Raw genomic sequence first — 227728 nt, 5'->3', positions numbered from 1 at the left:
GCAACGGAGTGGCCGAGTCGTCGAGCAGTTCTACAACTGCCAGGTGACCGGGATTTCGCAGATCAAAATCTTGGAGCACCTCTGTCATGGAAAAATCTTGCGGACGAGGATGATAATCGGTGTTGGAAGCGCCTTCTCGCCGGACCTGAATGGTGAAGTGACCTTGCAACCGGTTGAGCCGGAACACGCGTTGGGCCTCGCGGTGATGATCCCATCCGGTGAAGTACCAATTGCCGAAGCGCTGTCCAATCCCCCACATATCGACGACCCGTTTAGTGGTATTTCCTTGGGCATCTTCATAATCAAACTTCAGTGTTTTCTTATTAAAGACCGCAAGTGCGCACGCTTTAAAGTTTGGATCGTCCACCGAGAGCCGTGGCAGCATGGCCCCGGTGTAGGGGGCAATACTCGCATCGTTACTTTGGTTGCCGGTAATTCGGGCTGCGGCGCTCAATGCCAGAGCCTGGACTTTTGAGTCTTTCCAGAGGCTGGCGGCCAAGGCGATCATGGAAGATTCTGCCACGGAGAAGTCGATGGCAGGTAGGAACCAGTCACTGGTATCGATCCGGTAATACGGGATATCGTCAATGACCTCGGTGATCAGCCGCAGACCGAACTCGTTGCGGATGTCGTCCTTGAGCCGCTCGATGGCCTTTTCGCGCGCTTCGGCATTCCCTGTTGGGTTGAGGTAGTCTCCGATACGCTCAGCACTAAACCGTCGTTCGGTGGTTGCCAAGGCATAGATGAGGCTTGTTAGGCGTTCGGCCTTGCTCGGTCCGTCAGTCTGCTTTATTCTCACGTGCCTACCCTAACGAACTTCCGCACTGATCTATGACTTTGAAGACAAGGAAAGCCCCAAGATTTGCCAAATTGCAATCTTGGGGCTTTCATCAAGGTCTTACTTGGTGCCCATCAGGTCAACCACGAAGATCAATGCCTCGTTAGGTGCGATAGCACCAGGCGCACCGCGCTCACCATAGGCAAGCTCGGAAGGGATCTCCAGGCGACGGCGTCCGCCGACCTTCATTCCCAAGAGTCCCTGGTCCCAGCCCTGGATGACCATGCCGACGCCCACTGGGAAGTCGAGGGTCGAGCCACGGCCCCATGAAGAGTCGAACTCTTCGCCGGTGGACCATGAAACGCCCACGTAATGAGCCTGCACGGTGGTGCCCGGGGTGACTTCTGCGCCGTCGCCCTCGATCAGATCGTTGATGACCAATTCGGTAGGTGCATCGGTGCCTGGGAAATCAATTTCAGGCTTGGTGCGCTCGTAATTACGTTCTCCAAAAGACATGTTTACGGCCTTTCTGTTACTTGCTGGTAGTTACCTTGTCTAATTCTACGTAAAAGACCAGTGGTCCTTCAGGCTGACCCGGCTGTGGGTTCTTGCCGTAGGCCATATCGGCAGGAATGCTTAGCAAGACCTTGCTGCCTTCCTTCAAGCCCTTTAGACCTTCAAGCCAGCCCTTGATGACGCCGCCGGACATCTTCATTTCAAAACCCTCATCCGAGCCGAAGTTACCATCAAACTTCTTGCCGTCTTCCCAACGCACACCGTGGTAGTGAACGCTGGCGCTAGAAGTATCGGAGGTCGCCGGTCCGGTGCCTTCTTCAAGAACATCAACCGCTAGACCTGCAGGGGCCTCAGTGTCCTTAGGGATGGTGATCGCTGGATCGCCCTTACCGGTCTTTACGGTAGGTAGCTTACCCTCGTCCTTCAGCTTCTTGACCTCATCCTGGCTCAACGGCTTGCTGGCGCTCACTGAATCGGCGATCTTGATGACAATCAGGCGCTCGGCGCGGGAACCAGCTTCTGGCTCCTTCATGGTTCCGTCCGCCTGCTGAACACCATCGATGGCAGCGTAAGCAATCCAGTCACCAACCTGGGACTTGAGCAGAGTCTCGTAAAGTGCCGGCATCTGTGTCTTAAGCGATTCATCTACCGGCATCGGGGTGGTGTCACCGGTGAAGTTCTCATTTGTCAAGTGACCGTCAATGGTTTTGTAGAGGCCTGACTGAATGTCGATAGTGTCGCCATCTTTGATGTCCGCACCATCACCTTCGACCACGGTGACCGCTTCTTCTTTATCGGTCAACAATGGGGCATCGAAGCTGACCTCTGGTGCGGTCTGCTCGTCAGCCGCCGGCTTTACATCAACTTTGCTGAGTGAGGTGGTTCCTGACCCACAAGCGGTCAGGGCCAAAACGGACGCGGTTACGCAAACTGCCAAAACTTTTCGCACGAATCTTCTTTCCGATAAGAACTATTGGTTCTACTACACGCACCGGGACGGGACCCGGTCGCAACGATCTGCATCTAGCTTAGGGGTATTTACTGTGTAAATACTTGTTTTCAGCTGGTCATACGGGGCGGCGCATCATTTCAATTAGCTCATCAACCGCCGAATTTGTGGTGGCAAAGGGGTCCTTGCACAATACAACCCCGCCTTCACCTTCTTCATATTTCATGTGCACCCAGTCGGTGGAATACCGTCGACCCGTCTCTCTGGCGGCCCTGATGAATTTACTGCGGATCGCCGCACGCGTGGTGGCTGGCGGGTTTTCTACGGCATCTGCAATTGCCTGCGGGTCGAGAACCGAGCTAGCAAGTCCGCGCCGACGCAGTAAGTGGAAGAGACCACGTGTCGGGTCAATGTCATGGTAGGTCAAATTCAACTGCGCAATGCGGTGGGAATCTAGGCCCAGATTGTTCTTGGCAGCGTAACCAGTGATCAGTTTGTGCTTAATTGCCCAGTCAATATCTTGGTCGATTAACGAGAAGTTCTGACTCTCAACGGCTACCAAAACGCGTTCCCATAGTTCAAGCACCCGTTCCACCTGATCGTGGTGCGCGCCATGACGGGCCACAAATCCCTTTACCAGCTCAAGGATTTTCCACTGCAATTGCAAGGCGGTTGGTTCATCTCCGGACATCAACCGCACCACGGTTTGCCCTGTAAAAGCATGAGAGATACTGCGAATTGAACGAATCGGGTTCTCCAGACGCAGATCATGATAGATCTCTCCGGATTCAATCAGTCGCAAGACCAGATCGGTCGCACCGATCTTCAGCAGTTGCGTGGTCTCACTCATCGACGAGTCCCCCACGATCACGTGCAGACGACGATGATACTGGGCATCCGCATGCGGCTCGTCACGAGTGTTGATAATTGGACGAGACCGTGTGGTCGCTGAGGAAACGCCTTCCCACATGTGGTCCGCGCGTTGGGAGAAGACAAACTTTGTTTCATCTTCAATCTGAACCAGATGACCGGCACCGCATAGCAGCTGACGAGTCACCAAGAACGGGATGAGCATATCCGCGAGTCGCTTAAATTCGACTTTGCGCGGGATCAAGTAGTTTTCGTGACATCCATAAGAATTACCAGCGGAATCAACATTGTTCTTGAACAAGAACAATCGGCCTTCGTGACCTTCTTCGAGTAGCTGTTCTTCGGCCTGTTCAACCAGGTCCAGCATCACCGTTTCACCGGCGCGGTCATGAGCAATCAGTTGAAGCAACTGATCACATTCCGCGGTAGCGTATTCAGGGTGGGAACCAACATCAAGGTAAAGCCGTGAACCGTTGTTCAAGAAAACGTTGGAGCTTCGTCCCCACGCGACAACGGGACGAAAAAGATGCCGGGCTGCGTCTTCTGGAGTGAGCCGTCGCCCATCAGATGGCACATAGTTCAGTCCAAATTCGGTCTCTAAACCGAAAATCCTGCGATCCACCGGAAGCTACTTCCCCTCATTGGTGTTGCCAGAGTAAACCAGCAACATGTTGGTCATGCCCGTGACTGCAACTAAGTTACTGGCCACCCTTTTGAATGAAGCCACGCACGAATTCTTCGGCATTCGATTCAAGTACTGAATCGATCTCATCCAACAAATCGTCAACGCCGGCACTGGTACCGGTGGTATTTACCTGTACCTGCTCGGTTTCTACCGGCTGGGCTTGATTCTCACGGCGAGCCGAGAAGTTTTCCTGGGTCATTTCTTGCTCCTCAAATCTTTGGCGGCAGGTGATGCACGCCTAGTTCTCATTCTGCGCTGTTTAGCGATGCCGCGCCAACTGATCGATGAACTCATTGATCTCCAGTTGCGCATCAAAGAGTTCTCCAACCTGCGCACGACTACCCGTCAATGGTTCGGGCATGTGGAACCTGTTGATTTTCCTTGCTCCTGGTACCGAGAATGACAGCGCATCCCAGTTGGCAGCTACCACGTAGGGTGCGTAGCGTTGCAGCGTCATTCCTCGCAGGTAGGCGCGGGTATCGTGGGGTGGGTTGTCCACCGCGGCATTAATTTCTTCCTGGCTGAAGATGGTTTCCATCAGGCCTCGCGCGGCCATCCGATAATACAATCCTTTGTCCAGGCGCAGGTCAGCCCATTGCAAGTCCATCAGTGCAATGCGCGGATCATCAAGCCCAACGTTGTGGCGTTCGGTAAATGACTTCATTAGCGAATATTTGGCGATCCAGTCGACCTGGCCGGCCGCCTGCATAGGATCTTGTTCCAGGGTGTCCAAGATGGCACGCCAACGGTTAAGAATTTCAGTGGTGTCGGGGTCGGTGACCTCGCGCTGTGCACAATAGGTTTCGGCCGCTTCCAGATAGCTGCGCTGGATCTCGATAGCGGTCATTCGACGCCCACCGCGCAGCGCCACGGAGGCCTGCAGAGTGGGGTCGTGGCTGATCTGCTGAAGGGCGGATACCGGATCTGCTAGCTCAAGCTTCGGAGACATTCCTGCTTCGATCAGGCTGAGCACCAAGTTTGTGGTGCCAACTCTTAACAGTGTGGAGATCTGACCAAGGTTTGCATCTCCGATGATCACATGTAACCGGCGGTACTTATCCCAATTGGCATGTGGCTCGTCCCGAGTATTAATGATCGGACGGTTGACCGTGGTTTCCAGACCAACTTCTGCCTCAAAAAAATCGGCACGCTGGGAGATTTGGAATTCGGCTCCGCGCCCGAGCATTCCGCGCCCCACTCGTCCTGCCCCACAAAAAATCTGCCGGGTGACAAAAAATGCGGTCAACCCGTCGACTAACCGGGAGAACTCCACATCGCGCGGGATCAGATAGTTTTCGTGCGACCCATAAGACACCGACTTATTGTCGGTGTTGTTCTTGTATAACAGCAGTTCACCACTGCCCAAACTGGCGGCCGAGGCTGCGGCCCGGCGCATTACCTGATCGCCCGCTTGATCCCAGAGCACCGCATCACGCGGGCTGGTCACTTCCGGACTGGAGTATTCGGGATGCGCATGGTCCACATAGAGTCGGGCACCGTTACCGAGCACCATATTCATTACTACGTCGGTGGTGTCATTTTCCTGATACAACGTGGCACCAACGCGTGCGTCATTTCCGTCTAAGGCAATAGATTCGGCGGTCCACACCTGATTTTCGGCTTCTAAGGTGGGTTCAGAATCTGTGAGTTGACTCGGATGTGCTTCCTCGCGGGACACCGAATGACCCCGAGCATCATTGAGCGGAGACTCATCAGCATAATCCCAGCGTGCGGCGCGAGTTGCGGAGTCGCTATCGCGTACTAATTGCGCGTATCCGTCCACAATTTGCGCGGAGAGCACCGTGGAGTTCGCTTTGGGCATGGACGGCCGAATGATTCCGTACTCAGTTTCCAGGCCCACTAGCCGACGAGCGCTCATTTGCTGCCCTTCTGATTAACCAGCGAGCGAATATGGCTGATCCGTTCCCCCTTGCGCCCGGAGATACGCGCCCAATCATCGGGATTGGTGGTGTTTGGCATATCCTCGTGCTCGGCGAACTCTTCACGCACTGCACGCAACAGGTATTCCATTTTCAGTCCGCGTTCACCGGTAGTGATCAACGACTTAATTGCATGCTTTTTTGCTCGGTCCACCACATTGTGAATGACCGCCCCGGAGGCGAAGTCCTTAAAATAGAGAACCTCTACTTGACCGTTGACGTAAGTGACTTCCAAGAATTCGTTGATCCGTTCGGTGGAATACATCGCTTCCACGGTGTCGCTGATCATTCTTGCTACGGTCTTCTGGCGCTCTCCCCCATCGGCGGTGACCTCGTCCTCATGCAGGGGTAGGTCTGTGGTGAGATACTTACCAAAAATTTCTGCGGCGCCCACTGCGTCGGGGCGACGAATTTTGATCTTCACGTCCAAACGTCCCGGACGCAAAATGGCCGGGTCAATCATGTCTTCTCGGTTTGAGGCACCAATAACGATGACGTTATCCAAGCGCTCCACACCGTCAATTTCGGCAAGCAACTGTGGCACTATGGTCGTCTCAACGTCGGAAGAAACACCTGTGCCACGGGTTCGGAAGAGCGATTCCATCTCGTCGAAGAACACCACGACTGGGTCGCCATGCAACGCCTTTTCGCGGGCTCGTGCGAAGATCAGGCGAATATGCCGTTCGGTCTCACCGACATACTTGTCCAGTAGTTCTGGGCCCTTGATGTTCAGGAAGTAGCTTCTGGATTGGGTATTACCGTTTCGTGCTGCTGCGCGCTGGGCTAGTGAATTTGCCACGGCCTTGGCGATCAAGGTCTTACCGCAGCCCGGAGGGCCGTAAAGCAGAATGCCCTTGGGGGCGCTCAGTCCGTGTTCTCGATAAAGCTCTGGGTGCGCGAAGGGCAACTCGACCGAGTCTTGGATGGCTTCAATTTGTGAGTTCAGTCCACCGATATCCGAGTAATCGATATCCGGTACTTCCTCGAGCACTAGCGACTGCATGTCGGTGAGCTGTACACGGTTGATCGCTAACCCGGTACGCGAATCAATGGTTAGTTGATCTCCCACGCGCAGATGTTCACCGCGCAGTGGCTCAGCAAATTCGATGACTCGCTGGTCATCGCCGCGGGTCATCACTACTGCTTGGTGGTGCTCCAGGATTTCCTTGATCGTCACTAAGTCGCCGGTTTGTTCATAGCCTAGGCCTGCCACGACAACGAGAGCCTCATTGAGGAGTACCTGTTGGCCAATGTGGAATTTGTCGAAATCCAGCAGTGGGCTTATGGATACACGCATTTTTCGTCCGGAGTAAATCACGTCGACAGCCTGTACCGCGGTGGTTTCGATTCCGGTGCCTGGTTCCGGGTGTTTACGCGGGTGTTTTGCCACGATGGTTCCGTAGCTAAATGGCGTATCACCGTCTTTTTCAAGCGCAGATTTGAGGTTGATAATTTGTTCGCGAGTCTGTTCTAGCAAGGACACTAGGCGCTGGTTGTTGCCACTGATCCCGGCTAGCTGCTTATCTAGGTTGCGATTTTTATCGCGAAGCAGGTTGACCTGACGTTCGGTTACCTGAAGACGCTCGGCGACGCGTTGCGCCTCGTTGTTTTCGCTCACGGTTATTCTCCCAACCTTTACACTTCTCCTCGCGCGGCCACCAGAGGTGGCTATCTTGCGAGGCACTCTGATTCCATCTTAGGAAGCTAAAGCCCCGGGAATGAATTTCCCAGGGCTTTAGTTCACATATTGAAACGTTAGTTCTCGATATCCGAGACGTTTTCACCTTCGCGGACACGGTTAGGACGGTTGGCGTCCTTGGCGGCGCGACGAAGTTTCTTGGGCGAAATGCCACGTTCTCCGAGTGCGGATTCGGTCCACTGCTCGGCGTCGTGTTCCCGGGTCCACGCGTTCAGATCCTCGGCCGAGTAACCGTGCTCTTTCATCCGCTTAGCTTTCGGGATGCCCTCCTGCGCGTCGGCCAACCGGCGAGTGGTGATCAAGAACGCCGTGTGCGCCACCATGCGGTGATCCGGGCGAACCGCTAAACCGTCAACATGCCAACCGCGCACCATGGTTTCAAAGCAATCGGGCTCGGTGAACTGGCCCGATGCGCGAATTGCTTCCACCACGCGGGACATTTGGGTCACCGTGGCCACGTAGTTTGTCCAAACTCCGCCAGGTGCCAGCACCGTGGCTACAGCGTCCAGGCATTCCCACGGCGAGAGCATATCGAGCACTACGCGGTCTACGCTGCCTGGTTCCTCAATTTCCAGTACCTTCTCTTGGAAATCACCAATTGAAAGGTTCCAGGCAGGGTGCTCGCCACCAAATACCGTAGCGATGTTGCCTCGCGCAATGTCTGCGAACTCTTCACGACGCTCATAGGAGTGCAGGTACCCTTGGTCTCCTACCGCACGCAGCAGTGAAATCGACAGCGCTCCGGACCCAACACCGGCCTCAACTACACGTGCCCCAGGGAAAATATCGCCAAACTGAATAATTTGTGCGGCATCCTTGGGGTAAACCACTGCAGCACCTCGAGGCATGGACAAAACAAAGTCCTTCGCCAGCGGACGCAGCATCTGATAGCGCACGCCTTCAACGTTTTCCACCACCGAGCCTTCGGAGGTACCAATGATCAGATCATGGCTCAACACGCCCTGGTGCGTGTGGAACTCTCCACCGGCTTCAAGGGTGATGGTGTTGATGCGACGCTTTTCGTCGGTCAGCTGGACACGGTCGCCGACGCGGAAGGGGCCGCGACGGGCGTTCGCGCCATGCGGCGCTGCGGTGTTCTGAGCACTCACTGAGTTTTCCTTTGTTGTAGAACTTTTTAGGCTTTGCGGCCGGTGACGGCCGAAATAATTTTGCGTTGGTGCAATAACCCGACCACGGCCCCACGGGCGTCGATCACCGCATATTCTGCGCTAGCCACAGTGGCCAGATAATCGATCAGTTGCCTGCCATCAGCCTCAGCAGCGACCACCGCTCCGCGGCCCAAAGCCCGCGAAACAGCTAAGGCGGAGACTTCGGAAGCTGCCTCAACAGCTACCCGGCTCAGCGCTTGTTCATCTACCACACCGCAAGGCATGCCCTGCGGGTCAATCAAAATGATCGATCCCCCACGGTTCCGTTTGCGGGTGTGCACGTCAGCTACTGTGGCTACGGACATCATGGCACTGGCTGGTGACATCAGGTCCCCGGCAATGACCTTGGGTAGGTTCAGCATCATTTTTGCGTGATTGATCAACTGTGTAGTCGCCTGCCACATGAAGACCGCCACCATCACGCCAACCACCATGGTGATCAGTTGTGGCTGTTGGCCCTTAAAATATGGAAGCACCACAAACCAGAAGACCACGCCGATGACGATAATGCGGCCCACCCAGGATGCGGCGATGGTGCCTTTAAACTGTGAACCGGTTAGTTTCCACACCGCGGATTCAACGAGGCGCCCACCGTCTAAGGGAAGTCCTGGCAGTGCATTAAACGCACCGAGCAGCAGGTTTGCGTAGACAAAGAAATTCAGCAGCAGTCCCGGATATAACCCGAGGCTTGGAATTTGCATAGCCAGCCAGGCTAGGCCGGCGAGCACAAAGTTCGATAGCGGACCGGCCATAGCCACAGCTAAAGAGGCTCCGGGCTTGGCTTTAAAGGAACCGAACTGTGTGTGTCCGCCCATCAGGGTGAGCACAATGTGGGCATCTGGCCATTTGAAGGCGCGCGCCGTGAGCGCGTGCGCTACCTCGTGCACGAGAACAGCTAGGGCAATCACCACGGCGCAGGCAAACCCCAAGAGGTAAGCGACAACAGGTGGGATCAGCGCGTTATTGGATAATTGCATGCCAATGGCTACGGTGATGACCGCGGTAATAATGAACCACGAGCTAGACAGGTACACCGGCACGCCGCCGATACGCCCCAGCTTCAGCCCTGGGGCCTTTTCAGTTACTTCGCTCACGCGTTAACCTGCACCAACCAATCGGTCATGGTTTCTACTTCCACATCAACTAGTGACGTGATCCGTCGCCAGTTCCCCACTCCGGGGTCGGTGGCGTTTGGGACTAATACTGCGTGTAGCTCGGCGGCCGAGGCAGAATGAATGCCGGGTTTTGAATCTTCGAAGCCAATGCAGCGGGCGGCTTCAAATTCTCGGCCCAACTTTTCACTCAGTAAGGTTAGTCCGCGTCGGTAGGGTTCGGGGTCTGGTTTGCCGTGGGTGACTTCCTCACCGGTGACGCTGACGGTGAAGATACCTTCGGGTAGTACTTCCATGAGCTTATCCACGATGCTACGTTCACTCATCGTGACCAACGCTTGGGGAATACCTGCCGCATGCACGGCAGTGAGCAGTTCCAGAGCTCCGGGGCGCCATGGTACTTCGTGGCTCAACCCGGCAATAACCTTGCTCGATAAGTGGTCAATGATCTCGCGGATGCTGAGATTAACTCCGGCTTCCTGAAGGATTTTGGCACCGTTAGGCAGCGCTTGTCCGACGAGGTTAAATGCTTGTTCCTCACTCCAGGTACCACCATGGGCTTTGACGAGTTCCATCTCGGCATTGATCCAATAGGGTTCGGTGTCGATGAGGGTCCCATCCATATCCCACAGCACCGCTTGCGGGCCGTGGGATGAAACTTTTGTATCGAACGCTGATCTGGTGCTTGGCATGACTCCATTCTAGATGGAAGAGTGGGGCTAAACCGCTTCGGTGGATACGTCGGGTCGGTGAAGTGGCAGGAAAGAGGTTTGTGATGAGCGAGGAATACCAAGCACCAACGCTGAATGGCTTCGTTGGGCAAACCGAACATGAGATGCGTCCCACCATCTTAATTTCGGCGTTTGAGGGCTGGAATGATGCTGGCTCGGCCGCTAGTGATGCGGTCCGGCGCATTTTGAATAGCACCTCGCCCGAACATGTCGCCACCGTGGGCTCAGATGATTACTACGACTACCAGTTCACTCGCCCGCATTCTCGGCTCACAGAGACTGGACGGGTGATCGAATGGCCGGTCACCGATGTTTATCGCATCAACCTCGAACAAGCCCCAGCAGATCTGCTGATTGTTGTGGGCGTGGAGCCCACGTTTAAGTGGCAATCCTTTTGTGCTCAGGTCGTGCGGGCCGCCCAAACCCACAATGTTCACGCGGTACTTTCCGTGGGTGCACTGTTGGCTGATGTGCCGCATACCCGCCCGGTGCCTACGGTGCTGAACAGCGATCATCCTAAGCTGCAGGAGTTCTTTAATATCTCCGCATCACGCTATGAGGGTCCAACAGGAATTCCTTCGGTCTTAAGCGCGGAATTCGACAAGCATGGAATTGCGACTATGTCGCTTTGGGCCCAGTTATCCCACTATGTAGCCCAAGCACCGAGCCCACGGGTGGAATTAGCGCTGGTTGAAATGCTCGAGGAGTTGATCCCGATGAGCGTGACCTCGGAAAAGTTGCGTGAAGACGCGGTCGCGTGGAAACGCGGGGTCGATGAGCTTTTGGCGGCGGATCCGGATGTCTCAAAATATGTGCAGCAACTCGAGCGGGCTTCGGACGCTAGCGAATTACCTGAAGCAAGTGGCGAGTCCATTGCGCGCGAGTTTGAACGCTACCTGCGCAGGCGTGGCCGCTCGCGGGGAGACGGGCAAGGTCCGGACTTCGAAATCTAAGCTGAGGGTACAAAAAATCTCCATGCGAAGAAATTCGCATGGAGATTCTTTTCTAACTTAGAGCTTCAGGCCTAGGAGAGCATCAAAGCCGCGGGTTAGCAGTTCGCTACCTTCGCCGCTGCCTTCAGCCTCGGTGGCCGCCCACTGGTCGATGGCTTCCAGCGCTGCTGGAGCGTCCAGATCATCGGCCATGCGCGAGCGAATGCGGGTGAGCAGTGCGGTAGCTTCGGCCAAGCCACTAGCGGTTATCCGTTCCCGCCAGGTGGCTATGCGCTGCTGTGCCAGCTGCAACAGGTCATCGGTCCAAGACCAGTTGGTCCGGTAGTGCTGGGAGAGCAGCACCGCGCGAATCGCCACCGGCTCCACCCCGGCCTCACGCAGTTTGGAGACCAACACCAGGTTGCCTAGGGACTTGCTCATCTTTTCGCCGTCCAGGCCAACCATGCCGGTGTGCACGTAGTTCTGCGCCAATTCGAGCTGATCATCGGCGGCAGCGTGTGCGGCAGAGAATTCGTGGTGCGGGAAGATCAGGTCTGAGCCGCCACCCTGAACGGTAAACGGTGCAGGCAGTGTCTTTCGGGCAATCACCGAACATTCGATGTGCCAGCCCGGACGTCCGGTGCCCAGTTCTCCACCATCCCACGAAGGTTCTCCTTCGCGAGCCATTCGCCAGAGCAGTGGATCTAGCGGGTCGCGCTTACCTGCACGCTGCGGGTCTCCGCCGCGTTCGGCGAAAAAGCCGAGCATCGTTTCACGGTCGTAGTTTGATACCTGACCGAGCTTCCACGCATCATTCTGCGAGGCCATGGTGTCAAAGTAAATGTCACCATCCACCCCGTCTTCACCCGCCGGCACTCGGTATGCCAAGTCTGCGGCCAGCAGTCGTTCGACTACTGGCACCAGCCAGCTCACGGACTCGACGGCACCGATGTAGTTATGTGGGGCGATGACATTCAACGCTTCCATGTCGGTGCGGAACAGCTGAATCTGGCTCTCGGCCAGATCGCGCCAATCAACACCCGTCGCGGTGGCACGCTCGAGCAACGGATCATCCACGTCGGTGATGTTCTGCGTGTAGCTCACCTTACGGCCGTTATCCAACCAGGTACGGTGCAGTAGGTCAAAGGTGACATAGGTAGCCGCGTGACCCATGTGTGTGGCGTCATATGGGGTGATGCCACAGACGTACATGCTGGCTGGACTGTTGGCTTTATCGGCCGGCGCGGTGGCCCGCTTGGTTCCGCTGGAGGTATCAAAAATCTCCAAGATAGGTGCGGATCCGACAACATGCGGTACTTCCGGGGACTTCCACGCGAGCACTGAGTACATCCTTTCGCAGATGTATAGACGATCTTCTCTTAAGAGCAAGTCAACGAGAACTTAGTTTATTCCCGTTGACTCTCTTGTCTTATTAGGCGCTGATCACACCGAGGCCAAGAAACACGAACAGTCCTAGGCCCAAGAGCAAGCGGTACCAGACGAAGAATCGGTAGGAGTGGGTGGAAACAAACTTTAGGAACCAGCCCACGATAAAGAATCCGACCACGAAGGCCACCAAGGTGGCCACACCGGTTTGCGCCAACGTGTATACGCCAGGCTCGGCGAAAGACTTGTAAAGCTTGTACAGTCCCGAGGCGTAAACCGCGGGAATGGCGAGTAAGAACGAGTATCTTGCCGCAGCTTCACGGGTGTAGCCCATCAGCAAGCCGGCGGTAATGGTGCCGCCAGAGCGTGAGACACCGGGAATCAAAGCCATAGCCTGAGCCAAACCGTAAAAGATACCGTGTTTCACGGTCAGCGTTTGCAAGGTGCGTTCTTGTTTGCCGTAGTAGTCAGCGATCGCAAGGAATACGCCAAATACCACCAGTGTGGTGGCCACTATCCAGAGCGAACGGAAGTTCGTATCGATGTAGCTTTCGAGCAATAAGCCCAAAAATGCGATAGGGATCGAGCCGACAATAATCAGCCAACCCATTTTGGCGTCCGGATCCGAATGCGGAATTTTGCCGGTGATCGCCTTAAACCAGGCTCCGATTATTCGCACAATATCGCGCCAGAAAAAAACGATGACCGCGGTTTCAGTACCCAGTTGGGTAATGGCGGTAAATGCCGCACCGGGATCTTGCGCGTTGGGCAAAAGTTCGCCCACAATGCGCAGATGCGCCGATGAGGAGACGGGCAAGAACTCTGTCAGGCCCTGTATTAATCCGAGAAAAGCTGCTTCAAACCAATTCACCCCTTGACACTACGTCACGTGGGCGGGAGACACGGTGATTAACGGGCGTTTGAAAGAAAATTCAATCCGTGGTCGTACTCACTCGTCATCGTCGTCATCCGTGGGTATGGTGAACGGAAGTAGTTCGGAATATTGGTCGTAGAGGGCATCCTCATAAGTCTGGAACGCGTCGGCTAAAGATCCAAAAGCCGCGTCAACGGCTGCGTCGGCCGATCCCCGACTCTGGGAAACCACCGTCAGGTGCTGCTCAAGTCGTGAGATCAGCTGTTGTAGCGCGTAGCTCGGTTCGATGCTCATGAGACACACGCTACAACCGAATGCCATCTTTCGATAGAGGTGAAATGCTTCAGGAACTTATCAAGGCCCCGCTGCACTTGAATAATGATGACCGGTACGAATATTTGGTGATCACTTCTTTCCCCACGGAATCCAAACACGTAGCCCGAGCAGCCTTGCGAGAACACTCGGATAACGGAAAATGGGAGCATGTTCGCACCCTGCGCTACGAGGGTGGAGCCAGCAAATATTGGATGCGGCGCAAGGTGATCCGTGTGGTCAGTACGCTTGATCGCTCAGGACTCTAGTGGGCCCACCAGCCAACTAGCCACGGTGTTTTCCGCCGAGGCAGCATTTGAGGGGTGATACCAGCTGGCCTGCACATCTCGGTAGAGGCGTTCAAATTCGCTGCCTCGGAAGTATCCGCCACCACCAAACAATTGGCCGGCAGTTTCCACGTTCTCTCGCGCGGTTTGTCCGGCCAGAGTTCGTAGCGTCACTAGTCGCGGGAACCAACCCTCGCCGTGATCAACGCGTGATTCCAGGTCGCTGGCTACCGCACGTTGCAGTGCGTCTAGGCTCAGCATCCGCATCCCTGACTGGGCTAGTAGACCACGAGCTCGAACGTCTTGGGTGTAACTACTGCCATCTTGATGGGTGCGTTTGTTCAGCGCGTTTTGGCTCAGCTCTACCGCACGTTCAGCCATCCCGACATACACGCTGGCGGTGAGCGTTAAGAAGGACGCAAAGATTGCGAAGATCAGCGGGTCAGCATTTGGACCCACCGGTAATCTGGAATGCACCCACCCAGCTGGTGCTATGGCACCCTCCAATTTGGTGGTGTGCGACTGGCTCGCCCGCATTCCTAAGGTGTTCCAGTCCCCCAGCGAGCGGACTTTTTCTCCGCGTGCCACAAAGCCATGAACTAACTCCCCGGTCTGCTCATCCTTGCCAAAGATTCCCAGTCGAGTAAAAGCCGGAGAAAGTGAGGTGAAGATCTTGGTTCCGGTGAAGGCCACCGAACCATCGGCCGCGGTGTCCGCCACGGTATTTGAATCAAAAAGCACTGAATCATTACCAGGTTCCGAAATCCCGAAGGCCATCACTTCTCCGTCTGTGATCCAGTCGGTAACCATGTTCAGCCGCATATCTCCGCGTGCCGCAAGCAAGTATGCGACCCCGGCCCAGACCTGATGCATATTGATCGCCAACGCGGTGCCCGGAGCCGCCGTCGCCAGTCGACGTTGAGCAAGCACCAGCTGTTCGAAGCTCCAGCCCAGACCACCGGCGGATTCGGGCACCAGCGCCTTTAAGTACCCTAAGCCGACCAACTCTTCGAAGTCTTCGGTGGCGAAGCTGTTCTCCGCGTCGTATTCCGCGGCTCGTGCGCGGATCCGTTCAAGTAGTTGATCGCTTAGTAGTTCTTCAATTGTCACGCGGGAGGCTCCTAATAGTTTCTAAGTAGACGGTCAAGCACACGGGTTCCGAACTTCAGGGCCGAGATCGGCACCCGCTCATCCACGCCATGGAACATGCCAGTAAAGTCGAGGTCTTTAGGCAGCTGCAACGGAGCAAATCCGTACCCGGTGATACCAAGCTTTGCTAACGCTTTGTTGTCGGTACCACCGGAGAGCATGTAGGGCAGCACCACGGCCTGCGGATCTTCGGATTTTAACGCCGCAACCATGGATTCCACTAGTTCGCCGCTGAAGGGTACTTCCAAAGACTGCTGGTCTTGGAGCAGGCTGACCTCAACATGCTCCCCCGCCAGTTCCCGCAATGTCGCCAGTGTCGATTCATGTTCCATCGGCAAGGTTCGGCAATCGATAAGCGCCTCAGCGTAACCAGGCAGCACATTGTGTTTATACCCGGCCTTGAGTACCGACGGGTTTGAGGTGTTCTGCAAGGTGGCGCCAACAAAGCGGCTGGTGTTCCCCAACGCTTCGAGCAGCGGCTCGGGATGATCTTCGTCGAACTCAATCCCGGAGATTTCAGAGAGTTCTTCAAATAGCGCTCTGGTGGTTTTCGTGTAAGAAAGCGGCCACTGATACTCGCCAATGCGCGCAACTGCCGACGCCAAGCGAGTTACCGCGTTCTCCTCATTTAGCTGTGAACCGTGGCCAGCCACGCCATGAGCTGCAAGTTTGATCCAAGCGATGCCCTTCTCAGCGGTTTGTACCAGATATGCGCGTTGCCCTGCGATTTCGGTAGAAAAACCACCCACTTCGCTGATCGCCTCGCCCGCTCCGGCGAAGAGTTCTGGATGCTGCTCAACCATCCACAGGGAGCCATAATCACTACCGGCTTCTTCATCCGCGAAAAATGCAATGATCAGGTCTCGACGCGGGCTGATCTTCTCCCGCATCAGGTGTCTGATCACGGCGACGATCATCGCGTCCATGTCTTTCATATCGACGGCGCCACGACCCCAGATCATGTCATCAATAATTTGCGCTCCGAAGGGATCCACGGACCAGTCCTCGGCGATAGCGGGCACTACATCTAGATGTCCGTGAACCACCAGCGCGGGCAAGCTCCGGTGACTGCCTGGAATGCGGGTGAGCAGATTGGCTCGTCCCGGTGCTGATTCGTAGATGGTCGAGTCCAACCCGACCTCGCTCAGTAGGCGCGCAATGTAGTCTGCTGCTTCGCGCTCTCCACGACTGTTGTTATCGCCGAAGTTTGTGGTGTCAATGGTGATCAGCTTGCGGCAAATCTCTACGACTTCTTCTTGCATCAATTCATAGGAGTGCGTTTTTGGCATATTTACAAACCTCTATTCGTGCCCGGCCTGGGAGCGGATTATCCATGGAGCCTGCGGTATGCGGCTTGTGCCGCCGGGTGCAATGGCTGGCCGCCGGTTGAGATCAGTGTATCTGGGGTCAAATATTGTATTCCCGCACTGTTACGTGGAATGAGTTCGCGCGCATGGTTGACCAAGAGTTCAACTACCGCCGAGACCACCGAATCGGGCAAGGACACGTTAGCCATCAAGAGGTTGGCCACTCCGACGGTATCGACCTGTGCTACCCCGGCATAAGTGTCTTGCGGGATTATCACCGGCTCGTAGAGCCGCGGGTATTCTTCGCGCAAGCGCGGGAGTACCGAGGACATACTGATCAGCCGAAGTGGTAAACGTTGTTCCAACTCGGTAATCGAACTTACAGGGATCCCGCCGAAAAGGAAAAGAGCATCGATGCTGCCTTCTTCCAGCGCTTTCAGCCCGCCAACGTAGCCGAGCTGGCGTTCACGAGGGCTACGCATAGCGGTATCGAGTCCCGTGGCATTAAGGATGCGCTGCCCGGTGACCCAAGTACCTGACCCGGGGGCTCCGGTGCCGAGCCTGCGCCCGGAGAGGTCTGCCAAGGTGCGGATGCTGCTTTCTCGCGGCACCAGACAGTGGTAATAATTTTGGTACACACGCCCCAAGGCAACTAAAGAACTCTCCGCAGGCCTCAGTTGGGCCACAGTATCGGCCAGTGCCAGCGAAAGTCCTGCTGTCCCATTCTTCAAAAGTTTCAGATTCTCGACGCTGGCCTCGGTGATCAACGCCTCGGACTTTTCGGCGATCTTGTATTTAACCAGTGCCTCGCACAATAAGGTCGCGAATTCAAAATACATGCCGCCGTTTTCACCCCCGGCGACATCCAGCCGCGGAATCAACGGCCCGGCGGAACAAGCGGCCAGCCCGGCACCCATCAGCGAGAGTCCACCCCAGCGAAGTAGCTGTCTGCGTCCGATAGTTCGCGCGCCAATAGCCGGTGATTTACCCAAGGTGCACCCCCTGCCTCGGTGCAGCGCTGCGTAGCAGAAGAAGTCTCATCTGCAGTCCGCCACCAACGCCGGCCTCTACGATCAGTTCGCCGCCATTAGCTTGGGCCAGACGTTCCACAATCGCCATGCCCAAACCAGTTCCGGGGCTTGCCCCGGTGGGATCCGCCCGCCAGAAACGCTCGGTGACCAAGGCTAAGTCCTTGGTGCGCAGCCCCGGTCCGTGATCTCTGATGATGATTTCGACGATTTGTTCCGTGGCGGTAAGGCTCGTAAGCACCGGTGCTCCCGGAGCATATTTCAGGCAGTTCTCGTAGAGTTCGGCGATCATTTGCTGCAGCTCGAATTCGTTGCAACTTACCCAGAATTCAGTTTCTTGGCCCGAGTTGAACAATAACTCCGTGCCGGTGTTGCGGGCGCTCTCGGTCCGCCGCTCAATTTCTTCGATGAGCAAATCACGTACCGGGACCGGCGCGGAGTCGGCAACGCCCGTGGCCAGCGTAGTGCCAGCGGTGAGCTCAGAGAGTCGGTGGTCGGCGCTGGCCAAACGCAGCACCGCGTCCAACAGGGTTTCGACTCTTCGCAGTTCTTTCTCCACCGCCCGCACCCCTTGCGGATCCGCCTCGTCGCCGAGCCGCATTTTCAGAAGATCCACGCGTAGTCGCAAGGCGGCGACCGGGTTGCGCAACTGATGTGAGGTTTCGGCAATAAGTTCGCGCTGCTGCGCCAAACTAGCGGTCATCACCTGAGCCATGGTGCTAAAAGAACGTGCCAATTCCTGTAGTTCCGGCGGGCCAGCAGCTTCTAAAGGCGCCGCGGTTTTTGTTGCAGCTAGGGCCTTGGTCGCCTCGTTGAGCCGGTGGATAGGTCGTAATACCCAGGTGGTGACTCGATCTGCCAGAAGCAATAAGGCTGAGCCTGCGGTCAGGCTGACTAACACCACCAGCACCCAGCGTTGCAAAACCAGCTCTCGGGCAGAATCGAGATTTACCTGCATTATTACCGCGCCCAGCACCTGAGTGGAATTGCCATAAGGCCGAGCGATGAGCGACTTGTCGTTGGATAAAGGGTTGATGGTGTCAATATCGGTGTGTCCTAGATTCAGTTCGGTGTTCTCAACCACCTGTTGAACCTGCGGGTCACGCGGATCGATATTCCCAGAGGTGAAGGTCTGCTGATCCATCCGTATCAGCAGCCCCTCGTTGTAGAGCTGTGAGTAGGTATCCATTTCTTGTTGCAATTTGCCATGATCCGCATCCGTGGAAGCCGCCAGCTGAACAAAACGGTTCAGCGACGCGGCACGGGTCAGCCGCAGTTGCTGGGTGGCATCAACGCTCGCATTTTGCATCAGCACGCCGGAAACGATGATCACTAACAACGCCAGCAAGGAACCCAAGATGAGAATGACGCGGCGTCTCACGGGGCCTCGATGCGGTAGCCGACTCCGCGCACGTTGATGATCATTCCCGGACTGTCCAGCTTGGCGCGCAACCCCGTCAGATGTACGTCCAAGGAACGGGAAACCGCTATGAAAGCGTCTCCCCACAGCGCGTCGAGTATTTGTTCGCGGGTCACGACCGAGCCTGCATGTTGTGCCAGCAAGGAGAGCAAATCAAACTCTTTCGCTGTCAGATTCAGTGACCGCTCCCCCAACCCGGCGGTTCGCTTATCTAAATCAATACGCAGTTCACCAACCTGCAATTCGCTACTGGAACTCGAGCTGAGCTGCGAACGCCTGGCCACAGCCTCAATGCGTGCCAGAAGCACCGTCAGTCCAATGGGTTTAACCAAATAGTCATCGGCGCCTTGGCGCAGTCCTCGAACGACGCTGCGTTCATCATCGCGGGCGCTGAGGATGACTATCGGACTACTGGTGATAAGTCGCAGCTTGCGCAGAACCTCGAGCCCATCCATGTCCGGTAGGCCCAAATCGAGCAGGATCATCTGCGCTTCGCGGTGCCGCAGCAGCGCATCGGCCCCTCGGGCCACGCAGATTGCCGTATGTCCGGCAGCTGCCACGGCGTCGACCAGGGCCGTCGCGACGGCGTCGTCATCCTCGACGATAAGCAGCTGCAAGGTCATGTCCCTTCGATCTCTGGTGCACCACGCACCCAGATGCACTTTATCAGCTGGGCTAAACGAATAACTGACCGAACGGTTTCCTAAGACAGTCTTAAGATTTGGCGCACATGTTGGATATGGGCTGGCTCACCCATACATTAGATCTGTCTCTCATGTTGGCGTGATGAAAATCAATGTAGCTTTTACCTCACGTAAACCGATCACGGACACCGGTACTCGCACCGGAAACGAGCAAAAACTTTTAAGGATTATATTCATGGCCGAACAGCAGCAGCCGGGCGCTTCAGACGCCGCGGTTCAGGGCGACCGCGACGGTGGCGGTCCACCAAAATGGAAGATTGTCGGACCGGGTCTGGTTGTTGCGGCAACCGGTGTAGGCGCAGCCGATATGGTCGCCACCTTGGTGGCGGGTAGCCAGTACGGCTACGCCCTACTTTGGGCAGTGATTTTGGGTGTCATCCTCAAAATCGTTTTGGTCGAAGGCGCCGGACGTTACACACTGGCCACCGGAAAGACCATCTTTGAGGGTTGGAAGACCCTTGGTAAGTGGACCACCTGGTACTTCGGTCCGTACATCATCATCTGGGGCTTCGTCTACGGCGCCACCGCAATGAGTTCTGCGGCCATGCCGCTGGCAGCACTCTTCCCAGCCGTGGATTTGAAGATCTGGGCAGTCCTGATGGGCCTGGCCGGTTTTGCGATGGTCTGGTTCGGCAAGTACTCCTTCTTTGAGAAGGTCACCGCGGTACTGGTGGGCATCATGTTCATTACCGTAGTTGGCTTGGCTGTTATTGCTGCGCCGAACTTCCCGGAGATGATCAAGGGACTCGTTCCAATGATTCCGTCCGGCGGCGTGGTCTACACCCTGGCACTAGCCGGCGGTGTCGGCGGCACTATTACCCTGGCTGCTTACGGATACTGGCTGCGTGAAAAGGGCTGGTACACCCCAAAGTGGATGCGTGTGATGCGTATCGACAACTCGATGGCTTACGTCATGACCGGCATCTTCGTGATTGCCATGCTGATTGTGGGCGCCGAAGTAGTTCAGGCTGCTGGCGTTTCCTTGTCCGCAGGTGACCGCGGTCTGCTGGACTTGGGTGATGTGCTCAACGAACGTTACGGCACCTTTGTAGGCACCGGATTCCTTGTGGGCTTCTGGGCCGCTTCCTTCTCCTCGATCATCGGTGTATGGAACGGCGTTTCGCTCATGTTCGCTGACTTCTGGGGCCACATGCGCAAGAAGCCAGCTGGCCACCCAGACACCATGACCGGTGGCAAGTACTTCAAGTTCTACGTACTCTGGCTGACCTTCCCGCCAATGGTCTTGTTCTTGCTGGACAAGCCAATCGCGCTAATCTTGGCCTACGGCGTGCTCGGCTCGCTGTTCATGCCGTTCTTGGCGATCACCTTGCTTGGCCTGCTTAACGGCAAGAGAATCCCTAAGGGCTGGGCCAACCGTTGGCACACCAACACTGCTCTGGCTATTACCGCGATACTGTTCATTGCGCTGGGCATCCAGCAACTGATCAAGAACCTCGCACCGCTCTTCGGCGGTTAGCGAGTTGCGTCCAAAGAGGCCTTCATCCCGAGCAATACGGATGAAGGCCTCTTTTCGTTCGTGAGTTAGACGGCAGCGACTACGCTGAAGGCAATGACTACTCAGGATAAGAATTTGAATCCCTTTCAGGAAGATACGGTGCCTTTCACCGACCGTATTGGCATCTTAGGCGCTGGGCGAGCTGGCACCGCTTTGGCGCGTGCAGCGGCGACTGTCGGGATTCCAGTGAACATCGCCTCTTCGCGATCACCGAGCCAGATGAAATATCATCTGGCTCAATATGCCCCACAGGCCACCGCAGTACCAGCCAACGACATTGGCGCCGACGTCTCCTTAGTCGTGCTCATGGTGCCGCAAGATGATCTCGATGATGTGGACCGTGAATCATTGGCCCGACTAACACTCGTCGATGCAACAAACCGTTGGGATGACATGCCCCTGCCCAGCTGGCTGGAAGACGGACAGGCCGCTGGGCTTTCTAGCTCCGAAGTTATCGCGCAACATTTTGCTAGTTCACGAATTGTCAAAGCGTTGAATCACATCAGCCATTGGGACCTGGATTCGGACAGTTCCACTCGACAAGCTCAGCAGCGCGCCTTAGCCGTCGCATCGGATCATGAAGCTGATGCGGTTCTTGTAGCCCGACTAGTCAGAACCCTAGGTTTCACTCCGGTTCTAGTTGGGGAGCTACCCAAAGGCAGTTTGCTGGAGCCTGAGGGGGAAATTTTCAATCAAGTACTTAGCCCGGCACAGTTGCGCGCACTATTGCACAAAAGCTAATACCCGCGTGGATACGCATTTGGTCGATACGCACAGAATTTGCCTGTGACCCTTGACACGGATTGCGTCATTTCGCTTTCGAAAGCACTACTCAACTGCGATTTATCCGCAAGATTCCGGGAAAATCAAGCCTCCGAGGACCAGAGCTTGCCGAATTGGAGTTCATGAATATCTGGTGGTAGAGTTTTACTTCGTTGCCAGCGGTAATAACGCAGACAACGCATGACCTGCGCGGGTGGCGGAATAGGTAGACGCGCTAGCTTGAGGTGCTAGTCCTCGCAAGGGGGTGGGGGTTCAAGTCCCCTTTCGCGCACAGGTAGAAACCCCGGTTGACTTCGGTCGATCGGGGTTTTCTTTTACCCATGTTGACAGGAACGCCAAATCTGGGTTAAGTCCCAAAATGTGTGTATGGAACTCAAGTCATAAAGATGTCATCTGCTGACAAGCATTGACAAGCACCCCTCGCAAGGCATTCGCGAGCCGGCGCGACTCATCACCAGATTCCCCAGATCACTTCACTGCCCCAACTTAGTTCCAATCTAAGTACTGCGGTAGGACATGGCACATAGGCCAGATCGCCTGGGTTCCGGCAGATTCCTCCAACGCAGAAAATTTTCGAGCGAAGCTCAGCAATGTTGATTCAGGTCTTGATTAGGTCGTTCACTCCCCTGAGTAATGCTTCGAGTCCCAGGCATTGCCTCTCGCTAACCTGGCCGAAATACTGTGATTTTGGTCCCTGTAACGCAAGCAACACATGTCGCTTTTCGGGCAACTCTCCATAATTAGGTATTTTATGTTTACAACCATGAAACCTCAGCTGACTTGGATAGGCATGTGATTATTTAGGCTCAGTCCAGGATCAAACTTCACTATCCAATTCGCGGGAAACTAATCCAACGACGCGAATTTACCGGTCGGTTGGACCCAACAACAGGAGCTACACAGTTCTTGATTAGTAATCACTGCTACTCATCGGTAATGTTCTGCGAGTGCATCTCAGTCCAGATGCTGAACGAAGTCACTTATAACTTGAAAGAGGAATAGTCATGGGTTTCATTGGTTGGATTGTTTTGGGTCTTATTGCCGGTGCGATTGCAAAGGCAATCAAGCCAGGTAAGCAGGGTGGCGGCTGGATCGCTACGTTGGTACTTGGCGTTGTTGGCGCCGTTGTTGGCGGCTGGATCGGCTCCGCGTTGTTCAACGCGGACATTAGCTCGTTCTGGTCGTTGTCGACTTGGCTGTTGGCAATCGGCGGTTCGTTGATTGTTCTCATTATCTGGGGATTCTTGACTCGCAAGAAGGCGTAATCACGCATATAGAAACGGCCTCGCTCCAGTAGGAGCGAGGCCGTTTCTATATATTGGGTGACTTACCCACAAAATACACCAGCATGACGGTACGCAAGCAGTTGAAGGTTCACGCTGCCCCTGTTAATAAACGCAAAATTCGCAGCTTGACTCCTTCCGATCACAAGAAACCGGTTTGTAAGCGCTCTAGCCCATCGCTTAGCTTGGTACGATCGGTGATGGTCATCAATTAGTAAAATGACGATTTTGTCCGCCAGCTTTGGAGCCCTCATGCGAATCGCCATGCTTTCCCTGCACACCTCGCCCATGGAACAACCCGGGTCCGGCGACGCGGGTGGCATGAATGTATACATTCGAAACCTCTCCTTAGCCCTCGGGGCACTGGGTCATGAGGTACATATGTTCACTCGTACCGCTGATGAATCAACGTCGAGCGAAGTGAGCCCGGCCGTCTTCATGCATCAGGTGCAGATACGTCCTGAGGCTCAGTTGTCCAAAGAAGAACTGCCGGACATCATCGATGAAGCCGCTTCCCTGCTCAAGGAACATATGGCTAGCCTGAACATCGACATCATCCACGGCCACTACTGGCTCTCCGGGATGGTCGGTTTACAACTAGCCGAAGCATGGAAAATCCCCCTAGTCGTTTCGCTTCATACCTCCGCTGCCGCCAAAGAGTTTGAGTCTGGTATTCCCGAGCCCGAAGAGCGCAAGGAAGCCGAGCGCCGTCTACTCGCCGGAGCAACTCGCATCATCGCAAACACTCCGGTCGAGGCCAGGCAGCTTTCCCGGTTCTACAGCGTAGATAAAGAAAAGCTCGATGTGGTGCTGCCGGGGGTTGACCACAAGGTTTTCCACCCCGACCAGAACAAACTCCGCCGCCCGTTAGGTGCCGATGATCTCCATCTGGTTTACGCTGGCAGGCTACAGCGGCTCAAGGGTGCCCACGTACTGATCGAGGCGATCGCCCTCGCCCGCGCCCAGGACCCGACACTGAAAATCACCGCGTCATTGTTCGGTGCGAATTCTGGTTCCGCCGATTACGACCTGCCAGCTCTTGCCGAGAAACACTCAGTCGCCGATGTATTGAGCTTCTTCGGTCCGCTACAGCCCGCACAGCTTGCCGCAGTCTTCGCCAACGCCGACGTGGTGGCAGTACCCTCGCTATCAGAAACCTTCGGGTTGGTAGCTGCTGAGGCACAGGCCTGCGGCACCCCGGTTCTCGCAAACCATGTGGGCGGATTGGCTTATGCGGTCAACGACGGTGAATCGGGCTGGTTGATGGAAGATTGTTCTCCCCATCTTTGGGCACAACAGCTACTGACACTCGCGCGCAATCCTGCGATGGTCACCCAGGCTGGGCACGCCGCGCTTGAACATAGTGGTGAATTCACTTGGGAACGGGCAGCTGTGACTTCGCTAGCCAGCTATCGCATGGCGAGCACCCCGGCCCCGACACCATCGCATCAGCTTTAAGGAACACATGCGTACCCCTTTCTTCTGGCTGGCACATCGTTTCCCACTAGAACGTCGCTCACTTCGTATCGCATCACTTGCTGCGCTGATCGCAGCGATCTTGATCATTCTTGGCGGCGGTGTAGTCCGCGTTACTGGCTCGGGGCTCGGTTGCCCTGACTGGCCCACCTGCGCGGGCGGGTCAGTAGCACCGAGTGCGCAGATGGGATTGCATGCCATTATCGAGTTCGTCAATCGACTGCTGACCGTTGGATTATGCGTCGTGGTGGGCTGGGTAATTATTACCGCTCGCTTGCAACGCAGGCAGGCTCCGGAGGTGACCCGTTGGGCTTGGATGCAGTTCTGGTTTGTGGTTTTGAACGCCGTCATCGGTGGCATCACCGTCTGGGTCGATCTGAATCCGTATGTGGTGTCTGGGCACTTCCTGGCGGCTACCGGGCTGCTCACTGCCGCAGCCATCACCTGGCAGAAAAGTCAGAACCTCGATAAGCCGCAGCTGCCCGCCGGTTCGCGGAATTCACGCGTGCTCGCCCGCTGGCTTCTGGCCATGACCGCGGTGCTGGTCATCCTGGGAACCGTGGTTACCGGTACAGGCCCTCACGCCGGCGATTCGGCCAACGTTCCGCGCATGCCGTTCTCCTGGATTTGGGTCACCCTGATCCATGGTGCCGCGGCGCTGGCGGCGTTCAGCTTGGCAGTCGGCTTATGGTGCCGTGCGAAGCGGGCCGGCGAGAAGCTCCTCGCAGACAAGACCTTGCTTTTTATTCTCGTTTTTCTAGGCCAAGGAGCTCTGGGAATCATTCAGTCCCTAACTCACCTGCCCGAGCTGATGATCGTTTTGCATCTAGTCGGTTCGGCATTGGTCTGGATTGGCGCCGTCCGCGTACTTTTGGCGGCCGAAGGAAGCCATCACCCTACAACACGAATCCCCGCAATGGCCGTATAAATTTAGTGGTCCGTAGCTAATTGCTACGGACCACTAAATTTTAGTCTTTGCGGGTCAGGTCCAGCTCAAAGTGTGGTTTGAGCTTGCGCGGGTTCCACCCTTGCACTTTGTACCCCTGGCTGGTCGCTTCAAATCCCAGATCTACGGTGGCCGGCAGTAGCACCGGAGTTTTAAATTCAATGCGCCACGAATAGTTTCCGCTAGCCGGTTCAATTCCTGCCAGCGCGCGAGCCGCCAAATAAATACCGTGGGCAATGGCCCGAGGCATTCCTAGCGCCTTCGCGCTGAGTGCACTGAGGTGAATCGGGTTGTAGTCCCCGGCCACGGAAGCCCATGCCCGTCCAGCACCTGCTCCCAGTTTCCATTGTGCGGTGCGCTGCGGCGCACTAAACTCACTATGCTCCACACTCGGCGGCGTTTGGCCATCAATTTTGACGCCTTTAGCCAGGAAGGTGCTGCGCAACAACATTCGGGTTTGCCCGTCCACCACAATCTTTACCAGCAGATCGCAGCAGACCCCCTTGGGGTGTGCCACTAAGTTCTCGGCGTTCACTTCCACGTCAAATAACTCGGCGTCCCCCAGCGGCTCGGCGACGTCCACCTGGTTGGTTAGGTGAATCATGCCCAGCAACGGCAGCGGAAAATCTTCGCGTAGCATCAAGGACATCGCCAGCGGGAACGCCAGCGAATGTACGTAGAGGCTAGGCAGTTTACCGTTGGCCGGCGCTTTGACCGCGCGGCGGAATTCTCCGAGTTTTTCCCGGTCGGCTTGAGCCCCTTGGAAGACCAGCGTCACCTCGGGCAACACCGGGTTCTTACTCTTACGGTTCAGCGTTTTGACCGCCCGCGCATAAACCGATCCCATCGAGGGGATCGCGGAAACTACTTCGGCACCCATTTAGGCACCCACTAGCGACTGACCGCAGACACGCAGTGTCTGGCCGTTGAGGCCGGCGGCAGCGTCAGAGCCAAGGAATCCAATCGCCTCGGCGACATCTACCGGCAAGCCACCCTGCATGAGCGAAGGCAACACCAAGCGTGCCACGGTTCGAGTGCCCAGCGGGATCTTTGCGGTCATCTCGGTTTCGATAAAGCCCGGTGCCACGGCGGTGATCGAGCCACCGCTTTCGGCGAATAGTGCGGCGCTGGCTCGCACCATGCCGATGACGCCTCCCTTACTGGCGGCGTAATTTGTCTGCCCGCGGTTACCGGCAATGCCGGAGGTCGATGCCAGGCAGACGACGCGAAGTCCTGGGATTTTTGCGGCCAAAAAGACTTCATTCATGCGCAGCTGTGAGGCGATATTAACCGCGATGACCGAATCCCAACGGGCGGCATCCATATTTGCCAGTAACTTGTCCCGGGTGATTCCGGCGTTGTGTACTACCAAATCCAGCGAGCCGTGTCGGGTGAGCGCGTGATCCATGATGCGTGCGCCCGCATCCTTGGCGGTGACATCTAGCTGCAGCGTAGTGCCACCGACCTGATTTGCCACCTTTGCGAGCGCGTCGCCCGCCTGCGGCATGTCAACTAAGACCACCTTGGCACCGTCACGGGCCAGGGTGCGGGCAATCTCCGCGCCGATACCACGGGCGGCGCCGGTGACGACTGCGACCTTACCGGCCAGTGGTGCCCGGAAGTCATCGGGAAGTTCTCCAGCTTCGGTGCGGACGGTCAAAAATTGACCATCCACGTATGCGCTGCGCCCGGAGAAGAAGAAGCGTAGCGCTCCCAGTGCGCTCGGGCTGACAATGCTGGTGTCACCAGCTAAGACGATGCCGTTGGCGGTGGCTCCACCGCGCATTTCGCGTCCCAAGGAACGCATCGCGCCATCAATGCCTTGGCGGACCGCGGCGACCGCAGGCTCATCGTTAGCCAACGCCGGCTTGGAGACGGAAACCACCCGGGCTCCGGGCACTAGTTTGCGCAAGGCAGCACCGGTGGCAAGCATCAGGGCGGAGAGCTGTTCGGGATGGCTCAGCTCATCGAGTAGCAACACCAGCCCACCTAGTTTGCTCTGCCCCGCATCGTGGCGGCGCACATCCAATCCCCAAGAGACCATGACGTCGCTGAGTTCCTGGGCACGGGCGGAGGTGCCTAAGACCAATACCGGACCGGGAAGCAGCGGGGTGTCTACCCCGTAGCGGCGCAGGCGCGGTGGGCGTGGAAGTCCAAGCAGCTTCGCAAGCTTCTTGGTCATCCCACTGTTCACTAGTTCTAGGTACTTATCAGCCATTTACTTTCGTGCCTCCAAGATTGCAACAACACCCTGACCACCGGCGGCACACACGGAGATCAGTGCGCGGCCCGAACCCTTTTCATGCAACATTTTTGCGGTGCTGGCGATCAATCGTCCGCCGGTGGCGGCGAATGGGTGGCCAGCGGCCAGCGAGGAACCATTCACGTTGAGCTTGGCGCGGTCCACGGTGCCTAGTGGTTCGTCTAGTCCCAGCTTTTCGCGGCAGAACTCTTCGGACTCCCACGCCTTCAGCGTGGCTAGCACGGTGCCGGCAAAGGCCTCGTGGATCTCGAAGAAGTCAAAATCTTCCAAGCTGAGGTTATTGCGCTTGAGCAGTCGGGCGGTGGCGTAGGCAGGAGCCATCAGCAGTCCTTCGCTACCGTGGACAAAGTCCACCGCGGCAGCTTCGAAGTCTACAAAGTTCGCCAACATCGGCAGATCGTTTTCCTGAGCGTAAGCCTCGCTACCCAAAAGCACTGCCGAGGCGCCATCGGTCAGCGGGGTGGAGTTCGCAGCGGTCATCGTGGCCTGCTCCCCCAGCGACTTGCCGAAGGCTGGCTTAAGCTTTGCCAGCTTGTCCATGGAGGAATCGGCGCGCAGGTTATTATCCTTGGCTAGCCCGTTAAACGCGGTGATCAAATCATCGAAGAAACCACGGTCATAGGCGGCTGCAAGATTTTTGTGGCTGGCCAACGCTAGTTCGTCTTGGGCTTCGCGGGTGATGCCCCAGGCATGGGTGGTGATGGCTTGGTGTTCACCCATTGACATCCCGGTGCGTGGTTCACCGGTGCCCGGAGCGCTGGGTGCTAGGTGTGCCGGGCGGATCTTCGCCAAGGCGCTGAGCTTGGCCTTGGTGCTGCGCGCCCGCGAAAGTTCCAGCAGGATAGCGCGCAATGGCTCGGAGACCACAATTGGCGCGTCACTGGTGGTATCCACGCCACCGCCGATGGCCGAGTCGAGCTGGCCGAGCTTGATCTTATTTGCCAGCGAACCGATGGCTTCCATGCCGGTGGCGCAAGCCATCTGTACGTCGTACGCCGGAGTAGCCGCGTCCAATGAGCTACCCAGTACGCACTCGCGCATCAGGTTAAAGTCCTTGGAGTGTTTGAGTACCGCGCCGCCGGAGACCGCGCCGATGCGCTGTCCCTGCAGGCCAAAGCGGGCTACCAGGCCTTCCAGCGCGGCGGTGAACATGTCCTGATTGGAGACGTTCACGTAGGCGGTGTTTGACCGGGCAAAGGGAATACGGTTGCCACCGATGATTACCGCGTGGCGCACTGGCTGATCGGCCATGGAAGAACTCCTAGGGTTGTGAGAAGTATTACTGTAACCAACAGTACATGATACTCTGAGTTACGTGAACAAGATCACCCAAGATAACGATGCGGTCACCGATGGTCGTTCGGCCCGCTGGCAGGCGCATCGCAGCCAACGCCATACCGAGCTGCTCAAGCTCGCCCGCAAAGCGGTACATAAGCTGGGCCCGCAGGTGTCCATGGAAGACATCGCCGCGCACGCCAAAACCTCCAAACCGGTCTACTACCGCTATTTCGGAGATAAGGAAGGGTTGCGCCAAGCGCTCGGCGCGGTGGTTATCACAGACTTCCGCGATTCGATCATCGCCGCGGGCCTGGCCGAGGGAGACGAAGCCGGGGCGCTACGCGCAATGGTTACCGCCTACCTGGAGCTAGCCAAGGGCAGTCCGAACCTTTACTTTTTCGTCACCGCCCAAGCCCCGGACGTGCTCACCGCACCAGATCGCACGGCAACCGGCTCCCTGGGAGTACTCAATGCCTTCTTCGACGAGGTCACCGCATTGATGAATGAGCGGCTAACCGCACATCTGGCCGGCAATACGCACAGTGCTTCCAAGGCCACCGGATTGTGGCCACGCGCGGCCCTCGGGATGATCCGCTCCGCCGGAGAAATCTGGTTGCGCCAGCCCGAAGGCGAAGACAAAGCAACTTTGAATGAAATGGCCCAGGCCCTCAGCTCTTGGCTCACCCACGGCATCTCCACCACCCAACGCAGCGCATGAAAGGCAAACAAATGAACAGCATCAACGTTAAAGCCCTGGCCGAACAGCTCCTTGGCCCCTACGCAGAAATCCGCAAGGCTTCGCGTGCTCGCGCCGCCGACCCGCAGTTGCAGCGTGACCCTGCGTGGTCCATGGATGAACACCGCGAACAGGTGCTGCGCCAGCTGAAGGTCTTAGTTGATCAAAAAGCGGTACAGCGCGCATTCCCGAAGAAGTTTGGGGGGCTCCATGACCACGGAGGCTCCATCGCCGCGTTCGTGGAACTTGTCGCCGCGGACCCTTCGCTGCAGATCAAAGCCGGCGTGCAGTGGGGTCTTTTTGCCGGTGCCATCATGCACCTAGGCACCGAAGAACACCACGCCAAGTGGCTGCCGGGCGCAATGAACCTGGATGTACCTGGCGCGTTTGCCATGACCGAGATCGGCCACGGCTCCGACGTGGCTGCGGTAGCGACCACCGCCACCTATGACCCGGAAACCGAAGAGTTTGTCATCCACACGCCCTTCGCCGCTGCCTGGAAAGAATTCTTGGGCAACGCCGCGTTGCACGGCACCGCAGCGACGGTCTTCGCGCAGCTGATCACCAACGGGGTAAACCACGGCGTGCACTGTTTCTACGTGCCGATCCGCAATGAAGACGGTAGCTTCGTTGAAGGTGTCGGAGGCGAGGATGACGGGCTTAAGGGCGGACTGAACGGTATCGACAACGGCCGTTTGCACTTCACCAACGTGCGCATCCCACGCACCAACCTGCTCAACCGCTACGGCGATGTGGCCGCCGATGGCAGCTACAGCTCCCCGATCTCCTCCCCCGGCCGACGCTTCTTCACGATGCTCGGCACCCTGGTCCAGGGTCGAGTCTCACTCGACGGCGCAGCAACTGGCGCCTCGAAGATGGCCCTGCAGATCGCCGTAACTTACGGCAACCAGCGTCGCCAGTTCAACAGCGTCTCAGATACCGAAGAAACCACGATCTTGGATTACCAGCGTCATCAGCGTCGGCTGATCACCCGGATGGCACGCACCTACGCCGCGTCCTTTGCACACGATGAACTGCTCTCGAAGTTTGACGCGGTCTTCTCCGGCCGCGAAGACACCGACGAGGATCGTCAAGATCTAGAAACCCTGGCCGCGGCGTTGAAGCCGTTGAGCACCTGGGACGCGTTAGACACCATCCAAGAATCACGCGAAGCCTGCGGCGGTTCGGGTTACATCGCCAAGAATCGCTTCACCCAGCTCTACCAGGATCTGGATGTGTACGTGACCTTCGAAGGGGATAACAATGTGCTCTTGCAGCTGGTGGGCAAACGCCTGCTCACCGATTACGCGGCGGAGTTCCGCAAGCTAGATACCGGGGCGATGGCCCGTTACGTGGCCAAGCAGGTCGGCACCACAGCGCTCTACCGTTCGGGGTTGCGCAGCGTGGGCCAGGCCTTCGTCGATGTCTCCGATGAGCGTAAGAGCGCAAACTTCTTCAAGGATCCGGCGAACCAGCGCGAGCTGTTGACCGACCGGGTCAACGCCAAAGTTGCAGAGGTGGCAAACGCTTTACGCGCGGCAGGCAAGGATAAAGTCAAGGGCGCCAAGGCTTTCAACGAGAATCAAGACCTGCTGATCTCGGCCGCTCGTGATCACGGGCAGCTGTTGCGCTGGGAAGCTTTCACGGCGGCGCTGACCAAGGTTGAGGATCCAACTACCGCCGAGGTGTTGACCTGGTTGCGTGATGTCTTCGCACTGAGCTTGATCGAAGATGATCTGGGCTGGTTCTTGGCCCACGGCCGACTGTCCATGCAGCGTGCGCGCACCCTCCCGGGTTACCTCAATCGTCTGCTAGACCGCCTGCGCCCCCATGCTCAGGATCTGGTTGACGCGTTTGGCTACACTCAGGAGCATCTGCGCGCGGAGATCTCCACCGGTATCGAGGCCACCCGCCAAGATGAGGCCATGGAGTACTTCCGCAAGCTACGGGCCAGTGACAATGCTCCGGTCAGCGAGAAGTCGTTGAAGAAGTCCAAGGCGTAAGTTCGCTTCAGGGCCGCGGCTACCTACTTGGTGGTCGCGGCCTTGGTCGTCTCAAGTAGTCGATAAGCGTTGATGAGCGCACAAATCTGGCTGGCCGTGGCTACGTCCGGCATCGAGATGATCTGCTGTTGGTAGTAGCCCATATCGATGACGACGGCCGGCCCATTGCCGGTCAAAAACCCCTTATGCGAGATGTCCGAGCGGTAGCCCCACCCACCGTATTCCAAGGCCCTTACGTCTTTCACGTGCACGGCTTTGATATCCGAGTACTGAAGCTTCATGACCTTAAAGCATCTGGAAGCCACAATCCGTGTGCCTTGTCCGTCGACTTCAAAAACTCCAGCAAAGAAGAACCAGTAGCACAGGCCGCCGGCCAGCGCGCCGAAAATCACCACGAATTGGTCGGCGTACCAACCGATCAGCATCAGTAGTATCGCAACTGCGGCAATCAACCAGCGCATCCCGGGCACTGTCAGCGTCACCTGCGATACCTCGTCGAGCTGCGCGCGCTGTGCCTGACTAAGCGCCACAGCAGAGGCTGGGTCGTTAGCTTCCAAATCCGCGGCGATGATCTCGTGTGATTGTTCGTGCATCACCTCCCGCGGACGGTAGGCGAAGAATACTAATAGGCCCAACAGTGCGGATCCGGTCAAAGATACAGCAAGTGTCAGCCCGTGCACGGAAGCGAACTGGGCAGAGCCCATCCCCAATTGGCCCACGACCAAAGCAAGGCTCAAACCATTGATCATTAGTCCAAGCACCACCGCGAATCCGAGACCAATCCGGGCCAGCATGATCGACTGAGCGCGGGTCATGATCGCCGCGCATCCGATAGCCCCGGCAACAAACACAGAGAAAAAGGTCATCGTCAGCACGTGACCTAAGAGGGAATCATAACCGTCTACCTCGCCGCGGCCATTCCAGTGCGTCGCGAGTTCCGCCGGCAGCTGGTCCTTGACCATAACCATCCAGGCGCCTGCCAACAGGGCAAGAATCAGCAATCCACTGATAATGCCGATGATCCAATTGCGGTTATATCTCTGGTCCTCTTCGGACACGACACCCTCTCGTGAAAGTTCCCAAATGTGGCATAAAATTTCTACCTACCTGATTTAAGCTTACCAAATCAGAGGTGTTCTATTTAATTATTATTGATATCACGTGCAAGGATTTCGATCCTATTGCCAAACGGGTCACGGCAGTGGAACCGCTGGTAACCCTCAAAGCTATGCCGCTCCACCCAAGACAGTTCATGCCCACCCGATTCAATCCGCCGGGCCATCGCTTCCAATGTGGCAATATTCTTGACTAGAAATGCCGGATGCGCCTTGCCGCTCGGGACAAAGTTTTGATCAACACCAAGATGCACTTCAGCGACCACCTGTTCGCCTTCGAACGCTCGAAACCAGCACCCGCCGCGCTGCTGTAGCGACGGCGGTTTGGGCACCTCGGTGAGGCCTAAGGCCCCTACGTAAAAGCTGCGAGCAAGCGTTTCTTTTCCTGATCCCATCGAAAGCTGTACATGATGCAAAAACATTTTACGTACCATCCTGTCAATTGATGATTTACGCCAAATTTACCAGGCAGGTTTTTCGTGATCACCCGGGTGACCTGAGTATAAAAAGAATATATCCACTTATCCACAGACGGTTCCTGCGAGCCTAAAACGTCGGTACAACGGCGTAAAGTGAAACTATGTACGAAGAAGAAGCTAGACCTGACAAGGAGTTCGAAGCTCCGCCGCCAACGAGACCACCTACATCCGTGGCGCTCGATTACACCGAGCTCAGCGAGCAAGCTATAGATGACGGCATCGACGATGCCATCGCTCTTCATGATAATTCTTTACTCGCCCAGTATATTAACGAGATTGAACGTCGCAAGGCCAGCTTTAGTGCCAAGCAAGCCAGAATGGCTTACTTTTACGAGAAGCAAGTTGTCCGTGAAAATGAGGACCGCGGGGTGCACATATACCAAAGTGAACGTGGCGCCGCAGCGGCTATTGCCATCAATCGTCGGCAAAGCACCAATGGGGCCTGTAGTTACCTAAGAGCCTGCCGGATCCTCCTCGAAGACACCCCGAACCTCTTCGATTGTTTTGCCCATGGGCATCTGACCGAGCGCCAGATCAAAGCCATTACCGAACCACTTGAAGAAGTTGACGCGAATGGCCGTCGTGAATTTGATGCGATTTTCGCTGATCACACGGATATGTTTGAGAATCTTGGGGTGCGGGCCATCAGCGACCTCGTTCGAAAATTCACCGAGCGATTTCAAAGCAGTGAAAAGGCCGTCAAGATTGAAGATGAAGCCGCGAACCGTTATGTCCGCTTCCGCAAGAGCAAGGACTGTGTGATGCTCAGTGCGAAGCTGCCCTTGGCCGAAGGCATAGCCTTAGCCAAGTCGATCAAAAAACGCGCCAAGGCAATCTTCCGCATGGGCAACGACCCACGCACCAAGCAACAGCTCCAGGCTGACATGCTCATCTGCAGTCAATTGGAAGGTTTTCCGCCGAAGGTTCCGCTGTTCTTGGACGTCAAACTCATCATGACCGATAAGACACTGTTTGCAGGCAGCCATGAGCCGGCAAACCTGCCGGGCTACGGAATCATACCGGCGCAGTATGCTCGTGAGTTAGTCGCTGGAGCGAAGGTGGACCTCGAAGATCCATTCCACCTGACGCTGAAAGACGATGAATTGAACCGCAGAATTTTCACTTTCCCGGAAATTCAAAGGATCTACACCGCACCTGGTAATCAAGACCTCATCGCTATGGACTCAAAGGCTCGTGAATTCCCTGAGTCGCTAAAAGAGTTCATCCGAATTCGAGATTCCCATTGCATGACGCCTTACTGTGACGGTGTTCCTGAAGAAATTGACCACGTGGTGCAACGCCATCTGAACGGACCAACCTCGGTACATAATTCGTCCTACAGATGTCGCTTTTGCAACTTGGCCAAAGAGTTGCCGGGTTGGTACGAAAAAGTAGATTATTCCATTCCGCATTCCATCGTGATCAACACGGGAGATGGACGAACGTATCGTTCACTGGCTCCACCTGCCACGGGCATTGTGCGCGAGGCTGACCCGCAGGCGAATGAACAGCCCCGCAAGTAGGAAAACACTACTGAATGTTAATCCGTCGGTTGTTGTCGAGCCTGAAGTTCTTCAAATCGTCCCTTGGGAAGTGCCACGACGTAAATGATCGAGGCAAGAATAAAGACGATTACGAATGACAAAAGCCCCAAGCCCACGCTTTGGGAACTGGTGCCGTTTGATTCCACACCCAGGATGCTCAGAACCGAGCCCAGCCCAACACCGAGCACTGCATAGGCGAAAGCTTCAACGCTAATCACGATGGCCTTTTCTACCTGGTACCAGTGGCCCGCGACTAAAAATCCTCGCGCTGTTATTCCGCCAACAACAAAAGCCACCGCGGCGATAACTGCGCAAACCATCAGCATGCGGAATGCGGATCCATAGCCGACACCATCGGGTCCCATGTGGATTGCAACGTGTCCAGGGATAAAAGGTCTGGCCAACCAATAGCCCATAAAGGTCAATACAAGGGCCAAGACTGGAGCAACAAGAAAAAGACGACGAGTACCAGCAGGGCAACTCAACTTTTCATTTGCGCTACTTGGCATTTTTTCTCCCTTCCTCTTGTTCTTCAGATGAAACCATAAACTCGATCAAACACCACGCTTTAGACTACCTGAGTGAAAAAGAGTTTGCTAGCAAATCCGCGATTCTATAAATCTTGCATCCATCTGACGGGTTTAAAGCGGATTGCCTGAGAGATGATTTTGCTCCTGGGGCCGTGCAGCTTCGGGCATGCGATAGTTGCGTGAGTGAACGCCACCATATCTAGCGCCCCCTATTTCGGGGCAACGATCGAGATAACTGGTCGTGTAAAACCTGTCCAAAAAGCGTGAACATTTTGGTGCCTGCCACTTCAGCTGCAGTCGACACTTCGTCTAGGCTCAAGAACCCATGCACTAGGCCCTCATGGTCTAGTAATTGAACGTCTACTCCAAGCAGGTTCAGTTTCTTGGCTAACTCTGCCCCTTCATCATGTAGCGGATCATGTTCTGCAATCGCAATCATTGTTGTGGGTAGCGCTCTTAGTTCTACGTGCAGTGGACTATATTTCTCTAGCGTTTCTGGTTCCAGATCCTGAACCCACTGTTGGATGAACCACCGCAAGTCTGCACTGCTAAGACCCCAACCCTGTCCTTTGCTCCGTATACTGGGACTGCTCAACGTTAGGTCAGTATTCGGGCAGGCAAGTAGCACTGCGGATACATGGCCCCCGGTTGAAATGTACTCATTCGCTGCTAAGGCGGCAATGAGTCCACCAGAGCTATCGCCGGCAAGAGCCACCGGTATGGTTGGCTGATTTATCTGACTTTGCTCATTTGATGCCCAACGCAAAACATCAACCACGTCTTCAATTGCTGCAGGGGCAGGATGCTCGGGTGCCAACCTAAAATCTACTGCCATCACGTTGACATCACCGTGTACTGCTAGTCGCCGACATGTTCGGTCGTGCGATTCGAGATCACCAAAAGTAAATGCACCGCCATGAACATAAACCACCAATGGCCGCGACTGCTCCCTCGTCTGGTAATACCGAACCGGAATTGCCTTTTGGCTCGGGATTTGAAAGTTCCGCACGGAATACAGATCGGGACCAGGCCCGCGTGAACGCGGCAACCGTAAACTTTCCAAGTCTGGGGACGTTGCAGTTTCAGGTACCGAGCGCACCGTGGACAGCCATTGCTGAAGTCCCGTGTCTGCCACATGGCCATTTCGGGTTGCTGCCTTGGTCAATTGCTCTTCGGGATATCTTTCCATTGGATCAAAAGCTTACCTCGTGAAGAAAACGCAACACTTCACTCAATTCTCTAATGACACCGCTGTGTGCCAGAATCCAAATTAGAAGTATTCCTCTCGCCTGGAGACGTCGTGAATAGTGTCGGAGAAACCAAAGGAAGTGCTCTCAACCGCATCTTTCGCGTGACCTTGTATCTGAAGGGACTTGACGGTTTACTCGAGCTAATAGGCGGCGGGCTTTTGTTGCTGGTTCCACCGAACCAAATTGGCACCCTTGTCCGGATTCTCACCCAGCACGAACTTTCTGAGGATCCTCAAGACCTTGTAGCCAACGCTCTAATTATCGCGGCTTACGGACTGACACTCTCAGCTTCCTTGTTTGGTGCAATCTACTTGCTTCTGCATGGGTTCGTGAAAGTTGTTTTGGTTTGGGCGGTGCTTTGAAATTTCCTCTGGGCGTACCCATGGATGATGGCATTCTTACTAATTTTTATTGGCTATCAGGTCTATCAGCTTGTCGTAAAATTTAGCCTAGGCATGGCGCTTCTAACCGTCTTTGACCTGTTGATCCTCTGGCTGACTTGGTATGAGTACAGGATGCACAAATCTCGGAAGCCAATCTCAGGAAAATAGCCGTTCAACCCACGGATCAGCTGGGATAAATGGCCTGCCAAGCAAACCACCAACTATTCGTGATTACCGGTTTGCCAGTTCCTTCAGAATTCTTCCTTTGATGTGACTCTTGCGAAGTCCCCACGTGCAAGATTTATTGCACTGATACGGGCGAGTGATGCAGCGTCCACCATCTTTCCGTCAGCGTCTTTCAAACTGAATGTATGGCAAGCATCAAATGCCACTGTGGTGTGAAACCCAAGATTTCCGGACATACGCGCGGTCGTTTCGACGCACATATTTGTTTGAATTCCGCACAGTACGACCTGCCGAATATTCTCCTTTTCGAGCCACTCGGCTAGGTCGGGTGTTCCATAAAACGCAGAGTTCACCGTCTTGGTGATCGAAATAGTTGGTTGCACGGAATCGAGAAATCCTTTCAGTTTTGAACTGTCATGAACCGGATGAAAAGTTGATTCGAGACGATCTGAACTATGGGTAACCATGACTATTGGCATGTTCAGTTGTTCCCACTTCTGGATAAGTTCCTGAATATGCTCTTCAGCATGCGGGTTGTCCCAGATGCCCCAAAATAATTCATCATCGAAAGTTCGTTGTACATCGATGATGATTAACGCAGCGTCGGGGCAGCTGCTCTGCGAAAATTTCTCGGAGGAAAACGACGTAGACGTCGCCTGAAAAAAGTCTGTGTTGTCCATGTTTAATACTTTGCCTGACATGGTCGGTGCACAGTGAGTGACAGTTTTGACAATGTCCGATGGTTTATCGCCATATACTTTGCTTATGATCGATGTCGCGCTTTTGCTCATGCCCGGAACTCGACTCTTCGATGTCTCAATTGTGACCGAGACCTGGGCGGCAAAGCGTTTATCGTCGCCTGACTTGAACGTCGATCTCCGCCGGTGTGCGATAAACAAAGGGATGGTAGAACTGACCGACTCGTCGCAGGCTATGGCTGATGAGACTCTGGAATGGGCCCAAAATGCAGATCTGGTCTTGATCCCCGGGCTTGGAGACTTCACAGCCACACCACCCAATCAGTATCTGGAAACGATACGTGAAGCTCATCAACGCGGAGCAGTGGTGGCCTCACTTTGTTCGGGCGCTTTTGTATTGGCCCAGACCGGATTATTGGATGGTCTTACCGCTACCACTCATTGGGCCTTAACCGATGAGCTAGCGAGTCGCTTCCTAGAAATCAATGTCGACCCCGCAGTGTTATTTGTTGGGGAAAGCAGAGTCTGGACTTCCGCTGGTGTGGCGGCCGGAATCGATTTAAGCATTCACCTGATAGGTCAGTTCTGCGGATCGTCGGTTGCCTCTACTATCGCTCGCTCCATGGTGATGGCCCCACATCGTACGGGTGGTCAGGCACAATTTCTCACGACACCGGTTGCGGTGAAGCACGGTGATGGTCAAGCGATGACGACAGTTCGCACTCTAATGATGAAAGACCCGACAAGAACTCTTACGCTTAGCGATTTTGCCGGTGAGGCGTGTATGTCGGAGCGAACCTTTCTCCGCCGCTTCCTGGCCGAAACGGGCAGTACACCACACCAATGGGCGATGAGCTGGCGTATTGATGAAGCGTGCAAGCTCCTTGAGGAAAGTCACGGATCCATTGCTGAGGTCTCGGCGGCTGTGGGTTTTGGAACGCCTGTGACTTTCCGCCAACGATTCCGTGCTCTCAAAGGTGTCTCCCCGATGGAGTATCGCCAGGCTTTTCGCAAGCCTGAATAATGCATTAAAGCACTGGTTGAAACCGCGGCGGCACACCGCGCAATTTTTGATGCGGTGCGCGCCAAAGACATCGATGCCGCGCGCCTGTTACTCGCAGATCATTTCCAAGGAATCCGCCAGCTACTCGCCGTAATGCGCGGCCGGGTAAATTAATTTTCGTCTAGCTCAGCATTATCAAACATTCATTTCACAGCTAAGCTGTAAGGGTGGACACATTAGAACGCTATGCACCCAATGAGAACCTTCGACGCGATGAGGCCGCTTGGCGTGCCGCGAACATCAGCTGGCACTATGCAGCCGTAGAGCTTGATCTGAGCAACGCCACCCAAGCGCAGGAAACTTCCTACACCGCGATCACAACACTGAATTTCTCTTCAAAGTCACCGCAAACCTTCATTGACTACATTCATGAGTCGATTGAAAGCATCGTGGTTAATGGAGCCGAAATCTCCGTCGCGGACGCGGTACTCGACGCCCGCATCTACCTCGATGGTTTGCGCACGGACGCGGCAAATACCGTGCGCATTACCGGACGCTCCAGCTACTCACGTTCCGGCGAGGGACTGCACCGCTTCGTGGACCCACAAGATGGCCAGACCTACCTCTACACACAGTTTGAGCCCTCGGAAGCACGCCGTGTTTTTGCCTGCTTTGAACAGCCGGATCTCAAAACCAGCTACCAATTCACCTTGACTGGCCCGGAAGACTGGCATCTGGCCAGCAACCAGCAGATCATCGACGAGATGAATCATGGTGACGGCACCAAAACCGTCGCCTGCGCACCAACCGGCCCGATCTCCACCTATATCACCGCGGTCCTTGCCGGCCCATACCATGTGGTGCGCGGTACCCACGTGCAAAAGCTTGCAGATGGCGAATCGCTAGACATTGAAATGGCAGCCACCTGCCGCGCCTCGTTGGCCGAACACTTTGACGGCGAAGAAATTCTCAAGCTCACCAGCCAAGGCCTGGATTATTTCCACGAGCTCTTTGACTACCCCTACCCATGGGGCAAATACGACTCGGCGTTTGTTCCGGAATATAACCTCGGTGCCATGGAAAATCCTGGCCTCGTCACCTTCACCGAACGTTATGTATTTACCTCCCAGGCCACCGAAGCCCAGTATGAGCAGCGTGCTAATACGCTCATGCACGAAATGGCGCACATGTGGTTTGGCGACCTGGTGACCATGGCCTGGTGGGACGATCTGTGGTTGAAGGAATCATTTGCGGACTATATCGGAACGCTTGCTAACGATGAAGCCACAGAATTCACCACCGCATGGACCACCTTTGCCGCGCGTCGTAAGGCGTGGGCCTACGTGGCAGATCAGATGCCAACCACCCACCCGATCGTGGCCGATATTCCAGATCTGCTGGCTGCAGACCAGAACTTCGATGGCATCACCTACGCCAAGGGCGCTAGCGTGCTCAAGCAGTTGGCCGCCTTTGTCGGGGCAGAAGCCTTCCGCGACGCGGCTCGTGCGTACTTCCGTCAACACGAATACGCCAACACCTCCTTGGAAGACTTCCTGCAGGCACTAGAAAAAGCCAGCGGACGCGATATGCGCAGCTGGGCCGATGCCTGGCTGAAGACTAGTGGCGTGCCCAAACTCGCGGTGAACTACACCGTGGATGACGCCGGGATCCTGACCGCTGCGAATCTTGAACAGCACGGCATAGATCCGATTAGTGGCCAAGCAATTGTGCGACCCCATGTGCTCACCGTCGGCGCCTACACGCTGACCGATGGCGTGCTCACGCGCACCGCAACACAGCGTGTTGAACTTTCCGGAGATAGCGTCGCACTAGATTTCCTCGTCGGTCAGCCGCTACCCGATCTGATCTTGCCCAACGTGGGCGATGAAACCTACGCGCTCATTGAGTTTGATGAAAATTCACTGAAAACCTTGCTGGGAAATCTTGGATCGTTGCAGGAATCTTTGCCACGCGCCACCAGTTGGGCCTCCTTATGGGACGGCGTACGTCAGTCAAAGCTAGCTTCTCAGACCTATGTCAACGCCATTTTGGAACATGCGCACACGGTGACCGATTCCGGTGTCTTTGCGATGCTGCTTGATCAGCTGGTCACTTCAATCTCGAAATATGTTGCCCCGGAACTGCGAGTCTCGATCCGCGAACGTGCTGCCGAAGTTCTCACCGGCTGGCTGGCGAATTTCGAAGCTGGTAGCGACCAGCAGACCACTACCGCGCGCACGCTAGCTCGCTTGGCGCGCTCCGGTGTGGCGCGCGAGGTGATTGATTCCTTCCTTGCCGAGGAAGAGAATCCTTACCGGGTCACAGTTGACGAACAACTTCGCTGGGCAAGCTACATTGCTTTGGCGGCCGCGGGCGGCTTGGACGCGCAGGCCGAAGCGCGGATGCATCAGGCTGCGAAGCGCAATCCTACGAGCGTGGCACAAAACGCGGTCCGCACCGCGTTGGCTGCCCGTCCGGATACGGACGTGAAAGAAGCTGCTTTTGATACCGTGTTGATGGGCCACGATGAACACGGTCCATTATCAAACGATGCACTTTCGGCTATCGCCGATGGTTTTGCGATGGGCTCGGCTAGCCTGCTAGCTGGTTTCCAGTCGCGTTACTGGGCTGCAATCCTGCCGGTCTTTGAAACGATGAGCATGGAATTTGCCACTCGCGTCATCGAGGGCCTTTACCCGGGTTCGCAGGATCTCACCGGCGAACCGGAAGAAAATCCAACCTTGCAGGCCGGAAACGTCTGGCTGGAACATCACCAGGGCGCTCCGGCAGCACTGCTACGCATTCTCATCGAACAGCGCGCAGAGCTTGAACGAAGCCTCAACGCGCAGCAGCACAGCCGCGCTAGCCAGTAGTTTACGGAACGCGAGCCGTCCAGGCCTCGGTATCAAACTTAGTTTGAGCCAGGTCTTGGGCGGCTTTTCGCGTTATGTCATCTAACTCAACAACGGTGGCGTTGGTACGAGCTGCAAAGGTATCCATCATGGTGGAAATGATTTGCGCTCGATCTTCGCTGGTCTGTGATTTCAGCGGATCCACTCGCTTAACGGCCGAGGTAATGCCTTTATCCGAGATTTTCTCGCGCCCAATACGCAACACCTGCACCATCTTCTGTGCATCGATGTCGTAGCTCATGGTGACGTGGTGCAACAGGGCGCCCTTAGCCAGACGTTTCTGCGCCGCTCCCCCGATCTTTCCACTCGGCGTGGCGATATCGTTCAGTGGCTTGTAATAGGCATTAATGCCCAGTGATTTCAGCGCCTGCATGACCCACGCGTCAAGGAATGGGTAGGAATCGGCAAAGCTCATTCCGTCCACCAAGGAATCTGGGGCGTACAGGGAATAGGTAATGCAGTTTCCGGCTTCCATGAACATTGCCCCGCCACCTGAAATGCGGCGCACCACTTTAATGCCGTGGTGTGTGGCTTGTTCCATGTCCACTTCGTTTTTTAAGGATTGGAAGGAGCCGATAACGACCGCGGATTCGTCCCAGTCCCAAAAACGGATCGTAGGCTTTCGCTCACCGGTTCCGATTTGCCGGGTGAGCACCTCGTCGAGGGCTACCTGTTCGGCTACGGGAATGATTTCTGGGCCGAGAATTTCCCACTGGTGATCTTCCCATTTGGTGGCGTGACCCAGGCTTCGGCGGACCGCGCGCGCCACTGCGTCGGCATCAAAACCGAACATCACCGCGCCTTCGCGCAAATTGTTGTTGACCGCGTCGCGGATGGTGCCATGGCTAGCGTCGGTAGGCAGACCGTTCAATGCCGCGTTGAGGTCTTCGAGTGCCTCATCCGGTTCGAGGAAAAAGTCGCCGTTAAGTGAAGCGTTAACGATCACCCCGTTGTCACTATCGAGATCAACGACGACTAATTTGCCGCCGACCACCTTGTATTCGCCATGATGCATCATAAGTCGATTCTATCGTCTTGTCACCTGTGCTTAAACGCAAACGGCACGATTCCAGTTGAACTGGAATCGTGCCGTAAAAAGCTTGCGAGGGGCGAAGAATTACTTCTTGCCGCCGAAGCCCTTGAAGCGGGCGTTGAAGCGCTCGACACGGCCAGCGGTGTCCATGATGCGCTGCTTACCGGTGTAGAACGGGTGCGATGCAGCCGAGATTTCGACGTCGATCACTGGGTAGGTGTTGCCATCTGCCCACTCAACGGTCTTGTCCGACGAACGGGTCGAACGGGTCAGGAACTGCTCGCCGGATGCCAGGTCGTTGAAGACAACTGGACCGTACTTTGGATGAATATCAGCCTTCATAGCTATACACCTTTATGTTGATAGGCCACTGGATTTTGCCAGCAACCACTTGCTCGGAAATTTTACTGCGTCTTCGACCCTAAGGCCGACACACAGACATTCCATCCTATCTCATGCAAGCATGCTGCGTGAAACTCATTTAGGTGTCGAAGAGCACAGTTCCCAGAAGGCGATGGCGCTAGCCGCCCCAACATTGAGTGAGGACACCTCGCGGTGCATCGGGATCATCACCGCCTGGTCCACCAGGCTCAGGGTTTCTTCGGTCACTCCCCTGCCTTCGTTGCCCAGGATCATCGCGAACTTTTTACCCTCAGTCATTTCAACCTCGGCCAAGGACACTGCGTCCTCGGTGAGCTCCATGGCCAGCATCGTGTAGCCATGAGCCTTAAGAATGTTGATGTCCTGGGGCCATGAGGTGAGCCTGACCCAGGGAAGGTCAAAGACGGTGCCCATTGAGACGCGTGCGCTTCGGCGATACCAGGGGTCCACACACTTGGGGGTAATCAGTACCGCGTCCACGCCCAATCCTGAGGCCGAACGCATAATCGCGCCTAAGTTTGTATGATCGGCGATGTCTTCGAGGATAGCGATCCGCGAGCTCCGCTCAAGCACTTCACTCAAATTCAGCGGTTCGGGACGGTTCATCGAGGCCATCGCCCCGCGGTGAAGGTGGAAACCTACCAGGTCTTGAAGTTGCTCATCACTACCGACAAAAATTGGGACGTCCGGGAAACGCGCAAATTCTTGCGCCAGCTGATCCAGATGCTTTTCCGCTAGCAAGAAGCTGCGTGGAACGTGCCCGGCATTGATTGCGCGGGAAACCACCGTGGTGCTCTCGGCAATATACAGACCGTTTTCCACGTCACTGCGCATCCGTAGGTGCGCTTCGGAGAGTCGTAGGTACTCATCGAGGCGCGCATCTTGCAGGTCGGCAACATGCAAGATGCGTTCGGGATTAACGATCTCAGGCACCAGCGACCAACTTGTACACCATATTCACTAACGCGATACCGCCAAGAATAACGATGATGACTCGAAGCCAGCCCGGCGAAAGTTTGCGCCCTACCTTGGCACCAATAAATCCGCCGATCAACGAACCCACGGCGATGAGCAGCACCACAATCCAGTGAATGCGTTCCGGGGCGATCAGCAGATACATGGCAGCTGCCACGATGTTGACCATCAGCGAAAGAATGACCTTGATCGCATTGGACTGTTGCAAGGAAGCCTGCAGGAATACCCCGAAGACAGCCATAAGCAAGACACCCTGGGCGGCGGTGAAGTAGCCACCGTACACGCCGATAACAAAGACCAGCACGTAAAGGATAGTGGGGATCTTGGCCCGGTCGGCATCGTCGGGATCATTTCCCCCGCGCTGCGCCTGCCGGGTCTTAGCCCATGCGGAGAGTTTGGGTTGGAAGATCACCAGCACCAGCGCGCAGACCAGCAAGACCGGAGCCACCACGCCGAACACCGATTCGGGCAGGTTCAACAGTAACAGTGAACCGATCAGTCCCCCGACCAGGGAGACCGGTACAAGTTTTAACAAGGTTTTTTTGACGCTGGCAGCTTCCCGACGGTAGCCCCAGGCGCCGGAGAATCCACCGGCAATCAGACCCATTGCGTTGGATACCACCGCGTTAACCGGCGCAAAACCTAAGGCCACCAAGATGGGGAAAGTCACCAGGGTGCCGGAACCCACCACGGTGTTGATGGTTCCGGCCCACAGGCCGCCAAACAGGATTAACGCTTCACGCCAAAAATCGATCACGGTGTGGTGTTGCCCCTAGTTCACTCGGCGCGCGACGGCGCTATAACGACCGTCCACTTCGCGCACGCTCAAATCCATCCCGTAGGTTGCTTTGAGATTTTCTTCGGTCAAGGTGGAAGCGATCTCGCCGGCGGCGACTACTTCACCTGCGTTAAGCATCAATATATGGGTGAAGCCCGGTGGAATTTCTTCCAGGTGGTGGGTGACCAAGACCAAAGCCGGAGCTTCTTCATTCGCCGCAAGTTCAGTCAGCTGAGCAACGAGCTCTTCGCGTCCGGCCAGGTCCAGCCCGGCAGCTGGCTCGTCAAGAATCAGCAGTTCCGGGTCGGTCATCAACGCGCGAGCAATCAGCACACGCTTGCGCTCACCTTCGGAGAGCTTGCCAAAAGGCTGGTTCATGAAGGTGGACATGCCCCACTGGTGGAGCATCGAGAACGCACGGCGTTCGTCGAGTTTCTCGTACTTCTCACGCCAGCGTCCGGTCATGCCGTACGCGGCGGTGAGAACCACATTTAGTGCGGTTTCATTGGCCGGGATAGCGTTGGCGACCAGTGAGGAGCTTAGGCCGATCAACGGTCGCAGTTCGAAAACGTCGACCTTACCCATGGTTTCTCCCAGAATGCCCGCGGTACCGCGGGTGGGGTGCAGACGGGTGGCTGCAATGTTCATCAGGGTTGATTTGCCGGCGCCATTCGGGCCCAGCACGATCCACCGCTGGCCTTCTTTGACTTCCCAGGACACGTCCTTGAGCAGGTCTTTACGCCCGCGCACCACGCTGACATCGTTGAAAGTTAGCACTTCGCTCATGGTTTTTAAGCCTAGACTTTCGTTGCCTGATTCACTAATTGAAAACACCATTGCCGATGTGGATTAAGACTCGTTGCTCTTTTGTTTGCGATAAAAGAAATGAACAGTCAGCGCCAGACCGAGCAAAATGCAGCCAATGGCGCTCACCGCGAAGGACAATGTGACGCCCTGACCTGTGGTGGCACCGGAAGAATCTGCGTGCATGGCGATGATCGCGGCGGAGACCGCAGTACCGAAGGAACTACCCACGGTGCGCAGCACCTGGTTGAAACTTACCGAGCTACCCAATTGTTCGGCCGCGACGCTCCGCGCGATAAGTGCTGGCATGGCCGCGTAGCTGGCACCCATGCCTAGACCAAAGACCAACATTCCCAGCAGCAGTTCCCACAGTGCGCCGTGCGCTAGCCAGAGGAACGTGGCGGCCGCTGCGAAGAGTGTCGCGCCGATGGGTAACAATGCTGGGTAGCCCACGCGGTGCCCGAGCCGGTGCACCAGACGGTTAGCGACCAAACTGCCTACCGATAGTGGCATGATGACAAATCCGGCCCACAAGATCGGTAGTGCAAGCCCGAAGTTAGTGGTTGCCGGTGCTTGAGCGACAAGACTGGCCACGGACATGCCGATGTACAGGGCTGCACCGAGGCCGATGGCGGCGAAGTTAGCTAGCAGCACTTCGCCTTGGCGTAGTGTGCGCAGGTTTATTAGCGGGTGAGCTATCCGCAACTCGGTTTTCACCCAGATGAACAGCAAGATGATTGCTACTCCAAGTACCAGGACGGTACGAGCAGAAATCCAGCCCCAGTGTGAGCCTTCACTGATCCCCAGTAAGAGCAAGCCAAGGCCCGCGGCCAAGAGCAACGCACCGGCAAAGTCGAATTTTGTGCGGGGCGCATTCTCATCAGGTCCGTCGGGCACGATCCGAAGCACCACAAAGATCACGATGAATACAAAAACCGCGGCAAACCAGAAGGCCCACTGAAAGCTAAACATCCCGGCGATGACCCCGGTCAGTGGATAACCGATGCCGATACCGGTGGCAACGGTGACGGATAACGAAGAAATCGCATGGTGCACGGTCTTGGGATCCGAGTAACGCCTAGCTAAGGCGATAGTCACCGGCACGATGCCATAGGTCAGCCCCTGCATGGCACGTCCTATGAGGAATATCCCGAAGGTAGGGGCCAGCGCCGCGAGGATGGAGCCAAGCAGAATGATCACCAGCGAATATAGCAGGAACTTTTTCTTGTGCGGTCCATCGCTGAGCCTACCCATCACCGGGGTAGCCACCGCACCGGCTAGGAGGTTTACCGTCAACATCCATTGAGCTGCACTGACCGAAATTTGGTAGGTCGCTGCGATAGACGGAACTAAGAGCATCCCCAAGGAACTGACAATCGCGGTGGATAACGCCGCAAAAATTAATGTGGGGACAAGATTGGAATTAGTTCGATTCATGCCCACCGCGTGAAATATGAGTCAGTGCGTCGATTGCGTGGCGGATCGATTCTTGCTGTTTTGGAGCGAGATTTTTGTTGATCACGTCAGCGAGTACCGCCCGTGCCAGTTGGCGTTCGGCGTGAAGTTTTTGGGCCCCGGAGTCGGTCAACGCGAACCACGTACGGCGCAGGTCGCCCGGATCTTTGGTACGCACCAGAAGTTCCATTTCAACCAGCTCCTTAGCAGCCAAGGAGATCGCTTGTTGGCTTACCCCGAGCTTGTCTTTCATGGCGGCCGCCGTAATTTTGCCTTGTTCCTCAGCCAAACTCAGAATGCCAAGCTTCCCGGCGGAAATACTTCGAACCTTATTGAGCATTCCGAATAACGGATAAATGGCGTCAAGTAGGTCATCTGCAAGCTTGGCATCTGGTGGTGATGAGGTCATCTAAATATTCTACAACTAACTTGTACAAGTGGGTTGATGTTTTATCTCACCTCGTTTACTTCGACGTCATGTTTGGTCGTACTCGCTCGCACCACCGAAAATAGGTTCATGGCTTCAACTTTGACCCTCGTATCCCGCCCAGCACTCCCCCGTGATCGTTTTGATGAACTCCTTGCACAGCTGGTTAATCGACTCCCAGCCGCTGCCGAGGCAATTTTTAGCGTGCACGAGTCGGCTACACGCTGGGTCGCCAAGACCAGGATCGAAAACATTGACACCTTAGACTTGCGCACCGAAGCTCTAGCTAGCTTTGACACTTTGGTTGACTCAGGATTTTTTTCCGCCGACGAAGCGTGCGTTACGGTTCTGGACAGCGCGCTGACCGATGCCAAGCGCATCTTGCTCTTGATGGACGTAGATTCAACACTGATCAAACAGGAAGTCATCGAGCTTCTCGCGGCCCACGCCGGACGCGAACAAGAGGTAGCGGCCGTGACCGAGGCGGCGATGCGCGGTGAATTGGACTTCGCCCAGTCCTTAATCCAACGCGTGGCAACGCTCAAAGGTCTACCGGAGTCGGTCCTACCCGAGGTTATTTCACGAGTCATTTACTCCGACGGAGCACGCGAATTAGTTCAGCGGATGCACGCGGCTGGTCACATAGTGGGTGTCGTTTCCGGCGGATTCCAGCAGATCCTTGATCCCCTGGCTCAAGAGCTGAAATTGGATCACGCGTTGGCAAATACGCTGGGAATTACCGACGGATTGCTTGATGGCACAGTTCACGGACAAATCGTTGACCGTGCGATGAAAGAAAAAATGCTGCGCGCTTGGGCTGCCGAACACGGAATCAGCATGTCAGCAACTATTGCCGCCGGCGATGGCGCCAACGACCTGGACATGGTCACCGCTGCCGGACTGGGTGTAGCGTTTAATGCGAAACCAGCCTTGCGCGAACAAGCCGGTGCGCGCATTGATTTTAGTCGCCTAGATGTGATCGCTGACTTAGTTTTAGACGACTTTGACGCGTGAAATCCAACAAGTAGATAACAATTTTGGTGTTTACCCCCACAACGCCATGTATCGGTTGTTCCAACAGTTAGTATTTCTTTTGGTGCACCGATGCGCGGCGAAGTAAAAATTCGCGTCTCGTGCCCGGCCCCAACCGCTTTTCGAAAGAGCTAACAGACAAGTGCAGACCCCCTCCCCGGACAGTTTCTCCTCGCCATCGCCAAGCAACCGGCCCAAGGACCAAGGCCGAAACAAGGCCAAGCCTTGGCTCATCACTGGTTCCTGCGTGGTGGCGGCAGCAGCACTCTATTTCGGTGGCGCCGCACTCATTAGTGCCCAAGTTCCAGCGAACGCCAGCATCGCTGGGGTGAGCATTGGATCAATGAGCCAGGATGATGCCCGAGCGGCACTGAACAAGTCAGTTGTTCCGCTAGCTGCAAAGCCTTTCGAAGTGCAGATCAATTCTCAGAGCTATAAGATGGATCCCGTCAAAGCCGGGCTGTCACTCAACGTTGACGACACCGTCGCAGATCTGACCGGCTACGAGGCAAACCCGGTAGAACTCATCGACCGTTTGACCGGTAAGTACACTGCGACCGCAAGCATCGACGTAGATCAAGACAAGCTGAATTCTCAGCTTGCGGCGCTAGCGAAAAAGGCTGACTCAAAGGTCACCGAAGGCGATATCACCTTTGCCGAGGGCAAAGCGAAACTGGTCAAGCCCGTAGATGGGGTGAGCCTGAAACAAGATGAGGCTGCTAAGATCCTCACCAGCGACTGGCGGATAGGCGCACCGGCGATCGAATTGCCTAGCGAAATTGCCAAGCCTGAAATTTCCGAAGATACCTTGCAGTCTTTCTACGACGACAAGGTCAAAGCCCTGTTGAAGGACAAAGTCAGCCTAACTTCGGATAAGAAGAAGGTCGATATTTCGGCTGCGGCCATCGCGGAGGCTGCAAGTTACACTCCCAAGGATGGCGCACCAGCGATCATCTTGGATGATAAAAAACTCTTCAAAGCAGCTACGACGAATTCCGAGTTCAGTAGCACCGCAAAGAACGCACGTATTACCCTATCCGGCGGCAAGCCAACCATCACCAAGTCGACCACGGGTCTGGCCTTGGAGACTAAGGGATTGGGTGCAAAAGTCTTAGCAGCCACCGAAACTAAAGAGCGCACCGCAAAGGTTGTTCTCAAGACCTCCGAGGCTGACTTCACCACCGCGGATGCTAAGAAGCTGGGTATCAAGGAAGAGATCGTTGAATTCTCGACCCCGTATCCAACCTACGATAAGGTACGCACCAAGAACCTGCATGCCGGATCAGATCGCATCAGCGGGACCGTGATCAAGCCAGGGGAGAATTTCTCCCTCCTGCAGACCCTAGGCCCGATTACCGTGGCTAACGGCTACTTCAGTTCCGGTGTGGTCGAAAGCGGCTTTAGCACCGAAGCAGTTGGCGGCGGACTCTCTCAGATTTCCACCCAGCTATACAACGTCGGCTTCCTCGCCGGATATGACGACGTCACGCATAAGCCACACTCTCGTTGGTTTGAACGCTACCCAGCAGGTCGCGAAGCCACCCTCTGGGAGGGCCAAGTCGACATGGTGTGGAAGAACAACACCCCCTACGGCGTGATGATTCAGGCGTGGGTCAGCGGCGATCGTGTACACACGCGCTTGTGGAGCACGAAGTACTGGAAGGTTAGCCAGAAGAGCTCAGGCAAGTACAACACGACAAATCCTGAGACCCGGTATAACCCAGCCGATAAGTGTGTTTCGGAAAGTGGTGGACAGAAGGGCTTTAGCATCGACATCACGCGTAACCGCAGCACGATTGATGGCTCCAAAACCCTTCCGCCAGATGTTAAGAGCTGGACCTACCAGCCATGGCACAAGGTAGTGTGTGGCGAGAAGCCATAACTCAAAATTTCAAGGCGCCTTTTGAATCTTTCAAAAGGCGCCTTTTGTTCTTCAATCCTGCAGGAGGTTTTAGTGCAGTCACTTCTAGCCGCAGAATATCTAAACATTTACGATGAGCAATTGCGTACCGATGCGGAGACTCCCAGCGCCGTAAAGGTTCAGCGGCTAGGTGCCCTACGTCTGATCAATTTTACGGGCGGTCAAGGGTTTATCACCTACCCGCACATTGCGCATACCAGCGACACCAAGCTGGCAGCCCTGGTCGGCGAAGCGCTCGCTTACTACCTGGAGCAGCCAGAAATCAGCGACGTCGAATGGAAGAGCCGGGGCCATGACCACGCGCCGGGACTGCACGAGCAGTTACTCGCACACGGGTTCGTAGCGGACGCTAGCGAGTCAATCATGGTCGGGAGAGCCGCAGATCTGAGTACCGAAACGCCGCTACCGGCTGGTGTCACGCTACGTCAGATCTTCTCCGAAGATGATGTTCGCGCGATGACCGCCATGCAGGACCAAACCTTCGGAGAAGCGGTATCAACCCGTCATGCCGAGGCGATTCTTCGTCGCCTGGCGACCGCGGATGGAATGCAACTGTGGGTGGCCGAGGACAGCACGGGAACAATACTTAGTGCCGGTCGACTCGAACCGGTTCCTGACACGGATTTTGCAGGAATCTGGGGTGGCGCAACCGTTGCGGCCTATCGTGGGCAAGGCATTTATCGGGCGCTGACCGCTGCGAGGGGACGGGCCGCCCTAGAACTGGGCAAAACACTGATCCATAGTGACTCCACCGAATATTCCAGACCCATTTTGGAGCGCTACGGCCTGCTGAAGGTCTCCACCACTACGCCCTACCGCTGGAGCCGAACGCAGCATTAAACGGCGCTTACGGTGCAGCATAAAGGCCTGTCGTTCACCACCGGTGCGGGAGCGAACGACAGGCCTCAAATAAACTACTTGGCGAGCAGGTTCTTACTGCTCGGCCTGCTTCAGGAAGTCTCCGGCCCCACCAACAAGTTCGGTGTGTCCGGTTTCAACGTCAGCGAAGACCATCTTGGCAACTTCGGCACCAAATTCTTCAACCGAGTACAGCTTGCCGGCCGCTTCGCGACGCGCGTCAATAGCGCCTGGCTCCATGCGGTTGAGCAGCGTTGCGGTGATGGTGCCCTCAATCATGTCACCGGAGACGACAACAAAGTCGATATTCTTCTCTGCGAGCCTTGGAATGAATTCGCGTAAGGCATCTTCACCGGCGCGCTTGGACTGCGCAACCTGGTCGTAGGCTTCCATGGTGGAAACTTGTTTGATGAAGTGCGCCTGGTGGCTGGTCACGAAGACGACACGGCCGCCCTCGCTCATCGCTGGCAGCGCGGCTTCGAGCATTGCTACCTGAGCGTCGCGGTTCAAGCGCAGCGCGTAGTTCTCCCCCATCGAGGTTTCCATGCCGCCGGAGGCATTGAGCACCAGTACGTCTAGCGTTCCGAAATTCTCCACGGCTGCGTCAATCAGAGCCTGTGGACCCTCGGCGGTGGTCAGGTCGGCGCCTACAGCAACGGCCTTGCCGCCCTTGTCTCCAATAGCTGCCACAATCTTGTTCGCACGTGGTGCCTTGGCGCGGTAGTTGATGACCACTCCGAGGCCCTCTGCTGCCAGTTCCTGTGCGGTGACCGCGCCGATTCCGCGCGACGAGCCGGTGACTATTGCACCCTTGTATTCGCTCAACTTTTTACTCCTTAGGTATATCAAAAATTGGGGTAGTTTTAGTGGCCCATGCCAAGGCCGCCATCAACCGGGATAACCGCCCCGGAGATGTAGGCCGCTTCATCGCTAGCAACCCAGCGCACCACGTTAGCGACCTCTTCTGGCTCGGCAAAGCGGTTGGCCGGAATGGACGCGAGGTAGGACTTCTGAGTTTCTTCTGGAAGTACCGCGGTCATTTCGGTGTTGATAAAGCCTGGGGCCACCACGTTCGCGGTGATATTACGTGATCCAAGTTCGCGGGTCAGTGAGCGGGCAATGCCCACAAGACCGGCCTTGGACGCAGCGTAATTGATCTGGCCCGGTGAACCGTAGAGTCCAACCACCGAAGAGATCAGCACCACACGGCCACGCTTGAGGCGAAGCATGCCCTTGCTGGCTCGTTTAATCACGCGGAAGGCGCCGGTGAGGTTAGTGTCGATCACCGAGGTGAAGTCATCTTCACTCATGCGCAGTAGCAGCGTGTCTTTGGTTACACCGGCGTTAGCGATGAGTACTTCAACCGGTCCGTGGGCCGCTTCGACCTCTTTGAACGCCGCATCGATTGATTCGGCGTCGGTAACATCGGCCTTCACGCCGAGCAGCCCTTCGGGAACCTCTCCACTACGGTAGGTGATGGCAACCTTGTCACCGTTGGCTTCGAAGGAACGCGCGATGGCTAGGCCAATTCCGCGGTTTCCGCCGGTCACCAGTACGCTGCGGCCGTTGGTGGTTTCCGTGCTCAATGTAATTCTCCATCCATGCCGTCGGCGCACACCGTCGGTTACGGGGCACCAAAACAGACACTTTGCTTAGGTCAGTAGCTAGTCTGAGAACAATCCTATTAGTTACCACGCAGTATTACAGCTTCGACGGCACGTAGAAATTCGGTTCTCACAGGCACAAGTGAGAGAATGAAGGCAGAAATAGCCCCGTTGAGCGAAGTTCGAAAGCTATGTCACACCAGCATGCGAACCATGGTCCAAAGGACCAGCCGGTTCACCGTATTACCGAAGCGCGCGAGTCCCACACCTCGGAGCGTGACCTGCGCATACGCAAATACACGATTTCCATGACCGTGCGTATGCTGTGCTTCATCTTGGCGTTCTTCTTTGAAGGGTGGGTACGGTGGGTACTGCTCGCCGGAGCAGTGATCCTGCCCTATATTGCCGTAGTCATCGCCAATGGCGGAGCAGACCTGACTAGGCGCGAACCTCCCGCAGAATTTTATAGTGGCAAGGAGCCGGAACAGATCGAAAATACGGTCCGGCCAACTGTGGTGGACGAACCAGAGATCGTGATCATCGAGGGCACACTGACCGATACTGCTCCCCCGTCCGATACGTCTAAGGAGGCATAAATGGATCTTCTCGGTTCATTAGCAGGCGCGAGTTCTGCGCCTACCGAAGTTCAATGCTCGCGTAAGGGATGCCGGGCGCCGGCAGCTTTTCAGATTTTATGGAATAACCCAAAGATTCATACTCCCGAGCGCCGAAAGATCTGGTTGGCCTGTACTGAGCACCGCGAGTGGTTAGAAACCTATCTGAAGGAGCGTTTGCTCTATAAGGAAACCCTGCCCATGGGCGAAGGAGCTACTCAGTAAATGTACCGTTTTTTGGCCAGCACCCGCTGGGTTGGCTGGTTGCTACTCGTCGTCATTTTTGCTGCAGCCTGTGCGGGGCTAGGTAAATGGCAGTCTGACCGTCGCACCGAAGTGCTCACCAGCATTTCCCACGTGAACAACAACTACGACGCCACACCAGTTTCCGGTGATCAGGCGCTGGACAAGTTTAATTCATTGCCTGAAGAAGACACCTGGATGACTGTTGAGCTCACCGGTCAGTACCTCAGCGATGACACGCGCATCGTGCGCAACCGGATTAAGGCCTCCCGCCCGGGTTATGAGGTGCTGGTTCCGTTCCGCACCGAAACCGGCACTACGGTAATTATCGACCGCGGCTTCCTACCTATCGGCAATTCCGAAGGCGGTCGCCCCGATACGGTTCCCGCTGCTCCTGCCGGAACGGTCACCGTGAACGCACGTTTGAAGGCCGGCGAGATCAAACTGGATCGTGGGGCCCCCGATGGCCAGCTCGCATCCATTCATCTGCCCGCCTACGCCGCGCAACTCCCCTACCCGATCTCCGAAGGTGCCTACGGCATCATGTACGAGGAAGATCCGGCTCCGGCCACAGCACCACAGCCCTTGGATGCACCGGACACCGATGAAGGTCCGCACCTTTCCTATGAGTTCCAGTGGTACTTCTTTGGGATCTTATCCTTCGTCGGCTTCTGGTACGCGGCGAAGCAACAACGCAAGATCAATGCCGAAGACGCTGCCGAGCTCGCCGAGGCGCAGGCGTTGGGCTTTGAAGAACCAATTCACCGGGTCCGCAAGCTACGTGCGAAGGAAGAAAAGAAGTTCCGTCGCGACGGGTCGCTGACCGATGAGGCCTATGAGGATCTCATGCTTGATGAAGATCCGCCGAAGGACGGCGACAAACCCCAGTAAGGCGACAAGCCCACGACCACCGGTCGTGGGCTTGCCCTTTAGCATCAGGGCAACACAAAAGCCGCGGGTCACCATCCTTAGAGAATGGTGACCCGCGGCTTTTAAGCTGTACTGGCTTAGGTCAGTGAGACCAATTCCAGATAGCCCTCGTTGAACAGGTCCTCGTCGCCATCAGGCAGGATGACCACACGCTCGGGCTTCAGTGCCATCACGGCGCCCTCATCGTGGCTGACCATCACTACGGCGCCTGGGAAGCTGGATAGCGCACCAAGTACCTCGGCGCGCGAGGCCGGGTCAAGGTTGTTAGTAGGCTCATCGAGTAGCAGCACGTTAGCGCTGGAAGCCACGATGGTGGCCAAGGCCAGACGGGTCTTCTCACCACCGGAGAGTACTCCGGCTGGCTTCGAGACGTCATCGCCAACAAACATGAAGGAACCAAGAATCGAACGCACGTCGGCATCACCGAGGTGATCCGGGGCGTTGCGACGCATATTTTCAAGCACCGTCGCGTCTGGATCCAGGGTGTCGTGCTCCTGTGCGAAGTAACCGATCTTTAAACCGTGTCCCGGGATGATCGTTCCGGTATCTGGCTCCGAAACTCCGGCAAGCATACGCAGCAAGGTGGTCTTACCCGCGCCGTTAAGGCCCAGGATTACTACCTTTGAACCCCGGTCGATAGCCAGCGACACATCGGTGAAGATTTCCAGGGATCCATAGGCCTTGGATAGGCCCTCGGCCATCATTGGGGTCTTGCCACAAGGGGCAGGATCCGGGAAGCGCAAAGCTGCAACACGGTCGTTCGCGCGCACTTCTTCCAGGCCCGAAAGCATGCGGTCAACTCGCTTGAGCATCGATTGCGCGGCGGAAGCACCGGAAGCACGAGCCTTCATCTTGTTAGCCTGAGCCATCAAGACCGAAGCCTTCTTCTCAATGTTGCCGCGCTCGCGCTTACGAGCACGCTCATCGGTTTCGCGCTGGGTCTGGTAACGCTTCCAGTTCATGTTGTACACATCAACGGTGGCGCGGTTAGCGTCAAGGAAAAGCACCTTGTTCACGGTGGCATCCAACAGGCCGGTGTCGTGACTGATCATCAGCACGCCGCCGGTGTAGTTCTTGATGAAGTCACGTAACCAGGTGATGGAATCGGCATCCAAGTGGTTAGTTGGCTCATCGAGCAGCAGCGTTTCGGCGTCCGAGTAAAGGATGCGGGCAAGCTCCACACGGCGGCGCTGGCCACCGGATAGGGTGCGCAATGGCTGCTCAAGAATACGTTCTGGCAAATCCAGGTTAGAACAGATGGCCGCGGCTTCGGATTCGGCGGAGTAGCCGCCGGCAGCCATAAATTCGGCTTCCAGACGGTCATATCGGCCCATGGCCTTCTTCGCTACGGACGCGTCATCGCTAGCCATCTCATCGCGGGCCTTAGCCAGCTTATTGAGTACAACGTCTAGGCCACGAGCGGCGAGGATACGGTCCTTCGCCAGCTGCTCCATGTCTTCGGTCTTCGGATCCTGTGGCAGGTAGCCAATGGAACCCTTCAGCGAGACGTTACCGCTAGCCGGCTGGGATTCTCCGGCCAAGACCTTGGTCATGGTGGTCTTACCGGCACCGTTTCGACCCACCAGTCCGATCTTGTCGCCCTTGTCGATGCGGAAATTTACTTCGTCCATCAGCAAGCGGGCGCCGACGCGTAGCTCAAGGTTGGCTACGGAAATCATATGGTGTGGCCCTTTCAAAACGGGGTAAGGAAAAACTATTCGCCCATATAAAGGGCAACTTGTCTATCCTACCGGTCGTATAGGCGGGATCAGGCTTACTGTGTGCGAACCAACATCTTAACGCTCACTGCCCGGCACCCAATATTGGGTGCCGGGCAGTTGTGCTAGCTGCGCTGCGTGGAGCGGAAGTCTTTCATTTGGATCAGTCTGCGACGAAGCGAGGCTTCGCGTTTCAAATCCGAGCCACTGGTCTTATCGATATGTGCCTTGCCAAAACGCCAAAGCAACACGTCGTCAAGCAGCCTATCTGGCCCCGGAGAATACCGGTGATCCAGTGCGGCACGGACCTCGGTGACTACATTTGCATCCAAAAGTTCGGCCAGCTGCCACGTTTGATCGATGCCGTGGGAGCCGAGCAATTCGGCGGCCCAGGACCAGTCATCGTCGCGCTTGCGGTCCACGTGCGGAAGCAGCGTCTGCCATATTTCGCCGATTTTCTCGCCGGTCAGCTTCTCCGTGCCCAAGCCTTCTCGGTCGTGGTAGCCGTTCATCCGATGGTAGAGATCATCAATGTCGGTGAAGTAGTTTTCCACCGTTTCGAGCATCGCTGCGGTGGCGGTGAAATGCCGGTCGATCTGCGGGTTCCACGCGGCTTCCCCAGGATGCTTAAAGCGGATGTCATGTTCCATCTCGCTCCATGCATGCTGGAGCACCGTGCGGATCTGAACCTCGAAGACGAAGTTGCCGCTGGGTACCACTGGTTTGCCCAAAGCCGTTTGGAACTTTGACACGCTCGGTTCGTTGCGGGTTTTGAGCAGCAGGTGCCGTGAGGAGTAGCCATAGGTTCCGGATTCCACCGAACCGATGTCTTTCTCACGGTCACTGCGGCAGTCGAAGTCCTCGCGGTGCGCCTTGATGAGCGTGGCTACCTGCTGGATTTCGTGGGGAAGCATCACGATGATGCGCAAACCCACCATGTCATGGATTTCCCGCAGCGGGTTAGGGAACTCCAATACCGGGGTTGAATCCGGAGTTTCCTGTAGCTGGCGCGAAGCTTTAGCCCGGAAGGACTCGGCGGTTTTCACCCGTCCGGTCACAAACAAGGGTTGGACTTCACTATCGATAAACAGCGAGCGAATTTTTGATTTCATCGCCCGCAGCACCTCATCGAGTTCCCTGCCCACGGTTTCAAAACGAGACACCGCCTCGTCGATTTGTTCGCTGAACTGTTCCGGTTCGGTGTTGCTGGTCAATTGATCCATAGTGATGCCTCCTAATGCCTTGAAATGCCGCGGGTGGTCGAAACGGTGCGTGCCCTAGCTATGGGCGGGTCAGGCGCTTGGCCATATCCTCGTACAACGGGGCCTTGTCTTCGCCAGCCGGCTTGGCAGCGGCAGCTTGCTTAGCGGCTGCCGGAGCCGGCGCCTGTTTCAGCGGGGTGACCTTTTCCGAACGCGACTGGGCGATGGCCTCGGCACGGGCCCGGGCGATAGCGTCCTGGTGCTCCTGCTCCAGCTGGGCCGTGCGCTCGGCTTCTGCCTGCTGTGCATCAGAAAGTGCGGAGTTGTAACCGTCATCGTAGGCGACGCCGTACTTCTCAGCATTGATCTGCTCTTCGTCATATTCGAAGGCCGCGCGGAGCTTCGCAGCTTCGGACTTCTTCTGGTACATATGCACGGTCAGGTGGGTAATGGCCAGCAGCACGATAGGCGGCATGGCCGCAACGAGGGCCGATACCAGCGGTGGCACACCATTAACGATGGAATCCACGGTCAGGATCGCATGGGTGGAGTTCGCTGCGGTCGACACGATAGCGCCGAAGAACAGCAAGGACCACGGGTAGATCATGGCTTTACGGTTAAAACCGTTCAGCGCAACGATGGCAACGGTGGCTGCGACAATCATGCCGTCGATGATGATTGGCCAGATCCAGGCCAGATTCGACTGGATGCCGGAGCGTTCAGCCAAGTCGGTCAGCGCTGCGAAGGATAGGACGAATGCACCAATCGCGATCAGGACCGTGGCTCCGACGGCGGTGCCGAGGACGGCGCGGTGCGGTTCGTGCGGAATTTCTTGCTGAGTATCCATGCTGCGGGGCAGGCCTAACTTTGGGAGATGAAACGGAACGTCTTTTAAGCGAATGTGGTTGCCAGTTGTATCGAGTACCGGCCACCTGGACTATTTTAGCCCCATCAGCTGACAGCTTGGTGGTGAACGATTAGTGAATTCGCCGATCAACGAATCTGGTGCCGGTGAGCCTGCCGGCTATTCCGCGGCCGGCCGGATCGCATAAGAGGAAAATCGAGCTCAGCAGCAGGTAGCCAAGTACCAGTGCACTGAGCCAGGCCCAGGGGCTTGCAGCCCAGATGCTGTCGGCAATTTGGAAAGCGAAAGAGATTCCGCCGAGACCCAGAATGCTGCGCGCCACTGCCTGCCATGCAGGTGCTGGACGCGTGCCATGTCCGGCCACTCGAATCCAGGCACAGCGCTGCCCTAGGCTCGCGCGGCCTGGCATCAGGGTTGGAAGCAAGAAGACCAGCAGCACCGAGATCGTGGGAATCCACCGCTGCGTCAGGTTGTAGGAGGCCTGCGGGGCTCCAAGTTTTTCGGCGATCTCCAGCACGAAAGTGGTGAGCATCACCAGGCCGAGGACAAAGGCGATATCAAAACCGTTGGCCATGAAGCGGCGAAGCCTGGTCACCTTGCGCGGTCCGGACTTCATAGCACTTTGTTCTCGTGGCCCGGTCAGCCACGCAAAGATCGGCAGGTAGGCCACGATGGATCCAAGCAGCGCGCCGAAGGTGTTCAGCAGCAGATCGTCAACATCGGCAACCCGGTAGGCACAGGTATACAGGCCCCAGATCCCGGTGTACTGAGTCAGCTCAATTGCCAGACTGGCAGTGAGTCCAATGAGCGTGCCCAGAAATACGTTCCCGCGCAGCCAGCGGACCGCCAGGATACCGAGCGGCATGAACAAGATCACATTAAAAAGGACCTGCCACAGCGTAAAGCTGGTCAGAAAGTGGCGCATTCCCAGTTCATATGAGAGCGCAAAGTCATTGAGGAAGTTCAGCGGTTGCAGCTGCGGAACAGCTACCCCGGGGCGGCAAAATGCGTCACGTGTTTCGGGCAGGGGCAGCATCGTGTAGCTGAAGAGGCCAAAGCCGTAGATCACTGCGGCACCGGTGGTCAACGTGCGTCGCCAAGATAACCGCCCATGGCGGTGATACTGGATGGCGAGCAGGAAAATACCGGCTGCGCCTAAGAAGAGGACACCACCAAGCATGGCGATCGTCGCGGGCCAAAACATCGTTTGCATATTTCTATCTAAGCCGAGAAAAATACACGCAACCTGTGACGTCCGGTATGAGGTCAGTCATCGTTGGCTGGATGGTTACTGAATGGAAGCTGGCCCTGTGTCTCCACTCAGGACAGTGCGAGTTTTCGGGTCGAAGCGGAAAAGGCCGGCAAATAAAGCCACCGCCAGTACCGCCGCAAACACCCGCATCAACCACACGATGTGCCACTGCTCAATGGATAGTTGATCCACGAAGACCACCACAAGAATAAGGCTAGCCAAATAGATCATCAGCTTCTCCGAGGACCACGAGACACGGTGTGAGATCGCGAAGAGCGCGATCATCCACAAGATGTACCAAGGCTGGATGATCGGTGCGAGCAAGATCACCGCAGACAGTGCCCACGCGGCCAGGCGCACTGGCCGGGAAATGTCTTTAGCCAAGGCAAGCCATGCCACGATTGCCACTGAAACAAGCTGAAAAATGAACACCACGATGCTCTGTGTCTGGCTCGCCGAGCCGCCCAGCACTCCCACCAGCAGGCCAAGCAACCAACCAGTCAAACCCACAGGAGCGTAGGGGAAGGCTGCGTCCCCGGCGGTAAACATTGCCGGCAACCATCCAAACCAGAGGTTAGTCACCGCTCCGATGATCGTTAGCCAAATCAGGCAATAGCAGAGCACTTTGAGCCAAACCATGCATTTAGCACGCAATGACGTATCGCGGCCTAATAGGATCAACCCTATAAATGGCAGCACCAAGAGCACAATCGGTTTCACAGACACCGCGATAGCTAAAGCCAACGTGGCTGCGAGGGGACGATGGTCATAAGCCAGCGCGAAAGCACTGAACACTCCGGCAATCATCAACGCATCGTTGTGAGCGCCGCCGATCATGGTCAATAAGAATAGTGGATTTCCCACAATGGCCCAGTTAGCCCAGTTTGGATTTTGTCCCATTTTTTTCGCCAGCTTGGCGGTGAAATGAAAACATCCGATGACCCCGAGTAACGCGGTAATGCGCAAGAGCCCTACTCCAATTTCGGGCACCCCGTTGGAGACAAAATAAATAATGCGTGACAGCACCAAGAAGAATGGGCCATAAGGAGAAGGTGATTGGGCCCAGAGCCCGTCCGAACCACCTTCGAACCAACCTGGCAGTGCCGAAATACCCTCATGATAGGGAGACTTATCGGCGTGAAGCATCCGGCCCTGGGCCAGATACGAGTAAACATCCCGACTGAGAATCGGGAAGGAAAACATCAACGGTGCAGACCACTTAACGAATAGCTGCGCTAATTGCCGCGTACTGATCAGTTCTGCCGTATCAACCAGCGGACGAGCAAGAATCCAAGCTCTGGTTAGCCAGGCCAGACCGGCGGCCATCAAGATGATACAGCTGATAACTCCCCATGCTTCGGTGCGGAATTCGACAAAAAATCCGCTTCGGGCCAACGGAGAGAGCTGACTGCGCGGAAACCAGCCGATGCCCCAAGAAGCCACGGTGATCAACACCGAAGCGGCAAAGCCTTGCCATCCCAGAGCTTTCAGCGAGACGCCTCGTCGCATTAGTTTGTGCACCAGCAAACTCACTTGGCTTTCTTTTTCAGCCAGTTTGTGGAGCTCAGCAGCTCGGGACATATTTTTTTAGTCTTGGGATCCAAGAAGACCAGGAATAGCGCACAGAGGATCGAAATTCCCCAAGAGATCAATTGCACCCGTGGGACCAGGTCTTCTTGGAGGAACTGCCAGACGAAAATTTGATCCGCTGCTTGGTAGGCCAGGAAGAATATTGTGGTCAGGTGCAGCCAGAGCATCTGCCAATCATCGCGCAATCCGGTCGCCGCGAAGAAAGGCAGCAACCACAGCAGATACCACGGCTGGATTACCGGTGACAGCACCACAATTGCCGCATACGCGATACCCATGCGTTGGACCAGATGCGAGTACTTCCCGCGGAACATCAGCACGATGGCAAGCCCCACACCGAGCAGCCGGCCACCAGTTTTTATGACCGACAGTATCCAGTCGGTTTCCATGCCGAATGACCCGAAAATACCTTGCAACGCGATGGTGAGCATTCCCAGCGGCGCGACAATGGAAACACCAGTTCCGGTGTAGTTCAGCAACACGCTCAGCCAGCCAAACCAGTAGCCGTTGAGCCAGCCCACGAGGGTCATCAGAACCAGGAATATGGATCCGGAGTAGAACCAATAGAGGAATCGGCGCGGCCATTTGGCTTCCGGCCCGGCCCAGAGCAAACCGATAAACGGCAGCAATACCAGGGTTATGGGTTTGACGCCGATCGAGGCAGCGAGCACCACAATCGCCCAGAAGCCGTGTCGTTTGCACGCCAGATACACGGCCCACACCGATAGGCCAGTCATCAGCGCATCATTATGCGCACTGGCCACAAAGTTCACTAGGAACAGCGGGTTTGCCACGGTCATCCACGTCGCTTTGGCGCCGGAAACCGAATGTAGTTCGGCCAGCTTGGGCACATATCGCAGGCATAGTAGGACACCGATGACCGCGATGGCGCGGAAGGCAAGAACAGCCGCATCGGTAGACCCGCCAACGATGTTGACGACGATGTATTCAATGGTCAGGAACAGCGGACCATAGGGGGTCCCGTCTTGGGCCCACATGGTGTCGGCGCCTAGCTGGAACCAGTTATTCAGACTTGAAATGCCGTCGACATAAGGATCTTGCCCGGCATCAACCAGGCGGCCTTGTCCGATGTAAGCAAAAACGTCTCGGCTCATGATGGGAAGTGCGATGAGCATTGGAATGCTCCAGAGCATCACCGCGCGCTGCACAATCTTGAGCGAGCCTTCGTCCCAGGTCTTTAGCTTCTGCCCCAGGCGCCACCATGCACGAAAAAGCAACCAGCAACCAAGCGCCAAGAGGATCACGCAAATCGTGACGCCGGTGGCCTCGGTGCGCACCATGATGAAAAAAGGATCGCGGTTCAGCGGTGAAACGCTGGCCAGCCAACCCGTGCCGAAGGAGCCGAAGAGGATCATCGAGGAGCCGATTATTCCGCTAAGCAATGTCTTATTAACACCAGCGTATGGCTGGGGAGCCAGAACTTCTGCCTTACTAGCGGACACCGGGACACCTCGTGCTGGATTGGACAAAAAGATCGTTTAAAAAGATTGACGTTGCATCCGGTTAGCCAGCAGTAGGCTCATCGTTCAACGTCATGAAATCTCCCATGATTTTAGCATCGCCTGCGATCCGCTTACCGGTGTGACACCGAGATCCCTGTTGCTTTCATGCCGTGCGCTGCCTCACTAGCAATTCAGAGGGTAGATTGGTTCCGTGGCTAGTAACTCAGAGAAAATAGTATGGATCGACTGCGAAATGACCGGTTTAGACCTGGTCAATGATGCGTTGATCGAGGTAGCGGTACTGATTACCGATTCGGACTTGAACATCATTGACGAGGGCATCCAGGTGGTCATCAAGCCTGATGATGCGGCTCTGGCACAGATGGATGACTTCGTTCGCAATATGCATCAGGTCTCCGGCTTGCTGGTGGAACTCGACGGCGGAATGCAAATGGAACAGGCCCAACGCCTGGTCATGGACTACATCCGTAAGCACGTCCCAGAGCCCAACAAGGCCCTGCTTGGAGGAAACTCCGTAGGCACCGATAAGAACTTCCTGGCTCGCGACATGCCAGAAATCATTAACCACCTGCATTACCGCATCATCGACGTCTCCACCCTGAAGGAACTGAGCCGACGCTGGTTCACCAAAGCGCACTACGCGGCTCCCGCCAAGACCGGCAACCACCGTGCGTTAGGTGATATCCAGGATTCAATTGACGAGCTTCGCTACTACCGGGCGGCCATCATGGTGCCCTCCCCCGGACCAACTAGCGATCAGGCACGCAAAATCGCCGCTCAGGTAAGCGCCATCGGGGAAAAGTAAGCACTAGTCAGCCCCCTAAATCGCAGGTGATGCACAACACAGCGATTTAGGGGGCTTTCAAGTTGGCACTCACCCCCTCGATATGTGTATAGTATTTCTCGTTGCCAGATACGAAATCAGCTCGCAAAAGCGGAATGACTAGTGTCGAAGTGAACATGGTGGGTATAGCTCAGTTGGTAGAGCGTCTGGTTGTGGTCCAGAAGGTCGCGGGTTCAAGCCCCGTTACTCACCCCAGACAAACGGTCTGATCCAAAACGAAAGTTGTGGATCAGACCGTTTTTTGTTTTCCTTAAAATGGCTCTAGCTAGATGACACCCCGATTATTAGTTTCACCCCAGATACATGTATAGTATTTCTCGTTGCTTGAAACGAGTTCCGAAGCTTGTAGCTTCCGACTAGTCGCAAAGTAATTATGGTGGGTATAGCTCAGTTGGTAGAGCGTCTGGTTGTGGTCCAGAAGGTCGCGGGTTCAAGCCCCGTTACTCACCCCAAGGCAATCAGCCTGATCCAAAACGAAATACTTGGATCAGGCTGATTTTTTTCTTAACTTGGCGAACTGCTGATCTCGATTTTCGTTCTCGTGAAAGAGGCGGGGATATCTGACGCAGGACCATAGCCGGAGCCGGTTATAGTCCTCCCTTGCACCGCCGAATCAGGCGCACGCGTAGGATAGGCGAGTCAAGCGTCTGCCGCCTACCCGCACTGCTACCTGTCTTTTGAGATAGGTTACTTGACCGTCAGGCTTGGACGGTACTAACTTGAGCCTATGACTGGTCCGCTCAGCCCGCTACCGGCGGTGCTTCCATCGCTTCAAGGTGCTTACGAAAGTGCACGTGCGGCGGCTGCCCAGAGGGCCGCGGTATTTGTCATTGGGCAACACGGGAGCGGACGCACGACCTTCGCACATCAGCTCCTCGCCGAGGCAGACGGAAACGTCTATTGGCTCACTGCTGCCAAGGCGATCCAGGGTGTTCCCTTCGCGATGCTGACTGCCCTCTGCGCACAGTTACCCACGAGCAACGCAAACTTCACCCCGGGTGTGATGCTTTCGGAGCTATTCCAGTACACCTCAAAGCAACCCCTGTGCATATTCCTAGACCAAGCAGAATACACCGACGAGCAAAGCGCCGCCGTGCTGGCACAGCTATCCCTGACACGGAATATCCTCCTAGTGATGGCAACCACCGCGGTTCACCGGCTCCCCAAGTCCTTGCGGGATCTGCGTGCCGGCCCGCAGACCCAGCGCGTGGAACTTTCCGTGCTGTCCTATGAAGATGCCGAGGCCACACTCAAGGGCGTGCTCGGCGGCCAGGTGAATACCAGCACCGTCGAAGCTCTCCTGGAATTCTCGGGCGGGAACGCTTTGCATTTGCGCGAGCTGACTTTGGATGCCCAAACTGCGAATGCACTGACCCTGCAGAGATCCTATTGGACCCTGGATCGGCGGTGGATCCCTCAGGGACCCAGGATTTCGGATCTCATCACCTCCCGACTGCATGAACAGCCACACGAAATCCGCGAGGCCATCGAATTGCTGGCGGTTACGGGCCGCTTGCATTATCCGCTCGCCCAGCGGCTACTCGGCGATGCACTGCCCGAAGTGCTGGATTCAAGGCTTGTCGAGCTGGTCGTCCTATCCGAAGATGACGCGACCGGCGAGCGCGAATTGGCAGTCGCACTGAGTTCCGGGCTGGCTCCGCAGACGGTCTTGAGCACGTTGACGCAAACCAAGTTGCGTGGCTACCTCCAGCGCGCCGACAAGGCGTTCCCTCGCGAGCAGCTGACTTCCCAGGCTCGTGCATGGTTCACCGGGCATCGGGTGCAGCTGGGGCTTGATGTTTCAGCGGACGAGCTATTCGAAGATGTGGTGGGATCGGCCGAGGCCAGGCATTTTGCGCAGGTCATTGCCTTGACCGATTCGATCGAGCACTCGTCATACACGGATGAGCGCAAGCTGGAGAAGATCCTGGTACTTCGGGCTGACGCCCTTTACGAGCTGGGCAAGGCGGAGGCAGCGTTGGCGGTGCTCAAGCCCTTGTTCGGTACCGGCAGTGCGAAAGTGCGTGGTGTTGCGGCCAATATTGCCTTTGCGGGATTGGGCCGCATCGACTTGGCCACGGAGATCATTGATTCCTGGCCGGAGAATCCGGCCGAGATCCGGGCCTACCGATTGCTGCTGCTCAGCAGGGCGCAGCAGGCGATGGATTCCGTGAAGCTACGCGAGTATGCGGCGGATTCAAGCATCACCCCCGAACTGCGCGCCGCTTGCCTAGCGCATGTGCTCATCGAGGATTGCTACGCCGGCAGACCGGTGGACTCGCTCCAGGAGCTGTCCGGATTGATTAAAGGGGATTTCTGGAAGAAGTCCTCCCCTGCCGTCCAGTCCGAATTGGTTTATGCAATCTTGGCGGTGATGACCAGCGTCGGAGGCGGTGGGCCGGAATTCGCCGAGACACTGGCCGGCATAGACTTCACGAGCGTTGCATTGAATCCTGCGAACTATTTGTCAGGCTGGGGCGTCGAGTTCTTGGAACAGGGGCTGGGGCTCCGCGCACTGGATGCGTTGGAGCAGGCCCTGGCTTTGATTTCGGTGTCCGACCCATACCTGGTCGCGGGCTTCACTGCGTCCTTTGCCGCAGCCGGTGCGGTGATGGTTGGCGATTCAGCAAAGGCGGGTCGCTACTACGCCATGGCATGCGCCGCACCCAAGGTAGCGGGGCAGATCATGCGGCCCATGGCCCAGCGTTACCTGCTGCCCGTGATCTTGGAGCTTGAAGGCCGTGCGGCAGCGCAGGAACACTTGGCACAATGCTTGGCCCTCGCCGATAAATTCGGCCGCAAGCTGCTACGGATGCAATTGCTCCATGACGCCTGGAGACTGCACCTCGTAGAGGATGCGACACAGCTCAGTGAAACTGCCGCGCAGGTTCAGGGGCCTATGGCGCAAACGTTCGCCGAGTATGCGCGGGTCATGGATTCGCCCACCGAAGCAGACGTACGCTTGCTAGCCGAAGCTCATGTTTCGGCCGGCCGGCTGCTTTATGCAGGTGAAGTCGCCCATCGCGCCGCGGTCCGGGCCAGAGACTTGGGCCAGCGGAAGCTCGCGACGCGGCTGGTGGCTCTCTCTGCGGAACTGGCTAGCCCGCTAGCAGAGGTCAACACACCGTCGCTGGGTCGTGGGCGCATCGTCCGCTCACTGCTAACCGTGCGGGAGTACGCTACCTGCGTATTAGCAGCCCGTGGCGCGAGCAACCAGGAGATCGCAGAGGAGCTATTCCTCTCGCCTCGGACGGTCGAAGGACACTTGCAGCGTTCCTACACGAAGCTGGGCATCACCGATCGCCGCCAATTGCTTCCGGTCAGCGATGCAACGCCGATTACCGACGAAATTCTCGACGAGACTTCCGGTTCGGTACCTGTATCTTGGCAAAGGCATACTTAGTCCCGGTCTTTTGCTAAAAATAGGGCCCACGCCACTCTAGACTAAACCTCACAGGGTCGAGGCATGTATGGGGAATCTTGGGGGATTCACAATTCGACCTTTGGGGAAACGCTTTTTTAGTCACTCGCATCAGGATGAGCGCCTAGGAAGCTCACCGGAAGGCTGACGACATGGGGTCGTTGGCCTTCCACATTTAAAAGACTCCAAGAGCGTCGAGCAGGTCCGCTCAAGATTATTCGAAGATGGATTCGAATATCGGCCGAAAGCCATATTGTGCTCCCGGTCCATGCGGAGTATTCGCAAGTTTAATGCTGAGTCACTGGTCACGTGTTCCTGCCCCCGCGATTACTGTCTCGTCGCCTGCAGAGAGTATTGACTGCCAGTGAATCCGCGGAAAACCCGTGGGCCAGCGAGCTATCCGTTGGTGTTTACACCATCAGCCTCGCGGCGCATACAGTGGCCCGCGAGCTTTTGATGGACTGTTGCAGTGGCACAAATAAGATCAGCCGTGAAACTATTGGAGAAGACTTCTTAGCACCTTGGGAAAGGACCTATCACGTGCCCATTCGGCAAATCACCGTATATGGAGAACCAGTGCTGCACCGACGCGCAGCTGAGGTCACCGAATTTGATGACCAGTTGCGTCAGCTTGTCGCTGATATGCATGCCACCATGGATGCGGCCCACGGTGTCGGACTAGCGGCACCACAAATCGGTGTCGGACTGCGCATCTTTACCTACATCTACGCTGATCAAGATACGGCTCCAGAGCGCGGGGTGCTCATCAACCCGGTACTCACGCTCTCCAAGGTCTCACAGGCGACGCCGGACCCCGACGAAGAGGCCGAGGGCTGCCTTTCCGTACCGGGCCTGAATTTCCCGCTCAAGCGTGCTGAATACGCCAAGGTGGAAGGTGTCGATGAGTTTGGCAAGCCGGTCTCATTCGAGGCGACCGGATGGTTTGCTCGAATCATGCAGCACGAGTTTGATCACCTGGACGGCTTGCTCTACGTAGACAAGCTGGTGCCACGGTGGGATAAGCGTTGGCTCAAGGCGAAGAAGGCTCTGGGTTGGGGCGTAGCCGGTATTACCTGGCTGCCGGGTACCGATGAGGATCCTTTCGGGCACTAAGGTCTGAAAATTACCTGCCGCTGATGCAGCGCCGGCCGATCGAATCGGCCGGCGCTGCTTTTGCGTCTCAGAGCCGATGGACTTGCGTCCCCGTGGCCAGAAGGGTGAGAACAGGCCATCCGCGCAGGTCTGCAGCAGGACCTCACGATTGGCCCCGTGCCTTGAGCCTCCTAGCAGGCCGATGAGCCGTGCAGGTAGCCCCGACTGGGCCGGGAAAGCCCCGACTGGGCCGGGAATGGCTTACTCACCGATTGCCACCCGCTATAGCGCGCTGAGTGAGTACAGAACTGCCGGTCAAGAACCTATGACTGGGGATTAGCACGCATAGGCCCGCAGGCTTCTGGCAGGGATTGTGCAGGATCTCAGAAAGGGTGGCTTACCATCCTCCATCGGCGGGAGACCGCAGCGCAAACATGATTAGAACATACTTTCGAATCGCGTTCGTTGCGACTAGTTAAGTCCCGGCAGGCTCGGCAGTATGGCGGGGAATGGCTTGAACCATAAAGGCTTCGCCCGATGACTGGCACTTTTCCACGGCTTCAGCATCCATGTCCGTCAACTGATGGAAGCCACCGCCAATACTCAGGTGCTCCCCCACACGGAATTCCTCACCGGCAATCTTCATGCCAGGCCACCCATCAGACAAGACGTGAGCCTCGGAAGGGAATATCAACAAGGCCGGCTGCCCCTCCGGATCGCTTAGTTCGAAGCACTGCCCCGCACTAAGCAGCAGCACACCGCTGATTTCAGCCGCGTTGGCCGCTGCCTCATCTATGGAGTGCGCTCCCACCACGGCTCGTGGTTCGCCGGCCGTCAGTCCAAGCTCACTACCGTCCGTTGCGCAGGAGCTTAGCGCTAGGGTACACACCCCGAGCGCTGCGAGCACACCGGTCACACTAAAATTATTACGCCTGGCCATAAGGGAAATCTTAGCAAGCCACCCCGGGTTTAAAACGCAGCACCCCGACCCTTAGACAAAAGGATCGGGGTGCTGCGTGCATGCATTAAGACTTAGACGGAAGCCGGCTGAGCCTGTACTGCAGGAACCGCTACCGGGTGAGTGCCGGCGATTGATTCAATCACGCGCACTACCTGGCAGGAGTAACCGAATTCGTTGTCGTACCAGACGTAAACGATAGCGTTTTTGTCCGAGACGATGGTAGCCAAACCATCGACGATACCTGCGCGGCGTGAGCCGACGAAGTCGGTGGACACCACCTCAGGGGAATCGATGTAGTCGATCTGGCGGTGCAGGCTGGAGGTCAGCGAAGCCTCACGCAGGTAAGCGTTCAGCTCTTCCTTGGTGGTCCCGTTCTCAAGGTTGAGGTTCAGGATCGCCATGGAGACATCTGGGGTTGGCACGCGGATTGCGTTACCGGTCAGCTTGCCTTCGAGCTCTGGCAGGGCCTTGGCGACGGCCTTGGCGGCACCGGTTTCGGTGATCACCATGTTCAGCGCTGCCGAACGGCCGCGACGCTCACCCTTGTGGAAGTTGTCGATCAGGTTCTGGTCGTTGGTGAACGAGTGAACGGTTTCAACGTGTCCGTGGATGACGCCGAACTTGTCGTTCAGTGCCTTCAGAATCGGGGTGATCGCGTTGGTCGTGCACGACGCGGCGGTGACGATCTTGTCCTCGGCGGTGATCCAGGAATCATTGATGCCGTGGACGATGTTCTTCAGATCACCCTTGCCCGGTGCGGTCAGCAGCACGCGGGCAACACCCTTGGCCTGCAGGTGCTGGGACAGGCCAGCCTCATCGCGCCAGCGACCGGTGTTATCCACCACGATGGCGTTGTTGATGCCATGCTCGGTGTAGTCAACGGTGGTTGGGTCATTCGAGTAGATGACCTTGATCAGGGTGCCGTTGGCCAAGATGGTGCTGTTGGCCTCGTCCACGGTGATCGAGCCGTCAAAGCGGCCGTGGACCGAGTCGCGACGCAGCAGCGAAGCACGCTTGACGATGTCGTCATCCGAGCCCTTACGCACCACGATGGCTCGCAGGCGCAGGCCGTAGCCTCCGCGCTCGATGAGGATACGTGCCAGCAGACGGCCGATACGGCCAAATCCGTAGAGCACGACGTCCTGTGGCTCAACGTCGGTGGCGCCAGCCTGACCGACCTTTTCGCCCAATTCTTGGGTGAGGAATGCGTTCAGGTCCTGCGAACCGGATTCGACGAACTTCTTGTTCAGGCGGCCCAAGTCAACGGAAACCGAACCAACGTTCAAGGATTCAATTGCTTCAAGGATCGGCATGGTAGTGGTCAACGCCAATTCCTTGCCATCAATCCGGCGCACTACGCGGTGGGCCTTGATGATGTCGATGGCCGACTGGTTGATCAACTTACGGCCGTAGATCGAGGTCACCACATTGTTCTTGCGGTTAAGACGTCCGATCAGTGGAATCATGGCCTCGGCGAGCTCTTCGCGCCCGCTCCATTCTTCCTGGGCAACGACAGACTGCTGGGTCACAGAAAATCCTTCCATTTCAGCCGACTTCCAGATCCATAAAGTCGGTTGGCACCGTGAGAAGCACCATTGCTTTTGCGGTGGCGCGGGGTAACAGGATCATCCCCGCAAGTACGTATCTATTCTAGACGGTGCACCCGCGAAGCGGAGCCTGACGCCTGTGAATCATCTCACCAGAGTGGTGAGTGAATGGGATGACCGATACGCCGGGTTCTGTCCGCTTGCGCGAAGACGATCATCTATCTACGACTGCCGTTGCCGACAGCCTCTAGCGGTCCACCCGACTGCATGGGGCGAACAGCCCTCATAACGCAGTCTGTCTGACCTTGCTCCGGGTGGGGTTTACCAAGCCATCCCGGTCACCCGGAATGCTGGTGGTCTCTTACACCACCGTTTCACCCTTACCAGGAAAACCTGGCGGTCTATTTTCTGTGGCACTAGCCTGCGGGTTACCCCGAGTGGGCGTTACCCACCACCCTGTTCTGTGGAGCCCGGACGTTCCTCGGGCCGTTTGCACGGCACGCGATCGCCTAGTCATCCCATTCGTTAACCATTCTAGCCCCGCCAGTTTCCTTACACCGACTTCGCCTTACGAGCCGCTGGCCACATTTGGCGTAGCGAAATGATATTCCTCCAATAAGCGCAACCAAATTTCACTGATCGTTGGGTATGCGGGAACCGCATGCCACAACCTGTCCATAGCCACCTCGCCGACAATCGCAATAGTCGCCGCGTGCAAAAGCTCTGCGACATCTTGACCGACAAAGGTTGCCCCGATAACCACCTGGCGATTTTGCTCAACGACCAACTTGGCATGGCCCTGATACCCGTCGGCGTGCAGACTGGCGCCGGCCACTGCACCCAGCTCGTACTCCACACAGCGGATGTTGAGTTTTTTAGCTCGCGCTTCCGCTTCGGTCATTCCGACGGCCGCGACCTGCGGGTCACTAAAAATTACTCGTGGGACGGCGACGTGATCAGCGCTCGCCACGTGGCTACCCCACTGCCTTTCCGAGAGCTGTTCGCCGTTGCGCCGCGCGGCGATCGCCTCACCGGCAATGCGAGCCTGGTACTTTCCCTGATGGGTTAGTGCGGCGCGGGAATTCACATCGCCCACCGCGTAAAGCCAGTCGAAGCCCTCAACGAGCATCGTGTCATCCACACTCAGCTTTGCCGTGGGGTCCAGGTTCAGTGCCGCCAAGCCAAGATTCGCGGTATTAGCCCGCCTGCCGGTAGAAACCAGCACCTGATCGGCGAAAATTTGCCTACCGTCCCCAAGCCGGACGCTCACCACACCCTCTGCGTCTCGGTCTACACGATCCGGGGTGACACCCTGAAGGAACTGAACGCCCGCAACTTCTAGTGCTTTCGCAAGATATTTGCCAACAAATGGTTCCTCACGACTGACCAAGGATCCGCGGGAGAGCATCGTGACCTGTGAACCAAGGGAAGAAAAGGCGAAGGCCAGCTCGGTGCCCGCCACACCTGCACCAATAATGATCAAGCGCGCGGGAATTTCTTTAGCCGCGGTAGCTTCTCTGGTGCCCCAGGGCTTGGCCTGTACTAAACCCTCAATATTGGGCAGCGCCGGCACCGAACCGGTAGCAAGCACCACGGCGAGCGCCGAATACTGGGCCTGTCCAACCTGGACAAGATGCGCACCGACAAGTTCACCGCGGCCGCGAATCAGCTCAATCCCCGCCGAGTCTAGCCACCCGGTTTGCCCCGAGTCATCCCAGTCACCGGCGAATGAATCCCGTCGCGCTAATACCTGCTCGACGTTGATCGGTGAGGTGATTGCCTGCTTTGCTCCAGGTAACCTGCGTGCCGCATTCAACGCCTGCCCACTGCGAAGCAGTGCCTTGGACGGCATGCACGCCCAATAGGAACATTCGCCGCCAACCAGTTCAGACTCAATGATTGCGACCCGCAACCCATGCTTGACCGCGTAATCGGCCGCGTTCTCCCCTGCCGGGCCGGCACCAATGACTATCAGGTCAAAGTCGTATTCCTCCGAGGAAGAGCTGTGCGCAGATTCATTCATGATGTTTCCTCACTGCAAAAAACGAGTTCAGGTTACTGTGCTCAGCGTAGCTAGGTGCCGGTGATTCGTACATGATCAGCTCTTCGTTCCAGCTATCTGCCTGCGCTGAACCCCGGTTGATCTCCGATAAGCTGGAAGGCGTGCTTATTTTGTTGCCACCTTCCGAAGGTAAAACCGCTCATGCTCACGGCGCACCGTTTGTTTCCGGTGAGCTTTCCTTTGCGCAGCTGACAGAGGATCGAGCTGCGGTGCTAGCGGCCCTGTCCGAAGTCTCGGCCCGCGAAAACGCCATGGAGGTGCTCGGTGTGGGAGCGTCCCTGGCCAAGGAGGTAGCGCGCAACATTAACCTGCACACCGAGCCCGCGGCGAAGGCGCATGACATTTATTCGGGTGTGCTTTTTGAGGCGCTGAATTATTCCTCGCTAGATCCCGCGGCACAACAGCGTGCAGATGACTCCATCATCGTGGTTTCCGCCCTGTGGGGCGCAGTCCGCTTCGGCGACAGAATCCCGCCGTACCGGCTTTCCATGTCGGCCAAGCTTGAACCACTGGGCAAGCTGGCCAGCTGGTGGAAAAAGCGGCTGACCCCGGTACTTGACGAGGTTGCCGGCGATCAGCTGATCGTGGATGCTCGGTCAAGCACCTACGCGGCAGCTTACAAGCCAAGTAGTGGAAACAGCGTTGCGGTGAACGTATTCCAGATGCGCAACGGCACCCCGAAGGTGGTCTCGCACTTTGCCAAGCACACCCGCGGAGAGGTCGCTCGCTTCCTCGTTCAGCAGTCGGTCACCCCGCAGAATCCAGAGGAGCTACTGGCCCTGGCGCAAACCAAATGGGATGCACGGCTGTTAGAAGATAAGAAAGGCCTGGCACTGAATATCCTGCTAGCAGAGGATCACCAGTTCACCTCAGCCAAGTAGTTTCCTGCCGGTAGACACGTAAACTTCTTGTGCCATTTTCATTTCCGCAAACCCGAACGCCTCAAAGGAAACGAATATGTGGTGGGGCACCAATGCCCATAGCTACCAGTGATCCGAGAACGGGACGCTCGTCGACAGGCAAAGTCTTGAAGGTAGCTACCCCAGACGCACAGAAACCATCTGCCAGGTTATTCGATCGCAAACAGGGCAATGACGAGTATCAAGCGGAACTGGGCAACTAAGCTTCGCCACTTTCTGTATCGATTACATAGCCCCCGATATTTTGTGACCTGCTCCCCCGATGTTGCTTTCTGATTTCTCAGCCCAACTTCTGGGGAGCATTTCATTCTGGCGTCGAGGCGGGACTTGGGCGGGCGATGATCTCGTTTTGACCCGACTAACGACTCCAACGTTTTCAACCCTTGACTCTGACGTAACGTCAACTGGCAGGGTTACATTTATGACCAAACACAACGCGCCAGCAATCAACTGGTCAATCTGCGACCTCGCGGCCACCCAAACACTGTACGTACACGCTGGGTTCGTAAACCTTGCAGCCATCCCCGGCCCGGAAAATACTCCTGCCCTGGTACACCTTCACCGCGCAAAGTATCAAGACATCCTCGCAACTCAAGAGACCGCGGTTCGAGGCACGGCCACGGCATCCTTCTCAGCAGGCGCGGTCGAGCGCAGCTAAGTCGCCTAGCCGTTCGAAACGCCGGAGTTCACCACAGCTGACATGTTCGCAGATCAGGTGGCAGTACACACTTGGTCGAGGAACACCTCAACGGAAATTCGAAACTACCGTAGCGCAGACACCCAACCCAAACAAAAACTAGCCAAGGAGCGCAGCAATGCCGGAGTGGCCAATCAAAGACGTAGCCCGCGCGACCGGGCTCACCAGTCGCACGTTACGACACTACGAGCAGATCGGTCTGCTCCATCCCTCCCGAGTCGCACACAACGGATACCGGTTCTACGGCGAGACGGAATTATCACGGCTCTACCGAATCCTGTCACTGCGCGCGTTGGAGCTTCCGCTCGCGACAATCCAGAACGCGCTAGAAGACGATGGAACGCTCGCCGAAGCAATCACCACCCATCTCGCGCTTCTGGAAGAGCGTCGAGACCGAACCATTCAGCAAATCACTGCCGTTCGACACACGTTGGACGCAGTCACGAAAGGTAAGAGCATGACCATCAAGGATATTTTCGACGGATTCGACCAGAGCCAGCACGAAGCCGAGGTACGCGGCAGATGGGGCGACGACGCATGGGAGCGAAGCGCGAAGCGTCGCGAACAAATGAGCAAGGACCAGCTCCAAGCCGATGGCCAGCGAAGCGTTGACATCAATACAGCGTTGCGCGAGGCCGCGGCCGCAGGAGTAGATCCTTCCGGCGCACGCTTTCAGTCGCTGATTGCCGCGCATCATCGTTGGGTGACCGAGTACTGGGCCGGTCGAGTCCCGGATCGCACCGCGTATACCGGCCTGTCCGAGTTGTACGTCGCAGATGCACGTTTTGCGGCCACCTACGGTGGACAGCAAAATGCCGAGGCTATCCGCGAGGCGATGCAGTTCTGGATCGAAGCGAATCTCGACTAACCGGATCTCAGAAAGTTTGCCGCACCCCGGTATTTTGGGACCTGGGTAGGGCTAAATCACTGTGGCTAAAACTGCGCGACCAGCTCAACTTCGAATCCCGACGTATCTTCCAGATAGGCGGCATAGTGCTCCGCTCCCCCGGCAAACGGATGCTTATCGGCAAACATCAGCGTAAACCCGTGCTGTTGCGCCTCGATGGCCAACTCGTAGACCTGTTCGCGGCTACCGGAGTGGAAAGCCACATGGTTTAGCCCCGGCGCCGTGCGTTGATGCGGCCCCTGGCTCACGTCCGGTCCGGATTCGAGCACGATGTAGAAGTCTTGGTGGCGGTAGCTGATGCCGCTGGGCCACGTAGCTTCGACTTCGAATCCCAGACGCAAGAATAGCCAACCCAAGGAACCAGTACTGGCGCTCAGGTCGGCTACCCAAAGTTCAAGATGATGCAACATGTTATGGAGTCAGCACGAAGTCCCAAGGATCGGAGTTCACCTGGGACACCTCGATCTGTACCTCATGGCCCAAATCTTGCAGAACGTTTTCCAACGCGCGGGCGCCGGCGGAAAGCCACACCCACTCGGAGGCGAAGTGCGAAACATCGATCAGGAAAGGATGTCCCCCCTCGGCAGCCTCGCGCGCCTCACTGGCCGGATGGTGGCGCAAATCTGCGGTGACGTAAACGTCTGCCTTGTGGGCGCGCACCGCGTCAAAGAGTGAGTCACCAGCTCCACCGCACAACGCGATCTTGCGGACAATTCCCAGCCGGTCACCGGCCACCCGAACACCACCGGCAACTGCCGGAAGCACGGTAAAGACCCGTTCGGCAAAATCTTCGAGCTTCATCGGCTTATCGAGGAAACCAACCCGGCCCAAACCCTCTTCGGGTAACCCATCCTTAGATTCGACCAGCGGGACACAGTCTTTGAGACCAAAGGCATCGGCCAGGGCATCATTAACACCACCAATGGCGTTATCTGCATTGGTGTGCGCTGTCAGTAGTGCGGTACCGGATTCAATCAGCCGGTGAATCGCCTCGCCTTTAAAGCTGGTTCCGGCCACCTGGGTGACACCACGCAACAACAACGGGTGATGGGTGATCAACAAATCTGCCCCGCGGGTGATCGCGTCGTTAATGACCTCTAGGGTCGGATCCACCGCCATCACGATCTTCTTCACCGGTGCGGTAATGCGACCGGTAACTAGCCCAACGGCGTCCCAGTCTTCGGCCAACGATTCTGGCCACAGTTCCTCGACTGCTTCGAGCACTGCGCCCAACGTGGTGAGGCTGGCACTAGCTTCGGTCTCTGTTCCTTCCGTGGCCTCGCCGTTGACGGTGGAGAGTTTCGCGGACTGCCCAGCCGGAGTTTTCGCTGCCGGATTCTGCGGGGTATTAGCCTTGCTCTGCATATTTCTACCCTACGCGCTGAAACTGGGTGTGGAACATAATGCAACGCCGCGACGTTATGAACTCTGTGAGTACTCTCAGATTAGACACACCCCATCATTTTTCCGCGTCGTTGAACGTCGAGGACACCAAACTGACAACCTTCGTTTTAGCGGGCGGTTGTTTCTGGTGTTTAGACGCCGTTTATCAGCGCACCCGCGGAGTGCACGCGGTGCTCTCCGGATATCAGGGCGGACACACCACAAATCCGGATTACCGTCAGGTCTGTTCCGGCACTAGCGGTCACGCGGAAGTTGTCGCGGTGATCTTCGACGAACAGGTGGTCCCGGCGGAAATTATCTTGGACATGTTCTTCACGGTGCATGATCCGACCACATTAAACCGCCAAGGCTACGACGTGGGTACCCAGTATCGTTCGGCAATGTTCCCACTCGATGATGCACAGCGTGAGCTCTTTGAAGCAGCCATCAACAAGTACGCGGCACTGTACCCCAGCCCGATCGTCACCACGATTGAGGAGTCCAAAGATTTCTACCCGGCCGAGCAAGTTCACCAAGATTTCTACTCGGAGAACCAAGAAGTCGGATATTGCCGAGTCATTATTGACCCGAAGCTCGTAAAAGTCAGGAAATATTACGCTCAATGGCTTAACGAGTCCTGAGTGTTCAACGAGCCGATTAGGCTTAGTACTGAAACTTCAGCACCACACGCCGGGCAACAGCGGCCTGCACCAAGTCACGTAAGGATTGCATACAAATGGGCAAGATCTACAACAACGTCACCGAGATCATCGGTAAGACCCCTCTAGTTAAGCTCAACCGTTTGGGCGAGGGCCTGCCAGGTAGCGTCGCAGTGAAGCTGGAATTCTACAACCCAGCCAACTCGGTCAAGGATCGTATCGGTGTCGCCATCGTGGACGCCGCAGAAAAGTCCGGTGCGCTCAAACCAGGCGGAACCATCGTGGAAGGCACCAGTGGCAACACCGGTATCGCCCTGGCCATGGTGGGCGCCGCTCGCGGTTACAAGGTCATCTTGACCATGCCAGAGACGATGTCCACCGAGCGCCGCGTCATGCTCCGCGCTTACGGTGCCGAGATCGTATTGACCCCGGGCGCCGACGGCATGCGTGGCGCGGTAGAAAAGGCGAAGGAAATCGTCGCTACCTCGGATAACGCTATTTGGGCCCAGCAGTTCGCCAACACCGCGAACCCACAGGTTCACGCGGAAACCACCGGCCCAGAGATCTGGGAAGACACCGACGGCAAGGTTGACGTGCTCGTGGCAGGTATCGGTACCGGTGGCACCATCACCGGCGCCGGACGCTACCTGAAGGAAAAGAACCCTAACCTGCTGATCGTTGCGGTGGAGCCGAAGGATTCACCAATCCTCAATGGCGGCAAGCCAGGCCCACACAAGATTCAGGGTCTGGGCGCAAACTTCATCCCCGAGGTGCTGGATACCGAACTCTACGACGAGGTGCTTGATGCGTCGATCGAAGACTCCGTTTCGGTGGCTCGCGCACTGGGTGTGAAGGAAGGCATTCTTGGCGGTATCTCCGCCGGCGCCGCGGTATGGGGTGCGTTGCAGATTGCTGCCCGTGAAGAGTACGCAGGCAAGCAGATCGTCACCATCGTTCCCGACTTTGGCGAGCGTTACATCTCCACCTTGCTCTTTGATGACATCCGCGGCTAATAACTAGTTTTCAAAGTCGTGAATAAATCGGCGTGACGCGCTGTTGGATCTATATAGGTCCATCAAGCGGCTCACGCCGATTTGTCATGTTCCCTGTTTCAGGGCACGTCAGCTTGTTGCAAGCACAAAGGTTGTATTTATGAGTTTTTTCTCCCGGTTACGCGAAGATCTCGCCACCGCTCGCTCCCATGACCCGGCAGCCCGTAGTGATACCGAAAACTTCTTCGTGTATTCAGGACTGCACGCGATCTGGATGCACCGTTTGGCGCATAAGATGTGGCAGAACCCGTCGCTCAAATGGCCGGCACGCCTGCTCTCACAGGCTAACCGTGCAATCACCGGCATCGAGATCCACCCCGGTGCCACCATTGGACGGCGCTTCTTTATCGACCATGGCATGGGCATCGTGATTGGCGAAACCGCCGAAATCGGCGAAGATGTGATGCTCTATCACGGGGTCACCCTCGGCGGACGCTCACTGGCTAAGGTCAAGCGCCACCCCACCATCGGGGACCGCGTGGTCATTGGTGCCGGTGCGAAGGTGCTTGGCCCGATCACCATTGGTGCAGACTCCGCGGTAGGCGCCAACGCAGTGGTAGTCAAGGATGCTCCGGCAGGATCCATTGTCACCGGTATTCCGGCGCAGAACCGCCCGCGCACTCCCGAGGAACACAAGCCTGCGGTGGACCCGGCCGAATATATTGATCCAGCCATGTGGATCTAAATAATACAAGAGTTGGAATGACCTCGTGCGTGTTGCACGAGGTCATTTCTCTCTTTGGGGCAAGATAATATTTATGACCTCGCCTCGCCTCCCACAAGCTTGGACTTCAGAGCACAGCGCGGTTCGCGCGTTATCGGCTTTGGCCATCTGCCACCCTGACGAATTCGGAGCGGCGCTCAGCTCCCTCACTGGCTTTGAGCTGAATAATATCGATCCGGAGAGTATCCGGCGCGAACTGCTGGACACAGATCTAACGTTCAGCGCGAGAAGCGATAAATACGCGTTTCTCGAAGCAAAAATCGACGATTTTGCATCTACCGAGCAGATGGATCGATATGCAGAGCGATTTCCGAATTCGGCAGGTATCCTCTTGGTGCCAGCTTGTGATGCTATCGACGTGGTCGAAGTATTGACCGAACGCCCGACCCTACGGGCGGTTTCCTGGTCAGATCTGCTCCACAAATTAGAGCCGACGAATCCTCTGGCAGGTCAGCTGTTGAATGACATTTTGCTGCTCGCGGGCTTACCCGGTACCAAGGCCAAAACTCGTCGACTGCTGGGACAAGCATTAACAACGCTTGGTCCCGAGGTGAAGGTGGAGTTAACCTACGCAGACAGTCGCTATCCGAGCCTTGACTACTCAGTTCCAGCTACCTGGGTATTTGGACAAGTGCAAGGCACGAGGGTGGCAACTTCACAGCCGAAGTTCTCCGCCAAAATCGGGTTCTTCGCTGACGAGCACGATGAGGTTGAAGGCGAGTCAAAAATTAATATGTGCACTGCGCTCCATCGAGCATGGGAAGTTGCTGAGCGGTTAGAAACCGAAAACCTAGTGCGGCTATCGCGACACAGAAGCCCCTCAAAGCAACAACAACTATTCGGGGTAGAGCACCCATATCAAGCCAGAGCCTATCATCTTTCACATGTCGGAGTCGCGACGAAAACAAGCTACGATGCAGCGGAAGTTGCCTTGTGGGGCTACGAACTTGCGCGAGCATTCGCTGCCATTTCTACCGAGATCTGGGGCATGAAACCCTAGACTCTGCAAATAGCCGAACAATGCGTAGACCTGGGCTTACGTCGAGGTGAATCGCTAACTGTTAACAATTAAAAGCGTGGCACTACTGGATCCCCAGTAGTGCCACGCTTTTAATTTTCGAACTAGTTGGCTAGGTTGTGCTCGTCGTTCTCGCCTGCAAGAACTTCAACATGCTCATCTTCAGGGTCCTGGGCCTGAGCGCCCAGCTTGCCGTGAGTGAGCTTGTTCATGATCATTGCAATCGCGCCGTCGCCGGTCACGTTGGTTGCGGTACCGAAGCTATCCAGCGCAATGTACGCGGCGAACATGAGGCCCACCTCGACCTCGCCGAAGCCAAGCATCTGCACCAGCAGACCAGCGGCCGCTGCAATGGCTCCACCTGGAACACCAGGAGCTGCGATCATCATGACGCCGAGCATCAAGATGAATGGGAAGTACGCGCCGAAGCTGATGTCTCCGCCGGTGAGCATCAAGACTGCGATCGAGAAGCAGGTAATCTTCACCATCGAACCGGACAGGTGAATAGTGGCGCACAATGGCACCACAAAGCCTGCCACCGAATCAGAAACACCGTTCTTCTTGGCCGAGGCCAGGGTGACCGGGATGGTCGCCGCCGAGGAAGAGGTACCCAGCGCGGTGAAGTACGCGTCGCGCATGCCCCACAGTGCCTTCAGTGGGTTACGGCCGGACATGGTGCCTGCGATGGTGTACTGAATCAGCAGAACGACCAGGGTCAGAGCGAAGGCGACTACTGCAACCAACAGGAACTTGGTGACCACGGTGATTGCTGAACCACTGGCCGACAAGTCAAGGAAGATGCCGAAGATGAACAGTGGCAACGCTGGCACGATGATGCGGCGGATGACCATTTCGATGATGGTGCGGAACTCGACCGCTCCACGGAATAGCACGGTGCTGCGGAACGCGGTGAGTCCAATGCCGATTACGAAGGCCAGAATCAGTGCGCTCATCACACCAATGACTGGTTCAAGCACAATCTCGGTGGCACCGTCGCCTGCGGAGGTTACCAAGGAGACGAATGGTTCAAAACCGGATCCTTCACCTTCACCAATTTCTTCAACACCGCCGCCGGTTAGCGAGGCGGTGAAGAGCCAGCGGCTGACAAAGTATGCCAGCAGGCCAGCCAAGACGGTCGAGCCGTAAGCGATCAGTGCGGTCACACCCAGCCATTTACCTGCACCCTTGCCCAATTCGGCAATTGCCGGCATGACCAAGCCAAGGATGATCAGCGGAACGATGAAGCTCAGGAAGCCCGAGAAAATCGAGTTGTAGGTCAGGAAGACGCTACCGAGCCCCACCGGCATGACTGGGCCGAGCAAGATGCCGAGAATAATGGCAACGACGATCCACCCCAACAGAGGGATCTTTTTCAAAACGTTCATGTTCTTCCTTCAGGATGACGAGTGATGAGCGCTGTGCGAGAGATCGCACGACCCTGTGGCCTACGGCACGCCTTCACAATCGTAAAGGCTCAAAGTCCGTTCACAGAAATCTGTGGGTTGACTTATGGATGCCAGGGCACACTTCATTGCGAACTTGTACCTTTTGTCCACGGTTTATCGGGTCTGCCGGACGTTCTGCAGGGATCTCACGGTTAAGCACCGGTTAAACGCTAACGCGACTAGCCGGAAACATTCTGCTCGTGACATTCTCCGCGTCATATTGTTCACGGCGAGCACGTCCTTTGGTGCTGGGTAGGATTTAGCCTATGAGCCAACATCCTGCAGATAGCCATGACATGATCCACGTCCGCAAAGCGCGGGAAAATAATCTCCGCGGGGTGGACGCGGATATTCCTAAGCGACGGATCACCGCTTTCACTGGAGTATCTGGCTCGGGCAAGTCCTCACTGGTCTTTGGCACCATCGCCGCCGAGTCCCAACGGCTCATCAACGAAACCTATACGGCGTTTGTACAATCCTTCATGCCATCTATGCCGCGTCCCGATGTTGAGGTGCTAGATAACCTGTCGGCCGCGATAGTGGTGGACCAAGAACGTATGGGCGCGAATTCACGATCCACCGTAGGCACCGCCACAGACGCCTACTCGCTGCTACGCGTGCTCTACTCACGCTATTCAAGCCCGACTGCTGGCGGCGCTGGCGCTTACTCCTTCAATTTAGGCGAGGGCGCGTGTAGTGCCTGCGAAGGTTTTGGTACCGAGGCAAGTATCGATCTTGATGAACTGTTGGACTGGGACAAAACCCTGAACGAGGGAGCCATCAAGGCCCCAAACTTTGCTCCGGATGCTTGGCTCTGGCAAACCCTCACCGCCGGTACCGAACCAGATCTGGATCTCAAGCTCAAGGAGATGCCCCAAGAGATGTTGGACCGGATGCTCTATGCACCATTGGGCAAGGTGAAACTCAACGGCGCGAATATGAGCTATTCGGGGTTGATTACCCGCATCAAAACCAGCTACATCCACTCAGGTAAGGAAATCAAACAAGCACATATCCGCGATTGGATCGCCCGCATTTCCACCACCGCGCCGTGCACGGTCTGTGCCGGTTCACGTTTGAGCGAGAAGGCTCGCGCCTCAAAAATTGCTGGCCTGGGTATCGCACAACTGACAGCCATGCAGGTAACCGACCTTGTGGAGTTCCTAGACACGCTGGACATTGTTGACGCGGCTCCGCTACTTGGAAACCTGCGCACCATCTTGGCATCCCTGGTGCAGATTGGGCTTGGTTATCTCTCCTTGGATCGACCGGCCGGGACTATCTCTGGTGGAGAAGCACAACGGGTCAAGATGATCCGGCACCTAGGTAGTGCGCTGTCCGATGTCACCTATGTTTTTGATGAACCCACCGTGGGACTTCACCCCCACGACATTCAACGCATGAATCACTTGTTAGAAGACCTACGCGATAAGGGCAACACCGTACTAGTAGTTGAGCACAAGCCCGAGGTGATCAAGATTGCCGATCACGTGATTGATCTAGGACCAGGCGCCGGAATACATGGCGGCACGGTCACCTACGCCGGAGCTCTTCAGGGACTCTTAGCCAGCGATACGGTGACCGGACGACACTTCTCGGCCCGAGTTCCCTTCAAGTCGGCAGTACGCCCGGGTAAAGAACCCTTGCAGATCCGCGGGGCAAACACGCACAACCTGAAAAACGTTGACGTGGATATCCCGCGCGGAGTACTTTGCGCGATTACCGGAGTGGCAGGTTCGGGTAAGTCCACACTCATCCACAGCACCATCTCCAAACGCGAAGACGTTGCGGTGGTGGACCAATCAGCTATTCGTGGCTCCCGGCGCAGCAACCCGGCCACCTACACCTCGATCCTTGACCCTATCCGCGCGGCCTTCGCCAAGGCCAATGGGGTCAAGCCAGCACTTTTCAGCGCCAACTCTGAGGGAGCCTGCCCAAACTGTAACGGCGTGGGGTTCACCTATACGGATCTGGCCACCATGGCAGGGGTGCAAATGCGCTGTGAACTCTGTGAGGGAAAGCGCTACACCGCGCAGGTACTTGAATACCGTTTGGACGGGTTGAACATCGCCGAGGTCCTCGACCTGAGTATCGAAGAAGCATTCGAACAGCTGAACATCCCAAAAGCAAAGACCACCTTAGAACGCTTAAATCAGGTGGGGCTTGGCTACATCAAGCTCGGACAACCGCTGAACACGCTCTCCGGTGGCGAACGACAACGCCTGAAATTAGCCATCAACCTAGGCAAAGGCCACGGAACCTACGTACTAGACGAGCCAACTACAGGACTACACATGGCAGATGTGGACCGGCTCTTGGGACTATTAGATGAAATGGTGGACGAGGGAAACACCGTGATCGTCATCGAACACCACCTAGCGGTCGTTGCCCATGCAGACTGGGTGATCGATTTGGGTCCCGGAGCCGGCCACGACGGCGGAACCATCGTATTCGAAGGAACCCCGGAACAACTGGCAACCTCGGGCACGCTCACCGGTCAACACCTCGCCGAGTACACCGTAGGCAAGTAATGGACTATGAGCTTCGCGCGCCCTTACTGGAAGATACAGCTGCGCTCGCCGAGCTGCATGTGCACTGTTGGAAAGAGACCTATTCCAAACAACTGCCAGAAGACTACTTCACCGATGACCATATGGTCGCACGGCGCCAGTTGTGGGAACGACTCGCACAAGACGAGGACCACAACTTACGGCGCGTCGTAGCCGTTGGCTCCAAAGGATTTCTCGGCTTTGCGCTCGCCGGAAGAAATCCGGGGAGCGAACTGCAGTTATATAGCCTGTATGTAGCTAGCGCGAACCACGGCACCGGGCTCGGCCAGGAGCTATTCACCGCGGTTCTAGGACAGCAACCGGCTTCGCTGTGGGTAGCCAAAGACAATCCTCGAGCCATCGCGTTTTATCGGCGCAACGGCTTTGAATTTGATGGAGCTCAAAAGGTAGACCCGAAAACGTCGAGGTTAATCGAGTTACGAATGTTTCGCACTTAGCCAGCGGTGAGCAGCTTGAGGATTTCTGGGTCGCCCTCACGTCCGAGCTTCGCATCAATCTTTAGCACCAGCTGTGCCTGGCGCAGCAACGTGTCGTATTCAGGGCGCACTTCCGGGTTCAGGCGGATCCCCATGGAACTGAGTCGCTTGGATTGGGACAGTGCGAGATCTTTGACAATACCGTGTATCATCAACAGGTCCTCGGGTTGCACGCTCCAGCGCATCTTGTTGATCCGTTGCCACTCTCGTTGCTGGGTCTCATCCAGACCCTCGGGCATTTCGCCTTGTGCCTGGAGATGGTCGAGCATGGTTGTGCCCAGATTTTGTTCTCTGGTGTTGTCGGCCAGGCAGTGGTCTATGGCGTTCTGAACGCGTGCCCACCACTGCCCGGCACTATCAACTTTGGTACGGAACTGCAGGGTTCTGACCCCCACATAGGCACCTATGACTGCAACTACAACGGTCAGCAACGGGGCCAGCCATAAGAGCCAGGCCAACGCAGAAGAACTCGATTCGTATCCGTTCATGAGCCGATTCTAGCTCGGCGACCTTTCGTCCAGGTATCGAACGGGTTTGGGATCTTGGAAGGTACTCAATCCCAACACCCGCTGCAATTGATGAGAAAAGTCCGCGCCCCAGTTTCGCCCCAAACCTATGGTTCAAGGGTCGAAGATGGGGCGCCGACTTTTGCCACTGGGGTTAACCAGTAATCAGTGCTTGCTGAGAAACGACGGCCTGTGCATGAGCGACAACCACTCCTAGGATCAGAAGGAGCCATAACGCAAGCCAGACATAACCAATAATCAGACCCGCTAACGCCATTCCGCGCCCCGGTTGCCCGGTTCGTTGGATTTGGTTCAGCGCAACATGCCCAAAAATAATGCCAAAGAGACCGGTGAGGATCCCTAAGACAAGAGCTAGGATGGCGAAAACATTCGTCTCAAGTTGAGTATTTCGTTGAAAAAGCGGCTGTCCGTCCACCGAGTACCCGACCTGGGGTCCGGGTACTGGCTGACCGTTGGCCCCAACCTGTGTTGTGTTTCGGGCCGAGGATTTTGAACCGAGCACAACCACAACAATAATGATTGCCACAATTAGCGCAGCTACGACGAGCAACACCAACAAATGCCAGCCTTGTATCCCAACCATAGAGACTCCCTCTTCGAATGTTGCTTGTCCAATGAGTCTTGTCTACAAAATTCGATTAGACAAGAGCTGATATGGGCAAACAATTATTCTTATGCTGTTTTCAAGGCATAAGTTTCCTCAACTTTTCGGCGTCACGGGCCGATATTTACAGTCAGCAAAGATTGAAGATCTGGCATTTTAATGGCCGGGATATCTAAACAACGCCAGCGAAGTTCTCAACATGCACTGCGCTAACAACTAGATGCGCACGAGCATCTTGCCGGTGTTTGCACCCTGCATCATATTCAGGAACGCCTCCACCGTATTCTCGATGCCGTCAACAATGGTCTCGTCGTAAGCGATCTTGCCCGAGGCAAACCATTCACCCATCTTCGCACCAAACTCTTCGGACAGGTGAAGGTAGCTGGAGAGGGTAAAGCCCTGAAGCTTCAACCCACGGGTGATCAGGTTAGCCATATTGTCAGGCCCAGCTAACTTTTGTGTGGAGTTGTATCCGGAGATCGCACCGCATAGTGCTGCACGTCCACCGTTGTTGAAGGAGGCCAAGGCTGCCTCTAGGTGTTCGCCACCTACGTTATCGAAGAATACGTCGATACCCTCAGGAGCCGCTGCAGCCAATTGGCCGCGCACATCGCCGTCTTTGTAGTTGAACGCTGCGTCGTACCCGTATTTGCTGGTGAGCAGTTCTACCTTTTCGGCACTACCTGCCGAACCGATAACACGCTTGGCACCGAGCAACTTGGCAATCTGGCCAGCAGCCGTACCCACCGCTCCGGCCGCACCGGAAATAAAGACCGTGTCTCCTGGTTTCATCGAAGCAATCTGTGTCAGACCCACATACGCGGTCAGCCCGGTCATGCCCAGGATGTGCAATCTTAAGGACAACGGCATTCCCGGAACTTCTGGAATCTGATTAAAAGTAGTTGCATCATCTTGGATGGTGTCAGACCAGCCGTGCTGGTGGAGTACCACGGCGCCTACAGGTAACTCATCCGATGCCGATTCTACGACGCGTCCGACTGCGCCACCGGTGATTGGTCCACCAATTTCGTAGGGTGCTACATAGGATCGAGCAGCACTCATTCGTCCACGCATGTAGGGATCAACGGAGATGAACTCGTTTTTTACTCGTACTTGCCCGGCTTCTAGTGGACCGTAGCTGGTGGTCGTTACGTCGAAGTTTTCGGCGGTTGGCCATCCGGTGGGACGGCTAGCAAGCTGAATCTGGGTACTGGTGAATTCACTCATGGTAATGAGCACCTTTCTTAGTTTTGCTTCTGGAACGAAAAATTAGTTGCTCAGGCCAATGATCATGAAGACCACCGCTAACAACGGGAAAACGCCTTGTTTTAGTGCCGCTGATTTTTTATCCGGGCTGGACAAGAGCAGTACGGTGGCGGCTAGCAACATGGAACCGGCCCCGGTGAGCAGGAGGGTGGCGCCGATGGCCGGCTGTCCGAGGAAGTGAAACACCACGCCGAGTGCTACCGCGATACCGAGGAACAGGTTGTAGAAACCTTGGTTGAAGGCTAATTCCTTGGTGGCTTTGGCTTCCGCTTCGGTGGTTCCAAATGTGGCACGCGCCCGCGGGGTGGTCCACCACATGGATTCCATCAGGAAAATGTATACGTGAATTAGTGCTGCTAAGACACCGAACACGAGTGCGGTAATGATCATGCCATCTCCTGAGTAATGTTTCTCGAGCCACGTCGTTTTGTAATGACCATTTCAATATATACTGGAATGGTCGTTACCGAAAGAGGGAGGTTATGTGATGGCAAGAACACTAGCTTTTGATCGGGCACACGTCATCAATGGTGCACGTACGGTTTTTTGGTCCAAGGGATTCGAGGCCTCTTCCATCCCGGAACTTGAAGATGCTACGGGACTGAGCCGTTCAAGCATCTATAACTCTTTTGGTTCGAAGCGCGGACTCTTTGATGCAGCGGTAGAGAGCTATCTCGAAGAAATCGTCCGGCCACGGCTGCGGCCGCTATTAGCTGCCCCGGTCAAGCCCGCTGCGGTTAGCGAGTATCTCTCGGGACTCGCCGAAGCCTTTGAACGCACCGAATCCTTACCTGCGAATCACGGTTGTCTTTTGATCAATACGGCCAACGCACCAATTTCCGAGGACCCTGAGGTAGCGCGGATTATTGGCGAATACCGGGCCGAACTCCAGTCGGCGTTACATCGCGGAATTATCGCGGCCCGGCCAGCAGTAGATGCTGTGCAAACGCAAATGCTAGCCACGGCCGTTACCGGTCTCGTGGTAGCTTCGTTCACTTTAGTGCGTATCGCACCGAGTGAAGCTGTGCAGCTATTGCGTACGGCGCAGTTGCTACTTGATCAGTAAGACCGACGATAGAGCAGATAGACATCAGCCAATGCGCAGGCAGCCAAATTTCCCCGAATATTCACGGCTCGCGTTTACGCTACCTAGGATCCGACGCATATAAGCTCAGCTTTTAGTTCCCTGAATTGGGGTACGCGTTACGGCGACGACAGGACAAGCTCAAATGCATGAATATCTAAACCAGCCACTGTCTTTTTGGATACTGTACGGCATCTTGCTCGTTGGTCTGTGCGCCGCAGGGATGTTCCTGTTGATACGATCCAGGCTAAACAGAAACGGTCAGCTACTCGCCGGATCCGCCGTTTTACTATTTGCACTTTCGTTTGCCATCCTGCTTTACCCGGTGCAACTCGATGGAGCCTCGTGCGGAATCGGGGCCGGCGCGACCGGATGGAGCGAGGATGACCTCCAACCCTGGTTGGGCGCTACGGATGCCGAGATGCAAGATTTCGGAAGTTGCAGGGCAGCTCAATGGAGGTTTTTTGCCATAGGACTCTCGGTGTTTGGCATGGGAATTGTTGCCATGTTTACCCCGTTAATTCCCCGGTTTAGGGCTCATTCAATTTCCAGTCAGTGACCTGACCCGCACCGCACAACGATGTACCTTGAGGCACCTGTGCGTCATGCGCAACGTAGAAATCCCAGAACCCGGTGGTTAAAGACAAAGCCCGCAGGCTCTTAGTTGAGCCTGCGGGCATTTGAATAGCTTGCGAAGACTAGTGGGTGTCCACTGCTTCGATCTCGGTGCGGTCACCGCTCCACTGAGTGTGGAAGGTGCCTTCCTTATCGGTGCGACGGTAGGTGTGTGCACCGAAGAAGTCACGCAGGCCCTGAGTCAGGGCGGCTGGCAGACGGTCGCGGCGCAGGCCATCGTAGTAAGCCAGCGATGAGGAGAACAGTGGCGCTGGGATACCCAGCTGTACTGCAACCGACACTACGCGGCGCCAAGCCGGAACGGCCTTAGCAATCGCCTCGGAGAAGGCTGGTGCGAAGAGTAGGTTGACCGGCTTCTCATCTGCCGAGTAAGCAGCGGTGATGTCCTTGAGCAGTGCCGCACGAATAATGCAGCCTTCGCGCCAGAGACCGGCAATTTCGTCCAGCTTCAGATCCCAGTTGTATTCACCGGCAGCGGAGGTCAGCATGTCGATGCCCTGCGCGTAGGAGACCAGCTTGGAAGCGAATAGTGCCTGGCGCACATCTTCAATGAAGTTCTCCGGCAGGGTCACCTCGGTAGTCTGTGCTGCCAGAACCTGCTGGCCGACGGCGCGAATGTCGCGCTGGCTGGACAGTGAACGAGCGAAGACCGACTCGGCGATGGCCGAAACAGGTGAACCCATATCCAGACCGGACTGCACGGTCCAACGACCGGTGCCCTTCTGGCCAGCGGAGTCCTGGATGACGTCTACCAGTGGTTTGCCGGTGGAAGCATCGGTGTGGCCGAGTACCTCTGCGGTGATTTCAATCAGGAAACTGGACAGTTCGCCCTTGTTCCAGTCTGCGAAAATCTCTGCCTGCTTTGCTGGCTCGATGCCTGCTGCGTGGCGCATCAGGTCGAAAGCTTCGCCGATGACCTGCATGTCGGCATATTCGATGCCGTTGTGGACCATCTTTACGAAGTGGCCGGCACCATCGGTGGAAATCCATGCGCAGCATGGGGCTCCGTCGTCAGCCTTAGCTGAAATCTTTTCCAGCATTGGGCCTAGCGACTTGTAGGACTCTGCTGAGCCACCTGGCATGATCGATGGGCCAAGTAGTGCGCCCTCTTCGCCACCGGAAACGCCGATGCCAACAAAGTGCAGACCCTTTTCGGTCAGTGCAGCTTCGCGGCGACGGGTGTCGGTGTAGTGCGAGTTGCCGCCGTCAATGACGACGTCGCCCTCTTCGAGCAATGGCACCAGCTGATCGATGACCGAATCGACCGGACCGCCAGCCTTCACCATGATCAGGACGCGACGCGGAGTTTCAAGATTTGCAACGAGCTCTTCGAGCGATTCGGTGCGGATGAAGTCACCTTCATCGCCGTGTGCCGCAAGCAATGCGTCGGTCTTTTCGATCGAACGGTTATGCAGGGCGACGGTGTATCCGTTGCGGGCGAAGTTACGGGCGAGGTTAGCGCCCATCACGGCCAGACCTGTGACACCAATCTGTGCAGGCATAAAAATAAGTCTCCATCAGTTACCGGGGAGTTGTACCGTTTTTGGAAACCGGGAACTCACGGCCTCCATCACGGCCATGTGACGCTTACTAGTCTACGCGCGCAGACCCACCGATTCCCAGACCTAAGCGAGGTTTAAAGCATATTTATTTCTCGTCCTCGTGGTGCCCGAGCAACGTGACCAGCAGTTATTGGCTAAACTAGCGCCATGGCAACTAGTCTCCACGCTCATGTGGTTGAGCATCTCGGATCGCGCATCGTCGGCGGTTTCATCCCCCGCGGGTCCATCGTTCTCGCCGCAGATCTAGAGCAAAAGCTTCAGGTCTCACGTTCCGTGATCCGTGAGGCGGTACGTGTTCTTGCGCAATGTGGCCTAGTCACCAGCACCAAACGCGTAGGCATTCGAGTGTTGGGTCCCGAAAAGTGGAACCCATATGACGAGAACGTGATCCGTTGGCGCCTAGCTAGTGATCAGAAGGGCGCACAGTTACGTTCGCTGACCGAACTACGCATTTCAGTGGAGCCGATGGCCGCCGAATTAGCCGCCGAGGTAGCACCCGAAGCGATGCGTAAAGAGCTGATGCTGATCTCGGCCCAAATGAATCATTACGGCCGACAAGGTGACCTGCGTCGTTTCCTGGAACTGGATATCCGCTTTCACGCGTTGGTGCTTGCAGCCTCCGGTAATGAAATGTTCGCCAACCTTGCCACACCCATTGCCGCGATTCTGCGCGGACGCACGGAACTTGGGCTGATGCCAGAACGTCCTCATGAGGAAGCTCTGGCATGGCATCAGTCGGTCGCCGACAACATCTCAAATATGGACGCGCAGGGAGCACGACGCAATATGGAAAGCATTATGCGCCGCACCCACAATGAAATCTGTAGCCTCTGGGAAGGTGCTCCACGAGTATTTGTGGATCCCATCGCGAAAAAATAGACTGACCCGGCAACCCTTCTCAATAGAGTTATCACTGACGAGCACCTTTATTCGCTAGTCAGATACTCATAAGAGATTCTTTCCTTTCGCTAAGTTGCGCCCAAAAACTATTTTCGTTCCGCCCCACCTCACGTATGGTGGGTGGCACGCGAGAAAACAACGCGAACAACTAAATAGTCTTCCGAACACTCGTAACCGGTATTCCCCGGAACTTCCTCGGTGCTTTCCGAACCGGTTGCGTATGGAAACCCAGGGGCGCGCTAGCCGGGTCTACAACTCCCCAACGCAAGGTGCCATGTGTTGTGCACGCGGGCACTTGAACTGGTTTCGCATGGACTTTCTTCTAAGGCCCAAAACCACGTGCCGAAGGGTAGAGAGTCCATGTATCTCGCAGCAGCGGTGGACAATAATTCCACAGACATTCTCGCCGTAGCCAATTCACCGTTCCTCTGGGCCTGCGCCATCGGAGTATTCCCGGTCATCATCATCCATAGCGTGATCTATATGAAGGCCGCGCAGATCGCCGCGCCGCATATAGGCATGGCTCATCAGGAGATCAAAACCAGCTTCCGTGCCGGCGCAATTTCGGCCTTGGGCCTCTCGCTAGCAGTGGTCATGGTCGCCGTCGCATTGCTGACCGTCTTTGGCACCCCCGCGGTGCTGGTCCGTATCGGACTGATTGGTTCGGTCTCCTACGAAATGGCCGCCGCAGCGATTGCTGCGAATTCTGCCGGCGCCGAACTTGGCGGACCCACTTATACCCAGGCAGTCTTCGGATTAGCCCTCGCCGCGATGAGTCTAGGCGGTGCCATGTGGATGATTGCCACACTGATTCTCACTCCCCTACTCAAACGAGGTGATTCAGCGTTGCGTAAGGTCAACCCGGCCATCATGCTGGTGGTTCCCGGTGCGGCAATGGTTGGAGCTTTTATGGTGCTGGGACTCGGTGAGCTGCCCAGATCCTGGATCCATGTTATTGCCTTCGGATCCTCTGCGCTGATCATGACGGTACTGATGATTATCGCCAAACGTGTAGACCGGCCTTGGATTAAAGAATGGGCCCTAGGTATCGCGATCATCTTGTCGCTAGTCATTACCCACCTGGCCACCCGAGCCTAAATCACCTACGGATTTAAGGAGTACGCCATGCCAGAGTCAACTCAAATCCACGATGCGCTCGGAGCCTTCGACAAGACCACCTCACGCTGGGGCCGAATCACCATGATTATTGGCCTGTTTTTCTCGCTCGCGGCCCCGGCCTACCTAGTCTTCTTTTCCGGACTGGACATTGAACTATCCGGAATCTTCGCGGCCTTCGCCGCACTAGCAGCGGTGTTCGGGGTGATCTGGATTGTCGAACCGCTGACCTACTACCCCATCTTGGGAGCCTCCTCGATGTAGCAGGCATTCATGATTGGCAACATTTCCAACAAGCTTCTGCCCGCAGCAATGATCGCCCAGTCGACCATCGGAGTGAAGCCCGGCACGCGCAAGGGTGAGCTCGCCTCCGTAGCGGCCATCTGTGGTGCTGCCGCAGTGCACCTGACCTCGTTGTTCATCTTTGTCGGTCTACTCGGCACCTGGTTGGTCAGTGTGATCCCCGCCGATATCGTCCAAACCGTGCAGCTCTACATCCTGCCCACGGTAATGGGCGCCGTGCTTATTCAGGCAATCGTTTCGCAGAAATCTCCGCGGGCGGCGGTCATCGCATTGGTGGTTTCGCTCATCGTGGTCTTTGTACTTTCTCCGCTCTCACCGAAAATGGCATTATTCTCCACCGCGATTGCAGTGATTTCCACCGCCGTGCTGGCCTGGGTGCTACGCGACCGTCAAAAGACGGATGTGGCCGAAAGAGCCGAGGAAGAAACCCCGCCCGAGGGTCCCGTCTACTAAATCTCAACCCAGCCGAGCCGGAAGGTACACACAGATAATGAGCAAGCTTCCAGAATCATTGACCATGACCGAGGCGATGGCCGCCGATCTGCAGAAATCCTACAAGCATTTACACGCTCATCCCGAGCTTTCCATGCAAGAAAATCAGACTGCAGATTATCTCGCCGGGCGCCTGGAGGCCCTAGGCCTTGAGGTATTTCGTTGCGGTGGCACCGGAGTGGTCGGCGTCCTGCGCAACGGGGATGGTCCGGTGATCGGATTTCGCGCCGACACCGACGGACTGCCGGTACTAGAAGACACCGGATTGGAATACGCCAGCAAGGACACCGGCCACCTCGAGGACGGCACCGAAGTTCCGGTGATGCACGCCTGCGGCCATGACACGCACATGGCCACCGCGTTAAAGACTGCCGAGCTCTATGCCCAAGGGACCGACGACTGGGCCGGAACCATCGTCTTCATCTTGCAGCCCGGTGAGGAAGTAGGTGCCGGCGCCAAGGCAATGGTCGAGGACGGACTGTGGCAGCAAGCCCCCAAGCCGGAAGTCATCTACGGCCAACACGTGATGAACGGGCTGGCCGGGACCGTGACCATTATGGAAGGTGCGGCGATGGCCACCGCCGATTCCTACCGTGTCACCGTGTACGGCCAAGGTTCACACGGTTCGAGCCCGGAGCATTCTATTGATCCGATTGTGCTTGGCGCGGCGATCGTGTTGCGACTGCAGACTATTGTTTCCCGGCAAGTGCCGCCGCAATCGGCGGCGGTCGTCACGATCGGTTCCTTCCATAGTGGGTTGAAGGAAAACGTGATTCCAGATCGGGCAGTCTTCACACTCAACGTGCGCACCTTTGAGCCTGAGGTCCGCGAGACCGTGCTCACCGCGATCCGGCGGATCATTATGATGGAGGCTGCGGCGTCCGGGGCACCGGAACCTCTAATCGAGGACTTATCGCATTTCCCTCCTTTGCATAATGACCCGGTCGAGACCGCAGCGTTAACCGAACACTTCCGCGAGGAATTCGGCGCCGAGCAAGTCCGTCCTGGCCACCCGGTGATGGGCAGTGAAGACTTTGGTGCGTTGGCCTCGGCGATCGGGGTGCCTAGCGTGTTCTGGTTCTTCGGTGGCAATACCGCGCAGACTCTTGCCTCCGGCATACCACCGGCAAATCACTCACCGTTTTTTGCTCCGGTCATCGAGCCGACACTCAGCACCGGTGTACAGGCCGCGGTGTGTGCCTTGTATTCAAAGCTTCGAAAATAGGTACACAAAATCCCACAACGCCCGTGGGCGCTGTGGGATTTTTTGCAGTGATACTTAGGAAACCATCTTGGCAATGGCGTAGAGCACCATCACGCAAGCGAAACCGACCAACGAAACCAAGGCTTGGCCAACGGTCCATACCCGCAACGTGGTGGGTACATCCATCTGGAAGAACCGTGAAATCAGCCAGAATCCCGAGTCGTTGACGTGGCTGGCGAAGACCGAACCGGCGGCCAAGGCAAGGACCATCGTGACGACTTCGAAGGAACTGAGCGATGTATCAGCCAGCACCGCAGGCTGAATAATCGCCGCAGCAGTGGTCAGTGCGACAGTTGCCGAACCCTGAGCCACGCGAACAATTGCGGCAATCAAGAAGCCAGCAACGATCAGTGGCAGACCGACGGATTCCAGCGAGGAGGCAATCGCGTCGCCAATTCCACTTGCTCGCAACACTCCACCGAACATGCCACCGGCACCGGTGATCAAAATGATCGAGCAAACTGGGCCCAACGCCGAATCGACGATGGTTTCGATCAGCGTTTTTTCTTTACCCTTGCGGAATCCGAGCAGGTACATGCCCAACAGGACGGTGATGATCAGCGCCACCGGAGTTTCACCGAGCAGACGCAACCACTGAACCCATGGGGCCTTCGGGTCAACAACCCCGGCCGAACCGAGCATGTTTAACCCGGTGTTCAGGAAGATCAATACCAGTGGCAGCAGCAACAGGCTAAAGACCGTGCGTACCGACGGGGAAGATTTGAAGTGGTTCTTGTCCTGACCGTTACCTAGCGTGGCATTCAAAATATCCGGAACTGGAATGTCGAACTTCTTGCCCACAAACTTGCCGAAAAGGTGACCGGCGAAGTACCAGGTAGGGATCGCAACGAGTAGACCGAAGACCAGCACCAGACCGACGTTGGCGTTCAGCAGTCCCGCAGCGGCCACCGGGCCCGGGTGTGGTGGGACAAAGATGTGCATCGCGGAGAATGCGGTCGCGGCAGGAATACCGTAGAACAGCAACGAGCCGCCCAGTCGGCGAGCGACGGTGAAGATGATCGGCATCATGACTACCAGGCCGGCGTCAAAGAAGATCGGGAAACCGAACAACAACGAGGCTACAGACAGTGCCAGCGGTGCACGATCTTCACCGAATTTCTCGATTAACCAGTTTGTCAGCACTTCCGCGCCACCACTGGTTTCCAACATTCGTCCGAGCATGGCGCCCAGACCGACAAGTAGCGCGACACTGGCTAGTGTGCTGCCAAAGCCGGAGGTCATCGTGGTAATAATCGAGCCTGCCGGAATACCTGCAGCGATCGCGGTGAGCAAGCTGGTGAGCACCAACGCGACAAAAGCATGCACGCGGAAGCGGATAATCAGCAGCAGGAGCAGCGCAATAGCTGCCACCGCCACACCTAGTAACGCCGGGGTGCCCAGCGTCCAGTTCATTTCGAGCTCAGTTGTCATTGTCGTCCTTGATCAATGGAAGTAAGTAATTCGCTAGTGATTTAATGCTTCGAGAAGATCACTGACGATCTGTTCAGGGGTGTGTGCGACTTCTGCGAGCAGAACATGTTCGTCGCTGCTTGGTTCTTCCAGCGTCGCCAACTGGCTGGTGAGCAGTGAAGTCGGCATGAACTCGTGCTTGCGTGCCGCCATACGTTCGCCAATCAACTGCTTGCCACCGGTGAGGTGTACAAAGAGCGTGTCTGGTTCGTGACTGCGAATTAAGTCTCGGTAAGAGCGCTTGAGTGCCGAGCATGCAATGATGACCGGCGCTCCCGCCTTATTGCTGTCCGAAAGTTTTTCGCCAATGTTGTTCAGCCATGGTGTGCGGTCCGCATCATCCAAAGCGATCCCCGCCGCCATTTTAATGCGGTTTTCTTCTGGGTGCAGGGCATCGCCATCAATGAATTCCTGCTCCAATTTCTCGGCTAGCAGGGCACCGATGGTTGATTTACCGGAACCGGAAACTCCCATTACGATGATGGGCGTTTGGTTAGTCGTCATTTATCCACTCCGTCGTGCGCGAACCTAATATCAGCTTTTATTGAACCCTAGGTTCATAAAAGCAGATTTAAACAGCCTAGGACTGACACGCCACACTGTCAAGGAAACCAAAACAGGCAATTTGCCAAAATTTTCTAACGCCTTGTCAGCTACGGAATGCTCATATTTATGACGGAACATTCATCTTCAGGTTGAATCCTTCCTGAAAATTTCATTAAAAATCATCAAAACACGTGGAACTACTACTCAATGTCGAGTATTGTCACCATCAAGTAGGTCAAACCCGACCACTTCTGATAGCTAGACCATTGGAGAGAACCATGGGATTTATTGGATGGATCGTTCTGGGCTTGATTGCTGGCGCTATCGCGAAAGCAATTTTGCCAGGTAAGCAAGGCGGCGGCTGGATCGCAACTTTGGTCCTCGGCGTTATAGGTGCCCTCGTTGGCGGTTGGATCGGCCAAGCCGTCTTCAACGCCGACGTTGACAAGTTCTTCTCGCTGTCTAGCTGGTTGCTTGCCATTGGTGGCTCATTGATCGTTTTGGTCATCTGGGGCTTCATCACCAAAAAGAGAGCTTAGTTGGTGAATGAGGTAAATATTCAGCCTCGATAACAACAAAGAGGATGGCCCGCGGTCCGGCATATGCCGGACTGCGGGCCATCCTCTTTGTCAGCTAGACTCGCCAGCGCAAACGACTGTCGGTCTTGGAACTCTTACAGGTGTAGGTCTTACCAGTTTTCGACTTACCCTTTTTAGACTTATCTACGCTCTTGCAGAACGCTCCCGGATGTACGGTGCCCTTAACGTAATGGCTCTGGATTTTTTTCGGAGTTTTCGGCTTAGAACTGTCTTTGCTTCCACCGGGTTTGATCGGTTTCACCTTGGCGGACTTTTGGTTCTTGCAGGTGTTGAGCACCTTTTTCATGGCGTTCTTCTCGGCCTTGGTCACCGAAAGCGCGTACTTCTTCTTGACGCTGACCTGGGTAGCCACATACTGGCAGCGGAAGGATTTATTTCTCGGTAGCCACTCGGCAGTGTTCTTAGCACCCTTCTGCCGGTTCGCAGAAGCTGAGGAAGCCATCAAATTCAACGGGTCGTTAGCCAACGCCTGACGTTGTGCCTGCGACAGCTTCTGCCCACCGGAGATCCAGGCGTTTTTCAGCGCAACCACGTGGTCGATATCAACCGAACCAGAATTCACTTTCCAGTTAATGCGCTTACCGGTGTAGCTATCTTGCAAGGTTCCGGAGCGCACAGTGCACTTCTTACGGTCTTTGAACTTCACCTTGGACATATCGCGAGACAACGTATCTTGGCGTTCGTCGCACTTATCCTTATCAAAGTCTTTCCACCCGTTACCGAACTTCTTATTTCGGTTATATCCGGTAGCCGGGGCCTTACCTTTAACCGGCAACGAGTTCAACACAGCCATTGCTTTCGGCCCGGTGAGCTTGGCACCGGGTTTGATCTTCTTAGAGCCCGTTGAAGCCAGATCGGCCACGAAGAATTGATCAAGCGGGACATAGTTTTGGCTAAATTCGGCAGTTGACTGCTCTCTATCACCAGCACTTGCGCAGCCAGTTAGTGCCAACGCACCAATCGCAAACATAGCCAAGACACGGCGCAGCATAAAACTCCCCAAGTGATGCGAATGAATAATGATGTTAAAGAGCCGGAATATCCTGCGATCTTCAACCAAATAGGAGCTTACCCCGCCTCTCCCCCAAAATTTGAAACCACGCGGCATTCAAGCTGAGCCCCCGTAACTAAAGACAACAGAGCACCTGAGTACGGTGTCAAAATTCAACAGGGTGCTTCACTGACTCCAGTAAGATTTGAACCAGCAGACATTTTGGCCAGCTCTAAGGAAGCACATGACAAACACCGCCTCCGACGCCACCGAGCCGATAAAATCTCGCTCCCGGTGGCAGCCAACTCCGGGAACCGAACGTACGCTGTGGCGTGGAATGATTCATGCCTGGGCCAGTCCGCTGGTGATCATCTTGGGCCTACTGATTGTGGTCTTGGCTCAGGGACCGGCCGCCGAGTGGTCCGCCGCGGTTTTCGCACTGACCTCCATCACGCTCTTCGCCACCTCGGCGATGTATCACCGTGGAAATTGGTCAGCGCAGACCACCGCGTGGTTCCGCCGTGCTGATCACGCAAATATTTTCTTGTTGATCGCTGGCACCTATACGCCCATTGCGGTGCAAATCCTTGACCGCTCTCAAGCGATCCTGACCTTGTCGATTATCTGGGCCGGAGCAATACTCGGGATCCTAGTCAAAACCTTCTGGCCAGCGGCTCCACGCTGGTTCTCCGTGGTCCTGTACATTCTGCTTGGCTGGGGCGCAGCGATGGACATCCCCTCTTATTGGGCAGCCAGCCCCGCGGTCCTACTGCTGGTCTTAGGCGGAGGCCTGTTCTACTCGATCGGCGCGGTGTTCTACGCAACTAAACGTCCCAACCCAGTCCCGACGGTCTTCGGATTCCATGAACTTTTCCACGCCTGTACGGTGCTGGCTTTCGCCTGCCACTGGATCGCAGTGTTGCTGGTAGTCCGGTAGACGGGATAAATAAGAATGGCTTCGATCTTTAGGATCGAAGCCATTCTTGATTTAGGCGATTTTTAGCGCAACTTGTACCGCAGGCGAATAAATGCCAGGCCGACCAAGGAGATCACTGCGATCGCCATGTAGTACAGGCTCGGAGTTTCCAACGAACCGGTGATGCTTAGCAACCAGGTCAGTACCAGTGGTGCGATACCGCCAAGCAGGGTCACGCCCACGTTGTAGGTGACCGAGATCCCCGACCCACGAATCGCCGCTGGGAAGAGCGCGGAAACCAGTGCCGGCAGTGGCCCGAAGTAGAAGGACATGATGACGCCCAGTAACGCGATCACCAGGACCATCACCGGGATACTCGGATTGCTGGTCATCAGCTTAAACAGTGGCCATGCCAATACCAAGGCACCGACCGCCGCCCAGGTCATCACCTTGGCAGGGCCCACCCGGTCCGCCAGATGACCGATCATCGGGACGGTCACCAAGGTGATCACACCGGCTACTACTCCGCCAAGGAAGGCGGCATCGGCCGGGATATTGAGGTTTTTCACGGCAAAGGTTGGCATGTACAAGATCATGTAGACAGAAATTGTTGCCACACCGACGGCCGCGGAACCGGCCAATAGTCGGCCGTAGTGCTGGCTAAACAATTCACCCAACGGCGACTTGCTCTTCGTGGTGGAAATGAACTCTTCGGTTTCTTCGAGTCGCGCACGAATATAGAGTCCCACCGGCCCGATCAGCAGACCAACAAAAAACGGCACACGCCAGCCCCAGCTTTCCAACGCTTCTTGGGATAGCTGTGTGGTCAGCACGTAACCGAACCCGGAGGCCAGTAGCATCGACACGCCCTGCGCGGCCACCTGCCAGGAGGCGTAAAACGCCTTCTTATGCGGTGCGCTTTCGATCAAGAATGCGGTGGCCGTACCAAACTCGCCACCGGCGGAGAATCCCTGAATGAGACGCGACAGCAAAATGATCAGCGCACCCCAGACTCCAACCATCGCGTAGGTTGGGGCCACGGCCATGATCAGTGTGCCGAGCATCATCAGCATCAAAGTCAGCGTCAGCGCCTTCTTGCGTCCCTTACGATCCGCATAACTTCCTAAGATCATTCCGCCCAGTGGACGGATCAGATAGGAAATCGCGAAGGTCGCAAAGGTCAGGATCAGCGCGAAGGATCCATTGGACTCAGGGTAGAACAGTTTGGCGATGGTTGTGGCGAAGGTGGCGTAGACGATGATGTCGAACCATTCCAGGGCCGCGCCGATGGAGGAAGATATCACCGCCTTGCGAGCAATTGCTAGTTGTTGTGGGGTCGCTTGCGGCGCCGTGGTGCTCATGCCGAGAGCTCCTGCACCAGGCGCAGGATGAAGTTTTCGCAGTCAACAATCTGGGATAGTTCAATGAATTCATCCGGTGCGTGGGCCTGGGCAATATCGCCAGGTCCACACACTACCGATGGGATCCCCGCGGCGGCGAACAGTCCCGCCTCGGTGCCATAGGTGACTTTTTCATCGGTGGCGATCGCACCGCAGGCGGCGGCCAATGCGACGATTTGCTCGCCGCGGTCCGTGTCCAGTCCCGGGGCGCCGGCCACCTGTTCGAAGTGCACCGAGCCGGCAGAGTTTAGCTGCTTCATTTCTGCGTCAAGCTGCGCGGCATAATCACGGAACTGCGCGATCAGCGCGGCCCGGTCCACTACTGCCAGCGAACGGAATTCAAAGTGCACCACGCACTTGGAAGGGATGGTGTTCACCGCGATCCCGCCGTCAAACCGGTTCACGTTCATGGTGGTGGTTGGCTCGATGAACGCGTCATCGCTCGGCCCCTCGGTGCGCAGCTGGGCCGAAATCTCTTCAACATAGTTGGCAAAGCGCAACGCGTAGGAGATCGCATTTAGCCCCTCGCGTGGCAGCGAAGAGTGGGCGGCAACGCCGTTGAACGTCACCTGGAAAACGTTCATGGACTTGTGCCCACGAATCGCCCGCATGCTACTTGGTTCACCGATGATGGCTCCGCGTGGGGCCAGCTGCTGGTCGGTGATTTCCTCCACCAGGCTCACCGCTCCCACACACCCGACTTCTTCGTCATAGGACAACGCCAGGTGGATTGGTTCCGATAGTTTCGCCGCGGTGATATCCGGCAGTTTGGCCAGGATTACCCCGATAAAACCCTTCATATCGCAGGTGCCACGTCCGTAAAGCTTGCCGTCACGAATCTGCGTGCTAAACGGCTCGCTGGACCAGTCCTGCCCGTCGACCGGGACCACGTCGGTGTGCCCGGAAAGCACGATGCCGCCGGTTCGCGTGCCATCGGCCGCTGGTATGGTGGCCAGCAGGTTCGCCTTGGAGCCGTCCTCGTTGTGGATCAACTTCGAGCTAATTCCCGCTGCATCCAGCTTGGCCACCACCAGCTCGATCAGCGGCAGGTTACTGTCGCGGCTGGTGGTATCGAGGCTGATCAGTTCATTGATCTCGGCCATCGTCGTTTCGGCTGGTGCAGCCATGATGAACTCCCGTATCGTCGGTAAAGCTAGTGATGGGTTCATCGTTTCACACCAAGTCACGACGGTAAAGAAGATTTCGATTCGAGGCAATATAGCGTTAAAATTACGCTTCGAAGATTCCGGCTCCGCGCAGATAATTCCTGATCAGTGAGCCGAACACTCCGTCTTGGTCCACCGTGGGGTCCGCCTGTTGGAAGGCAGTGGTAAGCAAAGGGTACTGACCGCTGGCCAGCGCCTGCTGAAGTTCGATAACACCGCGCGGCTGCGCATCTTGTTGACTTAGTTCGTTGATCACGAAGGCGGAGGTGATCGCGGTCAGCATGGCGATCGTTTGAAGTTTTTGCGTTCCAGATAATGCGGTACCCGCTAAGGTGCTCAGCGCGGACTCTAAATAGTGCAGGGTATGTGGCCCTGGTACGCGTGTGGTCTGCACCAGTGGTGCCAGCCAGCGGTGGGTGTGCATAATTGCTCGTCCTTGCGCGGCGAGTGCGAGCAATTGTTCTTCAGGGCTGCCGGCCATCTCGTCGAAGACGTATTCGCCGCTGACCCGATCCACCATCAAATCCAGTAACTGGTCCGAAGAATCAACATATCGGTAAAGGGAGGCGGCCCCCGCGCCGATTTGTTGGGCGACGGCTCTGATGGACACCGCGTCCAGACCTCGCTCGTCAGCCAGCTCAACGGCCACCCGTGCGATCTTTTCGCGTGAGTGCGCCGGTTTGGGACCCCTGGCACTACGCTCTAAAGTCGCGCCGGCTTCCTGCTTTTTTTGCTTCGGCACTCTAGAATTCTCCTGCCGTCCTTGGTGGTGTTCCGCTGACACCATTAGACTATATACTTAATTGCGAACAGTGATCGCTATTAATAGGCTGGAGAGAAAATGCGTGTACTCATGATCGCCCCTGGAACTCGTGGCGACGTCGCACCCATGGCGGGACTCGCCGCCAAACTGGGCACTCACGGTTTTGAGGTGTCGATCGCGGCCAACATGGAATACGCACCACTGGTCACCCGCGCCGGCGCCACCTTCCACGAACTGCCCGGCTCCATGGATGAACTGGTGAACCCCGCAGCCCCGGGCCAGAAAGCTGGCGCCAAAAAATTGCGCTGGTATATGCGTGAATTGCAGGCCTATTTTGAGTCCGCCGCCACCGGAACGCTGCGAGCCGCCGAGCAGGGAGCGGAGGTGATCATGGCCAATTCTGTCGCACCTTTTGCCTACGATGTCGCCGAGGCGCTACAGATTCCAGTCATCGGCGCTCACCTGCAGCCATCGGTACCGAGCGGGGCCTACGCACCCATGGTGTTAGGCACCGCGCGCAATTTTGGTGCTGTGGGCAACAAGCTCCTTGGCTCGCTCATTGGTGCCAGCAAAGCTCCCTACGATCCGCCAGTTAACCGGCTGCGTTCCGAACTTGGCTTGCCGCCGCGCAGTCGGCCCGCCTCCGAGCGGCAACGCAGGAGCAAAGACGCGCCGATCCTGCACGGTTTCAGCCCATTGCTGGTTCCGCGACCAAAGGACTGGCGCCCGGCGATGAGCACCTGCGGCTACTGGTGGCCGCAACACGATAGCGATTGGACCGCCCCAACCGAGCTTCTCGACTTTCTCGCTGATGGCCCGCCACCGGTCTACCTTGGTTTTGGCAGCACCGCGGCAATGGATGCGGATTTCATGCACGAGGTGGCTACCCGCAGTGACCGGCGGTTCATCCTACAAGGCGCCCCCGGAATCAACGAGCCGAACATCTTGGGCATCGGCGGCACCGACCACCAGTGGCTATTTCCGCAGATGGCCGCGGTCATTCATCACGCCGGGGCAGGCACTACGGCCTCCGGACTACGCGCCGGCGTGCCAACGATTAGCGTGCCAATCTTCACCGATCAGCCCTTCTGGGCGGCACGCGTGCACGCCTTAGGCGCAGGAGTGGAGCCGATCAAATACAAAGAGCTGAGCGTCGAAAGACTGCTCGCAGCCATAGATCAGACGCTGGCTACCGATAAATACGCGGTGCGCGCTGCACATCTTGCGAAGCAACTGGAAGCGGAGGAAGACAGTTCGCTGCCGGTAATCCGGGCACTACATCAACTAACTACTGCCCGCTAACTGTCAATGCCCGCACGCACCAAAGGCACCCACCGAATTGGTGGGTGCCTTTGGACGGAAAACTTTTACTTGTTCAGATCGTCGCGAACGTCTTTAGCTGCGTCCTTGACTGCTTCGCCGGCCTGTTTGGCCTTGGCTGCTGCCTGATCCTTCACGCCTTCGGCCTGCAGGCTCTCATTGTTGGTCGCATCGCCTACGGTCTCCTTGACCTTGCCGCTTGCTTCCTGAGCCTTGTTCTTAAACTTATCGCCCAAACCCATCAGATGATCTCCTGTCGCTTGATCGAACAACTTACCTAACCGACGCTACCTGCCAATTTTTGGAGCTAGCTGGACACAACCTTACGTTTGCCTGACTCCGATTTCTAGGTCTTGCAATCGTGCAAGTATGCGCTAAGGTTTGGCTTTTTACCGCGCCGGGTCAAGCAGTTCGCGTAGCGCCAATTTATAGTTTTCAAACGCTACCCGCCCCGTGGACGTGAGACACACATAGGTCACCGGATTGCGTCCCTCCAAAATCTTCTCCACTGCCACATACTGACTCTCTTCAAGTTTGCGCAGATGTGTCGCCAGATTACCCGAGGTCATCGCAAGCAGCCCCTGGAGTTTGGGAAATGAGATTCGGTCTCCGACCCGAAGCGTGTCGAGCACCGTGACCGTGCGCAGGCGCGCCTGTGCATGGATGACTGGATCAAGCTCGTGCATGCCCACCTTTAACCACCTCACCTGCGACCAATGCTGGCTTCAGTCCGTGCAGCAACCCGAGCACTATCAACCCCAGTCCTCCCACCGCGCCGGCCAGCAAATTGTAGGGCGCCGGCACTGCCAGTGAAAGCATTCCAATTACTAAGATCCATGCCCCAAAAATCAATTGTGTTCGATCATTGAAGATCAACGATCCGGCGATTACCAACACCCCCACCACCAAGCACAGTGCGCCGAGCGCGAAGGTCAGCAGTCCCATGGAATCTAGGCCCGCCGCGTGCAGCCGCCATCCGAGCAAGCCGGCAAAGATGATTCCTAGCGTGAAGGTGTTGCCGTAAATGGCACCTTCCACCATTGATGGCCCCTTCGTTCCGGAGCCACGTTTGGCCGAGTGCACCGCGGAAAGCACGATGGCCAGCACAAAGGCGAATACCCCAATGCCGACGCCGAGAAATCTCGGCAGCAACGGCGCAGCAACCGGAGCAAAGGTGAGGAAGACCGCGATGAACGCGATCACCCAGGCGCCGCCCCAGAGCGAAAAGAGAAGCAGCTGGTTCGGGCTCATGGCCTGACGTGTTTGACGCGCATTAGCCTCGATATCATCCAAGATCCGCGCCGGATCCGTTTCTGGCGTGTTGTCGTTGCTCATGGTCTGCTCTCTCTTTCATCGGGCGACTCGGTAGAGCCACAAAGTTATTCGTGATGAAAAGTACTTTGCATTACAAAGTTAAAGATAGCACTCAGGAGTCGTACACGCTAGAGGTGCTCGTACTGCACCAGCGCTAGCGGAAAACTCCGTATCATTGTCATTACTAGACTTCGCAACACCATCGCTCACGCGCGGTCAGACATCGGGTGAGCGCCACGACTCAACGAGGTACACCGCCATCGAGCACTCCCCCAACATTGCCGACCAAACTCTGAGCTGGGAACACCAAGGAACTCACACTTCCGCCCACTGGTGGTCTGCCAATGCGCGCCCCGCACCTAAAAATGTGGTGGTCGTTGATGACCGGCTCACCGCCGATGCCGCCATGCGCAACGCGGCGCGTGGCACCGCCATGCTTTGGTTGGGAGACTTCCACAATGCCAAGCAAATGTTATCGGCCATCGATCGCCGCCTGTCCAAGGCGGCCACCGGCAAGACGTCGCGCAAAACCCAAACCGACGCAGAGAAGTTCTACGCAATCCGTCAGGGGCGAGCTCAACGCTCGCGCATGATGTCGCTGATATTAGTTCCATTAAATCTTGACACTACCGATGGTGAGGCCGCCTTAGAACTCCCCCGGGCCCCACGTATTGGCCCTGCGGTAGCATTTAGTTATCCGCAGCAGGCTGGGTCCACTGCGACGCGTGCCGTAGTCAGCCTGCAAGAACTCACCGGCGTGCTCAGCGCCTACCAGTGGTACATCAACGGCGTCGAGGTGCCAGCACTAGGCCAAAAGATCCACCCCGGCTACGGCACATTTTTGCCCACCCGGCACGAGTATGTTGATCTGGTTGCCAAGGCGCCACTGAACACCACCGAGCTAGCCTTTGATATTGGCACCGGCACCGGGGTGCTGGCAGCCATCTTGGTGGCCCGCGGGGTGAAGACCGTGATCGGCACCGACATCCATCAGCGAGCGGTAGATTGCGCTAACGACAACTTCGCGCGCCTGGCCATCGACGATTCCGCCCGCGCCGAACTGACCAGCATGTTCCCCGCAGGCCGCGCGCCCCTGGTGATCTGCAATCCGCCCTGGTTGCCTGGAAGCGCACCGACCACACTGGATGCTGCCGTGTACGATCCGGGAAGCAAGATGCTCTTACAGTTCCTACGCGGATTGCCCGAACACCTCACAACGCACGGCGAAGGCTGGCTGATCATTTCTGATTTGGCCGAACTGTTGGGCCTGCGCAGTCGCCACCTGCTCCTTGATGCCATCGACGACGCAGGCCTAGAAGTGGTCGACAGGCTCGACACCCTGCCAATGCACGGGCGCGCCAAGGACGATGCTGACATCCTCCATGCAGCACGTTCGCGGGAAGTCACCTCGCTGTGGCGGCTACGCGTCAAGGCGTAATCCTCCTCCGCGCTTAGTCGGCGCGGCCGAGCACCGCCACGAGGAAGTCATCAGCCGGACGGTGGAACTGCCAAGTGGAGAAGCGCTGCTGGAGTTCGAGACCCGCAACAGCTGCATCGGCTTCAAAGTCGGCGAACTCGTAGTCGCGTCCCGCGCCGAAACCCACCACCAGGCGTCCATCGGTGGCCAAATGCTCACGCAGTTTCACTAATGCTGGCAAGCGCTCAGATTGGGATAAGAAGGTGAGTACATTTCCGGCCGAGACGATCACATCGAACTCAAGTGCGGCTGAAGAATCCTCGCTGAGCGTGAAGTCAGCCAGATTGCCAACCTCCCAGCGCGCCTGCGGGTAATCCTCGCGGGCCACATCGATCAGGTGCTCATCAAGGTCGATTCCCACGACCTGATGCCCGCGTTCGGCCAACCAGCCGCCGATTCGACCGGTACCGCATCCGGCATCAAGGATTCGACTGCCGCGATCTGCCATCGCATCGATGGCTCGCGCCTCACCAAAAATATCGCGGCCTTCCTGAGCGAAGGTCCGCCAGCGTTGCGCAAAGTTCTGCGAGTGTTCGGGATTCGCTCGCGTGGCGGCGATCCATACGTTTTCTTCGGGAGCAGTCATGACTTCAGTTTCCCATGCAAAAAAGAAATAGCAATTTCACCCTGCTATAGTTTCCCGCTACGCATTGAGTATCATTTTCAGCCAGAAAAGCTAGGTACCTTCGGCGCAGAGATTCAAGCGTCTTCCACCACCAAAAACGTTTAAAGCGAGACACCGCTTAGATGCTTCAACTATTCCGCCACATCGAGCGACATTCCTTATTGACTTCTTGGCTAGGCGTAATACGAGAGTTAAGAAATGATTTCAGGGTTGAATGATGACTTCAGTCCATGCAATGGTTAAACCATCCATTAGCTAGAACTTCAACCAAGGTAAAGGCAACTATGAAGATCAATCGTAGAATCGTCGCAACAGCACTGTCCCTGGGACTGATCGGTGGCGCCGGATTCGTCGCGGCACCGGCCGCTAACGCAGGAAGTTTCGCAGGATCATCACGGGTCTTCTTCGCAAACCAACAGGCATGTGAAGTTTGGCGCACGGTCACCACCGTCAATTATGTCGTCAAAAATAACGGCGTTCGGGTCAGCGAGTCTTCCTGTACCTACGACCCCGATGCCCAGCGCGGATACACCACCGGCAAACCCTGGGTCGGCTACGTGGGCCTCTGGCGAGATTAAGTTAGATTCACACCGTCTGTGCGCAAAACAAAAGACCCGCTTCCCCCCACATCCGAAGATGAGGTGAAGCGGGTTTTGCTTGGTGGGCCCTACCGGGATCGAACCGATGACATTCACGGTGTAAACGTGACGCTCTACCAGCTGAGCTAAAGGCCCTTACCATCGCTGAGCGAAGAAATAACTTCTTGCCAACAGGGAATAACTTTACTGGTGAAAACTCATCGGCGCAAATCAGAATGCAGTGACCTGCATCTCCCGCCCGGCGTTTCGATCTTCGCCCGCGGCAGATGCACTATGGCGTGAAGCCTTAGAACCAGAGCTGCGCTAGAAGTTTCAGCGAGTGCTCGCGCACGGATGGATCGAAGGCATAGGTCGTCGTAATAAGTTCGTCGGCACCGGTTCGCTGCACAAACGCTTCCAACTCGGCTTTGACCTTCGGCGCCGCACCCACCGCCTTGATCTTCAGCATCGGGTTTCCCCTGTCGCCAAGGCTTGCCAGCGTTTCAGGGTCTACCGGAGGCTGCAGCTTGCGTGATTTTCCCCGTTGAACATCCTGGAACATCTGCTCGATCACCGTGAATTCCCGCGCAGCCTGATCGTCGGTGTCCGCGACCATCACGTTGATGCCAGCCATCACGTAGGGCTTGTCGATCTGGGCCGTCACCGCCTGCGGATTAAATGCGTCTCGGTAAACCTTCAGCGCGTGGTCAAGCTGATCCGGAGCGAAGTGCGACGCGATCGAAAATGGCAAACCCAATTGACCGGCAATAGACGCACCGTTAACCGTGGAGCCAAGCACCCAAATCGGCACGTTCATACCGGCTGATACGGCAGAGACAATCGGCATGCTGTGGGCCGTGCCGGTTTGCCCGAACCAGCCCTGCAGGTCATAAATGCTCCGCGCAAACTCTTGCGGCTCGGCCGACGAGCGACTCAGCGCCTGCGCGGTCATACCGTCTGTTCCTGGTGCGCGGCCAAGGCCCAAGTCTATCCGATCACCATGAATGTTAGCCAAGGTTCCGTACTGCTCGGCGACCATTAGCGGAGCATGGTTAGGCAACATCACACCACCAGAACCCACCCGGATCCGTTCGGTGACCGAGGCGGCCTGTGAAATGAGCAACGCGGTGGCGCTGGACGCAAGATTTGCCGTGTTGTGGTGTTCGGCAAACCACAGCCGATGGTAGCCAAGCTCATCCGCCAGGCGGGCGCTTTTCATCGACGCGGCAATCCCCTGACGCGCCGTGGAGCCTTCAGAGATAGAGGCAAGATCAAGAATGCTCAACGGAACAGGCAAATCGTTTCCTTAAGTTTGCAGTTTTGCAGAATCTATCCTGCAGAAAAAATACAGATGCTCTCTGGCGACAACCATGCCGAGGCGGAACCTATTCCACTGAATTTTGTGACGGTCCCCCGATGTGCGGCCCCTGGGCTAGACCTACGTGGCATGCTCCGTCCACAAACGTCCGCTTGGTTCAGGCCGAGAACCGGTTTTCTAGCCGGGAGCCGCACCACGAAGTAGGTGAACACCTCTTCGTTTAGCGCCGGACAGCGCACAACAAAAAACCCGCTTCCCCTCATCCGAAGATGAAGTGAAGCGGGATTTATTTGGTGGGCCCTACCGGGATCGAACCGATGACATTCACGGTGTAAACGTGACGCTCTACCAGCTGAGCTAAAGGCCCAAACCTTTATGCTGTCTTGCATTTCTCCAAGCCAACGAGAGATAAATTTACCGGTTATTTTCTCTTCGCGCAAATCGAGAGCCGAACGCGCCAGGCGAGCTACGTCACGTCAGGCTCGTAATGACCTCTTGATATGCCTTCAGGCTGCGCGGCTCGGTCATTGGACTACTAAAAACGTGGCGCACCACCCCGTCGATCAGGTACAGCGAGAGGCGTGTAGCCACTCCCTTAGCCTCATCAAATGCGCCGGCCGCCTTGGCGACCGCACCGTGCGGCCAGAAATCGGCGAGCAGTTCAAACTCGACGCCAAGCTGTTCGGCGTAGCTACGCAGCGTGAACTTATGGTCCACGGAGATCGCCACCACCCGTACGTTCGCGTCGAGGAACTCTTGGTGATGTTCTTGAATTTGTGCCAGTTCAGATCCGCAGACGCGGGAAAATGCCCAGGGGTAAAAAACCACCAGCACCCTGCCCGAAGCGAGCTGGGTGCTGGTGATAGTTTCGCCGTACTGGTTTTCCAGCGAGAAATCGAACAGGCGTGAACCTGTTTCGATCATTAGTGCTTCTTGCGTGGTGCTAGACGGATGGCGGACCAATCCTCTGAGACACCCTCAGTTGTAGTGACATGAAGCCCCGCGGTGGGAGCATCCTGTTGAATCTGGGTTGGGGACACGTGTCCGCTACGACCCTGTTTAGGGGTAAGTAGCCAAACAATGCCACCTTCATCAAGGCATTCCAATGAATCCATCAGAGCGTCGACTAAGTCTCCGTCGCCGTCGCGCCACCAGAAAATGACTGCGTCGACTACGTCGTGGTCTTCTTCGGTGAGCAAATCTGAACCGATCAGGTCCTCGATAGCATCACGAAGACCGAAGTCCACGTCTTCGTCATAGCCCAGTTCCTGAATAAGGTCTTCATCTTTGAAACCCAAGTTCTTCGCGGGTTCCAGGTTTGCCGATACGGCGTCGCTCACTTCATTCCTCCTGCTGTTACAAAGCGTTACTAACAACAAAACACTCTTTTGTCTTCCCATTCAAGCGCTAAGGACGTAACACGCCGGTAATTCTATCGCGTGAACTCGTGACTCACCTCATCCTTACATGAGCATTATGTACCTAGCTCCTGTACCGAGTTGCATATGTCACTCTATAAGTCAGATTTAAGGGCTTTTTGCGTCAAAAAACTGTACTTTTCACATCCCTATAAGAACTAGAGTATGGGTTGAAACGAGACGCACACGTCACTCAAGCGCGCCGCTCTCGTAGTCCCAACCCGTCACACGGTCCGAAACTCAGACCAACGTGCCGGAGCCGCAATTCAATCAAGGAGCTTCCGTGGCTGTAGAGGAACACATCTCCCAGATCCGTAGTGGTTTGACTTACCAGCTTTCTGATCGGGATCCTGAGGAAACTCAGGAATGGTTGGACTCATTCGACTCACTGGTCGAATCCCAGGGCACCGAACGTGCTCAGTTCATCATCCGCTCGCTGTTGCAGCGTGCCGGCGCCAAGTCCGTTGGCGTCCCCATGGTGACCACCACCGACTACGTGAACACGATTCCGGTGGATCAGGAACCAGAATTCCCGGGCGATGAGTCCGTAGAACGCCGTTTCCGCGCGTACATGCGCTGGAACGCAGCCATCATGGTGCACCGCGGCCAGCGCCCAGGCGTCGGCGTCGGCGGACACATCTCCACCTACGCAGGCGCAGCCACCTTGTACGAGGTTGGCTTTAACCACTTCTTCCGCGGCAAGGACCACCCGGGCGGCGGCGATCAGGTCTTCTTCCAGGGCCACGCATCCCCCGGCATGTACGCCCGCGCCTTCCTCGAAGGACGCTTGAGCGAAGAAGATATGGACGGCTTCCGCCAGGAGAAGTCCAAAGAAGGCCACGCACTACCTTCCTACCCACACCCGCGTTCGATGCCAGACTTCTGGCAGTTCCCGACCGTGTCGATGGGGATCGGCCCAGCCAACGCCATCTACCAGGCACAGCTGAACCGCTACATCCACAACCGTGGCATCAAGGACACTTCCGACCAGCACGTCTGGGCCTACCTGGGCGACGGCGAAATGGACGAGCCAGAGTCACGCGGCTTCTTGCAGCTTGCTGCCAACGAGAAGCTGGACAACCTGACCTTCGTGATCAACTGCAACCTGCAGCGCCTCGACGGTCCGGTCCGCGGTAACGGCAAGATCATGCAGGAACTTGAGGCTTTCTTCCGCGGTGCGGGCTGGAACGTCATCAAGGTGGTTTGGGGTCGCGAGTGGGATGCCCTGCTCGAAGAAGATCCAAATGGCGCCCTGGTCGACGTGATGAACCAGACCCCGGATGGCGACTACCAGACCTACAAGGCCGAGTCCGGTGCTTTCGTTCGCGAGCACTTCTTCGGTCAGCGTCCAGAAACCAAGGAACTCGTCGCGGATATGAGCGACGACGAGATCTGGAACCTGAAGCGCGGCGGTCACGACTACCACAAGGTCTACGCGGCCTATAAGGCAGCCACCGAGTTTAAGGGCAAGCCAACGGTCATCCTGGCCAAGACGGTCAAGGGCTACGGCCTGGGCACGCACTTCGAGGCGCGTAACGCGACCCACCAGATGAAGAAGCTGACCTTGGAGGACCTCAAGGGCTTCCGTGATCACCTGCGCATCCCGATCACCGACGAGCAGCTCGAAGCCGATCCATACATGCCGCCGTACTACCACCCGGGCAACGACTCGGCGGAGTACAAGTACATGATGGAACGCCGCAGCGAACTGGGCGGCGCGGTGCCAACGCGCCGTAAGGAAACCAGCTCCAAGATCCACCTGCCAGGCGATAAGGCGTACGCCTTCGCTAAGCGTGGTTCGGGCAAGCAGCAGGCCGCCACCACCATGGCCTTTGTGCGTCTGCTCAAGGACCTGATGCGTGACAAGGACTTCGGTCACCGCATCGTGCCGATCGTGCCCGATGAGTCGCGCACCTTTGGCATGGACTCCTTCTTCCCTACCGCCAAGATCTACAACCCTGCCGGACAGAATTACCTGTCGGTAGACCGTGATCTGGTGCTGGCGTACAAGGAGTCGGCCAGCGGTCAGCTGATCCACCCGGGCATCAACGAGGCAGGCGCCGTGGCGGCCTTCACCGCCGCCGGCACCAGCTACTCCACGCACGATGAACCGTTGATCCCGATCTACGTGTTCTACTCGATGTTCGGTTTCCAGCGCACCGGCGACCAGTTCTGGGCCGCCGCGGACCAGATGACCCGTGGCTTCATCATCGGCGCCACCGCAGGACGCACCACGCTGACCGGTGAAGGTTTGCAGCACGCGGACGGCCACTCGCCGTTGCTTGCCGCCACCAACCCGGCAGTGGTCGCCTACGACCCGGCCTACGGTTACGAGATCGGGCACATCATGCGCTCGGGCCTTGAGCGCATGTACGGGGGCACGCACTCGGATCCCAACGTGATGTACTACATCACCGTGTACAACGAGCCGATCAGCCAGCCTGCCGAGCCTGAAAACGTCGACGTTGAAGGCATCGTAAAGGGTATCTACCTGCTGAAGGAAGCGACCACCGATGGGCCACGCGCCCAGCTGCTCGCCTCCGGCGTGGCGCTGGCGTGGGCTATCGAGGCCCAGCAGATCCTGGCCGAGGAGTGGGGCGTGTCCGCCGATGTCTGGTCGGTCACCTCCTGGAACGAGTTGGCTCGCGAGGGCCAGATCGCCGATGAGAAGGTGCTCGTCGATCCGTCCAAGGCTCGCCCGGTACCGTTTGTGACCTCCAAGTTGCAGTCCACCACCGGTCCGGTCATCGCCACCACCGACTACATGCGTGCGGTGCCGGAGCAGATCCGCCCTTACGTGCCAGGTGAATTCCACACCTTGGGCGCGGACGGATTCGGCTTCTCCGACACCCGTGCCGCGGCGCGTCGTTTCTTCAAGATCGACTCGCACACCCTGGTAGTGAAGACCTTGGCCTCGCTGGCAGAACGCGGCGAGATCCCGGCCGATACCGCGGTAAAGGCTCACGCAAAGTACGACCTGAACAACCCAAATGCCGGAACTTCCGGTAACGCGGGCGGCGACGCGTAAGTCACGCGGAGCTAGTTCTTGTTTGTTTGGCGGGCGCCAAGCCACCTTTCACCGGTGGCTTGGCGCCCGCCGCATTTAACTACCGGCGCGTAGGCACATTTTTTGCGTATGCTTGAAACCATGAGTCCTCAGGTCGAGCCCACATCGGGTGTGCGCTCGCGCGCTGTGCGAGTGCCCAAGCCCACCGCAGAAACTATTCGCCGGCTCAAAAGCCATCTGGGCGTGCTGTCCACCACGGCGCTGAAATACCTGGACCAATCGCTACCCTGGTACCGCTCCTTAGAACCGGCCGAACGCGCGGCCCTGGGACTCGTCGCGCAAAAGGGCATCTCCACCTTTGTCACCTGGTACGAGGAGCCCGAATCCACCCCGGCTTGGGTCATGAACGACGTCTTTGGCGCCGCCCCGAGCGAGCTGACCCGCTCCATCTCGCTGCAAAAAGCGTTGGCGTTGCTGCGCACCATCGTGGAGGTTGTCGAATCCCAGGTGCCAGATATCGCGGCCGAGAACGAACAGGCACAACTGCGCGAGGCGGTACTTCGCTACTCCCGCGAGGTGGCCTTCGCCGCCGCCGATGTGTATGCGCGGGCCGCCGAGACCCGCGGCGCCTGGGATTCCCGGCTAGAAGCGCACGTGGTCGATGCGGTACTGCATGGCGAATCCCAGGACTCGCTGTCCTCCCGTATCGCGGCGATCGGCTGGAAGTCACAAAAGAACATTCGCATCATGGTCGGCACGACCCCGGCGTCCAGCTCGGTCACCTTCGTCGCGGCGCTGCGCCGAGTGGCGCAACGCTACGCCAGCGACTCGCTGGTGGGGGTGCTCGGAGATCGGGCGATCCTGATGCTTTCGGACACCAAATTTGAGGAAGCGGACCTCACCCGCTTTGCCCGGTTCTTCGGGCCCGGGCCGATCGTCTATTCCCCGCTGGCGAGCACCGTCAGCCAGATGCATACCGCCGCGAGCGCCGCGGTGGCAGGCTACGGCGCGGCCCGCGCCTGGGAGCAGGCGCCGGTGCCGGTAGACGCCGATGACCTGTGGCCCGAACGGGTGTTTAACGGTGACCCGCTGGCGCGCGCCGCGCTCATCGAACGCGTTTATCAGCCTCTGGTGCACGCCGGAAACGGGCTGCTGCAGACGCTGTCCAGTTACCTTGCGCTCGGCCACTCGCTGGAGGGCACCGCGCGAGAACTTTTTGTGCACGCCAATACCGTGCGTTACCGGCTCAAGCGTGTTTCCGAGGTGACCGGTTGGGATCCCTTGGTGGCGCGTGACGCATTTGTGCTGCACAGCGCACTGGTACTGGGCCGGCTGAACGAACCGGGCTAAACCAGCCAATTTTATGGGGAACACACAGTCCCCGAACCGCAACACAGGCGCTTTACATGGGTTTTTATCTTCGGGTTACGCTAAGCTTTTGTAGAGTTCCTACAAAGAGGCACCGCGAGCTTGGTACGCAAATACCGCGCGTGAAGCCACAACTATTTGGAAAGCTGTAAGAGTGTTAGCAATCGTTTGCCCCGGACAGGGCTCCCAGACCCCAGGTTTTCTCACCGACTGGCTCGAAGTTGATGGCGTTCGCGACCATTTAACGGCGCTGGGCGACATCACTGGGCGCGATCTTCTCGCCCACGGAACCACCTCCGACGAGGAAACCATCAAGGACACCGCCGTCGCGCAACCCTTGATCGTCGCCGCCGGACTGGTGAGCGCCCGCGCACTCTTTGGCGATTCCTTGCCTGCCGGTGCGATCCTTGCCGGACACTCGGTCGGCGAAATTACCGCCTCCGCCTTAGCCGGCGCCTTGAGCGAAACCGATGCGCTGACTTTTGTGCGGGAACGCGCCAACGCCATGGCCCAGGCCGCAGCCACCACCCCCACCGGCATGGCCGCGGTACTTGGCGGAGACCCGGACGAGGTCCTCGCCAAGCTCAGCGAGCTCGGCTTGACCCCAGCCAACGCCAACGGCGGCGGACAAACGGTCGCGGCCGGCACCCTAGAGCAGCTTGAAGCCCTGGTCGCCAACCCACCAGCGAAGGCCCGAGTGATCCCGCTGAAGGTCGCAGGCGCCTTCCACACCAGCCACATGCAGCCGGCAGTGGGGGTTCTTCAAGAACTCTCCTCAAGCCTGTCACCGCAAAACCCACAACTGACATTGCTCTCCAACTTTGATGGCGCGCCCGTGACCGATGGTGCCGCGAACCTCGCTTCCTTGGTCGCTCAGGTCTCCCGCCCGGTGCGTTGGGACCTGTGCATGGAAACCCTGGCCGCCCAAGGCGTCACCGGAGTGCTAGAACTTGCTCCGGCCGGAACCCTGGTGGGTCTGGCCCGCCGCGGACTGAAGGGCGTGAAAACCCTCGCGCTGAAAAGCCCGGCAGAGTTGGATGCCGCCCGCGAATTTATCGCCGAGCACGCCGGGCACTAGGAACCCTCATGAGCCCGCAGCTACTTACCCCCACCCCGAACGCGTATAGCGCGATTCTGGGCACTGGGTCATTCCGCCCCGATGTGGTGGTGACCAATGACGATGTCTGCCAGTGGATCGACTCCTCCGATGAGTGGATCCGCCAGCGCACCGGCATCATCACCCGGCACCGCGCCGACGCGAACACCTCGGTGTTGGATATGGCTCAGGGCGCGGCGCAAGCGGCCCTTGAAGACGCCGGAATTAGTGCCGCGCAGCTTGATACGGTCATCGTGGCGACGGTGACCTTCCCGCACGCCACCCCGTCGGCGGCCGCAGCGCTTGCCGACCGGCTCGGCGCCACCCCGGCTCCGGCCTATGACATTTCCGCGGCGTGTGCCGGGTACTGTTATGCGATCGCTCAGGCGGACGCGTTGGTTCGCTCCGGGCTGGCTCAGCATGTGTTGGTGGTCGGTGTGGAGAAGCTCTCGGATTACATCGACAATACTGAGCGCACCATTTCCTTCCTGCTTGGTGATGGTGCCGGAGCGGTGATCGTGGGCGCGTCACCGGTTCCGGGGATTTCCCCGTCGGTGTGGGGCTCGGATGGGTCCAAGTGGAACGCAATCAGCATGACCCACTCACAACTTGAATTGCGCGATTCGTTTCTCGGCGCCACTGAGCTATTGGAATCGGCGGTTGATGAACCACTCGAGGAGCTGGCTAACCCGTGGCCGACGCTGCGCCAAGATGGCCAGACGGTGTTCCGCTGGGCGGTCTGGGAAATGGCGAAAATGGCCCGTGAGGCGTTAGCCGAGGCCGGACTTAAAGCCGAGGATTTGGCCGCCTTCATCCCACATCAGGCGAATATGCGCATTATTGATGAGCTGGCCAAGCAACTGAAACTTCCCGACACGGTACTCGTCGCCCGGGATATTGCCGAAAACGGGAACACCTCTGCGGCCTCCATTCCGATGGCGATGGACCGCATGCGCAAAGCGCATCCGCAGCTTTCGGGCAAATTTGCTTTGCAGATTGGTTTTGGTGCCGGGCTTGTCTTCGGCGCTCAAGTAGTCCTCCTGCCCTAAGCTTTAAACCGAAGGCGAAAGCCGACGCGAAACAGCGCGTAAAATTTTACTAAGACCGGCACCGCCCGACACCGGGTGCGCGCCACACACAATGGCCGGAATCATCCGGCACAATCAGAAAAGGAGCCATTCCATGGCTAGCACCGAAGAAATCCTGGCGGGCCTCGCCGAAATCGTTAACGCCGAGACCGGCCTGGACGTTGCAGACGTGCAGATGGACAAGTCCTTCACCGAAGACCTGGACATCGACTCGATCTCGATGATGACCATCGTCGTTGAGGCAGAAGACAAGTTCGAGGTGAAGATCCCGGACGAAGAGGTCAAGAACCTGAAGACCGTGGGCGACGCAGTGAACTTCATCGCCGCAGCACAGGCCTAAGCAGTTTCGTCGCACCCTCGGTGCGGCACACCGTCGTGTGGGCAAGCCACACGCACGGGTCGGTACGTGAAGCCGACCCCCACAATTTTTTTACCGCCCAGTAGAGAGTTTGATGATGGCGCGCAAAGTAGTGATCACCGGTCTCGGAGCCACAACCCCTATCGGTGGGGACGTCCCCACCCTATGGGAGAACGCCCTTAAGGGTGTCTCCGGCGCCGCCACCTTGACCGATTCCTGGGTGGAGGAATACCACCTGCCTGTCACCTTCGCAGCGCGCGCCTCGGTCCCAGCCACCGATGTGCTCTCCCGCGTGGAAGCCAAGCGTATGGATCCATCCACGCAGTTCGCCGTGGTTGCCGCGCGTGAAGCGTGGAAAGACTCCGGAATCGAAGAGATCGACCGCAATAAGCTTGCCGTCGCCTTCGCCACCGGCATCGGCGGCGTCTGGACCCTACTTGACGCGTGGGACACCCTGCGCGAAAAGGGCCCACGCCGCGTCTTGCCAATGACCGTGCCAATGCTCATGCCAAACGGCCCGGCCGCCGCGGTCTCCTTGGATCTAGGTGCCGCCGCCGGCGCTCACACCCCGGTCTCCGCCTGCGCCTCGGGCACCGAAGCGATGCACGTGGGCATGGAACTGATCCGTGCCGGCAAGGCAGACGTTGTGGTAGTCGGTGGCGCGGAAGCAGCCATCCACCCGATGCCGATCGCCGCGTTCTCCTCGATGCAGGCGCTCTCGCGCAGCAACGACAACCCCCAGGGTGCTTCACGCCCCTATGACATCGACCGTAATGGCTTTGTGATGGGTGAAGGCGCTGGCGCACTGGTGCTGGAAGCCGAAGAGCACGCACTGGCTCGTGGCGCACGGATCTACGCCGAACTTGCAGGCACCTCGGTGACCGCAGACGCGTACCACATCACCGCACCGGACCCACAGGGCTTGGGCGCTACCCGCGCACTGAAGGCAGCAATGTTTGACGGCCTGATTCAGCCAGAAGACGTGGTGCACGTCAACGCTCACGCCACCTCCACCCCGGTGGGCGACAAGCCTGAATACACCGCGTTGAAGGCAGCCCTGGGCGATCACCTGGATAACGTGTGGGTCTCGGCAACCAAGTCGCAGATGGGTCACCTGCTTGGCGCTTCGGGCGCAGTGGAGTCCGTACTGACCACCTTGGCGATTTACCACCGCCTCGCACCGGTGACCATCAACCTAGATAATCAGGATCCGGAGATTCCGTTGAAGGTTGTCACCGGCGAGCCTGCGAAGCTTCCTGCTGAGGGCAGCATCGTGGCACTGAATAACTCCTTTGGTTTTGGTGGACACAACGCAGTGGTCGCAATCCGCAGCGTCTAGTACCTACTTGAACCGTTGATGACGGGGCGCCTTCTGAAGTTCAGAAGGCGCCCCGTCATTGCTTTAAGCTCTTAGGCTACGATCGCTAGTAGCTAAACCTAGGTGGGCCAGCTCAAGCCAGCGCGGAAGAAAGAAGCAACTGCCATGCGTCAACTGATTGTCACCGCATTTACCTCGCTCGACGGAGTGATGGAAGCCCCGGGCGGTGAACCCGGGTATCACAACGCCGGCTGGTCCATGTCCAGTGTGGAGTTTGATCCGGCCGCGTACGAGATCAAGGGTAGCGAACAAGATCAGGCCGAAGCGATGGTGCTGGGCCGAGTCAGTTATCAATCATTCGGTGCGGTGTGGCCATCTATGGAGGAGCAGTTCGAGAAATATAATGCCATGCCCAAATATGTGCTGAGCACGTCGCTGCGTAAGAACGAGCTGATCGATGGGTGGGGCGATACTCAGATTCTTCGTTCGACTGCCGAGGTGGCAAGGCTGCGTGCGGGTGAGGGTGGCCCGTTGATTGTGCATGGCTCGGCGACCTTGGTGCATTCCCTGCAGGAACACCAGCTTATCGACCGGTATCACCTGTTGGTCTTCCCGATACTGCTGGGGTCGGGCAAACGACTTTTCAGTGAGGCCTCATTGGCGACGCAGAAGCTGCAACTGGTGGATTCGGCCGTGTACTCCAACGGTATTCAAAAGAACATCTACGACGTCGTTCGCTAATATTCACGTCGCACGCAAACGGGATCCCGAAACTTCTTCGGGATCCCGTTTTTCTGCGGTAACACCCCGCACCACCGGGGATTTACTCGGGAAGACTTATTCAGTCTCCCCCCCCCAGACTTAGTAACCAGTTGTTATACCACCTGGTTGAGCCATCGAACAGGTGCATCGTCACCTGCATGGCGGAATGGTTCAAGTTCTTCATCCCAGGCCTCGCCGAGAGCAACAGACATTTCTTGGAAGAAGACCGAGGCGTTTCCGTCGCCCTTTTCATAGGCCCAACGGATGCGCTCTTCGCTGACCATAATGTTGCCGGCGACATCTACGGTCGCGTGGAAAATTCCCAGATCCGGGGTGAACGACCAGCGACTTCCGTCGCAGCCTTCGCTTGGGTCTTCGGTGACTTCAAAACGTAGGTGCTGCCATCCGCGCATTGCGGTGGCCAGGCTGGCGCCGGTACCTTGCAGGCCCGTCCAGGTAATTTCGGCACGACGAAGCCCAGGAGCTACGTGCTGGTCACTCCAGTCCATCTTGACTGGTTGGCCGAGCACCTCCTGAATGGCCCACTCCAGATGTGGGCACAACGCGGCAGAGGCCGAGTGAATATAAATCACGCCTCGTGTCATCGATGCAGACATGCCATCCTCCGTTACGGTGTTGATCGTCTTCCCCTACGTCAACCTCGCCGAAGTGCAGTACTTACCGACAAGTACCATTTTGCCCGAAGAGCGAGACTTTCGCCAGCCGTACGGGGGATTTGATCTAGATTTCAACCAAATGCTCAGGCCCGCGGATGAGCTTGGCGGTAACTTTGACGTAATCTGTCCACCGAGACGTGGGTATAGAGCTGGGTGGTAGCTAACGAGGAGTGTCCCAAGAACTCTTGAACCGCGCGTAGATCCGCGCCTCCATCAAGCAAATGAGTGGCCACGGTATGGCGCAAAGCGTGCGGCCCACTAGCCGAGGTATCCCCCAGTGATTTGAGCGCTTGGGCGATCACTTCACGTGCTTGCCTGACGTTAAGTCGCCCGCCACGAGCACCCACCAGCAACGCCCCATCAGTTTCCGCATGCGCCAGAACTTTTCGGTGATTTCGAAGCCAATGATTGATCACTCGTTCGGCCGGTTTTCCAAAAGGAACCACCCGTTCTTTATTTCCCTTACCCACTACGCGCACGGTACGTCGTTCAAAATCAATGTCAGCAATATCCAGCGAAACGAGTTCACTGATGCGCAACCCCGACGCGTAAAGCAGTTCCGCGATGACCCGGTCTCGGGACGCTAGGGCAATGCGTTTTTGCTCCGCCACAATTTCCGCTTTGCTCAGCGTTTTGGCTGGTTCACCGTTCGCAGGCTCAGACTTGGTAGTTTCCGACGCGGGTTCACTGAGCAAACGATCAATCTGCCCGGTCTGCAATACGTGGGGCAACCGCTGTTCTTTTTTCGGTGCCACCAAACGCAACGCAGGATCTTTGGCTACCACCTGGTGTTTGAGCGCCCACGCAAAGAAGTTTTTGACCGACGAGATGCGCCGGGCGATGGTGGTGCGTGAAATCTGCGCTTCGTGCTGGATTGCTAGCCAGTCGCGCAGCATCTGGACGGTGACATCCGAGAGACGTTGAACGCGAGCTTGTCCCACCAAGAATTCGGTCATCAGTCGCAGATCCACACCATAGGCACGCAAGGTATTTTCGCTGCGTGCACGTTCCAGCCGCAAATAGTCCAGGTAGTCGGCGATGGGCTCGCTGATAGCTAACGGGACTTGTGGCACTTCGGTGGCTGGTTCGGGCTTCATCCCTTTCAATTTACCGTGTTTTTCACCGATAAACTTCGACGGCTCACCAGCCTGAACTGCGTGCCGTTGGACTCCGCTACACCTAAGCGTTGAAGCACGCTCAGGGCACGCAGGGTTTCTAAAATGGGGATCCCGCTCAGCGCCGAAATTTCATCGGGAACGTGGCCTTGCGCAAAATTCATCACGTCATAAATCATCGCCTGAGTTTTGGTCAGCGAATCCAACGGACGTTCCTGACTATCAACCACTGGAATCTGGGCCCCAGCAGGTTCGGCTGGCACACCGAGCAGCTCAAGCACATCGCTGGTACTAGTCACCAGCGCGGCGGTTCCGGCGGCGAGCAGCCTGTGGGTTCCGGCCGAGTTGGGAGAATAAATACTACCGGGCACAGCAGCCACCTCACGGCCGAGCTCTACTGCATGGTTCGCGGTGTTGAGCGCACCCGAACGGTGCCGGGCCTCGGTGACAACGGTGAGTCTGCTCAGCCCCGCAATCAGCCGGTTGCGGTTCAGGAACCTGAACCTTGTCGGAGCGGTGCCCGGCGGCACCTCGGAGAGCAAGAGTCCTGAGTGAATAATCTGACGTAGTAGTGACTCGTTGCCAGCCGGATAGGGTCTATCCGCTCCCCCGGCCAGGATAGTAATTGTTGGGTAACTGGACAACTCGGGGTCTGCCACGGAGAGGGCGGCGCGGTGAGCGCTCGCGTCGATTCCGTACGCGCCTCCGGAAACGATGGAAAATCCGCGCAGTGTCAGTTTCCGGGCCAGTTCGAACGTGACCTGATGGCCGTAGTCGCTAGAGTCGCGTGAGCCGACGATGGAGATACAGCGTGCAAGCTGTTGTTCGCTGAGCAGTTCGGGACGCGCGGTGCGCCACCACAGGCACAAAGGTTTTCCCAGCCCCAAGCCATCAAGCTGTGAGGGCCATCGCGGATCTTCTGCGGTGAGCAGTCCTCCATCTTGTGCGGTGATGGTGTCTAACGCGAGTTGTGGGTTGCTGAGTCCTAGGCGTTTACGCCACCGGGTCAGCGCGACCGGGAGGCTTAGTGCTTTATTGGAGACGGTGCTTTCACCTAAGATGTCCGTCAGTTGGGTGTTCAGCGAACCTGGCACGTGGTCTTGGCGGTGAATCAGAGCTAATAATTCGGTCGGGCTCATCAGTTGCAGCAGAGCGTTGGCGGCGAAGTCGTTGGGTTCAATCAGCGTGTTCAGTTCTGCAAAGCACAATAGCTGCGCGGTATCTGGGCTAGACATGATCCGCTCCTATCTCGGGTCGAGGTTTTGTCGAAAATGCAGGGCACCGTCTAGATCATCGACAGTGGGCGCGCTATGTTGTTGCTGATCTGCGATAGTCCAGGCCACACGCAACATCCGGTCTAATCCACGGGCCGAAATTTCATGGCTTTCACCGATCAGTTCCAAGGCCCGCTGGGTAGCCATGGGGTACTGCAGTTCGTGGCGCAAGATTTTTGCGCTGAGCCGGGCATTGCAGTTCAACCCCCAAGGTTCTAAGCGGGCAGTTGCCAGATGCCTGGCGGCTAGCACCCGGGTGCGTACGGTGGCGCTGGATTCGGCCGCTTCCCGGCCGAGTAATTGTTGACCGGTCAGCGCGTTCATCTTCACCTGCAGATCGATCCGGTCCAGCAGTGGCCCGGAAAGTTTGGAGAAGTAGCGCCGTCGGGCGTTTGGAGTGCAGGTGCACCCAGTCCCGCTACCAAAATTTCTTCCGCAGGGACACGGGTTCGCAGCCAGGATCAGCTGAAACCGTGCCGGCAGTTGCTGATGACCACTCGCGCGAGCCAAATTGATGTGTCCCTCTTCCACCGGTTGGCGCAGCGCGTCGAGCACCCCGGCGCGAAATTCGGTCGCCTCGTCGAGGAAAAGAATCCCAGCGTGGGCCCGCGTGATGGCTCCGGGTCTGATATTGCGGCTCCCACCGCCGAGCAGCGCAGCACTGGAGGCGGTATGGTGCGGGGCAATAAAGGGGGCGGTGTTTTGCAACTTCGTAATTCCACCCTGTCCACCGCGGGTGATGGAGTCGATCGCGGTGGCTTCTAAGGAGTCGGCAACGTCTAGTGGTGGCAGGATGCCGGGCAGGCACCGGGCAAGTAAGGTTTTGCCCGCTCCGGCGGGGCCAACCATAATGAGGTGGTGTCCTCCGGCGGCGGCGATTTCCAAGGCGAGTTTCGCCTCGTACTGTCCGTTGACCAAGTTTAGGTCTTGTGAAACCTCGGATTCATCGGGTAGCTCTACTCTTTCCGGGCGCTGGTGACGTAAGTAGGTGCGAATACTTTCCGGCGGCGCCCCACACATCACCAAAACCTGGCCTAGGTGCTGGGCTCCGGTAATGCGCACCCCGGGGACCAGTCTGGCTTCGGCCTCGTTTGCGGCTGCCACAAAGACGTGCCGATAGCCGTTGTGCACGGCGAAGCGCACCGCGGGTAATACTCCGGCCACCGGACGCAGCGTCCCGTCAAGTGCCAATTCGGCAAGGAAGATCGTATCTGCGGGGATCGTGAGCATTCCGTCGGCGGCCAGCGCGGCGATGACGATGGCCAGATCGAAGCCCGAACCAAATTTCGGTAACGTCGCCGGGGACAAATTCACCGTAAGTTTTCGATTCGCCAGTGGCAGACCGGTATTTCGGGCTGCAGCCTTGATGCGTTCGCGGGCTTCGTTCAGCGAGGCGTCGGGCAAGCCGAGGATCAGGAAGCCAGGAATCCCGTTGCCTAGATCCGCTTCCACGTCGATTAGTGCCGGTTGCACCCCGTGTAGCGCCACCGCGGCGGTGCGGGCCACGCTCATGAGGCCACCTGCTCATGATGCTGACAGCGGTAACCACCGGACTGTGGATAAACCTCGACGACGTCAATACGCAGCCGGCCGACGTAGCGTCCCCGGGTTTTGCCCCACGCCAGTAGCAGGCGTTGCAAGCGGCGATATTTGCTGGGGGTGATTGCGTCGAAGCCGGTGCCGAAGTTGTTGGTGCTGCGCGTTTTGACCTCGACGGCGAGCACGAAGTCGTTCGCGTCGGCGACGATCAGATCCAGTTCCCCGATTTTGCAGCGCCAGTTACGTTCTAAAATTCGGTATCCGTGGGCGCAGAGGTAGTCGGCGGCGGCTTGTTCTCCGCGTGCGCCAAGTAATTGCTGTTGATTCATCGGTCATCGGTCCTTGGATTCGATTCGGAATATGAACACAAGCTTCACCGCTCTGCGCCCCGCATAGGATCGGCCAGGCTCGAACTGTGCATAACGTGGCAATCCTTTGGCCCCCTGCGTTGCAAAGTCATCTCGGCGAGGTGTAATTTTTCTGCCCACACGAAGAAGTGATGATGGTTCTATGGTGAAGGTGACACAGCAGCGGGTGGCCCGAGCAACGCACAGTGCAGAACATAGGCGCACCGATTCCGCCTTCGACTAGCGAAGTAGACCAAGGAATCGAGCGGAACCGGAGTTTTCACAAAACAAAGCGTTTGAGGAATTCACTTGGCAGGCTAGACCGCGATCTGGACGCGCCGAGCAATGGTGCCCGTGCGCCGCCAGGCACCTGCCAGGTCCCATACTGTTCAGCTACCCGATTATCACTGGTAAACGGTCAAAAGTCTGCGGAAATTGGATCAAAAATTGAGCAAATCTACCCACCATTTGCTCATCTCCGTGGGTGATTATCTGCAGATAATTTTGGTGCCGAATTAGCCACCATGAAAACAATTACCGTCTAATTAGCAGCCAATTTTGGCAACCATTCTCACCTCACGTGCAGTACTCCACGCTACCTTCGGCAAGCTCGCTGTCGAAAACACGACCGGTAGCTAAGGGAAGTTTTAACCGCAGGCGGATTAGTTCTTGTTTTGCTTCCTCAATCACTGGATTTAGAGCCCTAGTTATAACGATTTAGTAACTTGCGATCCTGAGCCTAGAATCCGCGATAGGTTGGGGTTTAAGCAGACCAATACTAGAGGTTTTGGCACCTCGTCAAAAACTAATTCTTCAGGAATTTGTTAGTGTTGGAATCCAGCTATGACATCTAGTTTGTGTCGGCCGAGAATAACAGAATCTAGGACCGTGCACGCCCCAAATGGTTAACTTCGGGTCGTGCAAACAAGTAGTGAGCCGCGGCGATCGACTATTCAAGAATCTGGTTGCAGCGCGCAAGACTTGTGGTCCCCAACCAGCTCATACCCTCGCAGGTACCGGGCAGTGGAGACAATGACCCATAACATCGCCGTCAAGGTCGAGAACTTGTATAAGGTCTTCGGTCGTAAACCGCAAGAAGCGGTCAAGCAACTCATGGCCGGCACGAAGCGCGAAGATCTGCCTTCATCAACTACCGCAGCTGTCATCGACGCCTCCTTTGAAGTGAAGGAAGGCGAAATATTTGTCGTCATGGGCCTCTCCGGCTCGGGCAAATCCACACTGATCCGCGCATTAAACGGACTCTGGGAGGCGACCTCGGGGCAGGTCACCCTGGGAGACGACAAGATCACCGGGATGTCTTCGGCAAAGTTGCGCGAAGTGAGAAGAAAACGCGTCTCCATGGTTTTCCAGCACTTTGCGTTGCTGCCACATCGTACGGTTTTGGCAAATGTGGCTTACCCGTTGGAGCAGCAGGGAGTCGGACGCGCTCAGCGCCTGTCCACCGCGGCGAAGACGTTGGATTTGGTGGGGCTCACCGGCTGGGGCGATAAAATGCCCAGCGAATTATCCGGTGGCATGCAGCAGCGTGTGGGCATTGCCCGCGCGTTGGCCGCAAATACCGAAATACTGCTCATGGACGAAGCGTTTTCCGCGCTGGATCCACTGATCCGCCGTGAAATGCAAGAACAGCTCATCCAGCTTCAAGCCAAGCTGGGCAAGACCATCGTCTTCATTACTCACGATTTGAACGAGGCCATGTTCCTAGGTGACCGCATTGCGGTCATGCGTGACGGGCAAATCGTCCAGGTCGGCACGCCGGAGGAAATCCTGATGGATCCGGCCAATGACTATGTGGCGCAATTCGTCCAAGACGTGGATCGCGCTCGGGTGCTCACCGCGTCCGCGGTGCTTGAACCAACCAGGGCGGTCATCCACGAGAGTGACGGACCGCGCAATGCGCTGCGCACCATGAACGAATTGTTCCTCTCCGCGGCAATCGTCACCAACCGGGAGCGCCAAGTGGTGGGGATGATCACCGACCGAGACGCGCTGAAACTGGTGCAGCGAGGCGAAAGCACTATCACCTCGAAGATTCAGCCGTTGGAATCGGTCAACCGCGATACCCCACTGATCGACCTCTTTGTCCCTTCGGTGGAATCCCCGTTGCCGGTGACCGTCACCGATGAAGAGCACCGTTTATTAGGCGTGATCCCGCGGGTGACACTGTTGGCGGCGCTGGCCTCCACCACTCCGCCGACCGAAGAAATGACGGTACTTTCAAAACCGCTGCCGGGCAATGTTGTTGATGCGGCGCTGCAGGGTGCCGGGGAGGAAAACTAATGGACGGCTTTACTATTCCGGTAGGAGATGTCGCCGAAAAGGCCATCAACTGGGTGATCGACAATATGGCAGCGTTCTTCGACCTGCTGCGCACGATCTTCATTGAAATGTATGACGGGGTCTACTACCTGCTAGGCACCCCACACTTCGCGGTTATTATCGGCGTGGTCGCGGTCATCGCGCTGCTGGCCCGCGGATGGCAGTTCATGCTCGGCTCGGTGATCGGGCTGGTGCTCATCGTAGGAATGGACCAATGGGATAACGCCATGGTCTCCCTCGCACTGGTACTGGTTGCAACCTTCTGGGCGCTGGTGATTTCGCTGCCGCTGGGTATTTGGGCGGCGCGCTCCACTACGTTCTCCAACATTGTGCGCCCCTTCTTGGACTTCTTGCAGACCATGCCGGCCTTCGTCTACCTGATCCCGGCACTAATGCTCTTCCGTGTCGGGGTGGCGCCGGGCATCGTGGCGACCATCGCCTTCGCGCTGGCTCCCGGGGTGCGCTTCACCGAACTGGGCATCCGCTCGGTAGACAAGGAAGTGGTGGAGGCCGGACAGGCCTTCGGCTCTTCCCCCGCACGCATCCTTCGCCAGATCCAGCTACCGCTGGCCTTGCCGACCATTATGGCCGGCGTCAACCAGGTCATCATGCTTTCGCTATCCATGGTCGTGATCGCCGGCATGGTCGGCGCCGGCGGCCTGGGCGGAGACGTGATCCTCTCACTGGGCCGGCTTGATACCGCCCTGGGTGTGGAGGCAGGTCTGGGCGTGGTCATCTTGGCGATGATCCTTGACCGGTTGACCAACGCCTTCGGGCGTCAATCTGGGCTCTTCTCCTGGTTCGCCAAGCGCCGCAAGTCCGCTGCCGCGGCGAAGGAACAAGAACTCGCGGCCTAAGCCGCGCACTGAAACCATCAATGATCTGGCGGCTCGCACCGCTCACTCGAAAGGAATCACGATCATGAAACTCAAAACCCTGAAATTTGGAGCACTGCTCGCGGCCAGCGCGCTGGCGTTGACCGCTTGCGGCAGTGGCAGCGGCGACAACGGCGGCGATGCCGCAGCGGATGACAAGAAGATGAACATTGCGGTCTTCAACGGCTGGGATGAAGGCATCGCTACCAGTGAACTGTGGAAGGCAGTGCTTGAGGAGAAGGGCTACGAGGTTGAGCTGATCAACGCCGATGTCGCTCCGCTCTTCCAGGGCCTGTCCACCGGTGACTACGATGTGACCACCGACGTGTGGCTGCCGGTCACCCACGCCTCCTACCTGGAAAAGTTCGGCGAAGACATCAAGGACCTGGGCGCCTGGAATGAGGAGTCACGCTTGACCGTGGCGGTCAACGAAGACGCACCGATCGATTCACTCGATGAGCTAGCGGCCAACGCGGATAAGTTCGGCAACCGCATCGTTGGCATCGAGCCAGGCGCCGGACTGACCGAAGCGATGAACAAGTCGGTCATCCCGGACTACGGCCTAGATGACATGGACTTCGTGACCAGCTCGACCTCCGCAATGCTCACCGAGCTGGAGACCGCGACGAAGAACAAAGAGAACATCGTCGTCACCCTGTGGGAGCCACACTGGGCCTACAGCGCGTACCCGGTCAAGAACCTGAAGGATCCTAAGGGTGCACTAGGCGACGCCGAAGGCATGCACACCTTCAGCCGTGCGGACTTCGCCGATGACCACGCCGAGGTTGCCAAGTGGATGGGCAACTTCAAGATGGATCTGGAGACCCTCTACGATCTGGAAAACTTGCTCTTCGTTGAGAACGACACCGATGACTTGCAGCCACTGGTTAAGCAGTGGATGGAAGATAACCGTGACTTCGTTGACGGTATGACCAAGTAGCCAACACACCGGCAAATACCAAAGGCACGTTCCCCAGCTACTGGCGGGGAACGTGCCTTTGGTTTTGTCCGCGTTAGCCGCCGAGTCCCTCCTTGGGGATCTGCAGCTCGTCGCGGTTGAGTTCTTCGACGTTGACGTCCTTGAAGGTGAGCACCTTGACGGTTTTTACGAAGCGGCCCTGGCGGTAAATATCCCAGACCCATGCGTCGGTCAGGTTCAGCTCGAAGTACACCTCACCCGAATCGGTCAACGTTTTCACGTCCACCTGATTGGCTAGGTAAAAGCGGCGTTCGGTTTCCACCACGTAGTTAAACAACCCAACGACCGCCTTGTACTCGCGGTACAACTGCAATTCGAGGTCTGATTCGTAGTTTTCGAGGTCTTCGGCTGCCATGGTACGTCCTTCTTCTCTAGGCTTTACCTTCGGCCTTTTGGGGTTTGGAAGTCAAGTTCCAACTTTTGCGGTGCAGGTCGCAGGGGCCAAGCTGTTCAATGGCCGCCCGGTGAGTTGCGGTGGCGTACCCCTTATTGATCTCCCAGCCGAAGGCCGGGTAGTCGCTGGCGGCCTGAGCCATCAGCCCGTCACGTTCCACTTTTGCCAGGATCGAGGCGCCGGCGATCGACTGGCAGGTCATGTCGCCCTTGATCAGGGTGCGCACCGGGATATGCAGTCCGGCCGGTTCGCGGTCATCGGCCAAAAGGTCAAAGAGGTCTTGTTCCGGGGCGGTAAGCCAGTCGTAGCTGCCATCGAGCAACACCACTTCTGGGGCGATCGCGCACTGCGCTACGGCGCGGGTGCCAGCTAGCCGTAGGGCCGCGGTGACGCCGAGCTGATCGATCTCCACGGCGCTCGCGTGGCCTACCCCGTAGCCGGCGGCCCAGGCTTGCACTTGCGGCAGTAATTCTTCGCGGCGTGCCGGGGTGAGTAGTTTTGAATCGCGCAGTTCGCCGAATTCGGGGACCGCGTGGATGTCGATGACGGCGATGCCGACGGTAATCGGTCCGGCCAGTGCCCCGCGACCCACCTCATCCACGCCGCCGATGTAGCGTGCGCCGTGTGCGCTAGCCAGTGCCCGCTCGTGTTCTAAGCTGGTCGGTTGTGCTTTGCTGGTGGCCATTAGTTACTTCGCCGCCGGAACGTTGGCGAAAACTTCCTCATGGGTGTCGATGGTTCCAAAGCGGTCCAGTGGCCAGGAAATCAACGAGGCGCGACCCTGCACCGAGTCAAGGTCCACAAATCCGCCTTGCACATCCACGTGGAAGCGGGAGTCGGCGCTGGCGCCGCGGTGATCGCCCATCACCCAGATTTTGCCTTCGGGTACCGTCACGTCGAACTTGATGTCGCTGGGTGAATCGCCGGCATAAATGTAGGGTTCGGTGATTTTTTCGCCGTTAATGGTGAGCTTTCCATCCGCCGAGCAGCATTCGACCTTGTCCCCTGGCATGCCGATGATGCGCTTGACCAGGTACTGTTCGTCGCCCGCGGGCAGGATGCCTACCCAGGACAGCGCATTTTCTAGCCCCGTGGGAGTGGTTTCTAACGGTGGCAGCCACTGATGGTCATCACGGAAGACCACCACGTCGCCTCGTTCGAGCTCAAAGGGGCCAGGGGTCATCAGGTTCGCGAAGATGCGATCGTTGATCTGCAGCGTGTTTTCCATCGACCCGGAAGGGATGTAATAGGCGCGGAAGAAGAAGGTTTTGATCAGCAGCGACAACGCGATGGCGATGACCAAGATGATCAGTATTTCGCGGACAAACCGCCAAAGCCGGTATATCGGGCCCCGCGCTGGGGGTACTTCTGCGGATTCGGCGTTCACGTTTTCTTTGTTACCTTTCAGTGTCCTGCGTTAGCTCCATCTTACGTGGCCGACGCTGACTTCAGTCTCAGGTGCCCAGGTGTGTGGATGCTGGGTTCAGTGTCGGTGCCGCCAGGCATGCCGAAGCCGGCCACACGATGCTGTGTGGCCGGCTTTGGGAACTGCGAATTTAGTTGGCGCGCGTTGCGATGCCGCCGCTTTCGGTGAAGTCCACTGGAATGTCACCTAGTGGCTTGTCCGCATCGAGGTGTTTCTTGATTTCATCCATGTGGCTGGCGTCCACCTGCAAGGTCAGTCCACCATTTTGCGGGTTGAGTGTGTACCCGTGGATTGCCGTGTTCAGCGGGGCTTCGAGCCCAGCCTGCCACTTCATGACATCATTGATGCCCTGGCGCAGATCGTCGGTCGAATAGTTGACCAGGTGGGCCTGCGCGCCGGCGTCTTCGATCGCCTTCATCTGGCTCTCGTCGGTGGTTGAGACGTTCAACTTGCCCTCTTCGATCCAGCCCTGCACGTAAGAGTCTCCCAAGGTGGCCGAGAGTGAGTCATTGGTTTCTAGCAGTGCGTTTTGATCCACAACATTCTCGCTGCTGGTAGGTTCGGTCGATCCTTCGCCGCTAGTGGTTGCCTGGCCGCAGCCGGAGAGCATGAGCCCTGCAACAACTGCGGTGGAAGCCAGCGCGAGTGAGCGTTGAGCCAGTGGGGATTTCTTGATCATTGGGTACTACCGCCTCTTGGTCAGTTCGATCACCTAGGAAGATGATATCTACGGATCTTCAAAGTTTTCGGTGAGACACATGTGTGTCAAGTGAAAGTGCCCCGCTACCGGGTAGGTAACGGGGCACTTTCTGGTTGCTGCCGAAGCTACAACCGCTTAGGGATTATCCCTTAGCTGTGGCGACGGTTTCCGCGGCGGAACAGCAGGAACAATGCGCCAACTAGAGCCAGGGCTCCACCAGCGGCGATCAGTGGGACACTGCTGGAACCGGTATCGGCCAGTGGGTCCTTCTGCTCAGGCGACTTGGATGGAGTCTGGTCATCGTTCTTCGGAGCCTCGGTTGGCTCGTCCGATTCGGTTTCGGTTGGCTTCACGGTTGGCTTAGCCGACTCGCTTGGCTTTTCCGACTCGGTAGGCTTCACGGTTGGCTTTTCCGAAGGCTTCTCGGTTGGAGTTGCAGACTCGCTTGGCTTCTCCGTTGGAGTCGCAGACTCGGTTGGAGTCGCGGTCGGCGTTGCAGACTCGGTAGGAGTTGCGGTCGGCGTTGCAGACTCGGTTGGAGTTGCGGTCGGCGTTGCAGACTCGGTTGGAGTTGCGGTCGGCGTTGCAGACTCGGTTGGAGTTGCGGTCGGCGTTGCAGACTCGGTTGGAGTTGCGGTCGGCGTTGCAGACTCGGTTGGAGTTGCGGTCGGCGAAGCAGTCTCAGTCGGCGTTGCCGTAGGAGTTGCAGTCGGGGTCGCAGTTGGGGTTGGCGTTGGCTCTGGAGCAGCAACGATTACCGAACCGGTACCCTTAGTCGACTTGTTGAAGCCGTTAGCAGCGGTCATATCGAACGTGACCTTGCCTTCGGTGTCAGGCGCTGGGAAGGTGAAGGTGCCGTTAGCCGAAACCTTTACGCTCTTGTACAGCTTGCCGTCAACAACAACGCGAACGGTGGTGCCGGCAGAAGCGCCTGCTACCTTACCGGTGATGGTTGCGCCTGGCTTGACCTCAGCGCCAACCTCTGGCGAAGTCTGAGCTGGAGTTTCAACGTAGAACTTCACCGTGTAACCCTTGGTGTAGTCCTTGGCCATAACATCAGACAGCGAGGTGTAGAACGCCAAGTCATCAGCGTTGTTCTCGACGCGATCTTCGCCACCGGAATTAGCGGAGTTGATGCCCACAGCCTTGTTTCCCTGAAGCACAGCTCCACCGGAGTCACCCTGATCCAGGATGCCCTGGTTCGGGTTCTTCGCGGTGTAGCCCCAGACGGCGCGAATGTCGTCGTTGTAGCCACCAACGAAGAACATGCCTTCACCGAGAATTTCTGAACAGCTCCAGCCGGTGGTGCGACCCACCGAGCAAGTATCTGCACCAATAACAGCCTTGGAAACACCCTTGACCTTGATGGTCTTTGAACGCTCGTCAGCACCTGCTGGCCACTGTGCAACTTCTGGGTGCAGTGTCAGCTTGGTATTGATGTTGTCGATGACTGCGATGTCTGTGCCCGGCTCTGCCTTGTCCAGTTCTTCCTGGGTCAGGTCCGGGGTGATAGGCACGCCGTAGTGGTTTGGTCCGCCGAACTGGCTGAAACCGAAGGTACCCAGCTCATTGCTGATCCCCTGGGTCTCGCCTGGAGCACCATGTTCAACTACGAAGGTGTTCTTGAACGCACCATCTTCAGTACAGTGTCCAGCGGTGAGAACCGCGTCGATACCCTTAGGGTTCCATGCATTAAAGCCAATGGAGCAAAGGCCTTCAACGTTGTCGCCGGTGCGCGCTGCGCCGTAGCCCATGCCACCGTAGATGTCGGTCAGCGCGGCAGCCTTAGCCTTGGCGCCTTCCACGAGCTTGACGTTGCTAGCTTCCTTGGCGAATTCCTCCAAGGTGAGCAGCTCTTCGGCAGCCTTAGTGGAGGTAGCCTTCGGGGTTGCCTTCTTCTCGGTTTTTGCTGGTCCACCAGCAACGATTTCGAATGGCTTACCTACACCAGTGTTCATGATCGCGGTGAGGCGAGTCATTTCAGCTGGTGCAACGTTGTCGCGAAGTTCGTCGTAGACGTCCTTCACATTAGAGATCTTGCCAACTTCAGCATTGATCTTCAGGCTAACTGCCTTCGGAGCAACACTGGCGACGACGATCTCTTTGGCCTTCTTGGCATCCTTGGAGCCAACTTCAACTTCGGCCTTGCCGTCCTTGACGCTGGACTTGGTCTTGATGCCCTTGTCCTCAAGCTTCTTGGTGACTTCAGCAACGGTGTCGTTTGCCTTCGAGTCTTCCAAGTACTGCTCAGGCGACTTGCCCAAGTCGCGCTTGATTGCTTCGTCAAGTCCCTTGGTGTCTACAGCGACATCAGTGGCCGACGGCGTAGCGCTCGGGCTCTGTGAAGGTGCTGGAGTGGATTCAGCCTTATCGGCTGCGACTGCGGGAGCAATGAAGCTACCGCCAACCACCAATGCGGTGGCTGCAGCCGCGACAATGCCGCGCTGCGCAGTCTTGTTCTTTGGTTTTGGCATTAAAGCTTCTCCCAGTTATGTGGTGCGATCGTTTGAAGGTCGCAGCCGTCTCCGGGCGCACTTCAAAGCAGTGTGTTGTTACCAAATTGAAACAATATCGGCTTTTGATACTCGGATTCAAGGACCCGCGTCCACCAAAGGGAGAAATCTATCCACCGATACGCCCTTGTCATTCGAGCATCGAGAGGCTCTGTAGCCCTGAATGCCTGAATTGACGCTTTAGTTTAAGATTGCAGTTCGGTTACTAATCACTAGTCAGCTTAGTGCGAGCTGAGAATCTTCGATGAATTCAGCTAGCGCCACGAGAAGCTTGTATATTCAACCATCAGATGTTTTAGATAAATCCATACCGATAGAAAAATTTAAAAGTTTTTTCTGTTCTGGGTATGTTGACTACTGTTACTTGAGCGTAGCGCGCTGATCGAGCGGCCAAATGATTTGGGTGGCCTTGCCACCAATGCGGTCCAGATTAATCATTCCGCCACCGCTTGCGCCAAGCAATGCGCGCGAATCTTCGGAGCGGGCTCGATGATCGCCCATCACCCAGACGCGGCCTTCGGGAACTACCGCAGAGAACTTTTGCTCGCTAGGTGCATTTCCGTCGTATATATAGGGCTCGTCGATAGGCTGACCGTTAATAAGGACTTTTCCACCGGCACCGCAACATTCAACGGTATCCCCACCGATGGCGATGACACGCTTAATATAGGTGTTTGAGGTGCCGCTCAGGTGCAGTGCACCGAGCAGGTCATCGGCGAAGGAGGCGCGCGCGTAGGGCAGGAAGGAACCGCGTCCGTCGAAGACGATGATATCTCCGCGCTGCGGGTCGGCGTCCTGGTAGGCGCGGCGGTCCACGAGCACACTTTGTCCGGGGTTCAGCGTGTGCTGCATGGAGCCGGATTCGATCCGGTAGACATCCGCTACGAGTGCGCGAATGAATAGGGTGGCAATCAGGCCACAAATAACTGCGAAAACGGCGAAGCGCCAGACCCAAAACCAGGTCCGGCGCTTGCTCGTTGCTCGCTCGGGGCTAGCAACCTCGTTCATGAAAGAACGAAATTACTTCTTGGTACCGAAGTCGCGCTTCTCCTTGATGCGTGCTGCCTTACCGTGGCGATCGCGCATGTAGTACAGCTTGGCACGACGTACGTCGCCCTTGGACACTAGCTCAATCTTGTCGATGATTGGGGAGTGAACTGGGAAGGTACGCTCAACACCGGCACCGAAGGAAACCTTACGCACGGTGAAGGTCTCACCGATGCCAGCGCCCTGGCGACCAAGGACGTAGCCCTGGAAAACCTGAACACGCGAGTTCTTACCTTCGATGATGTTGACGTGCACCTTCAAGGTGTCGCCGGCGCCGAAAGCTGGAATGTCGGAGCGCAGCGATGCTGCGTTTACTGAGTCAAGAATATGCATGGTGCATCCTCTAGGGTCAATGCCACAGGTCACCGTACCCTCGTAGCGAAGCTCATCAACCGCAAGCGGTGATCTCTTCGAAACGTATTTCCACCGGCAGACTTTGTTGCTGCCGATGCGGCGGTTTCCCTAGGCCCGGTTTCCCCCTGTGGCAGGAATCGGACAAAAACACACCAAGAAACAATTTTGCCATATTCGGAGCATCGACGCGAGTAAGGTCGATCACCGAATGCGTGATCTAGGACTCTTTAGCCCAGTCCAGCTGCGATTTAGGGATGATTTCCCCGTCAACGACGGCAAATCCCGCGTGCCAGAGGGCGTCACGGTCCTTACGATTCAGCTTGGCTGCGTCGAGCAGTTTAATGAGGTCCGGGCGGCGGGTTGCGGTGCGGCGAATCTGCTCATCACGGCGGAATCGGGCTACGCGCTGGTGGTTTCCACCGAGCAGGACTTCCGGGACCTCGCGACCACGCCAGGCGGCAGGCTTGGTATATACCGGGTATTCCAGCAGCACGTCGGAGTGCGATTCTTCGACCAAGGATTCCGGGTTGCCAATGACCCCGGGGATCAGACGGGCGATGGCCTCAATCATCACCATCACCGCGACCTCTCCCCCGTTGAGTACGTAGTCTCCGATGGAGACCGGGATGACGGTGAAGTTCTCACGTGCGTAGTCGATGACACGCTCGTCGATTCCTTCATAACGACCGCAGGCGAAGACCAGGTGGTCTTCTTCGGCAAAGTCATAAGCCATCTGCTGGTCGAAAACCGCGCCGGCAGGAGAAGGCACGATGAGGATTGGCTTGGCGGCCTCCGGGGCGCTGGTGCGCACCGAGTCTAGGGCTTGGCCCCACGGCTCGGGCATCATCACCATGCCGGCTCCACCACCGTAAGGGGTGTCATCGACCTTATGGTGGCGATCCGTGGTGAAGTCACGCAGATTGGTGACGTTCAGGTTCAAGATGCCCTCTTCACGGGCGCGGCCGATCAGCGACAGGTCAAGTGGTGCTAGGTACTCCGGGAAGATGGAGACGACGTCGATGCGCATGATGCTTACTTTTCTTCCTCGCCCTGGTTCAGCTCAAGGAGGCCGGCCGGAGGGGTGATGGTCACGGTGCCCGCCTCGGGATCAACGTCCGGGACGAATTCATCGACGAATGGCAGGTAGACCTCTTCGCCGTTCAGGTCCTTGAAGACCAGCAGGTCTTGGGCGGGGTTGGTGCGCAGTGCGGTGATCACGCCGACCTGTTTGCCATCGTGGATGACTTTCAGGTCCAGCAGCTCATGCTCGTACCACTCATCGGAGGCGCTTTCTTCCTCGCCGGTGACCTCAATTTCCAGGTGTGCCTGGCGGAAGGTTTCGGCCATGTTGCGGTCTTTGATTTCTGCGAAATCGACCAGAAGAATGGTTTTGTTCCAGCGCGATTTGGTGACGGTGAGGGTTTTGACCGGGCCATCGATGACGTGCAGGACCTCTCCGGGCGCAAAACGATCGTCGGGGACGTCGGTGAGGACTTGAACGGTCACTTCGCCACGGATGCCGTGGGGTTTGCCGATACGTGCTACCTGCAATCGCATAATCTGGTGATCATTCTCCTTGAATTCACGGGACGATGCCACGCGCTGGGGTGCCATAGGTTGGCGGGTTTTGATGATGAAACACGAGAAGGAGTTTCCGCCCTGTTGAGCGGAAACTCCTTCCGTGGTGAAGTCAGCTTGCGCCTGACCTCAAAAATGTTTGGCTACCGGCTACGATCGGTGTCGATAACATCAACACGAATCGGCTCCTTGGCCAACGCTGCCATCACGGTACGCAGTGCCCGTGCGGTACGTCCCTGACGTCCGATCACACGACCGAGGTCTTCGGGATGAACACGCACTTCGAGCAGGTCGCCGCGGCGGTTGGCTTTCAGGGAAACCCTGACGTCTTCCGGTTCCTCGACTACCCCGCGCACCAAATGGTCAAGCGCATCGGCGAGCATGATTACTCGGCCTCGGTGGCTTCAGCTTCTGCCGATTCCTCAGCAGCTGGCTTTTCGGCCTTCTTGGTGATTGCCTCTGGGAGGATCACCGAACCCTTATCAGGAGCAACGAATGCAGGCTTAGGCTCGGCAACCTGGTAGGTGCCTTCCTGGCCATCGATGCCCTTGAACTTCTGCCAGTCACCGGTGATCTTCAGAAGTGCAGCAACCTGCTCGGTTGGCTGTGCGCCAACGGAGAGCCAGTACTGCGCACGGTCCGAATCGATCTCGATGATCGAAGGGTTGTGAGTTGGCTGGTACTTACCGATCTCCTCGATGGCACGGCCATCGCGCTTGGCGCGCGAGTCCATAACAACAACGCGGTAGAAAGGTGCGCGCATCTTACCGAAGCGCTTCAGACGAATCTTTACGGCCACTTTAGTGGTCTCCTGTTTCTCAACATGGGCGAGTCGAACGTTTCGCGCCTGTGGGGCAGGCCGTACTGGTTCAACTCTAAAAAAGGACAGGATTTATCGCGGAGAGAGGGTCCCCAACAAATCGAGTACCTTCCAATCATGCCAGAAGCAGTCAACCGATACCAACTCGATTTTTGTGGGATGCGCTACTCGGTGGACGCTACTGTGTCACGGGCCCGCAGCGGAACTCAAGCGGCGGCGCAGAAGTAGGTGTTGCGCCTTGGTATCTGGTCCGGATCGAGGAATTCAGGCAGCACGATGTGCGGAACCGAACCGACCATTTGAATGCGCAGGAGTCTGCGGTGGATCAGCGCATGGTGGTGACGGCAGAGCACCGCACAATTTTTGATGCAGGTTTTTCCGCCGCGCTCCCACCAATTGCAATGATGATATTCAAGCATTTCATGCGGTGCGTTGCACCCTGGCACAATGCATCCGCGATCTCTGGCGAAGGCCGCCTTTTTGATTGGTTCCGGGAAGAGCCGTTGGGCCCGGCCCACGTCGAGCACCTGGCCTTTGCCGCCGAAGACAACGGGGATGATTTTTGCTTCGCACAGCAGCTGGCGAAGTTCGGCCGGATCCAGTGGCACTCCGTGGGCGGTTACACCCGTGGCGGAAGCCAAATCACTTAGGTTCTTTGCCTGCATGTGGACCAGGATCTGTGGGGTGACTGTCTTGGCACCTGTTTTGCCCGCCGATAAGGAGGCGAGTAAGGCGTTGAGTCTGCGCTGAGCGACGGAGACTTCCAAATCGTTGGTTTCAGGTGCAGGATCAGCCGGTGATTCTACCGATGGTGTGGGTACCGGGACAGGCTCTTGGGAAAACTGGCTCGGTTTGGCCTGATCAGTTGGTTCGGCCTGATCCTTTGGTTCCGGGGCGGGGTCCTGAGCCCAGTCCGGGGCGGGGTCGGCGCTGGTGAAAAGATCAGCGGGTGCTAGTGGGGCTGATTTACGGGCGGCTTGACCACTCTCGGTGCGCGGATTATCGGACTGGCCGACGAAAGAATGCAGTTGCTCCGATTGCAGACCTTGCGAGCGCAGCAGGAAACTGTCGATGCCGTTGGTATTGCCTTGATAGAAGAGACCGCATTCGGCCTGCACAAACTCCTCATTCGCCTTGCGGTAATCACGCAGGAGGTTTTTGAGCTTTTTAGCTCCGGCGCTCCGGTCCGCCTCGCACAACAGCTTCACCGCACGCTCTTGCATGCTTTGGCCCTCATAGGTGGCGACCGGATCCAACGGGGCACCTTCAAAACTGGTGTCTGGCGGTTCAAATTTGTCCAGACTACGCGCGGCTTGGGCGACCCGGCGTGGATCGAGCCGATGATCCTCGGCGTGCAAGGTGGCCAGCTGGGTGAAGCGTGGGGTGATTGTGCTGCCGTCCATGAAGCGCCGGGCGACCAGCAGGTGGGCGTCGCCCAACCGGCGATCTGCCTCAAAGAAGTCAATGCCCAACCAGGCGGCGCTAAAGGTGCTGGCGTTGGCATAGGCGGTGCATCCGGACTCTTGTCTGGCGGGCGCGGAGAAGTCGGTGCGGTGCTCGCGTAGTGCGGTCAGTTCCTCGTCGCTCAGCAGGTGGGCGGCGGTGGCCTCCAGGTGGGCGAGGCTGCGGATTTGTTCCCGCACGGTGTAGCGGAAGAGGTGTTCGATCAGTGATGCGTGGGCGGCGGCGACGCGAGGATCGGCCGATTCACGCAAACGAAGTGAAAGCTTGGTGAGTAGCTCTAGGCACAGACCCATCGCCTCAAGGAGCAGGGCGGTTACTGCCTGCGGGATGGGGCCGGTGGCGAAGTCACGCAGGCTGGCCAGGCCGGTAACGAGCTGTCGAATACTCATGGACCCAGTTTGGCGGCAGGTGGGTGCGGGTGGCTTGGGTCCAGGGCAAGGTGTGGATAAGTGCCAAATTTATTTTCGGCGTTGGCTGGCCAGGCTGATCAGCACGGACAGCATGGTGATCGCTGCGGCGGCGGTCGATAGCGCCACGATGGTTTCGGTGCCCGGGGTGGTGTGATGCGAAACGTAGCCGGTGAGCAGTGGGGCGAGCAGGTAGCTGGAGAGAAAGTATCCGACCAGGGTGGAGCCGAGCAGAAAGGCTGCGGCCAGACCGAGCAGCGGAACTGACAAACAGCACAGGATGCTCAGCGCGCACAGGGCGAGAAAACCGATCAGTAGCGTGAGGTTAAAAAGCCATGAGCCCGGCAGTGCGCTGGGTTGACCCTCGAGCGCCGAGAGTAAGGCGTGAAGGCCCAGCAGGGCGAAGCCTATGGCGGCGAGCACCCCCAGCGGCAGCGCGCTGAACACGATCGCCCGTGTGCTACGTTCGCGCAGTGCAGCGAGTGTAGCCAGCAGGCAGAGCAGGCCCAGGGCTTGGATCATCAGCGCGATACCCAGCGGAAAAGCGGTATTTTCCAGCGGGAAGAAATCTCCGTCCGGGAAGTAGTAATCGTACTGATCACTTTCCACCGACAGTTCATTTCCTTCCACGGTTCTGCCAAAGTCAATCCAGCGGGCGGCCGACGCGCGGAATTGCAGAACCGCGGAGGCAATTAGTAGCACCGCGGTGAGCGCCGCGAATACTAGCGCGGCCTTGCGTGGCGGTGCCGGTCGTTCGATTTCGCCCAGCTTGTCGAAGAGCATCATGGGTGCAGGCTAACAAGCACCGACGCTAACAGGCATCGGTAGCCGATACCCGTTTGTGTGCGAAAAAGTGCTGTGGACTACTCGTACGGAGAAATAACGAGGAACGCTCATTAGGGCACGACCTGATGCAGTAATGACGCAGCGGGTGCGGAAAGTCGCATAAAACGCAGATTTACTAGGTAGTTTTTTTCCGGTAGTCAGTTTAGGCTAACCTTAGCGAGGTTGCTTGTGTGACCGGACACAGAGCTATTTCTGCGCCGGTGACGGCGCCGCATGCCTGGCAGTAGCCAGCGCGGAGAAACGAACTGCTTGAAAGTGCAAAGTAATGATCGGAAATTACCTGATCGGCCTGCGTGAAGGCCTCGAGGCGGTGCTCATCGTGGTACTGCTGGTGGCCTACCTGACCAAGAGCGGGCGCGCACATCTGCTTCCGCGGATCTGGGCGGGCATCGGCATCGCGGTGCTGATCTCCTTGGGCTTTGGGGCGCTGCTGACCTTTGGTCCACGCGGGCTGACCTTTGAGGCGCAGGAGATGATCGGCGGCAGCCTGTCGATTATTGCGGTGGGCTTGGTGACCTGGATGATTTTCTGGATGGCGAAGGCCTCCAAGACGCTGAATGCCGATCTGAAATCCCAGGTGGATCAGGTCGCCGAGGGCTCGGCGATCGGGCTGGTGCTGGTCGGCGCGTTTGCGGTGGGCCGTGAAGGACTGGAGACGGCGCTGTTCATCTGGGCCGCGGCGCGGGCCACCGGGGAAACCTGGCAGCCGCTGCTCGGCGCATTTTTAGGCATCCTGACCGCGATTGCCTTGGGCTTCCTGCTCAACCGCGGCGTGCTGAAAATCAGCCTGTCCAAATTTTTTGCCTGGACCGGGGCGATCCTGGTGATCGTCGCCGGCGGGGTGCTCGCCTACGGGGTGCACGACCTGCAGGAGGCCGGCCTGCTGCCCGGACTTCATTACCTAGCCTTTGATGTCTCCGGTGTGATCGCCCCGGGCGGGGTGCTCGGCACGCTGCTCAAGGGTGTTTTTAACTTCTCCCCCGCCACCACTTGGCTCGAAGCTACCGTCTGGGTGCTGTACGTGGTGCCGGTGATGTTCCTTTACCTGCGCACCGTGTTCGCCCCGAAAACCGCAGTGCACGGCTAATTCTCACTCTTTTTTCTGACAACGAAGGCATAACGATGAATAAATTCCTCGCCCCGGCAGCAATGATTTCCCTGGCAGCGCTGACCCTGACCGGCTGCACCGATAACACCACGAGCGCCGCGTCAAGCGACGGCACCATCAACGTGGTGTCCACCGCCGATGCCTGCACCGTGTCCAGCGACCAGGTCCCCGGCGGCACGCTGAAGTTCAACGTCAAAAATGAGGGGACCGAGGTCACCGAGTTCTACCTGCTGGCCGAAGACGGGCTGCGCATCGCCGGCGAGGTAGAAAACATCGGCCCCGGGGTCTCCCGGGACCTGGTAGTGATCGCACCGGCCGGCTCTTACTACACCGCATGCAAGCCGGGCATGGTCGGCGAGGGGATTCGTGCGCCGTTTACCGTCACCGAAGCCGCCGGGGGCCAAAGCGTCTCGGCGGATCGGGCATCCTTGCAAAAGAATGCGACCGAGCTTTATAGCGCATATGTGAAGGATCAATCCGAACAGCTGGTACGCGGCACCCAAAAATTTGCCACCGCCTTTGCCGCCGGCGATGAGCAGCTTGCCAAGAAGCTCTACGCCCCGACCCGGATGCACTGGGAGCGGATCGAACCGGTGGCAGAATCCTTTGGGGACCTTGACCCGATTCTTGACGCCCGCGAAGCAGACCTCGAAAAAGGCGAGGCATTCACCGGTTGGCACCGGGCAGAAAAAGACCTCTGGTCCCCCACCGGATACACCAAGCTGACCAAGGACGAGCGCAGCAAGCTGGCGCAGCAGATGGTGAAAGATACCAAGGAACTGCAAACCCGTACCACCGAACTGACCTTCACCCCCGACAAGCTGTCCAACGGGGCGAAGGAACTGCTCGACGAGGTGGCCACCGGCAAGGTCACCGGTGAAGAGGAACTGTTCTCCCATACCGACCTGTGGGATTTCCAAGCGAATCTGGAAGGCGCAAAGATCGCCTATGAGGATCTGCAGCCATTATTGGTGGGCACCGATGATCAGTTAGATGCACAGCTGAAGAAGAACTTCACCGCACTGCAGGTACAACTTGATGAGCATCGCGTGGGCGACGGGTTTAAGTACTACAACCAGCTGACCGCCACGCAGATCAAAGACCTGGCCGCCGGGGTGGATGCCCTCTCCGAACCGCTGTCCCAGTTGACCGCCGCCGTGGTGAAGTAAAAATGCGCCAGGACAAGGAAGAGGGCAGCGTGAACCTCAGCCGCAGGTTGCTGCTCACCGCGGCCGGGGCGGGAGGCGCGGGACTAGCCTTGGGTGCGCTGGGCCATGCGGCCTACGCCGGACAGGTGAGCGAGCCGGCACCGAGGGATCGGATTCCCATGTACGGGGAGCATCAGGCAGGGATCATCACCGAATCCCAGGACCGCATGCACATCGCCGCCTTTGACGTGCAAACCGAGGACCGCGAAGAACTGATCGAACTGCTCCAGGAGTGGACCCGGGCAATTTCGGCGATGGCCCAAGGTCAGGAAATCGGCGAAGGCGGTGCACTGGCCGGTTCCTATGATGCCCCGCCTACGGATACCGGTGAAGCGATCGGACTTCCGCCCGCCAGGCTCACCGTCACCCTGGGCTTTGGCCGCTCGCTCTTTGTTCACGGCGAAAAGCCGCGCTTTGGATTGGCCGGTAAATTACCCGAGGCGCTGATCGAACTACCGCATTTTCGCGGCGACATGATCGAGGCGCAGCGCAGCAATGGCGACATCATCGTGCAGGCCTGCGCCGATGATCCGCAGGTGGCGGTGCACGCAATCCGCAATCTGGCCCGCCTGGCCTTTGGCAAAGCGAATGTGCGGTGGTCTCAGATTGGTTTCGGCAGGACCTCGAAGACCACCGCGCAGCAGAGCACCCCGCGCAACTTGTTCGGCTTCAAAGATGGCACCGATAATATCGTCGCCGAAGACACCGAAGCACTGGAACAACATGTCTGGGCCACCAAGGAAAGCACCGACCAGCCGTGGATGGTGGGCGGCAGCTACCTGGTGGCGCGGCGGATTCGAATGCATATTGAAACCTGGGACCGCTCCACCCTCGGTGAGCAGGAAAATGTAGTGGGAAGACTGAAGGGCAGCGGTGCTCCGCTGTCTGGCGGAGAGGAATTCAGCGCACCGGACTTTGCCATGCCAGGTCGCGGTGGACCGATTATTCCGAAGGATTCGCACGTAGCGGTGGTGCACACCAGCGCGCACGGCGGAGCGCGGATGCTGCGCCGCGGATTTAATTACACCGACGGTTCTGATGGCTTGGGCCGCTTGGATGCTGGATTGTTTTTCATTGCGTTTGTCAACGATGCCCGCACGCACTTTGTGCCGATTCAGCGCGCGATGAGCGCCAATGACGCGATGAATGAGTATCTGCGCCACACCAGCTCGGGCCTCTATGCCGTTCCACCGGGCATCAGTGAGGGGCAATACTTGGGCCAGCAGCTTTTTGAATCGGCGTAGCGCCCTGCGGTCGATGGCTTAGAAAGCATAAGATCTTCCGGAATGCCAAGGAAGCATCCGGTGGGAGTTCAGCTTCGGGCTCTACAGTCGATGTAATGATCGAACTTACCGCGTTACGCGACTACAAGGACGAGCACGGGAATACTATAACCTCCGCCACCGAATTCACGACGAACATCACGGTCAAATTCCGTGGCCAGAACAACCGGGTGCTCGTGGATCCCGAGGCGAATATTGGCCGGTTGGATCTGGTCTTCGATTGCGACAATGGCACGTTGATTATTGGGCCCAGCCAGAAGAAGGGCTCCAATTTTAACATCCGCGTGGGCGAAGATGCCACGGTTCGCATTGGCCGGGATGTGACCACCACCGGCAGATGTTTGATCAGTGCCGTGGAGGGGGTCACCGTGAGCTTAGGTGATGACGTGATGATTGCCAGCGGCAACCAAATCCGCGCCGATGATGGCCATGCAATCTTTGACGTGAAGTCCGGCAAGCGGGTGAACCCGGCCAAGGACATTACCGTGGGCAACCACGTGTGGATCGGCGCGCAGGCCGCCTTGCTGGCCGGCGCGAAGATCGGCGACGGCTCGGTGATCGGTTTTGGCAGCCTGGTCAACCGGAAAATCCCCAACAACGTCATTGCCGTGGGCAGCCCGGCGAAGGTGGTACGCAAGAATATTGCGTGGGAACGGCCCCATCTGTCTTTCCATAAGCCACCGTACAAACCCGATGCCTCGGCGATCACCAAAACCGAAGAATACTGGAACTACACCGACAGTGAGCATGAGAATGCGGCCACGCAGATGCCAGCGGTGCAGCTAGCCGAACCACAGGGCCTGGTGCAGCGCGCGGCACAGAAACTTGGCAAAATCACCGGCAGTTAGCCCGCTGATGCTTCACGTAAAAATGCCACCTTGCGAGTACAAGGTGGCATTTTGTGGCGTCTCTTAGCTGACTGCGACACGCAGCTGGTTATTCCATGGATCCATGAAGCGCAGTTCCGCTCCGGTGTGATGGTTTGCTACCTTCGCGAAGTCCAGACGTTCGGCGAGCTTGCCGACCTCGTCCGCGGTCGGCACGTTGATCAGCACCTCACCGAGTCCCAAGGTGTCTTTGCGTGGACCTGCGCCGCGGGAGTTCCACACGTTCATTGCCATGTGGTGGTGGTAGCCGCCGGCGGAAACGAACAATGCTTGATCGCCTAGTGCGGTGGTCTCGTCAAAGCCGAGGGTGTTCACATAGAAGGAACGCGCGGTGTCTACGTCACCTACCTGCAGGTGGACGTGGCCGATTTCAGCCTCGGCACTGCGCTGCCCGGCAATAGCTTGCTCATTGAGGTGTTCGTTGAGGAAAACGTTGGGATCAAGGTAAGTCGTATCCATAGCAACTTCACCGTTGGTCCAGCTCCAGCTCTCGCGTGGGCGGTCCCAGTACAGCTCGATGCCGTTGCCTTCCGGGTCGGTGAAGTAGAAGGCCTCGGAGACCAGGTGGTCCGAGCTGCCGACGAAGCGGGTCTGGTCAAACTGTGCGGCAGAAAGCACCGTGGCGGCCAGGTCTGCTTTGGTATCAAAGAGCAGTGCGGTGTGGAAGAGTCCAGCTTCGCCGCGGGCTGGTTGCTGCAAACCCGGTGATGGAGTGAGGTTGACCAGTGTTCGAGCTCCGCGGCCTAGTCGGGTTCCACCGGCATTTTCGTCTTGGAGTTCAAGACCCAGCGCTTTTTGGTAGTACTCGCTCATGACCTTCATGTTGCCAACTTTGAGCTGGACCGCATTCATCTGCAGTTCGGCGGAGAGTTTGTCTTCTTTGATGAGTGTCATGATTCTTTACCTTTCAACGTGTATCTGTAGCTCTTGAATATCAGCTTACTCCTTTTTAGTTGAAGCTTCAAGCAATAACAAAGTAAGGCTTGTCTCATTGACCGGAACGCTCAGCTGGCCACAAGCCGCAGCTCTTTGCGACCCACGGGCACACCGGTGATCCAGTTGTTCCATTCCATGCGCAGGATGTAGATGCCACTCACTGGCGGATGCAGCAGGATGTCATAGCGCTCGGCCGCACCCATTGACAACATATGGGTGAACAGATGAGCTTTTGGATCCTCGTGCATGCTCGTTGGAATCGCCACGCCATACTGCGATGAGCTATGCCGGAACGGGCGCCCGTCATGGGAGATAAGCTCAGCAATCCGTGCCGGAGATCCATCGGGATGGTAGAAGGTCAGCTTGTTGGGCAGGTAATTTCCATCCAACACCCTCATTAAAGTGGGGGCCTTCCCATTTCCAATAACGTTGACAGGAAGCTCAGTAGGAGCCCAAACCGCCCCTTCGCGTTCCCGACGCGAATTGAGCAGGCCGCCGGTGATATAAAAGTGCGTGGGCTCGAACCGGTTCAGTCCCACGTCCTCGCCGGACAGCCCCGCGGCATGCCCCAGATCATGCCAGCGCCGGTCAATTGAAAAGGGCATAATCAACGACTCGGTCTCAATATCGTATTCCGGTCCGTCGGCAAACGCGCGGCGGTTTCCGGCGTTCACCGGGAAATCGGCAAGTACTACCGGATCCACCACCAAGGGACCGAGCAATCCCATCTGAGCATGCAACGGGGTATTCACATGGCAGTGGTAAAAGTAGGTGCCGGCGGCACCGTAGTTGGGATTCCCTGCCCGCCCGGGTTCGGCCTGCCATTGGTAGGTGTAGTGGTCATCAATCTCGAAAGACGTATGCCCCACACCGTCATTGCGCGGGTCAGGTTCCATGCCGTGCCAGTGAATGGTGTGCGGGCCCATGCTCGGCTCGACGTAGGCGTGGAAAATTTCACCTTCTTTAGGACGTAGCGTTGGCCCAGGGAAACCTCGCCCTGATTCTTCGGAGTCGAAGACCCACATCCGGAATTCTTCCCCATCGGGGAAGCGCAGATCTCTATTGGAGACATCCAGGGAGACTGAATAGTTCGGTTCCTGCCAATGTTCGGTCTCCGGCGTGCCTTGCTGCATCTGATGGGAAGAAAAGTCGGCCTGCGAGTCGTAGTCGCGCGGTTGCCCATCGTCATCACCCGGTGATCTCGTCGATGTGGGCGATGTACTGCGAGTCGGTTCGGCCGTGGGCGCGGTCGAAGTGGCTGGTGCCGACGTGCTAGGCGTAGCCGAACGCGTGGGCGTAGGCGGCGTAGGCGTTGCGGAGGACCGCGGCGTGCCGGAGTGACGTGGCTTCCGATCCTTGTCATCCCGCTTAGCCTTGGCTTCACGTTCGCGTTTGGCCTTAGCCTCACGTTCCTGCTTAGCCTTGGCTTCACGTTCGCGTTTGGCCTTAGCCTCACGATCCTGCTTAGTCTTGGCCTTAGCTTCACGTTCGCGTTTGGCCTTAGCCTCACGTTCCTGCTTAGCCTTGGCTTCACGTTCGCGTTTGGCCTTAGCCTCACGATCCTGCTTAGTCTTGGCCTTAGCTTCACGTTCCCGTTTGGCCTTAGCTTCACGATCCTGCTTAGCCTTGGCTTCACGTTCGTGCTTGGCCTTGGCCTCACGATCCTGTTTAGCCTTGGCCTCGCGCTTAGTCTTTTCAGATACCGCAGGACTTCGACTGGTGCCACGCAGTTCAGTGGTTGAATTTGATTCCCAGAATGGCGTATTCATGGCACTAACTCTCAGTCAATGGTGCTTTGAGTTCCCAGTGAGCAACGAGCCCTCCGGGGTAAAGTCCGCCGGCCGCGGTTTGCGACATTTCGGCGTGGCAGTGCATCGGGTATCCCCAATCCTCGGTCCGGGCGTACCAAACCTTGTCGGTGGCATCTGGCGGACGCTTCATAGGAATCATGCAGTCCTTGCGATCCATGGGAGGCAATTCGACAACGTCTTCCCATTGCTGCAACGCTACGTGCCCGTCCTCGTCAACCCTCCCGAATTCTCGCGGCCATTCAACATTGTTGCGTCGCACGGTCCATAGGTGATTGCCATGGAAATGAATCTGGTGATAAGCGATCCCGGCGTTGACCAATCGAACCATTTGACCCGCGCGAATTGTGCCCAGGGTCAGGTCCTCGCCAAAATCGCGGATATCGATCTGCCTCGGATATCCGGAGACCAGCGATTCTTCATGTGCCGCAAGATTAGTTGCTTTATTTGGTGAATGGCCCAGGGCCTCGTAACCGCTTCGGTCATTGAGCATGAAGTAGCGTGGCACCGCCGGATATTTGTCTTGGTCCACCGTGCCACCGGCCGCTTCGATCCCGGTCCACGTAGTGCAGATCGCGTGGGTAATCCATAACCATTGGCGTTCAAATCCAGCCTGCCCGGGCGAAACGCGCCAGGCGTCCTCCGGATCGAGTACCACCAGTGCGCCAAACAACCCCAGGACACGCTGGACCGGAGCATTCATCGGATCATGGTAAATATAGGTCCCGGGATAGGGGGCATCAAATTCCAGCAGAGCTTCAGCACCAGGTGCTATCGGCCCCGTCCCCACGTCCACCCGGCCGTGTCCCGTCTGCGCGAAGGTGAGCTCGTGAGTTCCGGCAAGACGGTTGAACACCCGGATGCGGATCTTCGAACCAGTTTCCGCGATAATCGTGCGCTGCGGAAAATAGCTGGCCCAATAGTTGCGCCGGATAAAGTACTGCCCGGGGTTAGCTGGATCTGGACCAGCCGGGAGAGGTGTGCCAGCCACTGGCTTCACTGCGCCCAGAGGATAGCTTCGAGACTCGGTGACGGACCCATCACGGCCAAAAATCTTGGGCACGATACGAAGGGAAGGATTTTTATCCCCCAAATTACTGGGACGATCTCCGAATCCGCGTTGGTATACCAGTGAGTCGTCGACCATTTTGGTGTATCCCTCATTGATATACAGATCCAGCACTCCGGGTATTGGCGCTACGGCAGCGGGTACAGCGCGCGGAGCTCGAATGGACGAGGATGCGACCGCTGGGGTGCTGCGTGCCGCTAGTCCCGCAGCGACTCCAAAACCTGTAGCGGCACCTAGTTTCAGTACGTTGGCACGGTTCAGCACACGCTCTTCACCGCTTCCTTGCAAAACCGGCTCGGGGTAAGCGGGTGATGAAAATTGCTCAGACATGACTATTCTCCAGAAAACCGGGACGCCACTTGACCGGTGGCATGGGAACTTCCACGAGTTCAGCACTGGGGTCGGCGATATCGTCAAAGAAGGCACTGAACGACGTGGCATCCGAAGGCACCAGGAAGCTGATTTTTGCGCGCTCCTCGGTTCCAGGCAGCATGAGCACCGGGGCGAGATCATTCCAACGATTGACGACTAGCCACGGTTGGCTATTAGCCCGAAGCCGCAACTGCCCGGGTGAGAACATTTGCTCTCGTTCACTTTCGTTGAAGACATCGAGCCGCACAAGCACGTGATCGCCGAAAGTCATATTGATCGGCTGTGCAGATCTGCCGCTGACAGCCCCGTGCCCGGCATGAGCTCCATCTGCTTTGGCGGCGCCCGGAAGTCGTGATTGCCGCTCGGCCAGAGCAATTCGGATCCGTCCGAAACTTGTGGGAACCGTGATGGTTCCCGGAGGGCCAGCAGCCGAAAAAGCTAGCCCAAGCGATGTAATACCCCCGGCTCCAAGTACAAACGATGAGCCGAGCGCGATACCAAATGCGCGCCTGGACATTCTCGCTTTGCCATTATTCTCATCTTCACGCGGTTTTGGATCCACCCCACGAATCCGATGGCGCGCGTCACCGGTTTTCCCCCAAGCGGCAAGCATTACTCACTCCCCTAGTAGCCGTCTAAGTGTCCGCCCATATCCCCAAGATAAATTCGGACCTCAATTTCCACCTATGACGTAATTATGACCGCACAACGCGGGACTGTAAAGGAAAATCTTGACTCGTGGAATTTGATTGCATAATTCAACCAATTACATATTGAATTTCAATCTCAGAATAATCTTGGATTTTCTAAATTATGCATATACAGCTTCTGACTAGTACAAAATACGTTTCACTCAAACCTCAGGAGCTTGCCGGCACCGCGGACGGCATAACTGCCGCGCAATTCACCATCCGGTGATTATTTATCGCGATAGCTATATCTGTTGTTTTGCAAAAAAAATTAACTATTCACCAAACACTTCGCGCTCACAAATAACGGAGATGGCTTGACAGATAGTCGGCAGAAACAGGAACCACTCCGGACGCGCCACAAGGTCCGCATGATGATAAATCTCCGCCACACCCCTGCTTCCTTCCAAAAGGTAGGACATCAAAGTATATTTGCCAGTGATGCAGGCCACTTTAGAGTCATCGGTACTGAAAGGTTTTAGATGAACGTCACCGAAGAATTTCGCTCCGTCCGTGATCAGCTATTGGAATTGCGCCAAGACTATTCGAAGGCCCGCGAAGAGTTCTCGTGGCCGCAGTTCACGCATTTCAACTTCGGGTACGACTGGTTTGATCAGGTAGCCAGTGACCCTCAGCGCGCGGACACGGCTGCACTGATCATTACCGAACTTGATGGCACCTCCACCCGGCGGACATGGCAAGAACTTTCGCAGCGCTCAACGCAACTGGCGCGCTGGCTCAGTGACCAAGGTGTCAAACGCTCCGATTCCATCGCGGTGATGCTCGGCAACCAGGTGGAGCTATGGGAAACCATGCTCGCCGGCATCAAGCTCGGAGCTATTCTCGTACCCTGCACCACGCAGCTAACCTCAACTGATCTGGAAGACCGAATTGACCGCGGCCATGTTTCGTGGATGATTACCAACGAAGCTGAGATTCCGAAGTTTGAGACGGTCCCAGGGCACTATAAGCTCATACAAATTGGCGGAACTGCTAGCGGCGAGAATTTGAACTATGCCGATTCCTTCACCGCACCCAGTGATTTCACACTCAGCGATCCTACTCGTGCTGATGAAACCCTTCTGCGTTACTTTACTTCGGGGACCACTTCCAAGGCGAAGCTCGTAGAACATACGCACACTTCCTACCCGGTAGGCCACCTGAGCACCATGTTCTGGATTGGATTAGAACCAGGCGATGTTCACCTCAACGTTGCCTCTCCTGGCTGGGCCAAGCACGCATGGTCCAACATCTTCACCCCGTGGATCGCCGAAGCCACGGTGTTCATTTACAACTATGAACGATTTGATGCCGCTGCTCTGATGGGCCAGATGGCCAAAGAGCACGTGACCAGCTTCTGTGCACCGCCGACCGTCTGGCGGTTGCTCATTCAGGCAGATCTCGCCCTGCTGGAGACTCCCCCAGCCAAGCTTGTGTCAGCTGGAGAACCGCTGAATGCCGAAGTCATTGACCAAGTACAGCGCGCGTGGGGTCAAGTCATTCGAGATGGTTTTGGCCAGACCGAGACTACGGTGCAGATTGCCACTCCTCCGGGTGAACGCATCACCATTGGCGCCATGGGACGCCCCATGCCCGGTTACGACATCATTCTGCGAGACCCAGCCACCGGTCAGGAAGGTGAGCTTGGCGAAATCTGTCTGGTGACCACCCCGCGTCCGCTGGGTTTGATGAAGGGCTATTTTGAAAACGAAGAAAAGACCGCGGAGGTTTTCCGTGACAATGTTTACCACACCGGCGATATCGCCGAACGTGATGAGCATGGTGTCCTGACCTATGTGGGCCGCGCCGATGATGTATTCAAGTCCAGCGACTACAAGCTCAGCCCCTTCGAGCTAGAATCCGTGCTCATTGAGCATCCAGGGGTCGGTGAAGCCGCGGTAGTTCCAGCTCCGGATGAGTTACGCCTCAGCGTTCCCAAGGCTTACATAGTCCCGGCTAACGGTTACGAGCCATCCGCCGAGCTAGCCGAAAGCATCTTGAATTATTGCCGAGAGCATCTGGCAGCGTATAAACGCATACGCAGAATCGAATTCGCAGACCTTCCTAAGACGATCTCCGGAAAGATCCGCCGTGTAGAACTACGCAAGGCAGAGGAAGAGCTTCATAGTTCAGGCCAAGTTTCGGGTACCGAGTTCAGGGACACGGACTTTCCCTCATTACGTGCGAAAAAGGGATAACACCACCTCGCGCAGTAAGAAATGGTTCCACCAGAGCCCCGCCTTTGCACTGCACCGGTGGAACCATTTTTCTTGACCAGCTCAACGTTTATTCAGCTTCGCATCAAGTGCCTGACGCACCCCGCGCGCCAGATAAAAGCCTGCATCTGAATACCAGAAGTACATGATGGTCCGGCGCCATCCGGTACCCGGTGTACCCGAGTTTTTCATCCAGCGATTTAATAGGGCTCCCGCCCCGATGGCCACTAGTGATGAAGAAATTAGCGCTGCAGGACTCCAGCCGGTGCGGTACACCAGCTTCATCACTCCCTTGGCTTTGGCCATTTCTTCTTCGAACGCGAGGTCTAGGCCTGCTGGCAGACTGTGCGGCAATTCGGTGAATCCTTCCGCCAGCGGTTCGCCGCGCATGTAGTCAACCATTTCTTCCGGCAACCCCAGCCCCTTCAGGAATAGCCTTAATCCGTCCAGACTGCGTAGCTTAGCTAATCGCACGATACCAGCGGCCGCTTCGGGCCAGAATCTTTCAAGTTCCAAAAGCTCTTCGGAATCCGCGGCATACAGTTGAGCCCCGAGTCTGCCTTGGAGCCGGGCAACCTCGCTGCCTGTGGCGGCCATGGGTACCGCACGGTCCTCGGTAGGCATCCAATATTCAACGACATTGCTGTCCTGGAATTGGAAAGTTTTTGCGCTGGCATGGACACTGATCCGGATGTAGCCTCCGGAGCTCTTCAGTTCGATGGCACGAAGGAGCTTCTGCCCCAGTCTGATTTCAACTGGCTCTCCTTCGCGGACGGCCAGGATCTTTTCCGCCTCTTGGCGAATCTTCCATACTCCTGGGTGCCCCAGCGAAGACAGCACCAACTCGCTGGCCAGCAGATGGGTTCCGGCCACAACTTGATTCCCCGAGATTGCCTCTGCTGCATCATCGTCACCGGTAACTTCCACCTCGGTACCGGCCACTACGGTGCCGTCAAGACTCAGTGCCTGAGCACCCACGGCTTCCAGCAACTCTTCTGCTATGTCCTCTATAGACAGCCCATGCTTGGCTAACCCGCCGGCCGCGGTTGCCACGAGCAAGGAACCTTGGCTGTCGGTGGCTAAATCTACCGGCACATAGGTCAGTTGGTCACTTAGCTGCGGCGCCCCCAGATAACCAATCAATCCAAGGGAATCTAGGGCTTCGAAGACCTTTCGTGCAGCGTCATTGTCGCGGGATTCGAACTCAAATCCGAGGGAGAGGAGGTCAAACGATTCGGTGTTCATTATCCACTTTCGCTGGGAATTGATCTGCTGCTTTCATCCTATGATTTTCAGGCGCGTAGGGAATCGATCTCCGTGCTGACTAACCGGCGGTCATGACCCGAGCTTTATAGACCAAAAGGAGGAGAGCACTTCGATTAAGTAGCCATACCTGCGCAATAAGCCTGAACTGCGCGGTGCAGCATTAAGTGCTCGCCCCGTAAACGCGATCGAGCCCCCGTCCGGCGTCTAACGCTGCGGACAGGGGCTCGATCGAAGTCAACGACCTGAAACGGTGTTGACTCATGTATTTAGTTTTTACTTAGCTGACTTACGAACCGGATCAGTCACGGTCTCTGCATGCTTGAGCTTCTTCTCTGCACGCTTTTCCTTGATGGACTTGCCAGGTTTCTTCGCGTCGCTTTTGCGTGGTGACTTGTTCGACATAATGTGCCGTCCTTGCCGGAAATGCATTGCACTTCCAAAAAGTGGGGAGGGTACCCCTTAGCCCTAGCCTAGGATAATCGGAGATTTTTCTCTAGCTTTCGTCCGCCAGCGCAATGGATGTTGTAGGTGTCCGGGAAAATTATGGGGAAAACCCTCATCATTCCCGCGGGATAACGACCGCTACGGCACAAGGGCTCGGCCAATGAAACCAACATGATTCCGAATTCCTTCACCGTCGCGTCAAATGGTGCAGGTTGTGCGCGAGCTAGGTCAATCGCGCGCCCTGGACCGGTGCTTCCTCGGCGTCCATCAAGAACAGGAACGGCTCCCGGGCATCATTGACCGTCGCCCTTTCGGCGAGGAGCGCGTGGACCTCTGTGGCCGCTTCGGGTTTCGCATCTGAGAAGTTGAATTCAAGGTTGATGAAGCTGTCCACATTTTCGCCCACGATCTGGGGCCCGCTTTATGCTTTGATCAGTCGATTTCCCACCAGTTTCGGCAGGCGCTTACGCGAAATTCGAACGGTCTTGGGCATGGCGTTCGGGTGATCCGGGTACTGAGCCGTCGGTGAGTTCGCGTGGATTTCGCAGAGAACAGCAAAGCCTCCGGCTGACGGTGTACACCGTCAGGCAGAGGCTGGGCTGGGTGCTTTGGTTAAGCTGCGAATTCGCTGCTCAATGATTGGGCACTAATTCTTATTTGGCGCTTTTACGCACTGGATCGCTGATCGTATCGGCGCTCTTCAGGCGCTTCTCGGCGCGTTTTTCCTTGATGGATTTTGCGGGCTTCTTCGCTTCGCCCTTGCGTGGTGACTTGTCCGACATGATGTGCCGCCTAGCTGGAAATGCCGTGCACTTCCAAAATATGGGGAAAGTACCCCTTGGCCCCATCCTACGGCGCTTAGACCGGAGGCTGAACCACTGGTCGCAAATAGATGGCGTGGCGCAACGAAAACTGCGCCCCGCAAACCGGAAAGGTCCGCGAGGCGCAGCTTGGAAGTACTTGAAGAACTTTTACTTGCCCAGGTACTTCTCAAAACCTGCTGGCAGGTTCAAGCTCGAAGGATCAAAGTCCTCCTGCGCGCCCTGGCCGAAAGCTGCTCCAGCAGGTGCCGAAGCCTTCTTGTTCTTCGCCTCAAGCTCGGCCTGTGCGGCCTTGGCTGGGTTGCCGAACTTCTGCTGCGGTTTTTTGCCCTTGCCCTTGGCTTTAGCCTTACGCGCGGCACCCTTGCCGGAGCCCGGCATACCTGGCATGCCGCCGCCGGCGGCCATCTTCTTCATCATCTTCTGCGCTTCGGTGAAGCGTTCGAGCATCTGGTTGACCTCGGAGACCGCAACGCCGGAACCCTTGGCGATACGCGCACGGCGCGAACCGTTGATGATCTTCGGAGCCACACGCTCATGCTGGGTCATCGAGCGGACGATGGCCTCAACCCGGTCAATCTGGCGCTCGTCGAACTGTTCGAGCTGCTGACGGGAGATCTGCGAGCCGGGCATCATGCCCAGCAGCTTCTTCATCGAGCCCATTTTCTTGATCTGGGCCATCTGGGCGAGGAAGTCGTCCAGGGTGAAGTCTTCCTGGTCGGCGAACTTCTTCGCCATCCGCTCGGCTTCGCCCTTGTCCCAGTTCTTCTCAGCCTGTTCGATGAGCGTCATCACGTCGCCCATGTCCAGGATGCGTGAAGCCATGCGGTCCGGGTGGAAGATCTCGAAGTCGTCCAGGTTCTCACCGGTGGAGGCGAACATGACCGGCTTGCCGGTTATCGAGGCTACCGACAGGGCGGCGCCGCCGCGGGCATCGCCATCGAGCTTGGACAGTACGACACCGGTGAAGTTGACGCCCTCTTGGAAGGCCAGTGCGGTATTAACCGCATCCTGGCCGATCATTGCATCAATGACAAAGAGGACTTCATCCGGGTTGATGGCGGCGCGGATGTTCGCGGCCTGATTCATCATCTCGGTGTCCACGCCGAGTCGGCCGGCGGTATCCACGATGACAATGTCGTGGAGCTTGGCCTTGGCTTCGGCAATGCCGTCACGGGCTACGGAGACCGGGTCGCCGGTAGCGGTATCAAATTCCGAGGAGACGCCCGGGTGCGGTGCGTAGACGGGAACGCCAGCGCGCTCACCGTTGATCTGCAGTTGCTTGACCGCGTTGGGGCGCTGCAGGTCACAGGCCACCAGCAAAGGGGTGTGACCCTCGGCCTTCAGGTGCTTTGCGAGCTTACCGGCAAGAGTGGTCTTACCAGCACCCTGCAGGCCGGCGAGCATGATTACCGTCGGAGGGTTCTTTGCCAGGTTTAGTCGGCGGGTTTCCCCACCGAGGATGCCAACGAGTTCCTCGTTGACGATCTTGACTACCTGCTGGCCCGGGTTCAGCGACTCGGATACTTCAAGGCCCAGTGCGCGTTCTTTCACCTGGGCTACGAAGGCGCGAACCACCGGTACTGCGACGTCGGCATCCAGCAGGGCGCGACGAATTTCGCGGGCTGTACCGTCAATGTCTGCCTCGGTGAGGCGACCCTTGCCACGCAGGTTCTTGAAGGTAGCTGTCAGGCGATCGGAAAGTGAATTAAACACGTGCCGGGCACTTCTTTCGATAGGTCGTATGGTGCGTATCAAAAAACCGCACAGGACTCGACTTATAAGAATATCAACAATCGGGCCAGCGACTAACCGCTCCCACACCAACACCTGGATTTTCTTCGAAGATCACTGTGCTTTGGTTCTCGTTTCCAAAGCAAACTGGGAATACCGGCATGCCTCTCAGCCCCCGGCGTTGTGCGTGCCACAATAAAATTGCCAGATGTGCTCGCAAGGCTTGTTTGGTCTGAGACTCAATCGGCATCGGTTGCCAGCTCACAGTGATTCCGCCCCGACAACCACGGTAGGAGTAGAAGGTGAAAAGCATGCTGCAGCGCTGCGAGCAGGCTTTCGCGTGGCTGCTTGACTACTTATATGCCGGCGCTTGGCAGTTGCGTGCGCTGCTGCCTTCGAAGCTTGCAAAGCAGTTGCCCACGAGTAGCGATGCGCAGGTTGAGCAGATTGTTCTTGTTCCGGGTATCTGGGAAAGCTGGCAGTTCATGCTTCCGCTGGCCCGGGATTTGCATCAGGCAGGACATCGAGTGCATGTGGTTCCGGCCCTGGGCTACAACCGAGGTACGGTACCGGCGATGTCCGAAGTCGTCGCTCAGTATCTGGCGAAGGCGGACCTGCAGGAGGTGGTGCTCGTGGCGCACAGCAAAGGCGGTCTCATTGGCAAACACTTGATGGCGGCCTCCACCCAGGGGTACCGGGTCAACCGGATGATCGCGATTAGCACCCCATTTTCTGGATCAAGTTATGCCCGGTACGCGCCGATTCGCAGCTTGCGGGCACTATCCCCCAATGACACCGGGGTACTGAAACTGGCGGCTAACTTGAGCGTGAATGCGCGGATCATTTCCATCTTCAGCCGCTTCGATCCGCATATTCCCGGCGGTAGCGAGCTCGCAGGCGCCACTAATATCAAACTCGAAACCATGGGCCACTTCCGTTTGCTCAATGATCAGCGGCTCAAGCAGGCAGTGTGCGAGCATCTCAGTTCGACGGGCCCCGCGTAGAGCTACCTCAATCTTTTATGTCGCAGCTCCGGGTTGTTTGGGAATAGCTGACTCCTAATGAAGAAGAATGTCGCAGTGGACTACGATCTTGCTGTTGCGTAGGTGCTGGCAGATCGCGAAGCGCGCCACGGCGTGGAATTCCTGAATCCCGAAGTGTTTCTCGCAGAGTTCCCCGTGGCTTGAGCGCACAGGCCTAGATCAAATAGAACTGGCTTATTGCTATAGCCCCTTCACCACCAATGAATATAAGGAAGGCCTCGTGAAGTCAAATACCAAGCACAAGGACGGGGCCGGTTCTTGGAGGCTGCGTCCTGACAGATCCTGTCTAGAGTCGTTTTTGTCGCGCCCGCCCTATAGCTTCTGAAGCCACGATCTGGGCGTCTTCACGGCTGAGCGGTGAATAGGCAATATCGTCGTCACCATACAGATCATCGGCGATCTTTGCAGCCTCAACAGGATCCTCAATGCCCATCTTGGCAACTAAGAAGCTGAGGTCCTCTATGTCGCGCTCTCGCGCCGAATTGAGCTTCATCGCCAGCAGGGTTTCCGGAGAGGCAATATATGCATTGTGTCCTTCACCGAGGCTGACCTTAACCCAGCTGGCTCCGAGCGGGATGAATGCTTGGGCGGAAGAGTTCAACCAGTCTCGGTCCAAGTCTCGCTCACCAGCGATCTGGTGGACAACCCGTTCCACATCAGCAGCCGATGAATAGGATGCATCGATATCCTGCGTTACGCGCCGATCCCTACCAGACAGAGCCATGGCGGCTCCCCCGACAAGTCGAAAGGTTGCATTGTGTCCAGCGCTCTCGAGCCTGGAACTGAGCTCCCTCAAGAGGCTTTTAATCTCGTCTAATGTCAGCTCCCGGCTCATGTGATTTCCAAGGAATTGTCTTTAATGTAAATGTTGAAATCAGCAAACATCTTGGGCGTACGTTTTATGGTCAGGCGACGGAACGCCTCCCCCATGTTCCGGGTGTCACTGCCAGGGAACCAGGCAGCGGATAGCTTTTTGCCCCAGCGCGGCATATGTGGTGAGCTTCCTTCTATCACGAGCCGTGCACCTGCAGCGAGCAGAGCGTCGAATTGCTCGCTGCCAGTGGGCCGAGGTTTCTTCAGACGCTCTGGCTTCATCGTTTTCAGGTATTTGAGTGCGTCCATAGCCAGTCTCAAGGCGAATTCTCGATCACCGGCGGACAGCTCCTCGGCAATGTCGCGGGCAGCTTTGTCTAAAACCATCTGCGGGGTTGGATCGGGAGCTCCCCAGATTATTCCCAACGATTTCGCGACCTTGAGCGCCGAACCAAGCTCAATCGAACCCTTACCCGATTCGAGCTCTCCGATGAACTTCCGCGACAGTCCGTTAGATTCGGCCAGAGCTTGCTGAGTTAGTCCGAGCGCGATACGCGCGCCGCGAATAGCCTGGCCAAGAGCTTGCGCTGAATCAATGATCTTCATATAAACATTATGACACCGATCGGATACAAAATGTAAGATGAGAAGCAGCGCCAGTCAACCCAAAATCAGATCGTGTTGATATGTGCCTTGATGTGCGCAGAGCAAGCATTTGTATGACTGGTGAACTGCGACTATGCCAATACTAGGCAATTGCGCGCTCTGCTCCCGTGGAAGTTGGCTAAGCAATTGCGCGCGACTACCGATGCGCATGCCGGGCATGTTGTTCTGCGTTACGGCATCCGGGAAAGCTGGTGGTTCATGATTCTCATCGCAGGCTAGGTGAAGCAGTCAGGACATCGGATGCTTCGGGTCTCAGCCTTGCCCAACAACCGGGGCGACCTAGCACCCGGTCCAATAACGTCTCGAAAGATATGGCAGATGGCGGTCTGCACGAGGTGGCATTGGAGCGTAAGCAATGTCAGGCTGCCCACCATGGGCCACTTCCGTTTGCTCAACGATCAGCAGCTGAAAAAGGTAGTGCGAGAACATTTGGATTCGCCAGGTTAGCCATCCCCCTGAAAACCTGGGGTTTATGCCCTCTTAATCATGCAAGTGCGCCGTACCGCGGACACGGATCAAACCCGTTTCCCGAACGTTCTCCGTGAGTCTTGCCAATGCCTTGAGACCTGCTCTCATGTGTCCTAGCGTGAGAGATTCGAGCAGTTCCGCGCACGAGTAGGAGGATCTCTGATGACTACGCCCGAATCCGCTTCCCAAGGTAACGAGGCACAGCTTTCGCTGGATAACCCGGTAACCCGCCACCCGAAGATTTCACCGCCCAAGCAGGATCAGCCTGAACCCGGGCTAGACGCAAAACTTGAACCGACCGCAGACCATGGTGAAACCTCCTACGTCGGCACCGGCCGGCTCAAGGGCCGCAAGGCTTTGATCACCGGTGGTGATTCGGGTATCGGCGCCGCAGTGGCCATCGCCTTTGCCCGTGAGGGAGCCGACGTTGCCATCGCCTACCTTCCAGCCGAGGCGGAAGATGCCGCGAAGATCATTTCCTTGATCGAAGCCGAAGGACGTGTGGGCATTGGATTGCCCGGCGATCTGCTCGATGAAGATTACCGCAATTCACTGGCCGATATGGTTGCCGAAAAACTTGGTGGACTGGATATTTTGGTCAACAACGCAGGCAAGCAAATTGCGATTGAAAAGCTGGAAGATCTCAGCGATAAGCAGGTTATGGAAACGTTCCAGATCAATATCCTGGCGATGTACACCATCACGCGCGCGGCGCTCAAGCATTTACCCGACGGCGCAAGCATCATCAACACGACCTCCGTGCAGGCCTACGATCCTTCGCCGACATTGCTGGACTATGCCTCGACCAAGGCTGCAATTAACGCATTCACCAAAGGACTCGCAGTCCAGTTGGCTCCGCGCGGCATCCGGGTCAATGGCGTAGCACCCGGACCGATCTGGACACCCCTGCAGGTTTCAGATGGCCAGCCGAAAGACAAACTGCCCAAGTTCGGCCACAACGTCCCTCTGGGACGTGCCGGACAGCCGGTCGAGTTGGCTCCCGCCTACGTATTCCTGGCCTCGGCCGAATCGAGCTACGTGGTCGGCGAAACCCTGAACGTCAACGGCGGCAAATCCACCCCGTAGGAGCTGCTGCGTCCCAAGCACCAGCCACAATGTCCAGATCCATTAGCTGCAAGGATGAATTCAATGACCACCCGTGACCTTCACAAGTCCCCGAATCCTGAATCCAACACCGAAGACGAAGACGCTGCGGCAAGCTCCAACCCTGATCCGGTGGAGCAGAAGATCACCGGGTTGGAACCCGGTGGAGGCGTTCCGCCCGGAGAAACTCCGCCCGGTGAAGGTTCGATGAGCCAGGACCAAGGACATGGCGAATAATCCGCCGGTGATCCCGAGCCATGGATAATACCGAAACCGCCTCGACAGCGAACTCCACCATTGCCAGCTGGATCAATGCGCTGGCGATATCCGACGGGGCTCCGGGTGGCGGGGCGGCCTCCGGAATCATGCTGGCCATCGCGGCCTCGCTGACCTCCATGGTGTGCGGATACACCACCGCGGACGATCAGAACCAGCAAGACGCGCTGTCTTCGATCGATTCCCGGGCGCAACAGCTCAAAAGCAAGGCCTTGGAACTCGGTGACCAGGATGCGGCAGCTACCAACACATTCGGGGCAGCGTTTGGCATGGAGCCCGGTCCCAGCAGGCAGCAGGCCGTTGAAGCCGCCTCGGTTCAGGCCGCTGAGGCTTCGGCCGCGCTAGGTGAATTGGCTATCACGGCCATCGCGGATCTGGCATGGCTTGCCGAACACGGCAATCCATCACTGATCGCCGACGTGGCCGTGGGGCTGGGGGCTCTGCGCGCCGCAGTCACCGGCGCGCGCACCAACGTCAGCTTCGACCTGTCCAAACTGGCAACCGACGGCACCAGCCTCGCCGAGGTGCACCGGGCGCATCCGCAACTGTGGCAAAAGGTTGAGCAGTTCACTGACGCCCGGGAAGAAATCGACCGGATCACCGCGGCAATCGATCATCGAGCTGCCCCGACCGATGGCCGATGAACGCAGCGGCTAACCTTCACTCAAGAATCCACCGACCTTAGGAATTGATTCTCATGAATTCGAACAGCCTTAACGCATTGATCCTCGTCTGCACCCTGTCACCTTCTCCTAAAAAATCCAGCAGCGACCTGCTGGCACAGCAGGTAGGACAGAAGCTCTCGGAACACGGCGTCCAACCCGAGATTCTGCGGGTTGTGGACTACAACGTCATGCCCGGCGTACTCAAAGACATGGGCGAGGGAGATGAATGGCCCGGAATCCGGGAAAAGATCTTGGCGGCGGACATTCTGGTGCTGGCCACCCCGATCTGGGTTGGCCACCCTTCGAGTGTCGCCCAAAAGGTGCTGGAACGCCTCGATGCAGAACTCTCCGAAACGGACAGCCAGGGACGCCCGATACTGTTCGACAAGGTCGCAATGGTGGCGGTGGTGGGCAATGAGGATGGGGCTCACCACGTGATTGCGGACTTGTCCCAAGGACTAAGCGACGTCGGCTTCAGCATCGCTGCGCAGGGCTCCACCTATTGGGTTGGCGAGGCGATGCACACCACCGATTTCCAGGATCTCGAGCAGACTCCCGAGGTCACCGCCAACGCCACCGATATTTCAACGCGCAATAGTGCGCACCTCGCCGCGTTGCTCAAATCCCAGCCGTTCCCCAGGTCCTAGCCACCGGCAGGACCTGGCTCAAAGCGTACGACCTGTCACCCAACTGCAAGCTGAACCCACTGAGCGAAGGAACACCGTGATGGCGCACCACCTAATCGACCAGGAAAAACTGCACAGGTACCTAAGCCAGCATCTGCTGGGCTCCGAATCCGGGCTCAATCATTTTGAAGCCGCGAAAGATACCTGGGCCGGAACCGCGCATGAGGAGCGCTTCAACTCCTTGTGGAAGCAAGTCGAAAAAGACCAGCAGGATCTTGAATCGCTCATGGACCGCTTAGGTTTCAGCCGCGGACCCCTGGCGCAAGTCGCCGCTCCGGTGGCGAAACTTGCCGGAATGGTCAACCCGTTCAACCCCTTCAGGCAGCGCAAGATCTCGGCAGCGCAGGTTCAGCTGGACGTGCTCACCGGGCTGCTTAATGCCAAATTGCGCATGTGGCAGACGCTGCAATTGATGGTTGGCGAAGAACCCCGGCTGGACCGGGCGCTGCTGGAAGACTTGGAGCAACGTGCAGTGTCCCAGATCAGCCAATTGGTTTTGCTCAGCGATGAAACCTGGGAGGACCGCTTCGCCCCCGAACCCACGGAGGGCAGCGCTGGAGGAGGCAAATGACGCGCAGGGCTAATGTCGTCGGCGCGGGACCCAACGGACTGATCGCCGCGGCGGTGCTTGCCGAACAAGGCTTTGAGGTGCAAGTCTTTGAGCGCAACGCCAAACCCGGCGGTGCTGCCGCCTCAGGCAATACCTTAGGTGATTGCATCGTGGTGGATCTGGGTGCCGCCGCCCACCCTTTCGCCTTCGGATCCCCTGCCTTCAGGCACTTCAACCTGACCGGGCAGGGTCTGGAATGGAAATTCCACGACTACCCGCTGGCCCACCCGCTTGATGGCGCCGATTCGGTGCTTCTGCATCAGGACCTGTCCGAGACCGTCAAGCAATTCCCAAAGGACTCGCGCGCGTGGCAGGCACTTCATGCACCGCTGATCGCCCGCCCGCACGACACCCTTGAAAATGCGACCAGTCCGCTGCTGGGCATTCCACCGCACCCGGTGCTCATGGCGCGCTTCGGATTGCGCTCGCTGCCACCAGCCAGGCTGCTTGGTGCCGCAGCATTTCGTACACGCGAGGCCAAGGCGCTGTTTGCCGGCTCCAGTGCGCACTCCATGCTGCCACTCGAGCATCCCTTTACCTCCGGCTTCGGAGCGCTTTTCGGCGCATTGGGCCAGTCGTGGGGCTGGCCGGTGGCCCGCGGCGGGACCGGCAGCATTATCGAAGCCCTGCTCAAGGTCCTCCAGGCACTGGACGTGCGCATCCGTACCGGCACGCACATCACCGATATTGCCCAGCTGCCACCGGCAGAGCTGACTCTCTTGGACGTCACCCCGCGCCAATTACTGGATATTGCCGGATCCCGATTGCCTGCGCACTACCGCAAGCAGCTCGAACGCTGGCGCTATGGCACGGCGGTGTACAAGGTTGACTACCTGCTCGATGGCCCGGTGCCGTGGAATGACCCGCGCACGGCCAATGCGGGGACGGTTCACGTGGTCGGTGAAGCTGGCGAACTAGCGGATGCTGAACGCGAAGTAGCGGCCGGACGCATGCCGCAGCGCCCCTTCGTGATGGTGGTTCAGCCCTCCTCTGCCGATGAAACCCGAGCCCCCGCCGGGCAGCAGGTGATCTGGTCTTACGCGCACGTGCCGCAAGGGTATACCGGCAAGGCGGGAGAACTGATCGACGCGCAGATTCAACGCTTCGCACCGAGATTCAAGGACCGGATCCTGCGCCGGGCAGAAACCAGTCCGGCACAGCTTGAAGCATGGAACCCGAATCTGGTGGGCGGGGATATCGGCGGTGGATCGCTGAGCGGCCTGCAGCAGTTCGTGCGTCCTACCGCGTCGCTATCGCCTTATCGCTTGGGTGTGCCAGGGCTGTATCTGTGTTCTTCCTCCACCCCGCCCGGAGGCGGGGTGCATGGCATGGCCGGCTGGCATGCGGCGCACCAGGCACTCAAAGACCTGAGGCGAAGCTGAGAGAATTCCGGGAGCCGGTGGGAGGAATCAAACGGTGATGGCACATTGTTCTAGGCTGTGTTCCAACAATCCCTGTAGCACGTGAGGAATGGACCCATGAAACTTCCAGCGCACCGCGGACCGGCTAGCGCCCTGCTGTTCGAAATCCTCGGACAGGACGATCTCTCACCTGATTTGCAGGGACTCAATGAGGCAGCCACGCTGGCATTGCCAGATACCGATATCCTCTATGACGAAGACCTGCAGCTGTGTCTTTTTGCCCTGTACGAATTGCACTATGCAGGCTTCGATGAGGTCAGCGACCGGTGGGAGTGGCATCCGGGATTACTCGCGTTCCGTGCCCGGCTGGAAGCCGCCTTTGAATCCCGGCTGCGCGAAGCCGTCGGCAGTATCCCGAAAGTTCCCGGCACGGCCGAGGACGTCGCGATGGAGCTCTTCGAGCTGGCAAATTCCTCGGAAGGACCCTCAGTCGCCGACTTCGTCTCGCGTCACGCCAGCATCGAGCAGGTGCAGCAGTTCCTCATCCAGAAGTCCATTTACCAGTTGAAAGAAGCGGACCCGCATACCTGGGCCATCCCCCGGCTCACTGGCCGGGGCAAGTCCGCTCTGGTGGAGATCCAATTCGACGAGTACGGCAGTGGGCGGCCGGGCAAAATGCATAGCGAACTCTTCGCCCAGACCATGGCGGGGCTCGGCCTTGACACCGGCTTCGGCGCATACATCAACGCCATTCCGGCGATCACCTTGGCTTCGGTTAACATGATGTCGCTCTTCGGTTTGCACCGCCGGCTGCGCGGCGCCATTGCAGGACACCTGGCCATTTACGAAATGACTTCATCGATTCCCAGTTCGCGCTATGCGCGGGGGCTGCGCCGTCTGGGGTTCGGCACCGAGGTGACCGAATATTTCGACGAGCATGTGGAGGCCGACGCGGTCCATGAACAGATCGCCGGCCGCGATCTGGCCGGCGGGCTGATTGAAGCCGATCCGCAGCTTGGCCCAGCCGTGTTCTTCGGAGCCCGCGCGGTGTGCTTCATGGACGAGCTGCTCGGCCGCTGGCAAATGGATGCTTGGGACCAAGGGCGCAGCTCGCTGCGCGCCGGGGAGCTGTCCAGATGAGCGCGTCCGAGCCGGAGGCAAGCATTGTGGTCTGCCCGCGCGGACCGTTGCTGGTGCGCGGAGATTTTGAGATTCTTGATGCCGCGGGCCAACCGGTCCCGCGCACCCGCGGCACCGTTGCCCTGTGCCGGTGCGGAGCCTCGGCGGTCAAGCCGTACTGCGATGGTTCGCACAAGCTCAATGGCTTCGAGAAGAACAGCTAAGTTGCGCGCTGCAGCGACGCCGGCACCTCAATTGCCCGTCCCCCGGAACGAAGGCGCATAGTGTCCAGAACTTTTGGCATCGAGGAGGAATTTTTCCTCTTTGACGCGCACACCTACAGCTTGGCCCCACTGAACCCGGAAGAATCCACACAGCTGCTCGAACTTAATGCGCAGGTGCATCCGGGCAATGTGCAGACCGAGTTCCTGGCGGCGCAAATCGAGATCGCGACGGCAGTCTTCCAGGATGCCGAGCTGGCTGTGGAGCAATTGCGTGCCACCAGGCAGCTGCTGCAGGCACGGTGCCAGCAGATCGGGGTCTTTCCCGCGGCGCTGGGTACGCCACCGGCCTTGCCTGCCCGGCCGGCACGGATCACGGACGCCCGGCGCTACGATTTGGTCCAGCAACTGGTTCCGGGACTGGCCGCCGAGCACTACCTCAGCGGAATGCATATCCATATCGGCATCCCGGATCTCCAATCCGGGGTGCGCGCGCTCAATGGGCTTCGGCCCTGGCTGCCGGCACTGATCGCGATGAGCAGCAATTCCCCGTTCTGGCGCGGGCAGGATACCGGCTTCGCCTCGTGGCGCACCATCCAGTATCGGCGCTGGTCCATCAATGGGATTCCGCCTCATTTTCCTGATGCCGCGAGTTATCGAAGCCATCAACAACTGCTGCTTGGCTCGGAATCGCTGCTGGACGCGGGGCATATCGGCTGGAGCGCACGGCTCTCGGAGAAGTTCCCCACGATTGAAATCCGGGCCAGCGATGTGCAGATGACCAGCGGTGAAGCTGTGGCGCTGGCGGTTCTAGTCCGCGCGGTGGTGGATACTGTGCTCGATCACCCGCCGGTGCCGCCGACAGCTTCTTCCGAGGCGCTCCAGCTTGCCCTCTGGCAGGCAGCCAGATCTGGGCTGCGGGGCAAGCTGCTTGAGGCTAGTACGGGTGAAAATGTCCCAGCCATGGATCACGTAGGAACGCTGCTGGGCTATGCCTCCGGCGCCCTGCGGGCCAATGGGGATGAAAGCCGGGTGCAGGCCGCGGTGGCCAAGTGGCAGGAAAACGGCACCGGGACCCAGCGCCAGCGTTCGGCGTGGTTATCAGGCGGCGACAAAGCGGTGCTGGATTTGGCTCGCGAGCACTTCGGCCAGTGAATACCCAGGATCATTCGAGCTCGAAACTATTCTGGGACTGAACGCACTGCTGACTAGTTGCGATACAACCTGAGAATTACCTGAGAATTCGGGAACTGAGTCAGAAATTTTGCGTCGCAAGTGATAATTTCTTGCCATGCTCCTGTTGATTCCCTTTGCAGGCACATGTCCTGCCTCGGTGAACCGGAGCGTGCGCAGCACTGCTCAAGTATTTTTGGAAGTATCGTCTAGAAGTGGAGGGTAGTTCACATGCCAGGCCGGCTAGTCAGGTCCCAGACCGCGCATCGTGTCGCACAGTTGCTGGGATCAAGAAAAGGAAGAGAACATCTCGCGGCATTCGGCTGGAAGCCGGGAATGCCTGTGATCATGACGCAGCCGTCAGAAAAGCTGGATGATGTCATGGGGCTGGTTTCAGTGCATCAGGGGCCTGTGCTCGTGGCTATGACTGAGCCGAGCACCGATGACTTGAGATTTCTGCATATTTCCGAGCCGTCGCCAGCCCTGATGGTGGTCGAACCGTGCCGACAAGATCACGCGATCAACAACCTGTTCGAGCAGGCAGAGCGTGCCGGAATGTCGATGTTCCGCGTGAAGTACTGGAAGTACAGCGCGGTGGCCCACACTATTCCGGTCTTTGACTACGAGGCGCATTCTTTCCCTCAGCCTGAACAGGCCAAAATTTCGGGAGAAAGCTAAGCGGCATCTGCCTCTGCTTAATAGGCATTAGCCGTCGTCTGCGGCGGCTAATGCCTATTGAGCCTGCCAGAAACTGACACCAGCTCCAGAACCAGCTGGACCTCCGCCACCCGGGAGTCCCAGTAAGCCTTGTCCAACCCGAATCCCCGCGTAGCGTCCGCCGCCTTGGTGCGGAAATCATCACGATAGTCTTCCAGTGCGTTCACCAAGTCGGCGAGCTGATCTTTGGTCAAGGAAAGATGAAGGATTTGATTAGGCATGCGATTGCCTCCTGCCTGTGTGGGCCCTGCTGGGTTATTCTTTCGTCCCGCTTTCAAGATACGAGGCTACGCCCCCGATTTTCTCGCTGCACGGACACTAAGGAGATTGCCAGATTCCTGTTGCTCGCCTCCAAGACGCTGGTATTTTCCCGTAAAGACTCAGGGCTCTTCAGCGTCGGAGGATCCAAACTCGATATTCCGCCGCTCGAATTCGCGGTGGCTGAAGGTAGCGCGCTGCACCGACTTGACCTCATCAAAGCTTGAACCGATAGCGCCGCCCAAGGTGCCTAGAGAAGCCGCCAGCCACGCGAGGTTCAGGTATTCGCTCATAGTTGCTTCATGATCCAGTTCAAAAGATAAGAATGCCTGATCAATGACCACGAGCGAACCGACCAGTAATGCGATGAACAATAGGGCGTACATGGCCGCGGCCGCCAACGCGACCGTGAACACCGTGGCGATATTGTAAAGCAGCAGTTTCTCCCGCCGCCGTGCCCCTTTGGGGCGCTCCCACAAGCGGTTGTGGAACAGCAGCCAGGTGGTGAGCACCAAGATGCTCACCACCGTGATCAGCACCAGTCGCCTGAAGCTGAGGTAATCGGCCATGGACCAGATGCTCGTATAGAACACACCGAATGCTCCGGTGGCTGCCGCGCCCGCCAACGCCGAGGAAAGCCGTGGCACTAAGCGCCACGGCCGGTTGCTGAGGATCATGCCAACAACGAGCAGCACCCGTCCGCGCAAGCCTTCAATGCTGTCATAGTGGTCCCCCGAGTCAGCGGAGTCCTCGATACGCACTTGAACACTTAAGACCCGGCCCAGCGAGGTAGGCCGGGTCGGCGGCTTTCCTCCGCCGACTAGCTCTTGCAAAGCCTGCACAAAAAATCTGACTACCGCACGCCGCCGCGGCACCCCCATGCTGGGCAGCACCAAGGTGGCGGCGCCGTGTGCCTCGTTAATAATAGAGCGCACGGGCTGACCTCGCTCATACTGCGGCACGTCGGTCAGGTAGATCACGAATTCCCATCCGTACTTCTCGCGCAACCTGGCCACGTGCTTATTGACAATCACCTGGCCAGATTCGTTCATGGGCAGCGACACCGGATCGACCTTGATCACCCATCGAGTCCCGTCTTCATATTTTTCGTTCAGCACCGTTTCCAGCCTGCTGGCCACCCGGTTCGCCAGCGATTGCGCGATGCCGGGATCTGCAAGCAGACCGACTGTGCGTGTATCAGTCTCGGTCTTGTCCATGGCGCACCTCCGAATTGGTTGAGCGCTAGGGCGCGCTGAGCAACACCCTAGAGATTCGGCCCGGCTCAAGCCAAAGACTTCCAGCAAGTTCGCAGATTCAAAGGCCAAAACCGGCCAAAAAACCCCGAAATTCCGGACTTTGAAATTCACAGGTAATGCCAACGCGTTCACTCTTGTGCCAGTGCGCGAGCTCTGGAAGTGTCGGTGATATCCAGCGGCTAGCGCGCTTGCGCACGCCCCTTCTCAAGATAAGGACAAAACATGTCGTTCATGGATAAGGCAAAAGAAAAATTCGAGGAAATCAAGGACCGGTTCGACGCCCCGGACAAGCCAGGAGTCGGTGAAGAAGAGTCCTCGGACGCCGGAGCGGGCCTACCTGCTGATCAAGAGCCGGCTATCGGCGCTGATCCTGATCTGGATCCCTCAACCAAGGACCAATACGAAACCGAATAACTTTCCCATGAAGTTTTAGGAGGCAGACATATGAAAGCACTGACGTGGCAGGGCAAACGCAGCGTTTCCTACACCGAGGTTCCGGATGCACGGATCCAGGACCCCAAAGATGCGCTGGTGCGCATCACCTCGACCGCCATCTGCGGTTCGGATCTCCACCTCTACGAGTTGCTTGGACCTTACATGCATTCCGGTGATGTACTGGGCCATGAAGCCATGGGAATCGTCGAGGAAGTAGGCAACGAGGTCACCGGCCTCAAGGCCGGGGACCGCGTAGTCATTCCCTTCAATATTTCCTGCGGGCATTGCTGGATGTGCCAGCGCGGCTTGCAGTCCCAGTGCGAAACCACTCAGGTACGCGAGTTCGGCAAGGGGGCTGCATTCTTCGGATACTCCGAGCTCTACGGCCGGGTGCCCGGTGGCCAAGCCGAGTTCCTGCGCGTCCCGCATGCCGATTACGGTGCCATCAAGGTCGGCCACGAGCTGCCCGATCACCGCTACCTATTCCTCTCGGACATTCTGCCTACCGCATGGCAGGGCGTGCAGTACGCCAATGTTCCCGACGGCGGCACGCTGGCCGTCTTCGGCCTGGGGCCGGTAGGACAGCTCGCCGCGCGCATTGGCACGCATCTGGGGTACGAGGTCATCGGCATTGATCCGGTAGCCGAACGCCGTGCCATGGCCTCGCGCCACGGCATCAAGACGCTGGACTTTGCCAAGGACACCGTCGGTGAATTGCGCGGAATCACCGGGCGCGGTCCGGATGCCGTGTTGGACGCGGTCGGCATGGAAGCTCACGGCTCCCCCGGCGCGGCGTTGCTGCAGTCAGCCACCGGGCTGCTGCCGGATGTCGTTGCGCAGAAAGCCATGGAGAACATGTCGGTGGACCGTACCGTGGTGCTCCATGCAGCGATCTCGGCGGTTCGCCGCGGCGGGACGGTCTCGCTCAGCGGCGTCTATTCAGGCGCGGCTACTCCGATGCCTATGCTGGAAATGTTCGACAAGCAAATCCAGCTGCGCCAAGGCCAGTGCAATGTGCGCTCGTGGACCGAAACGCTCATGCCTTTCACCGAGGACCCCCAGGATCCGCTGGGTCTCGATGATCTGGTGACCCATCAGGTCTCCTTGGAACAGGGTCCGCAGATGTACGAGACCTTCCAGAAGAAACACGACAAATGCATCAAGGTGGTCATGACCCCTTAGGCTTCTTTGCGTTTGTCCGTTGCCGAGGAGGCCTTCTTCTTCTTTTGAGTCGTTGGGGCCTTCTCGGTTTTCTTTGCCGTGGAACTGCCCGTCTTGGCGGACTTGGACTTCTTGGACGTGGACTTTTTGGCCGGAGATTTTTTCGCCGGCTTGGCCTTGGCTGCTTTTTCCTTGGCCGGTTTTTCCTTGGCCGGTTTCGCCTGGCTGCTTTTCGAAGACTTCGAGTCGATGCTGCGTTTAAGTGCTTCCATCAGATCGATGACCTCTCCCCCGGAATCCTCGCCGGATTCTTGCTGGCCGAACGTTGCATCGGTGTCCAGTGCCTCGCCCTCGGCGAGCTTCGCCTCGATCAGCGTGCGCAGCTGCACCTGATAGTCATCCTCGAAATCTTCCGGGGTGAAGTCGGCGCTGAACTGCTCAACCAGCGAGGCAGACATTTTCAGTTCTTGGGCACTGATCCGAGGCGATGTTTCCGGCACTGCAAAGTCGGCGGCCCGGATTTCATCAGCCCACATCATGGCCTGCAGCACCAGCACTTTGTCGCGCACGCGCAGCACGCCCAAGCGTGTTTTCTGGCGTAGCGCAAACCTGACGATCGCGGTTTTCTCCGTGTCTTCCAAGGTGCGCCGCAGCAGTTCATAGGCCTTCGGGGATTTCGAATCGGCTTCCAGATAGTAGCTGCGCTCCAGAGTCAGCGGATCAATTTGTGCGGCCGGAACAAATTGGACCACTTCGATTTCTCTGCTCTTCTCCGCCGGCAGGGCATCCATCTCTTCATCGGTTAGCACCACGGTTTGCTCGCCATCGTCATAGGCCTTGTCGATGTCCTTGTAGGAGACTTTCTCCCCGCAGATTTCGCAGCGCCGTTGATAGCGGATCCGCCCTCCGTCTTTCTCGTGGACCTGATGCAGGTCGATATCGTGGTCGCTCGTTGCCCCATAAGCCTTGACCGGGACGTTTACGAGTCCGAATGCAATGGATCCTGTCCAGATAGCCCTCATGGGTCGAGTGAACCAGATACCCCGCGGCCATGGCAATGGCTGCGCGGTATTGCCAGTTTCCGCGGATTACTCCAGATCAAAACACAAAGCTTCCTAGGAATACTGGAATATGGCCGCTGGCTAAGGCACATTGGGCTTGGTAGGCAAAGGAGCGGCAGATGGGCAAGAACGGGCAAACAGTATCGGTCCAAGGGCGCACCTTGAAGGTGAGCAGCCTGGATAAGGTCATGTATCCCAGTACCGGAACCACCAAGGGCGAAGTGCTCGATTATTATGCCCGGGTGGCGAGCTCACTGATCCCTCATGCCATGTGGCGTCCGGCGACCCGCAAACGCTGGGTTGATGGCGTGGGCACCGAAGCCGCTCCCGGTGCTGTGTTCTTCCGCAAGGATCTGGAAGATTCCGCCCCAAGCTGGATCCCCACGGCCAGCATCACCCACAGGAGCGGTGTGAGTGTTTACCCGCTGGTCAACGAACCGGCCGTACTAGCGTGGCTGGGCCAGGTCGCCGCCTTGGAAGTGCATGTCCCGCAGTGGAAATTTGACAGCTCACTGCAACCGCAGAACCCCGACCGGCTGGTCTTGGACTTGGACCCCGGACCCGGGGCGGGATTGGCCCAGTGCGCCCAGGTGGCGCTGCTCTGCCGGGAGATCCTGGAAGGCATGGACATGGAATGCTATCCGGTCACTTCCGGTTCCAAAGGCATCCACCTGTATGCCGCGCTGGATGGAACGCACACCTCCGAGCAGATCTCGGCGGTCGCCAAGGAGCTGGCGCTCTCATTGCAGCGCGAACATCCGGATCTGGTGGTGTCCAGCATGAAACGCTCGCTGCGCGAGAACAAGGTCCTGGTGGACTGGAGCCAGAACAACGCAGCGAAAACTACCATCTGCCCCTACTCGCTGCGCGGCAGGTTGCATCCGACGGTCGCAGCCCCGCGCACGTGGGACGAAATTGCGGATCCCAAGCTGGCGCAGCTGGATTTCCGCGAAGTCCTTGAACGCATGGATTCCGGGCTCGAACCCCTGGCGCCACTGGCTGCCTTGGCCCCGCGGACAACCGACAGGTTGGAGACCTACCGATCCAAGCGCGACGCACAGCGCACTCCGGAACCCGTGCCCGAATTTGAAGACCGGCTTGCGGACCGCGGCGTGGCCGCCTTGTCATTCGTGATTCAAGAACACCATGCACGCCGCCTGCACTGGGACTTCCGCTTGGAACACGACGGTGTGCTGGTCTCCTGGGCTGTTCCCAAGGGCCCGCCGCTGGCCGAAGGAATCCGGCGGCTCGCCGTGATGACCGAGGACCACCCCCTGTCTTACGGAAGTTTTGACGGCAGCATTCCCAAGGGAGAATACGGTGCCGGAGAGGTGAGCATCTGGGATGCTGGCAGCTGCGTCATAGAAAAATGGTGCGAAGACAAGGAAGTCATCGCGGTCCTTCACGGGCGCGAAGACGGCGGGCTGGTCGGGGTCCCCCGCCGCTTTGCGCTCGTGCGCGCGCAGGGTATGGGCGAGAAGAAGAACTGGCTGCTGCAGCTGATGCGTGAGCAACCGGAGCCCGGTACCCGCGTAGCGCCGCCACGTTCGGTCCGTGCCGAAGAAACCGCCAGACGTAAGCCAGCAGACCTGGGCAAGGATTTTTCGCCCGCCCCGATGCTGGCGAGCATCGGCGAACCCAATGAGCTGGGCGCAGCCACAGGTTGGAGCTTTGAAATGAAATGGGATGGTTACCGGGCGCTGGCCACCGTGGGTGAGGACAGCGTCTTCCTGTCCAGCCGCAATGGAAAAGATCTGAGTGCTCATTTCCCCGAGCTGGCGCAGCTGACCCGTTTGGCACCTGCCGGATCCATTCTCGACGGCGAGATAGTAGCCCTCAATTCTGCCGGCCGTCCAGATTTCTCCTTGCTGCAGCAACGGCTTTCCGCGAGCCGCAAGTCGCTGCGGGCACCCAAGGAGTTACCTGCGGTCCAGCTGTTGCTCTTCGACGCGATTGCGCTTCCCGATCCGGAGTCAGGGCGGATGCAGGACCTCACGGGACTGCCTTATCATGAACGCCGCCAGCGGCTTCAAGCACAAGTGTCCGTTGACAATCATGTGAAAATCCCGCAGGCGCATCCCGGCCCCCTGGACGCTGCGCTGGAAACGAGCCGCGAGCTGGGCCTTGAAGGCGTGATGGCCAAGGAAACCGATAGCCGGTACGACATGGGCAAGCGCAGCCGCAACTGGCTGAAGCTCAAGCATGAACTGCATCAGGAAGTTGTGGTCATCGGCTGGCGCGAAGGCAACGGTTCACGCTCCGGCAGTCTCGGCTCGCTGCTGCTGGCAGTACCTGAGAATGGACAATTGCGCTATGTGGGACGCGTCGGTACCGGTTTCAGCGACAAGCAATTGTCAACGGCACGTCATCGGCTCGACACCGTGATCCGCAAGACCCCGGCAGTTCAGCAGATTCCTGCCGATCATCGCCGCGATGCCCACTGGGTCACCCCGAAATTTGTGGCCGAAGTGCGCTACAGCGAGTTGACCCGGGAAGGCCGGCTGCGCCATCCGGTGTGGCGCGGCTGGCGTGCGGAGAAGTCTCCCGACGAAGTTACCTGGGAGCACCCCTAAAAATTTTGACCATCAGTAACCTACGGAAGGAAAACTCATGAAAATCATCGTCAAATTGCTCGGAACCCTCGCCTCGCTGATCACCGGTTGGCTGGGTGCCAAAGTGGTGGGCAGCGTCTGGAAAAAGGCCACCGGCGAGCAGCCTCCGTCGCTGGCAAACCCGGACAAACAGCAGCAAGCGACGCTGGGCAAGGTCGTGGCATTCGCGGTGATCTCCGGTGCGAGCGCCGCCTGCATCCAGGCGTTGACGAAGCGTTGGACACGGAACTTGAAGCTCAAGGCTGCCAAGCACTAGGACAACACCTGAGGCCGGACGGGCGCCGGATCATTTTCCGGCGCCCGTCCAGCTTTCATTTGCCGGCCCGCGAGCCGACGCGGGTGCCGTGGCCCGCCAAGGTGGCCAAATAATCCGCGAAACCCTCGCGGAGCCTGCCGCGCAACCGACCTGAAGTCACCGCGTGCAGCGCCGCCGAGGCATCCACCCGGTACCCGGCGTGGCGCAGTGCGCTGACCAGCGCAATATCCTCCCCTGCCTCCAACGGTTGAAAACCACCCACCGCCTCATAGGCCGCGGCGCTGACCGCGAAGTTGGCTCCATGGATGTGGTGATGCCCGTCGACCGGCCGGTAGGCTGCCTGCCACAGCGCAAAGATGCCAGGATCCAGCTCTCGGCGATCCGGTTCGACGGTTCCGGTGACTGCATCCGCTCCGGCCGCGTGGTATCTGGCAATGGAATCCAGCCAATGCTCCGGAACCCGGGTATCTGCATCGGTGCAAGCAACCCAAAGTGAGCCGCCGCTGGCGAGCGGAGCCAGTTCATTCACCGCGTGCCGCACGCCAGCAGCACGGCTGGCACCGACATTGCGATGCTGGACACAAAGTCCTGCAATCCGCGGGTCGGCGGCGCCATGGCGCTGGATTATTTCCGAAGTTTTATCGGTGCACGAATCCAATACGAAGGTCACTGTCACAAGTACTTCCGGATGGGTTGAGGCAAAACGCTCCATGGCAGATCCCAGCGACCGAAGGCACCCGTCAACATGGTCAGCCTCATTGTGCGCCGGAACAACGACGGCGATGGCGTCTAACGTATTACGACCCATGGCGGCCTGCCGGCTTGCGCAGTATTTCAAGCAAGAAATCTTGTTCCTGATGGACTACTGCGGCTTCCCAATTCCACGCGCCGGCCATACGATGCACGGCTTTTCCATCCAGCGGCCAGCCTTCAATGGGATGCAGCCAGTGGCACAGCACCAGTTCGCCGCCGGGTTCAAGCACCGTGGCACAGTGCTGGAGAACTTCGGCTAATTCATCCGCGGCCAAGAAGTAGCCAATTTCGCTGAGCACCACCAAGTCCATTGATCCGGGGTCGCAGTGCGGCCATTGCCCCGGCAACGTCGCTTGGCGCAGGCTCACATGTTCCATGCCGGTCACCTGCTCGCCTGCGTGGGCCAGTGCCTCGGCGCTGGCATCAACAGCCAGCAATTGGCCGCTTCGCGTAGCCAACGCGGCCGTTTGCATTCCAATGGAACACCCTAATTCCAGGACGGAGCGATAGCGGCGGCGCGGTAGCGAGGCCATCATGATTTCTTGCTTGCGCTGCTCGTAGTGGCTGTCCTTGTAGTTCCACGGGTCCGGCCGCTGGGCATACAGCTCATCAAACACCTGGGAGGCGGCAGCCGCATCCTTGTCGCCTGGCCAGGTAAGCCGGAAGATTTCCCGCGGGCCGTGGAAGTGCTCCAGAAATTGGCTATCGAGCAGCACCTCATCCCCGGGCAGGCTCGATAGCGGCTGCGTTTGGGATGTGTGCGCGGCCAGCGCCCGGCGTTTGGCCTGCACCGTTTGTTCATCCAAGGAAAGCTGGGTCCAATGCCGCCAGCGCACCTCGGTGCCCGGGGCAGCCCAATGCCAGTACCAGATGGGAAATTCCAGAAGGCAAAAGGACAGCTCGGCACAGATTTTCGCTGCAAGGCGACCTAGTACCTCATGATCGGGGTGCCCGTCACTGCGGTAAGTACTGGCTACCACACAGGGCCCGCCTTCGCTGATTTCGCGCAGCGCTGCCTCTATCTCGGTGGCGTGCGAAGGCAAGTGGCCATCGGGCAACCGAAGGCAGCGCAAGTGCACTGCACCGCTTGCCTTGGCCTCAGCGCGCAGCAGCGCCATGGCCTGCCCAAGTTCTGCATCACGCACGGCGGCCAATTGGGCCGGCGAATGCGTGGCAGATTCCGGATGCGACGCCTCGCCTGAGGTGCAGGCCAGGACCGTCACCTCGATGCCCATTTTCACCGCTTGGTGGATCAGTCCGCCTGCACCGAGCGTCTCGTCATCTGGATGCGCTGCCAGGACTACCAGCTTGGTGCCTTGCGTAAATACCCGGGAAAGATCCAGCTGCTCCAGGTCTTTCAAGCCATGGGCATTCCATTGCGCGGCCGCGGTGCCTTGATCAGTGTGGCTGAATGTCACCATGGCCGTGCACCTGCTTGAGCATGCTGCTGATAAACCATCCGTCCCAGTGCCGCGTCGTCGCGGGCCCCATGGTGCTGGCGTACATAGATCCCCAGGTCGGCCACGCGCCGTGCGTGGTTTTCATCTGTTGCCAACGGGCCTGGCCCGGTTGCTTCGGCACTGATCTGCAGGACCCGTCCGCATAGCTGGGCGATGTGACCGCGCACTCGGGCTGCATGCATTGCGTCAAGTGCACCGCTGTCGGCTAGTCCGGCCGCATGATGCAGTACCTGGGCACCGCCGGCCAGCAGCCGGTCAGCTTCGCCGAGCCAGGCCAGCGCCAGTTGATCTGGTTCTCTCTTGGTGGAGCTCTCCAGCAGGTGGCGGAAGATTCCGATTGCTCCCCCGAACCAGCATGCCGCCACGCCGGCCCCGCCTACGGCGAAGCCCGCGCGTTCCAGATACCAGCCAGCCGGGCCTACCGGCTTTGCCTGCACCGAGGCAAAGCGCACCGACCCGCTGGGCAGCCGGGCCATGCCACGGCTGATCCAATTGCCGGTTTCGACCTGGATGCCGGGCTGGTCCAGCTGCACGGTGAACAGCCTGCGCCCTTGGGCAGTGTGCGCGCTGATCAGTGCATGGGAAATCTGGCCTGCGAGCGAACACCATGGCTTAACCCCGTTCAGCTCCCATTGACCGTGATCATCTGCGGTGGCCTCCAGTGTGCTGCCGGGACCTTCGGCCGCATAGACACCCCACGTTTGACTCGGCTGCCACGGCTTGCCCGCTTCGCCCAGGATGGCTGCGGCATCGAAGTGCGGTTCCACGCTGCGCGCGGCCACCAAGTCGATGGCGCCAAGCGAGGCGAGGAATTCCCATAATTGAACGGTGCTTCCCTGTCCAGGTACCGGCGGATCCACCGTGGCGCGTGCCAGCGCCCGGAGCACGGTGGCTGGGTTGCCTTGGCATTCGCCGGCGGCTTCGAGTATTGACGGCCCGGCTGGCCACCACGCAGTTTCTGGTTCCGAGTCCGCGCATCCGGGCGTTGGACCGAATTTCACTGGCCTTTGTCGCATGAATATCCTCCTGCACTTTCGGGCCAGTGTAGAGCAATCGCCCGGGACATGGAGCAAGCTGATAGGCCCCTGATAAGGGTGCTTCCGATTGGGTCGCGCTCAAGTCGATCTGGTGACGAGCCGCTCTATGGCTGTGAATAATCTGAGAAGGATTAACCACTTAAATATGAACCGTGCCACACCTGCTACATTCAAGGCGGTGCCAGATTCACCGGTAGCCGGCGCAGGAATTCCTTCGTCGATGGCAGTGGGTGTTTTCGCGGCACACCATGGGGAGCACTCGAAATATCGTTCACAAGTGGAGGTAGTTCTAATGCCCGGACGTATCGTCAGATCCAAAACCGCTGAGCGCGTGGCCCTTTTACTGGACTCGCGCGAGGGCCGGAAGTATCTTGCACGCCACGGCTGGAAAGAAGGCATGGCGATCGTGATGACTCTGCCCACGGAGCCATTGGAAGATGTCATGGGACTCGTGTCGGTACATCCGGGCGCCGTACTTGTCGCGATGGTCGACGAGGATTCCCAAGACCTGCGTTTTATCCACGTCTCCGAGACTTCCGCCGCGCTGAAGGTCGTCGAGGAATCGGCACGCAGTATGTCCTTCGGAAATTTTGTTGATGCTCTGGAACTCAGCGGCATGGCGACGTTCAGAATCCGCTACTGGAAATACAGCGCGGTCGCCCATATACTGCCGGTCTTTGACCCCTCGGAATTCCAGCAGGCTACCGTGTATCAGCGGACCTCCACACGCCTTTAGAACCTGGCAATACCGGCATCAGCGGCAGGCAACGCTCGCACGCATGCCGGAAATTCGCTGCTCATGAACCTCAAAAAGCTAGTCCTGGCCGATGCTCATCCTGATAGCGGATCGCACGGTCAGCAATGTCGCGTCGATTTCTCCTGCCCGGGACTCCCAGTACTCGGGATCCAGTCCGAAGCCATTTTGGGCTTCGACTGCCTTACGCAGAAAATCGTCGCGGTGATCTTCCAAGGCATTAACAAGGTCTGAAATTTGGGACTTGGATAGCGCCAAGTCGAGATTGATATCGGTCATTGCGTTGACTCCGCCGTGCGTTGAATGCTGGTAAATAAAACTTGCTTACACCATACGCCTTTTACGTGCCGATGGTGCAAAGGGCTAGCTCAAGCCCACGTTTTGGGTTGCGCGTGAAGGACCGGAAGTAAAGATCACCAGGCTTATCCGCCCTGGGAGCCGCTGGTTCCCAGCTGGTATTCAGTTTAAAACAGCGGATGTGCGATTAGTTCTATAGTTCAAATTGTAAGTACCAGATCCAAACAGGAGGTAGTGACCATGGGTATCGGAGATAAAATCCAGAACAAGGCTCAGGAAGTATCTGGAAAAGCCAAGGAATCGATTGGCGATGCAACTGACAACGAAAGTCTGCAGGCCGAGGGCGCCAAGGACCAGGCGGCTGCGCACACCAAGCAGGCTGGCGAAAACGTCAAGGACGCTGCCAAGGATGTCAAAGACGACCTGACGAAGTAGTTGCCCCGCACATGGCGCCCCATGGATCTTCGGATCATGGGGCGCCATGTGCATGTCTACCCCTTTGGTAGCCAGCCTTTAAGCCTTGGCGAAGGCACCACCGCTGGAAGCGCGATGACCTCCTGCCTAGCGCACTAAGCGGCAACGGCCTCCGAACCCTCGCGGGAATCGGAGGCCGTTAGTGTTATGGATCAATGCGGTGAGAAGGTGTTCACACGGCTATAGCTGCACGGTGTTCGAATCCCCCGGCTCGGCATTCTTGCCGGTGAGTTTATGCTTCACCCACCCGGCGACCAGGCTTGCTGCGCCACCTGGATTCTTCCAGTACTCCGCGGATTCGGAATCCACGCGCAGCAGCACCGTATCCGGCGATTCCGGGCCATCGGTGGCAAAGGTTTCTACCATGGGATTCCATAGCTCCTTTTTCTTCGCCACGTCGCGCACCACCGATGCGCGTCCGCTGACCGAGACCCACTCCTTGTTTCCGGAGAACGAGACGTTCACCAGGTCCTGCGTCTCGAATTCACGAACGATATCCGACTGCGCGGTAGAGAAGAACCATAGATCTCCGTCTTCCTTCACGTCGATGACCGTCAGCGGACGGCTGACCAGACGCCCTTGGCTCTGGGTCGCGACCATGCCGATGCGCACATCGTTGATGATGCCGATAACTTTGTCTACCTCTTCGTTGGCCATGCTTCAGCTCCTTGGAATCGGGATGTTCAGGTCGCTTTCCACGCTACAGATTTTCAGCGCCGTGCAAAGCCGTACTCAGTGGATTGCCAGCTAGCAGGTCCACACACCGCTGCGAATCGAAGCAACCGCCGGCATTGCTCGGAAGCTAGTCGCGCAGATCACCGAGCACCGGCGGCACTGGAGCCGGTTTGAGGCAATGTCTTGCGTCTGCCCAGCAAAGTCGAATAGATGCGTTGATGGGCTTCGGCCAGCGCTTCGCGTTGCTCTTGGCGTTCGGCGGCCCCCATGCCCGGAATGAAAGCCAGACCGACCTGCCGGCGCACTGCGGCACGCAGCGACTCCTCCTCGACTTGGTCCGCGTTCCAGCGGTACGCGGCCAGCGAGGGATGCTGACCTGCATACTGGCCGCACAAGGGAACAACCACCGCCGTCCCGGCGTCCAAAGCGGCTTCGAGCCAGCCCGAATGCGTCCCGAACTGATAAGGCAAGACGTTGACGTCCAGAGAAGCAAAATACTCGCACAGCTCCTCGTGGCTGAAGTACTCGTGGGAAACCAACTCCCATTTTCCTTCCAGCTGGCCGCCGGTGAGCAGCCGTGCCAGCTCCTCGCGGTATTCGCTGCTATCTGGATCCAGCACCTGGCGGTGGATATTAACTTGCAGTACCACGTTCGGGATTTCCGCGACAATCCGCGCCAGCGGTTCGAGGATCGCCGGAGAAATATTGGCGCGCAGCCCCTTCAAATGCACACCCACCCGCCTCAGACGCTGCGGATCCTGTGCCCGCTGCTTTTCCCGGCTCTGGCGAATCCGCTCCATCACTGCAAAGTCCAGCACATGAGGATGTGGCAGCACATGAGTTTGCCGGCCCCATTGGGCAGCAATCGCGGCCGCTGCCCCGTCGGTCAAGGTGATCAGCTCATCTGCACCGGTGATGAGCACATCCAGCAAGGCCAGATGCGCGGCCGAATCCGGTTGGTGCGGATTGATCAAGTCGTGCACGGTATATACCAGCGGCTTGCCCCAGCGGCGCAACTCTGCCATGGTTTCGCGAAGCTGCTGGGGATCCAGCGCATCAAAACCGAAGTGGACATGCATCAGGTCAAAAGAGTCACGATGGTCCCGGACCCATGGGGCGCTGAGCATGACCGGCGGCCACCACGGCGATTGTCCGCTGCGCGGACCCCGGGCAGGCACCGGATCCGGCAACCGCAGAATCTGCGGGCGCGGCTGGCCGTGGCAGGATTCCAGGTGGCGGATGTAGATCTGGTCGCTGGGTACCGAAGCGACGCGGATGATGTTGGACGTAATCTGAGAAGTCATGATGGATCCTGCTTTGCGAGTGTTCTTTTGAGTAATGTCGAGCCGTACGGATTTGTCCATCTGCCCGGCAGAGCCGGGTAAGTGCCAGGGAGCCGAAGAACAACATGGAATTTTCAGTTTTGGTGATTGCCCATGGCCGCGCCGGCCACCTGCAGCGGCTGCTAGACGGGGTGCAACGCAGCACCTGTCGGCCGCAGGAAGTGGTGGTGGTGTACATGGATGATCCGCGGCCTGAGCCGGTGGCCTGCACGCTTGGGCTGCGGATTATCCATCTGCCTTCCTTGCCGCACGAAAGCGGACTTCCGCTGGCCCGCGCCCGCAATGCTGCAGCGTACACTGCACGCTCGGAACGGCTGGTGTTCCTGGATGTCGATTGCATCCCCGCGCAACCTGCTTTGTCCGAACTGCTCGAAGCCTTGGCAGAGCACCGCGGGCTGGTGATGGCCGAACCGCGCTATCTGCGCCAGCCTTTGGAATCCGGGCCCACGCCTGCCGATCAGCGGCTTGCCGAACTTTCGGTCGCGCACCACGCGCGGGCAGATCTTCCACGCAACACTCCCTGCGACCATCACGAGATGTTCTGGTCCTTGGGATTCGCCATCCACGCCCGGGACTTCGCGCGGCTTGGCGGATTCAACACCGGCTACGGCGGCTACGGAGGCGAAGACACCGATTTCGCCCTGGCCGCGCGTGCACAGGATCTTGCGGTGACTTTCAGCAGCGCGGTCATCTTCCACCAGCACCACGGAGTGTACAAGCCGCCGCTGGACCATTTTGCGGACATCGTCCAGAATGCCAAGATTTTCCGGCAGCGCTGGGGAATCTGGCCTATGCAAGGATGGCTCGCTTCCTTCCAGCAACTGGGTCTGATCAACTGGAACGCTGAGGCTGAGCCGTTGCAGATCCTGCGCCATCCCACCGTTAGCGAAATCGAGCAGGCACACAGCCTGGAACCCTATTAGCATCTGCTTATCCCTGCCACTAGGTCCCCGGCCATAGACCGAAGCCGTCCGGTGAATTCCTCCGGGTCAATGAACAGGGCCCGGGCCAGTGCGAAGCTGTCAGTCTGTGCCGTCTGCTCGAGGATCATGTTCCAGTTAGCGGGGCTCTGCCACGAGTCGAGCATCAAGCACCCGGTGGCTCGCTGCAGCATTGATGCATAGCAGCGCTGTTCGTCGAAGGGCCGTTCTTCGGGTATCAGCAGCACTGGCCTGCCACAGGCCGCCGCGGCAGAAACCGCGTTATGCCCGGATGAGGTGATCACTACCGTGGCCTGGGCAAGGAAGGGTGCTGGATCCGGCACCACCCCATGGAATCGCAGATTCTCCGGGATCCTTGAACCGTCCGGGTTTACCGACCCGAGCACTTCCCAGGACCATTGACTGGCGCAGGCCGCTGCCCGGACAATGTCCGCTTGCCCGATGGAAGAACCGAGCGAGGTCTGCACTACCACCTTGCCCGGCAGTGTTCCAGCATCGGCAGATCCGCTGGAATCCTGGCTCTCTGCCAAATTCGTGGCGGGGCGCGGCACCGCCAGATAGTGGCTTTTATGCGCGTACCGCTCCAGATGACCTGCATCTTCCAGTTCCTGCGGATAGTAGGCAAAAAGAGCGTCAACGATGTCGTAGGCCATGGCATGCGCCTTATCGCTGCGTTTTCCCGGCATGCGCCGCATCGCCACGCGGTAGCCGCTGAGCTTGGCGAAGAGTGCTACTTCCACCGATACATCGACCATCACCAGATCGGGGGCAAACCGCTTCCATGCCTGGTTCAGCGTGGCGAAGCGCTCGGTGATGTGTCTGCCCACCGGCGCGTAATGCAGGTATCCGCCCGCGGCCGGTTGGTTCGTTTGCTCCGGGTGCACATCTGCGGTTAAGGAGACGTAATTTGTCCCAGCCGGCAGCAGCGTCCCTCGGTTCGGCCCGGTGCTGGTGACCTGCACCTCGAAGACGGAGGCGTCGATGATCCTGCGGGCATGGCGCAGGTGGCCGGAACCCACGTGGTGGGCATAGTAGGAAATCCGCGGTGCGCTCATGATTCCCGGCCTCGAAGCGCCAGGGGCGCAGCGATCTGCGCGAGCAGGGATTCATAGGCTTCAATCATCAGTTCACGCGAAAAACCCGCGGCACGTTCGCGCACCTTCTGGCGGTCCATGGCCAAGGCCCTTGCCACGGCGTGGCCAAGCGCCGCGGCGGTCCGCGCAGTGGCGAGCGCGCCGCCGGTCGTTCCGATCAGTTCTGCCATGGCCCCGGCCGGCAGGGCGGCGACCGGGGTGCCACAGGCCATCGCCTCAAGTGTGGTCAGTCCGAAGGGCTCTTCCCACAGCGGCGAGGAGATGAACACCTCGCTGGAGCCAATGAGCTGCCGCAGTTCCTCTTGCGGCAGATGCCCCAGGTATCTGGCGTCCTCGGCCAGGGACGGGGCGATCAGCTCATTAAAGTATTCCCGGTCCTGGATGGGCCCGGCCATTGCCAATCGCAGATTGTTCGCCCGGGCCGCAGCGATGGCCAGATGCGTGCCTTTCTCCGGGGTGATGCGTCCGGTCCAGGCCGCGGTTCCCGCACTGACCTCGGCATGGGGCTGGTTTCCCCAGAATTCCATGTTAATTCCATTGGGGATGATCTCCAGCTGCGGCAGCCAGCGGCGCCATGCCCTGGCATTAACGGCCGAAACCGTAGCGAAACGGTGCCGCTCATCGGTTTTCTGCTTGTCCAGCAGCGAGGTAATCCTGGGAAGCGGAGGGGTGTGGAGAATGTGCAGGACAGCCATTCCCTGCAAATGCGCGTGCGGTATTGGACTGAGCGAATTATTGATGACCACGTCAAAATCACCGGCGCGAACATGCTCTACCGCTGACTTCATCGCACCGTCCAGCTTCCGGTGCTGCGCATTTTTAAGATGGTCATCCGGATATCCCCGGACCTCGAAAGTCCCGGAGATCACCGGATGGATCCGAAGCGTGGCTCGCGGGGAAAGCGCTTCACTGCCTGCTTTGGCGAACAGCGTGACATGGTGTCCGCGCGAACTGAGATCCGAGACCAGATGCGCGGTATGCGCTTCCATCCCGCCGGCAAAAGGTGCGCGGATTGGATGGTGCAGATGCGCAAGAACCGCAATGCGAAGTGGGTCAGGCGCGTCCAGTAGCTGGATTGACACGTGCTTAGCCGCCTTTCTGTGAATTCTCCCCACGGAGAGTATTGATCCACCGCAGAGTATCCCTCCGTCCATACCCGGTGTCGCAGATCCCAGAATTTCCCAGCATTCTTCCGGTTTTGCGGAGCACAAGTATTCCTCGCTGTGCGCGCGGCGCTGGACATGTTGGTGCCGCATGCCACGTCAAGCAGTTTTTCCGTTCCTTGAAAGATGTTTCATGCCAGCGGCAATTCCGGCTCAAGCAATCGGCTCAAACGGCACTGACGCTTCAAAATAGACAGATTTTCCTGCCTCGGATTGTGCTGGGATTTTTGATCCAGCGCAGAATCAACTCTGTGGCCGGGCTCTATCCAGGGTGGTCCGGTGCTCATCGCGGTCTCGGCATCTGGCATCGCGCAGATACGTCGGATTCCAGCCGCTCCAGAGCTGGCCTCCGCGGGCACAGCTATGCACTCGCTGGGAATGCGGATCAGCACCGTTCAGTGCCGTTTGGGCTGGACGCCTTAGGGAACAAATCCGGTGGACCGGTTGAAAGAATCTTGCATCCTGCACACACAGGTGCCATAGGTTTTCCCGACGGTTGAACCTACCAGCCACTCGCCTGACCGCACGGATTGTGGAGTCGTTCCAGTGGCCAATGTAAGGATACCCGCGAGATTCACAGGCATTGCGGAGCTTGCGGGTATGCAGGCACAAGCTTGGAAATCCTCATTTGCATTCCATGCAATAGTCGACTCAGCGCGGCAACGTCATGGCCGCCTGAGAGAAGTTTTCTCGAGTCACGCCCCTATCGAGGCGCAGCTTCAGCAGTCCGGCACCACAGCCGGTCAGGCTGTTTGGATTTGATGATTTCATTGACGAACGCAGCAGAAGGAGAAACTCATGATCAACACAGACCAGCTTCACGAATTAAGCCTTATCGGCGGCACCGTCATCGGAAACGATGGGGAGAAGATTGGAAAGCTCGGCCAAGTTTTCCTGGACGAACAGACCGGTGAACCTGAGTGGGTTACCGTGAACACCGGGTTCTTCGGCCTGTCAGAAAACTTTGTCCCGCTGGCCGATGCCAGCGTTGCCGGAGACACCTTGAATGTTCCTTTCGACAAGAAGACGGTCAAGGAGGCTCCGCGAGTCGATGCCCAGACACAGTTGAGCCCCTCCGAGGAGCAGGAGCTCTTCGAGTACTACGGCCGGGCTTATGACTTCGCGGAACCAATCGGCGTCGACACCGATTCTACTGCAGGCGATGCCTCCACCGGATATTTGCAGCGGCCAGGTCTCGATGATGAAGTTGCAGCAGCCGATCAGTCCATGATCCGTTCCGAAGAACAGCTGCGTGTGGGCACCGAGCAGGTGCAGACCGGCAAGGTCCGGTTGCGCAAGCACGTAGTGACCGAGGACGTGACCACAACCGTTCCCGTCAGCCACGAAGAGGTCAGGCTCGAACGCGAGCCGATTACCGGGGCGCAGGCTTCGGACGCAGTGGCAGGTGGCGATCTGGGTTCCGAGGAACAGGAAGTCACGCTCCATGCCGAACGTCCAGTGGTTGACAAGGAAGCCGTTCCCGTCGAGCGGGTCCGCTTGGACAAGGAAACGGTCGTCGAGGACGAGCGTATCGATGAGCAACTGCGCAAGGAACGTATTGAAACCGACGGCTTGGATGACGGGCCAAACCGCTAAGCCGATGTTCGCCGGCCGCAGCTGAGGCTGGCGGATGCACTTCCGACAAGGACCGGTTCAGTATGCCGGCCCTTGTCGGCGCCTCAAAATTTCTTGGTCTTCACTAAACTCCGGATTAAGCAGTGTGGGGCATCGGCCCGAAGGCAGATGCCCCACTTGGTGGCAATGCTTGTCAGCGGCCTCCCGCGCCGAGGTGGCTAGAGCGGCATCTAGTTCCTGTAAGAAAGTTGTGCTTCTGTGGCAGTTGCCCGATAGGCCGGAATGAGGTGGGCCACGGCACTGTATTTCCAGTACTTGACCCGGAAAGTCATCATTCCTTCGTGTTCGGCCGCCTCAAAGAGCGCGCCGATGCTGGTCCCCTGCGCAACACTGTTCACAATGCTCAGCGCCGGGTTCGGAGCTGAAACATGCAAGAACAACGGGTCTGCACTGCGTGGATCAAGCATGGCAACGAGCACTGCCCGCCCGTGCACGGATACCAATGCCATCACGTCCTCAAGTGCCTCTTGGGATTCGGACATCACCACAGGCATACCTTCAACCCAGCCATACTGGGACAAGTGCTTGCGTCCTTCACGGGAACCTAAGAGTTCAGTTACTCGTTCGGCAGTTTTCGACCTCACAATACGTCCCGCCACGTGCACTACCTCCATATTTGTTCGTAACTCTTCGAGTGCTCCCTTTACGCCGCACTGTTCCCGTGCTCCGGAAAACCGTGTCTGATTAGAATCTGGATTTGCAGCCACGCGATGTCCACACATGCAACAAATTCCAAAAGTCCAAGTCAGTAAACACAAGTTATCAATTCGTTACACCACTTCGCAAGACCGGATCCATGTTGCCAAATCCGCTCTTGCACGGTAGCGGACTATTGGCGGCTGCAGGCACTGCCCTCTTCAACCGCTCTTCATGCCTGAGAACACGGAGTTTGAGGACCCGCTACGAATGCGCTCCCCCGCTGGCGTCAGTTCACGAGTGGCAACGCGAAAGCCCACGTTTACAAACCGGGACGCTCAGCTGACTTTCAGGTTTACGGACACTGCTTTCACCATCCAAGCCCAAGCGAACTGTCGAAGCAGAGCCGGGCAACCCAGCGCCCTATCCGGCATACCTTGAAGTAATTCCTTGGCGGACGTGTGGGTCCTCTGACAGCCCTGCAATGTGCTGCGAACGCTTAGTGCCGACATCGCAGCTGCAGAAATTTACGGCAGGCTACGGATACGTTTCCTCGAACTCCAGCTCTCCTTCGTCATCATGGACAAAGATCACCGCGTCTCCGAGTTTTTCAGCCTTGGCCAACGCCTGCTGGTAGGCCTCTGCTTGGGATTTGCTCGTTGTCACGTGTTGTCCGCCGAGGGAAACAGTCCATTGTCCGGGGTCTTTGACCAGCACATGCAGATGATTTCTGCTCATTTTCCGAATCCTTTTCGTCTTTGCACTTACTCGTTATGGCCTTCTGTCATTCTCGCACCGCCAAGTAGCAAGCATCGGCTTCGCGTGAGATCCACAGATTCCCTTGAGACTGTCCATTCGTCGAAGCGCTGGGACAACGCTTCCTGTGAAAAATCCCGGCAGAGCCAATACACTGCCATCGCAGTGTGATGGCATTACGTGGAGAAATCAGGCTGGCGCGACCGCCGCACCAGTGATGAATTCCCAGAATCGCGCCACGGGCCTCAGCTATTTACCGTAGACAACTGTCCCCGGCCCTAAACACCCTTCTGCCGGCAATCCTTGAAACCTGAGTATTTCCTGTGCACCTAGGCTCTTGCTTCCCGCGCGCGCTCCAGACCTCTAGCGTGTCTGACACGCGGGAAAACACCGTGCGGCGCGTGAGCGTCATCCGTTCTGTTGCTGATCAAGAACGAAGGAGAGCCACCATGAACACACGAAACACCCCCTCTGATGTCCGATCTGCGGTGGAGAAGGCCGCTCTGTTGATAGGCATAGTCTTCCTCCTCGTCGGCGTCCTGGGATTCATTCCGGGAGTCACGACAAACTACGATTCGCTTTCAGGAGCAGGGCACCATTCCGAGGCGAAGCTCCTCGGGATTTTCCAAGTCTCCTACCTGCACAACGCAGTGCACCTTTTGTTCGGCATTGCCGGACTCATCATGGCGCGCAGCATCCCGGCGGCAAAAAGCTACCTCGTGGTCGGCGGAATCATCTATCTGCTGCTCTGGATTTACGGGCTGATCATCGACTTTGACAGCGCAGCCAACTTCATCCCGCTCAACGATGCAGATAATTGGCTTCATCTGGTCCTCGGCGTAGGAATGGTGGCCCTTGGCCTGTTGCTGACACGGCGCGGCCAGCATCCCGATCACCGCAATTCCTTGGAGACCCGTTAACCGTATTCCAAGGGTCTAGCACTTTAAAGGCAGCGTCCCCAAGGGCGCTGCCTTTAGCTTGCGGTTACCGGAGCTGGAGTCTGGCTAGAAATTCGCTGGCGGGTCAGAGGCCGGGAACGACTCATCTTCCCACTCCCGGACGAGTTCTTCGTTCTGCAAGATTTCTTCGTCCGTGTTCTCCGTCTGGGAAGTATTCTGCTCGACTGGATCGTTAGGGGCTGGGTCATGCACCATGTTTCTCCTTGGATTCATTCGGGGCAACGTACTGCGGTGGACGATACCGGCTGGTTCTACCTGTCCGCCAGCATTATCCGGATACTGCCAGCTAATGGAAGCGGCGGTTTCCCAGATTCCGGCCGGGTGCTGATGGGGCTTAAGGTTGTCGGTCAGTTTTCACGGATCTGAATGAATTTTTCGCCCGCAGGGCAAAGCTTGGAGCGAGGTGAGAATTTCCCTTGCTGTTTTACACCCACAGGGCATCAGTAGTAGCGTCCAATTTAGCTGGTGTCCCCTCGGGACCACCGCCGAACATGTCAGATTCACTGCAAAGGAGAAAAATATGTCGAACACAAAAAACACTCCAGCAAGCAAGACCCGCAAGGAAAATGCTGAGGGAGGCTTTATTGCCCCGGCAGTTCTGCGCGACTCGCTGCAATCGGTGCTCATCCAGTTGCTCGACCTGCAGCTGGTCGGCAAGCAGATTCATTGGAATGTCGTCGGGCCCAATTTTCGCGACCTGCATCAGAACCTCGATGAGATCGTGGCCATTGCCCGCCGAGGTTCCGATGAAATCGCCGAGCGCATGCGTGCAGTGCATGTGACCCCAGACGGACTGGCAGCCACCATCACCAAGTACACGGAGCTGGACCAACCAACCAATGGTGAAATCCTCACCACGACCGCTGTAGATATCGTGGTCAAGGCCTTGGAAGCAACGGTTGGCGTCATGCGTGAAGTACATGATCCGGTGGACGAGGCAGACCCAACCACCGCCGACATCCTGCATGAATACATTGCCCTACTCGAGCAGCAGGCCTGGTTCATCAGCGCAGAAACGCGTAAGCCTTAGACGCTGAGCTTTAAAAGTACGTGGGACCAGTTCACTATGAACTGGTCCCACGTACTTTTTGCTGCCCGAGGCCGCTCAAGCGCGGTCTGCAAGTAGAGCTTCGCCCGAATGGCGGGCGCAACTGGCGCAGCAGTAGATTCCGGTGCCGCTTTCCACCCCGTGGCCTAGAATTCGGCACCCGCAATGGGCACAGCTCGGTGCCATCAGGTGGATGGCGCATTCAAAGCTATCGAAGGTTTTTGTCTGTTCGCCTCTCGTCACGGTGAACGTCTTGTCGTATTCGTTACCGCACGTGTCGCAGAGAGCCATGGAAGCACTCCTTTCTGGTTGGTGTTTCTTTTCTAGACCTTTATCCGTCGCAGGGAAACCCCGGTAGCGGTTTTCTTCGGGCGCTCCCAGCTTGATCATTCGCAATCGGCAGCACTACATACGCATTTCACTATGGGCATTGGCCAATAGATGGCTGATGGAACCACGCTCAAAGGCTGCCCGCTGACGGACTGCGCCGTTTCCCATTTCCAAGATATTGCGCAGGGAGTGCACGGCGAAGTCATAATCTCCGCTCTCTCGCAGCGCCGGTTCAATCAGCCGCAACAACCGGCTCATCAGGTCCTTGCTGCTGACGGTACTTCCGTCACCGGGGTTGATCTGGTTTCCGGTAAGCCCATGCTTGGCAGCCTGCCAGAAGGCAATGTCCAGTCTTTCAGGAAGATACTCGTAGGACGTTGCCCCGGGTTTCAGCGCCGTATCCACGACCGCCCGGGCCAGTACGGCAATGAGAACTGAGTCATGAGCACGCAATTGCGAATCTGCGACGCGCAGCTCAATGGTGGGATGGGTTTCTGAAAGCCGTACGGCCCATCCGATATGTCCTTGATCAGGGACTGCTTCCGTGTCGACCAGCACACGCAGCCTACTCTCGTAGTCCAATGCGTCGCTGAAATGCGGGGGGATCCCCTGAACGGACCATTTGCGGTAGTGGATAGTGCGCCAGGAAGAAAATCCGCTGTCCGCTCCGTGCCACAGGGGCGAGTTGGCGCCCAGGGCGCAGAATAACGGCAACCACGGCCGCAGGAAATTTAATGCCCTTACCCCCGCGTCACGATCAGGGATGGACACATGAATATGCAGTCCGCACATGTAATGCTCCGAGGTGATTCCCGGAAGCAGCGCATGGATGTCTTGGTATCGCTCGTTATCGGTCACCGTCGGAGTTTTCTGCGCGATCATTGGTGCCGCACCGAGCCCGGCGACAATCATTGAAGACGCTTCGGCTTGGTGGGCCAAAGCAGAACGGAAACCACGCAGTTCCACCAGCGCCTGATTTCTGTCTTCGCAGATGGCACTGGCGTACTCCAGCTGGCAAGCCAGCAGCTCATGCTGCACCTCTCCACGCCGCTGCGAGTCGAGCAGTTCTTTGAACGGGTTGGGATCCGGTTCGGCCGGTAGCCCGGTTTCCGCATCGATCATGAAGAATTCTTCTTCGATACCGAAGGTACTCATGTTCCTCTCCCTTCAGTGGGCCATTGGCCAATGATTTCCCTAGCGTGCTGAATGCGGACCTTCTGTTCAGCTGTCCAGCTGTAGCCTCAGAATGCCATTTGCCCGGTCCCCACTCAAGATCCAGCAACTCGGAAACCTCCCCCAATTAGCTGGATTTTTCTGCTTTTACACGCACCAAAAGACGGACTGTGCTAGGCCATATACCCAGTGCAGTCCGAGTTTCTGGGATTTACCATAAAGAAAAGCGCCGGCACTGGCGAAGCGTCCGGCGGAAGCCTAGCGTGTGCGGTACCTGGCAGGTTCTTCCAATCGATCCCCGCCAGCAGAGAGGTGAGAAGAGATGGCAGAGAAAAGTAGTTCCAACCGAATCAAGGATGAAGAACTCTATGAAGAGCTCCGCGACGAGGGCAATTCCAAGCAGAAATCCGCTCGGATTGCCAACGCCGCGGCCCGCGATGGCCGCGGCAAAGTGGGCGAACGCGGTGGTGAGTCCGGCAGCTATGAGGACTGGACCGTTCAGGAGCTCAAAGAACGAGCCAAGGAAATCGGCCTGGAAAACTACTCAGACAAACGCAAGAACGAACTAATAGACATGCTCCGAGACAGCTAATTGCCTGAAACGAGGTATCAACGATGACTGAACGCGCAAATTACGGTAACAGTTCCGGTCCGACGGACGAACCGGAGGAAAAGAACGTGGTTCACCGGGGACCGATTTCTGACCCGGACCAAGACGGGGAATCCACGGCTGAAGAAGCAGAGGATCCCAATCGATTTGATGCCGGATAGCCGGCAGTAAGGAGTACCAGCATGACTTCGCGACAGCCTGAAAAAGCTCCCCGCAGGAAACACCTGGGATTGGGGCTGCTGATTGGCGGTTTGATCATCTTGGCCTTTTTCTTGTCGTTCTTGCTGATCCCGCAGAATGCTGACAGGTCGTTCTCCCCGATGTGGATAGGTGTCGCCTGGGGCGCACTGATGGCCATCTGGGGCCTGTTCAGGATGATCAAGGGTCCAAGCAGTCTTGACCACCCGCGCGGTGGCAGTGACGCGGGACTCTAGTGAGACCCATTAACGAGAACCCACTGACGATGGGGACAGGAATTTCCTGTCCCCATCGTCAGCTATATCTGAAGCCAAGGTAGTAAACAATGAGCCTGTGGAAACCAGAATACTTCTCAAGTCCGGCGCTGGTCATTGTCGATATGCAAAATGCTTTCTTCGAGACTGCCGAACTGGCGAAGCTGCGCCAGCAGGTGGCCGGGCAGTGCAACAGGCTGCTGACCGAAGCCCGTGCTCATGATCTGCTGATAGTCAATATCCGCACCATTCACCAGCGCGATAAATCGACCTGGACGTTGAGCATGCTCGAAGATGACCAAGGATTCCTCTTTGAAGGAACAGTGCAGACTCACAACCTTGCTGAACTGGACCTATCCCGCGCGGTGGAAGTCGTCAAGCATCGCGACAGCGCTTTCTGGCAAACCGGTCTGGACGGGCTTCTGCAGTTCCACAGGATCCGAGGGCTGATTCTGGCCGGAGTGGCTTCAGATTCCTGCATCGCAGCCACCGCGGCAGATGCCTTTGCAGCGAACTACCGCGTAGCCATCGCCAGTCAGGCCGTAGCCTCCGCAGACCCGGATTTTGAACAAACCACGCTGCACCAGTTGGAAGTACTGCACCGCCAGCCTGCGGTAGACACTGGGAGTTTGCTCAAGGCGATGTCACGCGGCAAGCGCATCTAGTACATTGACCAGCTAACCGGGTTGCATCCGGTGTCCATCCTCAATCTTAGGAGTAAAAAATGTCGTTCAACGAAGCAGAATTCCAAGCCGTGAACCAAGAGGGTCTGGAAGATGAACCACTAGATGGCCGCGACGGCCAACCGGTCTCCGAAGGCTCCTCCGATGCCCCGCAGACCTTGGAGGCATCCGATCCGCTGCGCAGCGACGAGGCCATGGCCCAAGACCAGCAAGCCACCGATCCGCTTGCCGTAGCCACCGAATCTTCCGCAGAACTGAACCAGACACTGCGCGAGAATTTTACCGATGATCCTGCAGCTACCCCGGACGAGCCAGAGCCAACCCAGTCAGGCGAATAGCCGCCCAGAGAAACCCAGTCAGCCAGAAGGAACACAGATTCATGAGCAGCCAGAGCGTGGCCGACGAACTTATCGCACGATTGCACACCTGGGGTGTTACCCGGCTCTTTGGATACAGCGGGGACGGAATCAATCCGATACTCGGTGCCCTGCGGCGCAGCGAGTCCGGCATGAGTTTTGTCCAAGCCAGGCACGAGGAAAATGCCGCGTTCATGGCCGTGGCCCATTCCAAATACGGGCTCGGGCAGTACGCCGATGAGCACACGGCAGACCAAAACGCGGCAGTGGATCTGGGAGTGGTGCTTGCAACCCAAGGTCCGGGCGCCGTGCATCTGCTCAACGGGCTTTATGATGCCAAATTGGATTCAATGCCGGTGCTTGCCATTGTCGGCCAGCAGAACACCACCGCCTTAGGCAGCGGATACCAGCAGGAATTGGATCTGGAAGCGATGTTCAAAGACGTTGCGGTCTATTGCGAGCAAATTACCGCGCCAGAGCAACTGCACCTCGTGCTGGACCGGGCAATCCGCACCGCTCTGGCTTCCTCCGGTCCAGCGGTAGTGATTGTGCCGCACGACGTACAGCAAGCCGACGCTGCACAGCCTGGAACCACACACGCGCAGATTCCCACCGCGGTGGTGTGGGAAGCGCCGTTGGTGGTACCCCGGGAGCCGGAACTGAAGCAAGCGGTCAAGCTGCTCAATGAGTCCGAGAAAATCGTGATGCTGGTGGGCCAGGGCGCGCGCGGTGCGACAAAAGAAGTTCACTCCGTGGCTCAGCTTCTGGATGCCGGTATTGTCACGAGTTTGCTGGGCAAACCCTATGTTGACGAATCCTGGCCGCAGGCAGCCGGGGTGATGGGCCACTTGGGCAGCACCGCAAGCGCAGCCCTTCTGGAGGCCTGCGATTTGCTGCTGATTGTCGGGTCCAATGATCCGTGGACCGAGTTCTATCCGCCAGGTGCCCGGGCAAAGGCCATTCAGATTGATATCAATGCCCGGCGTCCGGGCAACCGGTATCCGGTAGACGTGGCATTAGTTGCCGATGCCGCACATACCTTGCGAGCATTGGAAGAACGGTTGTCCCCGGCGCCTGCGCAGCGCAAGCCCTGGCGTGATCAGGTGCGTGCGGAAGTGGCCAAGTGGCGGTCCGTGGCGGTGAAGCGCGCAATGACTCCGGCACATCCCATCAACCCGGAACGGGTAGTGCATGAGCTATCCGGGTTGATCCCACCCGAGGCGCAGGTAGCCGTGGATGTGGGAAGCTGCGTGTATTGGTATGCCCGGCAGCTTCGGTTGCCACCGGGAGTGCCGGCGCATCTATGCAGCACCCTGGCCAGCATGGGCGCTGGCGTCCCCTATGGGCTGGCGGCGAAAATGCGAGATCCGCGGCGCCCAACGGTTGTCCTGGCTGGGGATGGGGCAATGCAGATGAGCGGCAATGCCGAATTGGTGACACTCTCCGAGCTGTGGAAAGAGTGGGAGGACCCGCGCTTCATTATCTGCGTTTTTAATAACCGGGACCTCGCCGAGGTCTCCTGGGAACAACGGGAAACCGAAGGCGAGCCACGCTTTCGGCCAAGCCAGGATCTTCCAGGCTTCCCCTTCGCCGAATACGCACAAATGCTGGGTCTGTCGGCTCTGAGCATTTCCAACCCGGACTCGATTGCCGACGCGTGGGAGCAGGCTTTGGCATCCGACCGCCCCATGCTGTTGGAAATGCATACCGATCCAAATGTTCCATTGCTGGCGCCGTTCCCGCAGGGAGAAAGCACGCTGGAAAATATGCGCAAAGGCCTGAGATCAGAAGGACCAGCCGGCGAGCGCGCCTTGCAGCTGCTTGAGGTCTACGCAGACATGGAAAGCACACGTAAGAGCTCCGACTAGGCGCGAGCTCATTAATCTGCTGACCTGACGTTGCGGAAACGTTGCGGACCCCCGGAGCATGGCTCCGGGGGTCCGATTTCCTGGCATCGGTGACCGCGCAGGATTCATTTCTTCACTTCGCGCGGCTGAGAAAAGAAGTCCGGTAGTTCAAGTACCGGCGTCACCACCACGTCATAGGCTTTCCAATCCGTATCTTCCAAGGCAGCTTGCACTTCGTGGATTTGGGACATGGTCAGGTCCACGGCTACTGGAACGATAAACGCTTCGACGTGCAGGACCTGGCCCAGTTCCCTGGCCCTGATCCCGCAGTCCTTGATCCAGCCGAAGGACCGCAATTGCGCTTCTAGTTCCGGGATCAGCGGGTGCGGATCTTTTCCGTTATAGGAAGTAGCCCGGCGGTCCAGCAGATCCACGGTAGCCGATCGGGTATTCTTCCAGCCGTCCTGCACGATGCCCACCGAGATCGCCAGCGCTGCCACGCCATCTAGCCACCACAAGCCGAACGCGACGCCGCCCACCCCGACAATGGAAGCTACGTTTGTCTGCCAATCTGCCTTGGCCATGGACGCATCTGCGTAGAGCAACTTATTGTTCAGCGGCTTGGCCGTCTTGATTTTCAGATGCCCTAGAATCACCGCAGGTATGGCGAGCATCGTCATGATCGCGATCATCAACCAGCCTTGCCACACGGTGTAGCCAAACAGGTTCATGGTGCCGATGGTTGGATGCTCCACCTTGACCAGTGCTGAAATTGCTTCATAGGCCAAAATCGCGCCAATGGCCAGCAAGGCGACTCCCGCGACCAGGTGTCCGGCGCTCATGGTCCGGTGGTAACCATAGGGATGAGTTGGACGCCGTGATTTACGTACGTATACACCGGCAGCAAGGAAGGCTACCTGCGGCAGGACCGAGAGCATGTCTTCAATCCAGGCAGTACGCATTGCTTGGGAATTACCCACCACCAAGGCGACGAGAGCAATCGTGCACGCGGCATAGCCGATGCTGGCCCACTCCAGCTTGGTCGCCCGGCGCATCAGTTGCTGTTGCTCTTCGGGCAGGTGGGTTCCGGCTTCCGGCTTCATGGCATCTCCTGAGTCTGATCCAAGAAGTACTCAAGTTCGCCGAGGAAAGCGTTCTCTCCCGGAGGAACCAGCAGCACCAGCTTTTCCTTCTTGCCCTTCTCATCAATGATCTGGGTGTAAGGACGGGTCATGCCAACCTTTTTTGACCATGGAGTTTTACTGCTGATCCCGCCAATCACTAAATCGACCTGATCCTCTTCAAGCTTTTTGACCAGGCTTTCTTCTCCCCCGACAATGAACTCCGCTGTGGCGCCTAAGCTCTGTGCGAAGTCCTTGGCCAGCTGGACTTCGCTTCCTTGGTAGGAGGATCCTTTGATTTCCACTAGAGAATCATTGGGGGAAAGTCCAACGCGCAAGGTGTCATTGCGAACCGAATCCAGCGTGCCTTCCGGGTCCACGGGAATTGCCTGCGAGCATCCAGTGAGTCCAAGGATCACGCTCAGGCCTATCAACGCAGCACCGCGAGGACGGCTAGGCGAATGGCTCATAATCGACCCATCCTTTCGTATCTCAAAGATTTCTCTTCCAAGCTGCCGATGCCTCGAACGTACTGCACCGTAAGATGCGAACCCACCCGTCCCCGGGAACTGTCAGGAACAGCACTTAGACGGGTAAATCCTGTCAAGGGTTTACCCGTCTTCATGCCTGGAGCCTTACTCGGCGATAGGGAACCTCTCCCACGCACGATGCGTCGCTAACGAGTCCTCGGCCGTTTGGGCGACCGCACCAACATCAACGGTACTGATCCCTGGAGCATCATCGACAATACCGAGCGCATCCAACAGACCATCACCCTGGCCGTCAATGCAGATAATGGCTTTGCTGTGCCGGTACGCCTCATTGACCAGCAACGACACCCTCGGATCTACCGGAACGAATCCTGCGCTGGGTGCCCCGGCCTTCGCATCAAGCGCTACCGAAGAATCATCGGCCGGCGGAAGCGGTCCAATGAGCACCAACGCATCAAATTCTATGGAACGGGCGGTCAGATACGTGCGGTCAATCGACAGCCCGTCCGCTACCTGTCCGCCTTTCGATGAGACCAGCAAGGGGTTCATTCCCAATCCGGTCAAGTCTTGGGCAATCTGCGCCACGTGCTCTTCGTTACCCCGGTTGAAGATCACCGCAACATTGCGCCCGTCAACCGGCCAACGCTCTCCAATCTGCGAGAGTGCGGCACTTGGCTGTGGCTGCGGCAGGTCTGCGGGGGCCGGCTGTGCTTCGAGCCCCAAGGCCTCGGCCACGGTGGAGGCCAGCTGCTGATCAATGTGCGTCAGGCAGTCCACCTGCCGCTGGCGAACCGCAACATCGGCACACTTACCTAATTCAAAGGAGTACGCCTGCTGCACGTGGGCTTGCTCCTGCGCGGTGAGGCTCAGGTAGAACAATCGCGCCTGGCTGTAATGATCGGAGAAACTCGCCGGTTCGGCACGCACCTTCTCGCTATCCCCCAGTGCTTGGGGAAAGTCCAACGGCGGATGTTCCCCCGAAGCCATCTGTGACATATACGGGCAACCTCCATCCAGGGAATTGGGCTGGTATGGGGCAATGCCCTGCGGCACACGATGTTCGTGGAATCCATCACGGAACATGTCATTGACCGGCGACTGCGGCTGGTTAATGGGGATCTGTGCAAAGTTCGGTCCGCCAAGACGAGTTAGCTGGGTATCAAGATAAGAGAACAAACGTGCCTGCAGCAACGGATCATCGGTGACATCAATGCCCGGCACCAAATGCCCCGGATGGAAGGCAACTTGCTCCGTCTGGGCAAAGTAGTTCTCCGGGTTCCGGTCAAGCACCATCTTTCCCAGGGCCTGGACCGGGGCCAGTTCCTCAGGAATGAACTTGGTCGGATCAAGCAGGTCAATGCCTTCAAAGGTATAGGTGCCATCATCAGGAAGAATCTGCACACCTAGTTCCCACTGCGGATAATGGCCCGCGCTGATGGCCTCGGCCAAATCACGGCGGTGAAAATCCGGGTCGGCGCCTGCCGCAAGCTGGGATTCTTCCCAGACCAGCGAATGCACCCCGAGCGCAGGCTTCCAATGGAATTTCACCAACGAAGATTCACCGCTGTCACTGACCATCCGGAAGGTGTGGACACCGAATCCTTCCATCATCCGGTATGAGCGTGGAATCCCCCGGTCACTCATTTGCCACATTGCATGTGCTTGCGCCGGAGTATGCAGCGACACAAAATCCCAGAACGTATCATGGGCTGATTGCGCCTGCGGGATCTCCACATCTGGATGCGGTTTCGCCGCATGAACCAGATCCGGGAACTTCACCCCATCTTGGATGAAGAACACCGGGATATTGTTCCCCACCAAATCGAAGATTCCCTCCTCGGTGTAGAACTTGGTCGCAAACCCCCGGGTGTCACGCGCCGTGTCCATGGAACCGCGGGAACCTACCACGTTGGAAAAACGGACAAAAACGCGGGTTTCCTTGCCCGGTTGCAGGAAGTCGGCACGGCACAGCTGCGAAGCATTGCCATAACTGACAAATGTTCCGTGAGCGGCTGCCCCTCGGGCATGGACCACCCGCTCGGGGATTCGCTCATGATCAAAGTGCATGATCTTTTCGCGAAGATGGTGATCTTGCAATAGGGTGGGGCCGCGCTCGCCGGCCTTCAATGAGTGGTCGGTGTCGCTCACCGGAGCACCTTGGGTGGTGGTGAGGGTTTCGCTGTCTTGTCCCGGACCCGAGAGTGCTGGCGGATGCGCCGGCGTCGATGGCTGTTCTGGTTGATTTGTCATGACACGTTCCCAGCTTCGAATAGATTGCCTGTGGATGCCAGCCACGTTAGGGAACCTTCAAACTGCTTGCCAGTAAATCAACTAATTCCCATGATTTTCACAACTTCGGCCAAACATGCAGAAGCTCGCCGGCGGATGATCCCACCGGCGAGCTTCCTAGAGTTTCAGATTTTTTCAGGCTTTGTTCTCTGCCCAGAGATAGCCGCTTTCGTTGTGCTCTGCGGCGTCAATACCCTCAATTTCGGTCTGCGCCGAGACACGCCATGGCGTGATTTTCTCGATCACCGTGGCGATAACCCAGGTCATCGCCGCAGAGAACACCAGCACCACCAGGAGCGTCATGAATTGGGCGACCAGCTGGCCTATTCCTCCGCCGTAGAACAACCCGCCGGCGTTCGACTCGGTAGGCAGGGCAAGGAACCCAAGGAACAAGGTACCGATGACTCCGGAGACCAGGTGCACCCCAACCACATCAAGCGAATCATCGTAGCCGAGCTTCCATTTCAGGTTCACTGCCCAGGCGGAGCCGGCGCCGGCAATCAGTCCGAGCAGCAGGGCGGCCCATGGTGCCACGTCGGCACAAGCTGGGGTAATGGCTACGAGTCCCGAGACGAGACCGGAGGCCACACCGACCGAGCTCGGGCGCTGGCCGCGGAGTTTCTCCACGAAGATCCAGCCCAGGATCGCAGCGGCTGGAGCTCCCATGGTGTTGATCCAGATCAGTCCGGCCTGTTCGACGGTGGTGGCGGCCCCGGCATTAAAACCGAACCAGCCAAACCAGAGCAGTGCAGCGCCGAGCATCACCAGTGGGGTGTTGTGCGGCTGGGGACGGTCATGGAAGTTGTGACGCTGTCCAAGCTTGAGCGCAAGAACCAGCGCCGCAACACCGGCGTTGGTGTGTACCACCGCGCCACCGGCAAAGTCGATGGCTTCGCCGAAGATGCTTCCGAGGAAACCGTCTTCTGACAGCATCCCGCCACCCCAGATCCAGAAGGCCACCGGTGCGTAGACCAGCGAAACCCACAGAGGCACGAAGAGCAGCCACGGGGCAAAGCGGCTGCGGTCGGCGATAGCTCCGGAGATGATAGCTACCGAAATCAGCGCGAAGGTCCCGGAGAAACCGGCGGTGAGAAGCCCGGTTGGCTCGGTGTTGTGCATCGCGATGTCGCTGAACGGATTGCCGATAATTCCGGCAATCGCTGGTTGTCCTGCAGAGAGCGAGTAGCCCCACAGGATCCAGACGATGGCGCTCAGTGCTGCGGCGGAGAAGCTCATCAGCATCATATTGACCACACCGGTGGACCGGGTCATTCCTCCGTAAAACAGGCCAAGTGCCGGTGTCATCAAGAGAACTAGCGCTGCGGCGATCATGATCCATAAGCTGGCTGTATCCAACTGCATCAGGGACCCATCTCCTCAAAAGTGTTAGGTGTATCGGTGAGTGAATCTGGTCTTTCAAGTACTAATTCTTGACCAGCGATATTTCGGCAGGAGGCACTTTTGATTTCGGGGACGTGACGATCAACGCTTGCGTGTAACAATCTGCGCTCACAAATGTTTCCGGCTGGTTTCCGTCTTTTCACTCAACGGCAATCGGCTCGGTCTCTGCGCAGAGCAGGAACCGAGCCGATTGTAAGTAATGAAAATATGATCAGAGTTGTTTGAGCTTGATGACCTCAAACTTGGGAACGGTAGTGGATCCACCAATTTGAGTGTCGTAGCTCAAGGATCCGGTGACCGTTGCGGTGACCTGAATGATGTCATCTGCCAGTACGTCATCCAGAATGTCGCAGTCAGATAGACCATCACCGGCGGTAAACATTGAGTTGTGCTCGTAGTCGTACTTTCCCACGTGCGCGTGGGCGACGTCAGCGCGGAAGATGCAAGGGCCAGTGGCCGAATCAAACTGGGTGACCTTGGCATAGATGATGACGTTCTTATCTATGTTCGAGTCTGGCTTCTTCACAATCTGAGCCAGTGCACGCTTGGAAATCTTCTTTGCCTTGTTAGCTTTGGCCGCTTCTGCTTTCTTGGCAGCTTCCTTCGCTGCTTTTTCCTTGTCCTGCTCGGCTTTCTCTTCCGCCTTACGCTCTGCTGCCGCCTTCGATTCCGCTTCGCGCTTCTCCTCGGCTTCACGCAGCTTGGCCGCCTCTGCCTCGACGGTTTCCAGCTGGGCGTTTACGGTATCAAGTTCCGCCTGCAATGCCTGCTTCTCGCTGTCCAGTGCGGCGGTAGATGCTTGAGACGCTTCAAAATCTTGGGTGGAAACGCCACAGGCGGTCAGGGCAAAGAGCAAGGCCAAGAAGCTGGCCAAAGTCACCATGTGCTTTTTCATTGATGTTCCTTTGTGGGTGCGAGGTATCCGATGCCCCATGCATCCGATAACAGCATCTTCACAGCGGCAACCGACACTTTGACCGGATCTGCTAATACTTGAGAGATGAACCGCGAATTTTTCACTCAGGACGCGTTGCATGTTGCACCGAAATTACTCGGCTCCCAATTTTCTGTGGACTCCGCCGAAGGAATGGTGACCCTGCGCATTACCGAGGTGGAAGCCTATATGGGTGTAGGCGCCAAAGGACCGTACGATCCTGGAAGCCATTCAAAGGACCGCCGTACCGAACGCAACGCATCGATGTTTTTGGAGCCGGGCCACGCATACGTGTACTTCAGCTACGGAATGCACTACGCAATCAATTTTGTCTGTTCGCCAGCTGGTTCCGCTTCGGGAGTACTCATCCGCGCGGGCGAGATAATCGAGGGAAGCGAGATTGCCCAACAGAGAAGACTCAGAAAACGCCAAGGCAGCGGCACCAGAATTCCAGGCCGCCAGCTGGCCCGTGGGCCTGGCAACGTGGCTCAGTCGCTGGGCGTCAATCGGATAGAGCATGATGGACTGGATCTGTTCTCCTCCCCTTTCTCGCTGCAAGCACCCCTGCATCACCCGGCGCAGATTTCCAGTGGTCCACGTGTGGGAGTCGCCGGTGTTGCCGGCGGATCCGAGTTTCCATGGCGCTTCTGGTTGCCCGGCGATCCTACCGTCTCTGCGTTTCGGCGCGGACGCAACGCCCCGTTTTAGGGGGTAACACCGACTGAAAACTATTGCTTGCCGGATTCACTGGCCTGCGCCGATGCCGAAGATGCTGAACTCTTGGACTCTTCGTGCCTCGAAGTTGCCCGGGTGGTGGGGGTCTGCTTGGTAGGAGCTACCGGGGAAGAACTCGGAACTTCCTCAATAAGCTGAAGGCTTGGGCTGGGTGTAGCCCTTGGCGTCCGTGATGCTTCGGGCACCGTAGGCTTGCTGCTCGGTGTATGTACTGAAGGCGTCTGTGACGGCGACGTGGTAGACGTTGGGCTGACCGTATGCGAGGCACTGGGCTCAGGCGGCCGGCTCTGGCTCTGCGATGGCGGAGTGCTCAGACTGGGCGTCGGCGAAGACGGCGTAGGCTTCACTTCTTCAGGTTTGCTCGGTGTCGGCGATGATGTTGGCATGGCAGTTTTTGATGGTTCAGCGCTTGGCGACTTGGAAGGTGGCGCAGGAGTTGATGGTGTCGGCGCAACCGTTGGCGGTCTCGGAGCAGCAGATGGCTTCGCCGAAACCGTAGGTTCCGGTTTCGGTATGACCGGCGTGTCATCCTCTGGCACCACCACATCAGGATTCTTTTCTTTTTCAATCTTGTTCTTCGACTCTGCCTTGGGAGCGTTCCTAGCATCCACAGTCAGCCGAGTGGAATCAATCATGGCCTCTGGCTGACCTGGGTTAGCAGGCAAATACAGCCGTGGATCATTCCACCGGCCATCGCTCAGCACCTCAAAATGCACGTGGCATCCGGTGGAGTTGCCTGTGGTGCCCGACAGAGCAATGACTTCTCCTCGCTGCACGTTCTGGCCGGCGCGAACAAGCAGCTTCGAATTATGACTGTATCCGGTATGCACGTCATAGCCGTGATCGAGGGTGACCCGCAGGCCAGAGTGGCCGGCCCAGCCCGCGACGAGCACTCGACCGGATTCGCTGGCGAAGACCGGGGAGCCGCAGGCAATGGGGTAATCCTGTCCAATGTGGATCTGATTCCCCGCACCGGTAGGATTTGCCCGCCAACCATAAGGGCTCGAAATTCTCCGGGTCGTCACCGGATGCATCAGTTGAAGCCCGCCAGGCAGTTTGCCCACAGACCCAACTCGTCCTGCCAATAATGCGCGTTGTGCCGGTTCCTGCGCGGATTTCTGCTGCCCTGGGAACGAAGCTGAGACGTCGTTTTTATGCAGTTGGCCGTTGTCACCAACCTGAACGACTGGGATATTTGCGGGGCGCCCATCAATTGCGAGTTCTTTGCCAGAGCCAGCGAAGACCGCCAACGGCGCAAATTCACTGACCACGATGGGATAGTCGTGAAAGCTGGCCGAGTCCAGGGATTCAATTACCGCCGGTATTGAACCAGATCTGAAGTCTGCTGGCTGAGCCAATAGCGGCCAAGCGAGAGCACCTGTGAGGCTCAGTGCGGACAGCACGGAAGTTGCCCAGATAATCAGCGGTTTCCTGTATCGCGCTCGCTGGGTTCTGGGCAATAGGTAAGTCACGTGGTGTCGGCGTTGCACAATAATCCGGTCCCCCAAAGACGAATTGATTGTAGTGCTCCAGACTATGCCCAATATCCGAAGGAATCTAGACGGACAGCTTATAAAATCCATTTGTCCGTCGACAGGTGGAGCCAGTTCTGAAGATTCCAAAAGATCTTGACTTAGCGGTGGACGGCGCGTAGCAGCCAAACCAGTTATCGTGCGGACGTTGAAGATCTCATCGCGTTAGAAGGCTCGCGGCATGGAGATGTCCAGCACATCCAGCGCATCAAATAAGAAGGAGATTTTTAGGCTGATCAGTCCTTTTATGAAATCCGGCTTCGTTGCTGATAATTCCTCCAGCAAATTCGGAGGTGCTGGAGACTTTATAAGCTCCGGCAAGGAAGATATCCTCAGAAGATCACTCCACGATGATCACCGAGCGCCCAATGCGAAACCCGGGGAATGCGCCTGAATAAAGATTCAGGAAGCTCGTGGTCGAGCAGCTTTCGAACAGCTGCTGTCAACGGAGGAAGATATGAACACCCCTGAACTGCACACGCATGCGATCCAACGCCTCAATGAACTGCTGCACTGCCCCATAGCTCAAAGGCATCTCGCGGCATATGGATGGGTCTCAGGGATGCCGGTAGTCTTTGCGCAAGGTGCCGAGATGGTGGAAGACGTGATGGGCTTTATTTCCATCCATGGGCGGGCCGTACTCTTGGTGCTTACCGATGCACCCAACGATGAACTGCAGCTATGGCATGTCACTGTTCCCAGCCCTATTTTCACCAGAGTCCCGCCTCTGCCGTCTGGGACTACGCTCGCCGAGCTCTGTGTCAGGCACAGCAATAACAGGCTTATGCCGTTCCGCGTCGCTTTCTGGGCGCATAGCGCCGCCATCCACCAAATACCTCTCTATGTTCGCAGCGACAACAGCGATGCAAATGCCACTCCGGCACCCGGCACACACTAAGTGATTGCCCGCTCCCATAAATGCACGCTTTCAGGCCCGATCATCCATCTCAATTCCAGGATATTTCGGCGCTCATGATAATCAACGTGGAGTTCCGGGAATTTGGCTGATGGGACTGGAGTTTTACTCGGATCTATTCGACCCAAGTGTGCCGTATTCAGGCAACTTGAACCCGAGAAATAGCAGATGCCGAGGTGTTGACGTGAAATTTTCTTACCATTCATCTTTATTGCTGGCTTTGCTGCTTCTAATCTTTTAAGCTGGAAGCACACTAGAGAACCGCAACGATGGGCCGCCAGTCTGCGTTGCGTCTTGTTCCAAGCTGATGGGGATCACTCGGAAAATTCAAGAACTATAGTGGAGGTAGTACCAATGCCAGGACGTCTTGTACGTACTCGAACGGCCGAACGCGTGACCGAACTGCTTGGATCACGTGAAGGACGCAACCACCTCGCCGCCTACGGCTGGGTACAGGGAATGCCAGTTATCATGACGGTTCCAACCGAATCTGTCAACGACGTCATGGGCTTGGTGTCCATGCACGGTCGTTCGGTGCTGGTTGCCATGCTCGACGCTGGGACCGATGAGCTCAACTTCTTGCATGTTTCCATGCCGAACCCCGCACTGCAGTTAGTCGATCTGGAAAAGGATACGGACCAGATCCACGAGCTGTTTGTTCGCACGCAAAATCGAGGGTCAGTGACTTTCCGAGTGAAGTATTGGGATTCCTGCGCGGTGGCGCATCCGATCCCTGCATTTAATGCCGTGGTGGCTACGTTGCGCCAAGGGCAACGCTTGAACCCTTGATCCCTGTACCAGCCTTTCAAGGGCAGCTAAAAGAAACCTTTCCTGTGTAGCAAACGCACTGAGTCTGATGACGAATGCCGGGCTACTGCTGGGGGTGCTCGTGCGATTGGTGCTGAAGGTCTTGCTTGACCGCGTCGGGGCTTTCTCCTGCTGCTAGCCGGCGGACGGCTTCCAGTAGATCTTGGACTTCTGTGACGCGGTGAGACCAATACGTGGAATCTAATCCGAAACCGAGTACTGACTCCTTGGCGAACTGCTGCATGGAGTCGCGGTGGGCTTCCAGTGCGCTGGTCAGGTCATCATACTGGTCATCTGAGAGAGACAGATGAATGTCTTTACGGGGAGTGTTCACCATGAACTCCTGGTTGTCCAATAGTTCTGCGGATTTCATACTTTACTCGCCAGTAATACCTATAGGTCAAGACCGCAGAAGTTTACTCAGCAATCCCACAAGATTCGACAGAAGCGCCCGGAAATATTCCTTGCTGAATCACATGGCGCGCATCCTGGAGTGACGCAGAATGGGAATTTCTGGGCAAGTCTCAAGGAACACGGACACGAAACAACGTGATGCAGACCTCACGTGCAGGGGAAAATTTCCCGGCGGCCTGCAGTAAGGAACTGATGCGATTCAAGGCGAGAACACCACGTGGTTTGTATCCATTCGCAGGCTGAGGCAATTTTCGGCCAGCTTGTTCGCACATTCGCCCGGAAGGAAGAGCAATCCACTGGAATCTCCGTCTGCGGACCAGCTACCTTCGAAATCCTGACGCGCACTGTCACGCCATGGAATGAAGCTCTAGCAATTCCCCACGAGACGGCCTTCTATCGTGAAACTGCAGCGAGTCCTGGGATATGCGATACCGTGATTGAATCAGTTCCATCGCGTCGGACAAGAACCAGTAAAACCACTCACCAAGTCGAAACCAGCTGTGCTCGAAGCCAGCGAAGGTGAATTCGTAAGCGATTCTTAGCCGGTGGCCGTCAGCGAACGCTTCCGCACTACCTGAGTAAACTATCTAAGCCGTTGATCTGGGTCGATTGCTTCTGATTGAATGCTTAAAATTTGACTAGCAACGACGTTGCGGAGGTTTTGGAATGTCCAGATCACATTCGGCAGAAGGAAATCCCGCTGAAAGCCGGCTCCAGACCGAGGACGGCACCGCCACCGATACCCGCCGCAAGTATCTAGTTGCCCCGGAACCGGAAGACGAAACCAAGCCGGATTCCCCGACGCAACTGCATGGCAGCTCATGGAAATATGCCTTTAAAAGATCAATCAGCGAGTTCTCGCGCAACAAGTGCACGGACCTTGCCGCCTCGCTGACCTACTTCGCAATGCTCTCCATCTTCCCTGCGCTCCTGGCGATGGTCTCCCTGCTCGGAATTGCGGGGCAGGCAGAAGCGACGACGCGCAACATTGTCGGCATTCTTGAGCAGTTCGCCAGCGATCAGGTAGTCGAGACGTTGAAGCAGCCTATTGAGCAACTCGCTTCTGCTCCGTCCGCCGGACTCGCCCTTGCTGTTGGCCTGTTAGGCGCGCTATGGAGCGCGTCCGGCTATGTGGGGGCCTTTGGCCGCTCAATCAACCAGATCTACGACGTGCAAGAAGGCCGGCCAGCCTACAAACTGAAACCAATAATGCTGCTGATCACCCTGGCCCTGCTCCTGTGCGCGGCGGCCGTAGCGGTGCTGCTGGCTGTCTCGGGTCCTTTGGCCCGTACTCTCGGCGATCTTATCGGCCTCGGGGACACCGCGATCATGGTCTGGAATATCGCCAAGTGGCCGGTAATCCTTCTGGCCGCGATATTCATGATTGCCTTGCTCTACTACGGCACACCAAATGTCCGGCAGCCCAAATTCCGGTGGCTCAGCCTCGGCTCGGCCATCTCCTTGGTGATCTTAGGGCTAGCAACCCTGGGATTCTTCTTCTACGTATCGAATTTTTCAAACTACAACAAGACCTACGGCGCCATTGGCGGTGTGATCGTGTTGCTGTTGTGGATTTGGATTGGAAACCTCTCGCTTCTTTTCGGTGTGGTGTTCGATGCCGAGCTCGAACGCGTTCGCCAGCTGCAATCAGGCATAGCCGCGGAAAGCTCAATCCAGCTGCCACCTCGTGACATCAAGGCAAGCGAGAAACAGGTTGCCAAGGAAGAGAAAGATATCCAACAAGGCGAGGAACTGCGTATTTCCGCAGAGCTGCAACACGAGGAAGCAGAAGAAGATAAGGAAGCGAACTGGAACAAGCCCGAGGCCAGAGAATAAGGAGAAATAACTGTCAAATACGGCTCTTGCATCGCGTTTCGGGACAGCTCCGCTACTACGCCGCCGGTGAGTACAGCGATGCATAGGCGTTGCTTTAACTGGCTCATGCCCTGCATGGTTTCAGTCCAAGAAATCCATCGCGTGACCGAGGCAGCACGCAGCCTGTTTCTGCCGCAACCACCAGAGCCGAAAACGCTGTCCCGATGTGTCTGTATCGTGCAAGAGAAGTCGGGTGAAAACTATCTGGATTTCTGCAGAGATTTATAATCTGTGGCTCGTTGCGGTGCTTTCATAATGTGCCTCCGACACGTTGCCTCTTGTCGACTTGAAAACTATCCAAACCCTGAAAAGGAAGAAATTTTGTTTGTGTGGGGCTTAGCCTGAGAGCTAGGTTCGGCGGTTGACCGAAGAACGTGGGGACGTTCAAAAAGCGCACACCGCCTTCTTGCTGGATAGTGGTTCGCGTTCAGACCGCTTGCAGGAGCCCCGTCGCAGAAATGCGAGGGGGCTCCTGCAATTCTCCGTCTAGTTCCCTGCCGCTTGGCACCCGATCCAATTGCACCATTCTCCAGCTGCCGGAAACCAAGACTCACCAAACAGGCGTCGGACTAAATTTTGATCCCGGCCAGAGTAGCGCCTACTCAAATACATGCTCGATGAAATGGGATGACCAAAGCCAAAATCCCTTTGACCCCACTGGATCAGCTCGGCATTGCGAACGAAGTAGTACCTCGTCCGGTTGCGAAGTTGTACCGTTTGCCATTCGTGGAAATTTTAATCGTGTTCAGATATGAACCGGCTGCGCCCGATGACCAGATCACTGGTCAACGTGTCCCAGTCCACCAAGCTGAAAGAATCCTTATGATTTCGAAGAATTTCCGTCGCAATTCTCGGAGGTCTCTAATCTTGCTCACGTAAGGGACAAGTTCAGACTCTAGTGGAAGGCACGAAATGAGCAACGACCAATTTCCAAGCTCCAGCCCCTCACCGAATTTGCCGGAGCCGGCAACTGGGCGAGAAACTCTCCCACCTGCCGCACCCAACCTGCGCAACGATCAGTTCCTCCCGGAACATGTGGACTTCACTGATGATCTGCACCGCGAGGATTCGACATCGCAGTCCACTACCAGCAAGACAGCTGAAACGGCTAAGGACCTTGCTCAGGAAGGACAGCACGCCGCAACGGAGGTCCTGGACACCGCTAAGCATGAAGCGTCTCTGCTTGGAGAACAGGCCAAAGAGCAAGCAGCGGACCTGCTTGGCGAACTCAGCTCTGATCTGCGTGAGCAGGCCTCACTTCAGCAGCAGAAAGTCGCTACGAATCTGCGTGACATCAGCGATGAGTTCCGCTCCATGCTCGATCAGTCACAGGCTTCGGGCACCGCAGCTACCCTCGTTGACCAAGCCTCCCATCATAGTGGTCAGATTGCCGACTGGCTTGATCAACGAGACCCCGGCGACTTAGTCGACGAGGTCAAGCAGTTTGCGCGCAAGCGTCCCGGAGCTTTCCTGGGTATCGCCCTGGGTGCAGGTCTCCTCGCAGGACGGATCACGCGCAATGCCGGCACTTCGAAGCAGGATGACGGCGGCAAGGAAACCGCGTCAGCGAACGGCTCACGAGTACCGCGGGATACTGAACCCGCTGCCGGATCGCCGGTAGTGGCTGACGAGCATTTGACTCAATCGGCCACTCCGCACACTGACCCAGTGCCACTGCAGTCGCGGGTCCCGGATGAAACCGTTGTGGTCGATCCACTGCGTTCATATCCCCCTGCGGATCCACGCTCCGAAGAGTACAAGTAGGAGGAACCGATGACACATTCGCCTTCAGACTTCGAACCGGGGAATCCGCGAAACGAGGAGCAGCACTCGCTGGGTGAGCTCTTCAGCGACCTGACGCAGAATGTTTCGGTTCTGGTCCGGCAAGAGATAGAGCTTGCGAAAACCGAGCTGAAAGAATCAGCAACCAACGCTGGCCAAGGTGCAGGAATGTTTGCCGGAGCAGGGATCGCCGCGCACTTCGTGTTGCTCTTCCTCTCCTTGGCAGCCTGGGTCGGTCTAGGACAGTGGCTTGGTTACGGTTGGGCGGCATTGATCATCGCGGCAATCTGGGCGATCATCGCAGGAATCCTGGCCGCCGTAGGACGCAAAAAGATCAAAGAGGTCAAAGGCCTGCCTCAGACCGCTGGCACAGTAAAGAAAATCCCTTCAGCTTTTACTCCGAAAGAGGAAACCCCATGAGCAAGGATGCAGACGAACTCAGGGCAGACATTGCCCAGACGCGAGAAGGCCTGCGCAATGACGTTGACGCCATTGTCGACAAGGCAAGTCCTACTCGCATTGCCCATCGGCAGAGCGAGAAATTCAAGAACTCCGTGACCAAGGTCAAGGAATCAGTGATGGGAAGGGGCGAAGAGATGAGTGAGCGTACCCAGCATCTGGGGCACGAAACCCCAGAAGCAGTTCATGATGCGCCGCATAAGGTGGCTGATCAGACCCGGGGCAATCCGCTCGCCGCAGGATTGATTGCTTTCGGTGCTGGCCTGCTGGCGTCCTCCATGATTCCCTCGACTCGTGCAGAGGAGGAACTTGTTGGGAAGGCCAAGGACAAAGTTGAACCGCTGGCCACCGAGCTCACCGAGACGGCTAAACAAATTGCTCAGGATATGAAAGAGCCAGTGGCTACAGCAGCCGAAGAGCTCAAAGACTCATCCCAGCAGTCCATGGAACGAGTCAAATCCGAGGCTTCCAGTGAGACTGAGCATCTTCAGCACGAAGCTCAAGGCAGCATCGACGAATATAAAAACCAGAGCTAAATAGCTATTGTCCGTGTATCGGCCGGTGATCCCCTTGGGGACCACCGGCCGATACACGCACTGGAGGCGGGCTTTATTCGCAGGTGATCTGTAAGACGATTCCCAGTGCGTGGCCATACAGCATCACTGAGCATGGGATGCGGATTTTATGCTTCATCTCAGGGTTATTCTGGGCCTAGGTTGGCCGTGACAGCAACGGTTCCTGCATGGTAGAAATGCCGGCTGTGGTCAAGCAATGGCTCAGGCTTCGCGGAGTGAATTTACCGTGATAAGTCTGTGAAAACAGCAGTTACCCGCCCGCCATTAGCGGGCGGAGCGCGGATGTAATCGGCGGTTCACTGGAAGTGGGCGGCTCCCCCGCCATGGTCTGCACCTGGATCTGCCATACGTTGAACAGCCTCCGGGCTTGCCCAAGGTTCCGAGGACAACTGGCAACCCGATTGCTAAAAGTTGCATCGCAAGGTGCCGGCACGGCTGGCAAGCACTATGGAGCACAGCCAGAATCAGATCTTTGAAGCAACCAAACCACTGAACATGGGGAAGCTGATGACACCGGAAGAGAATGCACCTGAGACCACACCCGACGGACATTACCTCATCATCAAAGGGAGGAAATGGAGGGCTTCCAATCCCTCAATTCCCCCGAAGCTTCGCCAGGAACTGGTCGACGAACTGATGTCCGCTCGCCGTGCGGTGAAGGAAGGCAAGGCCGACGCCAGGAAAAGGGTGAATGACGCAAAGGTTGCACTGGGAGAACGCGGCCAGCCCTGGTGGGAGGATCCCGAGCCCAAAGCACTAAGCGACCGGACGGCAGCGGCCATCCGGGCCTTGTTGAGCAAAAGGTCCGGCACTTCCATCTGTCCCAGCGAGGTGGCACGCATAGTGTGCGGACCAGAAAATTCCTGGCGCGGTTATATGAACCACGTGCGCCAAATAACGGCAGAAATGGCCGCCCAAGGCGAGGTCATAGCCACTCAAAAAGGCAAACCAGTAGAAGCCGACCGTGTTCGCGGTCCAATCCGGATTAACCGCAGCAACCCAGGAAAATAAGCGGCCGCTGAACTGTGGAAACTGTCCTGTCCAACCTCAACGCCTAAACCGAACGGTGCGTTAATGTTTCATCGAGGTTGGCTTGATGCAGGCACGCAGAGTGGTACTTCTAGCGTCGACCGGATACGACCGATGATTTATTAGATTGCCCGGAAAATTCGACGCACCTGCGGACTGAATGCGCCCACCCAGAAATTTTATTGCTGCTCCTGAATATCTCCAAAGATTTCGGGCTGCATAGGAGGTAAAGCTAGGAGCCCTCAGCTTCTAAGAAGTTGAGGGCTCCTGCTATCAAATTTTGGTGTCCCCCACGGGAACGAACGGCTCTCAGCTTCTAGGAGTCGTTGCTCTCTTGGATTGCGCGATCACTAGTCATATCGTCATCGCCGTATGACTGCTGAATGTCGGTGGCACCTTCAGACATTTCCGACTCGTCTGCGTCATTCGAAGGAAGGTTTTCGCTGTTTGATTCTTCTGCGCCATAAGACTGCTGGATGTCGGTCGGCCTGCCGATGTTCTCTGAAGCGTTGGAGTCCCCTCGGTTGCCGGGCTGCTTCCTATCTTGGTTGTCGGCATTGTCAAAATTCCCGAATTGCTTATTGGCATCTTGCTCAGACATGGTGTCCTCCCTTGCTCGGTGGTTTCTAACATTGTTAACGCTAGGTACCCGCTGGAGAAGGCACAAGGAGTCTTCCCATACTCCAAGCTAAGGATGAGAAACGATCTGGCAGGAGATTTTTGCGGTTCAGAATCCTCTTGATCCACCATGTGGGCTCGCACAAGACAATCGAATAAGGGTCAATGTCCGGCGTGCCGCGAGGAATCAGAGCTAGGTGAAAGTTCGTCTGAAAAACCCCGTGCCAAAGACCGCCAAAAACCACGTTTAATTCGATTGCTTCTTTGACTCCGCGTCAATCTGGCTGGCCGAAGAATTCGGTCTGTTTGATTCTTCAGGTAGCTGCGTAGCGCGAACCGTTGGACCCTCTAGCGTTGGTAACGCTGCTGTTTCGCTTGGCATAACCCGAGGTTCCTTTGTCGCTTTAGGACTCTCGCTACGCGGTAGAGCTACGCTCGGCTGAACGCTTTCTAAGGGTTTCGCGGTCGGTTTCGGCGATTCTACGTTTGGTTCCTTCTCCTTGGGCTTTAGTGTGGGTGAAACACTGGAAGTAGGAGTCGCTTTCGGTGTTTGCGTCACGTCCGGTGACTTGCTCGGCCGGTTAGTCGGTGATGAAGATTCACTTGGCTGCTGGCTTGGAGTCGGTTCCTTCGTCTCGCTCGGCGAAGGCGTGGGCTTTTTTGTTGGCTTGTCTGAAGGCGACTTTGACGGCTCAGGTTTGGTTGTTGGGCTCGCTGACGGTGATTTTGACGGAGCAACAGATTCAGATTCCGTAGGTTCTGGCGTGGGTGACGTCCTGGGCTTTGGCTTTTTCTCCGGTTCAGGAGCTGGGACCACAGGCGTATCATCTTTCGGCACGATCACGTCTGGATTCTTTTCCTTCTGCGAGTCTTTGCTCTGACGCTTATCTTCTTTCGGGGTGCTATTTTCTTTTCCCTTCGGCGCGCTGTCTGCATCCACGGTCAGCTTCGAAGAGTCAATCAATGCCCGGCGCTGGCCTGGGTTGGTTGGCAAGTACAAGCGTGGGTCGTGCCAGCGTCCACTGATCAACACTTCAAAGTGCACGTGACATCCCGTCGAGTTCCCAGTAGTTCCGGACAAGGCGATTACCTCACCTTGACGAACGCGTTGGCCAACCGTTACGAGAAGTTTTGAGTTGTGGCTGTAACCGGTTTGCACGTTGTGCCCATGGTCTATGGTCACCCGCATTCCCGAATGCCCGGCCCAACGGGATACCGAAATAGTGCCAGCTTCACTGGCATAGACCGGTGAGCCACAGACTATGGGGTAGTCCTGACCAATATGAATCTGGTTGCCGGCACCGGTTGGATTGGCTCGCCACCCGTATGGGCTTGAAATTCGCCGCGTGGTCACCGGGTGCATCAATTGCAACGCACCGGGTAGCTGCCCCTTAGAAGCGACCGACCCGACAAGCAATGCCCGTTCAGCTGGCGCATTTGAATTCCGTGGCGACTTGAGGTCATTGGTAATTTGTTGGGCATCCGCAGCTTGTTCACCGTCTAAGTCCCAGACGACCAGTGGCATATTTTCTGGACGCCCATCGATAGCTAGTGCCTTACCCGATCCGCCAAAGACCGCCAGCGGTGCGAACTCGCTGACTACAACAGGATAATATTCAAAGGTACTGTTCTCCACCGAGCCAAGCATGGTCGGCAGCACGCCGGATCTGAGCTCAACGGGTTGCGCGAGGATCGGCCAAGCTAGCGCGCCCGTTAGTCCGATGGCAGAGACTACCGAAGTAGTCCAGACCGTCAGCGATCGCCGACGCTGTCTCGCTCGGCGCCTGGGCAATAAATAGGTCACATGATGACGTCTAATCACAAAAATCCAGTCCCCCCAAAGACGAATTCATTGTTGAGTTCAAGAATATGCTGAATCTAAAAAGTAATCTAGATCACACCTGAAACAATCACCGCCCACGCGGTCAATAGATGACCCCGTATTTAATCTCTTCAGATCAGACGCCACCACAGGATTGACCGAAATAGAAGTATTTTCCCGGATTCACTTCCTATGTAGCAACACTCTGGATTCAAGTCTGCATAGTGAAGAATCAGTACACTCCATCAGGTCATCGGCATATGAAAACAACTTAGGCTCCAGAACCTTTCCCTTGAACGAGCAGCCACTCAGGGTGACCCACACGTGCCGATTTTCATTGGCGAGCAAGGCAGACATCGATAGGATTTGGCATCTTTGTTGCTGACTAATTTCAGAGTTTGGCACGGGCTTAAGCCATTGCAAAACTTCTTGAGAGAATTCTCCTGCTAACTGATCAAAGTTTTACGCCGATACCGGTATTTGATGTTCATTGCCTGGGTTTATTGAGATACTTCAAATATGGGAAATTTTCATTTGGGGAGAAAAGCACTCGCTGCCATTGGGCTAGTTGGACTGTGCATATCTACAGCCTCGTGTACTACAAATACCGCGCCGGAACCGGCCGAGACGTCAAGCACGAAATCCACGATTACAAGCGCCGCGGATGCTGAGTCCGAACAGCCAACTTCCGTCACTGCGTTGCCGCCTGTAGCTACAACTCCCGGTTCACAGTCGGTTCCACCGGCCAGTGAATCGAAAAAACCAGGCAATTCAAACCACGGGGAAATCGTCATCAGTATCCAGGATGACTCCTTGCCAGCCGAGTCCAGATGCGAAGGTTTCGCGTCAAGCGACGATGAGGTGAATTCCGGCGGAGGCGGTCTAGGCGGCGCCACCCAAAAACTAGGTTCCATCACGGTTTCCGAACCAACCAAGGTATCTTTACTTCCGGGCACCTACCAGATTGGGATCAACTGCCGCCTCGACTCAGTGAAATGGGCGGCTACGAGTGCTCCAACCCAGGTGGTTCGGGGCAAATCCATTGGGCTTCGGCTCCAACCGGAGTTGTCAAAATAGCCGTGTCGTGACCTAGTTGCTAGCGCCCAAAAATCAAGTTCAGAAAAAATCGCACAGACTGCGCAAATCCGTCGTTGACCTGTTAGTCCTTGCATTGTTCAAGAATAATACCTGCATTCATTCCTAGCCCGGACAGGCTCGTTTGTCCGGGCTAGACACGGCTTAGAACTAATGAATTTTCAGTCCAATATTTTTGGCTAGACTTATTCGCAGCGACCAATAATTAACCATCCGTGAAAGTAGCTATGATGAGCTTGGAAAATCATTCCAATTCGGTAACCCCGCTGTTCAGTGAGCCCGCTAACCTGCTACCAAACGCCTTAACCACGCTGATGGTGACGTGGACAGTAGAAGAAATATTCGGCGGAATGACTGCCATGTGTCTAAGGCGAGCCAATATTTTCCATGAGCAGGGTGTTCCTACCGCGGTTGTCAGCTTTGCGCTGAATCAGGACTTCGTTGCCACTCGGAATACCCTGGTCGCCTCAGGTAAGCTGCACGCTGACGTTCCAATTATCAATCTTCACGAGTATTACGACCAGAACTTGCCCGAGACTCCGCCTGGAACCCTCAACGCGACCAAACTAGACGGGCCGCAATGGGGAGTGCCTGAAGAAACTTATCGCTCAGATGACCAAACTCTCTTGTCGCGCGATTATTTAGTCGATGATAATTCAGCCTTACGTCGCCGTGAGTATTATCGCCGCGATGGGAGCATATATTTAATCGACTGCACACTCCCACAAGTTAAAAATGCGACTAAAACACGCCGAGTTTTACAGCTGTTGGGTTCAGAAAATCGACCCGTCGCAGAATTCACTTCGGCTGCGAAGCTTTACCGACACTGGCTGTCAGTAATCGTGGGCAACGTTGACACCAATCTGATTGTAGATAGCAAGTATTCCGCCGGTTTCTTGAGCTCCTGGAAGCACCCTGGCTCCGTGAAGCTCTTTGCTTTTCACAGCACACATATTAAGGCTGGGGAAAATACACTTACTGGACAATTGTCAACGTCTCACGCTCCTGTGATCGATCAACGCCACGACTGGGATGGTCTAGTCTTTCTGACCAAATCACAGCGGGATGCATTCACTCAACGTTTCGGCGACGATGCTGACAGCTTCGTCATTAGTAATCCGACTGAGGGTCCCACATCGTATCCGCCGTACGAAAAACGAAATAGCAAAAAAGTCGTCTACGTGGGACGGCTCGCCGGGGGCAAACGAGTAAAAGATGTTATTGACATCGTCGATTTAGTGTCCAGGTCTGCCGAAGGTGTCACATTGGACATTATCGGAGACGGCCCCGAGCGCGAAGAACTAGAAAAACACGTGCAAAACTTGGGCCTAGAAACAACCGTCAAGTTCTTAGGTCACGTTTCTTCTGTATCCGAACATCTACAACACGCTAATGTCCTATTGCTCTGCAGCAGCTATGAGGGGCAATCATTGGCAATTTTGGAAGCTCAGGCACACGGTTGTGTCGCGGTGGCTTACGACGTCGATTTCGGCCCGCGTGATGTGATTGAGCATGGCGTTTCGGGATATCTGGTTCCATACCTGGATAAGAATGCAGCCTCGGAGATCATCACTCGACTTGTGCATGATTCAAATTTGGCTTCCAGTATTTCCTATGAAGGATTTACCCGCGCAGTCAATTTCAACAATGAGTCAACCTTCAACCGCTGGCAGCACGCCTTAGCCAACGCTAGGGAGCGCCAGTTGCTGCGCGAAATGCTAACCGAGATCAAACCGGTACTCGAAGCCATGCGTTTCCTCAGAGGTGGAGCCATAGAGCTCACGGTGGGCTGGGAAGAACAGCAGCTGGACTTTGATTCACTGCAGCTTCTTATCGAGCCCCGGGGAACCTCGTCCCTTGAAAGCCGAGTAGTTATAGACCCCTCGGCGTTGAGCAATGGAAGTGCGTCATTTAGCATCCCCAGCGATATCCGAACCACCATTGCCGCTAAAGAGCCACTGGACCTGAGCGTACGCCTGCGCTCTGGCGACGCTCAAGCGGTACTTCGCTTGGGTGCGCCTAAGGGCCAGATGCTGCAGCCATATCTGACTGCGTATGGAAACCTGAGCCTCAAGTAGGCTCACTGAACACAAAAGAGGGCGCCGCCTGCAATGAATAATCATTGCAGGCGGCGCCCTGTTGCTGCCTAGTTACTCGGCCGGAACTGGGTCCGGAGCCGGGTTTGCCGGGCTAGGGATCAGATCCGTCGCGTTGGAGTACGCGACCTCTTCTGTTCCCAGGTCATCGGTGTAGCCGATTGACAAGCGGACGAATTGATTTTGCTGTCCGGTACTCACCGTAAAGCTGGTCATATTCGAACCGTCACCGGATGCACCTTCGATATCGCTCCAGGTGTCACCGTCTTCACTCTGCTGCCAGATGTAAACGCCACCGGGCTCTTCGAGTACCGACTCGGCACCATCTGCGTCAGACATCTGGGTGGTGATATGCAAGACATCTCCAACCGAAGCTGCCTGAGGAGCAATAACCGGGCCGACCGGAGCGTCATTCACGTTGGCCACCGCTTCGGTTCCTGCCGAGGCGATTTGTTCGTGAGTGCCGTTGCCGTCAATGTAGGTCACCTGGACCCGTACCGGTGCGCCAACCTCGGCGTCGGTGAGGGTGAAGGTTCCGGACTCGTTGGTCTGGGTGGTGACCCAGGTGTCGGAGAACGGATCGGTTCCGGCTTCCACGAAGGACTGCAGTGAGAAGGTCAGACCCGATTCAATACCGTCGACATCCGTGACTCCACTGGCATCGGTGGTGACTTCCCCGTTTTCAGTGATTGGATCAGCGTGGGTAAGCAGAACTTCACCGGCCGCCTGACCGCAGGTCGCCTCGGTGCTTAGCGGCAAACAGAGCACGGTGTCATTGAACTGAATGCGTTCAATGTTGCGCAGCACGTTAGCCATCTCTTCACCTTCGAGGGTGTTCACTACCTTCACTACGTTGGCCTCCAGCTCGGTGACCGTGTAGTCAGCTTCGATACCTTCAAAGACCACCGTGTCGATGTTGTCCGCTTCGTTATCCAGTTGGAGAACTTCGCGAACCACATGCAGCTCGGTTGGGTTGATGGTGCCGTTGAGCATCCGGGTGTTGAAGGCACGCATTGACTCTTGCGATTCAACTGCACCGCCTTCTGGACGGTATTCAAGGCGAACATTGAGCCAGGCATCGCCGTCAACGAAGTTTCGTCCGTCGCGAGGTTCAATCAAGTCCGAACCCAAGCCGCCTACCAGAATGTTGTTGTTGAAGTCCCCGTCATAGCTGACCGGATCATCTTGCAGGAATGGCCGGGCGTATTCTGGGATTTCTCCGCCGCCAAGCAACTCACGCAAGTTATCGATGCGATCCAGGTGAGCCTGGGTCAGATCGTGTCCGTAGCCGATGGCTCCGCCAGCCGGGTCGAAGGTGAGGTCGATGCCGCCTTGTGAACCGCGGAGGATGTCATCGCCGTTCCAGCCACTGGTTGCCTCGGTTTGCAGGAACCTGTCTCTGATGGAGGTCAGATCCTGTGGCATTCCGACAATGAATCCCATATCGGCGTTGACCGGTGTGGTGTGATCCTTGTGGGTCACCCAGTCGAATCCGAGGACACCTGAGTACCTGTCGGTACCCGGGCCTGCCACCATGATGTCGTCTCCGCCCTCTGCGTCGAGGTCATTATTGCCGCCGTTGCCGATCAGCACGTCGTGACCACCGTGGTAGAGGTTTGGATCATTGAACATCGTGTTGCCCATGTCGCCCTGGACGAGGTCGGCACCGCCTAGGCCTTCCAGCCAGTCGTTGCCTTCATCGCCGTAGAGTACATCCGGACCGGTGGAACCGAGCAGGAAGTCATCTCCCAGGCCAGCGTGTGCGGTGACCCGATCTTGACCGCCGAGCATATAGTCAATTCCGGAACCGCCGAAGGTCAGGTCGTTGAAGCCAGGCCCGGGGCTGAGCACGTCGTTGCCGGCTTCACCCTGCAATCTGTCTCCATCACCGAAGAGGTCGGTCACGATGTCATCTCCGTCGCCACCCATCAGCGAGTCAATACCATCATCACCTTCAATCCGGTCATTACCGCCACGGCCCCAGATGGAATCATCGCCTAGTCCGCCGCGGATGCTACTTGCCTCATCGGTGTCCTGGACAACAATGTGCTCCGCTCCGTTGAACCGCCAGCCCTCTGCTGCCGAACCGGTCAACCCGGCGGCGTTGAGATTAGCTTGGGTGTCAGTCATGTTGAATGTCAGCTGCGGAGCAGCGAAAACATCATGCGGCACCTTGTCGGCACTGGTGTTGCGGATAACCAGCTGGGAAAGTGAGTTCGCTTCCAACGAGTGGAAGAGAGTATTTCCCAGGTTACGGGTCAGGTAGTAGAACCTGTCACCGTTTTGCAGGTCTTCGAGCTGATGCTCGAACACGTAGTTGAACGTTGAACCGAGCATGCCGCCAAAGAGGTAAGGCTTCTCCGCCAGTCCACCCATCCACAGGTCGATATCGTTGACACCGGTCTCTGCTGCAGGAAGTGCCATATAGGCTGCGTCTGCGGCCAATGCGGTGCCTGCTTCACGCTTGGCAACAAGCGTGTCAGCTGCGGTAACCGACTCGTGGGTGGAGTAGGCAGCCAAGAAGTTGCTGATCGATTCAGGGTTCTTCATCGATAGCCGGAAATCTTCCCAACTGTCATATGGTTCAAGCTGCGGGTCACCGGATTCGTTGAAGAACGTCTCGCGAGCGGTCTGCATTGAAGGAACGCCGGTATCCCTTGCCCGGGCAAGGTTGATAGTTGGCAGATCCAGTGGCAGACCCAGCAACTTGTTGCGCAGCGTGTCGGTGACAAACTCGTCGATGCCGTTAGCCGTTTGATTGGCCAGGCCCTTCAAGATGCCGCCTGCTGATTCATCGGCGCTCAACGCGGTGCCATCTGGCGCCGTGGCGAAGGCCGTTGGATTCAAGAACGCATCCAGCAACGGAGTTTCAACAATCACTCCGTTGTGTTCGCGGGGAACCGTCTCACGCAGCATGGAGTGGCCGAAGCGGTACACCGCGTGCGCGAACTCGGCGTTGATCGATGAATTCACATTTGGCTGGTAGGAGTTCTCATTGAGAACAACTGGGTCAATAGCCGGCTGGATACGCCGGGCGAATTCCTCGAACACCAGGTGCTGGTACTGCATTTCGGTGATGAAGCGACCTGCTTGGTACAGACGCTCACCGTAATCCCAGAACCCATCCTTTTGGAAACGTTCCAGCAATGACGCTGGCAGATTTGTTTCCAGTTCATCCTTGATCTGCGCTGTCACCCGGTTGTGTTCAGAGTGGAACACGTGGTGGATGGAAGTCAGCCCGATATTCTCATTACCGCGACCGTCACCGGTGATGTAGTGGTTTTCCAAGGCAACGTTGTCGTAGCCCGGGATCTGCGGACCATCCGGGTCAACTGGATTATCAACCAAGAGCGGTGTTGCGCCATGGGCAATATCATCAAGGAATGATGCGTTAGCCGTGAGCGAGCCTTCGGTTGAAAGTGGTGTGGTGCGATCGCCTGGCTGCAACCCATCTGCAAAGGCTAGCTGTGCTTGGCCGTTGCCGCTGAGGATCAATCCACCATAAGGATCAGTGGCAATCAACGGAACATCCAGGACATCAAAGTCGTCCATCGCAATACCCAAGATGTCACGAGCCTGATCCTTCACATTCTTCCAGGTTGGAAGCCCTTCGCCACCCTCACCGTTGAGAATCTTTCCGGTTGGAACCGGCGAGCCGGCAGCATTCAGAACATATTCACGCATGAATGCGTTGTGTGAAGCGTGGGAACCATAGGTCTGGTTCTGGTCCACGAAGGGGGTAGTCCGGTTGACGTGCTCGCGCTGTCCACCAGTGTCGTCGATGGTGGCACGAGTCAGCGTCAGGAAGTTCGTTCGAGCACCATCTACGTATAGCGGATCATCTGGCTGCAGCGGAACCACTACGGTTCCGTTGCCGCCCTTGGAGACCAGATCCAACCCGTGATCAAAGAACTGGCCAAAGATGGTGAACAGACTCGTGGCCGAAGCCGAGAGTCCTTCATCCGTGGCGATATCCGGGATCGTATAGTTTGAACCAGGAATCATTGGGGCAACTAGCCCATCAAGTGTTGGGCCAACTGCCGCATTTCCACCGAGGATAACAATCTTTGATGGCTGCAAGCGGGTAAGTTCCGCTTTCACAACATCCGGGAGCGCTCCATCACGCGGAACCAACAGAATCGGCCCCCCATTGGAGCCAGCTACCGACGCAATTGACAAAGCATCGGGAAAATTCGAACTAGTAGTCAGATACGCGACTGGAACGGGCGGAACGAAGAAAGCTTCCGAGACGAGCGCAGCTGTTTCGACAGAACCTGCACCACCAATGCGTTCAGTCGTCCACGAACCCGCTAGGGTCTCCTGGACAGATGTCGATACTGCAAGATGACCTCCGATAATCACAACTTTGTCCGGATTCAAACGTTGTATCTCCGCAAGAACAACCGAAGGAATGGAATCGCGAGTAACTAATAATACCGGCGAATTATCGCGTGCTGCTGGCGATGCAACAGCTAGAGCATCCTTAAAACTTTGCCCCGTTGCGATAAATACAGTGCCAACCGGCGAATCACTCACTGGATCTGGATGTGAATACTTGCTGATTTCGACGGCTGTGTCATAGGAACTTGCGCCCGCAATTCGAGTAACTCCAGCAGGTGCATAGGACTCCAATTCAGCCTTCACGGATTCACTAATAGCCAAAGCGCCACCAGCAATGATGATTCGCTCCGGGCTTAGTCTGGTGAGCTCAGTAGCTGAAACATCAGGAATACTATTTGTATCAACCAATAGAACCGGGGCGCCAAGCGACTTAGCTAACGCGCTAACGGTCAACGCATCAGTAAAGTAGTTCACCCGAGCAATGATCACAGTGTCAACATTTTCCGGAAAATTCGCTGCACTTATAGCTGCAGAGGTTGCCACCGAAGTCGGTCCGGATAACCTAGAAGCTTCACCGAAACCTTCCAGACCAGCTCCTTCAACCCGCTCAGCAACCGCGCCTGCAGCGTCGTTGGCCACAGTCTGATCAACAATCAGGTTACTGATGATGCGTGGTTCAGAATCGTAGACGAATCCTTCGGTCTGCGAATAACTTGTCTGTGATCCTGGCTGATCGGTGTCATTACCTGGTGCGCGCGGTGGTGTGGCTTCCGCGTCCTGATATTCCGCGTCGAGGAGACGAGGGAAAACTTCTTGCGCTGTGCCGTATCCATCTTGGCCAGGCATGAGGTTGTTCCACCGCCCGTCGACTGTGCGCAACCCAAATGGCAAAAGCGGCGATCCGACACATGGATCCCCGTCAAGGTCAAAGTGAGTTTGTTTTGGAATATCAAAGGTGGACGTCGACTTACATAGTGGCGACGAAGCTGGGTCTGCGACCGAATCTTCAGCGTGAGCCTCAGAAATCTCAATCTGTTTGATGATGAATTCAAGATCTCCTTGGGAGACGTTGAAATCCTGACCTGGCGGCGGTGCCGCGACTGCTGCCGGGACACCTATCATCGCCCCCGAAAACACCATGGTTGCGGCTACAACAATTGAGCCGACTTTGGCGCCCGGTGATCCGGGCACACCTCTCCTGCGTGGCATCTTATTTCTCCCCAAAGAAATGGTCCCAGCGCGAGTCGCTAACGGACCAACGAGCCCCTGATGTGATTCCCCAAGTTTTACCCCTCTTGGGATCCCACTCCCGAGTTGGCTTAACTATCACCGAAAATTCACTTTAAGTAAATAGAGAATTGGTAGATTTCTAGCCGTTTAAAAAATAAACGTGAAGCGGTAGCTAAAAGTTGAATTGATGCAACTAAAATAGCAATTGATTCCAATTTTTTACATTTAATCAATTAGGTAGTACGGCTGAAATTAATTCTTGAGTCACAGCCCTGACTCGGCGTGGCTTATGGGATTAATGAGCAGGTGCGGGAACGGCTAAAACGCGGGATATCCATAACTTCCAATCGAGGACGGCGGCGCTGGAGAAGCCAACAAAACTTTTCAAAGCAAAGCCCTTTTCCATACGGTCACCGCATGGCATCGGGAGTTGCTGGTGTTCGTTCGCACGCGGTTGACGAATGCTCGCAGTGAAGCGGCGAAACGGACGGTGAAGAATATGACACGGACAGGTCGTGGTAGCCGGAGCGATGACCAATGCCGGCTTCGGATATCGCATACGTCTGGTTTATGGCGGTGCTGAATATCCTGCATCACGCTTAACGTTTCTGAGCCAGGTTAAACAAATACGCTGGAACATCCCCAGCTCTGACAAGAGGTTGGACATGTTCCAGCGTATTTTTCTCGAAAGCTTAGCCCTCGAGCAATGCGTCTACGAATGCTTCAGGATCAAACGGCGCGAGATCATCCGGGCCTTCGCCCAGACCAACAAGCTTCACCGGAACTCCCAGCTGACGCTGGATGGCTACGACGATTCCGCCCTTGGCGGTGCCATCAAGCTTGGTCAGCACGATGCCCGACACATTGACTACCTCGGAGAACACCTTCGCCTGAGCCAAGCCGTTCTGTCCGGTGGTGGCGTCCAAGACCAGCAAGACCTCGTCAATGGCTGCCTTCTTCTCGACAACACGCTTGATCTTGCCCAGCTCATCCATCAGGCCGACCTTGTTCTGCAGGCGTCCCGCGGTGTCGATCATGACAATGTCGACTTCCTGGTCAATGCCCGCAGATACGGCTTCAAAAGCCACCGAGGCTGGATCTGCGCCGTCAATGAAAGAGCGCACGGTGGGAACACCGACGCGGTCTCCCCAGGTTGCCAGCTGCTCTGCGGCCGCCGCACGGAAGGTGTCCGCGGCGCCGAGGAGCACGTCCTTGTCCTCGGCAACGAGCACACGGGCCAGCTTGCCGATGGTGGTCGTCTTGCCGACGCCGTTGACGCCAACCACCATAATGATGCTCGGGCGTCCCGGGTGCGGTTCGGGCAGGTAGCTGCGGTCCAAGGTTGGGTCCACCAGCTTCAGCAGCTCCTCACGGAGCATTGCCTTGACCTGAACGGGGTCCTTGCTGCCTTCAATTTTCACTCGTTCACGCAGTGCGTCAACCAATTCAAGGGCAGGTTCGGTACCGAGATCTGCTAGGAGCAGGGTTTCTTCAATCTCTTCCCAGACGTCCTCATCAATTGAGTCCTGGCTGAGCAGGGCCAGCAGGCCCTTGGAGAACATGTTGTTCGACTTGGTCAGGCGAGCGCGCAGACGGGCAAGGCGTCCTTGGACTGGCTCGGGAACATCCAGTGCTGGTGCGGCAGGAGCCGCTGGCTGCGCTGGAGGTTCCTCGGTCAGTACCGAGCCGTCCAGGGTCTGTCCGCCGGACGGGGTTTCGCCCGGTTCGGAGCCTACGGCGCTAGATGGCGAATCATCTGCGTCACGCTCGGAAGTGTACGGAGTCTTGGGCTTACGCCCCTTGGCCACGAACGCGATGACAGCAATGGCCACCACGGCGATGACCGCGACAATGATAATGGTAAGTAATAGCGAATCGGTCACGAGTGAAATTCTCTCACAGTCTGCTCTGGCCCATACTGCTGGGCACCGTCCGAGTCTTCGGTCACCAGTTAAAGACGAGTTTGTGTAGAGAGCATAGACTTGCGTTGGCGTTCTTGCCAGAAGTCTTGCAGTACTAGAGAAAGGTCCTTCCTTACCGTGATTCGAAGGTAGGGAACCTGTCATCATGCAGCGTCAACGTTCGTCTAAGCCACGTCCTCCCATCCCCCGCGAAATAGCAATCCTTCTGGTTGCTGCTTTCATCATTGCCCTCGGTTTTGGGCTGATTGCACCAATTCTTCCGCAATATGCCGTGAGTTTTGATGTAGGTGCCGCGGCGGCCAGCGTGATTGTCTCTATCTTTGCCTTTACCCGGCTGATCTTTGCCCCGGTAGCAGGAATTCTGGTGGGCAAGCTTGGCGAACCGCGCATTTATGTGACCGGCGTGCTGCTGGTGGCGGTGTCCACGCTGTTATGTGCCGTGGTCCAGGACTACACACAGCTGCTCATTGCCCGTGGACTGGGTGGCTTTGGTTCCACCATGTTCACTATCTCCGCCATGGCGCTCATTGCCCGGCTGGCACCCAATGAATCACGAGGCCGAATTTCTGGCATGTATGCCGGCTCCTTCCTCCTGGGCAACGTCATTGGCCCGGTCCTTGGCAGCCTGCTGGCTCCCTTTGGCATGCGCATTCCTTTCGTTATCTACGGTACCGCGCTAGTCATCGCGGCCGCCGTGGTCTATTTTGCTTTGGGACGCCGGAGAGACTTGGATAAGGATCCGACGAAGTCCGGCGCGATATCGGCGGTAGAGGTAGTCTCCACCCGTGAAGCGCTGAGTTCGCCGGCTTATCGGGCCGCCCTGGCTTCTGGTTTCAGCTATGGCTGGCTCGCCTTTGGTATCCGTACCAGCATGATCCCCTTGTTTGCCCTAGCGGTCTTCGGTGAGGATCTGGGCCCGAAAGTTGCCGGTATTTCTTTGGCGATCTTCGCGGTGGGCAATGGCATTGCCCTGACCTTCTCGGGAAAGCTCACCGATTCCATTGGGCGCAAGATTCCTATTTTGGTCGGCATGGTGGTCCTTCTGGGTTCCATAGTGGCCATGGGTTACTTCACTTCGCTGACCGCCTTCATCGTCTTCTCCATTCTGGCTGGTTTTGGCGGCGGAATTTTGGGCCCTGCCCAGCAGGCCGCGGTGGCAGACGTCATTGGTTCGGGACGAAACGGTGGCAAGGCGCTGGCCGGATTCCAGATGTTTACAGATCTTGGGGCAATCATCGGCCCACTGATTGCCGGAGTGATGGCAGATGCCATCAGCTATCAGGTGGCGTTGAGTGCTTCGGGTGCGGTGTGTTTGATTGGTGTGGTTGCGTGGCTACTGGTACCGAAAACGATTCGTCCCGTAGCAGTAGCGTCTGAGCCGACGGTCCAAGGCAAATAACCGTTGGATCTCGTCGCTTTTCGACCACCAACGAGACTTTCTTGACGGGACTTTATATACTGTGAAGAATCACCGATCACACTCGCAATTCTTCACAGGAGATTTTATGCCTGAAAACCGCTATGCAGGCCGGCGTCTGCTCGCGTTGTCGCTCGGGGCCGCTCTGGTCCTGCCCCTGGCAGCAACCGCTCCCGCAATGGCGTCAGCCGCCAAAGATAGAATTCCTAGCGTGTCTAGTTCCGCTACAGCGACTCCAACTCAGACACCAGCTGAGCCCAGCAACCCAATAGCACCACAGACTGCTGAACCAGCGAGCACGCCAAGTGCTACTGGTTCCGCGGCAGAGGCCATTCAAGAAGGACTCGCTCAAAAAACTGATCTCTCGGCTAAGGAAAGAATTTCCTTGGCCTCTTTGGCGCTGGACGCTTTAGACAAAGATTTCATCGACGCCGCCATGGGCCAAGGCCAAAAGCGCATCGACGAGTCTGGAGATCCAACGGCACCGACACTTGACGAGCTCGCTAACCTCGCTCAAGAAGTAGCCTCTGGCACCGAGCAGAATCTGAATCTTGCCGTATCCGGATCACTTGAAGAGCTGCGCACCTGGCGTCCCCCAGGAACTTTAGGCATTGACGTTTCTCATCACCAAGGCGCCGTCAATTGGAAACAGGCTTATAACAATGGGGCGCGTTTCGGCTACATCAAGGCCACTCAGTCGTGGCCTACGTCTGTGTTCAAAGATCCACAGTTCAACACGAACTACGCAGCCTCACGTTCAGCAGGCGTAATCCGCGGTGCGTACCACTTTGCGATGCCCGCGCACTCCAGTGGAGCTACCCAGGCCAAGGAATTCCTTGCTAATGGTGGAGGATGGACCGCCGATGGCAAGACCATGCCCCCGCTGCTGGATATCGAGTGGAATCCATATAATAAAAAAGCCTACCCACAGGGTAAAGGAGATATCTGCTACGGCCTAAGCCCTGCACAGATGGTGACCTGGATTAAGGACTTCGGCAACACCGTCAAGGCCAGCACGGGCCGGTTGCCCATGATCTATACCGCCCAGTCCTGGTGGGATGAGTGCACTGGCGATTCTGAGGCATTCAAGTATTGGCCACTACATGTTTCGGTGTTCCCAACTTCTGATACCTCAACGAAGAATCCACGCGAACTTCCCGAAGGCTGGAAGACCTTCAATGTATGGCAGTATTCGTCAAACTCAAACCTCATTGGCAATTCTAAGAATGTGGATGCCAATGTTTGGAACGGCAATCTGACCTCACTACGGGATTTTGCGAAGAATACGCGTAGCACTCCGTACAAGATTGTGACCTCCTACCTAGGCGATATGGATGTGTGGCCGACTCGCTTAGACCCGGTACGTCTTGCTGGTGCCAATAGGTACGGAACTCCAATAGCGATCTCGAAACGAACCTTCCCTCGTGGGACTTCAACCGTCGTCGTAGCTTCAGGTGAAAACTTCCCAGATGCCTTATCTGCTTCGCCCTTGGCAACATTGAACAATGCGCCATTGCTTCTGACGAAAAAAGATTCGCTACCTTCGGAGGTCGCCTCCGAAATTCGACGCTTGTCGCCAAAGAAGATCATTGTCGTTGGCGGTCCAAGCGCGGTAAGTAGCCGTACCGTCACTTCCCTCAAAAAGCTGGCGACTGTAGAGCGGGTAGCTGGCAAGACTCGTTATGGCACCAGCGCGGCAGTTTCAGGCAAGTGGAGTTCGTCGAAGAAAGTCTTCGTTGCTACCGGATTACGTTATGAAGATGCACTGTCATTAGCAGCAGTTGCAGCGAATAACGAAGCACCGATGGTGCTGTCGAGCAAGAAATACGCTCCGTCGGAGACGCTGCTTGAGTTAAAGAGACTAAACCCATCGGCGATATATCTTGCTGGCGGTGAGTTCGCGATTTCAAAGGCAGCCGAGAATCAAATTCGCCGAGCCGTGCCAGCAGCAAAGATCATTCGTTATGGTGGTGCCAATCGCTATGAAACCAGCGCACTAATCGCTAAAAAGTTCTGGCCCCGTGGC

The 227728-nt window shown here is 57.1% G+C and carries 218 protein-coding genes, 5 tRNA genes, 1 other RNA gene and 2 pseudogenes (2 of these 226 cut by a window edge); 102 read left to right on the top strand and 124 right to left on the bottom strand.

The features are described from left to right. The 10 genes from ACX5K5_RS08205 to ACX5K5_RS08160 form a co-directional block, all read right to left on the bottom strand. Window positions 1–799 carry the beginning of a helix-turn-helix transcriptional regulator gene (locus tag ACX5K5_RS08205; RefSeq protein WP_188685961.1) on the bottom strand. It extends 1205 nt beyond the left edge of the window, so the window shows 799 of its 2004 coding nt (coding positions 1–799); it begins with the start codon at window positions 797–799; the stop codon falls past the left edge of the window. A 99-nt stretch (window positions 800–898) separates the two neighbouring features. Then, window positions 899–1294, bottom strand: a complete 396-nt coding sequence (locus ACX5K5_RS08200) for an FKBP-type peptidyl-prolyl cis-trans isomerase (RefSeq protein WP_096253963.1) — start codon at window positions 1292–1294, stop codon at window positions 899–901. A gap of 16 nt (window positions 1295–1310) precedes the next feature. Then, window positions 1311–2243 (bottom strand): FKBP-type peptidyl-prolyl cis-trans isomerase, encoded by a 933-nt coding sequence (locus tag ACX5K5_RS08195; RefSeq protein WP_096253964.1) that lies wholly within the window; start codon window positions 2241–2243, stop codon window positions 1311–1313. 118 nt (window positions 2244–2361) lie between these two features. Continuing rightward, window positions 2362–3735, bottom strand: a complete 1374-nt coding sequence (gene pafA, locus ACX5K5_RS08190) for a Pup--protein ligase (RefSeq protein ID WP_188685959.1) — start codon at window positions 3733–3735, stop codon at window positions 2362–2364. A 76-nt stretch (window positions 3736–3811) separates the two neighbouring features. Further along, entirely contained in the window at window positions 3812–3997 is a 186-nt protein-coding gene (locus tag ACX5K5_RS08185) for a ubiquitin-like protein Pup (protein ID WP_096253966.1), read from the bottom strand. Between the two features lie 60 nt (window positions 3998–4057). Then, window positions 4058–5677, bottom strand: coding sequence for a depupylase/deamidase Dop (gene dop, locus ACX5K5_RS08180; RefSeq protein WP_441665021.1), 1620 nt, complete (start codon window positions 5675–5677; stop codon window positions 4058–4060). Continuing rightward, window positions 5674–7410: a proteasome ATPase gene (arc, locus tag ACX5K5_RS08175; protein ID WP_382344650.1), complete on the bottom strand. Its 1737-nt coding sequence runs from the start codon at window positions 7408–7410 to the stop codon at window positions 5674–5676. The genes dop and arc overlap by 4 nt, the downstream gene beginning before the upstream one ends. An 83-nt stretch (window positions 7411–7493) precedes the next feature. Then, complete coding sequence (locus ACX5K5_RS08170) at window positions 7494–8546, bottom strand: tRNA (adenine-N1)-methyltransferase (protein ID WP_188685955.1); 1053 nt, start codon at window positions 8544–8546, stop codon at window positions 7494–7496. A gap of 26 nt (window positions 8547–8572) precedes the next feature. Next, a complete protein-coding gene (locus ACX5K5_RS08165; RefSeq protein WP_188685952.1) occupies window positions 8573–9700 on the bottom strand; it encodes a site-2 protease family protein in 1128 nt (375 codons plus the stop codon). Next, entirely contained in the window at window positions 9697–10410 is a 714-nt protein-coding gene (locus tag ACX5K5_RS08160; RefSeq protein WP_096253970.1) for an HAD family hydrolase, read from the bottom strand. Before ACX5K5_RS08160 ends, ACX5K5_RS08165 begins: the two co-directional genes overlap by 4 nt. Window positions 10411–10493: 83 nt before the next feature. On the opposite strand from ACX5K5_RS08160, the gene ACX5K5_RS08155 reads away from it, so the two are divergent. Then, entirely contained in the window at window positions 10494–11402 is a 909-nt protein-coding gene (locus ACX5K5_RS08155) for a proteasome assembly chaperone family protein (protein WP_188685950.1), read from the top strand. Window positions 11403–11459: 57 nt separating this feature from the next. Here the strand turns inward: ACX5K5_RS08155 and mshC are convergent, their stop codons facing one another. The 3 genes from mshC to ACX5K5_RS08140 all read right to left on the bottom strand — a co-directional run bounded on the left by mshC (window position 11460) and on the right by ACX5K5_RS08140 (window position 13935). Then, window positions 11460–12722 carry a cysteine--1-D-myo-inosityl 2-amino-2-deoxy-alpha-D-glucopyranoside ligase gene (mshC, locus tag ACX5K5_RS08150; RefSeq protein ID WP_170947693.1) on the bottom strand — a complete coding sequence of 421 codons (1263 nt, stop codon included), beginning with the start codon at window positions 12720–12722 and terminating at the stop codon, window positions 11460–11462. A 91-nt stretch (window positions 12723–12813) separates the two neighbouring features. Further along, window positions 12814–13638 (bottom strand): undecaprenyl-diphosphate phosphatase, encoded by an 825-nt coding sequence (locus ACX5K5_RS08145; RefSeq protein ID WP_096253973.1) that lies wholly within the window; start codon window positions 13636–13638, stop codon window positions 12814–12816. Window positions 13639–13716: 78 nt separating this feature from the next. Continuing rightward, the gene (locus ACX5K5_RS08140; protein WP_096253974.1) at window positions 13717–13935 is read right to left on the bottom strand and encodes a hypothetical protein; all 219 of its coding nucleotides are present in this window, start codon (window positions 13933–13935) and stop codon (window positions 13717–13719) included. A 44-nt stretch (window positions 13936–13979) separates the two neighbouring features. Between ACX5K5_RS08140 and ACX5K5_RS08135 the strand changes: the two genes are divergently transcribed. Beyond that, window positions 13980–14222, top strand: a complete 243-nt coding sequence (locus ACX5K5_RS08135) for a DUF5703 family protein (protein ID WP_096253975.1) — start codon at window positions 13980–13982, stop codon at window positions 14220–14222. On the opposite strand, the gene ACX5K5_RS08130 is transcribed toward ACX5K5_RS08135, so the two are convergent. From ACX5K5_RS08130 to ACX5K5_RS08110, 5 genes are read right to left on the bottom strand one after another with little or no spacing between them, the layout of a single operon-like run. Further along, window positions 14211–15350, bottom strand: a complete 1140-nt coding sequence (locus ACX5K5_RS08130) for an acyl-CoA dehydrogenase family protein (RefSeq protein ID WP_096253976.1) — start codon at window positions 15348–15350, stop codon at window positions 14211–14213. The two genes, ACX5K5_RS08135 and ACX5K5_RS08130, sit on opposite strands and share 12 nt — an antisense overlap. 11 nt (window positions 15351–15361) lie before the next feature. Next, on the bottom strand, window positions 15362–16678 hold the full coding sequence (locus ACX5K5_RS08125) for a M20/M25/M40 family metallo-hydrolase (protein WP_188685947.1): 1317 nt from the start codon (window positions 16676–16678) through the stop codon (window positions 15362–15364). 38 nt (window positions 16679–16716) lie between these two features. After that, on the bottom strand, window positions 16717–17688 hold the full coding sequence (locus tag ACX5K5_RS08120) for a TAXI family TRAP transporter solute-binding subunit (protein WP_459175409.1): 972 nt from the start codon (window positions 17686–17688) through the stop codon (window positions 16717–16719). Next, the gene (locus ACX5K5_RS08115) at window positions 17681–19105 is read right to left on the bottom strand and encodes a sensor histidine kinase (RefSeq protein WP_459175408.1); all 1425 of its coding nucleotides are present in this window, start codon (window positions 19103–19105) and stop codon (window positions 17681–17683) included. The genes ACX5K5_RS08120 and ACX5K5_RS08115 overlap by 8 nt, the downstream gene beginning before the upstream one ends. Then, window positions 19102–19767, bottom strand: coding sequence for a response regulator transcription factor (locus ACX5K5_RS08110; protein ID WP_170947694.1), 666 nt, complete (start codon window positions 19765–19767; stop codon window positions 19102–19104). The genes ACX5K5_RS08115 and ACX5K5_RS08110 overlap by 4 nt, the downstream gene beginning before the upstream one ends. 256 nt (window positions 19768–20023) lie before the next feature. Between ACX5K5_RS08110 and ACX5K5_RS08105 the strand changes: the two genes are divergently transcribed. The 6 genes from ACX5K5_RS08105 to ACX5K5_RS08080 all read left to right on the top strand — a co-directional run bounded on the left by ACX5K5_RS08105 (window position 20024) and on the right by ACX5K5_RS08080 (window position 25834). Next, on the top strand, window positions 20024–21325 hold the full coding sequence (locus ACX5K5_RS08105) for an Nramp family divalent metal transporter (RefSeq protein WP_188685943.1): 1302 nt from the start codon (window positions 20024–20026) through the stop codon (window positions 21323–21325). Window positions 21326–21439: 114 nt separating this feature from the next. Then, entirely contained in the window at window positions 21440–22105 is a 666-nt protein-coding gene (locus ACX5K5_RS08100) for an NADPH-dependent F420 reductase (protein WP_459175407.1), read from the top strand. A 229-nt stretch (window positions 22106–22334) separates the two neighbouring features. Beyond that, window positions 22335–22418: transfer RNA gene (locus ACX5K5_RS08095), tRNA-Leu, on the top strand. 733 nt (window positions 22419–23151) lie between these two features. Further along, on the top strand, window positions 23152–23412 hold the full coding sequence (locus ACX5K5_RS08090) for a GlsB/YeaQ/YmgE family stress response membrane protein (protein WP_188685939.1): 261 nt from the start codon (window positions 23152–23154) through the stop codon (window positions 23410–23412). A 237-nt stretch (window positions 23413–23649) separates the two neighbouring features. Then, the gene (locus ACX5K5_RS08085) at window positions 23650–24888 is read left to right on the top strand and encodes a glycosyltransferase (protein WP_459175406.1); all 1239 of its coding nucleotides are present in this window, start codon (window positions 23650–23652) and stop codon (window positions 24886–24888) included. Window positions 24889–24895: 7 nt separating this feature from the next. After that, window positions 24896–25834, top strand: a complete 939-nt coding sequence (locus ACX5K5_RS08080; RefSeq protein ID WP_459175405.1) for a COX15/CtaA family protein — start codon at window positions 24896–24898, stop codon at window positions 25832–25834. Window positions 25835–25874: 40 nt separating this feature from the next. Here ACX5K5_RS08080 and ACX5K5_RS08075 read toward each other — a convergent pair whose 3' ends face one another. The 3 genes from ACX5K5_RS08075 to ACX5K5_RS08065 are packed head-to-tail and all read right to left on the bottom strand — an operon-like array spanning window position 25875 to window position 29366. Further along, on the bottom strand, window positions 25875–26732 hold the full coding sequence (locus ACX5K5_RS08075) for a MaoC family dehydratase (RefSeq protein WP_188685927.1): 858 nt from the start codon (window positions 26730–26732) through the stop codon (window positions 25875–25877). Further along, window positions 26733–28070 (bottom strand): 3-oxoacyl-ACP reductase, encoded by a 1338-nt coding sequence (locus ACX5K5_RS08070; RefSeq protein WP_441665385.1) that lies wholly within the window; start codon window positions 28068–28070, stop codon window positions 26733–26735. Further along, window positions 28071–29366, bottom strand: a complete 1296-nt coding sequence (locus ACX5K5_RS08065) for an acetyl-CoA C-acetyltransferase (RefSeq protein WP_346058928.1) — start codon at window positions 29364–29366, stop codon at window positions 28071–28073. A gap of 64 nt (window positions 29367–29430) precedes the next feature. On the opposite strand from ACX5K5_RS08065, the gene ACX5K5_RS08060 reads away from it, so the two are divergent. Both ACX5K5_RS08060 and ACX5K5_RS08055 read left to right on the top strand, forming a co-directional pair. Beyond that, window positions 29431–30111, top strand: coding sequence for a TetR/AcrR family transcriptional regulator (locus tag ACX5K5_RS08060; RefSeq protein ID WP_096253768.1), 681 nt, complete (start codon window positions 29431–29433; stop codon window positions 30109–30111). Window positions 30112–30122: 11 nt separating this feature from the next. Then, window positions 30123–32132 carry an acyl-CoA dehydrogenase family protein gene (locus tag ACX5K5_RS08055; RefSeq protein WP_459175404.1) on the top strand — a complete coding sequence of 670 codons (2010 nt, stop codon included), beginning with the start codon at window positions 30123–30125 and terminating at the stop codon, window positions 32130–32132. Between the two features lie 23 nt (window positions 32133–32155). Here ACX5K5_RS08055 and ACX5K5_RS08050 read toward each other — a convergent pair whose 3' ends face one another. Both ACX5K5_RS08050 and ACX5K5_RS08045 read right to left on the bottom strand, forming a co-directional pair. Next, window positions 32156–33190, bottom strand: a complete 1035-nt coding sequence (locus tag ACX5K5_RS08050; protein WP_443439112.1) for a DUF1648 domain-containing protein — start codon at window positions 33188–33190, stop codon at window positions 32156–32158. Window positions 33191–33273: 83 nt separating this feature from the next. Beyond that, window positions 33274–33669 carry a VOC family protein gene (locus ACX5K5_RS08045; protein ID WP_459175403.1) on the bottom strand — a complete coding sequence of 132 codons (396 nt, stop codon included), beginning with the start codon at window positions 33667–33669 and terminating at the stop codon, window positions 33274–33276. 158 nt (window positions 33670–33827) lie between these two features. Between ACX5K5_RS08045 and ACX5K5_RS08040 the strand changes: the two genes are divergently transcribed. Then, on the top strand, window positions 33828–35249 hold the full coding sequence (locus ACX5K5_RS08040) for an HNH endonuclease signature motif containing protein (RefSeq protein WP_459175402.1): 1422 nt from the start codon (window positions 33828–33830) through the stop codon (window positions 35247–35249). Between the two features lie 17 nt (window positions 35250–35266). On the opposite strand, the gene ACX5K5_RS08035 is transcribed toward ACX5K5_RS08040, so the two are convergent. Next, window positions 35267–35779 (bottom strand): hypothetical protein, encoded by a 513-nt coding sequence (locus ACX5K5_RS08035; RefSeq protein ID WP_346058924.1) that lies wholly within the window; start codon window positions 35777–35779, stop codon window positions 35267–35269. Between the two features lie 220 nt (window positions 35780–35999). Continuing rightward, entirely contained in the window at window positions 36000–36989 is a 990-nt protein-coding gene (locus tag ACX5K5_RS08030) for an alpha/beta hydrolase (protein WP_096253774.1), read from the bottom strand. A gap of 66 nt (window positions 36990–37055) precedes the next feature. On the opposite strand from ACX5K5_RS08030, the pseudogene ACX5K5_RS08025 reads away from it, so the two are divergent. Further along, a pseudogene (locus ACX5K5_RS08025) lies at window positions 37056–37601 on the top strand (DUF2127 domain-containing protein). Between the two features lie 83 nt (window positions 37602–37684). Here the strand turns inward: ACX5K5_RS08025 and ACX5K5_RS08020 are convergent. After that, window positions 37685–38299, bottom strand: a complete 615-nt coding sequence (locus ACX5K5_RS08020; protein ID WP_459175401.1) for an isochorismatase family protein — start codon at window positions 38297–38299, stop codon at window positions 37685–37687. 85 nt (window positions 38300–38384) lie between these two features. On the opposite strand from ACX5K5_RS08020, the gene ACX5K5_RS08015 reads away from it, so the two are divergent. From ACX5K5_RS08015 to pepN, 3 genes are read left to right on the top strand one after another with little or no spacing between them, the layout of a single operon-like run. Further along, window positions 38385–39341, top strand: coding sequence for a GlxA family transcriptional regulator (locus ACX5K5_RS08015; RefSeq protein ID WP_459175400.1), 957 nt, complete (start codon window positions 38385–38387; stop codon window positions 39339–39341). Window positions 39342–39395: 54 nt separating this feature from the next. Continuing rightward, a complete protein-coding gene (locus ACX5K5_RS08010) occupies window positions 39396–39494 on the top strand; it encodes a hypothetical protein (protein WP_459175399.1) in 99 nt (32 codons plus the stop codon). A 53-nt stretch (window positions 39495–39547) separates the two neighbouring features. Further along, complete coding sequence (gene pepN / locus ACX5K5_RS08005; RefSeq protein ID WP_443447488.1) at window positions 39548–42193, top strand: aminopeptidase N; 2646 nt, start codon at window positions 39548–39550, stop codon at window positions 42191–42193. A gap of 1 nt (window position 42194) precedes the next feature. Here the strand turns inward: pepN and ACX5K5_RS08000 are convergent, their stop codons facing one another. The 7 genes from ACX5K5_RS08000 to ACX5K5_RS07970 all read right to left on the bottom strand — a co-directional run bounded on the left by ACX5K5_RS08000 (window position 42195) and on the right by ACX5K5_RS07970 (window position 48067). Further along, window positions 42195–43250: a lipoate-protein ligase LplAB gene (locus ACX5K5_RS08000; protein WP_459175398.1), complete on the bottom strand. Its 1056-nt coding sequence runs from the start codon at window positions 43248–43250 to the stop codon at window positions 42195–42197. A gap of 99 nt (window positions 43251–43349) precedes the next feature. Continuing rightward, complete coding sequence (locus ACX5K5_RS07995; protein WP_096253676.1) at window positions 43350–43607, bottom strand: type B 50S ribosomal protein L31; 258 nt, start codon at window positions 43605–43607, stop codon at window positions 43350–43352. 135 nt (window positions 43608–43742) lie between these two features. Then, the gene (locus ACX5K5_RS07990; protein ID WP_459175397.1) at window positions 43743–44579 is read right to left on the bottom strand and encodes a TrmH family RNA methyltransferase; all 837 of its coding nucleotides are present in this window, start codon (window positions 44577–44579) and stop codon (window positions 43743–43745) included. Further along, on the bottom strand, window positions 44572–45378 hold the full coding sequence (locus tag ACX5K5_RS07985; RefSeq protein WP_096253675.1) for a sulfite exporter TauE/SafE family protein: 807 nt from the start codon (window positions 45376–45378) through the stop codon (window positions 44572–44574). Before ACX5K5_RS07985 ends, ACX5K5_RS07990 begins: the two co-directional genes overlap by 8 nt. Before the next feature lie 15 nt (window positions 45379–45393). Continuing rightward, window positions 45394–46185 (bottom strand): ABC transporter ATP-binding protein, encoded by a 792-nt coding sequence (locus tag ACX5K5_RS07980; protein WP_096253682.1) that lies wholly within the window; start codon window positions 46183–46185, stop codon window positions 45394–45396. A 63-nt stretch (window positions 46186–46248) separates the two neighbouring features. Further along, a complete protein-coding gene (locus tag ACX5K5_RS07975; RefSeq protein WP_459175396.1) occupies window positions 46249–47640 on the bottom strand; it encodes an MFS transporter in 1392 nt (463 codons plus the stop codon). Then, entirely contained in the window at window positions 47627–48067 is a 441-nt protein-coding gene (locus ACX5K5_RS07970) for a MarR family winged helix-turn-helix transcriptional regulator (RefSeq protein ID WP_096253673.1), read from the bottom strand. The genes ACX5K5_RS07975 and ACX5K5_RS07970 overlap by 14 nt, the downstream gene beginning before the upstream one ends. Window positions 48068–48175: 108 nt before the next feature. Here ACX5K5_RS07970 and serB point away from each other — a divergent pair, with 108 nt between their 5' ends. The 3 genes from serB (at window position 48176) to ACX5K5_RS07955 (ending at window position 51878) form a co-directional block, all read left to right on the top strand. Next, complete coding sequence (serB, locus tag ACX5K5_RS07965; protein WP_443447483.1) at window positions 48176–49099, top strand: phosphoserine phosphatase SerB; 924 nt, start codon at window positions 48176–48178, stop codon at window positions 49097–49099. 160 nt (window positions 49100–49259) lie between these two features. Beyond that, window positions 49260–50999, top strand: a complete 1740-nt coding sequence (locus ACX5K5_RS07960; RefSeq protein WP_459175395.1) for a VanW family protein — start codon at window positions 49260–49262, stop codon at window positions 50997–50999. A gap of 72 nt (window positions 51000–51071) precedes the next feature. Further along, window positions 51072–51878, top strand: coding sequence for a GNAT family N-acetyltransferase (locus tag ACX5K5_RS07955; RefSeq protein ID WP_459175394.1), 807 nt, complete (start codon window positions 51072–51074; stop codon window positions 51876–51878). Between the two features lie 93 nt (window positions 51879–51971). Here ACX5K5_RS07955 and ACX5K5_RS07950 read toward each other — a convergent pair whose 3' ends face one another. After that, window positions 51972–52721 carry an SDR family oxidoreductase gene (locus tag ACX5K5_RS07950; RefSeq protein ID WP_459175393.1) on the bottom strand — a complete coding sequence of 250 codons (750 nt, stop codon included), beginning with the start codon at window positions 52719–52721 and terminating at the stop codon, window positions 51972–51974. Between the two features lie 38 nt (window positions 52722–52759). Continuing rightward, a complete protein-coding gene (fabG, locus tag ACX5K5_RS07945; protein ID WP_105674321.1) occupies window positions 52760–53482 on the bottom strand; it encodes a beta-ketoacyl-ACP reductase in 723 nt (240 codons plus the stop codon). 209 nt (window positions 53483–53691) lie between these two features. Here fabG and ACX5K5_RS07940 point away from each other — a divergent pair, with 209 nt between their 5' ends. The 3 genes from ACX5K5_RS07940 to ACX5K5_RS07930 are packed head-to-tail and all read left to right on the top strand — an operon-like array spanning window position 53692 to window position 55248. Further along, window positions 53692–54096: a DUF3099 domain-containing protein gene (locus tag ACX5K5_RS07940; protein WP_096253668.1), complete on the top strand. Its 405-nt coding sequence runs from the start codon at window positions 53692–53694 to the stop codon at window positions 54094–54096. Then, entirely contained in the window at window positions 54097–54339 is a 243-nt protein-coding gene (locus ACX5K5_RS07935) for an acetone carboxylase (RefSeq protein WP_096253667.1), read from the top strand. Then, window positions 54340–55248, top strand: a complete 909-nt coding sequence (locus ACX5K5_RS07930; protein WP_096253666.1) for an SURF1 family cytochrome oxidase biogenesis protein — start codon at window positions 54340–54342, stop codon at window positions 55246–55248. 116 nt (window positions 55249–55364) lie between these two features. On the opposite strand, the gene abc-f is transcribed toward ACX5K5_RS07930, so the two are convergent. The 6 genes from abc-f to mptB (ACX5K5_RS07900) all read right to left on the bottom strand — a co-directional run bounded on the left by abc-f (window position 55365) and on the right by mptB (ACX5K5_RS07900) (window position 63377). After that, the gene (abc-f, locus tag ACX5K5_RS07925; RefSeq protein ID WP_096253665.1) at window positions 55365–56966 is read right to left on the bottom strand and encodes a ribosomal protection-like ABC-F family protein; all 1602 of its coding nucleotides are present in this window, start codon (window positions 56964–56966) and stop codon (window positions 55365–55367) included. Window positions 56967–57130: 164 nt separating this feature from the next. Then, window positions 57131–58228, bottom strand: coding sequence for a GTP pyrophosphokinase (locus tag ACX5K5_RS07920; RefSeq protein ID WP_188685892.1), 1098 nt, complete (start codon window positions 58226–58228; stop codon window positions 57131–57133). Window positions 58229–58286: 58 nt separating this feature from the next. Beyond that, on the bottom strand, window positions 58287–59054 hold the full coding sequence (locus ACX5K5_RS07915) for a DUF2637 domain-containing protein (RefSeq protein WP_459175392.1): 768 nt from the start codon (window positions 59052–59054) through the stop codon (window positions 58287–58289). Between the two features lie 130 nt (window positions 59055–59184). Beyond that, the gene (locus ACX5K5_RS07910) at window positions 59185–60276 is read right to left on the bottom strand and encodes a VanZ family protein (RefSeq protein ID WP_459175391.1); all 1092 of its coding nucleotides are present in this window, start codon (window positions 60274–60276) and stop codon (window positions 59185–59187) included. Window positions 60277–60360: 84 nt separating this feature from the next. Beyond that, a complete protein-coding gene (gene mptB, locus ACX5K5_RS07905; RefSeq protein ID WP_459175390.1) occupies window positions 60361–61857 on the bottom strand; it encodes a polyprenol phosphomannose-dependent alpha 1,6 mannosyltransferase MptB in 1497 nt (498 codons plus the stop codon). Beyond that, complete coding sequence (gene mptB, locus ACX5K5_RS07900) at window positions 61854–63377, bottom strand: polyprenol phosphomannose-dependent alpha 1,6 mannosyltransferase MptB (RefSeq protein ID WP_188685884.1); 1524 nt, start codon at window positions 63375–63377, stop codon at window positions 61854–61856. Before mptB (ACX5K5_RS07900) ends, mptB (ACX5K5_RS07905) begins: the two co-directional genes overlap by 4 nt. A gap of 211 nt (window positions 63378–63588) precedes the next feature. Between mptB (ACX5K5_RS07900) and orn the strand changes: the two genes are divergently transcribed. From orn to def, 5 genes are all read left to right on the top strand, one after another. Then, window positions 63589–64203: an oligoribonuclease gene (gene orn, locus ACX5K5_RS07895; RefSeq protein WP_188685883.1), complete on the top strand. Its 615-nt coding sequence runs from the start codon at window positions 63589–63591 to the stop codon at window positions 64201–64203. Window positions 64204–64361: 158 nt separating this feature from the next. Beyond that, a tRNA-His gene (locus tag ACX5K5_RS07890) sits at window positions 64362–64437 on the top strand. Window positions 64438–64618: 181 nt separating this feature from the next. Next, window positions 64619–64694: transfer RNA gene (locus tag ACX5K5_RS07885), tRNA-His, on the top strand. Window positions 64695–64969: 275 nt separating this feature from the next. After that, on the top strand, window positions 64970–67645 hold the full coding sequence (locus ACX5K5_RS07880) for a helix-turn-helix transcriptional regulator (RefSeq protein ID WP_459175389.1): 2676 nt from the start codon (window positions 64970–64972) through the stop codon (window positions 67643–67645). Window positions 67646–68203: 558 nt separating this feature from the next. Further along, a complete protein-coding gene (gene def, locus ACX5K5_RS07875) occupies window positions 68204–68776 on the top strand; it encodes a peptide deformylase (RefSeq protein WP_459175434.1) in 573 nt (190 codons plus the stop codon). Window positions 68777–69230: 454 nt separating this feature from the next. Here def and ACX5K5_RS07870 read toward each other — a convergent pair whose 3' ends face one another. The 4 genes from ACX5K5_RS07870 to ACX5K5_RS07855 form a co-directional block, all read right to left on the bottom strand. Further along, window positions 69231–69695 (bottom strand): hypothetical protein, encoded by a 465-nt coding sequence (locus ACX5K5_RS07870; RefSeq protein ID WP_459175388.1) that lies wholly within the window; start codon window positions 69693–69695, stop codon window positions 69231–69233. 92 nt (window positions 69696–69787) lie between these two features. Further along, window positions 69788–71245: a glyceraldehyde-3-phosphate dehydrogenase gene (locus ACX5K5_RS07865; RefSeq protein WP_459175387.1), complete on the bottom strand. Its 1458-nt coding sequence runs from the start codon at window positions 71243–71245 to the stop codon at window positions 69788–69790. Window positions 71246–71428: 183 nt separating this feature from the next. Beyond that, an RNA gene (gene rnpB, locus ACX5K5_RS07860) (RNase P RNA component class A) lies at window positions 71429–71784 on the bottom strand. A gap of 47 nt (window positions 71785–71831) precedes the next feature. Further along, window positions 71832–73286 carry a dihydrolipoyl dehydrogenase family protein gene (locus ACX5K5_RS07855; protein ID WP_096253947.1) on the bottom strand — a complete coding sequence of 485 codons (1455 nt, stop codon included), beginning with the start codon at window positions 73284–73286 and terminating at the stop codon, window positions 71832–71834. 140 nt (window positions 73287–73426) lie between these two features. Here ACX5K5_RS07855 and ACX5K5_RS07850 point away from each other — a divergent pair, with 140 nt between their 5' ends. The 3 genes from ACX5K5_RS07850 to ACX5K5_RS07840 all read left to right on the top strand — a co-directional run bounded on the left by ACX5K5_RS07850 (window position 73427) and on the right by ACX5K5_RS07840 (window position 75810). Next, a complete protein-coding gene (locus ACX5K5_RS07850) occupies window positions 73427–74206 on the top strand; it encodes a YaaA family protein (protein WP_459175433.1) in 780 nt (259 codons plus the stop codon). A 460-nt stretch (window positions 74207–74666) separates the two neighbouring features. Beyond that, complete coding sequence (locus ACX5K5_RS07845) at window positions 74667–74903, top strand: hypothetical protein (RefSeq protein ID WP_459175386.1); 237 nt, start codon at window positions 74667–74669, stop codon at window positions 74901–74903. Between the two features lie 157 nt (window positions 74904–75060). Continuing rightward, complete coding sequence (locus tag ACX5K5_RS07840) at window positions 75061–75810, top strand: MerR family transcriptional regulator (protein ID WP_459175385.1); 750 nt, start codon at window positions 75061–75063, stop codon at window positions 75808–75810. Between the two features lie 65 nt (window positions 75811–75875). Here the strand turns inward: ACX5K5_RS07840 and ACX5K5_RS07835 are convergent, their stop codons facing one another. Then, window positions 75876–76259, bottom strand: a complete 384-nt coding sequence (locus tag ACX5K5_RS07835) for a VOC family protein (protein ID WP_459175384.1) — start codon at window positions 76257–76259, stop codon at window positions 75876–75878. A gap of 1 nt (window position 76260) precedes the next feature. Beyond that, complete coding sequence (locus ACX5K5_RS07830) at window positions 76261–77214, bottom strand: Nif3-like dinuclear metal center hexameric protein (protein WP_459175383.1); 954 nt, start codon at window positions 77212–77214, stop codon at window positions 76261–76263. A gap of 131 nt (window positions 77215–77345) precedes the next feature. On the opposite strand from ACX5K5_RS07830, the gene msrA reads away from it, so the two are divergent. The 4 genes from msrA (at window position 77346) to ACX5K5_RS07810 (ending at window position 80667) form a co-directional block, all read left to right on the top strand. After that, on the top strand, window positions 77346–77873 hold the full coding sequence (gene msrA, locus ACX5K5_RS07825) for a peptide-methionine (S)-S-oxide reductase MsrA (protein ID WP_096253953.1): 528 nt from the start codon (window positions 77346–77348) through the stop codon (window positions 77871–77873). 95 nt (window positions 77874–77968) lie between these two features. Further along, window positions 77969–78904, top strand: a complete 936-nt coding sequence (gene cysK / locus ACX5K5_RS07820) for a cysteine synthase A (protein WP_188685607.1) — start codon at window positions 77969–77971, stop codon at window positions 78902–78904. 139 nt (window positions 78905–79043) lie between these two features. Next, window positions 79044–79628, top strand: a complete 585-nt coding sequence (gene epsC, locus ACX5K5_RS07815) for a serine O-acetyltransferase EpsC (protein WP_459175382.1) — start codon at window positions 79044–79046, stop codon at window positions 79626–79628. A gap of 73 nt (window positions 79629–79701) precedes the next feature. Next, on the top strand, window positions 79702–80667 hold the full coding sequence (locus tag ACX5K5_RS07810; protein ID WP_459175381.1) for a hypothetical protein: 966 nt from the start codon (window positions 79702–79704) through the stop codon (window positions 80665–80667). Window positions 80668–80789: 122 nt separating this feature from the next. On the opposite strand, the gene ACX5K5_RS07805 is transcribed toward ACX5K5_RS07810, so the two are convergent. After that, window positions 80790–82070: a dicarboxylate/amino acid:cation symporter gene (locus tag ACX5K5_RS07805; protein ID WP_188685603.1), complete on the bottom strand. Its 1281-nt coding sequence runs from the start codon at window positions 82068–82070 to the stop codon at window positions 80790–80792. A gap of 326 nt (window positions 82071–82396) precedes the next feature. Here ACX5K5_RS07805 and ACX5K5_RS07800 point away from each other — a divergent pair, with 326 nt between their 5' ends. Further along, the gene (locus ACX5K5_RS07800) at window positions 82397–84661 is read left to right on the top strand and encodes an ATP-binding cassette domain-containing protein (protein ID WP_443459275.1); all 2265 of its coding nucleotides are present in this window, start codon (window positions 82397–82399) and stop codon (window positions 84659–84661) included. Then, window positions 84661–85137, top strand: a complete 477-nt coding sequence (locus ACX5K5_RS07795) for a GNAT family N-acetyltransferase (protein WP_096254209.1) — start codon at window positions 84661–84663, stop codon at window positions 85135–85137. Before ACX5K5_RS07800 ends, ACX5K5_RS07795 begins: the two co-directional genes overlap by 1 nt. On the opposite strand, the gene ACX5K5_RS07790 is transcribed toward ACX5K5_RS07795, so the two are convergent. The 4 genes from ACX5K5_RS07790 to ACX5K5_RS07775 all read right to left on the bottom strand — a co-directional run bounded on the left by ACX5K5_RS07790 (window position 85134) and on the right by ACX5K5_RS07775 (window position 87963). After that, on the bottom strand, window positions 85134–85664 hold the full coding sequence (locus ACX5K5_RS07790; protein WP_459175380.1) for a hypothetical protein: 531 nt from the start codon (window positions 85662–85664) through the stop codon (window positions 85134–85136). The genes ACX5K5_RS07795 and ACX5K5_RS07790 overlap by 4 nt on opposite strands. 172 nt (window positions 85665–85836) lie before the next feature. Then, window positions 85837–86286, bottom strand: a complete 450-nt coding sequence (locus ACX5K5_RS07785; protein ID WP_443450563.1) for a DUF4190 domain-containing protein — start codon at window positions 86284–86286, stop codon at window positions 85837–85839. Between the two features lie 237 nt (window positions 86287–86523). Further along, window positions 86524–87534 carry an NADP-dependent oxidoreductase gene (locus tag ACX5K5_RS07780; RefSeq protein ID WP_096254206.1) on the bottom strand — a complete coding sequence of 337 codons (1011 nt, stop codon included), beginning with the start codon at window positions 87532–87534 and terminating at the stop codon, window positions 86524–86526. Between the two features lie 42 nt (window positions 87535–87576). Further along, on the bottom strand, window positions 87577–87963 hold the full coding sequence (locus tag ACX5K5_RS07775; protein ID WP_096254205.1) for a DUF1304 domain-containing protein: 387 nt from the start codon (window positions 87961–87963) through the stop codon (window positions 87577–87579). Between the two features lie 97 nt (window positions 87964–88060). Here ACX5K5_RS07775 and ACX5K5_RS07770 point away from each other — a divergent pair, with 97 nt between their 5' ends. After that, the gene (locus tag ACX5K5_RS07770) at window positions 88061–88639 is read left to right on the top strand and encodes a TetR/AcrR family transcriptional regulator (RefSeq protein ID WP_188685597.1); all 579 of its coding nucleotides are present in this window, start codon (window positions 88061–88063) and stop codon (window positions 88637–88639) included. A gap of 716 nt (window positions 88640–89355) precedes the next feature. On the opposite strand, the gene gndA is transcribed toward ACX5K5_RS07770, so the two are convergent. Continuing rightward, window positions 89356–90795 (bottom strand): NADP-dependent phosphogluconate dehydrogenase, encoded by a 1440-nt coding sequence (gndA, locus tag ACX5K5_RS07765; RefSeq protein ID WP_096254202.1) that lies wholly within the window; start codon window positions 90793–90795, stop codon window positions 89356–89358. 207 nt (window positions 90796–91002) lie between these two features. Here gndA and ACX5K5_RS07760 point away from each other — a divergent pair, with 207 nt between their 5' ends. From ACX5K5_RS07760 to ACX5K5_RS07740, 5 genes are all read left to right on the top strand, one after another. Next, window positions 91003–91734: a FadR/GntR family transcriptional regulator gene (locus tag ACX5K5_RS07760; RefSeq protein WP_096254201.1), complete on the top strand. Its 732-nt coding sequence runs from the start codon at window positions 91003–91005 to the stop codon at window positions 91732–91734. A 381-nt stretch (window positions 91735–92115) separates the two neighbouring features. Further along, a complete protein-coding gene (locus tag ACX5K5_RS07755) occupies window positions 92116–92853 on the top strand; it encodes a DUF5058 family protein (RefSeq protein ID WP_459175379.1) in 738 nt (245 codons plus the stop codon). 27 nt (window positions 92854–92880) lie between these two features. Then, window positions 92881–93135, top strand: a complete 255-nt coding sequence (locus tag ACX5K5_RS07750; protein WP_459175378.1) for a hypothetical protein — start codon at window positions 92881–92883, stop codon at window positions 93133–93135. A gap of 9 nt (window positions 93136–93144) precedes the next feature. Beyond that, entirely contained in the window at window positions 93145–93627 is a 483-nt protein-coding gene (locus ACX5K5_RS07745) for a hypothetical protein (RefSeq protein ID WP_459175377.1), read from the top strand. 37 nt (window positions 93628–93664) lie between these two features. After that, on the top strand, window positions 93665–94891 hold the full coding sequence (locus ACX5K5_RS07740) for an amidohydrolase (RefSeq protein WP_459175376.1): 1227 nt from the start codon (window positions 93665–93667) through the stop codon (window positions 94889–94891). A gap of 54 nt (window positions 94892–94945) precedes the next feature. Here ACX5K5_RS07740 and ACX5K5_RS07735 read toward each other — a convergent pair whose 3' ends face one another. Together ACX5K5_RS07735 and ACX5K5_RS07730 are read right to left on the bottom strand one after the other, a co-directional pair. After that, entirely contained in the window at window positions 94946–96361 is a 1416-nt protein-coding gene (locus tag ACX5K5_RS07735) for a GntP family permease (protein ID WP_459175375.1), read from the bottom strand. Between the two features lie 33 nt (window positions 96362–96394). Further along, window positions 96395–96904, bottom strand: coding sequence for a gluconokinase (locus ACX5K5_RS07730; RefSeq protein WP_096254196.1), 510 nt, complete (start codon window positions 96902–96904; stop codon window positions 96395–96397). Between the two features lie 320 nt (window positions 96905–97224). Between ACX5K5_RS07730 and ACX5K5_RS07725 the strand changes: the two genes are divergently transcribed. Beyond that, window positions 97225–97485: a GlsB/YeaQ/YmgE family stress response membrane protein gene (locus ACX5K5_RS07725; protein WP_442346590.1), complete on the top strand. Its 261-nt coding sequence runs from the start codon at window positions 97225–97227 to the stop codon at window positions 97483–97485. A 94-nt stretch (window positions 97486–97579) separates the two neighbouring features. On the opposite strand, the gene ACX5K5_RS07720 is transcribed toward ACX5K5_RS07725, so the two are convergent. Then, entirely contained in the window at window positions 97580–98536 is a 957-nt protein-coding gene (locus ACX5K5_RS07720) for an HNH endonuclease family protein (RefSeq protein ID WP_459175374.1), read from the bottom strand. 244 nt (window positions 98537–98780) lie between these two features. Here ACX5K5_RS07720 and trhA point away from each other — a divergent pair, with 244 nt between their 5' ends. Next, complete coding sequence (gene trhA / locus ACX5K5_RS07715) at window positions 98781–99473, top strand: PAQR family membrane homeostasis protein TrhA (RefSeq protein ID WP_443459786.1); 693 nt, start codon at window positions 98781–98783, stop codon at window positions 99471–99473. Between the two features lie 62 nt (window positions 99474–99535). On the opposite strand, the gene ACX5K5_RS07710 is transcribed toward trhA, so the two are convergent. The 3 genes from ACX5K5_RS07710 to ACX5K5_RS07700 form a co-directional block, all read right to left on the bottom strand. Then, on the bottom strand, window positions 99536–100813 hold the full coding sequence (locus ACX5K5_RS07710; protein WP_096255049.1) for an MFS transporter: 1278 nt from the start codon (window positions 100811–100813) through the stop codon (window positions 99536–99538). Next, entirely contained in the window at window positions 100810–101979 is a 1170-nt protein-coding gene (gene argE / locus ACX5K5_RS07705) for an acetylornithine deacetylase (RefSeq protein ID WP_443461627.1), read from the bottom strand. The genes ACX5K5_RS07710 and argE overlap by 4 nt, the downstream gene beginning before the upstream one ends. A gap of 103 nt (window positions 101980–102082) precedes the next feature. Beyond that, complete coding sequence (locus tag ACX5K5_RS07700) at window positions 102083–102760, bottom strand: TetR/AcrR family transcriptional regulator (RefSeq protein ID WP_443438279.1); 678 nt, start codon at window positions 102758–102760, stop codon at window positions 102083–102085. Between the two features lie 99 nt (window positions 102761–102859). On the opposite strand from ACX5K5_RS07700, the gene ACX5K5_RS07695 reads away from it, so the two are divergent. Next, window positions 102860–104083 carry a glycosyltransferase gene (locus ACX5K5_RS07695; protein WP_459175373.1) on the top strand — a complete coding sequence of 408 codons (1224 nt, stop codon included), beginning with the start codon at window positions 102860–102862 and terminating at the stop codon, window positions 104081–104083. A 65-nt stretch (window positions 104084–104148) separates the two neighbouring features. Here ACX5K5_RS07695 and ACX5K5_RS07690 read toward each other — a convergent pair whose 3' ends face one another. From ACX5K5_RS07690 to ACX5K5_RS07680, 3 genes are all read right to left on the bottom strand, one after another. Further along, window positions 104149–104343, bottom strand: coding sequence for a CsbD family protein (locus tag ACX5K5_RS07690; RefSeq protein WP_096255046.1), 195 nt, complete (start codon window positions 104341–104343; stop codon window positions 104149–104151). A 147-nt stretch (window positions 104344–104490) separates the two neighbouring features. Further along, complete coding sequence (locus ACX5K5_RS07685) at window positions 104491–104787, bottom strand: transcriptional regulator (RefSeq protein ID WP_188685587.1); 297 nt, start codon at window positions 104785–104787, stop codon at window positions 104491–104493. Then, entirely contained in the window at window positions 104774–105436 is a 663-nt protein-coding gene (locus ACX5K5_RS07680; protein ID WP_346059116.1) for a hypothetical protein, read from the bottom strand. Before ACX5K5_RS07680 ends, ACX5K5_RS07685 begins: the two co-directional genes overlap by 14 nt. A gap of 154 nt (window positions 105437–105590) precedes the next feature. Between ACX5K5_RS07680 and ACX5K5_RS07675 the strand changes: the two genes are divergently transcribed. After that, window positions 105591–106853: a methyltransferase gene (locus tag ACX5K5_RS07675; protein ID WP_459175372.1), complete on the top strand. Its 1263-nt coding sequence runs from the start codon at window positions 105591–105593 to the stop codon at window positions 106851–106853. A gap of 13 nt (window positions 106854–106866) precedes the next feature. Here the strand turns inward: ACX5K5_RS07675 and ACX5K5_RS07670 are convergent, their stop codons facing one another. Continuing rightward, window positions 106867–107478: a class I SAM-dependent methyltransferase gene (locus ACX5K5_RS07670; RefSeq protein WP_096255043.1), complete on the bottom strand. Its 612-nt coding sequence runs from the start codon at window positions 107476–107478 to the stop codon at window positions 106867–106869. 323 nt (window positions 107479–107801) lie between these two features. On the opposite strand from ACX5K5_RS07670, the gene ACX5K5_RS07665 reads away from it, so the two are divergent. Next, window positions 107802–108095, top strand: coding sequence for a hypothetical protein (locus ACX5K5_RS07665; protein ID WP_096255042.1), 294 nt, complete (start codon window positions 107802–107804; stop codon window positions 108093–108095). 80 nt (window positions 108096–108175) lie between these two features. On the opposite strand, the gene ACX5K5_RS07660 is transcribed toward ACX5K5_RS07665, so the two are convergent. From ACX5K5_RS07660 to ACX5K5_RS07640, 5 genes are all read right to left on the bottom strand, one after another. Beyond that, window positions 108176–108251 (bottom strand) — tRNA-Val (locus ACX5K5_RS07660). A gap of 151 nt (window positions 108252–108402) precedes the next feature. Continuing rightward, window positions 108403–109392 (bottom strand): LLM class flavin-dependent oxidoreductase, encoded by a 990-nt coding sequence (locus tag ACX5K5_RS07655; RefSeq protein WP_346059118.1) that lies wholly within the window; start codon window positions 109390–109392, stop codon window positions 108403–108405. 312 nt (window positions 109393–109704) lie between these two features. Further along, window positions 109705–109780, bottom strand: a tRNA-Val gene (locus ACX5K5_RS07650). Between the two features lie 104 nt (window positions 109781–109884). After that, complete coding sequence (locus ACX5K5_RS07645) at window positions 109885–110337, bottom strand: redoxin domain-containing protein (protein ID WP_096255040.1); 453 nt, start codon at window positions 110335–110337, stop codon at window positions 109885–109887. Then, window positions 110337–110753: a DUF3052 domain-containing protein gene (locus ACX5K5_RS07640; protein WP_229677096.1), complete on the bottom strand. Its 417-nt coding sequence runs from the start codon at window positions 110751–110753 to the stop codon at window positions 110337–110339. Before ACX5K5_RS07640 ends, ACX5K5_RS07645 begins: the two co-directional genes overlap by 1 nt. A 361-nt stretch (window positions 110754–111114) precedes the next feature. Between ACX5K5_RS07640 and aceE the strand changes: the two genes are divergently transcribed. The 7 genes from aceE (at window position 111115) to ACX5K5_RS07605 (ending at window position 119807) form a co-directional block, all read left to right on the top strand. Next, entirely contained in the window at window positions 111115–113859 is a 2745-nt protein-coding gene (gene aceE / locus ACX5K5_RS07635; protein WP_188685577.1) for a pyruvate dehydrogenase (acetyl-transferring), homodimeric type, read from the top strand. Window positions 113860–113979: 120 nt separating this feature from the next. Continuing rightward, window positions 113980–115188, top strand: coding sequence for a PucR family transcriptional regulator (locus ACX5K5_RS07630; protein WP_443461480.1), 1209 nt, complete (start codon window positions 113980–113982; stop codon window positions 115186–115188). Window positions 115189–115360: 172 nt separating this feature from the next. After that, window positions 115361–116284 carry an ACP S-malonyltransferase gene (locus tag ACX5K5_RS07625; protein ID WP_443438290.1) on the top strand — a complete coding sequence of 308 codons (924 nt, stop codon included), beginning with the start codon at window positions 115361–115363 and terminating at the stop codon, window positions 116282–116284. Window positions 116285–116292: 8 nt separating this feature from the next. Next, window positions 116293–117351, top strand: coding sequence for a beta-ketoacyl-ACP synthase III (locus ACX5K5_RS07620; RefSeq protein WP_459175371.1), 1059 nt, complete (start codon window positions 116293–116295; stop codon window positions 117349–117351). 133 nt (window positions 117352–117484) lie between these two features. Beyond that, window positions 117485–117730, top strand: coding sequence for an acyl carrier protein (locus tag ACX5K5_RS07615; RefSeq protein ID WP_096255035.1), 246 nt, complete (start codon window positions 117485–117487; stop codon window positions 117728–117730). Window positions 117731–117845: 115 nt separating this feature from the next. Beyond that, window positions 117846–119087, top strand: a complete 1242-nt coding sequence (locus ACX5K5_RS07610; protein ID WP_441665281.1) for a beta-ketoacyl-[acyl-carrier-protein] synthase family protein — start codon at window positions 117846–117848, stop codon at window positions 119085–119087. A gap of 144 nt (window positions 119088–119231) precedes the next feature. Continuing rightward, window positions 119232–119807: a dihydrofolate reductase family protein gene (locus ACX5K5_RS07605; RefSeq protein ID WP_188685659.1), complete on the top strand. Its 576-nt coding sequence runs from the start codon at window positions 119232–119234 to the stop codon at window positions 119805–119807. A 134-nt stretch (window positions 119808–119941) separates the two neighbouring features. Here ACX5K5_RS07605 and ACX5K5_RS07600 read toward each other — a convergent pair whose 3' ends face one another. From ACX5K5_RS07600 to ACX5K5_RS07580, 5 genes are all read right to left on the bottom strand, one after another. Beyond that, complete coding sequence (locus ACX5K5_RS07600) at window positions 119942–120445, bottom strand: DUF3145 domain-containing protein (protein ID WP_096255033.1); 504 nt, start codon at window positions 120443–120445, stop codon at window positions 119942–119944. Between the two features lie 143 nt (window positions 120446–120588). Then, window positions 120589–121602, bottom strand: coding sequence for a tyrosine recombinase XerC (locus tag ACX5K5_RS07595; RefSeq protein WP_459175370.1), 1014 nt, complete (start codon window positions 121600–121602; stop codon window positions 120589–120591). Between the two features lie 5 nt (window positions 121603–121607). Then, the gene (dprA, locus tag ACX5K5_RS07590; RefSeq protein ID WP_459175369.1) at window positions 121608–122855 is read right to left on the bottom strand and encodes a DNA-processing protein DprA; all 1248 of its coding nucleotides are present in this window, start codon (window positions 122853–122855) and stop codon (window positions 121608–121610) included. A 9-nt stretch (window positions 122856–122864) separates the two neighbouring features. Continuing rightward, on the bottom strand, window positions 122865–124406 hold the full coding sequence (locus ACX5K5_RS07585) for a YifB family Mg chelatase-like AAA ATPase (RefSeq protein WP_096255030.1): 1542 nt from the start codon (window positions 124404–124406) through the stop codon (window positions 122865–122867). Then, on the bottom strand, window positions 124403–124762 hold the full coding sequence (locus tag ACX5K5_RS07580) for a YraN family protein (RefSeq protein WP_346059124.1): 360 nt from the start codon (window positions 124760–124762) through the stop codon (window positions 124403–124405). Before ACX5K5_RS07580 ends, ACX5K5_RS07585 begins: the two co-directional genes overlap by 4 nt. Window positions 124763–125812: 1050 nt before the next feature. Between ACX5K5_RS07580 and ACX5K5_RS07575 the strand changes: the two genes are divergently transcribed. The 3 genes from ACX5K5_RS07575 to ACX5K5_RS07565 all read left to right on the top strand — a co-directional run bounded on the left by ACX5K5_RS07575 (window position 125813) and on the right by ACX5K5_RS07565 (window position 128935). Then, window positions 125813–127081 (top strand): quaternary amine ABC transporter ATP-binding protein, encoded by a 1269-nt coding sequence (locus ACX5K5_RS07575; protein ID WP_443447450.1) that lies wholly within the window; start codon window positions 125813–125815, stop codon window positions 127079–127081. Next, window positions 127081–127977 (top strand): ABC transporter permease, encoded by an 897-nt coding sequence (locus ACX5K5_RS07570; protein ID WP_096255027.1) that lies wholly within the window; start codon window positions 127081–127083, stop codon window positions 127975–127977. The genes ACX5K5_RS07575 and ACX5K5_RS07570 overlap by 1 nt, the downstream gene beginning before the upstream one ends. A 64-nt stretch (window positions 127978–128041) precedes the next feature. Beyond that, on the top strand, window positions 128042–128935 hold the full coding sequence (locus ACX5K5_RS07565; RefSeq protein WP_443443904.1) for a glycine betaine ABC transporter substrate-binding protein: 894 nt from the start codon (window positions 128042–128044) through the stop codon (window positions 128933–128935). Between the two features lie 73 nt (window positions 128936–129008). On the opposite strand, the gene ACX5K5_RS07560 is transcribed toward ACX5K5_RS07565, so the two are convergent. The 13 genes from ACX5K5_RS07560 to ACX5K5_RS07500 all read right to left on the bottom strand — a co-directional run bounded on the left by ACX5K5_RS07560 (window position 129009) and on the right by ACX5K5_RS07500 (window position 140463). After that, window positions 129009–129329 carry a DUF2469 domain-containing protein gene (locus ACX5K5_RS07560; protein WP_096255025.1) on the bottom strand — a complete coding sequence of 107 codons (321 nt, stop codon included), beginning with the start codon at window positions 129327–129329 and terminating at the stop codon, window positions 129009–129011. A 16-nt stretch (window positions 129330–129345) separates the two neighbouring features. After that, on the bottom strand, window positions 129346–130053 hold the full coding sequence (locus tag ACX5K5_RS07555) for a ribonuclease HII (RefSeq protein WP_459175368.1): 708 nt from the start codon (window positions 130051–130053) through the stop codon (window positions 129346–129348). Between the two features lie 3 nt (window positions 130054–130056). Next, entirely contained in the window at window positions 130057–130755 is a 699-nt protein-coding gene (gene lepB / locus ACX5K5_RS07550; RefSeq protein WP_096255023.1) for a signal peptidase I, read from the bottom strand. A 169-nt stretch (window positions 130756–130924) separates the two neighbouring features. Beyond that, window positions 130925–131473, bottom strand: a complete 549-nt coding sequence (locus ACX5K5_RS07545) for a hypothetical protein (RefSeq protein WP_096255022.1) — start codon at window positions 131471–131473, stop codon at window positions 130925–130927. Between the two features lie 170 nt (window positions 131474–131643). Beyond that, window positions 131644–133968 carry a S1 family peptidase gene (locus tag ACX5K5_RS07540; protein ID WP_459175367.1) on the bottom strand — a complete coding sequence of 775 codons (2325 nt, stop codon included), beginning with the start codon at window positions 133966–133968 and terminating at the stop codon, window positions 131644–131646. A 399-nt stretch (window positions 133969–134367) separates the two neighbouring features. Then, window positions 134368–135015 carry a signal peptidase I gene (gene lepB / locus ACX5K5_RS07535; RefSeq protein WP_443466771.1) on the bottom strand — a complete coding sequence of 216 codons (648 nt, stop codon included), beginning with the start codon at window positions 135013–135015 and terminating at the stop codon, window positions 134368–134370. Window positions 135016–135027: 12 nt separating this feature from the next. Beyond that, a complete protein-coding gene (gene rplS / locus ACX5K5_RS07530) occupies window positions 135028–135387 on the bottom strand; it encodes a 50S ribosomal protein L19 (RefSeq protein ID WP_096255018.1) in 360 nt (119 codons plus the stop codon). 238 nt (window positions 135388–135625) lie between these two features. Continuing rightward, a complete protein-coding gene (gene trmD, locus ACX5K5_RS07525) occupies window positions 135626–136435 on the bottom strand; it encodes a tRNA (guanosine(37)-N1)-methyltransferase TrmD (protein WP_346059128.1) in 810 nt (269 codons plus the stop codon). Window positions 136436–136440: 5 nt separating this feature from the next. Continuing rightward, on the bottom strand, window positions 136441–136965 hold the full coding sequence (gene rimM / locus ACX5K5_RS07520) for a ribosome maturation factor RimM (protein WP_188685657.1): 525 nt from the start codon (window positions 136963–136965) through the stop codon (window positions 136441–136443). A 164-nt stretch (window positions 136966–137129) separates the two neighbouring features. Next, window positions 137130–137369: an RNA-binding protein gene (locus tag ACX5K5_RS07515; RefSeq protein WP_096255015.1), complete on the bottom strand. Its 240-nt coding sequence runs from the start codon at window positions 137367–137369 to the stop codon at window positions 137130–137132. A 2-nt stretch (window positions 137370–137371) separates the two neighbouring features. Further along, window positions 137372–137785, bottom strand: a complete 414-nt coding sequence (gene rpsP / locus ACX5K5_RS07510; protein ID WP_096255014.1) for a 30S ribosomal protein S16 — start codon at window positions 137783–137785, stop codon at window positions 137372–137374. A gap of 227 nt (window positions 137786–138012) precedes the next feature. Continuing rightward, the gene (locus tag ACX5K5_RS07505) at window positions 138013–139659 is read right to left on the bottom strand and encodes an HNH endonuclease signature motif containing protein (protein ID WP_459175366.1); all 1647 of its coding nucleotides are present in this window, start codon (window positions 139657–139659) and stop codon (window positions 138013–138015) included. A gap of 69 nt (window positions 139660–139728) precedes the next feature. Continuing rightward, window positions 139729–140463, bottom strand: coding sequence for a hypothetical protein (locus ACX5K5_RS07500; RefSeq protein ID WP_459175365.1), 735 nt, complete (start codon window positions 140461–140463; stop codon window positions 139729–139731). 325 nt (window positions 140464–140788) lie between these two features. On the opposite strand from ACX5K5_RS07500, the gene efeU reads away from it, so the two are divergent. The 4 genes from efeU (at window position 140789) to ACX5K5_RS07480 (ending at window position 144970) form a co-directional block, all read left to right on the top strand. Next, on the top strand, window positions 140789–141610 hold the full coding sequence (efeU, locus tag ACX5K5_RS07495; RefSeq protein WP_459175364.1) for an iron uptake transporter permease EfeU: 822 nt from the start codon (window positions 140789–140791) through the stop codon (window positions 141608–141610). Between the two features lie 35 nt (window positions 141611–141645). After that, window positions 141646–142800, top strand: coding sequence for an iron uptake system protein EfeO (gene efeO, locus ACX5K5_RS07490; protein WP_459175363.1), 1155 nt, complete (start codon window positions 141646–141648; stop codon window positions 142798–142800). A gap of 2 nt (window positions 142801–142802) precedes the next feature. After that, complete coding sequence (gene efeB / locus ACX5K5_RS07485; protein WP_459175362.1) at window positions 142803–144083, top strand: iron uptake transporter deferrochelatase/peroxidase subunit; 1281 nt, start codon at window positions 142803–142805, stop codon at window positions 144081–144083. Between the two features lie 95 nt (window positions 144084–144178). Next, the gene (locus ACX5K5_RS07480) at window positions 144179–144970 is read left to right on the top strand and encodes an acyltransferase (RefSeq protein ID WP_459175361.1); all 792 of its coding nucleotides are present in this window, start codon (window positions 144179–144181) and stop codon (window positions 144968–144970) included. A 63-nt stretch (window positions 144971–145033) separates the two neighbouring features. Here the strand turns inward: ACX5K5_RS07480 and ACX5K5_RS07475 are convergent, their stop codons facing one another. The 4 genes from ACX5K5_RS07475 to ACX5K5_RS07460 all read right to left on the bottom strand — a co-directional run bounded on the left by ACX5K5_RS07475 (window position 145034) and on the right by ACX5K5_RS07460 (window position 149465). Further along, window positions 145034–145903, bottom strand: a complete 870-nt coding sequence (locus ACX5K5_RS07475; protein ID WP_459175360.1) for a VOC family protein — start codon at window positions 145901–145903, stop codon at window positions 145034–145036. A gap of 110 nt (window positions 145904–146013) precedes the next feature. Continuing rightward, on the bottom strand, window positions 146014–147714 hold the full coding sequence (locus ACX5K5_RS07470) for a cell envelope integrity TolA family protein (RefSeq protein WP_459175359.1): 1701 nt from the start codon (window positions 147712–147714) through the stop codon (window positions 146014–146016). Window positions 147715–147718: 4 nt separating this feature from the next. Continuing rightward, window positions 147719–149152: a multicopper oxidase domain-containing protein gene (locus ACX5K5_RS07465; protein WP_459175358.1), complete on the bottom strand. Its 1434-nt coding sequence runs from the start codon at window positions 149150–149152 to the stop codon at window positions 147719–147721. Further along, window positions 149145–149465 (bottom strand): hypothetical protein, encoded by a 321-nt coding sequence (locus ACX5K5_RS07460; protein WP_459175357.1) that lies wholly within the window; start codon window positions 149463–149465, stop codon window positions 149145–149147. Before ACX5K5_RS07460 ends, ACX5K5_RS07465 begins: the two co-directional genes overlap by 8 nt. A gap of 900 nt (window positions 149466–150365) precedes the next feature. On the opposite strand from ACX5K5_RS07460, the gene ACX5K5_RS07455 reads away from it, so the two are divergent. Further along, on the top strand, window positions 150366–152081 hold the full coding sequence (locus ACX5K5_RS07455; protein ID WP_459175356.1) for an AMP-binding protein: 1716 nt from the start codon (window positions 150366–150368) through the stop codon (window positions 152079–152081). 81 nt (window positions 152082–152162) lie between these two features. Here the strand turns inward: ACX5K5_RS07455 and ACX5K5_RS07450 are convergent, their stop codons facing one another. The 5 genes from ACX5K5_RS07450 to ffh form a co-directional block, all read right to left on the bottom strand. Beyond that, the gene (locus tag ACX5K5_RS07450; protein ID WP_459175355.1) at window positions 152163–153344 is read right to left on the bottom strand and encodes a hypothetical protein; all 1182 of its coding nucleotides are present in this window, start codon (window positions 153342–153344) and stop codon (window positions 152163–152165) included. Window positions 153345–153638: 294 nt separating this feature from the next. Further along, window positions 153639–153767: a hypothetical protein gene (locus tag ACX5K5_RS07445; protein WP_256382679.1), complete on the bottom strand. Its 129-nt coding sequence runs from the start codon at window positions 153765–153767 to the stop codon at window positions 153639–153641. 265 nt (window positions 153768–154032) lie between these two features. Continuing rightward, a complete protein-coding gene (locus ACX5K5_RS07440) occupies window positions 154033–154215 on the bottom strand; it encodes a hypothetical protein (protein WP_459175354.1) in 183 nt (60 codons plus the stop codon). Between the two features lie 247 nt (window positions 154216–154462). After that, window positions 154463–154591, bottom strand: coding sequence for a hypothetical protein (locus ACX5K5_RS07435; RefSeq protein WP_346059138.1), 129 nt, complete (start codon window positions 154589–154591; stop codon window positions 154463–154465). Between the two features lie 189 nt (window positions 154592–154780). After that, window positions 154781–156346, bottom strand: coding sequence for a signal recognition particle protein (gene ffh / locus ACX5K5_RS07430; RefSeq protein ID WP_459175353.1), 1566 nt, complete (start codon window positions 156344–156346; stop codon window positions 154781–154783). A 329-nt stretch (window positions 156347–156675) separates the two neighbouring features. Here ffh and ACX5K5_RS07425 point away from each other — a divergent pair, with 329 nt between their 5' ends. Next, window positions 156676–157368 (top strand): esterase/lipase family protein, encoded by a 693-nt coding sequence (locus ACX5K5_RS07425; protein ID WP_459175432.1) that lies wholly within the window; start codon window positions 156676–156678, stop codon window positions 157366–157368. 325 nt (window positions 157369–157693) lie between these two features. Here ACX5K5_RS07425 and ACX5K5_RS07420 read toward each other — a convergent pair whose 3' ends face one another. Both ACX5K5_RS07420 and ACX5K5_RS07415 read right to left on the bottom strand, forming a co-directional pair. Then, the gene (locus ACX5K5_RS07420) at window positions 157694–158242 is read right to left on the bottom strand and encodes a DUF6036 family nucleotidyltransferase (protein WP_459175352.1); all 549 of its coding nucleotides are present in this window, start codon (window positions 158240–158242) and stop codon (window positions 157694–157696) included. Beyond that, window positions 158239–158826: a helix-turn-helix domain-containing protein gene (locus ACX5K5_RS07415; RefSeq protein WP_188685515.1), complete on the bottom strand. Its 588-nt coding sequence runs from the start codon at window positions 158824–158826 to the stop codon at window positions 158239–158241. Before ACX5K5_RS07415 ends, ACX5K5_RS07420 begins: the two co-directional genes overlap by 4 nt. Before the next feature lie 150 nt (window positions 158827–158976). Here ACX5K5_RS07415 and ACX5K5_RS07410 point away from each other — a divergent pair, with 150 nt between their 5' ends. From ACX5K5_RS07410 to ACX5K5_RS07360, 11 genes are all read left to right on the top strand, one after another. Further along, window positions 158977–159105: a hypothetical protein gene (locus tag ACX5K5_RS07410; RefSeq protein WP_459175351.1), complete on the top strand. Its 129-nt coding sequence runs from the start codon at window positions 158977–158979 to the stop codon at window positions 159103–159105. A gap of 411 nt (window positions 159106–159516) precedes the next feature. Further along, complete coding sequence (locus ACX5K5_RS07405) at window positions 159517–160440, top strand: SDR family oxidoreductase (protein ID WP_096254996.1); 924 nt, start codon at window positions 159517–159519, stop codon at window positions 160438–160440. A gap of 63 nt (window positions 160441–160503) precedes the next feature. Further along, window positions 160504–160695, top strand: coding sequence for a DUF6480 family protein (locus tag ACX5K5_RS07400; RefSeq protein WP_459175350.1), 192 nt, complete (start codon window positions 160504–160506; stop codon window positions 160693–160695). A 20-nt stretch (window positions 160696–160715) separates the two neighbouring features. Then, window positions 160716–161378 carry a cyclodeaminase/cyclohydrolase family protein gene (locus tag ACX5K5_RS07395; protein WP_188685513.1) on the top strand — a complete coding sequence of 221 codons (663 nt, stop codon included), beginning with the start codon at window positions 160716–160718 and terminating at the stop codon, window positions 161376–161378. 53 nt (window positions 161379–161431) lie between these two features. Next, on the top strand, window positions 161432–162046 hold the full coding sequence (locus ACX5K5_RS07390) for a flavodoxin family protein (RefSeq protein ID WP_459175349.1): 615 nt from the start codon (window positions 161432–161434) through the stop codon (window positions 162044–162046). A gap of 79 nt (window positions 162047–162125) precedes the next feature. Next, the gene (locus ACX5K5_RS07385; RefSeq protein ID WP_096254992.1) at window positions 162126–162656 is read left to right on the top strand and encodes a hypothetical protein; all 531 of its coding nucleotides are present in this window, start codon (window positions 162126–162128) and stop codon (window positions 162654–162656) included. Beyond that, a complete protein-coding gene (locus tag ACX5K5_RS07380) occupies window positions 162653–164077 on the top strand; it encodes a phytoene desaturase family protein (protein ID WP_459175348.1) in 1425 nt (474 codons plus the stop codon). Before ACX5K5_RS07385 ends, ACX5K5_RS07380 begins: the two co-directional genes overlap by 4 nt. A 96-nt stretch (window positions 164078–164173) precedes the next feature. Then, on the top strand, window positions 164174–165196 hold the full coding sequence (locus ACX5K5_RS07375) for an iron-containing redox enzyme family protein (protein ID WP_346059146.1): 1023 nt from the start codon (window positions 164174–164176) through the stop codon (window positions 165194–165196). Further along, complete coding sequence (locus ACX5K5_RS07370; RefSeq protein WP_346059147.1) at window positions 165193–165399, top strand: CDGSH iron-sulfur domain-containing protein; 207 nt, start codon at window positions 165193–165195, stop codon at window positions 165397–165399. Before ACX5K5_RS07375 ends, ACX5K5_RS07370 begins: the two co-directional genes overlap by 4 nt. Before the next feature lie 60 nt (window positions 165400–165459). Further along, window positions 165460–166551: a carboxylate-amine ligase gene (locus ACX5K5_RS07365; protein WP_459175347.1), complete on the top strand. Its 1092-nt coding sequence runs from the start codon at window positions 165460–165462 to the stop codon at window positions 166549–166551. A gap of 354 nt (window positions 166552–166905) precedes the next feature. Continuing rightward, window positions 166906–167247 (top strand): hypothetical protein, encoded by a 342-nt coding sequence (locus ACX5K5_RS07360; protein ID WP_229677093.1) that lies wholly within the window; start codon window positions 166906–166908, stop codon window positions 167245–167247. A gap of 47 nt (window positions 167248–167294) precedes the next feature. Here ACX5K5_RS07360 and ACX5K5_RS07355 read toward each other — a convergent pair whose 3' ends face one another. Then, entirely contained in the window at window positions 167295–167507 is a 213-nt protein-coding gene (locus tag ACX5K5_RS07355) for a hypothetical protein (RefSeq protein WP_096254986.1), read from the bottom strand. 159 nt (window positions 167508–167666) lie between these two features. Next, entirely contained in the window at window positions 167667–168761 is a 1095-nt protein-coding gene (locus ACX5K5_RS07350; RefSeq protein WP_459175346.1) for a hypothetical protein, read from the bottom strand. A 261-nt stretch (window positions 168762–169022) separates the two neighbouring features. Between ACX5K5_RS07350 and ACX5K5_RS07345 the strand changes: the two genes are divergently transcribed. Beyond that, entirely contained in the window at window positions 169023–169214 is a 192-nt protein-coding gene (locus tag ACX5K5_RS07345) for a hypothetical protein (RefSeq protein ID WP_096254984.1), read from the top strand. Between the two features lie 30 nt (window positions 169215–169244). Continuing rightward, the gene (locus ACX5K5_RS07340; RefSeq protein ID WP_459175345.1) at window positions 169245–170417 is read left to right on the top strand and encodes an alcohol dehydrogenase catalytic domain-containing protein; all 1173 of its coding nucleotides are present in this window, start codon (window positions 169245–169247) and stop codon (window positions 170415–170417) included. Here ACX5K5_RS07340 and ku read toward each other — a convergent pair. Beyond that, complete coding sequence (gene ku, locus ACX5K5_RS07335) at window positions 170414–171418, bottom strand: non-homologous end joining protein Ku (RefSeq protein ID WP_459175344.1); 1005 nt, start codon at window positions 171416–171418, stop codon at window positions 170414–170416. The two genes, ACX5K5_RS07340 and ku, sit on opposite strands and share 4 nt — an antisense overlap. Before the next feature lie 158 nt (window positions 171419–171576). On the opposite strand from ku, the gene ACX5K5_RS07330 reads away from it, so the two are divergent. Beyond that, entirely contained in the window at window positions 171577–174030 is a 2454-nt protein-coding gene (locus tag ACX5K5_RS07330) for an ATP-dependent DNA ligase (RefSeq protein ID WP_459175343.1), read from the top strand. Between the two features lie 37 nt (window positions 174031–174067). Then, the gene (locus tag ACX5K5_RS07325) at window positions 174068–174325 is read left to right on the top strand and encodes a DUF4235 domain-containing protein (RefSeq protein WP_443461450.1); all 258 of its coding nucleotides are present in this window, start codon (window positions 174068–174070) and stop codon (window positions 174323–174325) included. 55 nt (window positions 174326–174380) lie between these two features. On the opposite strand, the gene ACX5K5_RS07320 is transcribed toward ACX5K5_RS07325, so the two are convergent. From ACX5K5_RS07320 to ACX5K5_RS07310, 3 genes are read right to left on the bottom strand one after another with little or no spacing between them, the layout of a single operon-like run. After that, the gene (locus ACX5K5_RS07320; RefSeq protein ID WP_459175342.1) at window positions 174381–175133 is read right to left on the bottom strand and encodes a glycosyltransferase family 2 protein; all 753 of its coding nucleotides are present in this window, start codon (window positions 175131–175133) and stop codon (window positions 174381–174383) included. Continuing rightward, complete coding sequence (locus ACX5K5_RS07315; protein ID WP_459175341.1) at window positions 175123–176499, bottom strand: PIG-L family deacetylase; 1377 nt, start codon at window positions 176497–176499, stop codon at window positions 175123–175125. Before ACX5K5_RS07315 ends, ACX5K5_RS07320 begins: the two co-directional genes overlap by 11 nt. Further along, entirely contained in the window at window positions 176493–177554 is a 1062-nt protein-coding gene (locus ACX5K5_RS07310; RefSeq protein WP_459175340.1) for an acyl-CoA dehydrogenase family protein, read from the bottom strand. The genes ACX5K5_RS07315 and ACX5K5_RS07310 overlap by 7 nt, the downstream gene beginning before the upstream one ends. A 166-nt stretch (window positions 177555–177720) precedes the next feature. Between ACX5K5_RS07310 and ACX5K5_RS07305 the strand changes: the two genes are divergently transcribed. After that, window positions 177721–178311, top strand: a complete 591-nt coding sequence (locus ACX5K5_RS07305) for a hypothetical protein (protein WP_459175339.1) — start codon at window positions 177721–177723, stop codon at window positions 178309–178311. Window positions 178312–178389: 78 nt separating this feature from the next. On the opposite strand, the gene ACX5K5_RS07300 is transcribed toward ACX5K5_RS07305, so the two are convergent. Continuing rightward, window positions 178390–178608 carry a hypothetical protein gene (locus tag ACX5K5_RS07300; RefSeq protein WP_096254977.1) on the bottom strand — a complete coding sequence of 73 codons (219 nt, stop codon included), beginning with the start codon at window positions 178606–178608 and terminating at the stop codon, window positions 178390–178392. A gap of 258 nt (window positions 178609–178866) precedes the next feature. Between ACX5K5_RS07300 and ACX5K5_RS07295 the strand changes: the two genes are divergently transcribed. Beyond that, window positions 178867–179061, top strand: coding sequence for a CsbD family protein (locus ACX5K5_RS07295; protein ID WP_096254976.1), 195 nt, complete (start codon window positions 178867–178869; stop codon window positions 179059–179061). A gap of 219 nt (window positions 179062–179280) precedes the next feature. On the opposite strand, the gene ACX5K5_RS07290 is transcribed toward ACX5K5_RS07295, so the two are convergent. Next, on the bottom strand, window positions 179281–179757 hold the full coding sequence (locus ACX5K5_RS07290; RefSeq protein ID WP_096254975.1) for a pyridoxamine 5'-phosphate oxidase family protein: 477 nt from the start codon (window positions 179755–179757) through the stop codon (window positions 179281–179283). A 158-nt stretch (window positions 179758–179915) separates the two neighbouring features. Continuing rightward, on the bottom strand, window positions 179916–181079 hold the full coding sequence (locus tag ACX5K5_RS07285) for a glycosyltransferase family protein (RefSeq protein WP_459175338.1): 1164 nt from the start codon (window positions 181077–181079) through the stop codon (window positions 179916–179918). 104 nt (window positions 181080–181183) lie between these two features. Between ACX5K5_RS07285 and ACX5K5_RS07280 the strand changes: the two genes are divergently transcribed. Further along, a complete protein-coding gene (locus ACX5K5_RS07280) occupies window positions 181184–182041 on the top strand; it encodes a glycosyltransferase family 2 protein (RefSeq protein WP_096254973.1) in 858 nt (285 codons plus the stop codon). Here the strand turns inward: ACX5K5_RS07280 and ACX5K5_RS07275 are convergent. Both ACX5K5_RS07275 and ACX5K5_RS07270 read right to left on the bottom strand, forming a co-directional pair. Continuing rightward, window positions 182038–183114, bottom strand: coding sequence for a hypothetical protein (locus tag ACX5K5_RS07275; RefSeq protein WP_459175337.1), 1077 nt, complete (start codon window positions 183112–183114; stop codon window positions 182038–182040). The two genes, ACX5K5_RS07280 and ACX5K5_RS07275, sit on opposite strands and share 4 nt — an antisense overlap. After that, window positions 183111–184235, bottom strand: coding sequence for a glycosyltransferase (locus ACX5K5_RS07270; protein ID WP_443451382.1), 1125 nt, complete (start codon window positions 184233–184235; stop codon window positions 183111–183113). The genes ACX5K5_RS07275 and ACX5K5_RS07270 overlap by 4 nt, the downstream gene beginning before the upstream one ends. 879 nt (window positions 184236–185114) lie before the next feature. On the opposite strand from ACX5K5_RS07270, the gene ACX5K5_RS07265 reads away from it, so the two are divergent. Next, entirely contained in the window at window positions 185115–185912 is a 798-nt protein-coding gene (locus ACX5K5_RS07265; protein ID WP_459175336.1) for a DUF2382 domain-containing protein, read from the top strand. Between the two features lie 209 nt (window positions 185913–186121). On the opposite strand, the gene ACX5K5_RS07260 is transcribed toward ACX5K5_RS07265, so the two are convergent. Both ACX5K5_RS07260 and ACX5K5_RS07255 read right to left on the bottom strand, forming a co-directional pair. Next, the gene (locus ACX5K5_RS07260) at window positions 186122–186550 is read right to left on the bottom strand and encodes a hypothetical protein (RefSeq protein ID WP_188685649.1); all 429 of its coding nucleotides are present in this window, start codon (window positions 186548–186550) and stop codon (window positions 186122–186124) included. A 574-nt stretch (window positions 186551–187124) separates the two neighbouring features. Further along, window positions 187125–187325 (bottom strand): DUF2188 domain-containing protein, encoded by a 201-nt coding sequence (locus ACX5K5_RS07255; protein ID WP_188685460.1) that lies wholly within the window; start codon window positions 187323–187325, stop codon window positions 187125–187127. 467 nt (window positions 187326–187792) lie between these two features. Between ACX5K5_RS07255 and ACX5K5_RS07250 the strand changes: the two genes are divergently transcribed. Beyond that, a complete protein-coding gene (locus ACX5K5_RS07250) occupies window positions 187793–188263 on the top strand; it encodes a DUF4383 domain-containing protein (RefSeq protein ID WP_188685458.1) in 471 nt (156 codons plus the stop codon). Window positions 188264–188347: 84 nt separating this feature from the next. On the opposite strand, the gene ACX5K5_RS07245 is transcribed toward ACX5K5_RS07250, so the two are convergent. Next, on the bottom strand, window positions 188348–188497 hold the full coding sequence (locus ACX5K5_RS07245) for a hypothetical protein (RefSeq protein WP_170947773.1): 150 nt from the start codon (window positions 188495–188497) through the stop codon (window positions 188348–188350). Here ACX5K5_RS07245 and ACX5K5_RS07240 point away from each other — a divergent pair. Continuing rightward, a complete protein-coding gene (locus ACX5K5_RS07240; protein ID WP_459175335.1) occupies window positions 188489–188668 on the top strand; it encodes a hypothetical protein in 180 nt (59 codons plus the stop codon). The two genes, ACX5K5_RS07245 and ACX5K5_RS07240, sit on opposite strands and share 9 nt — an antisense overlap. 154 nt (window positions 188669–188822) lie before the next feature. Next, window positions 188823–189332 carry a Dps family protein gene (locus tag ACX5K5_RS07235; RefSeq protein ID WP_096254968.1) on the top strand — a complete coding sequence of 170 codons (510 nt, stop codon included), beginning with the start codon at window positions 188823–188825 and terminating at the stop codon, window positions 189330–189332. A 423-nt stretch (window positions 189333–189755) separates the two neighbouring features. Here ACX5K5_RS07235 and ACX5K5_RS07230 read toward each other — a convergent pair whose 3' ends face one another. Next, complete coding sequence (locus ACX5K5_RS07230) at window positions 189756–190835, bottom strand: carboxylate-amine ligase (RefSeq protein WP_459175334.1); 1080 nt, start codon at window positions 190833–190835, stop codon at window positions 189756–189758. A gap of 340 nt (window positions 190836–191175) precedes the next feature. Between ACX5K5_RS07230 and ACX5K5_RS07225 the strand changes: the two genes are divergently transcribed. From ACX5K5_RS07225 to ACX5K5_RS07200, 6 genes are all read left to right on the top strand, one after another. Continuing rightward, window positions 191176–191445: a DUF7218 family protein gene (locus ACX5K5_RS07225; protein WP_096254965.1), complete on the top strand. Its 270-nt coding sequence runs from the start codon at window positions 191176–191178 to the stop codon at window positions 191443–191445. A 23-nt stretch (window positions 191446–191468) separates the two neighbouring features. Beyond that, on the top strand, window positions 191469–191624 hold the full coding sequence (locus tag ACX5K5_RS07220; protein ID WP_188685456.1) for a hypothetical protein: 156 nt from the start codon (window positions 191469–191471) through the stop codon (window positions 191622–191624). A gap of 21 nt (window positions 191625–191645) precedes the next feature. Further along, window positions 191646–191897 (top strand): hypothetical protein, encoded by a 252-nt coding sequence (locus ACX5K5_RS07215; protein ID WP_096254964.1) that lies wholly within the window; start codon window positions 191646–191648, stop codon window positions 191895–191897. An 89-nt stretch (window positions 191898–191986) separates the two neighbouring features. Further along, window positions 191987–192580 carry a cysteine hydrolase family protein gene (locus ACX5K5_RS07210; protein ID WP_188685454.1) on the top strand — a complete coding sequence of 198 codons (594 nt, stop codon included), beginning with the start codon at window positions 191987–191989 and terminating at the stop codon, window positions 192578–192580. Between the two features lie 59 nt (window positions 192581–192639). Next, window positions 192640–192936, top strand: coding sequence for a hypothetical protein (locus tag ACX5K5_RS07205; protein WP_188685452.1), 297 nt, complete (start codon window positions 192640–192642; stop codon window positions 192934–192936). A gap of 41 nt (window positions 192937–192977) precedes the next feature. Continuing rightward, on the top strand, window positions 192978–194822 hold the full coding sequence (locus ACX5K5_RS07200) for a thiamine pyrophosphate-requiring protein (RefSeq protein ID WP_459175333.1): 1845 nt from the start codon (window positions 192978–192980) through the stop codon (window positions 194820–194822). A 104-nt stretch (window positions 194823–194926) separates the two neighbouring features. Here the strand turns inward: ACX5K5_RS07200 and ACX5K5_RS07195 are convergent, their stop codons facing one another. The 5 genes from ACX5K5_RS07195 to ACX5K5_RS07175 all read right to left on the bottom strand — a co-directional run bounded on the left by ACX5K5_RS07195 (window position 194927) and on the right by ACX5K5_RS07175 (window position 200998). Further along, window positions 194927–195904: a cation diffusion facilitator family transporter gene (locus tag ACX5K5_RS07195; RefSeq protein WP_459175332.1), complete on the bottom strand. Its 978-nt coding sequence runs from the start codon at window positions 195902–195904 to the stop codon at window positions 194927–194929. Next, window positions 195901–196392: a transporter substrate-binding domain-containing protein gene (locus ACX5K5_RS07190; protein WP_443449921.1), complete on the bottom strand. Its 492-nt coding sequence runs from the start codon at window positions 196390–196392 to the stop codon at window positions 195901–195903. Before ACX5K5_RS07190 ends, ACX5K5_RS07195 begins: the two co-directional genes overlap by 4 nt. A gap of 165 nt (window positions 196393–196557) precedes the next feature. Further along, the gene (locus tag ACX5K5_RS07185; RefSeq protein WP_459175331.1) at window positions 196558–198663 is read right to left on the bottom strand and encodes a catalase; all 2106 of its coding nucleotides are present in this window, start codon (window positions 198661–198663) and stop codon (window positions 196558–196560) included. Between the two features lie 174 nt (window positions 198664–198837). Then, the gene (locus ACX5K5_RS07180; RefSeq protein WP_346060094.1) at window positions 198838–200064 is read right to left on the bottom strand and encodes an ammonium transporter; all 1227 of its coding nucleotides are present in this window, start codon (window positions 200062–200064) and stop codon (window positions 198838–198840) included. A 250-nt stretch (window positions 200065–200314) separates the two neighbouring features. Then, window positions 200315–200998 (bottom strand): hypothetical protein, encoded by a 684-nt coding sequence (locus ACX5K5_RS07175; RefSeq protein WP_096254957.1) that lies wholly within the window; start codon window positions 200996–200998, stop codon window positions 200315–200317. 105 nt (window positions 200999–201103) lie between these two features. Here ACX5K5_RS07175 and ACX5K5_RS07170 point away from each other — a divergent pair, with 105 nt between their 5' ends. Then, window positions 201104–201745 (top strand): DNA-3-methyladenine glycosylase, encoded by a 642-nt coding sequence (locus tag ACX5K5_RS07170; protein WP_459175330.1) that lies wholly within the window; start codon window positions 201104–201106, stop codon window positions 201743–201745. Between the two features lie 20 nt (window positions 201746–201765). On the opposite strand, the gene ACX5K5_RS07165 is transcribed toward ACX5K5_RS07170, so the two are convergent. Both ACX5K5_RS07165 and ACX5K5_RS07160 read right to left on the bottom strand, forming a co-directional pair. Then, the gene (locus ACX5K5_RS07165; RefSeq protein WP_459175329.1) at window positions 201766–203175 is read right to left on the bottom strand and encodes a M23 family metallopeptidase; all 1410 of its coding nucleotides are present in this window, start codon (window positions 203173–203175) and stop codon (window positions 201766–201768) included. Window positions 203176–203469: 294 nt separating this feature from the next. After that, window positions 203470–203625 carry a hypothetical protein gene (locus ACX5K5_RS07160; protein WP_188685437.1) on the bottom strand — a complete coding sequence of 52 codons (156 nt, stop codon included), beginning with the start codon at window positions 203623–203625 and terminating at the stop codon, window positions 203470–203472. A gap of 136 nt (window positions 203626–203761) precedes the next feature. On the opposite strand from ACX5K5_RS07160, the gene ACX5K5_RS07155 reads away from it, so the two are divergent. Both ACX5K5_RS07155 and ACX5K5_RS07150 read left to right on the top strand, forming a co-directional pair. Next, window positions 203762–204202, top strand: a complete 441-nt coding sequence (locus ACX5K5_RS07155; protein ID WP_443449925.1) for a hypothetical protein — start codon at window positions 203762–203764, stop codon at window positions 204200–204202. Window positions 204203–204574: 372 nt separating this feature from the next. Beyond that, window positions 204575–205009, top strand: coding sequence for a hypothetical protein (locus tag ACX5K5_RS07150; protein ID WP_459175328.1), 435 nt, complete (start codon window positions 204575–204577; stop codon window positions 205007–205009). Window positions 205010–205091: 82 nt separating this feature from the next. Here ACX5K5_RS07150 and ACX5K5_RS07145 read toward each other — a convergent pair whose 3' ends face one another. Continuing rightward, window positions 205092–205400 carry a hypothetical protein gene (locus tag ACX5K5_RS07145; protein WP_459175327.1) on the bottom strand — a complete coding sequence of 103 codons (309 nt, stop codon included), beginning with the start codon at window positions 205398–205400 and terminating at the stop codon, window positions 205092–205094. A gap of 707 nt (window positions 205401–206107) precedes the next feature. On the opposite strand from ACX5K5_RS07145, the gene ACX5K5_RS07140 reads away from it, so the two are divergent. The 5 genes from ACX5K5_RS07140 (at window position 206108) to ACX5K5_RS07120 (ending at window position 211143) form a co-directional block, all read left to right on the top strand. Then, entirely contained in the window at window positions 206108–207277 is a 1170-nt protein-coding gene (locus ACX5K5_RS07140) for a YihY/virulence factor BrkB family protein (RefSeq protein ID WP_459175326.1), read from the top strand. Window positions 207278–208228: 951 nt separating this feature from the next. Then, window positions 208229–209080, top strand: coding sequence for a hypothetical protein (locus ACX5K5_RS07135; protein ID WP_459175325.1), 852 nt, complete (start codon window positions 208229–208231; stop codon window positions 209078–209080). 9 nt (window positions 209081–209089) lie between these two features. Next, window positions 209090–209518, top strand: coding sequence for a phage holin family protein (locus ACX5K5_RS07130; protein ID WP_459175324.1), 429 nt, complete (start codon window positions 209090–209092; stop codon window positions 209516–209518). Beyond that, window positions 209515–210093, top strand: a complete 579-nt coding sequence (locus ACX5K5_RS07125) for a DUF3618 domain-containing protein (protein WP_459175323.1) — start codon at window positions 209515–209517, stop codon at window positions 210091–210093. Before ACX5K5_RS07130 ends, ACX5K5_RS07125 begins: the two co-directional genes overlap by 4 nt. A 486-nt stretch (window positions 210094–210579) precedes the next feature. Continuing rightward, the gene (locus ACX5K5_RS07120) at window positions 210580–211143 is read left to right on the top strand and encodes a DUF3253 domain-containing protein (protein WP_459175322.1); all 564 of its coding nucleotides are present in this window, start codon (window positions 210580–210582) and stop codon (window positions 211141–211143) included. Between the two features lie 334 nt (window positions 211144–211477). Here the strand turns inward: ACX5K5_RS07120 and ACX5K5_RS07115 are convergent, their stop codons facing one another. After that, window positions 211478–211762 carry a hypothetical protein gene (locus tag ACX5K5_RS07115; RefSeq protein WP_459175321.1) on the bottom strand — a complete coding sequence of 95 codons (285 nt, stop codon included), beginning with the start codon at window positions 211760–211762 and terminating at the stop codon, window positions 211478–211480. Between the two features lie 264 nt (window positions 211763–212026). Further along, window positions 212027–213583 (bottom strand): M23 family metallopeptidase, encoded by a 1557-nt coding sequence (locus tag ACX5K5_RS07110; protein ID WP_459175320.1) that lies wholly within the window; start codon window positions 213581–213583, stop codon window positions 212027–212029. 1340 nt (window positions 213584–214923) lie between these two features. On the opposite strand from ACX5K5_RS07110, the gene ACX5K5_RS07105 reads away from it, so the two are divergent. Continuing rightward, window positions 214924–216774, top strand: coding sequence for a glycosyltransferase (locus tag ACX5K5_RS07105; RefSeq protein WP_459175319.1), 1851 nt, complete (start codon window positions 214924–214926; stop codon window positions 216772–216774). Window positions 216775–216846: 72 nt separating this feature from the next. On the opposite strand, the gene ACX5K5_RS07100 is transcribed toward ACX5K5_RS07105, so the two are convergent. Next, window positions 216847–222324 (bottom strand): peroxidase family protein, encoded by a 5478-nt coding sequence (locus tag ACX5K5_RS07100; protein WP_459175318.1) that lies wholly within the window; start codon window positions 222322–222324, stop codon window positions 216847–216849. Between the two features lie 276 nt (window positions 222325–222600). Between ACX5K5_RS07100 and ACX5K5_RS07095 the strand changes: the two are divergent. After that, window positions 222601–222946, top strand: a pseudogene (locus ACX5K5_RS07095) (transposase); the annotation flags it as partial. A 109-nt stretch (window positions 222947–223055) separates the two neighbouring features. Here the strand turns inward: ACX5K5_RS07095 and ftsY are convergent. Beyond that, window positions 223056–224246 (bottom strand): signal recognition particle-docking protein FtsY, encoded by a 1191-nt coding sequence (ftsY, locus tag ACX5K5_RS07090; RefSeq protein ID WP_459175317.1) that lies wholly within the window; start codon window positions 224244–224246, stop codon window positions 223056–223058. 184 nt (window positions 224247–224430) lie between these two features. On the opposite strand from ftsY, the gene ACX5K5_RS07085 reads away from it, so the two are divergent. Then, window positions 224431–225684: an MFS transporter gene (locus ACX5K5_RS07085; protein ID WP_459175316.1), complete on the top strand. Its 1254-nt coding sequence runs from the start codon at window positions 224431–224433 to the stop codon at window positions 225682–225684. Between the two features lie 106 nt (window positions 225685–225790). Further along, window positions 225791–227728, top strand: partial view of a cell wall-binding repeat-containing protein gene (locus ACX5K5_RS07080; RefSeq protein ID WP_459175315.1) — the 5' portion only. The gene runs 234 nt beyond the window's last position; 1938 of the gene's 2172 nt are visible here — the first part of the coding sequence; its start codon is at window positions 225791–225793; the stop codon falls past the right edge of the window.

The organism is Glutamicibacter bergerei, from assembly GCF_054495185.1.
Note: the sequence above shows the minus strand (reverse complement) of the source record. Positions and strands in the feature narration are given on the sequence as shown.

Bases quoted from the DNA above. Each gene is read 5' to 3' on its own strand.
- ACX5K5_RS07360 (WP_229677093.1), top strand. From the start codon at position 166,906: ATGCCTGTGATCATGACGCAGCCGTCAGAAAAGCTGGATGATGTCATG.
- ACX5K5_RS07580 (WP_346059124.1), bottom strand. From the start codon at position 124,762: ATGAATCAACAGCAATTACTTGGCGCACGCGGAGAACAAGCCGCCGCC.
- ACX5K5_RS07915 (WP_459175392.1), bottom strand. From the start codon at position 59,054: ATGGATACTCAGCAAGAAATTCCGCACGAACCGCACCGCGCCGTCCTC.
- ACX5K5_RS07375 (WP_346059146.1), top strand. From the start codon at position 164,174: ATGAAACTTCCAGCGCACCGCGGACCGGCTAGCGCCCTGCTGTTCGAA.
- ACX5K5_RS08105 (WP_188685943.1), top strand. From the start codon at position 20,024: ATGGCCGAACAGCAGCAGCCGGGCGCTTCAGACGCCGCGGTTCAGGGC.
- ACX5K5_RS07465 (WP_459175358.1), bottom strand. From the start codon at position 149,152: ATGTCTGAGCAATTTTCATCACCCGCTTACCCCGAGCCGGTTTTGCAA.
- ACX5K5_RS07175 (WP_096254957.1), bottom strand. From the start codon at position 200,998: ATGAAAAAGCACATGGTGACTTTGGCCAGCTTCTTGGCCTTGCTCTTT.
- ACX5K5_RS07595 (WP_459175370.1), bottom strand. From the start codon at position 121,602: ATGAAGCCCGAACCAGCCACCGAAGTGCCACAAGTCCCGTTAGCTATC.
- ACX5K5_RS07835 (WP_459175384.1), bottom strand. From the start codon at position 76,259: ATGTTGCATCATCTTGAACTTTGGGTAGCCGACCTGAGCGCCAGTACT.
- epsC (WP_459175382.1), top strand. From the start codon at position 79,044: ATGAGTTTTTTCTCCCGGTTACGCGAAGATCTCGCCACCGCTCGCTCC.
- cysK (WP_188685607.1), top strand. From the start codon at position 77,969: ATGGGCAAGATCTACAACAACGTCACCGAGATCATCGGTAAGACCCCT.
- ACX5K5_RS07770 (WP_188685597.1), top strand. From the start codon at position 88,061: ATGGCAAGAACACTAGCTTTTGATCGGGCACACGTCATCAATGGTGCA.
- ACX5K5_RS07350 (WP_459175346.1), bottom strand. From the start codon at position 168,761: ATGGACAAGACCGAGACTGATACACGCACAGTCGGTCTGCTTGCAGAT.
- ACX5K5_RS08040 (WP_459175402.1), top strand. From the start codon at position 33,828: ATGTACGAAGAAGAAGCTAGACCTGACAAGGAGTTCGAAGCTCCGCCG.
- ACX5K5_RS07140 (WP_459175326.1), top strand. From the start codon at position 206,108: ATGTCCAGATCACATTCGGCAGAAGGAAATCCCGCTGAAAGCCGGCTC.
- ACX5K5_RS07450 (WP_459175355.1), bottom strand. From the start codon at position 153,344: ATGAACACCGAATCGTTTGACCTCCTCTCCCTCGGATTTGAGTTCGAA.
- ACX5K5_RS07545 (WP_096255022.1), bottom strand. From the start codon at position 131,473: ATGATCAAGAAATCCCCACTGGCTCAACGCTCACTCGCGCTGGCTTCC.
- ACX5K5_RS07215 (WP_096254964.1), top strand. From the start codon at position 191,646: ATGACTTCGCGACAGCCTGAAAAAGCTCCCCGCAGGAAACACCTGGGA.
- ACX5K5_RS07285 (WP_459175338.1), bottom strand. From the start codon at position 181,079: ATGACTTCTCAGATTACGTCCAACATCATCCGCGTCGCTTCGGTACCC.
- ACX5K5_RS07230 (WP_459175334.1), bottom strand. From the start codon at position 190,835: ATGAGTACCTTCGGTATCGAAGAAGAATTCTTCATGATCGATGCGGAA.
- ACX5K5_RS08185 (WP_096253966.1), bottom strand. From the start codon at position 3,997: ATGACCCAGGAAAACTTCTCGGCTCGCCGTGAGAATCAAGCCCAGCCG.
- ACX5K5_RS07570 (WP_096255027.1), top strand. From the start codon at position 127,081: ATGGACGGCTTTACTATTCCGGTAGGAGATGTCGCCGAAAAGGCCATC.
- rimM (WP_188685657.1), bottom strand. From the start codon at position 136,965: ATGCGATTGCAGGTAGCACGTATCGGCAAACCCCACGGCATCCGTGGC.
- ACX5K5_RS07305 (WP_459175339.1), top strand. From the start codon at position 177,721: ATGAACCGTGCCACACCTGCTACATTCAAGGCGGTGCCAGATTCACCG.
- ACX5K5_RS08015 (WP_459175400.1), top strand. From the start codon at position 38,385: ATGATCGATGTCGCGCTTTTGCTCATGCCCGGAACTCGACTCTTCGAT.
- ACX5K5_RS08070 (WP_441665385.1), bottom strand. From the start codon at position 28,070: ATGGCTGATAAGTACCTAGAACTAGTGAACAGTGGGATGACCAAGAAG.
- ACX5K5_RS07405 (WP_096254996.1), top strand. From the start codon at position 159,517: ATGACTACGCCCGAATCCGCTTCCCAAGGTAACGAGGCACAGCTTTCG.
- ACX5K5_RS07995 (WP_096253676.1), bottom strand. From the start codon at position 43,607: ATGAAGGCTGATATTCATCCAAAGTACGGTCCAGTTGTCTTCAACGAC.
- ACX5K5_RS07315 (WP_459175341.1), bottom strand. From the start codon at position 176,499: ATGGTGACATTCAGCCACACTGATCAAGGCACCGCGGCCGCGCAATGG.
- ACX5K5_RS07555 (WP_459175368.1), bottom strand. From the start codon at position 130,053: ATGGCCACCAGCAAAGCACAACCGACCAGCTTAGAACACGAGCGGGCA.
- ku (WP_459175344.1), bottom strand. From the start codon at position 171,418: ATGAGGGCTATCTGGACAGGATCCATTGCATTCGGACTCGTAAACGTC.
- lepB (WP_443466771.1), bottom strand. From the start codon at position 135,015: ATGAACGAGGTTGCTAGCCCCGAGCGAGCAACGAGCAAGCGCCGGACC.
- efeU (WP_459175364.1), top strand. From the start codon at position 140,789: ATGATCGGAAATTACCTGATCGGCCTGCGTGAAGGCCTCGAGGCGGTG.
- ACX5K5_RS07345 (WP_096254984.1), top strand. From the start codon at position 169,023: ATGTCGTTCATGGATAAGGCAAAAGAAAAATTCGAGGAAATCAAGGAC.
- ACX5K5_RS07620 (WP_459175371.1), top strand. From the start codon at position 116,293: ATGAGCCCGCAGCTACTTACCCCCACCCCGAACGCGTATAGCGCGATT.
- ACX5K5_RS07610 (WP_441665281.1), top strand. From the start codon at position 117,846: ATGGCGCGCAAAGTAGTGATCACCGGTCTCGGAGCCACAACCCCTATC.
- efeB (WP_459175362.1), top strand. From the start codon at position 142,803: ATGCGCCAGGACAAGGAAGAGGGCAGCGTGAACCTCAGCCGCAGGTTG.
- ACX5K5_RS07325 (WP_443461450.1), top strand. From the start codon at position 174,068: ATGAAAATCATCGTCAAATTGCTCGGAACCCTCGCCTCGCTGATCACC.
- ACX5K5_RS07455 (WP_459175356.1), top strand. From the start codon at position 150,366: ATGAACGTCACCGAAGAATTTCGCTCCGTCCGTGATCAGCTATTGGAA.
- ACX5K5_RS08135 (WP_096253975.1), top strand. From the start codon at position 13,980: ATGCTTCAGGAACTTATCAAGGCCCCGCTGCACTTGAATAATGATGAC.
- ACX5K5_RS07560 (WP_096255025.1), bottom strand. From the start codon at position 129,329: ATGGCAGCCGAAGACCTCGAAAACTACGAATCAGACCTCGAATTGCAG.
- ACX5K5_RS07630 (WP_443461480.1), top strand. From the start codon at position 113,980: ATGAGTCCTCAGGTCGAGCCCACATCGGGTGTGCGCTCGCGCGCTGTG.
- ACX5K5_RS07565 (WP_443443904.1), top strand. From the start codon at position 128,042: ATGAAACTCAAAACCCTGAAATTTGGAGCACTGCTCGCGGCCAGCGCG.
- ACX5K5_RS07975 (WP_459175396.1), bottom strand. From the start codon at position 47,640: ATGAATCGAACTAATTCCAATCTTGTCCCCACATTAATTTTTGCGGCG.
- ACX5K5_RS07355 (WP_096254986.1), bottom strand. From the start codon at position 167,507: ATGCCTAATCAAATCCTTCATCTTTCCTTGACCAAAGATCAGCTCGCC.
- ACX5K5_RS08020 (WP_459175401.1), bottom strand. From the start codon at position 38,299: ATGGACAACACAGACTTTTTTCAGGCGACGTCTACGTCGTTTTCCTCC.
- ACX5K5_RS07400 (WP_459175350.1), top strand. From the start codon at position 160,504: ATGACCACCCGTGACCTTCACAAGTCCCCGAATCCTGAATCCAACACC.
- ACX5K5_RS07685 (WP_188685587.1), bottom strand. From the start codon at position 104,787: ATGCACGAGCTTGATCCAGTCATCCATGCACAGGCGCGCCTGCGCACG.
- ACX5K5_RS07605 (WP_188685659.1), top strand. From the start codon at position 119,232: ATGCGTCAACTGATTGTCACCGCATTTACCTCGCTCGACGGAGTGATG.
- ACX5K5_RS07275 (WP_459175337.1), bottom strand. From the start codon at position 183,114: ATGAGCGCACCGCGGATTTCCTACTATGCCCACCACGTGGGTTCCGGC.
- ACX5K5_RS07085 (WP_459175316.1), top strand. From the start codon at position 224,431: ATGCAGCGTCAACGTTCGTCTAAGCCACGTCCTCCCATCCCCCGCGAA.
- ACX5K5_RS07910 (WP_459175391.1), bottom strand. From the start codon at position 60,276: ATGTTTTGGCCCGCGACGATCGCCATGCTTGGTGGTGTCCTCTTCTTA.
- ACX5K5_RS07855 (WP_096253947.1), bottom strand. From the start codon at position 73,286: ATGAATGAATCTGCGCACAGCTCTTCCTCGGAGGAATACGACTTTGAC.
- ACX5K5_RS07445 (WP_256382679.1), bottom strand. From the start codon at position 153,767: ATGTCGAACAAGTCACCACGCAAAAGCGACGCGAAGAAACCTGGCAAG.
- ACX5K5_RS07830 (WP_459175383.1), bottom strand. From the start codon at position 77,214: ATGCAGAGCAAGGCTAATACCCCGCAGAATCCGGCAGCGAAAACTCCG.
- ACX5K5_RS07845 (WP_459175386.1), top strand. From the start codon at position 74,667: ATGACCAAACACAACGCGCCAGCAATCAACTGGTCAATCTGCGACCTC.
- ACX5K5_RS07180 (WP_346060094.1), bottom strand. From the start codon at position 200,064: ATGCAGTTGGATACAGCCAGCTTATGGATCATGATCGCCGCAGCGCTA.
- ACX5K5_RS07730 (WP_096254196.1), bottom strand. From the start codon at position 96,904: ATGACGACTAACCAAACGCCCATCATCGTAATGGGAGTTTCCGGTTCC.
- ACX5K5_RS07130 (WP_459175324.1), top strand. From the start codon at position 209,090: ATGACACATTCGCCTTCAGACTTCGAACCGGGGAATCCGCGAAACGAG.
- efeO (WP_459175363.1), top strand. From the start codon at position 141,646: ATGAATAAATTCCTCGCCCCGGCAGCAATGATTTCCCTGGCAGCGCTG.
- ACX5K5_RS07735 (WP_459175375.1), bottom strand. From the start codon at position 96,361: ATGACAACTGAGCTCGAAATGAACTGGACGCTGGGCACCCCGGCGTTA.
- ACX5K5_RS07760 (WP_096254201.1), top strand. From the start codon at position 91,003: ATGGCAACTAGTCTCCACGCTCATGTGGTTGAGCATCTCGGATCGCGC.
- ACX5K5_RS07120 (WP_459175322.1), top strand. From the start codon at position 210,580: ATGGAGCACAGCCAGAATCAGATCTTTGAAGCAACCAAACCACTGAAC.
- ACX5K5_RS07805 (WP_188685603.1), bottom strand. From the start codon at position 82,070: ATGAACGTTTTGAAAAAGATCCCTCTGTTGGGGTGGATCGTCGTTGCC.
- gndA (WP_096254202.1), bottom strand. From the start codon at position 90,795: ATGCCTGCACAGATTGGTGTCACAGGTCTGGCCGTGATGGGCGCTAAC.
- ACX5K5_RS07755 (WP_459175379.1), top strand. From the start codon at position 92,116: ATGTATCTCGCAGCAGCGGTGGACAATAATTCCACAGACATTCTCGCC.
- ACX5K5_RS07300 (WP_096254977.1), bottom strand. From the start codon at position 178,608: ATGACCGATATCAATCTCGACTTGGCGCTATCCAAGTCCCAAATTTCA.
- ACX5K5_RS07235 (WP_096254968.1), top strand. From the start codon at position 188,823: ATGTCGAACACAAAAAACACTCCAGCAAGCAAGACCCGCAAGGAAAAT.
- ACX5K5_RS07425 (WP_459175432.1), top strand. From the start codon at position 156,676: ATGCTGCAGCGCTGCGAGCAGGCTTTCGCGTGGCTGCTTGACTACTTA.
- ACX5K5_RS07250 (WP_188685458.1), top strand. From the start codon at position 187,793: ATGAACACACGAAACACCCCCTCTGATGTCCGATCTGCGGTGGAGAAG.
- ACX5K5_RS07935 (WP_096253667.1), top strand. From the start codon at position 54,097: ATGGATCTTCTCGGTTCATTAGCAGGCGCGAGTTCTGCGCCTACCGAA.
- ACX5K5_RS07575 (WP_443447450.1), top strand. From the start codon at position 125,813: ATGACCCATAACATCGCCGTCAAGGTCGAGAACTTGTATAAGGTCTTC.
- ACX5K5_RS07725 (WP_442346590.1), top strand. From the start codon at position 97,225: ATGGGATTTATTGGATGGATCGTTCTGGGCTTGATTGCTGGCGCTATC.
- ACX5K5_RS07800 (WP_443459275.1), top strand. From the start codon at position 82,397: ATGAGCCAACATCCTGCAGATAGCCATGACATGATCCACGTCCGCAAA.
- ACX5K5_RS07920 (WP_188685892.1), bottom strand. From the start codon at position 58,228: ATGGATCAATTGACCAGCAACACCGAACCGGAACAGTTCAGCGAACAA.
- ACX5K5_RS07505 (WP_459175366.1), bottom strand. From the start codon at position 139,659: ATGAGTATTCGACAGCTCGTTACCGGCCTGGCCAGCCTGCGTGACTTC.
- ACX5K5_RS07790 (WP_459175380.1), bottom strand. From the start codon at position 85,664: ATGAACGGATACGAATCGAGTTCTTCTGCGTTGGCCTGGCTCTTATGG.
- argE (WP_443461627.1), bottom strand. From the start codon at position 101,979: ATGGCTGCACCAGCCGAAACGACGATGGCCGAGATCAATGAACTGATC.
- ACX5K5_RS07370 (WP_346059147.1), top strand. From the start codon at position 165,193: ATGAGCGCGTCCGAGCCGGAGGCAAGCATTGTGGTCTGCCCGCGCGGA.
- ACX5K5_RS07480 (WP_459175361.1), top strand. From the start codon at position 144,179: ATGATCGAACTTACCGCGTTACGCGACTACAAGGACGAGCACGGGAAT.
- ACX5K5_RS07980 (WP_096253682.1), bottom strand. From the start codon at position 46,185: ATGAGCGAAGTGCTAACTTTCAACGATGTCAGCGTGGTGCGCGGGCGT.
- ACX5K5_RS07540 (WP_459175367.1), bottom strand. From the start codon at position 133,968: ATGCCAAAACCAAAGAACAAGACTGCGCAGCGCGGCATTGTCGCGGCT.
- ACX5K5_RS07515 (WP_096255015.1), bottom strand. From the start codon at position 137,369: ATGCTCGCCGATGCGCTTGACCATTTGGTGCGCGGGGTAGTCGAGGAA.
- ACX5K5_RS08055 (WP_459175404.1), top strand. From the start codon at position 30,123: ATGAACAGCATCAACGTTAAAGCCCTGGCCGAACAGCTCCTTGGCCCC.
- ACX5K5_RS07795 (WP_096254209.1), top strand. From the start codon at position 84,661: ATGGACTATGAGCTTCGCGCGCCCTTACTGGAAGATACAGCTGCGCTC.
- ACX5K5_RS07210 (WP_188685454.1), top strand. From the start codon at position 191,987: ATGAGCCTGTGGAAACCAGAATACTTCTCAAGTCCGGCGCTGGTCATT.
- ACX5K5_RS07295 (WP_096254976.1), top strand. From the start codon at position 178,867: ATGGGTATCGGAGATAAAATCCAGAACAAGGCTCAGGAAGTATCTGGA.
- ACX5K5_RS07220 (WP_188685456.1), top strand. From the start codon at position 191,469: ATGACTGAACGCGCAAATTACGGTAACAGTTCCGGTCCGACGGACGAA.
- ACX5K5_RS07970 (WP_096253673.1), bottom strand. From the start codon at position 48,067: ATGACCTCATCACCACCAGATGCCAAGCTTGCAGATGACCTACTTGAC.
- ACX5K5_RS07105 (WP_459175319.1), top strand. From the start codon at position 214,924: ATGATGAGCTTGGAAAATCATTCCAATTCGGTAACCCCGCTGTTCAGT.
- ACX5K5_RS07170 (WP_459175330.1), top strand. From the start codon at position 201,104: ATGAACCGCGAATTTTTCACTCAGGACGCGTTGCATGTTGCACCGAAA.
- ACX5K5_RS07940 (WP_096253668.1), top strand. From the start codon at position 53,692: ATGTCACACCAGCATGCGAACCATGGTCCAAAGGACCAGCCGGTTCAC.
- ACX5K5_RS07125 (WP_459175323.1), top strand. From the start codon at position 209,515: ATGAGCAAGGATGCAGACGAACTCAGGGCAGACATTGCCCAGACGCGA.
- ACX5K5_RS07690 (WP_096255046.1), bottom strand. From the start codon at position 104,343: ATGGGTTTGGGCGATAAGTTTAAGAACAAGGCTCAGGAAGCAAGCGGC.
- ACX5K5_RS07810 (WP_459175381.1), top strand. From the start codon at position 79,702: ATGACCTCGCCTCGCCTCCCACAAGCTTGGACTTCAGAGCACAGCGCG.
- ACX5K5_RS07840 (WP_459175385.1), top strand. From the start codon at position 75,061: ATGCCGGAGTGGCCAATCAAAGACGTAGCCCGCGCGACCGGGCTCACC.
- ACX5K5_RS07695 (WP_459175373.1), top strand. From the start codon at position 102,860: ATGCGTGTACTCATGATCGCCCCTGGAACTCGTGGCGACGTCGCACCC.
- ACX5K5_RS07415 (WP_188685515.1), bottom strand. From the start codon at position 158,826: ATGAAGATCATTGATTCAGCGCAAGCTCTTGGCCAGGCTATTCGCGGC.
- ACX5K5_RS07135 (WP_459175325.1), top strand. From the start codon at position 208,229: ATGAGCAACGACCAATTTCCAAGCTCCAGCCCCTCACCGAATTTGCCG.
- ACX5K5_RS07645 (WP_096255040.1), bottom strand. From the start codon at position 110,337: ATGATCGAAACAGGTTCACGCCTGTTCGATTTCTCGCTGGAAAACCAG.
- ACX5K5_RS08200 (WP_096253963.1), bottom strand. From the start codon at position 1,294: ATGTCTTTTGGAGAACGTAATTACGAGCGCACCAAGCCTGAAATTGAT.
- ACX5K5_RS07155 (WP_443449925.1), top strand. From the start codon at position 203,762: ATGAACACCCCTGAACTGCACACGCATGCGATCCAACGCCTCAATGAA.
- trmD (WP_346059128.1), bottom strand. From the start codon at position 136,435: ATGCGCATCGACGTCGTCTCCATCTTCCCGGAGTACCTAGCACCACTT.
- ACX5K5_RS07195 (WP_459175332.1), bottom strand. From the start codon at position 195,904: ATGAAGCCGGAAGCCGGAACCCACCTGCCCGAAGAGCAACAGCAACTG.
- ACX5K5_RS08160 (WP_096253970.1), bottom strand. From the start codon at position 10,410: ATGCCAAGCACCAGATCAGCGTTCGATACAAAAGTTTCATCCCACGGC.
- ACX5K5_RS07615 (WP_096255035.1), top strand. From the start codon at position 117,485: ATGGCTAGCACCGAAGAAATCCTGGCGGGCCTCGCCGAAATCGTTAAC.
- ACX5K5_RS07470 (WP_459175359.1), bottom strand. From the start codon at position 147,714: ATGAATACGCCATTCTGGGAATCAAATTCAACCACTGAACTGCGTGGC.
- ACX5K5_RS08030 (WP_096253774.1), bottom strand. From the start codon at position 36,989: ATGGAAAGATATCCCGAAGAGCAATTGACCAAGGCAGCAACCCGAAAT.
- ACX5K5_RS07380 (WP_459175348.1), top strand. From the start codon at position 162,653: ATGACGCGCAGGGCTAATGTCGTCGGCGCGGGACCCAACGGACTGATC.
- ACX5K5_RS07240 (WP_459175335.1), top strand. From the start codon at position 188,489: ATGCACCATGTTTCTCCTTGGATTCATTCGGGGCAACGTACTGCGGTG.
- trhA (WP_443459786.1), top strand. From the start codon at position 98,781: ATGACAAACACCGCCTCCGACGCCACCGAGCCGATAAAATCTCGCTCC.
- ACX5K5_RS07600 (WP_096255033.1), bottom strand. From the start codon at position 120,445: ATGTCTGCATCGATGACACGAGGCGTGATTTATATTCACTCGGCCTCT.
- abc-f (WP_096253665.1), bottom strand. From the start codon at position 56,966: ATGATTTCCGTAGCCAACCTTGAGCTACGCGTCGGCGCCCGCTTGCTG.
- ACX5K5_RS08155 (WP_188685950.1), top strand. From the start codon at position 10,494: ATGAGCGAGGAATACCAAGCACCAACGCTGAATGGCTTCGTTGGGCAA.
- ACX5K5_RS07225 (WP_096254965.1), top strand. From the start codon at position 191,176: ATGGCAGAGAAAAGTAGTTCCAACCGAATCAAGGATGAAGAACTCTAT.
- ACX5K5_RS07710 (WP_096255049.1), bottom strand. From the start codon at position 100,813: ATGAGCACCACGGCGCCGCAAGCGACCCCACAACAACTAGCAATTGCT.
- dprA (WP_459175369.1), bottom strand. From the start codon at position 122,855: ATGTCTAGCCCAGATACCGCGCAGCTATTGTGCTTTGCAGAACTGAAC.
- ACX5K5_RS07320 (WP_459175342.1), bottom strand. From the start codon at position 175,133: ATGGGTCGTAATACGTTAGACGCCATCGCCGTCGTTGTTCCGGCGCAC.
- ACX5K5_RS07870 (WP_459175388.1), bottom strand. From the start codon at position 69,695: ATGGCCAGGCGTAATAATTTTAGTGTGACCGGTGTGCTCGCAGCGCTC.
- ACX5K5_RS07205 (WP_188685452.1), top strand. From the start codon at position 192,640: ATGTCGTTCAACGAAGCAGAATTCCAAGCCGTGAACCAAGAGGGTCTG.
- ACX5K5_RS08080 (WP_459175405.1), top strand. From the start codon at position 24,896: ATGCGTACCCCTTTCTTCTGGCTGGCACATCGTTTCCCACTAGAACGT.
- ACX5K5_RS07740 (WP_459175376.1), top strand. From the start codon at position 93,665: ATGAGCAAGCTTCCAGAATCATTGACCATGACCGAGGCGATGGCCGCC.
- ACX5K5_RS07245 (WP_170947773.1), bottom strand. From the start codon at position 188,497: ATGGTGCATGACCCAGCCCCTAACGATCCAGTCGAGCAGAATACTTCC.
- ACX5K5_RS08075 (WP_188685927.1), bottom strand. From the start codon at position 26,732: ATGGGTGCCGAAGTAGTTTCCGCGATCCCCTCGATGGGATCGGTTTAT.
- ACX5K5_RS08085 (WP_459175406.1), top strand. From the start codon at position 23,650: ATGACGATTTTGTCCGCCAGCTTTGGAGCCCTCATGCGAATCGCCATG.
- ACX5K5_RS07255 (WP_188685460.1), bottom strand. From the start codon at position 187,325: ATGAGCAGAAATCATCTGCATGTGCTGGTCAAAGACCCCGGACAATGG.
- ACX5K5_RS07390 (WP_459175349.1), top strand. From the start codon at position 161,432: ATGAATTCGAACAGCCTTAACGCATTGATCCTCGTCTGCACCCTGTCA.
- ACX5K5_RS08110 (WP_170947694.1), bottom strand. From the start codon at position 19,767: ATGACCTTGCAGCTGCTTATCGTCGAGGATGACGACGCCGTCGCGACG.
- ACX5K5_RS08000 (WP_459175398.1), bottom strand. From the start codon at position 43,250: ATGATGCATCATGGCGAATACAAGGTGGTCGGCGGCAAATTAGTCGTC.
- ACX5K5_RS08090 (WP_188685939.1), top strand. From the start codon at position 23,152: ATGGGTTTCATTGGTTGGATTGTTTTGGGTCTTATTGCCGGTGCGATT.
- ACX5K5_RS08045 (WP_459175403.1), bottom strand. From the start codon at position 33,669: ATGTTTTTGCATCATGTACAGCTTTCGATGGGATCAGGAAAAGAAACG.
- ACX5K5_RS07420 (WP_459175352.1), bottom strand. From the start codon at position 158,242: ATGAGCCGGGAGCTGACATTAGACGAGATTAAAAGCCTCTTGAGGGAG.
- ACX5K5_RS07385 (WP_096254992.1), top strand. From the start codon at position 162,126: ATGGCGCACCACCTAATCGACCAGGAAAAACTGCACAGGTACCTAAGC.
- ACX5K5_RS07310 (WP_459175340.1), bottom strand. From the start codon at position 177,554: ATGCGACAAAGGCCAGTGAAATTCGGTCCAACGCCCGGATGCGCGGAC.
- ACX5K5_RS07880 (WP_459175389.1), top strand. From the start codon at position 64,970: ATGACTGGTCCGCTCAGCCCGCTACCGGCGGTGCTTCCATCGCTTCAA.
- ACX5K5_RS07280 (WP_096254973.1), top strand. From the start codon at position 181,184: ATGGAATTTTCAGTTTTGGTGATTGCCCATGGCCGCGCCGGCCACCTG.
- ACX5K5_RS07780 (WP_096254206.1), bottom strand. From the start codon at position 87,534: ATGAGTGAATTCACCAGTACCCAGATTCAGCTTGCTAGCCGTCCCACC.
- ACX5K5_RS07500 (WP_459175365.1), bottom strand. From the start codon at position 140,463: ATGATGCTCTTCGACAAGCTGGGCGAAATCGAACGACCGGCACCGCCA.
- ACX5K5_RS07785 (WP_443450563.1), bottom strand. From the start codon at position 86,286: ATGGTTGGGATACAAGGCTGGCATTTGTTGGTGTTGCTCGTCGTAGCT.
- ACX5K5_RS07750 (WP_459175378.1), top strand. From the start codon at position 92,881: ATGCCAGAGTCAACTCAAATCCACGATGCGCTCGGAGCCTTCGACAAG.
- ACX5K5_RS07665 (WP_096255042.1), top strand. From the start codon at position 107,802: ATGAAGATCAATCGTAGAATCGTCGCAACAGCACTGTCCCTGGGACTG.
- ACX5K5_RS07200 (WP_459175333.1), top strand. From the start codon at position 192,978: ATGAGCAGCCAGAGCGTGGCCGACGAACTTATCGCACGATTGCACACC.
- ACX5K5_RS08035 (WP_346058924.1), bottom strand. From the start codon at position 35,779: ATGCCAAGTAGCGCAAATGAAAAGTTGAGTTGCCCTGCTGGTACTCGT.
- ACX5K5_RS07670 (WP_096255043.1), bottom strand. From the start codon at position 107,478: ATGACTGCTCCCGAAGAAAACGTATGGATCGCCGCCACGCGAGCGAAT.
- ACX5K5_RS07185 (WP_459175331.1), bottom strand. From the start codon at position 198,663: ATGACAAATCAACCAGAACAGCCATCGACGCCGGCGCATCCGCCAGCA.
- ACX5K5_RS07435 (WP_346059138.1), bottom strand. From the start codon at position 154,591: ATGTCGGACAAGTCACCACGCAAGGGCGAAGCGAAGAAGCCCGCAAAA.
- ACX5K5_RS08140 (WP_096253974.1), bottom strand. From the start codon at position 13,935: ATGAGCATCGAACCGAGCTACGCGCTACAACAGCTGATCTCACGACTT.
- ACX5K5_RS07745 (WP_459175377.1), top strand. From the start codon at position 93,145: ATGATTGGCAACATTTCCAACAAGCTTCTGCCCGCAGCAATGATCGCC.
- ACX5K5_RS07930 (WP_096253666.1), top strand. From the start codon at position 54,340: ATGTACCGTTTTTTGGCCAGCACCCGCTGGGTTGGCTGGTTGCTACTC.
- ACX5K5_RS07190 (WP_443449921.1), bottom strand. From the start codon at position 196,392: ATGAGCCATTCGCCTAGCCGTCCTCGCGGTGCTGCGTTGATAGGCCTG.
- ACX5K5_RS07150 (WP_459175328.1), top strand. From the start codon at position 204,575: ATGCCAGGACGTCTTGTACGTACTCGAACGGCCGAACGCGTGACCGAA.
- ACX5K5_RS07145 (WP_459175327.1), bottom strand. From the start codon at position 205,400: ATGAAATCCGCAGAACTATTGGACAACCAGGAGTTCATGGTGAACACT.
- ACX5K5_RS07115 (WP_459175321.1), bottom strand. From the start codon at position 211,762: ATGTCTGAGCAAGATGCCAATAAGCAATTCGGGAATTTTGACAATGCC.
- ACX5K5_RS07680 (WP_346059116.1), bottom strand. From the start codon at position 105,436: ATGAGCAACGACAACACGCCAGAAACGGATCCGGCGCGGATCTTGGAT.
- ACX5K5_RS07475 (WP_459175360.1), bottom strand. From the start codon at position 145,903: ATGACACTCATCAAAGAAGACAAACTCTCCGCCGAACTGCAGATGAAT.
- dop (WP_441665021.1), bottom strand. From the start codon at position 5,677: ATGAGCGCTCGTCGGCTAGTGGGCCTGGAAACTGAGTACGGAATCATT.
- rplS (WP_096255018.1), bottom strand. From the start codon at position 135,387: ATGCATATTCTTGACTCAGTAAACGCAGCATCGCTGCGCTCCGACATT.
- ACX5K5_RS07330 (WP_459175343.1), top strand. From the start codon at position 171,577: ATGGGCAAGAACGGGCAAACAGTATCGGTCCAAGGGCGCACCTTGAAG.
- ACX5K5_RS08125 (WP_188685947.1), bottom strand. From the start codon at position 16,678: ATGCCAAAAACGCACTCCTATGAATTGATGCAAGAAGAAGTCGTAGAG.
- ACX5K5_RS07720 (WP_459175374.1), bottom strand. From the start codon at position 98,536: ATGCTGCGCCGTGTCTTGGCTATGTTTGCGATTGGTGCGTTGGCACTA.
- ACX5K5_RS07775 (WP_096254205.1), bottom strand. From the start codon at position 87,963: ATGATCATTACCGCACTCGTGTTCGGTGTCTTAGCAGCACTAATTCAC.
- ACX5K5_RS08065 (WP_346058928.1), bottom strand. From the start codon at position 29,366: ATGGCCGATCAGCCAGTGCGCCACGCGGTAATCATCGGTGGCAACCGT.
- ACX5K5_RS07340 (WP_459175345.1), top strand. From the start codon at position 169,245: ATGAAAGCACTGACGTGGCAGGGCAAACGCAGCGTTTCCTACACCGAG.
- ACX5K5_RS07585 (WP_096255030.1), bottom strand. From the start codon at position 124,406: ATGAGCGTGGCCCGCACCGCCGCGGTGGCGCTACACGGGGTGCAACCG.
- ACX5K5_RS07290 (WP_096254975.1), bottom strand. From the start codon at position 179,757: ATGGCCAACGAAGAGGTAGACAAAGTTATCGGCATCATCAACGATGTG.
- serB (WP_443447483.1), top strand. From the start codon at position 48,176: ATGGCTTCAACTTTGACCCTCGTATCCCGCCCAGCACTCCCCCGTGAT.
- ACX5K5_RS07395 (WP_188685513.1), top strand. From the start codon at position 160,716: ATGGATAATACCGAAACCGCCTCGACAGCGAACTCCACCATTGCCAGC.
- ACX5K5_RS07265 (WP_459175336.1), top strand. From the start codon at position 185,115: ATGATCAACACAGACCAGCTTCACGAATTAAGCCTTATCGGCGGCACC.
- ACX5K5_RS07460 (WP_459175357.1), bottom strand. From the start codon at position 149,465: ATGACTTTCGGCGATCACGTGCTTGTGCGGCTCGATGTCTTCAACGAA.